209 protein-coding genes, 2 tRNA genes and 2 pseudogenes (2 of these 213 running past the window's edge) are annotated in these 227,466 nt (G+C 71.2%); 86 read left to right on the plus strand and 127 right to left on the minus strand.

Going from position 1 to position 227,466, the window contains the following annotated elements; genetic code table 11:
• The 3 genes in view from FBZ33_RS24610 to FBZ33_RS24620 are tightly spaced (each overlapping or abutting the next) and all read right to left on the minus strand, a layout consistent with a single transcriptional unit that may run on beyond the window.
• Positions 1-180 carry the 5' end (the start) of an NAD(P)/FAD-dependent oxidoreductase gene (locus FBZ33_RS24610; RefSeq protein WP_141910837.1) on the minus strand. It extends 1,158 nt beyond the left edge of the window, so only the first 180 of its 1,338 coding nucleotides appear in the window; its start codon is at positions 178-180; the stop codon falls past the left edge of the window.
• Positions 177-1,502 (minus strand): kynureninase, encoded by a 1,326-nt coding sequence (gene kynU / locus FBZ33_RS24615; protein WP_185755520.1) that lies wholly within the window; start codon positions 1,500-1,502, stop codon positions 177-179. Before kynU ends, FBZ33_RS24610 begins: the two co-directional genes overlap by 4 nt.
• Positions 1,478-2,380, minus strand: a complete 903-nt coding sequence (locus FBZ33_RS24620; protein WP_141912928.1) for a tryptophan 2,3-dioxygenase — start codon at positions 2,378-2,380, stop codon at positions 1,478-1,480. Before FBZ33_RS24620 ends, kynU begins: the two co-directional genes overlap by 25 nt.
• Before the next feature lie 148 nt (positions 2,381-2,528).
• On the opposite strand from FBZ33_RS24620, the gene FBZ33_RS24625 reads away from it, so the two are divergent.
• The 3 genes from FBZ33_RS24625 (at position 2,529) to FBZ33_RS24635 (ending at position 4,475) form a co-directional block, all read left to right on the plus strand.
• Positions 2,529-2,993 (plus strand): Lrp/AsnC family transcriptional regulator, encoded by a 465-nt coding sequence (locus tag FBZ33_RS24625; RefSeq protein ID WP_088949776.1) that lies wholly within the window; start codon positions 2,529-2,531, stop codon positions 2,991-2,993.
• Positions 2,994-3,098: 105 nt separating this feature from the next.
• Positions 3,099-3,623 carry a hypothetical protein gene (locus tag FBZ33_RS24630; protein WP_141910839.1) on the plus strand — a complete coding sequence of 175 codons (525 nt, stop codon included), beginning with the start codon at positions 3,099-3,101 and terminating at the stop codon, positions 3,621-3,623.
• A gap of 75 nt (positions 3,624-3,698) precedes the next feature.
• Positions 3,699-4,475, plus strand: coding sequence for a class F sortase (locus FBZ33_RS24635; RefSeq protein ID WP_247668469.1), 777 nt, complete (start codon positions 3,699-3,701; stop codon positions 4,473-4,475).
• Positions 4,476-4,497: 22 nt separating this feature from the next.
• On the opposite strand, the gene FBZ33_RS24640 is transcribed toward FBZ33_RS24635, so the two are convergent.
• The 3 genes from FBZ33_RS24640 to FBZ33_RS24650 all read right to left on the minus strand — a co-directional run bounded on the left by FBZ33_RS24640 (position 4,498) and on the right by FBZ33_RS24650 (position 6,034).
• Entirely contained in the window at positions 4,498-4,908 is a 411-nt protein-coding gene (locus tag FBZ33_RS24640; protein ID WP_088949779.1) for a type II toxin-antitoxin system VapC family toxin, read from the minus strand.
• The gene (locus FBZ33_RS24645; RefSeq protein WP_099847995.1) at positions 4,905-5,183 is read right to left on the minus strand and encodes a type II toxin-antitoxin system Phd/YefM family antitoxin; all 279 of its coding nucleotides are present in this window, start codon (positions 5,181-5,183) and stop codon (positions 4,905-4,907) included. Before FBZ33_RS24645 ends, FBZ33_RS24640 begins: the two co-directional genes overlap by 4 nt.
• 77 nt (positions 5,184-5,260) lie before the next feature.
• Positions 5,261-6,034, minus strand: a complete 774-nt coding sequence (locus tag FBZ33_RS24650) for a MerR family transcriptional regulator (protein ID WP_141910841.1) — start codon at positions 6,032-6,034, stop codon at positions 5,261-5,263.
• Between the two features lie 54 nt (positions 6,035-6,088).
• On the opposite strand from FBZ33_RS24650, the gene FBZ33_RS24655 reads away from it, so the two are divergent.
• A complete protein-coding gene (locus FBZ33_RS24655) occupies positions 6,089-7,675 on the plus strand; it encodes a DUF6194 family protein (RefSeq protein WP_141910842.1) in 1,587 nt (528 codons plus the stop codon).
• A 17-nt stretch (positions 7,676-7,692) separates the two neighbouring features.
• On the opposite strand, the gene FBZ33_RS24660 is transcribed toward FBZ33_RS24655, so the two are convergent.
• A complete protein-coding gene (locus FBZ33_RS24660) occupies positions 7,693-8,229 on the minus strand; it encodes an HNH endonuclease (protein ID WP_030333470.1) in 537 nt (178 codons plus the stop codon).
• A 331-nt stretch (positions 8,230-8,560) separates the two neighbouring features.
• On the opposite strand from FBZ33_RS24660, the gene FBZ33_RS24665 reads away from it, so the two are divergent.
• The 3 genes from FBZ33_RS24665 (at position 8,561) to FBZ33_RS24675 (ending at position 11,665) form a co-directional block, all read left to right on the plus strand.
• Positions 8,561-9,553, plus strand: coding sequence for a mechanosensitive ion channel family protein (locus FBZ33_RS24665; RefSeq protein WP_370453102.1), 993 nt, complete (start codon positions 8,561-8,563; stop codon positions 9,551-9,553).
• A gap of 232 nt (positions 9,554-9,785) precedes the next feature.
• Complete coding sequence (locus FBZ33_RS24670) at positions 9,786-11,168, plus strand: MFS transporter (RefSeq protein ID WP_141910844.1); 1,383 nt, start codon at positions 9,786-9,788, stop codon at positions 11,166-11,168.
• Between the two features lie 68 nt (positions 11,169-11,236).
• Positions 11,237-11,665, plus strand: coding sequence for a globin (locus FBZ33_RS24675; RefSeq protein ID WP_141910845.1), 429 nt, complete (start codon positions 11,237-11,239; stop codon positions 11,663-11,665).
• A gap of 19 nt (positions 11,666-11,684) precedes the next feature.
• Here FBZ33_RS24675 and FBZ33_RS24680 read toward each other — a convergent pair whose 3' ends face one another.
• From FBZ33_RS24680 to ettA, 4 genes are all read right to left on the minus strand, one after another.
• Positions 11,685-12,269, minus strand: a complete 585-nt coding sequence (locus tag FBZ33_RS24680) for a YbjN domain-containing protein (RefSeq protein ID WP_088949785.1) — start codon at positions 12,267-12,269, stop codon at positions 11,685-11,687.
• A gap of 131 nt (positions 12,270-12,400) precedes the next feature.
• Positions 12,401-13,132, minus strand: a complete 732-nt coding sequence (locus FBZ33_RS24685; RefSeq protein WP_141910846.1) for a hypothetical protein — start codon at positions 13,130-13,132, stop codon at positions 12,401-12,403.
• On the minus strand, positions 13,129-13,575 hold the full coding sequence (locus FBZ33_RS24690) for a thioesterase family protein (protein ID WP_141910847.1): 447 nt from the start codon (positions 13,573-13,575) through the stop codon (positions 13,129-13,131). Before FBZ33_RS24690 ends, FBZ33_RS24685 begins: the two co-directional genes overlap by 4 nt.
• A gap of 14 nt (positions 13,576-13,589) precedes the next feature.
• Positions 13,590-15,266: an energy-dependent translational throttle protein EttA gene (gene ettA / locus FBZ33_RS24695; RefSeq protein ID WP_141912929.1), complete on the minus strand. Its 1,677-nt coding sequence runs from the start codon at positions 15,264-15,266 to the stop codon at positions 13,590-13,592.
• A 210-nt stretch (positions 15,267-15,476) separates the two neighbouring features.
• On the opposite strand from ettA, the gene FBZ33_RS24700 reads away from it, so the two are divergent.
• The 4 genes from FBZ33_RS24700 (at position 15,477) to otsB (ending at position 20,298) form a co-directional block, all read left to right on the plus strand.
• Positions 15,477-15,761, plus strand: coding sequence for a hypothetical protein (locus FBZ33_RS24700; RefSeq protein ID WP_141910848.1), 285 nt, complete (start codon positions 15,477-15,479; stop codon positions 15,759-15,761).
• On the plus strand, positions 15,758-16,150 hold the full coding sequence (locus FBZ33_RS24705) for a hypothetical protein (RefSeq protein WP_088949789.1): 393 nt from the start codon (positions 15,758-15,760) through the stop codon (positions 16,148-16,150). The genes FBZ33_RS24700 and FBZ33_RS24705 overlap by 4 nt, the downstream gene beginning before the upstream one ends.
• Before the next feature lie 141 nt (positions 16,151-16,291).
• Positions 16,292-17,692 (plus strand): trehalose-6-phosphate synthase, encoded by a 1,401-nt coding sequence (locus tag FBZ33_RS24710; RefSeq protein ID WP_141910849.1) that lies wholly within the window; start codon positions 16,292-16,294, stop codon positions 17,690-17,692.
• A gap of 41 nt (positions 17,693-17,733) precedes the next feature.
• Positions 17,734-20,298: a trehalose-phosphatase gene (gene otsB / locus FBZ33_RS24715; RefSeq protein ID WP_141912931.1), complete on the plus strand. Its 2,565-nt coding sequence runs from the start codon at positions 17,734-17,736 to the stop codon at positions 20,296-20,298.
• Between the two features lie 191 nt (positions 20,299-20,489).
• On the opposite strand, the gene cobA is transcribed toward otsB, so the two are convergent.
• From cobA to cobC, 3 genes are read right to left on the minus strand one after another with little or no spacing between them, the layout of a single operon-like run.
• Positions 20,490-21,719 (minus strand): uroporphyrinogen-III C-methyltransferase, encoded by a 1,230-nt coding sequence (cobA, locus tag FBZ33_RS24720; protein WP_141910850.1) that lies wholly within the window; start codon positions 21,717-21,719, stop codon positions 20,490-20,492.
• A 40-nt stretch (positions 21,720-21,759) separates the two neighbouring features.
• The gene (locus FBZ33_RS24725) at positions 21,760-22,905 is read right to left on the minus strand and encodes a nicotinate-nucleotide--dimethylbenzimidazole phosphoribosyltransferase (protein ID WP_141912933.1); all 1,146 of its coding nucleotides are present in this window, start codon (positions 22,903-22,905) and stop codon (positions 21,760-21,762) included.
• Entirely contained in the window at positions 22,905-23,990 is a 1,086-nt protein-coding gene (cobC, locus tag FBZ33_RS24730; RefSeq protein WP_141910851.1) for an Rv2231c family pyridoxal phosphate-dependent protein CobC, read from the minus strand. Before cobC ends, FBZ33_RS24725 begins: the two co-directional genes overlap by 1 nt.
• A 121-nt stretch (positions 23,991-24,111) precedes the next feature.
• Here cobC and FBZ33_RS24735 point away from each other — a divergent pair, with 121 nt between their 5' ends.
• On the plus strand, positions 24,112-26,241 hold the full coding sequence (locus FBZ33_RS24735) for a transglycosylase domain-containing protein (protein WP_088949794.1): 2,130 nt from the start codon (positions 24,112-24,114) through the stop codon (positions 26,239-26,241).
• 12 nt (positions 26,242-26,253) lie between these two features.
• Here the strand turns inward: FBZ33_RS24735 and FBZ33_RS24740 are convergent, their stop codons facing one another.
• Together FBZ33_RS24740 and FBZ33_RS24745 are read right to left on the minus strand one after the other, a co-directional pair.
• The gene (locus FBZ33_RS24740; RefSeq protein ID WP_088949795.1) at positions 26,254-26,823 is read right to left on the minus strand and encodes a GNAT family N-acetyltransferase; all 570 of its coding nucleotides are present in this window, start codon (positions 26,821-26,823) and stop codon (positions 26,254-26,256) included.
• Entirely contained in the window at positions 26,820-28,220 is a 1,401-nt protein-coding gene (locus tag FBZ33_RS24745; protein WP_141910852.1) for a cobyrinate a,c-diamide synthase, read from the minus strand. The genes FBZ33_RS24740 and FBZ33_RS24745 overlap by 4 nt, the downstream gene beginning before the upstream one ends.
• 183 nt (positions 28,221-28,403) lie before the next feature.
• Between FBZ33_RS24745 and FBZ33_RS24750 the strand changes: the two genes are divergently transcribed.
• Complete coding sequence (locus FBZ33_RS24750) at positions 28,404-29,225, plus strand: SURF1 family protein (RefSeq protein WP_141910853.1); 822 nt, start codon at positions 28,404-28,406, stop codon at positions 29,223-29,225.
• Positions 29,226-29,340: 115 nt separating this feature from the next.
• The gene (locus tag FBZ33_RS24755; protein ID WP_141910854.1) at positions 29,341-30,099 is read left to right on the plus strand and encodes a hypothetical protein; all 759 of its coding nucleotides are present in this window, start codon (positions 29,341-29,343) and stop codon (positions 30,097-30,099) included.
• Between the two features lie 10 nt (positions 30,100-30,109).
• On the opposite strand, the gene FBZ33_RS24760 is transcribed toward FBZ33_RS24755, so the two are convergent.
• The 5 genes from FBZ33_RS24760 to FBZ33_RS24780 form a co-directional block, all read right to left on the minus strand.
• Positions 30,110-31,702, minus strand: coding sequence for an ATP-dependent DNA ligase (locus tag FBZ33_RS24760; RefSeq protein ID WP_255509039.1), 1,593 nt, complete (start codon positions 31,700-31,702; stop codon positions 30,110-30,112).
• 84 nt (positions 31,703-31,786) lie between these two features.
• Positions 31,787-31,993, minus strand: a complete 207-nt coding sequence (locus FBZ33_RS24765) for a hypothetical protein (RefSeq protein ID WP_030333429.1) — start codon at positions 31,991-31,993, stop codon at positions 31,787-31,789.
• A gap of 77 nt (positions 31,994-32,070) precedes the next feature.
• Positions 32,071-33,414: a dipeptidase gene (locus tag FBZ33_RS24770; RefSeq protein WP_185755522.1), complete on the minus strand. Its 1,344-nt coding sequence runs from the start codon at positions 33,412-33,414 to the stop codon at positions 32,071-32,073.
• 36 nt (positions 33,415-33,450) lie between these two features.
• Complete coding sequence (locus tag FBZ33_RS24775) at positions 33,451-34,596, minus strand: M48 family metallopeptidase (protein ID WP_141910857.1); 1,146 nt, start codon at positions 34,594-34,596, stop codon at positions 33,451-33,453.
• 130 nt (positions 34,597-34,726) lie between these two features.
• Positions 34,727-35,401 (minus strand): uridine kinase, encoded by a 675-nt coding sequence (locus FBZ33_RS24780; protein ID WP_370453103.1) that lies wholly within the window; start codon positions 35,399-35,401, stop codon positions 34,727-34,729.
• A gap of 391 nt (positions 35,402-35,792) precedes the next feature.
• On the opposite strand from FBZ33_RS24780, the gene FBZ33_RS24785 reads away from it, so the two are divergent.
• Complete coding sequence (locus FBZ33_RS24785; RefSeq protein ID WP_088949799.1) at positions 35,793-36,194, plus strand: rhodanese-like domain-containing protein; 402 nt, start codon at positions 35,793-35,795, stop codon at positions 36,192-36,194.
• Positions 36,195-36,418: 224 nt separating this feature from the next.
• Here the strand turns inward: FBZ33_RS24785 and FBZ33_RS24790 are convergent, their stop codons facing one another.
• From FBZ33_RS24790 to FBZ33_RS24800, 3 genes are all read right to left on the minus strand, one after another.
• Positions 36,419-37,978 (minus strand): cobyric acid synthase, encoded by a 1,560-nt coding sequence (locus tag FBZ33_RS24790; RefSeq protein WP_141910859.1) that lies wholly within the window; start codon positions 37,976-37,978, stop codon positions 36,419-36,421.
• Positions 37,975-38,979 (minus strand): cobalamin biosynthesis protein, encoded by a 1,005-nt coding sequence (locus FBZ33_RS24795; protein ID WP_141910860.1) that lies wholly within the window; start codon positions 38,977-38,979, stop codon positions 37,975-37,977. Before FBZ33_RS24795 ends, FBZ33_RS24790 begins: the two co-directional genes overlap by 4 nt.
• 296 nt (positions 38,980-39,275) lie before the next feature.
• Positions 39,276-40,031: a single-stranded DNA-binding protein gene (locus tag FBZ33_RS24800; protein ID WP_141910861.1), complete on the minus strand. Its 756-nt coding sequence runs from the start codon at positions 40,029-40,031 to the stop codon at positions 39,276-39,278.
• Positions 40,032-40,344: 313 nt separating this feature from the next.
• Between FBZ33_RS24800 and FBZ33_RS24805 the strand changes: the two genes are divergently transcribed.
• On the plus strand, positions 40,345-40,785 hold the full coding sequence (locus FBZ33_RS24805) for an HPF/RaiA family ribosome-associated protein (protein ID WP_141910862.1): 441 nt from the start codon (positions 40,345-40,347) through the stop codon (positions 40,783-40,785).
• A 163-nt stretch (positions 40,786-40,948) separates the two neighbouring features.
• A pseudogene (locus FBZ33_RS24810) lies at positions 40,949-41,980 on the plus strand (alpha/beta hydrolase); the annotation flags it as partial.
• Between the two features lie 231 nt (positions 41,981-42,211).
• Here FBZ33_RS24810 and FBZ33_RS24815 read toward each other — a convergent pair.
• Complete coding sequence (locus FBZ33_RS24815) at positions 42,212-42,916, minus strand: hypothetical protein (RefSeq protein ID WP_141910863.1); 705 nt, start codon at positions 42,914-42,916, stop codon at positions 42,212-42,214.
• A gap of 160 nt (positions 42,917-43,076) precedes the next feature.
• On the opposite strand from FBZ33_RS24815, the gene FBZ33_RS24820 reads away from it, so the two are divergent.
• Positions 43,077-43,152: transfer RNA gene (locus FBZ33_RS24820), tRNA-Arg, on the plus strand.
• A gap of 131 nt (positions 43,153-43,283) precedes the next feature.
• Here the strand turns inward: FBZ33_RS24820 and FBZ33_RS24825 are convergent.
• The gene (locus FBZ33_RS24825; RefSeq protein ID WP_141910864.1) at positions 43,284-44,009 is read right to left on the minus strand and encodes a dienelactone hydrolase family protein; all 726 of its coding nucleotides are present in this window, start codon (positions 44,007-44,009) and stop codon (positions 43,284-43,286) included.
• A 143-nt stretch (positions 44,010-44,152) separates the two neighbouring features.
• Here FBZ33_RS24825 and FBZ33_RS24830 point away from each other — a divergent pair, with 143 nt between their 5' ends.
• Entirely contained in the window at positions 44,153-44,533 is a 381-nt protein-coding gene (locus tag FBZ33_RS24830) for a VOC family protein (protein WP_221629507.1), read from the plus strand.
• Between the two features lie 115 nt (positions 44,534-44,648).
• Here FBZ33_RS24830 and FBZ33_RS24835 read toward each other — a convergent pair whose 3' ends face one another.
• From FBZ33_RS24835 to FBZ33_RS24855, 4 genes are all read right to left on the minus strand, one after another.
• Positions 44,649-44,951 carry a MerR family transcriptional regulator gene (locus tag FBZ33_RS24835; protein WP_088949805.1) on the minus strand — a complete coding sequence of 101 codons (303 nt, stop codon included), beginning with the start codon at positions 44,949-44,951 and terminating at the stop codon, positions 44,649-44,651.
• An 850-nt stretch (positions 44,952-45,801) separates the two neighbouring features.
• Complete coding sequence (locus tag FBZ33_RS24845) at positions 45,802-46,200, minus strand: nuclear transport factor 2 family protein (protein ID WP_185755403.1); 399 nt, start codon at positions 46,198-46,200, stop codon at positions 45,802-45,804.
• Between the two features lie 95 nt (positions 46,201-46,295).
• Positions 46,296-46,763, minus strand: a complete 468-nt coding sequence (locus tag FBZ33_RS24850; RefSeq protein WP_141910867.1) for an STAS domain-containing protein — start codon at positions 46,761-46,763, stop codon at positions 46,296-46,298.
• A 166-nt stretch (positions 46,764-46,929) separates the two neighbouring features.
• Positions 46,930-47,676, minus strand: coding sequence for a GAF and ANTAR domain-containing protein (locus FBZ33_RS24855; RefSeq protein WP_141910868.1), 747 nt, complete (start codon positions 47,674-47,676; stop codon positions 46,930-46,932).
• Between the two features lie 442 nt (positions 47,677-48,118).
• Here FBZ33_RS24855 and FBZ33_RS24860 point away from each other — a divergent pair, with 442 nt between their 5' ends.
• A complete protein-coding gene (locus FBZ33_RS24860; RefSeq protein ID WP_088951974.1) occupies positions 48,119-48,442 on the plus strand; it encodes a plasmid stabilization protein in 324 nt (107 codons plus the stop codon).
• 58 nt (positions 48,443-48,500) lie between these two features.
• On the opposite strand, the gene FBZ33_RS24865 is transcribed toward FBZ33_RS24860, so the two are convergent.
• From FBZ33_RS24865 to FBZ33_RS24875, 3 genes are all read right to left on the minus strand, one after another.
• Positions 48,501-48,908 (minus strand): four-helix bundle copper-binding protein, encoded by a 408-nt coding sequence (locus FBZ33_RS24865; RefSeq protein ID WP_141910869.1) that lies wholly within the window; start codon positions 48,906-48,908, stop codon positions 48,501-48,503.
• A gap of 79 nt (positions 48,909-48,987) precedes the next feature.
• On the minus strand, positions 48,988-49,701 hold the full coding sequence (locus FBZ33_RS24870) for a GAF and ANTAR domain-containing protein (protein WP_141912934.1): 714 nt from the start codon (positions 49,699-49,701) through the stop codon (positions 48,988-48,990).
• 258 nt (positions 49,702-49,959) lie between these two features.
• Entirely contained in the window at positions 49,960-50,961 is a 1,002-nt protein-coding gene (locus FBZ33_RS24875) for a hypothetical protein (protein ID WP_141910870.1), read from the minus strand.
• A gap of 197 nt (positions 50,962-51,158) precedes the next feature.
• On the opposite strand from FBZ33_RS24875, the gene FBZ33_RS24880 reads away from it, so the two are divergent.
• The 5 genes from FBZ33_RS24880 (at position 51,159) to FBZ33_RS24900 (ending at position 55,531) form a co-directional block, all read left to right on the plus strand.
• Positions 51,159-51,554: a VOC family protein gene (locus FBZ33_RS24880; RefSeq protein WP_141910871.1), complete on the plus strand. Its 396-nt coding sequence runs from the start codon at positions 51,159-51,161 to the stop codon at positions 51,552-51,554.
• Between the two features lie 119 nt (positions 51,555-51,673).
• On the plus strand, positions 51,674-52,852 hold the full coding sequence (locus tag FBZ33_RS24885; protein ID WP_141910872.1) for a sensor histidine kinase: 1,179 nt from the start codon (positions 51,674-51,676) through the stop codon (positions 52,850-52,852).
• 22 nt (positions 52,853-52,874) lie between these two features.
• Positions 52,875-54,050, plus strand: a complete 1,176-nt coding sequence (locus FBZ33_RS24890) for a hypothetical protein (protein ID WP_370453104.1) — start codon at positions 52,875-52,877, stop codon at positions 54,048-54,050.
• The gene (locus FBZ33_RS24895; RefSeq protein WP_141910873.1) at positions 54,023-54,736 is read left to right on the plus strand and encodes a response regulator transcription factor; all 714 of its coding nucleotides are present in this window, start codon (positions 54,023-54,025) and stop codon (positions 54,734-54,736) included. Before FBZ33_RS24890 ends, FBZ33_RS24895 begins: the two co-directional genes overlap by 28 nt.
• Before the next feature lie 72 nt (positions 54,737-54,808).
• Positions 54,809-55,531 (plus strand): hypothetical protein, encoded by a 723-nt coding sequence (locus FBZ33_RS24900; RefSeq protein WP_141910874.1) that lies wholly within the window; start codon positions 54,809-54,811, stop codon positions 55,529-55,531.
• Here the strand turns inward: FBZ33_RS24900 and FBZ33_RS24905 are convergent.
• From FBZ33_RS24905 to FBZ33_RS24925, 5 genes are all read right to left on the minus strand, one after another.
• Positions 55,413-56,393, minus strand: a complete 981-nt coding sequence (locus tag FBZ33_RS24905; protein WP_141910875.1) for a GlxA family transcriptional regulator — start codon at positions 56,391-56,393, stop codon at positions 55,413-55,415. The two genes, FBZ33_RS24900 and FBZ33_RS24905, sit on opposite strands and share 119 nt — an antisense overlap.
• Before the next feature lie 4 nt (positions 56,394-56,397).
• A complete protein-coding gene (locus FBZ33_RS24910) occupies positions 56,398-57,006 on the minus strand; it encodes an isochorismatase family protein (RefSeq protein WP_141910876.1) in 609 nt (202 codons plus the stop codon).
• Between the two features lie 79 nt (positions 57,007-57,085).
• A complete protein-coding gene (locus FBZ33_RS24915) occupies positions 57,086-57,838 on the minus strand; it encodes a 1-acyl-sn-glycerol-3-phosphate acyltransferase (protein WP_141910877.1) in 753 nt (250 codons plus the stop codon).
• A 93-nt stretch (positions 57,839-57,931) separates the two neighbouring features.
• Positions 57,932-59,992, minus strand: a complete 2,061-nt coding sequence (locus FBZ33_RS24920) for a glycogen debranching N-terminal domain-containing protein (protein WP_141910878.1) — start codon at positions 59,990-59,992, stop codon at positions 57,932-57,934.
• Entirely contained in the window at positions 59,992-60,363 is a 372-nt protein-coding gene (locus FBZ33_RS24925; RefSeq protein ID WP_099848068.1) for an SCP2 sterol-binding domain-containing protein, read from the minus strand. Before FBZ33_RS24925 ends, FBZ33_RS24920 begins: the two co-directional genes overlap by 1 nt.
• A 195-nt stretch (positions 60,364-60,558) precedes the next feature.
• Here FBZ33_RS24925 and FBZ33_RS24930 point away from each other — a divergent pair, with 195 nt between their 5' ends.
• Positions 60,559-61,668 carry a winged helix DNA-binding domain-containing protein gene (locus tag FBZ33_RS24930; RefSeq protein WP_141910879.1) on the plus strand — a complete coding sequence of 370 codons (1,110 nt, stop codon included), beginning with the start codon at positions 60,559-60,561 and terminating at the stop codon, positions 61,666-61,668.
• Between the two features lie 76 nt (positions 61,669-61,744).
• On the opposite strand, the gene FBZ33_RS24935 is transcribed toward FBZ33_RS24930, so the two are convergent.
• Complete coding sequence (locus tag FBZ33_RS24935) at positions 61,745-62,161, minus strand: CBS domain-containing protein (RefSeq protein WP_088949820.1); 417 nt, start codon at positions 62,159-62,161, stop codon at positions 61,745-61,747.
• A gap of 278 nt (positions 62,162-62,439) precedes the next feature.
• Between FBZ33_RS24935 and FBZ33_RS24940 the strand changes: the two genes are divergently transcribed.
• A complete protein-coding gene (locus FBZ33_RS24940; RefSeq protein WP_141910880.1) occupies positions 62,440-63,021 on the plus strand; it encodes a nucleotidyltransferase family protein in 582 nt (193 codons plus the stop codon).
• A gap of 18 nt (positions 63,022-63,039) precedes the next feature.
• Here the strand turns inward: FBZ33_RS24940 and FBZ33_RS24945 are convergent, their stop codons facing one another.
• The 4 genes from FBZ33_RS24945 to FBZ33_RS24960 form a co-directional block, all read right to left on the minus strand.
• Positions 63,040-63,480 (minus strand): PPOX class F420-dependent oxidoreductase, encoded by a 441-nt coding sequence (locus FBZ33_RS24945; RefSeq protein ID WP_141910881.1) that lies wholly within the window; start codon positions 63,478-63,480, stop codon positions 63,040-63,042.
• A 131-nt stretch (positions 63,481-63,611) separates the two neighbouring features.
• Positions 63,612-64,637 carry an aspartate-semialdehyde dehydrogenase gene (locus FBZ33_RS24950; protein ID WP_088949823.1) on the minus strand — a complete coding sequence of 342 codons (1,026 nt, stop codon included), beginning with the start codon at positions 64,635-64,637 and terminating at the stop codon, positions 63,612-63,614.
• Positions 64,638-64,843: 206 nt separating this feature from the next.
• Positions 64,844-66,193, minus strand: coding sequence for a pitrilysin family protein (locus FBZ33_RS24955; protein ID WP_088949824.1), 1,350 nt, complete (start codon positions 66,191-66,193; stop codon positions 64,844-64,846).
• On the minus strand, positions 66,190-67,479 hold the full coding sequence (locus FBZ33_RS24960) for a pitrilysin family protein (protein WP_141910882.1): 1,290 nt from the start codon (positions 67,477-67,479) through the stop codon (positions 66,190-66,192). The genes FBZ33_RS24955 and FBZ33_RS24960 overlap by 4 nt, the downstream gene beginning before the upstream one ends.
• A 100-nt stretch (positions 67,480-67,579) precedes the next feature.
• On the opposite strand from FBZ33_RS24960, the gene FBZ33_RS24965 reads away from it, so the two are divergent.
• Positions 67,580-68,323 (plus strand): phosphodiesterase, encoded by a 744-nt coding sequence (locus FBZ33_RS24965; RefSeq protein WP_141910883.1) that lies wholly within the window; start codon positions 67,580-67,582, stop codon positions 68,321-68,323.
• On the opposite strand, the gene FBZ33_RS24970 is transcribed toward FBZ33_RS24965, so the two are convergent.
• Entirely contained in the window at positions 68,290-68,508 is a 219-nt protein-coding gene (locus FBZ33_RS24970) for a hypothetical protein (protein WP_088949827.1), read from the minus strand. The genes FBZ33_RS24965 and FBZ33_RS24970 overlap by 34 nt on opposite strands.
• Before the next feature lie 272 nt (positions 68,509-68,780).
• Between FBZ33_RS24970 and FBZ33_RS24975 the strand changes: the two genes are divergently transcribed.
• The 3 genes from FBZ33_RS24975 (at position 68,781) to FBZ33_RS24985 (ending at position 70,605) form a co-directional block, all read left to right on the plus strand.
• A complete protein-coding gene (locus FBZ33_RS24975) occupies positions 68,781-69,875 on the plus strand; it encodes a 3-deoxy-7-phosphoheptulonate synthase (protein WP_141910884.1) in 1,095 nt (364 codons plus the stop codon).
• A gap of 278 nt (positions 69,876-70,153) precedes the next feature.
• On the plus strand, positions 70,154-70,387 hold the full coding sequence (locus tag FBZ33_RS24980) for a hypothetical protein (RefSeq protein WP_218907803.1): 234 nt from the start codon (positions 70,154-70,156) through the stop codon (positions 70,385-70,387).
• Between the two features lie 23 nt (positions 70,388-70,410).
• On the plus strand, positions 70,411-70,605 hold the full coding sequence (locus FBZ33_RS24985) for a hypothetical protein (RefSeq protein ID WP_099848081.1): 195 nt from the start codon (positions 70,411-70,413) through the stop codon (positions 70,603-70,605).
• 65 nt (positions 70,606-70,670) lie between these two features.
• Here the strand turns inward: FBZ33_RS24985 and FBZ33_RS24990 are convergent, their stop codons facing one another.
• From FBZ33_RS24990 to FBZ33_RS25000, 3 genes are read right to left on the minus strand one after another with little or no spacing between them, the layout of a single operon-like run.
• Positions 70,671-71,210, minus strand: a complete 540-nt coding sequence (locus FBZ33_RS24990; RefSeq protein ID WP_141910885.1) for a DUF1360 domain-containing protein — start codon at positions 71,208-71,210, stop codon at positions 70,671-70,673.
• A 55-nt stretch (positions 71,211-71,265) separates the two neighbouring features.
• Complete coding sequence (locus FBZ33_RS24995; protein WP_099848083.1) at positions 71,266-71,604, minus strand: hypothetical protein; 339 nt, start codon at positions 71,602-71,604, stop codon at positions 71,266-71,268.
• Complete coding sequence (locus tag FBZ33_RS25000; protein WP_370453105.1) at positions 71,604-71,945, minus strand: DUF6158 family protein; 342 nt, start codon at positions 71,943-71,945, stop codon at positions 71,604-71,606. Before FBZ33_RS25000 ends, FBZ33_RS24995 begins: the two co-directional genes overlap by 1 nt.
• 121 nt (positions 71,946-72,066) lie before the next feature.
• Between FBZ33_RS25000 and FBZ33_RS25005 the strand changes: the two genes are divergently transcribed.
• Both FBZ33_RS25005 and FBZ33_RS25010 read left to right on the plus strand, forming a co-directional pair.
• Positions 72,067-72,489, plus strand: a complete 423-nt coding sequence (locus FBZ33_RS25005; protein ID WP_185755406.1) for a hypothetical protein — start codon at positions 72,067-72,069, stop codon at positions 72,487-72,489.
• A 25-nt stretch (positions 72,490-72,514) separates the two neighbouring features.
• Entirely contained in the window at positions 72,515-72,844 is a 330-nt protein-coding gene (locus FBZ33_RS25010) for a DUF3817 domain-containing protein (RefSeq protein WP_088949837.1), read from the plus strand.
• 48 nt (positions 72,845-72,892) lie between these two features.
• Here FBZ33_RS25010 and FBZ33_RS25015 read toward each other — a convergent pair whose 3' ends face one another.
• Positions 72,893-73,414 carry a DUF6232 family protein gene (locus FBZ33_RS25015; protein WP_141910887.1) on the minus strand — a complete coding sequence of 174 codons (522 nt, stop codon included), beginning with the start codon at positions 73,412-73,414 and terminating at the stop codon, positions 72,893-72,895.
• A gap of 497 nt (positions 73,415-73,911) precedes the next feature.
• Here FBZ33_RS25015 and FBZ33_RS25020 point away from each other — a divergent pair, with 497 nt between their 5' ends.
• Positions 73,912-74,889, plus strand: coding sequence for a C40 family peptidase (locus FBZ33_RS25020; protein ID WP_141910888.1), 978 nt, complete (start codon positions 73,912-73,914; stop codon positions 74,887-74,889).
• 70 nt (positions 74,890-74,959) lie between these two features.
• On the opposite strand, the gene FBZ33_RS25025 is transcribed toward FBZ33_RS25020, so the two are convergent.
• The 4 genes from FBZ33_RS25025 to FBZ33_RS25040 all read right to left on the minus strand — a co-directional run bounded on the left by FBZ33_RS25025 (position 74,960) and on the right by FBZ33_RS25040 (position 79,286).
• Complete coding sequence (locus FBZ33_RS25025) at positions 74,960-75,949, minus strand: RNA polymerase sigma factor RpoD/SigA (RefSeq protein WP_088949840.1); 990 nt, start codon at positions 75,947-75,949, stop codon at positions 74,960-74,962.
• A 379-nt stretch (positions 75,950-76,328) separates the two neighbouring features.
• Positions 76,329-77,285, minus strand: coding sequence for an N-acetylmuramic acid 6-phosphate etherase (murQ, locus tag FBZ33_RS25030; protein ID WP_088949841.1), 957 nt, complete (start codon positions 77,283-77,285; stop codon positions 76,329-76,331).
• Positions 77,282-78,196, minus strand: coding sequence for a MurR/RpiR family transcriptional regulator (locus FBZ33_RS25035; RefSeq protein ID WP_088949842.1), 915 nt, complete (start codon positions 78,194-78,196; stop codon positions 77,282-77,284). The genes murQ and FBZ33_RS25035 overlap by 4 nt, the downstream gene beginning before the upstream one ends.
• 73 nt (positions 78,197-78,269) lie before the next feature.
• Positions 78,270-79,286 carry an NAD-dependent epimerase/dehydratase family protein gene (locus tag FBZ33_RS25040; protein WP_141910889.1) on the minus strand — a complete coding sequence of 339 codons (1,017 nt, stop codon included), beginning with the start codon at positions 79,284-79,286 and terminating at the stop codon, positions 78,270-78,272.
• A gap of 113 nt (positions 79,287-79,399) precedes the next feature.
• Between FBZ33_RS25040 and FBZ33_RS25045 the strand changes: the two genes are divergently transcribed.
• The gene (locus FBZ33_RS25045; protein WP_141910890.1) at positions 79,400-80,089 is read left to right on the plus strand and encodes an SDR family NAD(P)-dependent oxidoreductase; all 690 of its coding nucleotides are present in this window, start codon (positions 79,400-79,402) and stop codon (positions 80,087-80,089) included.
• On the opposite strand, the gene FBZ33_RS25050 is transcribed toward FBZ33_RS25045, so the two are convergent.
• Positions 80,074-80,745 carry a thymidylate kinase gene (locus FBZ33_RS25050; protein ID WP_141912936.1) on the minus strand — a complete coding sequence of 224 codons (672 nt, stop codon included), beginning with the start codon at positions 80,743-80,745 and terminating at the stop codon, positions 80,074-80,076. The two genes, FBZ33_RS25045 and FBZ33_RS25050, sit on opposite strands and share 16 nt — an antisense overlap.
• 181 nt (positions 80,746-80,926) lie before the next feature.
• Here FBZ33_RS25050 and FBZ33_RS25055 point away from each other — a divergent pair, with 181 nt between their 5' ends.
• From FBZ33_RS25055 to FBZ33_RS25070, 5 genes are all read left to right on the plus strand, one after another.
• A complete protein-coding gene (locus tag FBZ33_RS25055; RefSeq protein ID WP_088949846.1) occupies positions 80,927-81,511 on the plus strand; it encodes a nucleotidyltransferase in 585 nt (194 codons plus the stop codon).
• A complete protein-coding gene (locus FBZ33_RS25060) occupies positions 81,508-81,783 on the plus strand; it encodes a hypothetical protein (protein WP_088949847.1) in 276 nt (91 codons plus the stop codon). Before FBZ33_RS25055 ends, FBZ33_RS25060 begins: the two co-directional genes overlap by 4 nt.
• Positions 81,784-81,793: 10 nt before the next feature.
• Complete coding sequence (locus FBZ33_RS25065) at positions 81,794-82,570, plus strand: metallophosphoesterase (RefSeq protein ID WP_088949848.1); 777 nt, start codon at positions 81,794-81,796, stop codon at positions 82,568-82,570.
• Positions 82,561-82,704, plus strand: coding sequence for a GPGG-motif small membrane protein (locus FBZ33_RS32945; protein WP_007464364.1), 144 nt, complete (start codon positions 82,561-82,563; stop codon positions 82,702-82,704). The genes FBZ33_RS25065 and FBZ33_RS32945 overlap by 10 nt, the downstream gene beginning before the upstream one ends.
• 192 nt (positions 82,705-82,896) lie before the next feature.
• Entirely contained in the window at positions 82,897-83,391 is a 495-nt protein-coding gene (locus FBZ33_RS25070) for a TspO/MBR family protein (RefSeq protein WP_141910891.1), read from the plus strand.
• Positions 83,392-83,443: 52 nt separating this feature from the next.
• On the opposite strand, the gene FBZ33_RS25075 is transcribed toward FBZ33_RS25070, so the two are convergent.
• Positions 83,444-84,217, minus strand: a complete 774-nt coding sequence (locus FBZ33_RS25075; RefSeq protein WP_141910892.1) for a M23 family metallopeptidase — start codon at positions 84,215-84,217, stop codon at positions 83,444-83,446.
• A gap of 250 nt (positions 84,218-84,467) precedes the next feature.
• Here FBZ33_RS25075 and FBZ33_RS25080 point away from each other — a divergent pair, with 250 nt between their 5' ends.
• The 5 genes from FBZ33_RS25080 (at position 84,468) to FBZ33_RS25100 (ending at position 90,784) form a co-directional block, all read left to right on the plus strand.
• Complete coding sequence (locus FBZ33_RS25080; RefSeq protein WP_141910893.1) at positions 84,468-85,814, plus strand: ABC transporter substrate-binding protein; 1,347 nt, start codon at positions 84,468-84,470, stop codon at positions 85,812-85,814.
• A gap of 70 nt (positions 85,815-85,884) precedes the next feature.
• On the plus strand, positions 85,885-86,931 hold the full coding sequence (locus FBZ33_RS25085; protein WP_141910894.1) for a carbohydrate ABC transporter permease: 1,047 nt from the start codon (positions 85,885-85,887) through the stop codon (positions 86,929-86,931).
• A gap of 1 nt (position 86,932) precedes the next feature.
• Complete coding sequence (locus FBZ33_RS25090; protein ID WP_141910895.1) at positions 86,933-87,901, plus strand: carbohydrate ABC transporter permease; 969 nt, start codon at positions 86,933-86,935, stop codon at positions 87,899-87,901.
• A gap of 68 nt (positions 87,902-87,969) precedes the next feature.
• Complete coding sequence (locus tag FBZ33_RS25095; RefSeq protein ID WP_141910896.1) at positions 87,970-89,016, plus strand: LacI family DNA-binding transcriptional regulator; 1,047 nt, start codon at positions 87,970-87,972, stop codon at positions 89,014-89,016.
• 97 nt (positions 89,017-89,113) lie between these two features.
• Positions 89,114-90,784 carry a glycoside hydrolase family 13 protein gene (locus FBZ33_RS25100; protein ID WP_141910897.1) on the plus strand — a complete coding sequence of 557 codons (1,671 nt, stop codon included), beginning with the start codon at positions 89,114-89,116 and terminating at the stop codon, positions 90,782-90,784.
• Between the two features lie 137 nt (positions 90,785-90,921).
• Here FBZ33_RS25100 and FBZ33_RS25105 read toward each other — a convergent pair whose 3' ends face one another.
• The 3 genes from FBZ33_RS25105 to xylA form a co-directional block, all read right to left on the minus strand.
• Positions 90,922-92,376: an MFS transporter gene (locus FBZ33_RS25105; RefSeq protein WP_255509040.1), complete on the minus strand. Its 1,455-nt coding sequence runs from the start codon at positions 92,374-92,376 to the stop codon at positions 90,922-90,924.
• A gap of 93 nt (positions 92,377-92,469) precedes the next feature.
• The gene (gene xylB / locus FBZ33_RS25110; RefSeq protein WP_141910898.1) at positions 92,470-93,897 is read right to left on the minus strand and encodes a xylulokinase; all 1,428 of its coding nucleotides are present in this window, start codon (positions 93,895-93,897) and stop codon (positions 92,470-92,472) included.
• 9 nt (positions 93,898-93,906) lie between these two features.
• On the minus strand, positions 93,907-95,094 hold the full coding sequence (gene xylA / locus FBZ33_RS25115) for a xylose isomerase (RefSeq protein WP_141910899.1): 1,188 nt from the start codon (positions 95,092-95,094) through the stop codon (positions 93,907-93,909).
• Between the two features lie 80 nt (positions 95,095-95,174).
• On the opposite strand from xylA, the gene FBZ33_RS25120 reads away from it, so the two are divergent.
• Both FBZ33_RS25120 and FBZ33_RS25125 read left to right on the plus strand, forming a co-directional pair.
• Positions 95,175-96,413, plus strand: coding sequence for an ROK family transcriptional regulator (locus tag FBZ33_RS25120; protein WP_185755407.1), 1,239 nt, complete (start codon positions 95,175-95,177; stop codon positions 96,411-96,413).
• A 124-nt stretch (positions 96,414-96,537) separates the two neighbouring features.
• Positions 96,538-98,148, plus strand: a complete 1,611-nt coding sequence (locus FBZ33_RS25125; RefSeq protein WP_185755408.1) for a PP2C family protein-serine/threonine phosphatase — start codon at positions 96,538-96,540, stop codon at positions 98,146-98,148.
• Between the two features lie 59 nt (positions 98,149-98,207).
• Here the strand turns inward: FBZ33_RS25125 and FBZ33_RS25130 are convergent, their stop codons facing one another.
• Complete coding sequence (locus tag FBZ33_RS25130) at positions 98,208-98,855, minus strand: MarR family winged helix-turn-helix transcriptional regulator (protein ID WP_231927130.1); 648 nt, start codon at positions 98,853-98,855, stop codon at positions 98,208-98,210.
• Positions 98,856-98,921: 66 nt separating this feature from the next.
• Between FBZ33_RS25130 and FBZ33_RS25135 the strand changes: the two genes are divergently transcribed.
• Positions 98,922-100,052, plus strand: a complete 1,131-nt coding sequence (locus FBZ33_RS25135) for a PP2C family protein-serine/threonine phosphatase (RefSeq protein ID WP_141910900.1) — start codon at positions 98,922-98,924, stop codon at positions 100,050-100,052.
• 9 nt (positions 100,053-100,061) lie between these two features.
• Here FBZ33_RS25135 and FBZ33_RS25140 read toward each other — a convergent pair whose 3' ends face one another.
• From FBZ33_RS25140 to FBZ33_RS25175, 8 genes are all read right to left on the minus strand, one after another.
• Entirely contained in the window at positions 100,062-101,543 is a 1,482-nt protein-coding gene (locus tag FBZ33_RS25140; RefSeq protein ID WP_088951978.1) for a sugar transferase, read from the minus strand.
• 212 nt (positions 101,544-101,755) lie between these two features.
• Positions 101,756-103,516: a substrate-binding domain-containing protein gene (locus tag FBZ33_RS25145; RefSeq protein WP_141910901.1), complete on the minus strand. Its 1,761-nt coding sequence runs from the start codon at positions 103,514-103,516 to the stop codon at positions 101,756-101,758.
• 158 nt (positions 103,517-103,674) lie between these two features.
• Positions 103,675-104,712, minus strand: coding sequence for a lactonase family protein (locus tag FBZ33_RS25150; protein WP_141910902.1), 1,038 nt, complete (start codon positions 104,710-104,712; stop codon positions 103,675-103,677).
• A gap of 87 nt (positions 104,713-104,799) precedes the next feature.
• Positions 104,800-105,402 carry an ATP/GTP-binding protein gene (locus FBZ33_RS25155; RefSeq protein ID WP_099848118.1) on the minus strand — a complete coding sequence of 201 codons (603 nt, stop codon included), beginning with the start codon at positions 105,400-105,402 and terminating at the stop codon, positions 104,800-104,802.
• A complete protein-coding gene (locus FBZ33_RS25160; protein ID WP_088949863.1) occupies positions 105,383-105,772 on the minus strand; it encodes a DUF742 domain-containing protein in 390 nt (129 codons plus the stop codon). The genes FBZ33_RS25155 and FBZ33_RS25160 overlap by 20 nt, the downstream gene beginning before the upstream one ends.
• Positions 105,762-106,184: a roadblock/LC7 domain-containing protein gene (locus FBZ33_RS25165; RefSeq protein ID WP_141910903.1), complete on the minus strand. Its 423-nt coding sequence runs from the start codon at positions 106,182-106,184 to the stop codon at positions 105,762-105,764. Before FBZ33_RS25165 ends, FBZ33_RS25160 begins: the two co-directional genes overlap by 11 nt.
• Positions 106,185-106,196: 12 nt before the next feature.
• Positions 106,197-108,608: a nitrate- and nitrite sensing domain-containing protein gene (locus tag FBZ33_RS25170; protein WP_141910904.1), complete on the minus strand. Its 2,412-nt coding sequence runs from the start codon at positions 108,606-108,608 to the stop codon at positions 106,197-106,199.
• 289 nt (positions 108,609-108,897) lie between these two features.
• Positions 108,898-110,385 carry a catalase gene (locus FBZ33_RS25175; RefSeq protein WP_141910905.1) on the minus strand — a complete coding sequence of 496 codons (1,488 nt, stop codon included), beginning with the start codon at positions 110,383-110,385 and terminating at the stop codon, positions 108,898-108,900.
• 138 nt (positions 110,386-110,523) lie between these two features.
• Between FBZ33_RS25175 and FBZ33_RS25180 the strand changes: the two genes are divergently transcribed.
• The 5 genes from FBZ33_RS25180 to FBZ33_RS25200 all read left to right on the plus strand — a co-directional run bounded on the left by FBZ33_RS25180 (position 110,524) and on the right by FBZ33_RS25200 (position 114,822).
• The gene (locus FBZ33_RS25180) at positions 110,524-111,117 is read left to right on the plus strand and encodes a hypothetical protein (protein ID WP_141910906.1); all 594 of its coding nucleotides are present in this window, start codon (positions 110,524-110,526) and stop codon (positions 111,115-111,117) included.
• An 11-nt stretch (positions 111,118-111,128) separates the two neighbouring features.
• Positions 111,129-112,142, plus strand: a complete 1,014-nt coding sequence (locus FBZ33_RS25185; RefSeq protein WP_141910907.1) for a hypothetical protein — start codon at positions 111,129-111,131, stop codon at positions 112,140-112,142.
• 186 nt (positions 112,143-112,328) lie between these two features.
• The gene (locus FBZ33_RS25190; RefSeq protein ID WP_141910908.1) at positions 112,329-113,987 is read left to right on the plus strand and encodes a sodium:solute symporter family protein; all 1,659 of its coding nucleotides are present in this window, start codon (positions 112,329-112,331) and stop codon (positions 113,985-113,987) included.
• A 15-nt stretch (positions 113,988-114,002) separates the two neighbouring features.
• The gene (locus tag FBZ33_RS25195) at positions 114,003-114,323 is read left to right on the plus strand and encodes a hypothetical protein (protein ID WP_099848129.1); all 321 of its coding nucleotides are present in this window, start codon (positions 114,003-114,005) and stop codon (positions 114,321-114,323) included.
• Between the two features lie 112 nt (positions 114,324-114,435).
• The gene (locus tag FBZ33_RS25200; protein ID WP_088949871.1) at positions 114,436-114,822 is read left to right on the plus strand and encodes a hypothetical protein; all 387 of its coding nucleotides are present in this window, start codon (positions 114,436-114,438) and stop codon (positions 114,820-114,822) included.
• 116 nt (positions 114,823-114,938) lie between these two features.
• Here FBZ33_RS25200 and FBZ33_RS25205 read toward each other — a convergent pair whose 3' ends face one another.
• Positions 114,939-116,714 carry a glycoside hydrolase family 6 protein gene (locus FBZ33_RS25205; protein ID WP_141910909.1) on the minus strand — a complete coding sequence of 592 codons (1,776 nt, stop codon included), beginning with the start codon at positions 116,712-116,714 and terminating at the stop codon, positions 114,939-114,941.
• A 616-nt stretch (positions 116,715-117,330) separates the two neighbouring features.
• Here FBZ33_RS25205 and FBZ33_RS25210 point away from each other — a divergent pair.
• Positions 117,331-118,626, plus strand: coding sequence for a hypothetical protein (locus FBZ33_RS25210; RefSeq protein ID WP_141910910.1), 1,296 nt, complete (start codon positions 117,331-117,333; stop codon positions 118,624-118,626).
• A 1-nt stretch (position 118,627) separates the two neighbouring features.
• Complete coding sequence (locus tag FBZ33_RS25215) at positions 118,628-119,326, plus strand: class F sortase (protein WP_141910911.1); 699 nt, start codon at positions 118,628-118,630, stop codon at positions 119,324-119,326.
• Positions 119,327-119,400: 74 nt separating this feature from the next.
• Here FBZ33_RS25215 and FBZ33_RS25220 read toward each other — a convergent pair whose 3' ends face one another.
• The gene (locus FBZ33_RS25220; protein WP_141910912.1) at positions 119,401-124,482 is read right to left on the minus strand and encodes an NAD-glutamate dehydrogenase; all 5,082 of its coding nucleotides are present in this window, start codon (positions 124,480-124,482) and stop codon (positions 119,401-119,403) included.
• 287 nt (positions 124,483-124,769) lie between these two features.
• Here FBZ33_RS25220 and FBZ33_RS25225 point away from each other — a divergent pair, with 287 nt between their 5' ends.
• Positions 124,770-126,734 carry a penicillin-binding transpeptidase domain-containing protein gene (locus FBZ33_RS25225; RefSeq protein ID WP_141910913.1) on the plus strand — a complete coding sequence of 655 codons (1,965 nt, stop codon included), beginning with the start codon at positions 124,770-124,772 and terminating at the stop codon, positions 126,732-126,734.
• 812 nt (positions 126,735-127,546) lie between these two features.
• Here FBZ33_RS25225 and FBZ33_RS25235 read toward each other — a convergent pair.
• The 5 genes and pseudogenes from FBZ33_RS25235 to FBZ33_RS25255 form a co-directional block, all read right to left on the minus strand.
• Positions 127,547-128,521: pseudogene (locus FBZ33_RS25235) on the minus strand (arginase family protein); the annotation flags it as partial.
• Positions 128,522-128,587: 66 nt separating this feature from the next.
• Positions 128,588-129,511: a tetratricopeptide repeat protein gene (locus FBZ33_RS25240; protein WP_088949877.1), complete on the minus strand. Its 924-nt coding sequence runs from the start codon at positions 129,509-129,511 to the stop codon at positions 128,588-128,590.
• A 154-nt stretch (positions 129,512-129,665) separates the two neighbouring features.
• A complete protein-coding gene (locus FBZ33_RS25245) occupies positions 129,666-131,354 on the minus strand; it encodes a methylmalonyl-CoA mutase (RefSeq protein ID WP_088949878.1) in 1,689 nt (562 codons plus the stop codon).
• 289 nt (positions 131,355-131,643) lie between these two features.
• Positions 131,644-131,901 (minus strand): hypothetical protein, encoded by a 258-nt coding sequence (locus FBZ33_RS25250; protein ID WP_088949879.1) that lies wholly within the window; start codon positions 131,899-131,901, stop codon positions 131,644-131,646.
• 78 nt (positions 131,902-131,979) lie between these two features.
• Positions 131,980-132,393 (minus strand): Asp23/Gls24 family envelope stress response protein, encoded by a 414-nt coding sequence (locus FBZ33_RS25255; protein ID WP_141910914.1) that lies wholly within the window; start codon positions 132,391-132,393, stop codon positions 131,980-131,982.
• Positions 132,394-132,517: 124 nt separating this feature from the next.
• Here FBZ33_RS25255 and FBZ33_RS25260 point away from each other — a divergent pair, with 124 nt between their 5' ends.
• Together FBZ33_RS25260 and FBZ33_RS25265 are read left to right on the plus strand one after the other, a co-directional pair.
• Positions 132,518-133,084: a LemA family protein gene (locus FBZ33_RS25260; protein ID WP_088949881.1), complete on the plus strand. Its 567-nt coding sequence runs from the start codon at positions 132,518-132,520 to the stop codon at positions 133,082-133,084.
• 3 nt (positions 133,085-133,087) lie between these two features.
• The gene (locus FBZ33_RS25265) at positions 133,088-134,818 is read left to right on the plus strand and encodes a DUF2207 domain-containing protein (protein WP_141910915.1); all 1,731 of its coding nucleotides are present in this window, start codon (positions 133,088-133,090) and stop codon (positions 134,816-134,818) included.
• Between the two features lie 96 nt (positions 134,819-134,914).
• On the opposite strand, the gene meaB is transcribed toward FBZ33_RS25265, so the two are convergent.
• Both meaB and FBZ33_RS25275 read right to left on the minus strand, forming a co-directional pair.
• The gene (gene meaB, locus FBZ33_RS25270) at positions 134,915-135,919 is read right to left on the minus strand and encodes a methylmalonyl Co-A mutase-associated GTPase MeaB (protein WP_141910916.1); all 1,005 of its coding nucleotides are present in this window, start codon (positions 135,917-135,919) and stop codon (positions 134,915-134,917) included.
• Positions 135,920-135,974: 55 nt separating this feature from the next.
• Positions 135,975-137,174, minus strand: a complete 1,200-nt coding sequence (locus FBZ33_RS25275) for an acetyl-CoA C-acetyltransferase (protein WP_141910917.1) — start codon at positions 137,172-137,174, stop codon at positions 135,975-135,977.
• 83 nt (positions 137,175-137,257) lie between these two features.
• Here FBZ33_RS25275 and mce point away from each other — a divergent pair, with 83 nt between their 5' ends.
• The 4 genes from mce to FBZ33_RS25295 all read left to right on the plus strand — a co-directional run bounded on the left by mce (position 137,258) and on the right by FBZ33_RS25295 (position 143,415).
• Entirely contained in the window at positions 137,258-137,734 is a 477-nt protein-coding gene (gene mce, locus FBZ33_RS25280; RefSeq protein ID WP_088949885.1) for a methylmalonyl-CoA epimerase, read from the plus strand.
• A 382-nt stretch (positions 137,735-138,116) separates the two neighbouring features.
• Complete coding sequence (ccrA, locus tag FBZ33_RS25285; protein ID WP_088951981.1) at positions 138,117-139,472, plus strand: crotonyl-CoA carboxylase/reductase; 1,356 nt, start codon at positions 138,117-138,119, stop codon at positions 139,470-139,472.
• A 374-nt stretch (positions 139,473-139,846) separates the two neighbouring features.
• Complete coding sequence (locus tag FBZ33_RS25290; RefSeq protein WP_088949886.1) at positions 139,847-141,109, plus strand: DivIVA domain-containing protein; 1,263 nt, start codon at positions 139,847-139,849, stop codon at positions 141,107-141,109.
• A gap of 179 nt (positions 141,110-141,288) precedes the next feature.
• On the plus strand, positions 141,289-143,415 hold the full coding sequence (locus FBZ33_RS25295) for a hypothetical protein (RefSeq protein WP_141910918.1): 2,127 nt from the start codon (positions 141,289-141,291) through the stop codon (positions 143,413-143,415).
• Positions 143,416-143,501: 86 nt separating this feature from the next.
• Here the strand turns inward: FBZ33_RS25295 and FBZ33_RS25300 are convergent, their stop codons facing one another.
• Positions 143,502-144,476 carry a DUF559 domain-containing protein gene (locus FBZ33_RS25300; RefSeq protein WP_141910919.1) on the minus strand — a complete coding sequence of 325 codons (975 nt, stop codon included), beginning with the start codon at positions 144,474-144,476 and terminating at the stop codon, positions 143,502-143,504.
• A 287-nt stretch (positions 144,477-144,763) separates the two neighbouring features.
• Between FBZ33_RS25300 and FBZ33_RS25305 the strand changes: the two genes are divergently transcribed.
• The gene (locus FBZ33_RS25305; RefSeq protein ID WP_370453042.1) at positions 144,764-145,954 is read left to right on the plus strand and encodes an AI-2E family transporter; all 1,191 of its coding nucleotides are present in this window, start codon (positions 144,764-144,766) and stop codon (positions 145,952-145,954) included.
• A 4-nt stretch (positions 145,955-145,958) separates the two neighbouring features.
• Here FBZ33_RS25305 and FBZ33_RS25310 read toward each other — a convergent pair whose 3' ends face one another.
• The 7 genes from FBZ33_RS25310 to FBZ33_RS25340 all read right to left on the minus strand — a co-directional run bounded on the left by FBZ33_RS25310 (position 145,959) and on the right by FBZ33_RS25340 (position 152,412).
• The gene (locus FBZ33_RS25310; protein ID WP_141910920.1) at positions 145,959-146,756 is read right to left on the minus strand and encodes an alpha/beta hydrolase; all 798 of its coding nucleotides are present in this window, start codon (positions 146,754-146,756) and stop codon (positions 145,959-145,961) included.
• Between the two features lie 134 nt (positions 146,757-146,890).
• Positions 146,891-147,220, minus strand: a complete 330-nt coding sequence (locus FBZ33_RS25315) for an ATP/GTP-binding protein (RefSeq protein ID WP_088949890.1) — start codon at positions 147,218-147,220, stop codon at positions 146,891-146,893.
• A gap of 39 nt (positions 147,221-147,259) precedes the next feature.
• Positions 147,260-148,324 (minus strand): hypothetical protein, encoded by a 1,065-nt coding sequence (locus tag FBZ33_RS25320; protein ID WP_141910921.1) that lies wholly within the window; start codon positions 148,322-148,324, stop codon positions 147,260-147,262.
• Positions 148,321-148,815 (minus strand): SigE family RNA polymerase sigma factor, encoded by a 495-nt coding sequence (locus FBZ33_RS25325; protein ID WP_141910922.1) that lies wholly within the window; start codon positions 148,813-148,815, stop codon positions 148,321-148,323. The genes FBZ33_RS25320 and FBZ33_RS25325 overlap by 4 nt, the downstream gene beginning before the upstream one ends.
• 41 nt (positions 148,816-148,856) lie before the next feature.
• Entirely contained in the window at positions 148,857-150,647 is a 1,791-nt protein-coding gene (locus FBZ33_RS25330; protein WP_141910923.1) for a 3-hydroxyacyl-CoA dehydrogenase family protein, read from the minus strand.
• 159 nt (positions 150,648-150,806) lie between these two features.
• Positions 150,807-151,877 (minus strand): alpha/beta fold hydrolase, encoded by a 1,071-nt coding sequence (locus FBZ33_RS25335; RefSeq protein ID WP_370453043.1) that lies wholly within the window; start codon positions 151,875-151,877, stop codon positions 150,807-150,809.
• A 118-nt stretch (positions 151,878-151,995) separates the two neighbouring features.
• Entirely contained in the window at positions 151,996-152,412 is a 417-nt protein-coding gene (locus tag FBZ33_RS25340; RefSeq protein ID WP_088949895.1) for an FHA domain-containing protein, read from the minus strand.
• Positions 152,413-152,668: 256 nt separating this feature from the next.
• Between FBZ33_RS25340 and FBZ33_RS25345 the strand changes: the two genes are divergently transcribed.
• Both FBZ33_RS25345 and FBZ33_RS25350 read left to right on the plus strand, forming a co-directional pair.
• A complete protein-coding gene (locus tag FBZ33_RS25345) occupies positions 152,669-154,165 on the plus strand; it encodes an aldehyde dehydrogenase family protein (RefSeq protein ID WP_141910925.1) in 1,497 nt (498 codons plus the stop codon).
• Between the two features lie 79 nt (positions 154,166-154,244).
• A complete protein-coding gene (locus FBZ33_RS25350; protein ID WP_141910926.1) occupies positions 154,245-154,904 on the plus strand; it encodes a class I SAM-dependent methyltransferase in 660 nt (219 codons plus the stop codon).
• Positions 154,905-154,909: 5 nt separating this feature from the next.
• Here FBZ33_RS25350 and nucS read toward each other — a convergent pair whose 3' ends face one another.
• Positions 154,910-155,569, minus strand: coding sequence for an endonuclease NucS (nucS, locus tag FBZ33_RS25355; RefSeq protein ID WP_088951983.1), 660 nt, complete (start codon positions 155,567-155,569; stop codon positions 154,910-154,912).
• A 71-nt stretch (positions 155,570-155,640) separates the two neighbouring features.
• Here nucS and FBZ33_RS25360 point away from each other — a divergent pair, with 71 nt between their 5' ends.
• Positions 155,641-156,258, plus strand: a complete 618-nt coding sequence (locus FBZ33_RS25360) for a DUF4126 domain-containing protein (RefSeq protein WP_141910927.1) — start codon at positions 155,641-155,643, stop codon at positions 156,256-156,258.
• A gap of 15 nt (positions 156,259-156,273) precedes the next feature.
• Here FBZ33_RS25360 and FBZ33_RS25365 read toward each other — a convergent pair whose 3' ends face one another.
• Entirely contained in the window at positions 156,274-158,280 is a 2,007-nt protein-coding gene (locus FBZ33_RS25365) for a protein meaA (protein ID WP_141910928.1), read from the minus strand.
• Between the two features lie 151 nt (positions 158,281-158,431).
• On the opposite strand from FBZ33_RS25365, the gene FBZ33_RS25370 reads away from it, so the two are divergent.
• The gene (locus tag FBZ33_RS25370) at positions 158,432-159,283 is read left to right on the plus strand and encodes an ABC transporter ATP-binding protein (RefSeq protein ID WP_141910929.1); all 852 of its coding nucleotides are present in this window, start codon (positions 158,432-158,434) and stop codon (positions 159,281-159,283) included.
• Positions 159,280-160,125, plus strand: a complete 846-nt coding sequence (locus FBZ33_RS25375) for an ABC transporter permease (protein ID WP_141910930.1) — start codon at positions 159,280-159,282, stop codon at positions 160,123-160,125. Before FBZ33_RS25370 ends, FBZ33_RS25375 begins: the two co-directional genes overlap by 4 nt.
• A gap of 51 nt (positions 160,126-160,176) precedes the next feature.
• Here the strand turns inward: FBZ33_RS25375 and FBZ33_RS25380 are convergent, their stop codons facing one another.
• Together FBZ33_RS25380 and murA are read right to left on the minus strand one after the other, a co-directional pair.
• The gene (locus FBZ33_RS25380; protein WP_141910931.1) at positions 160,177-161,025 is read right to left on the minus strand and encodes a 3-hydroxyacyl-CoA dehydrogenase family protein; all 849 of its coding nucleotides are present in this window, start codon (positions 161,023-161,025) and stop codon (positions 160,177-160,179) included.
• A gap of 146 nt (positions 161,026-161,171) precedes the next feature.
• Positions 161,172-162,614, minus strand: coding sequence for a UDP-N-acetylglucosamine 1-carboxyvinyltransferase (murA, locus tag FBZ33_RS25385; RefSeq protein ID WP_141910932.1), 1,443 nt, complete (start codon positions 162,612-162,614; stop codon positions 161,172-161,174).
• On the opposite strand from murA, the gene FBZ33_RS25390 reads away from it, so the two are divergent.
• Positions 162,613-163,185 (plus strand): cob(I)yrinic acid a,c-diamide adenosyltransferase, encoded by a 573-nt coding sequence (locus FBZ33_RS25390; RefSeq protein WP_141910933.1) that lies wholly within the window; start codon positions 162,613-162,615, stop codon positions 163,183-163,185. The genes murA and FBZ33_RS25390 overlap by 2 nt on opposite strands.
• 360 nt (positions 163,186-163,545) lie before the next feature.
• Here FBZ33_RS25390 and FBZ33_RS25395 read toward each other — a convergent pair whose 3' ends face one another.
• The 13 genes from FBZ33_RS25395 to glyA all read right to left on the minus strand — a co-directional run bounded on the left by FBZ33_RS25395 (position 163,546) and on the right by glyA (position 174,549).
• The gene (locus FBZ33_RS25395; RefSeq protein WP_088949908.1) at positions 163,546-164,001 is read right to left on the minus strand and encodes a DUF2550 domain-containing protein; all 456 of its coding nucleotides are present in this window, start codon (positions 163,999-164,001) and stop codon (positions 163,546-163,548) included.
• Between the two features lie 12 nt (positions 164,002-164,013).
• Entirely contained in the window at positions 164,014-164,295 is a 282-nt protein-coding gene (locus FBZ33_RS25400) for a F0F1 ATP synthase subunit epsilon (RefSeq protein WP_088949909.1), read from the minus strand.
• Between the two features lie 88 nt (positions 164,296-164,383).
• Positions 164,384-165,520, minus strand: a complete 1,137-nt coding sequence (locus FBZ33_RS25405; protein ID WP_141910934.1) for an LCP family protein — start codon at positions 165,518-165,520, stop codon at positions 164,384-164,386.
• A gap of 228 nt (positions 165,521-165,748) precedes the next feature.
• Positions 165,749-167,185 carry a F0F1 ATP synthase subunit beta gene (atpD, locus tag FBZ33_RS25410; protein WP_099848184.1) on the minus strand — a complete coding sequence of 479 codons (1,437 nt, stop codon included), beginning with the start codon at positions 167,183-167,185 and terminating at the stop codon, positions 165,749-165,751.
• Complete coding sequence (locus FBZ33_RS25415) at positions 167,185-168,114, minus strand: F0F1 ATP synthase subunit gamma (protein ID WP_141910935.1); 930 nt, start codon at positions 168,112-168,114, stop codon at positions 167,185-167,187. The genes atpD and FBZ33_RS25415 overlap by 1 nt, the downstream gene beginning before the upstream one ends.
• A gap of 4 nt (positions 168,115-168,118) precedes the next feature.
• Positions 168,119-169,771: a F0F1 ATP synthase subunit alpha gene (gene atpA / locus FBZ33_RS25420; RefSeq protein ID WP_088949913.1), complete on the minus strand. Its 1,653-nt coding sequence runs from the start codon at positions 169,769-169,771 to the stop codon at positions 168,119-168,121.
• Between the two features lie 140 nt (positions 169,772-169,911).
• A complete protein-coding gene (locus FBZ33_RS25425; protein WP_141910936.1) occupies positions 169,912-170,733 on the minus strand; it encodes a F0F1 ATP synthase subunit delta in 822 nt (273 codons plus the stop codon).
• The gene (locus tag FBZ33_RS25430; RefSeq protein ID WP_088949915.1) at positions 170,733-171,272 is read right to left on the minus strand and encodes a F0F1 ATP synthase subunit B; all 540 of its coding nucleotides are present in this window, start codon (positions 171,270-171,272) and stop codon (positions 170,733-170,735) included. The genes FBZ33_RS25425 and FBZ33_RS25430 overlap by 1 nt, the downstream gene beginning before the upstream one ends.
• A 27-nt stretch (positions 171,273-171,299) precedes the next feature.
• Positions 171,300-171,542 (minus strand): hypothetical protein, encoded by a 243-nt coding sequence (locus FBZ33_RS25435; protein ID WP_088949916.1) that lies wholly within the window; start codon positions 171,540-171,542, stop codon positions 171,300-171,302.
• A 64-nt stretch (positions 171,543-171,606) separates the two neighbouring features.
• The gene (gene atpB, locus FBZ33_RS25440; protein WP_141910937.1) at positions 171,607-172,404 is read right to left on the minus strand and encodes a F0F1 ATP synthase subunit A; all 798 of its coding nucleotides are present in this window, start codon (positions 172,402-172,404) and stop codon (positions 171,607-171,609) included.
• Positions 172,405-172,415: 11 nt separating this feature from the next.
• Complete coding sequence (locus FBZ33_RS25445) at positions 172,416-172,652, minus strand: AtpZ/AtpI family protein (protein WP_088951984.1); 237 nt, start codon at positions 172,650-172,652, stop codon at positions 172,416-172,418.
• 189 nt (positions 172,653-172,841) lie between these two features.
• On the minus strand, positions 172,842-173,267 hold the full coding sequence (locus FBZ33_RS25450) for a hypothetical protein (protein ID WP_088949918.1): 426 nt from the start codon (positions 173,265-173,267) through the stop codon (positions 172,842-172,844).
• Positions 173,260-174,549, minus strand: coding sequence for a serine hydroxymethyltransferase (gene glyA / locus FBZ33_RS25455; RefSeq protein WP_185755409.1), 1,290 nt, complete (start codon positions 174,547-174,549; stop codon positions 173,260-173,262). Before glyA ends, FBZ33_RS25450 begins: the two co-directional genes overlap by 8 nt.
• 35 nt (positions 174,550-174,584) lie before the next feature.
• On the opposite strand from glyA, the gene FBZ33_RS25460 reads away from it, so the two are divergent.
• On the plus strand, positions 174,585-176,048 hold the full coding sequence (locus FBZ33_RS25460) for an SDR family oxidoreductase (protein WP_141910939.1): 1,464 nt from the start codon (positions 174,585-174,587) through the stop codon (positions 176,046-176,048).
• A gap of 12 nt (positions 176,049-176,060) precedes the next feature.
• Here the strand turns inward: FBZ33_RS25460 and FBZ33_RS25465 are convergent, their stop codons facing one another.
• The 4 genes from FBZ33_RS25465 to prmC form a co-directional block, all read right to left on the minus strand.
• Positions 176,061-178,175: a transglycosylase domain-containing protein gene (locus FBZ33_RS25465; RefSeq protein WP_141910940.1), complete on the minus strand. Its 2,115-nt coding sequence runs from the start codon at positions 178,173-178,175 to the stop codon at positions 176,061-176,063.
• A 107-nt stretch (positions 178,176-178,282) separates the two neighbouring features.
• Positions 178,283-178,894 carry a phosphotyrosine protein phosphatase gene (locus tag FBZ33_RS25470; RefSeq protein WP_088949922.1) on the minus strand — a complete coding sequence of 204 codons (612 nt, stop codon included), beginning with the start codon at positions 178,892-178,894 and terminating at the stop codon, positions 178,283-178,285.
• Positions 178,895-179,542 carry an L-threonylcarbamoyladenylate synthase gene (locus tag FBZ33_RS25475; RefSeq protein ID WP_088949923.1) on the minus strand — a complete coding sequence of 216 codons (648 nt, stop codon included), beginning with the start codon at positions 179,540-179,542 and terminating at the stop codon, positions 178,895-178,897.
• Positions 179,542-180,489, minus strand: coding sequence for a peptide chain release factor N(5)-glutamine methyltransferase (gene prmC, locus FBZ33_RS25480; RefSeq protein WP_141910941.1), 948 nt, complete (start codon positions 180,487-180,489; stop codon positions 179,542-179,544). The genes FBZ33_RS25475 and prmC overlap by 1 nt, the downstream gene beginning before the upstream one ends.
• A gap of 71 nt (positions 180,490-180,560) precedes the next feature.
• Here prmC and FBZ33_RS25485 point away from each other — a divergent pair, with 71 nt between their 5' ends.
• Entirely contained in the window at positions 180,561-182,108 is a 1,548-nt protein-coding gene (locus FBZ33_RS25485; protein ID WP_141910942.1) for a diguanylate cyclase, read from the plus strand.
• Positions 182,109-182,223: 115 nt separating this feature from the next.
• Here the strand turns inward: FBZ33_RS25485 and prfA are convergent, their stop codons facing one another.
• Entirely contained in the window at positions 182,224-183,312 is a 1,089-nt protein-coding gene (gene prfA / locus FBZ33_RS25490) for a peptide chain release factor 1 (RefSeq protein ID WP_088949926.1), read from the minus strand.
• Between the two features lie 127 nt (positions 183,313-183,439).
• Complete coding sequence (rpmE, locus tag FBZ33_RS25495; RefSeq protein ID WP_030333150.1) at positions 183,440-183,664, minus strand: 50S ribosomal protein L31; 225 nt, start codon at positions 183,662-183,664, stop codon at positions 183,440-183,442.
• A gap of 277 nt (positions 183,665-183,941) precedes the next feature.
• Here rpmE and FBZ33_RS25500 point away from each other — a divergent pair, with 277 nt between their 5' ends.
• Positions 183,942-184,838 carry an AAA family ATPase gene (locus FBZ33_RS25500; RefSeq protein WP_141910943.1) on the plus strand — a complete coding sequence of 299 codons (897 nt, stop codon included), beginning with the start codon at positions 183,942-183,944 and terminating at the stop codon, positions 184,836-184,838.
• Positions 184,839-184,881: 43 nt separating this feature from the next.
• Here the strand turns inward: FBZ33_RS25500 and FBZ33_RS25505 are convergent, their stop codons facing one another.
• From FBZ33_RS25505 to argS, 9 genes are all read right to left on the minus strand, one after another.
• On the minus strand, positions 184,882-188,376 hold the full coding sequence (locus FBZ33_RS25505) for a phosphodiester glycosidase family protein (protein WP_141910944.1): 3,495 nt from the start codon (positions 188,374-188,376) through the stop codon (positions 184,882-184,884).
• Positions 188,377-188,518: 142 nt separating this feature from the next.
• A complete protein-coding gene (gene rho / locus FBZ33_RS25510; protein ID WP_141910945.1) occupies positions 188,519-190,705 on the minus strand; it encodes a transcription termination factor Rho in 2,187 nt (728 codons plus the stop codon).
• A 296-nt stretch (positions 190,706-191,001) separates the two neighbouring features.
• Positions 191,002-191,946, minus strand: a complete 945-nt coding sequence (thrB, locus tag FBZ33_RS25515; protein WP_141910946.1) for a homoserine kinase — start codon at positions 191,944-191,946, stop codon at positions 191,002-191,004.
• A gap of 229 nt (positions 191,947-192,175) precedes the next feature.
• Entirely contained in the window at positions 192,176-193,408 is a 1,233-nt protein-coding gene (locus FBZ33_RS25520) for an MFS transporter (RefSeq protein ID WP_088949931.1), read from the minus strand.
• 178 nt (positions 193,409-193,586) lie between these two features.
• Positions 193,587-196,862 carry an efflux RND transporter permease subunit gene (locus tag FBZ33_RS25525; protein WP_141910947.1) on the minus strand — a complete coding sequence of 1,092 codons (3,276 nt, stop codon included), beginning with the start codon at positions 196,860-196,862 and terminating at the stop codon, positions 193,587-193,589.
• A gap of 143 nt (positions 196,863-197,005) precedes the next feature.
• On the minus strand, positions 197,006-198,055 hold the full coding sequence (gene thrC / locus FBZ33_RS25530) for a threonine synthase (protein WP_141912944.1): 1,050 nt from the start codon (positions 198,053-198,055) through the stop codon (positions 197,006-197,008).
• A 138-nt stretch (positions 198,056-198,193) separates the two neighbouring features.
• Positions 198,194-199,504: a homoserine dehydrogenase gene (locus FBZ33_RS25535; protein ID WP_185755523.1), complete on the minus strand. Its 1,311-nt coding sequence runs from the start codon at positions 199,502-199,504 to the stop codon at positions 198,194-198,196.
• A gap of 8 nt (positions 199,505-199,512) precedes the next feature.
• Complete coding sequence (gene lysA, locus FBZ33_RS25540; RefSeq protein ID WP_141910949.1) at positions 199,513-200,898, minus strand: diaminopimelate decarboxylase; 1,386 nt, start codon at positions 200,896-200,898, stop codon at positions 199,513-199,515.
• Position 200,899: 1 nt separating this feature from the next.
• Positions 200,900-202,567, minus strand: a complete 1,668-nt coding sequence (gene argS / locus FBZ33_RS25545) for an arginine--tRNA ligase (RefSeq protein ID WP_141910950.1) — start codon at positions 202,565-202,567, stop codon at positions 200,900-200,902.
• Between the two features lie 97 nt (positions 202,568-202,664).
• Between argS and FBZ33_RS25550 the strand changes: the two genes are divergently transcribed.
• The 4 genes from FBZ33_RS25550 to FBZ33_RS25565 all read left to right on the plus strand — a co-directional run bounded on the left by FBZ33_RS25550 (position 202,665) and on the right by FBZ33_RS25565 (position 205,250).
• Positions 202,665-203,474: a DUF3105 domain-containing protein gene (locus FBZ33_RS25550; protein ID WP_141910951.1), complete on the plus strand. Its 810-nt coding sequence runs from the start codon at positions 202,665-202,667 to the stop codon at positions 203,472-203,474.
• An 8-nt stretch (positions 203,475-203,482) separates the two neighbouring features.
• The gene (locus FBZ33_RS25555; protein WP_141910952.1) at positions 203,483-204,151 is read left to right on the plus strand and encodes a DUF305 domain-containing protein; all 669 of its coding nucleotides are present in this window, start codon (positions 203,483-203,485) and stop codon (positions 204,149-204,151) included.
• Between the two features lie 236 nt (positions 204,152-204,387).
• Positions 204,388-205,083, plus strand: coding sequence for a winged helix-turn-helix domain-containing protein (locus FBZ33_RS25560; protein WP_088949940.1), 696 nt, complete (start codon positions 204,388-204,390; stop codon positions 205,081-205,083).
• Positions 205,084-205,175: 92 nt separating this feature from the next.
• Positions 205,176-205,250: transfer RNA gene (locus FBZ33_RS25565), tRNA-Arg, on the plus strand.
• A 98-nt stretch (positions 205,251-205,348) separates the two neighbouring features.
• On the opposite strand, the gene FBZ33_RS25570 is transcribed toward FBZ33_RS25565, so the two are convergent.
• Entirely contained in the window at positions 205,349-206,317 is a 969-nt protein-coding gene (locus tag FBZ33_RS25570; RefSeq protein WP_141910953.1) for a YafY family protein, read from the minus strand.
• A gap of 107 nt (positions 206,318-206,424) precedes the next feature.
• Here FBZ33_RS25570 and FBZ33_RS25575 point away from each other — a divergent pair, with 107 nt between their 5' ends.
• On the plus strand, positions 206,425-206,850 hold the full coding sequence (locus FBZ33_RS25575; protein WP_141910954.1) for a VOC family protein: 426 nt from the start codon (positions 206,425-206,427) through the stop codon (positions 206,848-206,850).
• A 57-nt stretch (positions 206,851-206,907) separates the two neighbouring features.
• Here FBZ33_RS25575 and FBZ33_RS25580 read toward each other — a convergent pair whose 3' ends face one another.
• The gene (locus FBZ33_RS25580; RefSeq protein WP_141910955.1) at positions 206,908-209,043 is read right to left on the minus strand and encodes an ABC transporter permease; all 2,136 of its coding nucleotides are present in this window, start codon (positions 209,041-209,043) and stop codon (positions 206,908-206,910) included.
• 124 nt (positions 209,044-209,167) lie between these two features.
• Between FBZ33_RS25580 and FBZ33_RS25585 the strand changes: the two genes are divergently transcribed.
• On the plus strand, positions 209,168-209,794 hold the full coding sequence (locus tag FBZ33_RS25585; RefSeq protein WP_141910956.1) for a TetR/AcrR family transcriptional regulator: 627 nt from the start codon (positions 209,168-209,170) through the stop codon (positions 209,792-209,794).
• A gap of 8 nt (positions 209,795-209,802) precedes the next feature.
• On the opposite strand, the gene FBZ33_RS25590 is transcribed toward FBZ33_RS25585, so the two are convergent.
• From FBZ33_RS25590 to FBZ33_RS25610, 5 genes are all read right to left on the minus strand, one after another.
• Positions 209,803-212,184 carry an excinuclease ABC subunit UvrA gene (locus FBZ33_RS25590; RefSeq protein ID WP_099848242.1) on the minus strand — a complete coding sequence of 794 codons (2,382 nt, stop codon included), beginning with the start codon at positions 212,182-212,184 and terminating at the stop codon, positions 209,803-209,805.
• A gap of 28 nt (positions 212,185-212,212) precedes the next feature.
• The gene (locus FBZ33_RS25595; RefSeq protein WP_141910957.1) at positions 212,213-212,623 is read right to left on the minus strand and encodes a VOC family protein; all 411 of its coding nucleotides are present in this window, start codon (positions 212,621-212,623) and stop codon (positions 212,213-212,215) included.
• Between the two features lie 5 nt (positions 212,624-212,628).
• Complete coding sequence (locus tag FBZ33_RS25600; RefSeq protein ID WP_141910958.1) at positions 212,629-213,078, minus strand: helix-turn-helix transcriptional regulator; 450 nt, start codon at positions 213,076-213,078, stop codon at positions 212,629-212,631.
• Between the two features lie 71 nt (positions 213,079-213,149).
• Positions 213,150-214,109 carry a DNA polymerase domain-containing protein gene (locus tag FBZ33_RS25605; RefSeq protein ID WP_141910959.1) on the minus strand — a complete coding sequence of 320 codons (960 nt, stop codon included), beginning with the start codon at positions 214,107-214,109 and terminating at the stop codon, positions 213,150-213,152.
• A 31-nt stretch (positions 214,110-214,140) separates the two neighbouring features.
• Entirely contained in the window at positions 214,141-215,625 is a 1,485-nt protein-coding gene (locus tag FBZ33_RS25610) for an MFS transporter (RefSeq protein ID WP_221629509.1), read from the minus strand.
• A gap of 123 nt (positions 215,626-215,748) precedes the next feature.
• Between FBZ33_RS25610 and FBZ33_RS25615 the strand changes: the two genes are divergently transcribed.
• The 3 genes from FBZ33_RS25615 (at position 215,749) to FBZ33_RS25625 (ending at position 219,024) form a co-directional block, all read left to right on the plus strand.
• Positions 215,749-216,135 carry a helix-turn-helix domain-containing protein gene (locus FBZ33_RS25615; protein ID WP_141912945.1) on the plus strand — a complete coding sequence of 129 codons (387 nt, stop codon included), beginning with the start codon at positions 215,749-215,751 and terminating at the stop codon, positions 216,133-216,135.
• Positions 216,136-216,235: 100 nt separating this feature from the next.
• Complete coding sequence (locus tag FBZ33_RS25620) at positions 216,236-216,823, plus strand: TetR/AcrR family transcriptional regulator (RefSeq protein WP_141910961.1); 588 nt, start codon at positions 216,236-216,238, stop codon at positions 216,821-216,823.
• Positions 216,823-219,024, plus strand: a complete 2,202-nt coding sequence (locus FBZ33_RS25625) for an MMPL family transporter (protein ID WP_141910962.1) — start codon at positions 216,823-216,825, stop codon at positions 219,022-219,024. The genes FBZ33_RS25620 and FBZ33_RS25625 overlap by 1 nt, the downstream gene beginning before the upstream one ends.
• 99 nt (positions 219,025-219,123) lie before the next feature.
• On the opposite strand, the gene FBZ33_RS25630 is transcribed toward FBZ33_RS25625, so the two are convergent.
• On the minus strand, positions 219,124-220,380 hold the full coding sequence (locus tag FBZ33_RS25630; protein WP_141910963.1) for an erythromycin esterase family protein: 1,257 nt from the start codon (positions 220,378-220,380) through the stop codon (positions 219,124-219,126).
• A 120-nt stretch (positions 220,381-220,500) separates the two neighbouring features.
• Here FBZ33_RS25630 and FBZ33_RS25635 point away from each other — a divergent pair, with 120 nt between their 5' ends.
• Positions 220,501-220,692: a DUF2795 domain-containing protein gene (locus FBZ33_RS25635; protein WP_141910964.1), complete on the plus strand. Its 192-nt coding sequence runs from the start codon at positions 220,501-220,503 to the stop codon at positions 220,690-220,692.
• A 28-nt stretch (positions 220,693-220,720) separates the two neighbouring features.
• Here the strand turns inward: FBZ33_RS25635 and FBZ33_RS25640 are convergent, their stop codons facing one another.
• On the minus strand, positions 220,721-221,623 hold the full coding sequence (locus FBZ33_RS25640; RefSeq protein WP_185755410.1) for a Gfo/Idh/MocA family protein: 903 nt from the start codon (positions 221,621-221,623) through the stop codon (positions 220,721-220,723).
• 643 nt (positions 221,624-222,266) lie between these two features.
• Between FBZ33_RS25640 and FBZ33_RS25650 the strand changes: the two genes are divergently transcribed.
• Both FBZ33_RS25650 and FBZ33_RS25655 read left to right on the plus strand, forming a co-directional pair.
• The gene (locus FBZ33_RS25650) at positions 222,267-222,659 is read left to right on the plus strand and encodes a hypothetical protein (RefSeq protein ID WP_141910966.1); all 393 of its coding nucleotides are present in this window, start codon (positions 222,267-222,269) and stop codon (positions 222,657-222,659) included.
• Entirely contained in the window at positions 222,652-223,068 is a 417-nt protein-coding gene (locus FBZ33_RS25655; RefSeq protein WP_141910967.1) for a hypothetical protein, read from the plus strand. The genes FBZ33_RS25650 and FBZ33_RS25655 overlap by 8 nt, the downstream gene beginning before the upstream one ends.
• A 54-nt stretch (positions 223,069-223,122) precedes the next feature.
• On the opposite strand, the gene fabG is transcribed toward FBZ33_RS25655, so the two are convergent.
• Together fabG and FBZ33_RS25665 are read right to left on the minus strand one after the other, a co-directional pair.
• Positions 223,123-223,881: a 3-oxoacyl-ACP reductase FabG gene (fabG, locus tag FBZ33_RS25660; RefSeq protein ID WP_088949954.1), complete on the minus strand. Its 759-nt coding sequence runs from the start codon at positions 223,879-223,881 to the stop codon at positions 223,123-223,125.
• A gap of 43 nt (positions 223,882-223,924) precedes the next feature.
• Positions 223,925-225,577: an alpha-amylase family protein gene (locus FBZ33_RS25665; protein WP_141910968.1), complete on the minus strand. Its 1,653-nt coding sequence runs from the start codon at positions 225,575-225,577 to the stop codon at positions 223,925-223,927.
• 80 nt (positions 225,578-225,657) lie between these two features.
• Here FBZ33_RS25665 and FBZ33_RS25670 point away from each other — a divergent pair, with 80 nt between their 5' ends.
• Together FBZ33_RS25670 and FBZ33_RS25675 are read left to right on the plus strand one after the other, a co-directional pair.
• The gene (locus FBZ33_RS25670; protein ID WP_141910969.1) at positions 225,658-226,272 is read left to right on the plus strand and encodes a DUF1349 domain-containing protein; all 615 of its coding nucleotides are present in this window, start codon (positions 225,658-225,660) and stop codon (positions 226,270-226,272) included.
• 69 nt (positions 226,273-226,341) lie between these two features.
• Positions 226,342-227,013, plus strand: coding sequence for a DedA family protein (locus tag FBZ33_RS25675; RefSeq protein WP_088949957.1), 672 nt, complete (start codon positions 226,342-226,344; stop codon positions 227,011-227,013).
• A gap of 51 nt (positions 227,014-227,064) precedes the next feature.
• Here the strand turns inward: FBZ33_RS25675 and FBZ33_RS25680 are convergent, their stop codons facing one another.
• Positions 227,065-227,466, minus strand: partial view of a chitinase gene (locus FBZ33_RS25680; RefSeq protein WP_141910970.1) — the 3' portion only. Its footprint extends 987 nt past the window's final position; the window shows 402 of its 1,389 coding nt (coding positions 988-1,389); its start codon lies off the right edge, out of view — the gene reads right to left on this strand; the stop codon is at positions 227,065-227,067.

Raw genomic sequence — 227,466 nt, forward strand, 5'->3', positions numbered from 1 at the left:
CAGGCCGCGCTCGGAGAGCGCCAGGTTGATCGAACGCCCCCGCTCGGCCGTGCCGGCCCGCGGGTCGGAGCGGCGCTCGTAGAGCGCCACCGGGTAGCCGCGCCGGGCCAGGAAGCAGGCGGCCAGGCAACCAGCCAGGCCGGCACCGATGATCGCGACCTCGTCGCGCCGCGCGGTCACGGGTTCACCTGCCCCACCGTCGCGGCGAGCGCCGCCGCGGCCCGCCAACAGTCGAGGTACGTGGAGTAGAGCGGCACCGGGGCGAACCGGATGACGTCCGGTTCGCGGGCGTCGGCGATGACGCCGTGCTCGTGCCGCAGGCGTTTGGTCAGCTCCGCCGCGCTGCCGTGGCCGATGCGCACCGAAAGCTGGCAGCCCCGCCGGGCCGGGTCGCGCGGGGTGACCACGCGCAACGGCCGGTCGACGACGACCTCTTCGAGCAGCGACTCCAACCAGCCGGTGAGTCGCTGGCTGCGGGCGCGCAACGCCGTCATGCCGACCGCGTCGAACACCTCCAGCGAGGTGCGCACCGGGCCCATCGCGAAGATCGGCGGGTTGGAGATCTGCCAGGCCTCCACTGTTGCGGGTGGCCGCGACACCGGGGTCATCTCGAAGCGGGTGGCCGCCGCGGTGCTCCACCAACCCTCGAAGCGGGGCACTGTCTCGTCGCCGAGGTGCCGCTCGTGCACGAAGACGCCGGCCAGGGCACCCGGACCTGCGTTCAGATACTTGTAGGAGCACCACGCGGCGAAGTCGACATCCCAGTCGTGCAGGGCCAGTGGCACGTTGCCGACCGCGTGGGCCAGGTCCCAACCGACCACCGCGCCAGCCGCCCGGCCGGCGGCCGTGATCGCCGGGATGTCCAGCACCTCACCGGTGAGGTAGTTGACCCCGCCGAGGAGCACCAGCGCCACCCGGTCGCCCTCGGCGGCCAGGTAGGCGGTCACGTCCTCGGTGCGCAGGGCGTCCTCACCGTCGCGCGGGCGCAACCGGACCACGGTTTCATCCGGGTCCAGGCCGTGGAACCGGGCCTGGCTGCGCACCGCGTAGCTGTCCGACGGGAACGCCGCGTCCTCGATGACGATGCGGGTGCGCGCGCCGGCCGGGCGGTAGAAGCTCACCATCAGCAGGTGCAGGTTGACCGTGAGCGAGTTCATCACCACGGTCTCCGCGGGGCGGGCGCCGACCAGTCGCGCGGCCGGCGCGGTCAACAACTCGTGGTACGGCAGCCACGCGCGCGCCGCCTCGACGTGCCCCTCGACGCCGAGCCGCGCCCAGGCGTCCAGGTCGGCGAGGAGTTCGTCGCGGGTGGCCCGGGGTTGCAGGCCCAGCGAGTTGCCGGCGAGGTACGCCGACTCGGGGTGGTCGCCGCCGTCGGCCGGGGGCACGTGGAACAGGTGCCGGTGACCCGGGTCGGCTTCGTCGAGGCGGTGCGCCTCTCGTTCTGGGGTGTGCACAGGGGTGTCTCGCTCTCCGGTCACATCGCGGTGCGGGCCGACCACAGCTCCGGGAAAACCACCCGGGCCATGCTGCGTTGCAGCCACGCCAGGCCGGCGGAGCCTCCGCTGCCGACCTTGGCGCCCATCGTCCGCTGCACCGCCTTGACGTGGTTCCACCGCCAGTCGCCGAACTCCTCCGCGACCGAGCTCAGCGCCTCACCGAGCAGTCGCAGGTGGTTGTCCGGGCCGCCGTCGTCGTAGATCCGTACCCAGGCCGCCTCGACCGACGGGTGCGGATCATGTTCGATGGCAACGTCCCGGTCGAGCAGGTCGGCGGGCAGATCGAAGCCACGCCGGGCGAGCAGCGCGAGCACATCGTCCCAGAGGCTCGGCGTGGCCAGCGCGGCGGTCAGCGCGGCGTACACGTCGGTCTGTCGACGGAACGGGCGGATCAGCGTCGGGTCACGCAGCCCGAGCAGGAACTCCAACTGCCGGTACATGGCCGACTGGAAGCCGCTGGCCTCGCCGAGCAGGTTGCGGAACCGGTTGAAGTCGGCCGGGCTCATCCAGCGCAGCCCCTGCCAGGCGGCGTTGAGCCCCTCCAGGTGCAGTTTGGCTCGACGCAACGGCGCCAACGCCTCCCAGACCTGGTCGGCGCGGATCAGCCGCTGGGTCTCCCGCAACTCGTGGCAGGTCAGCCCGAAGTACAGCTCCATGATCTGGCTGACCATCAGGAAGGACATCTCGCCCGGGTCGCTGCTGAGCGGGTGCTGCATCCGGTGCAGGGCACTGGCCTGCACGTACGCGTCGTACGGCACCATGTCGGCGAACTCCAGCGTGGGCTCGCCACCGGTGCGCTCCGCCTGGGCGGCCCGCTGCCCCGGGGTCACCGGTCGCACCGTGGCGGGGCGGTTCGGCGCCCGCCGCTCCGTCTGATCCACCATCTCGTCTCCCTCCCCCGGACTCGCCGACGTCATGATCCCTCGGTCGGATCGGCCTACGGAATGCCAGATCAACGGCTCTCGCCGCCTTCTCCTGGCGAACCAAAGGCAACTAGGCGAAGTCGGTTCACGAAAGTAAGGTCTGAGCGTGGACGACATGGACTGGGCGCTGCTGCGCGAGTTGCAGGCCGACGCGCGGCTGTCCTTCAGCGAGTTGTCCCGGCGGGTGCACCTGTCGCCACCTGCGGTCGCCGAGCGGGTTCGCCGGCTGGAGGAGTCCGGAGTCATCACCGGCTACCACGCCCATGTCGACCTGAGCCGAGCCGGCCGCACCGTGATCGCGCTGATCCGGATGTCCTGCTACGGCGCGCGATGCATCCTGCACGACCCGGCGGTCGCGGGCTGGCCGGAAATCCTGGAGATCCACCGGATCACCGGGGACGCGTGCAGCGTGCTGAAGGTGGCCGCCGGCTCGATCGGCGCGTTCGAGGGCGTCATCGACCGACTCGCCCCGTACGGCCAGCCGTCGAGCACTATGGTCCTGTCGTCCCCGCTGGGCTGGCAGCCGATCACGCCGCTCCCCTCGACCGGGGTCGCCCCGCGTCAGCGCTGACCCACCCCACCCTCGCCGCCTGCGGGTTTGCTCCCGCGCCAGCGGGAAAGCAGGCCGCGTGCCCAGGGGAGGGTTCCGGCGGTCGTCGCCGGTTGGGGGGAAATCATGCAGGGAATCCGCACGATCAACCGCGCGCTCTCGTCCGCACTGACGCTGGTCGGGCTGGTCGGGGCGTTCGTCCTGATGTCTGTCGCGCCGGCCCGTGCCGGCGAGAACACCTTCATCGAGGTGACGCCGAACAGCGCCCAGGCCGGTAGCCGGGTCTCCATCAAGGCGAGCTGCGACAACGACAACAACAACCGCCAGTCCAGCGTGCACTCCGATGCGTTCGGGCACGTGACGCTCAGACCGGACAACGGCTTCCTGACCGCGCAGGCCAGCATTCCGCGTGACAAGCAGGCCGGCGATTACGCGGTGGACCTGCGCTGCCAGAACGGCCAGACGGCCACGACCACCCTGACCGTGCTGAACATGGCGTCGCCCAGCAAGGGACCGGCGACCGGGGGCGGCGGGACGGCCGGCGGTCGCGGCACCGGCTCACTGCTGGTGCTCGGCGGCGTGGCGCTGGTGGCCACTGCGATCGCGCTCGGCATGGCGGGCGGCCGGCGTCGGACCGGAGCCGGCTCCTGAGCCGGACGACCCATGACCCGCAGATCCGCGCGTGCGCGGCCGGACCGCCGCGCCCGCCTCCGGGCCGGGCCGGCGCTGCGCGCCTCCGGCCGGCTGGTGGCCCGCGCCTCCCGCCGGCTGGGCCGCGTCGCCGGTCAGGCCGGGTCGGCCAGCATCGCCACCACCGATCCGACCGTCCAGCCGCTGCCACCGAGGCGTCCGGCCGGGTCGCCGTTGGCCGGGCACCGCATCGGTACGGGACCAGGGTTGCCGGTCCTGGCCGTCGCCGCGCTGATGGTGCTGATCGTGGCGATGCTCGGCGTCGAGCAGGTGACCGGCATGAGCCTGTTGCCGGACCAGCTCAGCGCCGGCTTCCGACCGCCACCGAAGAAGTTCCCGGTGCTGTCGTCCAGCCGTCCGACCAACCTCGCCATTGACACGATCGACGTCGAGGCGCCGGTGCACGACGTGGGCATCGCGCCGGACGGCACCATCGCCGTGCCGGACGCGGCCCGCGCCCAGGAGGCCGGCTGGTACGACCAGGGGCCCACCCCCGGTCAGTACGGCCCGGCCGTGATCGTCGGGCACGTCGACACCACCAGCGGGCCGGCGGTCTTCCACAAGCTTCGCGACCTGCGCTCCGGCGACCAGATCGAGGTCACCCGCACGGACCGGAGCGTGGCGATCTTCGAGGTGGATTCGGTGGAGCGGTTCGACAAGGGGCGGCTGCCGGTGGACGAGGTGTACGGCGACTTCAGCCGTCCGAGCCTGCGACTGATCACCTGCGGCGGCCAGTGGGTCGGCGGCGAGACGGGCTATTCGGACAACGTGGTGGTCTTCGCGTCGCTGACGAAGGCACGTACAGGTGGTTGACCCGGGTGAAGCGGAACCCGGGTCAGTTCTGACCGGGGCTTGCCACGGGTAACCCCGCAACCTTGGCGCTCTCGAGCAGTCGCCGGTCATAGCTGACGAAGGCGATGAGTGCCGTTCCGGACTCGTTGGTCAGAACCTGAGCGGTGGCAAGGTGAATGGCGTCGAGGCTGCGTAACGTCGGCTCGGCAAACGCGGCAGCGGTCGCACGGATCGTGCCGTCGATCTCCAGCCGAAAGAGCCGTCCGACGGCCGCCGGCACGCCGACCAACGCCTGCGGGGCTGATCGGCGTAACGCTCTGGGCACTTCGACCTCGACCAGCGCGGAGGAGACCAGGGGGACGTCTCCGTGGGTGTTGAGCCAGGAGACAAGCTCAGCGCTGCACGCCTCCTGCCGAACCAACTTGACGACGGCGGCGGAGTCCAGATAGATCACCAGCGCTCCTCGTCCCGCATCTCGGCGAGCGTGGCGGCCACGTCCACATCCTCGTCACCCAGCTTCGGGGGAAGCGGCACAGAGCCGCCGCCGGTCGGAGCGACGGCCCGCCCCGCAGCTACGAGCTTGGCCAGTACCGACCTGTCGTCACTCACCGGAACCAGTCTGGCGATCGGATGCCCACGATCGGTGATCTCGACGGTTTCGCCGCCACTCACCCGAGCCAGCACCTGACTCGTGTTCTGGTTCAGCTCTCGGACCCCGATGCGTTCCACAGACCGAGTGTAGAACTAAATGTTCTACACTGCGAGGCTATTCGCCTCGTATCGAGAAGACGGCGGCCAGTGGGGGGCTATTCGGACAACGTGGTGGTCTTCGCCTCGCTGGTCAAGGCGCGTGCCGGCGGTTGACAAGCCTCGACGTACTCGGCGAGCCGGGCGGCCCCGGTGAGCATGGCCCGGCCGCGCTCAGTGAGCCGTTGCCGCCACTGGCGCAGCGACGCGGCGAGCGGTTCGGCCCCGCCCGCGTCGCGCACTCGACGCAGCACGCCGGCGATGTGGTCGAGCCGGTAACCGCCCCGACGCAGCAGGTGGGCCAGTTCGGCGTCGCGCACGTCGTCCGGTGAGTAGACGCGGTGCTGAGTCGCGGGATCGCGCCCTGGCCGCAGAACCCCGGCCATCTCCCACTTGCGCAGCGTCGCGGGTCGCAGCCCGAGCCGGTGTGCCAGCACGCTGATCGGCACGGCTTCCCGGCGCTGCGGTGACGGCTTGGTTCCGGTGAGCGCCACGACCGCCGTCTCGACCACGTCCAAGGTCTCTCGATCGCGCTGCAACAGGGTGTGACTCTGGTCGATCGTGCGCAGGGCCGTGTCGATCTCACCCCGGTTGACGGCGCGCATGATGTCGCCGCTGGCCGCGTAGCCATGGCCCACGATCAGCGCGAGGTAGGCGCTCAATGCCTTGGCGTGCACCTCGGTGAACCGGCGGTAGCCGTTCGAGGTGCGCTCGGCCGGAGGCAGGACGCCCTCGCGTTCGTAGTTGCGCACGGCCTGCGCGGACAGTCCATGCCCGCGCGCGAGATCGACCGGTCGGCGTACCCCTGGGTTTGAGGGTTTCGTGGCTGCCACCGCGCTCCAACACTCGTAAGTTTCAACCGCTGGTTCAACGATACGGTTGATGCAATGACGACCCTTCTCGACCTGCTGGCCGGATCACCGGCCCTGCTCGCGATCGGCGAGCCGACGCATGGTGAGTCCGCCTTCCTCCAGGTCCGCAACGAGGCCTTCATGACGCTGGCCGAGCACGGCTACCGGTCGATCGCGCTGGAGAGCGACCGGGTCGCGGGGCTGATCGCCGACGAGTTCGTGCAGGGCGGCGTCGTGACGCTCGACCGTGCACTCACCGAAGGGTTCAGCCACGGGTTCGGAGCGGCCCCGGCCAACCGCGACCTGCTGCTGCGGATGCGCGAGTGGAACGCCGGACGGCCGGTCGCCGAGCGCCTGACGTTCCACGGCTTCGACGCCCCGGTGGAGCTGGAGAGCGCCCCGAGCCCGCGGCGCCACCTCAACGACGTTTGTCACTTCCTCGGCCTGGACCGGTCCGCCGAGATCGACGACCTGATCGGGGACGAGGCGCGGTGGAGTGACACAGCCGCGATCTGGGAGCCGGGTCGATCGGTCGGTCGCTCGACCGATGCTCAGCGGCTGCGGGTGATCGGCGACGACCTGCTGACCGAGCTGTACCTGCAGGCACCCCGGCGACCCGAGGGCTGGCCGGCGGCGCTCGTACACGCCACGTCGGCGGTCGCGTTGCTGCGTTACCACGCCGCGGCCGCCGCACCACTGGCCCAGGAGGAACGCTTCGCCCGCCTGGCCGGGGTCCGGGACGCGCTGATGGCCGAGAACCTGCTCGCGATCCGGGCGGCCGAAGCCCACCGCGGACCCACGCTGACCTTCGCGCACAACACGCACCTCCAGCGCCATCTCAGCACGATGACGATGGACGGCACGGAGGTGTCGTGGGCCGGCGCCGGCGCGATCGTCGCGTCACTGCTGGGCGACCGGTACGCGGTGGTCGTCGGCAGCCTCGGCGCGAGCCCCACGCTCGGCATCGAGGCACCCGCCACGTCGACCTACGAAGGCAGACTCCAGCAGGAGGACGACCTTCCCGGGTACGTCCGCGCGTCCGACATCGGACCAGCCGAGCAACGGGCGCACGACTACCGCTACTTTCCGCTGGACCAGGCCACCATCGACCATGCCGATGCGGTGCTGCACATCCCGACCGGCGTCGATGCGGCCACGCTCGCCGACCGGATTCTCTCGCTGCCCGGCGTCGAGCAGGTCGTGGCGAGCGAGGAGAACGGGTCACCCGAGGTGGCCTGGGGCGACCGGTTCTTCTACCTCGGCCCGGACCGCCGCCAGCCGTTCGCCACCATCGTCGAGCACGACGTGCCCGGCTTCGACGAGGCCGCACAGCTTGACCGCCCTGGTGTCTTCCGCCTCAACCTGGACCTGGGCCGGGCCGAGTTCGAGCGACTCTTCGGCTTCCCGCCCAAGGCATTCGAGGACCACCGGGACGCGTTCGACTTCGCCCGGCTGGACACCCTCGTACCGCACCCGGGCTACGCGCTGTACGGCTTCGGCAGCATCGTGATGCCTGGTCCGCAGATGCTGCCCGAGATCGACCGGCTACTGGCGATGGCGTACGGCCGGGCAGCGAACCGCCACGAGCGCGCAGCGCGCCGGGCAGCCGACCAGCAGGACTGAGCCAGCTCCGCGCGGAGTCAGGCTGCTGCTTCGGGCTCGCGCAGGTCCAGCCAGTCGGCCCAGCGGGGGTCTGGGGCCCGGTGCCCGAGCACCCGCCAGGCGGTGCCCTTCGGCGCAGCCGGCAGCGCGTGCAACCGCCACCCCATCTCGGCCGGAGTCTTGTCACCCTTGGTGTGGTTGCACCGGGCACAGGCGGCGACCACGTTCTCCCAGGCGTGCCGGCCACCCCGGCTGCGCGGAAAGACGTGGTCGATGGTCTCGGCCGGGCCCCGGCAGTAGGCGCACCGCCACCCGTCCCGGGCGAAGATCGCCCGCCGGGACAGCCCGACGTGCGTCCGGTAGGGCACCCGGACGAAGCGCGTCAACCGGACCACGGACGGCACCGGGAGCGCGTCCCGGGCACTGTGCAGGATGCCGTCACCGTCGGCGACGCAGACCGCCTTGGCGGAGAGGACGAGGATCGCGGCGCGGCGCACCGACACGACACACAGCGGCTCGTAGGTGGCGTTGAGGACCAACGCGCCGGAGCCCACCGTGGGTCGTATGTCAGGCATCGCGCTCACCCTCCCGGTTCAGCGGCTGCTGCGAACCGCCGCCGACCGGGGTCGGGCACGCCGGCCCACCCGGTCGACGCCGGGCCGATCACCGACGTCCGTTGCGCCAATAGTCCCTGATCGGACCCCGGATTGCACGTACTAATCCGGGGTCGGACGTGAAGCTCTCTCTCGCACCTGTCACGATGGCCGGTTCGCCCCGTTCCGGTCGTGCCCTCTGCGGCAGTTCACCCGCCGGTGGGTCGGCGGCGGACTGTCGGGTCGCTTGCGGTACGAAGACAGGGTGAGTGCCGCCAGCGTGACGCCCCTTGCCCTGTCCACCGCCGATTCGGTGAGCTGCCAGGGCAGCACCTCCTGCGAGTGGATCTACGACATCACCAGATCGGCCTGGTTCGCCGAGGGCAGTTACTGGATCCTGCTCAAGCCGCTGCGGCTGCTGGTGATCCTGGCGCTGGCGATGGTGGCCCGCTGGGCGCTGCACCGCACCATCAACCGGTTGGTCCGGACGACCACCGAGGGCGCGGTGCCGACGATGCTGCGCCCGCTGCGCGAGCGGGTGCCCAGCACGGCGGGTGACCCGGCGGAGTTCGTGCCGGAGCGGCGACGGCAGCGGGCTGAGGCGATCGGCTCCGTGCTGCGCAGCCTGACCACCGCGTTCGTCTTCGGCATCGCGCTGCTGATGATCCTGCGCGAGTTCAGCTTCGACCTGGCTCCACTGCTGGCCAGCGCGGGGATCGCCGGCGTGGCACTGGGTTTCGGCGCGCAGAGCCTGGTCAAGGACCTGATCGCCGGCCTCTTCATGCTGATCGAGGATCAGTACGGCGTGGGCGACAACGTCGACCTGGGCGAGGCGATGGGCGTGGTCGAGTCGGTCGGGCTGCGGGTCACCACGGTGCGCGACGGTCGCGGCGTGCTCTGGTACATCCGCAACGGCGAGATCATCCGGGTGGGCAACAAGAGCCAGGGTTGGGCCCTCGTGGTGGTGGACCTACCGATCGGTTTCAACAGCACCGAGGAGGCCACCGCCGTCCTGCGGACCGCGGCCGCCTCGATCGCGGTGGACCCGGAGCTGTCACCGGAGATCGTCGAGGCGCCGGAGGTGCTGGGCGTCGAGCAGGTGACGGTGGACGGCGCGGTCATCCGGACGGTGGTGAAAACCACCGCGGACGGGCAGTTCGCGGTGGGCCGGGAGCTGCGTCGGCGGCTCGCCGAGGCGCTGGAGAACTCGGGGATCACCGCGCAGATCGCGGCTGCTCGTATCTATCCCGGTCTGCCGACCCGGCCCCTGCCCGACAGCGAGACCGGTCAGGGTGGCGCCACCTGACCCAGGCGAAAATGTCCGCCGATGCAGGGTCGCCAGCCGCCCGGCCCCTCAGGTATCGTCCGTTCGTTCAGTCGGGGAAGCGACGATCGATCCGTTCGCCCTAGCTAGTTGTCAGACGATCGGGCAGAATCCGGAACACGCGTTCCCGACGGAGCGTGATCACATACTCGCTGATCCGCAGATCTGACGAGGGCTTCCGGCCTGGCTGCCACGAGCGGCCGAACCGGAGCCGATGGAGGCGACGGTGCCCGACGAGCGACCTTCCGCGGAAGGCCCCGCCACCTTTCGCGAAGTGTTCGCCCAGCACGAGTTTCGGGCCGTGTTCGTGGCTGGTGCTCTCTCCTGGGTCGGTGACTACGTCGCGAAGGCGGCCGTCACCCTGCTCGTCTACCAGCAGACCCGGTCCGTCGCGCTCTCCGCAGCAGCCTTCGCGGTCAGCTTCCTACCCTGGCTGCTCGGTGGTCCCGTGCTCGCCGCACTGGCGGAGCGGTACCCGTACCGCAAGGTGATGGTGTCGTGTGACGTCATCCGCATGCTGCTGATGCTGCTCATCGCCATCCCGAACCTGCCGTACCAGGCAGTGTTGGTGCTGATCTTCGCTGCCACACTGGCCAACCCGCCCAGCCAGGCGGCGAAGTCCGCGCTGATGCCGCAGATGCTCACCGGGGACCGGCTGGTGCTCGGGCTGTCGCTGAACAGCAGCATCGGGCAGGCCGCCCAGGTCATCGGGTACGTGTTCGGTGCGGCGGTCGCCTCGATCGACCCGGTGGTCGCGTTGCTGTTCAACGCGGCGACGTTCGGCCTGTCCGCGCTGCTGGTCCGCCTCGGCGTACGCCACCGCCCGGCGTCCATGAACCCTGCGCACCGCAGCCACCTGCTGCAGGAGACGCGCGAGGGGTTCGCCATCGTGTTCCGCACACCGGTGTTGCGGGCGATCGCGGTGCTGGTCTTCAGCGCCATGCTCTTCTCGATCGTCCCGGAGGGGCTCGCCGCCGCCTGGGCCAACGAGGGCGCCAAGGGCGACCTGAGCAGGGGGGCGGCGCAGGCGGTGATCATGGTGGCCAACCCCGTGGGCTTCGTCCTGGGCGGGTTGCTGGTGAGCCGGCTGTTCGGGCCGGCCCGCCGGATGAAGCTGATGCGGCCACTCGCGGTGCTCGCCCCACTGGTGCTGGTGCCGGCGCTGCTCGATCCGTCCCCGCTGGTGGTGGCGTTGCTGGCCGCCCTCTGCGGGTTCGCCGTCGCCGGCATGCTGCCGATGGCCAACGGGTTGTTCGTCCAGGCACTGCCCAACGGCTTCCGCGCCCGTGCCTTCGGCGTGATGGCCACCGGTGTCCAGGTCATCCAGGGTGTCGCGGTGCTGGTCACCGGGCTGCTCGCCGAGCGGTTCCCCATCCCGGTGGTGGTCGGGTTGTGGAGCGCGGCCGGAGTGATGCTCATGGGGGTGGCCGCGCTGCGCTGGCCGGACCGGCAGACCATTGACGACGCGATCGCCGCAGCCACAGCGGCCAACGCCGAGCCGCCGCAGGAACCTGCCAGCCCCACCAAGGACCACACGGAGGCGGGCACTCCCGAGCCGCGCTCCGGCGACGGGCACCGCCGTCACGCGGTCACCTGACCTCGGCGTGATCCGACGCACGCCGCACGGGTCGGGCCGGCACGGAGCGCACCTGGCAGGATGGAACGGTGAACCCCGCAGGTGAATCCGACCGTCCTGGTGCGTCGATGACCCTCTTCGAAGCGGTCGGCGGCGAGCCCACCTTCCGCAAGCTGGTCGACGAGTTCTACGCCGGCGTCGCCACCGATCCCCTGCTGCGGCCCATGTACCCGGAGGAAGACCTGGGGCCGGCCGCCGATCGGATGACCCTGTTCCTCATGCAGTACTGGGGCGGCCCCAACACGTACTCCGCCCAGCGCGGCCATCCGCGGCTGCGGATGCGGCACGCGCCCTTCCGGATCGGCGCCGCCGAGCGGGACGCCTGGCTGCGGAACATGCGCCGCGCCGTGGAGCGGCTCGACCTCGAGCCGGAGATCGCCGCCACACTCTGGGACTACCTGGAGCGCGCCGCATACTTCATGGTCAACGCCGAGGAGGACCCGGCCAACGGCGGCTGATCGCCGGGCCGAGGTCGCGTCAGAGCAGCGCGCCCTCGTCGTGCAGCCAGTCCACGAAGCTGGTGGCCACCGCCGCGCCGCAGTCGAGCATCTCGACCAGGAGCGCGTCGTGGGTGCCGGCGCCGAGCGGCACCTGGAGCTCGGCGTAGATCGGTAGCTGCCCACGCTCGGTCGGGTCACCGATGTACGCCTTGCAGAACCGGCGGGTGTGGTTCCACTCGTTGACCACCCGGTATGCCCGGTCGGCCCAGTCCGGCGGGACGGTGGCATGTGGGCGTGCCCGCATGACCAGGATCTCGTCCTCCGGCCCTTCGAGGGTGACCAGCACCGCGTGCCGTTCCCACATGGCCAGCAGGTTGCCGTCGCCGTCGGCCAGGTAGCGCACGTCGAGCAGGTCGAGTGCGTCACAGACCCGGCGCAGACTCACCGGCTCGACGTTGGCGGGCATCTCGGACAGCACCGGCCGCTCATTGGCCGGGCAGTCGTCCCCCGGCTGGCGAGGGCTGGGCGGCCCGACCCGGACCGCGCTCTCCACTGTGATCCCGCTTCGGGTTTCCGGATCGCCGCCGTCGGCGGGACCGGGGCGCCATGACCACCACGGCATCGCTCGCGCACCTCACTCCCCAGCGGATCCAGCCGCCTACGGTGCGTTGGATCCGAGGATGGACGGTACCCGGACAGCCGAGTTGAAGCACCCCCCCAACGACCGCCCCAGCCCAGAAGAATGAGCCGGGGTCAGCCGTTCGGACGAGTACCCAGGGGTGTCACGGCAAGATCCGTGGCCTTCTGCGACCATGCCGCTCCGTATGGTCCCACCAGGCCAACCCAACGACCCGCCACCCGCACCTGAACGTCGGGACCGCCGTGGCCGGCGACCGGGCTGTCAGCGGCGCCGAGGAAGCCCATCCGGATCACCGCCTGCACCAGTCGCTGGGGCACCTCGACCGGCTCGGCGGGCGGCCCGTCCGGAGTGACCAGCACCGCCACGTGGTCGAGCAACGCGTCGCGCAGCGCACGCTGACCCACCGCGCGACCGGCCACCCCCTGCTCGCTCGCCGTCCGCAGGGTGCCCGCCGCCGCCTGCGCGATCCGTCGCAGCTCGGCGACCGGCAGCGCCTCCACCTGCCGGCTGCGCGCCGGCGGCAGCGGCCACCGCCACTGCGCGTCCCGGCGGGTCGGCAGGGCCGCACCGCCACGCTCCAGCTCGGCCAGCAGCTCGGCGGCGGCCACCGTGACGTCCCCGGCCGGCCCACCGGCCACCGTGCGGACCACGAGGACCTGCCACGGCAGCCGGGCCCAGAGGGCGACCCGGCCGGGCCCACCGGCCGGCCGCAGCCGGACCGGTGCGACCGGATCCAGCCGGACCAGCCGGGCCAGGAAGGCGCCCGCGTCCGCCACCCCGGCGACACCGTGCGTCGGGGTCGACGCGGCCGTCCGTCCCGGCTCGGCCGTACCCGGCCGGGTCATGCCACCCCGCCCTGTGGGGCGTACGTGAGAAGGAAGTCCCGCTCCTCAGGCGTGATGCGTCGGGGCACCTGGCGGGTCAGGTCGAACGGCACCAGCACCGAACGGGCGCGGCTGGCCAGCACCTCGCCGTCGTACAGCTCGTACGCGACAGTGAACCGGGAGGCCCGGATCTCCTCCACCCACAGCTCGATCCGAACGGTGGGCGCCGCCTCCGCGGTGGCCCGGCCCAGCGCGTAGTCGACCGGGCGCAGGTAGTCGACCTCGTGCCGACGGATCACCACCCCGTCGGCGAACGAGCCGACCCCCCAGGCCCGGCCGCCGGCGAACATCAACGCCACCCGCGCCTCCTCGTACAGGGTGAGGAAGCGCGAGTTGTTGACGTGGCCGTACGCGTCCAGGTCGGACCAGCGCAGCGTGCAGTGGTAGACGAACCGGTCAGACACCTTCTCGGCCCCGGTCAGTCGCGGGTCAGCTTGCGGTAGGTCACCCGGTGCGGCCGGGCAGCCTCCGCGCCGAGGCGGTCGATCTTGTTCTTCTCGTACGCCTCGAAGTTGCCCTCGAACCAGAACCACCGGGTCGGGTCCTGGTCGTCGCCCTCCCAGGCCAGGATGTGCGTGGCGACGCGGTCCAGGAACATCCGGTCGTGCGAGATGACCACGGCGCAGCCGGGGAACTCCAGCAGCGCGTTCTCCAGGCTGGACAGCGTCTCCACGTCCAGGTCGTTCGTCGGCTCGTCGAGCAGGATGACGTTGCCGCCGATCTTGAGGGTCAGCGCCAGGTTGAGCCGGTTGCGTTCACCGCCGGAGAGCACCTTCGTCGGCTTCTGCTGATCCGGTCCCTTGAAGCCGAACGCGGCGATGTACGCCCGCGACGGCATCTCGACCTTGCCCACCATCAGGTAGTCCAGCCCGTCGGAGACGACCTCCCAGACGGTCTTGTCGCCGTCGAGGCCTTCGCGGTTCTGGTCGACGTACGACAGCGAGACGGTGGGGCCGACCCGGACCTGGCCGCCGGTCGGCTCCTCCAGCCCGACGATGGTCTTGAACAGGGTGGTCTTGCCGACGCCGTTGGGGCCGATGATGCCGACGATGCCGTTGCGCGGCAGCGAGAACGACAGGTTGTCGATCAGCAGCCGGTCGCCGAAGCCCTTGCTGAGGTTGACCGCCTCGATCACCGTGCTGCCCAGACGCGGGCCCGGCGGGATCTGGATCTCCTCGAAGTCGAGCTTGCGGGTCTTCTCCGCCTCGTTGGCCATCTCGTCGTACCGGTCCAGGCGGGCCTTGGACTTGGTCTGGCGGGCCTTGGCGTTGGAGCGGACCCACTCCAGTTCCTCGGTGAGGCGCTTCTTCATCTTGGCGTCGCGGCGACCCTCGACGGCCAGGCGGGCGGCCTTCTTCTCCAGGTAGGTGGAGTAGTTGCCCTCGTAACCGATGGCCCGGCCGCGGTCCAGCTCCAGGATCCAGCCGGCCACGTTGTCGAGGAAGTACCGATCGTGGGTGATCGCCATGACGGTGCCGGCGTACTTGGCGAGGTGCTGCTCCAGCCAGGAGACGCTCTCCGCGTCCAGGTGGTTGGTGGGCTCGTCGAGCAGCAGCAGGTCGGGCGCTTCCAGCAGCAGCTTGCAGAGCGCGACGCGGCGGCGCTCACCACCGGAGAGCTGGGTCACGTCGGCGTCCGGCGGGGGGCAGCGCAGCGCGTCCATGGCCAGTTCGAGCTTGGAGTCGACGTCCCAGGCGTCGAGGTGGTCCAGCTCCTCCTGGAGCTTGCCCATCTCCTCCATCAGCTCGTCGGAGTAGTCGGTCGCCATCTGCTCGGCGATCTTGTTGAAGCGCTCCAGCTTGGCCTTGGTCTCGGCGACCGCCTCTTCGACGTTGCCGAGCACGGTCTTGGCCTCGTTGAGCGGGGGCTCCTGGGCGAGCATGCCGACGGTGTAGCCGGGCATCAGCCGGGCCTCGCCGTTGCTCGGCTTGTCCAGCCCTGCCATGATCTTGAGGAGGCTGGACTTACCGGCGCCGTTCGGACCGAGCACACCGATCTTGGCTCCCGGCAGGAAGCTCAACGTCACGTTGTCGAGCACGACCTTGTCGCCGTGCGCCTTGCGGGCCTTTTCCAGGACGTAGATGTACTGGGCCACGGTGCGGGCTACCTCCGTCGGTTGCTTTCGCTGATCGGCGGCGCGGGCGCGGGCTGCGAAGACCGCCCGCCGCCGCCGGCCGGTGACCGGCCGCGCGCACGCCATCGTCAATCCTGACAGGTACGACGCGGTTCGCCCACATCACCCCGCCTCAGGAGTACGCCGGCGAGCCTCCTTGCCAGAGCCGGTAAGGCAAATTACGGTTTCGGTATGACCAAGAAGATCACGATCAGCCTGCCCGACGATCTTGCGGAGAGACTCGCACTGGAACCCAACGTGTCCGCCTTTGTGGCGGACTCCCTGCGGAGTCGGGTCGCAGGGGAGAAGACCCGGGAGATCCTCCGAAGCGTTGGCTTCAAGCTGACCGATGAAGGCCTGGCGCGGGCGCATGCCGAGATGGAGCAGGCCAAGGCCAGCATCACCCCCGAACTGCGCGCCCAGGCCGCCCAGTTGCAGGCAGAGGTCGAAGCGGCCCGTGCACGGGTCCGCCGGTGACGACCTTCGGCCTTGCGCTCGACACAACCGCACTACTCGCCTATTCAGCGACAACTCAGGAGGTGGGGCACCGGATCGCCGAAGTCGCCGACCACGCTCTTGATGTACTCGTGCCGGCGCTCTGCCTAGCGCGGGCACACCAACAGGCGACTCCCGAACAGTGGGAACTGCTAGAACTGCTCTCGGCACTGCCGAACATCCGGGTCACACCAGTCGAAGCCGACATGTGCGCCATCCTCGGTGGCTGGTCTCGCCGAATGAACGGTCGCATGGATCTCGCCCAGCTCGCCATGGAGGCTGCGTCGCGTCCCCTCGTGCCGATCATGACGGATCGGCGGGAGTTGCTCGGCGAGGTGCTGCCCAAGGAATGGCCGATCATCGACCTCTGACCCCGGCCTGTCGACAAGATCACCTCTAGGATTCGGTCGGACCGAGGCGGGTAGGAGACTCCGGCACGGGGCACCAGACGCCGCAGCTACGCTCAGTACGCTCATCGCGGTGGACCCGTCAGTACCCGGAGGTGGCCGATCGTGACCGTCCGAAGCTCCTTTGTCGTAGTGGCGAACCGTCTGCCGGTCGACGAGGTGAGCACACCCGAGGGGCGGCAGTGGCGACGTAGCCCCGGTGGGCTGGTCACCGCGCTGCATCCCGTGCTCGCCGAACACCAGGGCACCTGGGTCGGCTGGGCTGGTGGCACCGGCCCGGCTCCCGAGCCGTTCGACCTGGAGGGGATCCGGCTGCATCCGGTCCCGCTCAGCGCCGAGGAGCTGGAGCGCTACTACGAGGGCCAGTCCAACGCCACGATCTGGCCGCTCTACCACGACGCGGTCGAGACGCCGGCCTACAAGCGCCGGTGGCGGGAGGCGTACCGCCTGGTCAACGCGCGGTTCGCGGAGGCCGCGGCGGACGTCGCGGCCGAGGGTGCCACGGTCTGGGTGCAGGACTACCAGTTGCAGTTGGTCCCGGCGATGCTCCGTGAGCTACGTCCAGACCTGCGGATCGGGTTCTTCCTGCACATCCCGTTCCCGCCGATCGAGCTGTTCATGCAGATGCCGTTCCGCACCGAGATCCTGCGCGGTCTGCTCGGCGCCGACCTGGTCGGTTTCCAGCAGCGGCTGGCCGCGCAGAACTTCGTCCGGCTGGCCCGGCACCTGCTCGGGCTGCGCTACGAGGGGCAGATGATCCAGGTCGAAGGTCGGCAGGTGAAGGCGGGCGCCTTCCCCATCTCGATCGACACCCAGGAGATGGAGCGGATGGCCGCCGACCCGGCGATCCAGGCCCGGGCGAAGCAGATCCGTGCCGAGTTGGGCGACCCGAAGACGATAATCCTCGGCGTGGACCGGCTGGATTACACCAAGGGCATCGAGTTGCGACTCAAGGCTTTCCGCGAGCTCCTTGCTGACGGAAAGTTGACAGTTCCCGATGCGGTTATGGTGCAGGTGGCCACGCCCAGCCGCGAGCGCGTCGAGCACTACCAGGCACTACGGGTCAAGGTGGAGCGCGAGGTTGGTCGGATTAATGGCGAATTCGGCCGGGTCGGCGTGCCGGCGGTGCATTACCTGCATCAGTCGTACAGTCGCACTGAACTCGCCGCGATGTACGTCGCCGCAGATGTGATGATGGTGACACCGCTGCGAGACGGAATGAATCTGGTAGCCAAGGAGTACGTCGCGTCTCGCGCCGACCAGGGTGGCGCGCTCGTGCTCAGTGAATTCGCCGGCGCCGCAACGGAGCTGCGCCAGGCCTTTTTGTGTAACCCGCACGACCCGGACGCGGTCAAGGACGCCCTGCTCCGGGCAGTGCACGTGGAGAAAACCGAGGCACGCCGCCGGATGCGGACAATGCAACGTCACCTGCGTACCCACGACGTGGGCCACTGGGCCAAGTCTTTCCTCTCCGAGCTTGGAGTTTCCGAGGCGGAGGCCGAGTGAACACGACCGTCAACGACGGAGCGGCGATCGCCACCGGGGTGATGGACCCCGAGCTGCGCTCCGCCATCGGCCGGATCGCCCGAGTTCCCCAGCTCCTGGTCGCCTGCGACTATGACGGCACACTGGCGCCGATCGTGGAGGACCCGAGCACGGCCGTCCCGCTGCCCGAGTCGGTCGCCGCGGTCCGCGCGCTCGCCGCGCTGCCGCAGACCACCGTGGCGGTCGTCTCCGGCCGGGCGCTGCGCGACCTGGCCGCGCTGTCCCGACTGCCCAGCGAGGTGCACCTCGTCGGCAGCCACGGCTCCGAGTTCGACATCGGCTTCGTCGAGCGACTCTCCCCCGAGCTGGTCGCGGTGCGTCAGCAGGTGCGCAACGCGCTGCGTGACATCGCCTCCGCGCACCCGGGCATCCGGCTGGAACGCAAGCCGGCCAGCGTCGCCGTGCACACCCGAGGGGTCGACCCGGAGGTCGCCGCAGCCGCCATCGAGGCGGTCCGCAACGGCCCGGCGACCTTCGACGGCGTCACCGTGACCCAGGGCAAGGAGGTCATCGAGCTCTCCGTCGTGGCCACCCACAAGGGCACCGCACTCGACCAGCTGCGGACCCAGCTCGCCTCCAGCGCGGTGCTGTTCATCGGTGACGACATCACCGACGAGAACGGGTTCGCGCACCTGCACGGTCCCGACCTCGGCATCAAGATCGGCCCCGGGGACACCCAGGCCAGCTACCGGGTCGCCGACCCGCTGGAGGCCGCCCGCGCGCTGGCGCTGCTGCTGGAGACCCGGCGACACTGGCTGTTCGGCGAGCGGGCGGTGCCGATCGAGCGCCACTCCATGCTGGCAAACGGTCGTACCGTCGCTCTGCTCACCCCCGAAGCCAAGGTGAGCTGGCTCTGCCACCCCAAGCCGGACTCGGCGGCGATCTTCGCCGACCTGGTGGGTGGCAGCCCGGCCGGTCACTTCAGCGTCGCCCCGGAACGCGGCGGCATCCCGCTGGGCCAGCGCTACCGCTCCGGCACGATGACAGTGGAGACCCGGTGGTCCGGGCTCACCGTCACCGACTGGCTGGACAAGCCGGCCCGGGAGACCACTCCGGACGACAGCCCCGCGGTCATCACCGGCGACTCGACCCTGATCCGGGTGCTCACCGGCAGCGGCAAGGCCCGGGTGGAGTTCGCGCCGAGGCCCGAGTTCGGTCAGGTCGCCGTGCAGTTGCAGCCGATCGGCGACGGTCTGCTGGTGCTCGGCTCCAACGAGCCGGTAGCGCTCTACGCCCCCGGCGTGGAGTGGGAGGTCGGCAACGACGGCGGGTACGAGACCGCCAAGGCGATCGTCGACCTCTCCGCCGCCGGCGGGCAGGTCGTGCTGGAGTTGCGCTTCGGCACGCACAGCCTTGAGCACCACCGGGTGCCGATCCACGAGCGGCAGGCCGCCGCCGAGCAGCCATGGAAGGACTGGGTGGCCTCACTTCGGCTGCCGTCCACCAGTCGCGACCTGGTCGCCCGCAGCGCGCTCACCCTCCGTGGGCTCTGCCACGAGGCCACCGGCTCGATCCTGGCCGCAGCGACCACCTCGCTCCCCGAGGAGCTGGGCGGCGTCCGCAACTGGGACTACCGCTACTGCTGGCTGCGCGACGCGGCGTTGACCGCCCGCGCGCTGGTCGACCTCGGCTCCATCGAGGAAGCCGAGGCACTGCTGCGCTGGGTGGACGGCTGCATCGAGCGCACCGGCGGCCACCCGGAACGCCTGCACCCGCTCTACACCATCGACGGGTACGAGCTGGGCGCCGAAGCGGTCATCGACACGCTGCCCGGCTACGCCGGCTCCCGTCCGGTTCGCGTCGGCAACCTCGCCAACCACCAGTTGCAGCTGGACGTCTTCGGCCCGATCGCCGACCTGATCGCGGCCGTCGCCGACGCGCGCGGCTCGGTCCGCGACGACGAGTGGCGGGTCCTGGAGAACATGGTCGAGGCGGTTCGTCGCCGCTGGCACGAGCCCGACCACGGCATCTGGGAAGCCCGACTGCCGCCACGGCACCACGTGTTCTCCAAGGTGATGTGCTGGATGACAGTGGACCGTGCCCTGCACGTGATGCGGGAGCACGGCGGCGAGGACCGGCCCGAGTGGAAGGACCTGCGCGACCGGATCGGCTCCAACGTGCTGGAGCACGGCTGGCACGCCGACGTCGAGGCGTACAGCGTCGCGTACGGCGACGAGGACATGGACGCCTCGTCGCTCTGGATCGGGCTCTCCGGCCTGCTTGCCGGTGACGACCCGCGCTTCCTGTCCACCGTCCTGCGCATCGAGGCGGATCTGCGCAGCGGCCCGGTCGTCTACCGCTACCACTGGGACGACGGCCTGCCCGGCCGTGAGGGCGGTTTCCACATCTGCACGGCGTGGCTGATCGAGGCGTACCTGCGCACCGGTCGCCGCACCGACGCCGAGGAGCTGTTCGCGCAGATGGTGCTCACCGCCGGCCCGACCGGGCTGCTCCCCGAGCAGTACGACCCGCTCGCCGAGCGCGGCCTGGGCAACCACCCGCAGGCGTACAGCCACCTCGGGCTGATCCGCTGCGCGCTGCTGCTGGACAACATGCTCAAGCAGTAGTTCGACAGCACGTAGGACGGGCCGGAGTGCTAGCGCTCCGGCCCGTCGCACTATCCGGGAAGCGCAGTCCATGCCTCTGGTCGATCATGCAGTTACGGTGCCCGATTTCGAGCTACAACGGCTGCTTTGTCACCCACCAAAACTCCATGATCGACGGAGCGGAGGGCGAGGGCGGGGCGAGGGCGGGGCGTTCAGGCGTCGAGCGTGCCCACCACGTCGCCCACCACCACGACGGCGGGCGGACGGAGGTCGGCGGCGAGCGCGTCGGCGGCCACCGCGTCGAGCGTCGACCGCAGCACCCGCTGGGCACCTGTGGTGGCCTCCTGGACGACGGCGGCCGGCGTCTCTGGCGACCGGCCGTGCGCGATCAGGGTGGCCGTGATGGCGGCGAGGTTCTTCAGCCCCATCAGGATCACCAGGGTGCCGCGCAGACCCGCGAGGGCGTCCCAGCGCACCAGCGAGGCCGGCGAGTCGGGCGCCAGGTGCCCGGACACCACTGTGAACTCGTGCGCCACCCCACGATGGGTGACCGGGATGCCGGCCGCGGCCGGCGCGGCGATCGAGCTGGTCACCCCCGGCACGACGGTCACCGGCACGCCGGCCTCCGCGCACGCCAGCAGTTCCTCGCCGCCCCGCCCGAAGACGTACGGGTCACCGCCCTTGAGCCGCACCACGAAGGCACCGGCCAGGGCGCGGTCGACCAGGATCTGGTTGATCTCCTCCTGAGCCCGGGACGGGCCGTAGGGGATCTTCGAGGCGTCCACCAGCTCGACGTCGGGGCGCAACTCGTCGAGGAGCAGCCCCGGCACCAGGCGGTCGGCGACCACCACGTCCGCCTCGGTGAGCAACCGCCAGCCTCGGACGGTGATCAGCTCGGGGTCACCCGGCCCCGCCCCGACCAGCGCCACTCGCCCGGCGGTCGTCCCGCTGGAAGCATCGGAACGGCCGACGATCCCGTCCGGTGCCAGGCGGACGGCGAGGAGGTCGCGGATCGCGTCGCGGACCGTCATCGCCCGGCGCGGGTCGCCGCCGCCGAGCACCGCCACGGTGACCGGGCCGTGCCGGGTCACCGCCGGGGTCCAGGCGGTGGCGGCCTTGCGGTCGTCGGCCCGGACGCAGAAGATCCGCCGCTCGGCGGCGACGGCGCTCACCGAGGCCGCCGCCAGCGGGTCGTCGATCGCGACCTGGACCAGCCACGCGCCGTCCAGGTCCTCGGGCACGAACCGGCGCGGCACCCAGTGCAACCGTCCCGCGTCGACCCGGGCGCGCAACGCCGGGGTCAGCTCCGGTGCCACCAGCAGGACGTCCGCACCGGCGTCCAGCAGCGCGGGCACGCGCCGGGTGGCGACCGCGCCACCGCCCACCACGACCACCCGCCGCCCGTCGAGCCGCAGACCCAGGGGGTACGGATTGGAGGTCACGCCGCACCACCGAGGCGGACGACTCGCTCGCTGCGTGTGGTCACTTCTCGGCCACGCCGGCGGAGTCGAAGGTGGCTACCTCGTGCAGCACCCGGACGGCACCGGTGACCACGGGCAACGCCAGCAGCGCGCCGGTGCCCTCGCCGAGGCGCAGTCCCAGGTCGATCAGCGGGTCGAGGCCGAGGTGTCGCAGTGCCACAGTGGCGCCCGGCTCGGCCGAACGATGACCGGCGACCATGGCACCGACCGCCGCCGGGGCAAACGCGGCGGCGGCCAACGCGGCCGAGACCGCGATCACGCCGTCCAGCAGCACCGGCGTACGGCGGGCCGCGGCACCCAGGATCAGCCCGGCCAGCGCGGCGTGCTCCAGGCCACCGACGGCGGCCAGCACACCCAGCGGGTCGGCCGGGTCGGGCGAGTGCCGGGCCAGCGCGGAGCGCACCACGGCGACCTTGTGGGCGTACGTCGGGTCGTCGATCCCGGTGCCCCGGCCGGTGGCGTCGAGCGGATCGGCACCGGTGAAGGCGGCGATCAGCGCGGCGGCCGGGGTGGTGTTGCCGATGCCCATGTCACCGGTGAGCAGGATGCCGGCCCCGGCGTCGATCAGCTCGTCGGCGATCCGGATGCCGGTCTGCACCGCAGCCAGCGCCTCGTCCCGGGTCAGCGCGGCGGTCACCGTGAAGTCGCGGGTGCCGCGGCGGACGGACGCGACAACCAGTCGGGGCACCGCCGGGTCGAGCACCGCCGGCTCGGACCCAGCCGGCTCGGGCCCAGCCGGCTCGGACCCAGCCGGCTCGGGCCCAGCCGGATCGGCGGACGGTCCGGTGGGCAGCGGGGTGGCCACACCGACGTCGACAACGGTGACCGACGCGCCGGCCTGTCGGGCGAACGCGTTGACCACCGCCCCGCCGGCCAGGAAGTTGCCGATCATCTGCCCGGTGACCTCCTGCGGCCACGGGCTGACCCCCTGGGCGTGCACCCCGTGGTCGCCGGCGAAGATCGCCACGGCGGCCGGCTCAGGCAGCGGCGGTGGGCAGGCCCCGGCCAGCCCGGCGAGGCGTACCGAAAGATCCTCCAGAGCGCCCAGCGAGCCCGCCGGCTTGGTCAGCCGGCCGTGCAGCTCGCGGGCGGCGGCCATGGCCGCTTCGTCCGCCGGTCGGATCGCCGCGATCGTGGTCTCCAGCATCATGCCTCCATGGTCTCGCGCAGCACCTCGATGAACGCGTCGGTGGTGTTACGGTCGCGCACCGCCACCCGCAGCCAGTCCGGGCCGAGGCCGGGAAACGTGTCGCCTCGGCGTACCGCCCAGCCCCGCTCCCGCAGGGCGGCTCGGATCGCGCTCGCGCCCGGCAGGTGCAGCAGGACGAACGCGCTGGCGGGGCGGCCGACGACGCGTACACCGGGCAGGTCGGTCAGGCGGGCGACCAGGTGGTCGCGGTCGGCGGCGAGGTCGGCGGCGATCGCGCGTTCGGCCTGGACCGCGACGGCGGTGGCGCAGGCGGACGCGGCGGCCAGCGCAGGTGTGGAGACGGCCCAGAGCGGCTGGACGGCGGTCAGCCGGGTCAGCAGCTCCGGGGCGCCGAGCAGGTAGCCGATCCGGAGACCGGCCAGGCCCCAGGTCTTGGTGAGGCTGCGCAGGACGAGCAGCCCCGGAAGGTCGCGCCGCTCGGCCAGCGACTCCGGTTCGCCTTGATGGCCGGGGGCGATGGTGGTGTCGGCGAACGCCTCGTCGACCACCAGCACCCGGCCGGGGCGGGCCAGCGTGGCCAGCGTCTGCGCAGGGTGCAGCACCGAGGTGGGGTTCGTCGGGTTGCCGATCATCACCAGGTCGGCGTCGGCGGGCACCCGGGACGGGTCGAGCCGGAAGTCGTCGGCGGGGTCCAGCAGCACCCGCTCGACCGGGTGCCCGGCGGCCCGCAGCGCCGCCTCCGGCTCGGTGAACTGGGGGTGCACCACCACCGGTCGGCGCACCCCGCGCAGCGCCTGGGCGATCAGCACGAAGCCCTCGGCCGCGCCTGCGGTGAGCAGCACCTCGTTCGGGTGACGGCGGTGGCGGGCGGCGACCGCCGCCCGGGCCGCCGTCGGGTCCGGATAGCGCGCCAGGTCGGTCAGGGTCGCGGCGATCGGGCCGGCCAGCCAGGCGGGAGGCGCTGCCTGGCGGACGTTGACGGCGAGGTCGATCAGGCCTTCGGTCGCCTCCGCGTCGCCGTGGTGCGCGAGGTCCGGCTCGGCCCCGGCGGTCGGGGCCATCCCACTCGGCTGATCAGACATGTCCGCGATCCTGCCGGGAAGGTGGCCGGTGGGACAGTCGATCTCGGCGTAAGCCACGTCACCACCCGCCGGTTTAAGAGTTCTTCTCAGGTACGAATCGGAAATGTCATAACTTGGCCATGTGAGTAACCGACCCCTTGCTGCCGCTGGTCGACTCGTCCCTCTACTTCGCGCCGGACTGATCGCCGGAATCGTGATCGCCGCCGCCGCGTACCCACTGGTCGCCGTCACCGGGCTCGGCGCGAAGGCCACCGCGCACGCCACGGAGCAGAAAACCAGACTGCTGACCACCGCGCTGCCCGCCGAGACCTCGTACGTCTACGCCCCGGACGGCAAGACCGTGCTGACCATGTTCTACGAGGAGTACCGGCAGTACACCAAGCTGTCGGACATGTCGCCGAACATCCAGCAGGCGATCGTCGCCGCCGAGGACTCACGGTTCTACCAGCACCACGGCGTCGACCCGAAGGGCGTCGCCCGCGCCTTCGTGTCCAACGCCCGCTCCGGCGGCTCCCAGGGTGCGTCGACGCTGACCATGCAGTACGTCCGGATGGCCCTGCGGGACAGCGCGACCACGCCCAAGGAGGTCCAGGAAGCCACCCAGCAGACCAGCCTTCGCAAGGTCAAGGAGATGCGGATGGCGCTGGACCTGGAGAAGGAGATGAGCAAGGAGCTGATCATGGAGCGTTACCTGAACTCGGCGTACTTCGGGCACCGGGCGTACGGCATCTACGCGGCCAGCGAGATCTTCTTCTCCAAGACCCCGAAAAACCTCACCCCGGTCGAGGCCGCCACCCTCGCCGGGCTGGTCAAGTCCCCGTCGGAGTACGACCCGGCCGACTCCGACCAGAAGGAGGCCACCGGGCGACGTAACTACGTGCTGGACCGGATGAGCCAGCTCGGTTACCTCTCCCCCGACTCGGCCGCCGCCGCCAAGTCCGAGCCGATCCGGCTGAAGCTGACGACCCCGCCGCACGACTGTGCCGCGGTGGCGGAGAAGTACAACAGCTGGGGCTTCGCCTGCGACTACCTGAAGAACTGGTGGAGCGCGCAGCCCGCGTTCGGGGCGAACCGGCTGGAACGCATGGACAAGCTGCGCCGGGGCGGCTACCGGATCGTGCTCAGCATCGACCCGAAGATCCAGGAGGCGGCGGAGAAGAACGTCGGTTCCAAGGAGGCCACCGGCAGCCCGTTCGCCAACGGAATCGTGGTCTCCGAGCCGGGCACCGGGCGGGTCAAGGCGATGGCGGTGAACCGGACGTACTCGCTGGATCTCAGCGAGAACCCGCAGAGTTCCAATCCCGAGGCCGGGCCGAAGGTGAAGGCCAACTACCCGAACACTGTGGCGCCGCTGCTCGGCGGCGGTGACCTGGCGGGCTACCAGGCCGGGTCGACGTTCAAGATGTTCCCGATGCTGGCCGCGCTGGACTCGGGGATGACGCTCTCCACCTCGTTCAACGCCCCCTACCGCTACCGGTCGTCCGTCTACGACGGGTGGGCGCCCTCCAACGCCAGCGGCGCGATGACGGGTCAACAGACCATGTGGTCCGGTTTCGGCAAATCGGTCAACACGTACTTCGTCTGGTTGGAGGAGAAGGTCGGCGCGGACCGGGCGGTCCGGTTGGCCGAGCAGCTTGGGCTGCGGTGGCGCACCGACGTGGACCGGGACCACGCGTCCCCGGACAAGGCGAAGCAGTGGGGCGCGTTCACCCTGGGCGTCTCCGACGCCACCCCGCTGGAGATGGCGAACGCCTACGCCGCCATCGCCGCCGACGGTCGCTACTGCGAGGCGATCCCGGTGCAGTCGATCATGAACCGGGACGGCACGCCGACCACGTACGCCACCCCGGGCGGCATCCATCGCGAGGTGGCCAAGCCCCGCTGCCGGCAGGTGGTCAGCGCGGACGCCGCTCGGGCGGCCACCGACGCGGCCCGCTGCCCCACCGGCGACACCCCGGCGCGCGGGAGCTGCGGCGGCTGGTCCACCGCCGACAGCGTGCGGGGCACAGTCGGACGCCCGGTGGCCGGCAAGACCGGTACCACCGACAGCACACGATCCGCCTGGTTCGTCGGCTACACACCGGAGTTGGCCGCGGCGAGCTTCATCTCCGACCCGGACAATCCGTTCAACGCGGTCGGTGACGGGCAGTCCCAGATCCCGATCAAGGCGGTGTCGGAGACGCTGCGCGACGGCCTGAAGGGCACACCGACCCGCCAGTTCACCCCACCGTCGGACGCGATCGTCGGCTGACCAGCCGGCGGGTCAACGCAGGTCGGCGGCGACGAACGACCAGAGTTCGAGATCCACCCGGCCGCCGCCGACCAGCCCGGCATTGCGCAGCAGGCCCTCGTAGCTGAACCCCGCCTTCTCGGCGACCCGGCGCGAGGCCAGGTTGCCGGGTGCCACCCGCAGCTCGACCCGTTGGAAGCCGTGCTCCAGGATCAGCGCGATGGCCACCGCGTCGACGGCCTCGGCGGCGAAGCCGAAGCCCCGCGCGTGTGGCGCCATCGCGTAGGAGACCTCGGTGAGACGGGCACCCCAGTCGGTGCGCCGCGTCCACAGCGAGCCCACCACCTGGTCGTCCTCGCGTCGGACCACCGCATAGTGGTCACCCTCGCCGCTGTCCCGCCGCTGCCGGGCCAGCTCCGTGCACCAGGCGTGCCCGTCGATCGGGCCGGAGTCGTCGGGCAACGGCAGCCAGCGCCGAGTCAACTTGTCGGCAAAGATCTCCCCGGCCGCCTCCGCGTCCGCCGAGGTGAGTCGCCGCACCTCCGTACGCGGGGTGGAGACGGTCAACGCCGGGAATCGGCGCACCGCCACCTGACCGATCACGCCGGCACCCCGCCGGGCTGCGCCGGCACCGCCTCGTTCGTCGGCTCGGCCGCCGCGGCGACCAAGCGAGCCGCCGTCGCCGGATGACCGGCCCAGTGCAGGGTGAGCTGCGAGGCGTGCACGTTGCGCCAGACGAACCCCTCCGGCGTGCCGCCCTCCCAGCTCCACGCCGGGCGCTGACCAGCGCGGGGGGTGAGCACCGCACGGTGCGCCTTGTGGCCGACCAGCACCGTGCCCTGGGCGGCGACCACGCTGTCGGTCTGGGCGGTCGCCTCCCGGTAGCCGGCCACCAGACCGTCCCGGCTGACGCCGATCGCGTCCAGGACACCGCACATCGGCAGCCCGTCCAACTCCCGGGCCAGCCAGAGCAGCCCGGCGCCCTCGGCGACCACCGGACGCCCGGTCCGCGCCAGCTCGGCCACCGCGATGCAGAGCCGCCGGTTGGCCGACAACTGCTCGGCGTACGCCTCGGGCAGCGCGCCACCGATGACCAGCGCGCGGGTGCCCACCGGCAGTGCCTCGTCGCGCAGCGGATCGACGGTGACGATCTCGGCGCCGGCGGCGCGCAGCAACTCGGCGGTCTCCGGGTGGCTGAAGCTGCCGCCCGGCCCGCCGGCCAGCGCCACCAGCGGGCGGTCCGCCGGGGCGGTGAACGCGCCGACGGCCTCCTCGGGAGACCAGGCGGGGGCGGGCAGCTCTGGAGCGGAGCGGGCCAGCCCGAGCAGTCGTTCCAGGTCGACAGTCGCGGCGACGGCCTCGCCCAGCCGACGGACCGCGCGGACGGCGTCGGCGGAGCCGTCGACCACCGGTGCCACACCGTGCCGTCGCGACGGCAGCACCGCCGGCAGGTCCTGGCGACGCAGCGCACCGTAGACCGGCACACCCACGTCGTCCAACGCCTCGCGCAGCATCGCCTCGTGCCGCGACGACGCCACCCGGTTGAGGATCACCCCGCCGAGCCACAACTGCTCGTCGTACGAGCGGAAACCGTGCACCAGGGCCGCCACCGACTGACCCATCGCGGCCACGTCGACGACGAGCACCACCGGGCTGCGCAGCGCCGCGGCCGCGGCGGCCGTCGACTCCTGCTCCGGGCGGCCACCGACCGCGTCGTACAGGCCCATGCTGCCCTGCACCACGGCGAGCCCGGCACCGGCGGCACCGTGCGCCACCAGCGGGGCGAGCCGGTCCATGCCGACCAGCCGGGGATCGATTACCCGACCCGGCCGACCGGAGGCGAGGCCCAGGTAGGCGGCGTCGACGTGGTCCGGACCGAGCTTGAACCCGGCGACGTCCACCCCCCGCTCGGCGAGCGCGGCGAGCAGCCCGATCGCCAGCGCGTTCTTACCGTGCCCGGAGGACGGTGCGCTGAGCACCAGGCGCGGCACGACGGTCATCATCGACTCCTCGCGAGCGGTGGCGGGTACGCGACGGGACGACCGGGGCCGATCCGTCGGCGTGACGATACCCGTCCGGCTGGAGACGTGAGCACCGCCAACCGGGGCCACCGGACCGGTTCCTGGCACGGCTCCGGCCCGGTCCAGGTCAGTGGCGCCGGTCATACGAGTAGCCTCGGTGCCGTGTACCGGTTCCTGCTGAGCCCACGCTGGCTGGGCGCTCTCGCGCTGACCCTGGTTGCCGCCGCCGTCATGGTGTTCCTCGGCAACTGGCAGCTGGACCGCTACCGGGGGCGTACCGAGGTCAACGAGCGGATCGACGCGGGCCAGCGGATGGCCCCGACGCCTCTGGCCGACGCGCTGCGCGCTCCCAGCGGCGGCGCGGGCACGACAGGCCCGGCCCCCGCCGAGGACAAGGTCTGGACGCGGGTGACAGTCACCGGCCGGTACGACCCGACGAACACCGTGCTGGTCCGTGGTCGGACGGTGGACAGCCGGGTCGGCTTCGAGGTGCTCACCCCGCTGGTTCTCGCGGACGGCACGGCGCTGCTGGTGGACCGGGGCTGGATCCCACCAGCGCCGGGTGGGGCGACCGCCCAGCCGCAGGTGCCGGCCGTGCCGACCGGCGACGTGACAGTTGTCGGGCGCGTGCATGAGACCGAGAGCGGCGCCGGCGCGGTGGCGCGGCGCGACGGGCGGCTGGAGATCCGACGGATCGGGGTGTCACGCCTGGCCGGCGAACTGCCCTACCCGGTCTACGGCGCCTATCTGCTGCTGGACGAGCAGACCCCGGCGGCGGACCCGGTGTTCAAGGCGGTGCCCGTCGGGCACGCCAACAACTGGCAGAACTTCGGATACGTCGTGCAGTGGTGGCTCTTCGCGGTGATGGCCCTGTTCGGCTACGGCTGGGTGGCCCGCCGCGAGGCACGCCGCGCCGCCGGCCTCGGCACCACCCCGGCTCCGCTGGACCGGGCGGCCGAGCCAACACCGAGCGCGTCCGCCTGACCGGACCGGCCCGACCCGGTCCGTTCCGGTGACTCAACCGGACACTCGGGGGCACCGGGCACACCACGGCAGCCGGTAGTCTCCGCCGGGTGTTCACCTCACGTTGGGGGTCCCGATGAGCGTGGATCCCACAGCACCGCTGCCCGAGCCCGTTCCGGAGACCCGGGCGCACCCGCCGATCGACCCGTGGGCCGCCGAACCACCGACCGCGCCACTGCCGACGACGGCACCACCTGCCGCCGCGGCTTCCGGCCTACCGCCGACGACACCGTTCCCGGTCACGCCGGCACCAGCGCAGTTCTCCGGGCCTCCGGCACAGTTCTCGGCACCGCCCGCGGAGTTCTCCGCACCACCCGCGCCCTTCTCCGGGCCGCCATCCCAGCCGGCCGGGCCATGGGCACCACCCCAGCCGGCCGGGGCATGGGGATCGGCCCAGCCGGCCGGGGAGTGGCCGGCGGTCGGGCCGTACCCGCCGACCCCGATGGCGGTGCCCCCGGCCCTGGCCGGCTACGCCAGCGGGCCGGAGGTGGTCGCGGTGCAGATCGCCGAGATCGCGGTCAGCCCACCCGTCATCCGTACGCCGGCCGGGGTGCTGCCGCTGGCCGGGGCGACCTGGCACGTGGCCGACTACTGGCAGCGCGAGGAGAAGGTGGCCACCTGGGCGCTGATCTGCGCCATCGTCGGCTTCTTCTGCCTGTTCGTCTTGAGTTTGCTCTTCCTGCTGGTCAAGGAGACCCGGCACCACGGCACCGTGCAGGTGACGGTGACCAACGGCGGGCAGCAGTACGTGGCCCGGATTCCGGTCGCCGATCAGGCTCAGGTGGCGCACATCAACAACCAGGTGAACTACGCGAGGTCGCTGTCCAGCAGGTGACCCGGGCCGGTCAACCGGCGGGACGACCGGCGTGGATCGCGCGGACGGCGTCGATGGTGTCCGCCTCGGCGGCGGACTTGTCGTCGCGATACCGCACCACCCGGGCGAACCGCAGCGCCATCCCCCCGGGATAGCGGGAGCTGGTCTGCACCCCGTCGAAGGCGATCTCCACCACCTGCTCGGGCCGGACCCGGACCACCCAGTCGCCGCGCTCGACCGCGAGGTCGAGGAACCGCTCGGTCTGCCACCGCAGCAGCTCGTCGGTGAGCCCCTTGAACGTCTTGCCGAGCATGACGAAGTCGCCGGTGTGCGGGTCGCGCGCGCCCAGGTGCAGGTTGGACAGCCAACCCTTGCGCCGGCCACTGCCCCACTCGACGGCGAGCACCACCAGGTCGAGGGTGTGCCGGGGCTTGACCTTGACCCAGGCGGCACCGCGCCGGCCGGCGTCGTAGGGGGCGTCCGGTGCCTTGACCACCACGCCCTCCTGCCCGGCGTCCAGTGCGGCAGCGAACGCGGCGGCGGCCTGCTCGGGCCCGTCGACCTCCATCCGACCGACCAGCAGCGACGAGTCGACCGCGCCGGCGAGCGCGGCCCACCGCTCCCTGCCGGGCAGGTCGATCAGGTCCTCGCCGTCGAGGTGCAGCAGATCGAAGAAGTACGGAGTGAGCACTGTCGCGCCGGTGCTGGCGGCTGCCGCGAGCACCGCCGGGGCGACAGGAGTGCGGCCGGTGGTGCTGGGGGTGGTGCGTCGGGCGGCCCGACTGGAGGTCTGCTGGAACGGCAGCGGACGGCCCGTCTCGTCCAGGCCGATCGCCTCGCCGTCGAGCACCAACTCGCGGCCCGGCAGGGCCCGGACCGCGGCGACCACCTCGGGAACCCGGGCGGTGATCTCGTCGAGGCTGCGGGTGAAGACGGCGATGTCGGCGCCCGAGCGGTGCACCTGGATGCGGATGCCGTCGAGCTTCACGTCGACCACCGCCGGCGTGCCGGTCGCGGCGAGTGCCTCGTCGACCGAGGGGGCGCTCTGCGCCAGCATCGGTGCCAGCGGCCGGCCGACCTGAAGGCCGAACCCGGCCAACTCGGCGGCCCCGCCGGACAGCGCGGCCACCGCCACGGCACGCAGGTCACCGGCGAGCAGCAGGGCCCGTCGGACCGTCGCCACCGGCACCTCGGCGGCCCGGGCGACCGCGTCGGCGAGCAACCCCGCCTGGGCGCCCTGGCGCAGCTCGCCGCTGAACAGGCCGGTGAGCAGACGCTGCTCCTCGACGGTCGCCGCCGCGTAGAGCGCACCGAGCAGCGCCCGCCGTCGGGCCTGCGAACCCTTGCCCGCCACGGCGGCGATCTGCTCGATGGCCGCGTCCACGGACGCCACCGTCAACGTCGGCTCGGCGGCCGGTGGCGGCAGGTCACGCAGGCTCGCGTAGCCCACCCCGGTCTGTCGTTGGCGCAGCTCACCGGCCAGATAGCCGGCACCGGGCTCGACCTCGCCCGGGTCGAGCCGGCGCAACGCGTCAGCGAGCAGCTCCACCTTGGCTCGCCGGCCGCTGGTGGCGCTGACGGCAGCGGAGGTGGCTGCCAGGTCGAGGAACCGCACGCAGCTCATCCTGCCAGTCACCTCCGACACCGCCCGGGCATTGCCGTGCCCGGGCGGTGTCGGCAGGTTGCCGCCCACCAACGCGGACGACGATCAGGCGGAGACGGGCTCCTCGATGCGCAACCCCCGGGCACGGACCTCGCCAGCGACACGGGAGAGCACCGAGTCGAGGGCGACCAGTGCGGCGGAGAGCTCACCGAGCTGTTCGTTGAGCGTGTCCTCGGACCACGCGGAGACGTCGACATCCCCCAGCGCGCTGACAGCGGCCCCCAACCGGGCCATCACCTCGTTCGTACTCATGTACGAAAGGCTATAACAGCTGACCATCCGACACGCCGTAAAGTCGCAGATCAGGCCCGAAATCGCCGTTCCGTGACCTAACTACGCGCAGCGGCGACATTGCCGAGCAGCAACGCCTCGGCGAGGCAGACCTTGGCGAACTCACCCAGGTGCAGACTCTCGTTCGGGCCGTGCGCACGGGCGTGCGGGTCCTCCACACCGGTCACCAGGATCGCCGCATCCGGGAACATGTCCTGGAAGGTGGCGATGAACGGGATCGAACCGCCGATGCCGACGTCCACCGGGTCGGTGCCGTCCCAGGCAGCCCGGAAGGCCGACCGGGCGGCGTCGAACATCGGCCCGGACGCGTCGATCACGCACGGGTTGCCGTCGTGCTCCAGGCTGACTGTCACCTGGGCACCCCACGGAGCGTGCTTCTCCAGGTGCGCGCGAATCGCCGCGTACGCCCGCTTGGGGTCGTCGCCCGGAGCGAGACGGACGTTGAGCTTCGCCTTCGCGGCCGGGACCAGGGCGTTCGGCGCCTCGCTGGTGGACGGCGCGTCGATGCCGAGCACCGCCACCGCGGGCTTGGTCCAGAGCCGGTCGGTGATCCGGCCGGTGCCGATGAACTGGACGCCGTCGGCCAGCCCGGCCTCGTTCCGGATCCGGTCCTCGGGGTAGTCGACGGTGGCGCCCTCCCGGCCGACCAGCCCTTCCACCGCCACGTCGCCGGCGTCGTCGTGCAGTGTCGACAGCAGGCGGACCAGCGCGGTGAGCGCGTCCGGCACGGCACCACCGAACATGCCGCTGTGCACCGCGTGGTCCAGCGTGCGCACCTCGACGAAACAGTTGACGACGCCGCGCAGCGAGGTGGTCAACGCCGGTACGCCGATGTCCCAGTTGCCGGAGTCAGCGATCACGATGACGTCCGAGGTGATCTCGTCGCGGTGCTCGATCAGCAGCTGCTCCAGCGAGTCGGAGCCGTACTCCTCCTCGCCCTCGATGAAGAGCACCACACCGACCGGCAGCGCGTCCCCGTACGCCCGCAGCGCCGCGACGTGCGCCATGATGCCGGCCTTGTCGTCAGCCGCGCCCCGGGCGTAGAGCCGGCCGTCGCGCTCCACCGGCTCGAACGGGTCGGACTCCCACAGCGACCGGTCGCCGACCGGCTGCACGTCGTGGTGGGCGTAGAGCAGCACGGTGGGCGCACCGGGCGGGGCCGCCCGACGGCCGATCACCGCGGGCTGACCGCCGGAACGCACGATGTCGACGTCCAGGCCGCAGCCGCGCAGCAGTTCGGCGACCGCCTCGGCGGAACGTTCCACGTGTGAGTGGTCGAAGCCCTCGAAGGCGATGCCGGGGATGCGGACGAGACGTTCCAGGTCGGCGCGTACGCCGGGCATCTCCCGCTCGACGGCGGCCCGCACCTCGGACTCGGACATGATCGGTGAGGTCATGACCGGCATCGTATGCCGGCCTTACCCCGACGTGCTGGCCGAGCCCGCACCGTCACCGCCGCCCGCCGGCCCGGTGCCCGCCCGCGCGCCGGGTGCGGCCCGGCCGGCGCGCTGCGCGCGGCCGGCTGCCTCGGTGGCGGCGTCCATCCAGGAGCGGGCCCGACCGGCGGTGCCGCCGACCCACTCGCCGACGTCGCTGGCGCCGTCGCCGAGCCGGCGCAGCAACCCGACCAGCGGGTCGGTGGACCGGCTGAACTCCTCCCGGTACGACTCGGCAGCGGCCTTGATCTCCTCCGACACGCTGGTCGAGCTGTCGTCCTCGCGGCGCGGGTAGTCACCGGCCAGCACCCGCCCGTACGCCCCGGAGTCGATCCACTGGCGGAGCTGCGCCGCCCGGGCCACCGGGGCCGGATGGGTGCTCCACGCCGTCATCCTGATCTTGTGCAGGCTGTCGCGCAGGTCGCCGCCGCCGGCGTACTCGGCGGCCTGCTCCAGGAACGCGGCGGTGTCGATCTGGGACAGGTCACCGCCGCCCGCGAGCTTCATGAGCAGACGCAGCGCGGCGGCCGGGTCCTGCCCGGCGAGCAGACCGGCCCGGTCGGCGGACAGCTCGGCCTTGCGCCACCACTCCAGCATCGCCGCGATGATCGCCCGCAGCGCGATCGCTCCCACCGGCAACCAGCTCAGGTTGGCCGCCCACCGGGTGAGGATCATGAGCATCGTCTTGTAGACCGCGTGCCCACTGCCCACGTGCCCCAGCTCGTGGCCGAGCAGGCAGCGCAGCTCGTCCTCGTCGAGGTGCTGCACGCAGGCGGAGTTGAGCACGATGAACGGCCGTTCCAGGCCCACGGCCTCGGCGCCCAACCAGGGCGACTGGGTCACGTACAGCTCGGGCAGTTCCGCCACGTCGAGCGCCGCCGCGGCCTCGGCGTAGCGCTGCCACACCGCCGGGTACTGCCGGTGGTCGACCCGGATCCCCGAGGCGAGCACGGACAGCCGGAAACCACGCTCGTTCCACATGCCGAAGAACGACCGCACCACGTCGTCGAACCCGCGCAGCTCCCGCAGGGCGACCAGAGCGCCCCGGTCGGCCGGATGTTCCCAGGCCCGCGAGCTGATGCCGGTGAGTGTGATCCGGCGCCGCGCGGGCGTGTCCGTTGCCGACATGATGAGTCCCCCGATCGCCGCGCCCTGGGTGCTTCGCGTCGTGCCGTTGGCCGCCGTCCCGCCCAGTGCCCTGTCGGTGGCGGCCCTCTCGCATCGTGCCGTAGCCGCTGGCGGACGTCCATGCCCCCGCTCAACCGATGCGAAGGTAGTACCGGTCCGAGTCGTGCGGCAGCGTCGGCGCACCATCCACCAGCAGGTCCGCGTGGTTGGCCGTGTCGTCGGCCGCGAAGTGCGCCTGCTCACCGGCGTGCCAGCGACGCAGCTCGGGCAGGATCTCCGGCCCGTCCCGGGCGACCGCGCGCTCCCACCGCAACGAGGCAGGCGCGGTGACGAACACGGCCAGGGTCAGCTCCGGCCGGACGACCGCACGGGCCGCGGTGACCCCCTCCAACACCAGCACCGGCGCGGCCGGAACCGGAACCGGCCGCGGCAGGAAGCTCTGCCGCACCCAGCTGTAGCGCCGATAGGCGCCGGGCCTCTCCTCCCGCAGCGGACCGAGCACCCCCTCGTCGAGGCGGGGCCAGAAAGTGACCTGGTCGTCCCAACCGTCGAGCAGGTCGTCGGTGTGCACCACGGGCGGCCGGCCGCCGGGCAGCGCCGCCAGGGCATCCGCGAGGCGCGCGGCGAACCGGCTCTTGCCCGCGCCACTCGGCCCGTCGACCGCGACCAACCGGGTCCGCCCCAACCGCGCCGGGCCCGCGAGCGCCCGACAGGCCAGTTCGGCGTACGCCTCGACCACTGCCACCGACGACCTGCCAGTCCGACGACCGGCCGGTCCCCCGACGTCATCGGCCGTTCCGGTGATGTCCACGGCCCTCCGGTGCGGTGCCGGCCGTCCGGCCTCGGGGGTCAGCCCAGCCTCGCGGTGCGGTGCCGGCCGCCCGGCCTCGGGGCTCAGCGCAGCCTCGCGTGGTGCATGACCGAAAGTATGCCGCCGGCGCCGCTCGCCCGGGTGATCGACTCCGATTCATTGAAATCGCGGTATCCCGGTCGACCGGACACCACGATTTCCGCAAACCCGAGTGGATCACGCCGTATCAGCGGCCTGACCGGGCCGGCTGACACGTCCGACTGACCATCCCTGGCCGGCCGTCGTCACGTCCGGGGGAATTGGGGCGGCCACGGGTGACGGGCGGCCCGTTCGCCGCCCCGGGGTGCCACCGAATCGGCATCATCGGGTGGTGCTCCGAGATGTGATGAGCCCCGGTATCGACGCCCTGCTCGAACAGGCCCGTGCCGGGCTGCACCGACTGACTCCGCAGCAGACCGTCGAGGCGGTCCGCGGCGGTGCGCTGCTGGTCGACACCCGCACCGATCTGCAACGCCGCGAACAGGGCGACCTGCCGGGCGCGGTCGTCATCGACCGAACCGTGCTGGAATGGCGGCTCGATCCGGCCAGCGCATGGCGGATCCCGGAGGCCACCGGGTACGACCGGGAGATCGTGCTGGTGTGCCGGCAGGGCTACAGCTCCAGCCTGGCCGCCGCCAGTTTGCAGACCCTCGGGCTGCGTCGGGCCACCGACATGATCGGCGGCGTCGACGCCTGGCTCGCCGCCGGCCTGCCGACAACCGACCGCCCCGCCGACATCCGCCCCTAGTCCTCCCTCACCCCGCCCAGGTGCACCACCGGGCGCCGGCCGCGCACTGCGCACCAGCCGTACGGGCCCCGCCCCGCCCCGCCCCCGCCCCCGTCGATCATGGAGTTGTGGTGGGGGATGAAAGGGTTGTAGTCGGAGCACAACGGGCACCACAAGTGCATGATCGACCACGGCCAGCGAGTCCACGGCGGACGGAGGTGTGCCGGCGGTGGAGGCTGGGGGGGCTAGTTCTGAGGCGGCGTGGTGGCTGGTGGGGGGCCGGGCGGGATGAAGGGGAGGCCCGCCGGTGCCCCGGTTTCGATGAGACGCCAGAGGGCGTCGGTGTCCAGGTGTTCCTCGACGAGGTCACCGAGCAGATCGAGCGAGCGTTCCCGGGCGGCGGCGAAGCTGGTGGCCGGTGCGACCCGGAAGCCGGTACGGCCGGCCAGGCGAGCCGTCTCGGTTAGGAACCACCGGCGGAACCCGTCGGACTCGAACGCCCCGTGCCAGTGCGTGCCGTGCACCGCGCCGAGTACGGCTCCCTCGCCGACACCGTCGTCGCCGATCAGCAGCGGGGCCAGGGTGGGGTCGGTGTGCGAGACGTACCCGTGGTGGATCTCGTAGCCACGCACCGGAAGGCCACCGTGCGCGGTGCCCACCGACTGCCGGACGGTCTTGCGCGGATCGAACGTGATCTCGATGGGTAGCAGGCCCAGCCCCGGCACGCTGCCCTGCCGGCTCTCCACCGGGTCATGGATGGCGCGGCCGAGCATCTGGAAACCGCCGCAGAGGCCGAGCAGTGGCTTGCCGGCCGCCACGTGTGCGGCAACCGCGTCGGCGAGGCCCGTTTCGCGCAGCCAGGCGAGGTCGGCGACGGTGGACTTGGAGCCGGGGAGGACGACCAGGTCGGCGGCGGCCAGCTCGGCTGGTTCGATGGTGAGGCGTACGCGGACACCCGGCTCGGTGGCCAATGCCTCCACGTCGGTGGCATTGCTGATCCGGGGCAGGCGGACGACGGCCACGTCCAGCCATTCGGTGCCGTGCGGGGCGGCGGGGCGGCCGAGTACACGGCCGTAGGCGAGTGAGTCCTCCGCGTCGAGCCACAGGTCCAGTGCCCAGGGCAGCACCCCGTACGTGGGACGGCCGGTGACGTGACGCAGCATGTCCAGCCCCGGCTGGAGCAGCCCGAGGTCACCTCGGAACTTGTTGATCACGAAGCCGGCGATCAGGGCCTGGTCGGCGGGGTCGAGCAGCGCCACGGTGCCGAACATCGAGGCGAAGACGCCACCCCGGTCGATGTCGCCGACCACGATGGTGGGCAGGTTGGCGTGCCGGGCCAGCCCCATGTTGACGTAGTCACCAGCCCGCAGGTTGATCTCGGCAGGGCTCCCGGCACCCTCGCAGATCACCACGTCGTACGTCTCCCGCAGCTCGGCCAGCGCCGCGTACGCGGTCTCGGCGAGCCGGGGACGCAGGTGCCGGAAGGTGCCGGCGGTGATGGTGTCGACGGCCTCGCCGAGCAGCACCACCTGACTCGCCAGGTCACTGCCCGGCTTGAGCAGCACCGGGTTGAACCGCAGATCGGGCGCGAGCCCACAGGCTGCGGCCTGCATGGCCTGGGCTCGTCCGATCTCGCCGCCACGCCCGTCCGGTCCGACGACCACCGCGGAGTTGTTCGACATGTTCTGCGCCTTGTACGGCGCCACCTTCACGCCCTGCCGGTGCAGCCAGCGGCAGATCCCGGCGGTGAGCACGCTCTTGCCGGCGTCGGAGGTCGTGCCGGCGACCAGCAGCCCGCCGCTCACCGCCCACGCCCACCGGTCACGGCGGCCAGCCCGCGCCGGCCCACGGCGCTGACCAGACGGCCGAGGGTCACCGGGTATGCGGCCGCCAACCCCACGGCCGCCAACCCGACAGCGCCGGAGATCCGGGCGGCACGCTTCAGGTGCCGCGCCTCGGGGCGGGGGCCGTCGCCGAGGAACGGCCGCACCTCGGAGCGCCCGAAGTAGACGTTGCGGCCACCGAGGCGGACGCCGAGCGCGCCGGCCATGGCCGCCTCGCACTGGCCGGCGTTGGGGCTCGGGTGGTCGTTGCGGTCACGCCGCCACACCTGCCAGGCCCGCTGCCGATCCCCGTGGGCGACGGGCGCGACAGCGATGGTGAGCAGCCCGGTCAGCCGGGACGGCACCAGGTTGAGCACGTCGTCCAGCCGCGCGGCCGGGGTGCCGAACCGTGCGTAGCGCGCCGACCGGTGCCCGACCATCGCGTCGAGGGTGTTCGCCGCGCGGTAGCCCAGCAGCCCCGGCAGACCGGCGACCGCGCCCCAGACCAGCGGGGCGACGACCGCGTCGGACGTGTTCTCGGCGAGCGATTCGACAGTGGCGCGGGCCAACTCGGACTCGCCCAGCGTCGACGGGTCCCGTCCGCAGAGGTGACCGAGACGTTGACGGGCTGCGGGAAGATCACCGGCGCGCAGCGTCCGACCCATGACTGTGGCCTCGTGCCGCAGCGTGCGACCGCCCAGGACGGTCCACGTGCTGGCGGCCACGAGCACCGCCCGGGTCACCGGCCGGTGCCGGGTGGCCGCCGTGGCGACGGCCCCGAGCAGCACCGGCCCGCCCACGGCCAGCGCGGTGAACGCCACACCCGCCGTACGGTCCGGCCGGTAGAGGCGGCGCTCCAACGCTCCGGCGGCCTGACCGAAGCCGGCCACCGGGTGCCACCGGCGCGGGTCACCGAGCAGCCTGTCGAGCGCGTACCCGGCCAGCAGCCCCACCGCGTTCGCCACCGGCGCTGTCCGTCGCACCCGCACCACCCCCGGCCGGCCAGCCTAGACGAGCAACCCGTGAACCAGCCCGGCCCACGGTGCTTCACCAGTGAAAGACGCTTCGTGGGCCGCCAGGCGGGCCGGTCCTTCAGTTGTTGTCACGCGGGGTGACGACGCTGATCGCATCGCCACCCCGCCCCCGTCGTGCGGTTACGTCCGGTGCGGTGTTGCCGAAGCGCCGACCGACCAGCCGCCACCGAGCGGTGACGATCGGCCTGGCGCCCAACCGGCGCGGGATCGTCAGGCACCCTGCCCGCGAGGGCCGAACCGATGGGTCATGCCGGCTGCGGGACCCGGCCTCGGCCACGCCGTCCCCGACCGGACTGCGCGGGCTCCGGCTGACCCTCGTCCGGCACCGGCTCCAGCTCTTCGTCCAGGTCGGCGGTGTCCTCGTCCTCCTCGGGCGGGAGGGGCAGTTCGTCGTCGAGGTCGGGCAGGACGTCGACCGGCCCGATCCGCCCGCCACTCGGGACGAGACCACCATCCACCGGGCCGTCAGCGAACGGGCTGGTGCGCAGCGCGGCGTAGTCGGGCAGCTCGAAGTCATCGTCCAACGGGCGGTCGTCGGGCAGCACGGGCGCCTGCCCGGCCGGGACCGGCTCGGTGGGCTCGCCGTGCACGCGGCTCTCGGCCTCCGCGTCCTCCACCGTGCTGGTCGTGACACTGGGCCGGTTACGCAGGAACCGGGCCCGCCCTCGGGACAGGTCGTGGCCGACGGCGACCGCCTCCAACTCGTAGAGGGTGCGGTGGTTGCCGGCGTCGTCGGTCCAGTCGCGGGTGTAGAGCCGCCCGCAGACCACCACCGGATCGCCGACCATGACCGATGCCGCCACGCCCTCGGCGAGCTTGCGCCAGCAGTTGACGCGGACGCGCAGTGAGTTGCCGTCGACCCACCGGCCGCTGTCGCGGTCGAGCCGTCGGGCGGTCGAGGCGACCTTGAAGTTGGCCACCAGGGTGTTGCTCTGGGTGGTACGCCGCCACTCGGGCGTTGTCAGCACATTGCCGACGATTGTCACGTAGGTGTCGAACATCGTCCCTCCAGGGGATTGGGGCCTGCCAGCGCGAGTCGACTCGACAACGAGCCTCTGCGCTGAGGGCGGCCATCACCAGCGCCCCACCCCCGACCTGTGGACAACGAAGCCACCTGTGGACAACGCCCTGATCACGCCCTGATGTGGTACGCCCGACCCGCCCGACCCGCCCGACTCGACGTCGGCGGTTTCCGGGGCTGCCCGAACTGGGTATGCACTTGATCAACGCACCACCGACAGCTCCACGTCGACGAGAGGTCAGCGCCATGATGATCACCGAAATCGGCTCCGCAAACGTCTCCGAGGCGCAGCGATGAGCGCCGTGGCGAACCCGGCCACCGTTGCGGAGTGCCTGCGGGTGGGTGCCGGGTTCTCGCAGGGCGACCGCAACTGGATCGCCGAGCAGTTCGCCACCCTCGACGCCCGGTTGGCCAGTTTCCACGCCGACGCCACCGAGCTCGAGGTGTCGGTGAAGGACCGGGAGGCCCGCGGCCAGAAGGTCACCCTGGAGTGCTGGATCGCCGGCCGGCAGAAGATCGTCACCACCTCCGCCGAGGAGGACCTGCACGCCGCGCTCAACGACGTCCGCGACGACCTGCGCCGCCGGCTCAACGACGCCAAGACCCGCCAGGAGCCCCGGCACAACAAGCACCTGCGCGACGTCCCGCAGCCGCAGAGTGAGCTGGACTCCGCCGACGACCAGGAGCAGCTGCCCGCCGCCGACCCGAGCCGGGCCGACGCGGAAACGGTCTGACCCACGCCTCGTCCCCGCGATCCTGCACCTTCGGGGCCGCGCACGCAGCTCGCAGAGGCTGCGCCACGGCAACAGGAGCAGGATCGCGGGGCAGGCAAGGATCGCGGGGGCCAGCCAGAGCGCGGGCTACCGCTGGGTAGGTTCGCGGCGTAGCGTCGTGTCCGTGGAACCGGACGTGTTGGGGCCGCCGTACGAGCGGCAGACGATCAACCTGGGCACCGACGACGAGGGACCGGTCGTCGCGACTCTGGTCCGGCGGCGCGCCGAGCGCCCCACCGGGCGGGCCGTCCTCTACGTGCACGGCTTCGTCGACTACTTCTTCCAGACCCATCTGGCCGACTTCTTCGCCGAACGGGGCTGGGACTTCTACGCGCTCGACCTGCGCAAATACGGTCGCAGTCTGCTCCCGGGCCAGACCCCGAACTTCTGCCGCGACATCAGCGACTACTTTCCCGAGCTGGACGCCGCCGCCGAGATCATCCGCTCCGACGACGGGCACGACACCCTGCTGGCGATGGGCCACTCCACCGGCGGCCTGATCCTCTCGCTCTGGGCGGACGCCCGCCGCGAAACCGGCACCGTCGACGGCCTGGTGCTCAACAGCCCGTTCTTCGACCTGAACGCCCCCTGGGCGGTGCGCCGACCCCTCGCGGCCGCCGTCTCCCGCCTGGGCCGCAGGGCGCCGCACCGCATCCTGCCGTTCGGGCTGGGCACGGTGTACGGCGAGAGCATCCACTCCGACCACCGCGGCGAGTGGACCTATGACCTGGCGTGGAAGCCGCTGGCCGGGTTCCCGGTCCGGGCCGGCTGGCTGAACGCGATCCGCACTGGTCAACGCCGGCTGCGCGCCGGCCTGGACATCCAGGTGCCGGTGCTGCTGGCCTGCTCGACCCGCTCCTTCCGGGGCACCAGGTGGCACGACAACGCGACACTGGCCGACGCCGTGCTGGACGTCGAGCACATGGTCCGGTACGCGCCCCGCCTCGGCCGGCACGTCACCCTGGCCCGTTTCGACGGCGGGCTGCACGACCTCACGCTCTCCGGCCCGGCCGTCCGCAAGAAGGTCTTCGACGAGGTGGGCCGCTGGGCCGAGGCGTTCCTCGCCGCCGGCCCCACCGCCCCGGCCGGTCCGGTCACCGCCGACCCCGGGCCGAACGACGTGGCGCCGGCCGCCTCGGCTACCGCCGATCCCGCACCGGCCGACCCTGCGGCAGGCGGCGGGCCACCGAGCGTCAGGGCCTCCACCGGCACCGACTCGACCACCGGCGAGGCCAGGCTCCCGGAGAGCCGACGGTCCACGGCCGACACGGCAGGTGCCGCGCCGGCCGGCGGCTGACCAGTCGGGAGGGCGACGCGAGGCACGGGTGACGTCAGTGGGCGTGGCTCAGACGTCGCACCGGGCGTGGCTCAGACGGTGCCGCGGGGCTCAGATGTCGCCGGGCGTCGCCGGAAGGACGGCTCGGATCCGGTCGAAGGTCGCCACCGGGTGCTCGCCGACGCCGGGCAGCACCAGGCCAAGGCAGTACGGCGACAGCTGCCCGCTGGAGTCGAGCTGGACGACGAAGACCGGCGCGCCGACGTACCCCTGCGGCAGCTCCGTGGTGATCCGCACGGTGTCCCCGTCGCGGACCACCCGCTCGATCGCGACCTCCAGCGGACGCGACCCGTCTTCGCGTACCCCATGGGCCAGCACGAAAGCGGAACCGGCGTCGGCGCCGAGGCGGGCGACCACCTCGGGCCCGGCGGCGATCCCCGCAGGGACCGGCTGAACGCGCCACCGCCAGCCACCGTCACCGGCCAACCGGTGCAGGCCCGCGGTCGGCAGCACCGCGACCCCGTCGCCCGGAAAACGGGCCCAGCCGGGCACGATCCCGACCTCGGACACGGCGGCCGGGGCGACGCCGGCCGGCTCGGTGACGCTCGTCCGCAGCCCCAGCTCACCACCCGGCGTGCCGACCAGGTCGGCCGCCGTCAACAGCGACTCCCCCACCGGGTCGTCGCTGCCCTGGAAGAAGAACGCGGTGCCGTGGTGCTGGTCGTCGTCCGACGACCGGTACGGAAGGATGGCGCGACCGACGACCTGGCACAGCTCGTAGGCGACGTCGCTCTCGGCGTCGGAATCCAGCAACACCAGCCAAAGGTACGGTCCGAGGCCAGGTCGGTCCGCGGGAACCCGGATGCCCACCAGGCCGCTGACATGAGACCCTGCTCGACAACGTGGACGCGGGCACCCTTTTCGCCGCCGGGCAGCAGGACGGCGGTACCCTCTGGGCGCGACATCCACGTCACGCGCGCCCGTAGCTCAGCGGATAGAGCAGGGGACTTCTAATCCCAAGGCCGCAGGTTCGAATCCTGCCGGGCGCACCACAGTCGTCCCAGGTCAGCGACCTGCCTTTCCCGGTCGAGTCGATCACAACGGCCCCCGTACAGCCATTCATACAGCCGGTGGCGGTGGATCGGCCTTGTTCGTGACCCGGAATCGCGGTTGCCGACCCAGATCACTCCGTTACGGGCAGGCACTCGGCGAGCAGGTCGACGACGTCGCGCCAGGCTCGCTGCGCGTGCCGTGGGTGGTAGCCGACGCCGGGGACCGTGGGGTGGTCGACCGGCGGGTGGTGGAAGGCGTGCAAGGCGCCGCCGTAGACCACGAGGCGCCAGTCAACGCCCGCGGCCTGCATCTCGGCGGTGAACGCGTCCCGTTGCGCGGGCGGCATGATGGGGTCTTCCGACCCGACCCCGGCCCACACGGGGCAGCGAATGCGCGCCGCCTCGCCGGGTCGGCCCGTGATCAGTCCGTTGACTGTCCCGATCGCGCGCAGGTTGACGCCGTCGCGCCCAAGTTCCAGCCCGATGGCGCCGCCGGTGCCGTAGCCGACGGCGGCGATCCGGTCGGGGTCGGTCCGCGGTTCGGCGCGCAACACGTCGAGCGCCGCGTGGCCGATGCCCCGCATCCGGTCGGGGTCGGCGAGCAGCGGCATGCAACGGGCCAGCATCTCCTCGGGGTCGCCCAAATAGCGCCCGCCGTGAAGGTCGAAGGCCAGCGCCACGTACCCCAGCTCAGCCAGGGTGTCGGCTCGGCGGCGCTCGACGTCGCTGAGCCCCGTGCCCTCTGGTCCGAGCAGCACCGCGGGCCGGCGGTCGACACCGGCCGGGAGCGCGAGGTGCCCGACCATCGTCAAACCGTCGGCCGGATACTCGACCGTACGCGTTGTAACCGTCCTCATGAGACTGGACTGTAGCGACCGTCGAGCCCGGTCGGACCGGTCTTAGCCGCTGGCAGAACAATGCTGTGCCTGGCATCTGCCGCGGGCAGGCCAGCATCGCTCCGGCGTCAGCTCCGCTGCGCTGATAGCGTCGGGATGTGTCGATGTTCCGCACTCCTCAGGTGATCCTCTTCTCTGAGGACGTTCTGCGCGCGGCCGAGTTCTACGCCGGTCTCGGCTTCACCGAGACCTTCCGGGTGCCAGTCGAGGGCGAGCCGATCCACATCGATCTCGTGCTCGACGGCTACAAGATCGGCATCGCCTCGGTGGCCTCCACCCGCGACGATCACGGGCTCGACCCGGTGACCCAGGGCCAGCGGGCCGCGGTGATCCTCTGGACCGACGACACCGCCGCCGCGTACGCCGCACTCACGGCGAGCGGCGCCCCCGCACTGGCTGCACCGCACCGGTGGCTCGATCGCCTGCTGATCGCCTGGACGGCCGACCCGGACGGCAACCCGATTCAGATCGTCCAGCAGCTCTGAGCTGGGCGGCACCGGACCGAGACCCTTCCGCAGACGACGAACGGTCCCTGCCCTGGTGGGAGGGACCGTGTGCGGTCGGCGTCACTTGTGCGGGAGGCCGCAGCGTGGGGTGTGTTCAGCCCTGCTGGTAGCGCTCGTTGCGTCGAAGGGCCTCTTCTAGCTGGTCCTCAAGAATGATGATCCGGCAGGCCGAGACGATGTCGGTGCCCTGGTCGCACATCTCCCGGGCTCGTGCGGCAAGGCGGAGCTGGTAGCGGGAGTAGCGGCGGTGTCCGCCGCTGGAGCGCTGCGGGTCGAAAAGTTTGGCGTCACCGAGCCGACGGAGGAAGTCCTGCGAGCAGCCGATGATCTCGGCGGCGCGGCCCATGGTGTACGCGGGGTAGTCCTCGTCGTCAAGCATGTCGTCGGATTGGGTCATGAAACCTCCATCACGAGGGCCCCGGTGCTCGGAAGCACCGGGGCCCAAGGGTTGTGGGTCAGGAACACCATCTGCCGACTGAACGTCGGCTTGTCTTGTCCACACCGGCCGTCAATGACGGCATCGGGTGCGAGGATCGCGTATGCGTGACCGGAGACCACCTTTCGTTCGATGGATACTGCGGTGTCCGCGCCCAGCCCATGTCCACGGGTGGCAGCGGGCGATCCAACGGTGTTACGCCCTCCCTTGCCTCTGATTTCCTCTGTCGTTCGTCGTGCTGTCCGTCGGTGTCCGAGCCCCACGCGACTTCATGGCCCTGACACGTGCGACGAACCCTGCTTGCCTCGGGTGAAGCCCTGAACGAGCCTCGGCCTCACCCGCAACTTCTGAGCAGGCCTGCGAATTTCCTGGCCCGACTCCTTCGCCCTCGGTTGGGGCGGTCACGTCAGCGTCTTTACTTGCTCCGTCTTCGACATCAGGAACGTTAGCTCATGCCCGGAAGAAAATCTAGCTCTTCGCACAGAGATTTTCTCTGCCGACGTGAGCAGTCCCGTCGGCCGTGCAGATCAAGACGCCGCCAGCGGGTCGGGCAGGCGCTGCGCGGCCGGCAGAAACACCCGGCGGCTGTCTACGGGCCAGCCGACCTACCGCGTTAACAGGGCGTGACGTTCGAGGAGTACGCGTTCGCTCGCACATCGGCGCTGATCCGGCTCGCCCGACTGCTGACCGATGACGAGCACCGAGCCGAGGACCTGGTTCAGAAGGACGGCCTGCTGGTCCTCGGCGGGTACCGGCCGGCTCACGACCTGGACCGCCCGGACACCTGGGACACCACTGCGGCCGTGGAGTGTCACCCGAACAGGTTGGCTGGCGGCAGAAGTCGCCCCTCCTTGGCGTGGGAGTAGTCGCGGGCCTCGGTCACCAGGCCCGCGTCGTCGAAGCGCAACAGGGTGCAGCCGGAGATGGTGAACGGCCGGTCGTTCGGGTAAGCGACCGCCCAGTATTCGACGCTCGCCGTGTCGCCGTCGACCTGCGGGTCGCCAAACCAGACCTCGGCCGGGCGGGTCTCCTCGTCGAAGCACTCCCGCAGGTACGCACGAAGCCCCACACGCCCCCGGTACGGGCGGAACATCGACGCCCAGTGATCGCCGTCCTCGGCTTGCAGCCCGGCGATGCCGTCGACGTCCTTGGCGGGCCATCCGTGCGCCCACACGGTCGCCCACCGCTTGGCCGCGTCCCGAATCTCCACGCTCGACCCCCTCACGACAATGCTTGTGCTCCTTCTACCAGCGACCTCCGACATGGCGAGCGTGCAACTCGTCCGGGCGCACGGATCGGCGGTTCTCAGCCGCGTTCGCCGTCGAGGAGCAGAGGCTCCACGCCGGTGATCCGCAACACGCGCAGGGTGACTCCGCTGGCGCCTCGGACCGAGAAGCGAGACCCGACCTGTTCCGCCCGGTCGCGCGCCAGCAGGAGGACGTGCACACCGGCGGCGCTGAAGAACCCGACGCCGCTCAGGTCGCAACAGACCTCGGGATGGCTGTCGACCGCGTTGAACAGTGCCGTCGCCAGGCGCGGGGCGGTATCCATGTCGACGTAACCCATCGGGGCGACGACCATCCGGTCGGCGGAGATGGTCGCGGACAGGTCGGTGGGCTCGGTGAAGCGAGCCACGTGGAACGACAACTCGGAGGACTCCACCTCAGGGGCCGCCTGGCGGATGGCGAGCGTCGCTGGTGTGACCAGCCCTCGGCTGACTGCCAGCGGGGACCGATCGAAGTGGGTCTGGAGGAGCCAGGAAGGCTCAGTCATAGGGGCTCACGCCTCCTGTCGAGATTCGTAACAGGAAGGGCGCGTGTCTTGACCCGAACCCAACGGTAATAGGAACAGCCGCCGACCGCCAGTCAACTCGTGCGTTCTTGCCGAGCCCAGCCGGCAGTACGCTGGCGGGCCGCCCCAGCGCTCCGTAGCCGAACGCTCACGGTTGGTGGGCTGCGTCACCACGATCGCGTTTGAGGCTCGACGGTCGGGCGGCCCTTTCGACCAGCGCGGCGGCGACGTCCCGCAGTTTGCGGTTGGAGTCCTGGGAGACCTTCGCGAGGACGGCGAACGCCTCGTCCGGGGTGCAGCGGCGTTCGCCCATGATGATGCCCTTCGCCTGCTCGATGACCGCTCGACTCTGCATGGCCGACTGCATCTGGGCGGCCAGGGTGGCGGTGGTGTCGTACAGGTGGGCGTTGGCAAGGGCGACGGCGGCGTACCCGGCGAATGTCTGTGCGAGGGTGACCGCGTCGTCGTCGAAGGCGCCCGGTTTGACGCCGTAGATGTTCAGTGCCCCGAGCACGGTCTCCTGGATCGGGAACCCGATCGACAGTGAGCTGAGCGCTCCGCCCTCCACGGCTTGGGCCGCCCACTGCGGCCAACGAACCTCTTCGGACATGTCCGGGACGGACACTACGGCGGCCTCTTTCGCCGCCTCCAGACACGGGCCCTGCTCATACTCGTACTGCAGTTCGTCGAGTCGTAGCGCCATCTCGCCGCTGAACGCGGCGGTGTGCGCCCCCTCCTGCTTCAGCAAGGTCACCGACACCTCTTCCGCGCCGGGAATCGTTCGGCGTGCCAGCTCGGAGACCTGGCTCAACACTCCGGACAGGTCGGTCTCGCCAAATTTGATCTGGCCGAGTTCGGAGATCGCCGCATTGGGATCAATGGGCTGCTGTGCCATGACGTCAAAGGTCCTCGTGCCCGGGGCGCGTACCAGTTGCAGGAAGGCGACGGCAGCGCGCGTGGTGATGGCGCACCGCGAACACGGGGCGCCGCACAGGCTCGCCAACCGAGCCCGGCGCCCGCTGCTGGACGCTGACTGGCCGACGCACAGGCGTCGGCTGCGGCAACAACTATACGACGCCGCTCGGAGGGGTTCAGAACGTGCAGCCGGATCGGGCCCAGCGCGCGGTCCGAGACGGCCGGCCCTGTTCCGTCGCACCTACTGCCTGCGAGGCGACGGTCGGGCAAGCAGGTCCCCAGCACTCGTTTGACCTCTGTGGTGACTGGGCATCGTGGCCCAGAAGCGTGAGTGCGACGCCCGGCCCGGGATGTCTCGATCGCACCTCGGAGTGTGCGAGCCGGGTCTCGACCTCACCCGACAGCGGCTGCGGGAGGCACCGATGCCAGCAGGATCAAGCCCCAAGAGGGAGCGGCAGTACGAGCACATCAAGGAGAGCGCGCAGGAGCGGGGCGCCTCCGCCGGCCGGGCCAAGGAGATCGCGGCCCGTACGGTGAACAAGGAACGGGCCCGCTCGGGTGAGGCGCGCACGTCGAGCCGGTCGTCGCGCAACGACGTGTCGTCCGGGCACCGCGGCGGTAAGCGCTCCCACAGTGGCGCCAAGGGTCGCACCAAGGAGCAGCTCTACAACGAGGCGAAGCAGCGCGGCATCAAGGGGCGCTCGTCGATGTCGAAGGCGGAGCTGGAGCGCGCCCTGTCGAAGTAGCGAGCCTTCCGCGTGAGCGGTGCCGACGCCCCTCGGCGCCCGGCACCGCGCGCCGCGGTCAGCTCATCGTGGCCAGCAGGTCCCGACAGGCCCGCTCGCAGGCCCGGCAGGCGTCCGCACAGATCCGGCAGTGCTCGTGCATGTCGGCGTGCCGGGCACACTCGTCACCGCACGACTTGCACGCCGTGGCGCACGCCTCCAGGAGGCTCCGGCTGAGGTTCGCGTCGTAGCCGGTGTGCCGGGACAGCACTCGGGCCGTGGTGGCGCAGATGTCCGCGCAGTCCAGGTTTGTCCGAATGCATTTGGTCAGGTCGGCAACCATGTCCTCGCTGAGGCAGGCGTCCGCGCAGGCGGTGCACGCCTGGGCGCAGTCGTTGAGGGCGTCGATCGCCGCCGCCAGCTTCGCCCGGTCCAAGTTGATCGACTTCGGGTACGTCTCCAGCATCGGCATCGTGGTGCTCGACATCGGGGAATCCTCTCGTCGGGTTCCCTCGGCCCTACCCGAAGTCTCGCCCGGCACACGTCCGGGCACGGCCGGATGGTCGTCAGGCCCGGGACGGGCCGGCGGCCCGGTCGACCAGAGCCTGGGCCACGTCACGGACCTTGCGGTTGGAATCCTGCGAAACCTTCGCCAGAATCGCGAACGCCTCGGCGGGGCCGCAGCGCCGCTCGGCCATGATGATGCCCTTGGCCTGCTCGATGACCGCCCGGTTGGCCATCGCCTCGCGCATCTGCCGGGCGAGGGTCGCGGTGCTGTCGTAGAGCTGGGCGTTGGACAGGGCAACCGCGCCGTACGCGGCGAACGTCTCCAGCACCGTCACCGTCTCGTCGTCGAAGGCCTCGGGCGTGTGCGCGTAGACGTTGAGCGCTCCGACGACAGCCTCCTGGATCGGCAGGCCGATCGACACCGAACTGCCCAGGCCCTGCTTCCGCCCGCGGTCTGCCCACTCGGGCCACCGGTCCTCGGTGGAGAGATCGGGGACGGACAGGACGTCGCCGCTGGCAGCGGCGTCCAGGCACGGGCCCCGGCCCTGGGCGTACTGCCGCTCGTCCATCTCCCGGGCCACCTCGCTGGTGAAGGCAGCCGTATGCCCGACCCCACCACGAATCAACGTGACCGACACCTCCACCGGCATGGGCAGGACGCGTTTCGCGAGCTCGGCGACCCGTTGAAGGACCTCGTCGAGGTCGACTTCGGAGAGCTTGATGCTCCCGAGTTCGGCGAATGCGCTGGCAGTGTCCGACGGCAGATGGGGCAAGGGCACCAGATCCTCGGGGCCGGCGCGCCTGCCCGGCAGCGGAGCCAAGGGGCGCGCGGATGGCAGCACGCGCTTAGGCGGGCTGCTGCACAGACCCACTGGGGCAGACCTGGGACCCACGCCGATCTCTTGACGCCGGGTCGCCCCGCCTCATTCAGGGGCACGGGCTACAGACTTTTCACTCTACTCCCCTGCCGTAAGACGTGCAGCGACGACGTTTTGCGTGGACGAGGGCGGCCCGTGTGGCGCCGAGCGGGCTCAGATGGGCCCCAGCAGGTCGGCCAGCGCTTCGTCGCCCTGGCCGAGCTGCGCTCCACCGGTCGGTGGCGCGACCAGGAAGCGTCGGCAGCCGTCGAGTTCGACGTACCGGTCGGGTCCGGCGGCGCCGTCCAACGGGCGCAGCACCGCGAAGCGCGACGCCGGGGTCTGACAGTCGGCCACCGCCCGGCGGTTGGCCAGACCACGCAGCACGCCCGTCTGACGCTCGGCCGGCAGCGGCCCGCCGTACACGAAATCGCCCGCCGGCTTGCCGCCACCCTGTTGCGTCGCGGGCACCTGGTAGACGCAGAGGCGCAGCGGCCCGGCGGCCGGCGACGTGGCCGGCGCGGGCGGGCCGGGGCGGCCGTTGCTGGTCTCCACCCACACCATGTCCGCCCACCGTTGCGGGCATCCGGCGGCCTCGGCCGCCGGGGATTCAATCTGCCCGACGGTACGGGTGTCCACAGTGGTCCAGGACAACCCGGCGAGCGCGTTGCTCACCTCGGCGCGCGGCCTGCCGCAGACGTTTGTCGGCAGGTACGGCCGCAGCCAGCGCCCCCGGTCGTCGAGCAGGGCCAACCAGGGTGGGATGACCATGTCGGCGGTGCAGGCGATCTCCCCCTCGGCCTGCTCGTTGGACAGGCGCAGTGCGGCGAGCAGTGGTGCGATCTCCTCGGCGCGTCGCTCCGTGGCGGTCTGGTCCTGGCCTCCATTGACGCCCGGCCGGATCTCCCGCCCGCAGAGCACGGCGGCGACCGGGGTGAACGCGGAGTCGATGCGCCCGATCTTCGGCTCGGGCGCGGTCGGTGTCGGCGTCGCTGTGTCCGGCACCGACAACACCGCACCGGCCTGTGGTGCCGCCGTGGCGCAGGAGGTCCACGAGTCGACGATCTGCGCCGGGCCGGGCTCCTCGGCCATGCCCGGCCCGCTGGTCGTGCCACCGCAGCCACCCAGCGCCATGCCGAGCAGTGCGAACACCAGTACGGTCCGGGACGAGCGCATCCGGCTCACCACCCCTCCACCCGAGGATGGGACGGCCCACGGCCGCACCCGGTTCCCGCCAGGGCGCCTGACGAACGCGAGTGGTTCACGCGCGAGCCGCGACACGCGCCGCTGCGACGGCGCGCTGCGGCGTGATCCGGGCGATCGGCGGGGACGCCGCCAACCGGGTGCGACGTGCCCGGCGGCATGATGACCGGGTGGCACATCTGGGACTCGTCGCGCTGGTGGTCAGGGAGTACGACGAGGCGATCGACTTCTACGTCGGCGACCTCGGTTTCAAGTTGGTGGAGGACACCGCCCGACCCGACGGTTCGCGATGGGTGGTGGTCCGACCGGCGGGCGCCCGGGAGACGGCGTTGTTGCTGGCCAGGGCGAGCACCGCCGAGCAGCGGGCTCGGGTTGGCGACCAGACCGGCGGCCGGGTCGGGTTGTTCCTCTACACGGAGGACTTCGCCCGGGACCACGCCCGGATGGTGGCCGCCGGGGTGCGCTTCCTGGAGGAACCACGCCACGAGGCGTACGGCTCTGTCGCGGTCTTCGCCGATCTCTACGGCAACCGGTGGGACCTGCTCCAACCCCGCAGCGCAGAGTGACGCATTAGCGACACTCTGCGCACAACGGGGTCAACGTTCGACACCAGCCATGCTATTGTCCGATGTCGATCTCTACCGCACGGACCCGGACCGGGTCGTTGTCGGAAGGACACTTCCCGATGCCGGCCGTTGCCAGCCCGCCCGTGCCGCCGCCCACGCTGGACAATCCGGCCGGCGGCGCATTCGGCCTCATCTTCACCACACTGCCGGCGCTGCTGCGGCTGACCTGCGGGTTGGTCGGCGCGTCGGTGGCCCTGTCGGTGCAGACCCCGCCGGTCGAGCCAGCCGTGTTGCTGCCCGGCGTCGCCGCGCTGACCGGCTGGTCGCTCTGGTACGCGCACCGCGCGTTGCGCCACGGGATCACACCGGGCCTGGTCGCCGGTGACGTCGCGGTCACCGCGGTGGCCTGCCTGCTCATCCCCGTCATGGTGGCACCCGGGGTCCTGCCCGGTGAGGGCAGTTGGATCGCCGTGCTGGCCAGCACCACGGTGATCAACACCCAGGCCACCGCGCCGGCGCGCTGGTCTATCCCGGCCGGCCTGCTCGTCGTCGCCACCTATGTGACAGGCGCGCAGGCCGCCGGCAACCCCACCGAGGCTCGGGCGCACGCGGCCACCCTGTTGGTGCAGACCGCCTGCACGGCGATGATGACGGCGGTGATGCGTCGACGGCTCGGCCGTGCGGACCGCGCCTTCGTCGAGCATCAACGGTTGACCCGGGAGGCGTTGGTCGCACGCACCGCCCGCGAGGCGGAACGCCAGCAGAATCGCGACCTGCACGACACGGTGCTCGGCACCCTGACCATGGTCGGGCTGGGCGCGGTGTCCGGGCCCTCGACCGCCTTCCGCGACCGGTGCGCCGCCGACCTGCGTACTCTCGTCGCGCACACCGACGTCGGCCCGGTGGCCGGTGACGGCCCGGTGCCGCTGGACGGGCGGTTGCGGTTGGTGGCGGCCCGCCTGCCCGAGCTTCCGGCGCACCTTGACCTGGAGTCCTGTGCGGTCCCGTCCGGGGTTGCCGACGCCATCGGCGAGAGCGCCTACGCGGCGATGTCCAACGTGGTCCGTCACGCCCCGGGCGCGCGGGCCACGCTGCGGCTGAAACGGGACGCGATCGGCGTCGTGGTCGAGGTCGTCGACGACGGCCCCGGCTTCGACCCGGCCACCGTCCCACCCCACCGGTACGGGTTACGCGAGTCGATCGGCGGCCGGATGGCGGCGGTCGGCGGTCGGGCCGACGTGCACTCGGCACCCGGCACCGGCACCCGGATCCGACTGGAGTGGCCTGGTGTCGGCTGACCTCGGCGCGCCAGCGCACACCATCGGCGCACCGCAGGCACCGGACCGGGCCAGCGTGCCGGCCCCCCGGGAGCCGGTCTCCGCCGAGGGGCTCGCCGCGCCGGCGGCCGTCGCGCAGGCCTCCGACCGGGGTGCCCGGATCGCCGCCGTCGCCATCGCTCTGGCCTGGCACGTCGCGATCGGGCTGCCTGCGGTGTGGGCCGCCCGCGCGGAGTTCGCCGCGCCGGTGGTGGTGCTCGGCGCGTGGGCACTGGTCGCGGTGACCGGCGCGGTGGCCGGGATACGGCTGCTGCGCGGCTCACCGCTGCCGCCGTGGCCGTTGGCCGCGCTGCTGCTCGCCGTCGACGCGGCCGTCTTCGCAGCGGTCGGCGAGCGGCAGTTGTTCGCCGCCGCCAACTGGGTGTGGGGCACGCTCGGCTGGTTCTTCGTGCTGGCCCTGTGGGGTCGGCGGGTCGTGGGGCTGATCGCGCTGCTGACCACGCACGCGTTGATCGCGCTGGTCGCCGTGCTCGGGCACGGTCCCGACCCGGTCGACGTGGCCCGCTACGTGATGTACGTCTACGGCACGTTCTCGCTGCCGGTGGCGGTGTTCGTGGGCAGCACGACGATCGTCTCGCTGGCGCGGGAACGCGCCGCCGTCTCGGCCGCCGGCCATACTATGGCGGCGGAGCGCGACGCCGCGGAGCGTGGCCTCCGCGACCGTCGGGACCGGCTCGCCCTGGTCAGCTCGGCGGCCGGGCGGGTGCTCGGGGAGTTGGCCGCCGGTCAGGCCGACCCCAACGACCCGGAGGTGCAGCGCCGCAGCGTGCTGGCCGCCGGCCGGCTGCGCCGCCTGATCGCCGAGTCGGACGACGTGCCCGACCCACTGCTGCACGAGTTGCGGGCCGCCGCCGACCTGGCGGAACGCAACGGCCTACCGATCGACCTGGTCACCATCGGGACCCCGCCACCGCTGCCGGTGGAGATCCGACGCCGGCTGGCCGACCCGCTCACCGGCACCCTCGCCGACGCCGAGGGCTGGGCCCGGCTGACAGTGGTCTCCGGCCCGGACGAGGTGGTGGTCAGCCTGGTCACGCCGGACCGGGAGGGGCCGGAGGCGACCGGCCCGCCACCCGGGGAGTACGACGACGGGCAGGTGCAGCACCTCTACGAACGGGACGGGAACATCAGATGGGCGCAGACCCGGTGGCAGCGATGACCGGCGAACGGCCGATCGGTGTGGCGATCGTCGACGACCATCCCGTCGTGGTCGAGGGGGTCCGCGCCTGGCTCGCCACCGAGCCGCGGCTGACCGTGCTGGCCACCGGCGACGACCCGGACGAGGTGCTGCGGGTGGCGCCGCACGCCGACGTCGTCCTGCTCGACCTGAGGCTGCACGGGCGGATGGCGTTGGACAAGTTGGCCGAGCTGAGCACCGCCGGGCGTCGGGTGGTGGTCTATTCGGAGCACACCGACCCGCAGACCATGCTCGCCGCGCTGGACGCCGGGGCGGTGGCGTTCCTGGCCAAGCACGAGGGGCGGGAGCACTGCGTGGCGACCGTGCTGGCCGCCGCGAGCGACCGCCCGTACGTGCCGCCGGCGCTGGCCGGAGCCATGGTCGGCGACCCGCGACCGGACCGGCCGATGCTGTCCGACAAGGAACGTGAGGCGCTGCTGCTCTGGTTCCAGTCGATGTCCAAGGCGTCGGTGGCGCGCCGGATGCGGATCAGCGAGCACACGGTGAAGCAGTACGTCGACCGTGCTCGGATCAAGTACACCCGGGCGGGGCGGCCGGCCGCCACAAAGGCGGCATTACTCGCCCGCGCGATCGAGGACGGCCTCGTCCGCCCGGAGGAGATCGGCATCTACCGGTCACACGCGGCGCACGACCGGCCGACCCCCTAACAGGCGTCATGACAGCGGCCGGCCGATCCGACAGGCTTCACCACACAGCCAGCTGATCGGGAGGTCGTGACGATGCACGCCGACGCGTCCCCCTTTTTCATCGGTCCGCACCGGTTCGACGCCCCGGACGACGAAGTGGGGCCGACCCTGGATCGCCGTTACAACCTGCGTCCGGTGCATGGTGAACGGGTCCTCGCCCGCCACCGTCTGCTGGTCGCGGGCTACCTGCTCGGGCCGAGCGAGACACGGCGCCGTTGGCAGCTACCCGAGCCCGTCGCGGTGACCGTCACCGACCAGCGGATCTGCTGGGTGGGCAGCGGCTCGCACCTGTCGCTGGTCGCCGACGACCTGCCCCGAACGCGGCCATCCGCACGGCTGAACGGCCTGATGAGTGGGCAGATCCGGTGGCAGTGGCCGTCCCGGTTGGAGCTGCCGGTCGCCGAGGAGGACGAGCCGTCGCAGCTGTTGATCGTCTGCGACGCGTTGCGCACCATTCAACAGCCGGCGTTGGCCCTCGGCGGCCCGGCGGGAGAGGTCGTGTCGTTGGCCCGACAGGTCCGCCGGGCGGTCGCCACGTTCCGGCTCACCCGACCTGAACTGGTCGACCTGTCGGCTCAGGAGCGCGACGTGCTGCTGTTGCGGGCCGGGCCCGCCCTGCTCGCCGGGGCCACCCGGGTCACGCTGCCCGGCTCGTTGCCGGTGGAGTTCCACTCTCGGGACGACTACTACCGCTCGGGGCCGGAGCCGAGCTCGTGGCGCGGGCTCGCAGGCGGCGCAGCATCCGGGCATCGCTGAAGCCGACGGTCCGCGCGGCGGCGTCCACTGTCGTGCCGTGGCCGATCAGGTGCTCGGCACGTTCCACCCGCAGCACCTGCTGGTAGCCGAGCGGGGTGAGCCCGGTGGCCGCGCGGAACAGCCGGGTCAGCGTCCGTTCCGCAAGGCCGCCGGCAGCCGCCAGCTCGGCCAGTGGCAGCGTCTCGGCGTACCGGCTGTCGATCAGATCCTGCACCCGGTGCACCGAGTCGGACAGATGTGAACGGTGCCGCATCATCGCGCTGGCCTGCTGCTCGTGCCCGTTGCGGCGCACGTAGACGACCAGCGTGCGGGCGATCTTCGCGGCGGTCGACGGGCCATGCCGGGTGGCCACCAGGTGCAGCGCCACGTCGATGCCACTGGCGATGCCGGCCGAGGTGACCACCCGGTCGTCGACCACGTACAGGACGTCGCGGATGACCTGGGCCGCCGGGTGCCGGCGGGCCAGGTCGTCCTGCACCTCGTGGTGGGTGGTGCAACGTCGACCGTCGAGCAGCCCGGCCCGCCCGAGGGCGTACGCCCCGGCGCAGATGCTGGCCACCGTGCCACCGGCGCGATGGTGCTCGGCCAGCCGCCGCAGGTCGCCGGGCGACACCGGCCCTTGCGGCCCGTGCGCCGTCGGCCGCCAACCGGGCACGATGACCAGGTCGTCCGGGGCCAGCTCGGGCCACCGGGTGTCGGCGACCAGGGGTACGCCCTGCACGGTGGTCACCTGCTCCCGCTCGGCGACGTAGTGCAGCCGGTAGTCGAGACCGAGGTCGGCGGCGCTGGAGAAGACCTGGGCCGGCCCGGCGAGGTCCAGCAGGTGCAGCTGCGGGACCAGCAGGAAGACGACCCGGGTCATCGCGTCAGCTCCGGGTGCCGGCGAGGGCCGCGCCGGTCACCTCGTCCACGGTGCGGATGGTCGCGAAGCGGCCAGCCAGCGCGTACTCGGTGCGGGTGACGATCTCCTCGTTGGTGAGGGTGCGCGGGTCGGCCAGGATCTCCGCCACCGTGGCGGTCTCCGGCAGGTCCCGGTGTGGGATGGGGAAGGTCAGCGTGGCGTCGGTGACGAACGTCATCCGGTAGCCGAGGTCGGAGCCGACCCGGGCGGTGGTCTCCACGCACTGCTCGGTGCGGATGCCGCAGACGGTGATGTCCTGGATGCCCGCCTGGGTGAGCACCTGCTGGAGGTTCGTGGTGGTGAACGCGTTGTGCGCGGTCTTGACCAGCGTCGGCTCACCCTCGGCCGGGACCAGCCCGTCGATCAGCCGCACGTGCCCGAGGGCGGGGTCGAACAACCCACCGGTGCCCGGCTCGGAGTGCAGGACCCAGACCACCTGGTCGCCGCGCTCGCGGGCCGCGGCGACCAGTCGTTCGACCTGGCGCACCAGGTCGGGGTTGGAGCCGTACGCCCAGATCGGGCGCTGACGGAAGGACTCCTGGACGTCGATCACGACGAGTGCTGCTCTGCTCATGCTCCGATCCTGACCGGATGAGGACCGCGCCGGCAGACACCATCACGCCCGGGTGCGGAACGATCCGGCCACGTCGGCGTCAGGCGCTGGGGGTGCGCTGCTCGGCGGCGGCGTCCAGAACGGCGGCCTCCTCCGGCGTGGGCGCGCTGCCGCCCAGGTGCGCGGGCAGCCACCAGGTGTCGTCCGGGCCGGCCGGGGCGTCCGGGTAGTCCCTCTGGGCCCGGTCGACGAGCGCGCTGAGCCGGGTGGTCAGCTCCTCCGCCAGCACGTTCGGGTCCGGGAAGTCCGCCGGGTTGATCGGCTCGCCGACCAGGATGGTGATCGGGGTGTGCCGGCGGGTCAGCGTGCGCGGGCGGCCCTTGGTCCAGAGCCGTTGGGTGCCCCACACCGCGACCGGCAGCACCGGCACCTTCGCCGAACGGGCCATCCGGACCGTGCCGCTCTTGAGCTCCTTCACGGTGAACGACCGGCTGATCGTCCCCTCGGGGAAGACGCCGACGACCTCGCCACGCTTGAGCGCGTCCACAGCGGCCCGGAACGAGGCAGCGCCGGCCTGCCGGTCCACCGGAATGTGCTTCATCCCGCGCATCAACGGGCCGCCGATCCGGTCCGCGAAGACCGACTGCTTGGCCATGAACCGGACCAGCCGCCCCGAGGGGTTCGCGCCCAGGCCGGCGAAGATGAAGTCGAGGTAGCTCACGTGGTTGCTGGCAAGCACCGCCCCGCCGGTGCGGGGTACGTGGTGGGCGCCCTCGATGGTGATCTTCAGGTCGAGAAGACGGAACGCCGTCTTGGCGGCGGCGATAACGGGCGGGTACACGAGCTCCGGCATCCGCAGAATCTACCCTGCCAGCCTGTGGTTCGGCTGGGTGGCGACCGGCGGCGACGCGGGTTGCCCGCCGCCGCCGGTTCGTCGGCCGATCGCTCAGTCGGCGAGCTTGTCCAGGTCCAGCCGGCCCCGGGCGAACGCGTCCACCCGGCCCCAGCGACCCGGGATGTCCAGCACCTCGATCCGCCCCATGCCCACCGGCAGCCGTGGCTCGACGGTCAGGTGACCCTCGTGTGGCTCCAGACCGAGCATGGTCCGCAGCAGCAGCAGCGGGGTGCCGGTCGACCAGGCCTGCGGGCTGCACGCCGTCGGATACTCCACCGGGAACTTGGTCAGCTCCCGGGGATAGCCGCCGAACGCCTCCGGCAACCGGCCGTCGAAGTACGTGGCCGCGTCCAGGATGCCGTTGGCGATGGTGGCGGCCTCCTCGGCAAAACCGTACCGGCGCAGACCCCAGGCGATGAAGGAGTTGTCGAACGGCCAGATCGTGCCGTTGTGGTAGCCGATCGGGTTGTACCGGGCCTCGCCCTCGGCAAGGGTGCGCACTCCCCAGCCGGAGAAGAGCCGCGGCCCCACCAGGTGGGCGGCCAGCTTCTCCGCCCGCTCGGGTTCGACGATCCCGCTCCACAGCAGGTGGCCGATGTTCGAGCTGAGGATGTCGCACTGGCGACCGTCCGGGTCCAGGGCCAGGGCGTAGAACTCGCCGTCGTCCACCCACCAGTCCCGGTTGAACCGCTCCTTCAGGGCTGCCGCCTCCCGCTCCAACTGGTCGGCGAACTCCGGGTCATCCCAGAACTCACGGGCCATCCGCGCCCCGCGGACCTTCGCGTCGTACGCGTACCCCTGCACCTCGCAGGTGGCCCGCGGGAACGGCGGCAGGGTGCCGTCGCGGTAGGAGATCGAGTCCCAGGAGTCCTTCCAGCACTGGTTCTCCAGGCCGGTGTCGGTGTTGCGCCGCTCGTACCAGATGTAGCCGCTGCCGACCAGGTCGGCGTAGTTGTCGATCCACTTCAGCGCCGCCCGGGACTCCCGCTCCAACTCCTTGACCAGCGCGACGTCCCCGGTCCACCGCTCGTACTCGTCGAGCAGCACGACGAACAGCGGTGTCGCGTCCACCGAGCCGTAGTACGGCGAGTGGGGTTGCTCCTCGAAGGCCGCGGTCTCGCCGTAACGCATCTCGTGCAGGATGCGCCCGGGGTCCTCGTCCCGGAAGTCGTCGAACCGGCTGCCCTGCAGGGAGGCCAGGATGCGCAGGGTCGTCTTCGACAACTGCGGGGTGAACGGCAGCGTCTGGAGGCAGGTGAGGATGCTGTCCCGGCCGAACATGGTCATGAACCAGGGCAGGCCGGCCGCCGGCAGAGTGGCGCCGCCCAGCGACAGCGGCGAGAAGCGCAGCGCCGCCAGGTCGATCAGGCTGCGCCGGTACGTGGCGGCCACTCGGCCGTGCTCACTGTTGACCTTCGGAGCGTCGGCGATCCACTGCTCCAGGTCGTGCTGGAGGGCGAGCCGCTCGTTGCCGTGCACCCGCAGCCCGAACCGCAGGTCCCGGCCGCCCGGACCGACGGCGTGCGTCTTGACGTCGATCGAGGCTTCCCACTGCTCGTTGGGCTCCAGGTGCACCGTGTACGCGAAGCCCTTGCTGTCGTAGCGGGGAGACATCGACGAGGAGATGACCGTCTCGCGTTGGAAGTTGCCCCTTCGGTATCCCAACCGCAGCCTGTCCGACTCGACCTCGGTGAAGATCTCGCCCTTCTTGTTCACGATCTCGTCCTTGACCTGGAACAGGTCGGCGAAGTCCGACGCCGCGTCCATCCGGACTTCCAGGTCGACCGGCTTCTCGTCGTGGTTGAGGATGGTGAGCTGCTCGCAGAAGCTGCCACCCACCGCGCGCTCGCGGATGATCGACAGCTTCGCGTCCACGTAGTGCGTGGCCATCCCCGGGACGAGGAAGAAGCGCGACTCGAAGTACTGGAGGTCGTCGAAGGAGAGCGAGTTCAGCCGCTCACCGTTGACGGTCAGCACCCAGATCGACAGGAACCGGGTGTCGATGGAGAACAGCCCGGTCGGCTCGCTCGGTGTCGCCTCGATGTCACCGGTGTCCTCGCAGACGACGAACGTGTTGCCGTCCAGGATCCGGATCGTGTTGCTCTGCCCCATCAGTCCGCCTCCCCCACGAAACGCCGACGAGGTCCACGGGCGTCCGGGGAACCCGGGAAGATCCGCTCCACCTGTACGACGAGACGAGCGTCCCCGGACACCGTCATGTCCCCGCGCAACAGCGCGGCCAGGCCGTGTTCGCGGCCCGAGGCGATGTCGTCGAAGAGCACCGGGCTCGTCCCGATGACCGTGTCGGCCTCCTGGTCCTCCTGACTCACGTCCAGCCGGCCGTGGTCGATCCTCAGCAGCCAGTGCCGGGTCTGCGCCCCCTCGTGCAGGTCGATACGCACTGTCCCGGAGGTCTTGGCCAGCAGGGGTTCGTACCCCCGCCGGTCCAGGTCCTCGAAGAACCTCGTGGTCGCGTCCACCATCGGGTCCACTCCTCCCAGTTGCCGGGCCCGGGGTCCCATTCACCGCGCTCGCGTCGCGCGGCCGGCCGGCGTTGCACGTCCCCGCACGGGTCCCCGCCGGTTCCCCGGTCAACCTCGCCCGGATCGGGTGAGCCGCCGGGCGGTGTCGGACCAGCGCGGTAGCGTCCCGGACGGGACGTGCGGGACGGGAGGCACATGAGCGGGCAGACACCACCACAGGTCGACCGGCGGCAGGTGCTCGCCTACCGGGCGGCGGCCCAGCAGCTCGACCGCTCCGGCGGCCCTCGTCCGGGCGACCTGGCCGTTCTGGCTCTCGGCGTGCAGGACACGCCCTACGGCAGCGCCCGGCAGGCACTGGCGGCGCGCGGCGCGACCGGGCCGGACGACCGCCTGGAGCTGGTCTGGTCGATGCGCGGCGCCCCGCACCTGCACCGCCGGGCCGAGTTGCCGGCGCTGGCCGCGGCGATCTGGCCGCTCAGCGACGCCGACGCCACCCGCCGCATCCCGGGCCAGATCGGCGCGGGTGCACGGCTCGGGCTGGCCGCCTTCCGGGCCACCGCCGAGGCGTTCCAGTCGGTGGTCACCACCGAGTTGGAGCGCGGCGTGGTGAGCCGTGCCGTCTCCGACCGGGTGCCCAGCGAGCTGACCTACGACTGCCGGGTGTGCCAGGCCCGGCACATTTCCGGTGCGGTCTTTCAACAGGCCGGGCTCGCCGGTGGGGTGCGCCTCGTGGTGTCCGGCCGCGCCGCCCGGCTCGCCCCACTGCCCGAGCGCACCGACCCGCCCACCGCCGCCGCGCACACCGCCGAGCTGGTCACGACATACCTGCGGCTGCTCGGCCCGGCCACCCCGGCCGACGCCGCCGGCTTCCTCGGCTCCTCGACGACGGAGCTGCGTCGGGTCTGGCCGACGGGCCTGGTCGAGGTGCGGGTCGACGGGCGACCCGCCTGGCTGCCGGCAGACGCGGTCGAGGCGCTGACCGACGCGCCGCCGCCCCGGCTGGTGCGACTGCTGCCGCCGGGCGATCCGTTCCTCGCCGGTCGCGATCGTGACCTGCTGGTGCCCGAACGCGAGCACCAGAAGCAACTGTGGCGAGCCATCGGCAATCCGGGTGCGCTGCTGGTGGACGGGGAGGTGACCGGCACCTGGCGGGCACGGCAGGCCGGAAAGAAGCGACTGGAGCTGACCGTCACCCCGTGGTCGTCGCTGTCCGCCAGGGTCCGACGCGACGTCGACGCCGAGGCCGCGACAGTGGCCGCCGCTCGTGGGGTCACCGACGTGCGGCTCCAGTTCGACCAGTCCTGATCCCTCGATCTGGTCCGCGACACCGCAGCGCCGGCCCTCCCCCGAGGGAGAGAGCCGGCGCGCCCGCGGCGGACGGTCAGTTGTTTGGATCGTCGGCGCTGATGTCCGCGAGCACCGACTGCGGTTCACGCTCGACCGCGAGGTCACCCATCGAGATCAGGCCGACAAGACGCCCGTCGTCGATCACCGGGAGCCGGCGTACGGCGTACGTACGCATCAGGTCAGCGGCGGCCACCACGTCGTCGTACTGGCTCACCGTGATCACGTCGCGGGTGGTGATCTGGTTGAGCTGCGTGGAGCCCGGGTCCATGTTCTCCGCGACACCTCGGACCGTGATGTCCCGGTCCGTGACGATGCCGACCACGCTGTCGCCGTCGGTCACCACCACATCGCCAATCGCGCTGTCACGCATCTCCTGCGCGGCGGCGATGAGCGTGTCGTTGCCGTCCATCGTCACCAACCGGGTCGTCATGAACTCTCCGACCGTTGTCATGGTGCTCCCCTCTCGGTGTCGGCACGGCCCGTCTACCCGCCGCCCCGGACGGGGTAACGCCGACGGCTCGCCGGGCTATCCGTGGGGGTGCCGCAAACGCCGCAGTTCGTAGAATCCACTGCTGGTCACTGTGTAGAACATCGGCAACAGAAGGAAGATCACCAGCGCGAGCAGCGGGCTGGCCAGGTATCCGACGACAATCGCCAGCGCGTACCCCAGCAGGCCGACTGCGGCCCGCGCCCGTTCCGAAGGGAAGAACTGCTGCCTATCGTGGGCGGATGACGACGGGCGAGCAGGAGTTGCGGGAGTTGGTCGCCGGCTGCGCCTGGCTCACCCGGGCACTGACAGTGGTGCGTGACTCCGGGCTGCCGGACGCCTGGATCGGCGCGGGCGCCCTGCGCGACCTGGTCTGGGGCGAGCGGTACGGCGACGGGTTCGACCCGACGACGGTCCGGGACGTGGACGTGGTCTTCTTCGACCCGACGAGGCTGACCCGCGACGACGACCACCGCGCCACCGCCCGCCTGACGGCGGCGTGGCCCGACCCGCCGTGGCAGGCACGCAACCAGGCGGCGGTGCACACCTGGTACGCGGCGAGGTTCGGCGGCGACCCGATCGAGCCGTACCGCAGCGTGGCCGAGGCGGTGGCCACCTGGCCGGAGTACGCGACGGCGGTGGTCGTCCGGCTGGACCCGGCCGACCGTCTGGAGGTCTGCGCCCCGTACGGTCTGGCGGATCTGCTGGGCGGGGTCTGGCGGCACAACCCGGCCCGGGTGGACGTGGCCCGGTCCCGGCAGCGGTTGGCCCGGCACCGACCCGCGCAGCGCTGGCCCGGGGTGACCGTGATCGAACCGGGCTGACCGGCAGTGACGGGCGCGTCAGCCCCGGGGCGGCATCCCGTAGATGCGTTCCACGTGCAGGCGCAGCACCAGCCGCGCCTCGTCGACCATGGCCTGGCGGTATTCGTCCCAGTCGGGGTGGTCGCCGCGCAGCCCCCGGTAGAGCGCCACCAACTCCTCGACGGTCTCGTCGCCGGGCTCGGCGGCCGGCGCGGTCAGCTCGGCGCGGCACTCGACCACCGCGTACGCCCAGCCGTCCTCGCTGCCGACGTGGAAGCTGGCCCGGGGGTCCCGGCGCAGGTTGGCGGTCTTGGCCCGGCCGCCGGTGACCGAGACCCGGATCAGGCCGGCGCCGCGGTCGAAGGAGTAGACCACTGTGGACAGCTGTGGTCGCCCGTCCCGCTTGATCGTGGCGAGGACGCCCATCGAACGCCCGGCGACGAGATCGGTCAACGCCTGCTGGACGCGGTCATCCGGCACGGTTTCCTCCAGGTGGGACGATCGATCGGCTTCGTCCCATCCAAGCACGACCGGCGGATCGTCGCAGGAGGCTGCCAGGAACGAAACCGGGCCCCCGCCGACGTGCGGCGAGGGCCCGGTGACGACGACGGTCAGCGGCGTTCGGCGGCGACCAGCTCGGCGATCTGCACCGCGTTCAGCGCGGCGCCCTTACGCAGGTTGTCGTTGGAGCAGAACAGGGCCAGCCCGTAATCAGCGGTCTCGTCGGCGCGGATCCGACCCACGTACGTCGGGTCCTGCCCGGCGGCCTGCAACGGCGTCGGAACGTCGGTCAGCGCCACACCGGGGGCGTCGGCCAGCAGCTCGTGTGCGCGCTGCGGGGTGAGCGGCCGGGCGAACCGGGCGTTGATCTGCAACGAGTGACCGGTGAAGACCGGCACCCGGACGCAGGTGCCGGACACCTTCAGGTCGGGGATTTCGAGGATCTTGCGGCTCTCGTTGCGGAGCTTCTGCTCCTCGTCGGTCTCGAACGAGCCGTCGTCGACGATCGAGCCGGCCAGCGGGAGCACGTTGAACGCGATCGGCTGGGTGAACGAGCGCGGCGCGGGAAACTCCACGGCCGAGCCGTCGAAGGCCAGCCCCGCGGCGTGCTCGGCGACCTTGCGGACCTGCTCGTCCAACTCGGCGACGCCGGCCAGCCCGGCACCGGAGACCGCCTGGTACGTGGAGACGACCAGGCCGATCAGACCAGCCTCGGCGTGCAGCGGGCGCAGCACCGGCATCGCGGCCATCGTGGTGCAGTTGGGGTTGGCGATGATGCCCTTCGGGCGATCGAGGGCCGCGTGCGGGTTGACCTCGGCGACCACCAGCGGCACCTGCGGGTCCATCCGGAACGCCGAGGAGTTGTCGATCACCACGGCGCCGGCCTCGGCGACCCGGGGTGCCAGCTCCCGGGCCGTGCCCTTACCGGCCGAGAAGAGCACGATGTCCAGGCCGGAGTAGTCCGCGGTCGCGGCGTCCTCGACTGTCACCTCACCGTCGCGCCACGGCAGTGTCCGCCCGGCCGACCGCGCCGAGGCGAACAACCGCACCTGCTCCGCCGGGAACTTCCGTTCCGCCAGCACCTGCCGCATCACGCCACCGACCTGGCCGGTGGACCCCACAATGCCGATCCTCATGCCCGCGAGGCTACCCAGCCCACCACCGCAACCGGGAGCCCTTTCCCACGCCCCAGGCCCGCATCACACCCACCCCACCCCAAAACCCCATCCCCGACCGCCCAGTGCCCTCCCCCCGTGATCAAGAGGTTTGCGTCAGAAATCGCGCTTGGGTTGACGCAAATCTCTTGATCAACGAGGGAGGCGTGGGGTCAGGGCGGGTGGGGTCAGGGGTTGGTGATGGTGATGAGGTCGCCCAGGGCTGCTGCATTCAGGTCGTCGCGGATGACCGCGGCGTCGCCTTCGATGACCAGGGTCAGCGCGTCCGGGTGCAGGTGGGTGGCCGCCGCTGCGGAGACCTGGTCCACGTCGGCGGCGAGCAGCGACTCCCGCAGACGGGCGTGGTAGTCGTCCGGCAGGTCGTGCACCACCAGCGTGGTCAACGCGGAGGCGATCGCCCGGGGGCTCTGCAACTCGACGGAGAGCTGCCCCGCCCGCCAGGACCGCGCCACCTCCAGCTCGTCCTCGGTGACCCCGCTGGCCTGGGTACGGGTGATCTCGCCGACCGCCTCGACCAGGGCCGGCGCGGTGACCGCCGTCTGCACGCCGGAGCTGACCGCGAACCGCCCGAACCGCCGGGACGACGCGAAGTCGCCCCGGATGCCGTACGTGTAGCCGTGCACCTCGCGCAGCAGGTGGTTGAGCCGGGAGGTGAACGCCCCGCCGAGCACCGTGCCGGCGAGCGTCATCGGCACGTGGTCGGGGTGTGCCCGGTGCGGCGACGGGTGACCCAGTCGCAGCGTCGACTGCACCGAGCCGGGACGGTCCACCAGGATGATCCGCCGGCCGGTGTGCAGCGGCACGTCGAGCGGGCCGCCCCGCTCGGCCGGGCCGCCGCCGGTGCCGGCGAACGCCGCGGCGGCGAGCGCGTCCAGGTCGATCCGGTCCAGGTCACCGGCGACGATCAGGGTGCCGGGGCGCAGGAACCACTCGGAGTGGAAGACCGTGACGTCCTCCACGTCCAACCCGGCGACCGAGTCCGGATCGCCGTGCATCGGCCGTCCCCAGCGGTTCTCCGCGCCGAACAGGTCCGCGCGCAGCGCGGCGTCGGCGCGCGGGCCCGGGTTGGCCCAGTCCATCCGGAGTGCGGTCGCCTCGTCGTCGCGCACCCGGCGTACATCGGCGGGGTCCAGCTTGGGCGTCCGCACCGCCTCGGCGAGCAGCTCCACGGCCGCGCTGAGCCGGTCCACCGGGATCACCACGCTGGCCTGGAACGAGTCCCAGTCCAGCCCGGTCATCAACGCGGTGCCGAGCCCCTCGACGGCGAGGGCGTACGCGGCGGCGTCCCGTTGCGCGGTCCCCTCCTCCAACGCCTTGGCCAGCACACCGGACAGGCCCTCCTTGCCGACCGGCTCCTGGCCCGCGCCCACGTCGAGCAGCAGCAGCGCCACGGCGAGGTTCTGCCCGGGCAGGTGCGCGGCGACGACCTGGCCGCCGGCCACCGTGCGGCGGACCACCGGCGGAAACCGGTACGGGCGGGCGGCGCCCGGGCCGGGACGGTCGGCGATCAGCGTCATGAGGTCTCCTCGGGCAGGTAGGTCAGGACCACCCGGTCGGTGGCGAGCACCTCGGCGGCGGCCTCGGCGATCTGGTCGGCGGTCACCGCGAGCAGGCCCGGCAACTGGTCGGCGATGCGGGCCGGGTCGCCGAACTGCGTGGCGTACCGGCCGAGCAGGTCCGCGCGACCGTCCACGGTGGACAGCTGACGCCACCACCCGGTGCTGAGCAGCGCCTTGGCCCGGTCCAGCTCCGCGGCGGTGACCGGCACGGTGGCCAGCTCGTCGACGACCTCGGCCAGCCCTCCGGCGAGCCGCTCGGCGCTCACTCCGGGGCGGGCGGTGGCGGTGGCGATCAGCGGAGCCGGGGCGTGCGCGAGGTCCACCCCGTACGCCCCGACCAGGTCCGGCTGGGCGATCCGCTCACCGTCGGCGAGCCGCTGGTAGAGCCGGCTGCCCCGACCGCTGCCGAGGATGGTGGCGAGCACGGTGATCACGTTGTAGCCGGGGGTGCCGAACGGGTAGCTGCGGTGGGCGATGTACACCCGGGGCGCCGGCACGTCGGCGCTCACCGACTCGACGGCCGTCTGCCCGGTGGCCGGGACACTGTGGCCATCCGGGGCCGACGGGATGTCGTCGCGCGCGGGAAGGGCACCGAAATACTTGTCGGCCAGTGCGAACACATCCGAGGCGGTTGCGTCGCCGACCACGGTGAGCACCGCGTTGTTGGGCGCGTAGTAGGTCTGGTGGAACGCCTGGAAGGTGGCGAGGTCGGCAGCGTTCAGGTCGGCCATCGAGCCGATCGTCGCGTGATGGTACGGGTGCCCCGGCGGGTAGAGCAGGGGCAGCAACCGCAGCCAGGCGTCCCCGTACGGGACGTTCTCGTAGCGCTGCCGGCGCTCGTTCTTGACCACGTCGCGCTGGTTGTCCAGCGTCTCCTGGGTGAGCGCCGGGACCAGGCCGCCCATCCGGTCGGCCTCCAGCCAGAGAGCAAGCTCCAGATGCTCGGCCGGCACCGTCTCGAAGTAGTTGGTCCGGTCCGGATTGGTGGTGGCGTTGAGCGAGCCGCCGGAGCCCTGGATCAGCTTCATGTGCTCGGTCTTCGCCACGTTCACCGAACCCTCGAACATCAGGTGCTCGAAGAGGTGGGCGAAGCCGGTCTGCCCGGCCGGCTCGTGCCGGGAGCCGACGTCGTACCAGAGGTTGACGGCCACGGCCGGCGCCGTGCGGTCCTCACTCACCACCACGCGCAGGCCGTTGTCCAGTCGGGACGTCTCGATGGGCCAGGGGTAACCGCTGTCGGGCATGCCCCGACGCTATCCGATCTCACGGGCGGAAAGGTGACGTGCGGTCGGTCGGCGAGCCGACCCGCCGCATCGGGGCCGCCGCGCGGGGTAACGGAGGGGCATGACCGTCACCCCGCCCCCGTCCGCCGGCTGGGCCGCCACCGCCGTCGAACGCGCCAGCGCCGCGCTCGGCCGGCGGCGCCACGGCCGGCTGCTACATCCGGCCGGTCACTCTTTCGCCGGCGAGACGATGATCTGGGGTACGCCCGGACCACCCATCGGTGTCGGTCTGCTGGACGAGCCCGGCCGGTACCGGGCCACCGTCCGGATCTCCAAGGGCACGCCGACGCCCGGCAGTTGGCCGGACGTGCTGGGTCTCGCGCTGCGCCTGCACCGCGACGGCGAGCGTCCCTTCGACCTGCTGGTCAGTTCCAGCGGCGCGGCCCCGCTGCTGCGCAACCTGCCGCTGCCCCGACGCCGCTTCACCGGGACGTACACCACGATCATGTGTTACCGCGTGGGCCGTCGCCGGATCTGGCTGGCCGCGCTGGCCGACCCCGACTCGGTCAGCCTGGGGCGCAGCCTGAGTACGGTGGCCGCCGCGACCCGGGCGGACACGCCGCGTCTGGTGCTCGCGGTCGGGTCCGCCGTGGGGTCGTGGCGGCCGGTGGGGCAGGTCAGCTTCGGTGCGCAGCTCAGCGCCGAGGAGGACGCCGCGCTCGCGTTCGACCCGGTGCGCAACCTGCCACCCGAGCTGCGGGTGGCAGGTCCGCTGGCCTGGCTGCGCGAGCAGACCTACCGGGGGTCACGCCGGGCACGTGGTGCGACAGCTCAGTCCGGCGGCTCGACCGCGACCACCGTCTGATCCGAGGTACGACGTTCCAGCACGGTGTCCGGGGCCGCGTTCTGGTCCGCCTCGCGGATGTCCGACTCGGCGAGGATCGCCTCCGCCTGCGCCTCCGGGTCGTCGCTGCCCACTGCCTCCTCCTCGGGCAGGAGGTGGTGGGCGCGGGACTCCACCCGGTCCTGATCGCTCTGCTCGTTGGTCATGGCACCCCTGTTACCCCGACCTCGTCCCCGGCACGCTGCCTCCGCCCCGCATCTTGGGACGACGGCCGGAGGTTCCCGCCCGGTCGGGTACGCTGGCCCGGTGACGCGTTCCTATCGATGGTTTAGGCAGCCGGCTCGCACGCCGGTGACTTCACCATGAACTGACGTCACCACGGACCGAGCCGGCTGGGCAGGAGCTGTCGTTCCTGCCCTTTTGCGTACGAGCAGCCGGCTCGTCCCGGGCACCGGCCCCGGGCACGGTCGGCGGAAGGATGCCCACCGTGACGACCCCGGAGACCAATCGGGTCAGCGATCAGCGGATCGACCGTGTCGTGCCGCTGACCACGCCCGCCCTCCTGCACCACGAGTTACCCCTGGACGCCCCGCTCGCCTCGGCCGTGCTGACCGGCCGCCGCGCGGTGGGTCGGGTGCTCGACCGCGAGGACGACCGCCTGCTGGTGGTGGTCGGCCCCTGCTCGGTGCACGATCCGGCCGCCGCCCTCGACTACGCCGAGCGTCTGCGCGGTGCCGCCGACCGGGTGGCTGACGACCTGCTGATCGTCATGCGGGTCTACTTCGAGAAGCCGCGCTCCACCGTCGGCTGGAAGGGCCTGATCAACGACCCGGGCCTGGACGGCAGTGGGGACGTCAACACCGGCCTACGGCTGGCCCGGGCGCTGCTGCTCGACGTGCTGCGTCTCGGCCTGCCGGTGGGCTGCGAGTTCCTCGACCCGATCACCCCGCAGTACATCGCGGACACGGTGGCCTGGGGCGCGATCGGTGCCCGCACCGTGGAGAGCCAGGTGCACCGGCAGCTCGCCTCCGGCCTGTCCATGCCGATCGGCATGAAGAACCGCCCCGACGGCAGCATCGGCACGGCCGTGGACGCGATCCGCGCCGCCGGGGTGCCGCACGTCTTCCCCGGCATCGATTTCTCCGGCACCCCGGCGATCATGCACACCCGGGGGAACACGGATGGGCACCTGGTGCTGCGCGGCGGCGGCGGCCGGCCCAACTACGACGCCGAGTCGGTCGCCGGTGCGCTCGACCTGCTGCGCGCGGCCGACCTGCCGGAGCGGCTGGTGATCGACGCCAGTCACGCCAACAGCGGCAAGGACCACCGCAACCAGCCGAAGGTCGCCGCGGACGTGGCCGCCCAACTGGCCGCCGGCCAGCGTGGGATCACCGGTGTGATGCTGGAGTCGTTCCTGCTGCCGGGCCGGCAGGAGCTCGACCCGACCCGGGAGCTGGAGTACGGCCGCTCGGTCACCGACGCCTGCCTCGGTTGGGACGACACCGCCGAGGTGCTCGACCACCTGGCCTCCGCCGTGCGGGCCCGCAGGGCCACCCTGCCGACGACGGTGTGACGGCTGCCACCCGAGAGCACGGAACACCGGCGGGGGTCGGCTCGTTGACAGGGGTGTCGGTGTGTCCAGTGTCCCCGGGCCTCACCTAAATAGCCTTCGCGGAATACCGTCCGGCTGGAGCCGCGTAGTGCCACTCGCCGAGAGGCGACCTGCACACCGACACCAGCGCCGCCTCCGACCCACAAGGTCGGGGGCGGCGCTGTCTGTAGGCGGGCCACCAGAGCCACGGGTGCGACAGGCCCCCCGGCGTGACGTTTGACCGATTCCGCCCCGGGTAGCTGATCGAGGTGACCGACGACGCATCCGTGTCCGGCGAGCCGGACACCCGGGCCCTCGACGACCTGCTCGACGACATCTACCGGGCGCAGGAGCGGGTCACCCAGGCCGAGATCTACCGCCGGGCGGTGGCTGCCGAGCTCCCGCCGGACCTGCTCGCCCGCATCGACGCGCTGCCCGAGGGCGAGTACGCGGTGGACGAGGCCAGTGACCTGCTGGGCGGTTCGATCGGGTGAGCGACCGCAGAAGGGACACCGACATGACCGACCGCGAGGACCACGACGAGGAAATGCCGGCGCTGGGTCAGCCGCCGAAGGGCAGGGACACCACGCCTGAGCCCGACTTCGCCAACGAACACGACCGCACCGCCGTGGACCGGGACATCATCACCGGGGCGGACGAGGACGAACGGGAGCCGGAGTCGCCGCACGGCTGGTCCGGCATGCAGCGCTGAGACGTACGACATTCGACAGCGGGGGCCGGCATGCGCCGGCCCCCGCTGTCGTTGTCCTCGACTGCTCAGTCGTCGTCGTGCCCACCCTCGGCGGCCTGCTGCGCCGTCGCGTACGCCATCTGGAGGAAGTCGGACGCGGCGACCGCCGTCAGGGCGGTGGCAACCAGCCGGGTCAGCCGGGGCGCGAGCACCAGGCCGCCGGTCAGCCCGGTGGCCACCCAGACCGCCAGGCAGAACGGGCAGCTCAGCAACTCGCCGATGGCGTGCCGGGTCGGGCTGCCCGAGTCGCGGACCTGCTCCATCACCTCGCCGCTGCCGATCGGGCGGTCGTAACGGGTGAACGGCGCCCGCAGGGGGCTGGTCACCGCGTCCTTGGACAGCAGCCGGCTCAGCTTGTGCGTGGCGATGGAGAGCAGCACCACGTCGGACGTGGCGGGACGCTCCGGCACCGGGCGACCGGTCACCTTGACCAGACCGGCGAGAGCGCCCGTCACCCCGGCGTAGGCGCCCATCGCCACCAGATAGCCGCCGAGCGGTCGGTGTTCGTGCGGCGCGTACGCCCGGCGCAACCGTGCCGCCTTTTGTCGCAGGCCAGTGTCGCTCACCCGGTCTCCTCAGATGTGTCGTGGTGGTACGGGAGTGGTGTCCCGCGTGGCCGGCTCAGCCGGCCTGGAGGTTGTCGGCGACCTCGCGTGCCAGGTTGGTGAGCGCTTCGTCGGCCAACTGGTCCGGGCCCGCCCCTCCCGAGCCGTCGGCCAGGTCGAGCTGGATCCGGGCGCCGCCGGAATCCGCGGGCTCCACCCGGATCTCGGCGGACCAGTCGTCGCCGTCGCCGTCACCCCAGCGGGCCCGCAACTCCTCGCCATTGATCTCGGCGGCGGGGCTGCCGTCGCCGCGAAGCGGCTCCGGCAGCCAGGCGGAGGCGCGGTCCGGATCGGTGGCCGTGTTGAAGACCACCTCGGGTGGCGCGGACATGCCGCGCACGGCGCGCGCCGGCATCAGGCGTCCCGCAGGCGGCTGGGGTCGACCTCCCGGCCCGGGTGGCGGGCCAGGTACTCGGTCTCGAGCTCCGCCGTACGTCGCAGGTGGTTGGCGAGCGCGGAATCCGACGCGTGCCGCAGGGTGTCGAGGCGGGTGCGGTGCAGGCTGTGCATCTCGCGGATCAGATCCTCGTCGGTCAACTCCGTCGGGTCGATGCCCGGCAGATCGCCGTCGAGGCCCGTGGAGCCGGCCGGGTCGGCGAGGTCGTCGCCGCCCCACTCGGGCACCCGCTGCTCCGGGCTCATGTCGCTGCTGCCGCTGGACGCAAAGCCGTCCTCACGTACCGATCCGGTCATGATCGCCCCCCTTGATCTCGTTTGGGCTGGCGTCTAGACGATTGCCCAGGCGCGGGAACGCCAAACCCGCGTCAGCTACGACACGGTGTCGGAGACCGGCGCCGTCCCCGGTACCCTCGATGCCATGAGGCGGCTCTGGACCCCGGCGTGGATCGCGCGCCACGTGGCCATGGTCGTGCTGACCGTGGGTTTCCTCGGGCTGGGTTGGTGGCAGGTCAGCCGAGCCGCGGCCGGCAACAGCCTGAGCTGGGGGTACGCGGTCGAGTGGCCGATCTTCGCCGGCTTCGTGGTCTACGTGTGGTGGCGCGAGGTGAAGTTGGCCCGCAACCGGGCGGCGGAGGCCGACGCGCCACCGGCGGACCCGGCTGTCGCGCCGGAGCCGGCTGTCACCACGGGTTCCCGCCCGGCGGTGCGCCGACCGGTGCGGGTCTCCCGGGTGCCGGTCAGCGACGATGCCGTCCAGGACAACGACCTGGCCGCCTACAACCACTACCTGTCATGGTTGAACGCCAATCCGGGCGCCCGGCCCGGTGACTATCCCGGCTGAGCCGGGTTCGGAAGGACGGACGACGGTGGGCGCTGCCCTTACCCGGTACCGCGTGATCGCCTGGATCGTGGGCGTGGTGCTGATCATGTTGGTCGTGATCGGCATGCCCCTGAAGTACGTGTTCGACAACGCGGTCGTGGTCGAGACGATCGGGCCGGCGCACGGCTTCCTCTACATGATCTATCTGGTGGCCGCGTTCGACCTGAGCCGCCGCGCGGACTGGCCGCTGAAGCGGATGCTGCTGGTGATGCTGGCCGGCACTGTGCCGTTCGTCTCGTTCTACGCCGAGCGCCGGGTCAGCTCCTGGCTGGCCGCGCCGCAGGAGCAGCGGGCTCCGGAGCCGGTCGCCCGCTAAGTGGCCGCTGGGCCGACGCCAGCTCGGCGCCGGCCCACCGCCGTCAGGTCAACGACTGGGTCGCCACGGGTCGGCCGACGCGAGCGGATCGACCCAGCCGCCGTAGCGGTTGACTTCCCGGGCCCGTAACAGTGCCCGCGTGACCTGGCCGAACTGCCGTTCGTCGTCGGCGGTGAACAGCAGCATCTCCGTTCCCCGGTACCACCCCCACAGCTCGTAGGGCGGTGGGCGCCAGCGATCGCCCACCAGGGCGAGCGCGGCCGGAAGCAGGAACACCGCACCCAGGATGAGGTACGCCCCGGCGGTCAGGCGGTGCAGACCTCCGGTGAAGCCGAGCAACAGCCCGACACCGCCGAGCATGCTGGCGGTGATGACCACGGCCCGCACGGCGATCCGGTCGTGCGGGCCCCGGGTGGTCCGCAGATGGGTCAGGTCGGCGACCTGGTAGCTGGTTCGACCGGCGGTGAACCGGTCGACGGTCACGATGATGCCGGGCCGTGCGTACAGCAGGGTTGACCGGGCGCCCGGCACCGTTCGCGGCGGCCTCGTTCCTGCGCCTTCACGATTCACGGTTCCTCCCGCGGGGGACGGTTGGCCGAGATGACCCGCTGAATGACATCGCTACCGGTCGACGGGATTCCCGGCTCCGTTCACATTGTGTTGGGAGAACGCCAGCCGGCCTGGGCATTTGCGGACTCTCGACAGCTCCCCCAACCGCAGGACATCGTCGAGAAACAGCATCCATTTCAGGTTTTATCGGTTATGGGGGGCGGGTCTCCGGCGGCATACGCCCGGAACGACGAAAGTCGCATTTCCGTCAGTTGGGCACCAAAAGGGCGATACTCCCTCCCTGTCAGGCGTCAACAGCCACGATGACGCCACCCAGCGCAGCGGTACGACTGGCCACTTCGCCAACATTCGCCCCAGCTTCAACCGCGAGCAACATCCGTCCCGGGTTAGGTTGGGCGAGCCGGTCCGGCCCAGTGCCGTCCGCCCCGGGTGGCCCCGGCCGGTGTCGCCGAGGGCATCAGCAGCCCCGACGGCCGTGGGAGAGGGGCCTTCTGCTCTTGTCATCCCTGAGAAACCTGCTGCGCACCGTGGCGCTGGCCGGCATGTCGGCCGCGCTGATCGCCCCGACGGCGGTGGCTCGCGCCGAGCCGTCCCCCGCCGACCTGACCCGCCGGATCGAGACGTCCTCGACCGAGTTGGAGCGGGTCGTCGAGTCGTACAACAAGCTGCGTGAGGAGATCAAGACCAACGAGGCCGCAGCGGCCCGATTACAGGCCCGCATCGGCCCACTCGAAGAGCAGGCCAAGCAGAGCCAGGCCGACGTGGCCAAGCTGGCCAGCACCGCGTACAAGACCGGCGGCCTGCGGACCGCGGACGCCCTGCTGCGCGCCGAGGGTGCCACCGCGCTCCTGGACCGCCTCGGCACGCTCGACCAACTGACCCGCCAGCGGCAGGAGAGCATCTCCAGCTACACCGCTGACCAGCGGCGGCTGCTCGACGAGAAGTCCCGCCTGGACGCGACACTGACCCGGCAGGCCGCACAGGCCCGTGAGCTCGCGGCAGGCAAGAAGCGGATCGAGCAGGACCTGGCCAGACTGTACGAGCTGCGCCAGCAGGCGTACGGGGCGGCCACCGAGCGACCCGAACCCAAGGCCGCGGTGACCGAGGCCAGGAACGTGCCCGCGGTGGCAGGTGACGCCGGGGCCGCGGTGCGCTACGCGTTCGGCGCGCTGGGCAAGCCGTACGTCTGGGCAGCCGACGGGCCCAACGGCTACGACTGTTCCGGGCTCACCTCGGCGGCCTGGCGGGCGGCCGGAAAGTCGCTGCCACACAACACCCGGATGCAGTGGAGTGCCGTCGCGCACATCGGCCGGGGCGACCTACGCCCAGGCGACCTGGTGTTCTACAGCGGGCTCGGGCATGTCGCCCTCTACGTGGGCGACGGCCAGGTGATCGACGCGCCGAGCGCCGGTCGCAACGTGCTCAAGCGGGGCATGAACATGATGCCCATCCAGGGCTACGGTCGGGTCCGCTAGGCAGACGAATACGGCGAACGGCCGGCGTCCCCCTATCGGACGCCGGCCGTTCGCCGTCATTACTACCAGGTCAGGCTGCCTGCAGCCCCTCGGCCCGGGCCAGCTCACGCAGCCGACCGAGAGCCTGGATCTCCAACTGTCGGATCCGCTCGCGGGAAAGCGAGAACCGGGAAGCGACCTCGGTGAGCGAGTGCTCCCGGCCGTCCTCCAGGCCGTAGCGGGCCCGCATGATGCCCGCCGACCGGTCGTCGAGGTGGTTGAGCAGGCCCTCGATGCGCTGCCGCTCCAGACCGCTGAGGACGATGTCCTCCGGCGACGGCGCGTCACTGTCGGCGACCAGGTCGCCGAGCTTGGTGTCACCGTCGTCGCCCACCGGGGTGTCCAGCGAGACGGTGTCCTGCGACCAGCGGCGCAGCTCGTTGACCCGCTCGACGGTGACGCCGAGGGCGGCGGCGATCTGCTCCGGCTCCGGGTCGGCGCCCAGCTCACGGGTCAACTGCCGGGCCACGTTGCGCATCCGGTTGACGTCCTCCACCAGGTGCACCGGCAGACGGACGGTGCGCTCCTGCTGGGCGATCGCCCGGCTGATCGCCTGGCGAATCCACCAGGTCGCGTAGGTGGAGAACTTGTAACCACGCTCGTAGTCGAACTTCTCGACCGCCCGGACCAGGCCGGTGTTGCCCTCCTGGATCAGGTCCAGCATGGGCATGCCCGAGCGCACGTAGCGGCGGGCGATCGATACGACCAGTCGGAGGTTGGCGCGGATGAAGAGGTCCTTCGCCCGCTCTCCCTCGACGACCAGCCACTCCAGGTCGGCCCGGTCGACACCGGCGGGGAGGGCGTCCTCACCGAGCAGGTGCTCGGCGTAGAGGCCCGCCTCGATCGCCTTGGAGAGATCGACCTCCTTGGCGGCGTCCAGCAGTGGCGTCCGGGAGATCTCGTGCAGGTAGACGCCGACCAGGTCGCGCTCCTCGGCAACCTCGTCGGTTCGCATGCCGATGTTCTTGTCCACGTTGCCCACGGTCCCCTCGCTCGCGCCGGTTGCCCGGTTCCTTGCCATTCCCCACGTCCGTCAGCCCCTGGTAACTTCTGCTGTGCCCATCGGTGCTGACACCTACACAACAGATGAGACGTGTCGGGGATTCCGTCTCGTGAGTCGAAAGTGTCACGAATGCCTGAGTAGTAGCTGAGAGCACGGTCCATGTTTGCTGTCAGGACCCCGTCTGGCGGCTCTACGCTGGGCGCCACGCACGGGTCACCGACCATGGCAACACCGCCGGCCCGGGGGCACAGCGACCCGGGTCACCACCCTGCTGCGATCCTGGTCACTGGCTGATACGCACCGGCGGACCGGTCGGTTCATCCATCGGGAGTGTTATTACCCCCCGGCCTGATGAACAATCCGAAGCCCGGTTCGCTTCCCGGTGGACCGGGCGGGGTCAGGAGGCGAGCAGGGCGAGGGCGCCGCGGACCTGGTCGGCGGAGCGTGCCAGTGCGGCCCGGGCGGCGTCCACCTCGGCGCCGGACACCAGGGAGACGAGCGCCGTCTTCAGGTCACCGTCGGCGGCGGAGAGGGCCTGCTGGGAGACCTGCTCGGAGCAGCCGGTGGCCTCGACCAGAATCGAGATCATTCGTCCCCGGAGCTTCGCGTTGGTGGCGACCATATCGATCATGAGGTTCGAGTAGACCCGGCCCAGACGCACCATGACGGCGGTCGAGAAGGTGTTGAGCACCAACTTCTGTGCGGTGCCCGCCTTCATCCGGGTCGACCCGGTAACCACCTCGGGTCCGGTGTCCACCCCGATGAACACGTCGACCGAGCGAGCGGCCTCCGCCTCCGGATTGGCGCAGAGCAGCACCGTCGAAGCACCCTTGGCCCGGGCCGAGGCGAGCGCCCCGAGGACGTACGGGGTGCGTCCGCTGGCCGCCAGACCGACCACCAGGTCACCGGCGCGCACACAACCGGCCGCCTCGACCGCGCCGCCCCGCTCGTCGTCCTCGGCGTCCTCCACGGCCCGCCACATGGCGTCCGGGCCACCTGCGAGGTGGGAGCAGAACCAGTGCCGGGGCGAGTTGAAGGTGGGCGCGAGCTCGGCCGCGTCGAGCACTCCCAGGCGGCCGGACGTGCCGGCGCCGAAGTAGTGCACCCGGTGACCGCCGCGCAGGGCCGCAACCGCCAGGTCGACGGTGGTGGCGATCTCGTCGAGCACCGCTGCGACCGCGGCCGGCACCCGCCGGTCCGCCTCGTTGATCACGGTGAGGACGTCCCGGGTCGACATCAGGTCGAGGTCGACGCTGAGCGGGTTGCGCCGCTCGGTGGGCGCACCCACCCGGACCGTCGGCCGGGCGGGCGGTGCTGGCACGTCCTCGTCCGGCTCCACCGCACCTGCCGTCATGCCCGCCTCCGGTTGGCACCCACCCGGTGCGACTGGACCGCCTCGGCAGTCGCCTCCAGTGCCTTGCGTGCCCGGGCCCGGTTGCGGGCGGCCACCCCCACGAAGAGGCAGTCGACGACGGTGAGCTGGGCCAGCCGGCTGGCCGTCGCGCCGGAGCGGTAGGTGGTTTCGCGGGCCGCCGTGGTCAACACGAAGTCCGCGACGTCGGTGATCGGCGAACGCGGGAAGTTGGTCAGTGCCACGGTGACGGCACCCCGGGTGCGGGCCTGCTCCAGCACCTCGATCACATCGGAGGTGGTGCCGGTGTGCGAGATGCCGATCGCCACGTCGCCCCGACCGAGGAGGGCGGCCGAGGTCAACGCGGTGTGCACGTCCGGGAAGTAGAAGGCGATCCGGCCGATGCGGTGCAGCTTCTGCTGGAAGTCGGAGGCGACGAAGCCGCTGGCGCCGGCGCCGTAGATGTCGATCCGACCGGCGCCACTGATCGCCTCGACCACCTGCTCACAGACGGCGGGGTCGAGCTGCTCGGCGGTCTCCTCGACCGCTCGGGCGTCGTTGAACGCGATGGTGGCGATGATCTGGGCGAGGTCGGCGCCGGGCGGGATGTCACCACCGACCACCCGGGCGTCCGGCGGCTCGATCCGGCGAGCGGCCTCGGCGGCGAGGCGGATGCGCAGTTGCGGGTAACCGTCCATGCCCACCGAACGGCAGAACCGGATGACGGTCGCCTCGGATGTCTCCGCTGCGGTGGCGAGGTCGGTGATGGTCCGCCGGGCCGCAGCGGCCGGATCGGACACGACCAGTCGGGCAACCCGCTGCTCGGCGGGCGACAGCGACGGCAACAGCCCGCTGATGTGGACGATCAGCCCACCGGGCTCCTGACTCGCAGAAATCTTCGGACTCTTCGCCACGGGTGAAACTTACTTTCACCAAGCGTGAGCGTCAACTATGACTGTCCGGTAGGGAAAGTGTCGGCAGCCGGGATCACCGGTCCAGCACAGCCTGCCACTCCCGCAGGACCGCCGCCTCATCCGCCGGGTCGAGACCACCCTGCCGTACGGCGGCCGGCTGCGCTGCCATCCAGGACGCGGTCGCCCGAACGGTGTCAGGCAACGGACGGACCGCCAGCCCGGCGTCCAGAGCCGGTCGGGCGTCGCGGTCCATCAGGCCGCCGGACTCCGGCAGCCGCACCCACAGCGGCAGCGCCCGCTCCCCCGACCACTCGCGAACGTCGTGGGACGCCAGGAACTCCTGATCCACCCAGGTCAGGACGGGCTCCGGTGCGTCCAGCCCGGCGGCCACCCCGGCCAGCAGGTCCGCCCGTGTCATCGCCGGCCCGGTGCCGTCGTACGTGCCGCTGAGGCGGGTGCCGGCGGCGTGCAGCAACCAACCCGCCAGATCGGCGACGTCCACGAACTGCACCCGGTCGGTCGGCCGTCCGGGCGCGAGAACCTCTCCGCCGGCCGACAGGCGCCGCACCCAGTACGGAAAGCGGTCGCTCGGGTCCTCGGCACCGACGATCAGGCCCGCTCGGCAGATGAACGAGCGGTCCACGCCCACCCGCTCCCGGACCGCCTGCTCGATGCTCACCTTGCACTCGCCGTACCAGCGGTGGTCCGGGCCGACCGGACCGTCCACGTCCGCCGGGGCGGCCGGCAGCACCGGTGCGTCCGCGGCGGTCTGGCCGGGGGTGGTGTTGTCCGCGTACACCGAGATCGTCGACACGAAGGACCAGTGGCCCACCTGGTCGGCGAGTGCGGAGAGCGCGTGCCGCGCGTGACTGACCTGGCGGGTCACGTCGACCACAGCGTCGAAGCCGTCGTCGGCGAGCGGCACCAGGGCGTCCGGGTCGTCGCGGTCGACCGGCACGAACCGGGCCCCGGCCGGCACGACGCCGGAGACGCCCCGGGCCGCGCAGGTCACGTCGTGGCCCTGGTCGAGGGCGAGCTGCGCCACCGCCCGACCGAGGAACCGGGTGCCACCGAGAATGAGGATCCGCATCCGCCGATCCTGCGCTGCCGGTAGGCGGTTCGGCCAGCCACTCTGCTCTGGGCAGAGCGTCGGCTGTGGAGCACCGGCAGGCGCCGGCCGGACGGGACGCTAGCGTGAGGCGCATGGCGGAGCGCAGCGTGTTGGTGACCGGAGGGGCTGGCGGGCTCGGCGGGGCGGCCGTCGCCGCGTTCGTCGAGGCGGGCTGGCGGGTGGTCGTACCCGAGCGGGAAGCCCGTCCCGGTTCGGAGCCGGCGGCGGGGGTGCTCCGGCTGGTCGCGGACCTCAGCGATCCGGCTGGCGCGACGCGGGCGGTCGAGGCCGCCGCCGGCGACCCGGCGGCGCCCCTGCGGGCCGTGGTCAACCTCGTCGGCGGGTACGCCAGCGAAGGTCTGGTGCACGAGACCCCGATCGAGGTCTTCGAGCGGATGCTCACCGTCAACCTGCGGCCCACCTACCTGGTCACCCAGGCCGCGTTGCCGCATCTGGTGGCGGCCGGTGGTGGCGCGGTGGTGTGCGTCTCGGCCCGCGCGGCGGTCGCCCCGTTCGCCGGCGCGGCCGGTTACGTGACGGCCAAGGCCGGGGTGCTGGCCTTCGCCAACGCGGTCGCGGTGGAATACCGGCCCCGCAACGTCCGCTGCAACACCGTGCTGCCCAGCGTCATCGACACCCCGGCCAACCGGGCCGCCCAGCCCGACGCCGACCACTCCCGTTGGGTCGCGCCGGCCGAGATCGCATCGGTGATCCGTTTCCTCGCGTCGGAGGAGTCGGCCCCGACCAGCGGTGCCACCGTTCCGGTCTACGGACGGGCCTGAGTCACCAGCGGGGGCACCTCACCGGGTGCCGCCCTGGAGGACGCTGGCAGCCAGGTCTCCAGGTGCGCCTGGATCTGCTCGGTGACCTCCTCGGCCGTACGGCCCGCGTCCACCAGCACGAAGCTCGGGTATTCGGGCAGGGCCCGGTAGGCGGTGTCCGCCGCGGTCAGCCAGCCCATCGTCTCATGATCGGTGCCGCGTTCCTCGATGCGCCGGTACGCCTCCGCCGGGTCCACGGCCAGCAGGAAGGTCACCTGCGGCGTCGGAAAGAGCCGGTACCCGGCCCGTGCGAGCCGTTCCCAGCGTTGCCCACCGTGGGCCCGAATGCTCGCGTACTGGCAGGCCGAGTAACGGTCCATCACCGCCGTCCGGCCGGTGAGCAGACAGCTGATCAGGGCTACGGCGATGGCGAGCCAGCGCAGCACGGACTCCACCGCCAGCACACCGTCGCGCCCGACCAGTCGCTGGGCGTCGGGCCGTCCGAGCCGGTTGGCGAGCCGGCCGAGCCAACGACGGCCGCTGGCGTTGCGGCGGTATTTCGCGGGGCGGCCGGCCGCGGTCAGCGCGTCGGCCAGTCGGTGAGCCTGAGTGGTCTTGCCCGAGCCGTCGATGCCGATGAGGGCGACAGTGCGCAACCGGGCCCTGCGTCGTCGCATCCCCGATGATCTGGCCACCCTCGACAGGTTATCCGACCCACGCACCCGACCCGTGAGGTATGTGATGGTTTATCCCTGTTGACACCCGACCGGGACACCCGCAGGTGTGGCCGACCGGAATGCCGGGTACCGGAGTTCGTATCCAACCGCCGGTCCACCAACACGACGACGGGAGAACCAGATGGCTGAGCGCGGAGACGAGAGTCTGGTGCACACCCTCAAGAAGGTCGCCGCCGTGCTCAAGCAGTCCGAGATCCCGTTCGCCCTGGGCGGCAGCTTCGCCGTCTACGCCCACGGGGGCCACTCCAGCGAGCACGACGTCGACTTCCTGATCCGGGAGGTCGACGTGGAGAAGGCACTGGAGGCCCTGGTCGCCGCCGGGTTCGTCGCCGAGCGCCCCCCGGAGGACTGGCTGGTCAAGGTCTTCGACGACGGCCGGATGGTGGATCTGATCCACCGGCCGATCGAGACACCGGTGACGGAGGAGACGTTCGCCGACACGGTCATCCGGCCGGTGGACGCGATCCAGATGCCGGTCCTGTCCGCCTCCCAGCTGATGGTGCACAAACTGCTCAGCTTCTCCCAGCACTACTGCGACTTCGCCCGCGGCCTGCCGCTGGCCCGCTCCCTGCGGGAGCAGATCGACTGGGAACGGGTACGCAAGGAGACGGAGCACTCGCCGTACGCCGAGGCGTTCCTGGTGCTGCTGGACCGGCTGGAGGTGGTGCCGGCCGCCGGCACCCCGACCGGAGAGGGGACATCGTGACCCACCAACGCGACATTGGCGCCGGGCCACCGGACGAGTACGTCGAGGCGGAGATCCAACGGCTCCTCGCCGAGGACCCCGCCGTCGCCGAACAGGGGATCACCGTGGTGCGGCGGGAACGCGCCATCGTGCTCTACGGCGAGGTGGAGAGCCCACACCGGCGCGAGGAGATCCTGCGTCGGGTGTCCGAGCGCTTCCCGGACGTCCCGATCACGAGCGACATCGGGGTGATCCGCGTCGAGGCGCCCACGGAGATCGAGCAACTGCCCTGAGGGAGGTTCCATGGTGATCCGGATCGCCGCCGTGGGCGACGTACATCTGGACGAGGACGTGGTCGGCCGGTTCCGCCCCGCGTTGGAGGAGTTGCCGGAGTGCGCCGACGTGCTGCTGCTGGCCGGGGACCTGACCCGGCACGGCACCGAGGCCGAGGCGCGCTGCGTGGCGGAGGAGTTCGGTGGTTTGGCCGTGCCGGTGGTGACCGTGCTGGGCAACCACGACCACCAGTGTGACCAGGTGCCGCAGGTGGTGAAGGTCCTCGAGGACGCGGGCATCACCGTGCTGGAAGGCAACGGCGTCGTGCTGGACTGCGCGGGCGGTCGACTCGGCATCGCCGGCGTCAAGGGCTTCGGAGGCGGGTTCGCCGGGCGGTGCGCCAGCGACTTCGGCGAGCCGGAGATGAAGGCGTTCGTCCGGACCACCAACGAGAGCGCCGAGGCTCTCGGCACGGCGCTCCGTTCGCTGGACTGCGACATGCTGGTCGCGCTCACCCACTACTCCCCGGTGCCGGACACGCTGGCCGGTGAACCGTTGGAGATCTACCCGTTCCTCGGCTCGTACCAGTTGGGGCAGGCGATCGACTCGGCGCCCACGGCGCTGGCCCTGCACGGGCACGCGCACGCCGGCACCGAGCGCGGCACGACCCCCGGCGGCGTACGCGTCCGCAACGTCGCGCACCCGGTGATCAAGCAGGCGTACAGCGTCTTCCACGTCGGCGATCAACTCGACACCGACCAGGTTTCCCCGATCGGCCAGTCGGGTAGTCAGAGGTCATGGAGCTGATTCTCTGGATTCTCGCAGTCGTACTCGTGGTCGCCGGCATCCTCGCGCTGTTCCGCCGGCAGATCCTGTGGGGCATCGTCCTCATCGTTGTCGGGCTGTTGGTCGGCCCGGGTGGTGTCAGCATCTTCAATTAGCGTGCGTACCTCCTAAAAAACCGGGACCCGCCGGGGTCGCCGCGACCGGAGCTCCGTCCTCCCGACAGGAGCACCGGCCGGGGCGATCCCGGCGCTTTCTTGTGGGCGCTCCCACCCCCTGATGACGGTGCCGGATGTCTTGTGCGCCCTACCACCGGTTTGACCTGACGCTGGATGGAAATTATCTCGACCATGGAGACATCCCAGGACGCGTCGAGGACCTCCGGCCAGCGGCGGTGGTGGGCTCTCGTGGGCTTCGCGGCGGCCGTCTTCGTCGCGGCCGCGATCGGCGGTCTGGGGGTGCAGGGCACGACCGGCGAGTACGCGAGCCTCCAGCAGCCCAGCTGGGCACCGCCCTCATGGCTGTTCGGCCCGGTCTGGTCGCTGCTCTACGCACTGATCGCGGTGGCCGCCTGGCTGGTGTGGCAGCGGGTCGGCTTCGGCCCCGCCCTCTGGGCGTGGACCGCCCAACTGGTGCTCAACGCCATCTGGACCCCGCTGTTCTTCGGCGCGGGGCAGTATGGGCTGGCGTTCGCCGAGATCGTGGTGATGTGGTTGGCGATCGGGCTCACCGTGGTGCTGTTCGCCCGGGTGTCGCGGGTGGCGGCGGCGCTGCTGCTGCCCTACTGGGCCTGGGTCACCTTCGCCGCCGCCCTGAACCTGTCGATCTGGCAGCTGAACTCCTGACCTGACCGGTCCCCGACGGCGGCGCCCGTCGGGGACCGTTGCCGTCCCCAGGTCAGCAGCGGGGCACGCCGGGGATGTATCCGTCGGATCCGGTGTACACGTACGCGTCGGCGATGAACCGACCGCTGCCGATCCGGTCCCAGATCGAGCTGGTGCCGTACGTGCCGGTGACCGTGGTGCCGCTGGTCTGGCAGGCGATGGTCACCCGCGTGCCGTCGGCGACAGTGCCCACCGAGGCGTACCCGGTGCCGGGGCCGGAGCGGACGGTCAGCGCGGTGCCGCTGGTGTCGACAGTGCCGTTGCCGCCGCCCGAGGAGCACCCGTTGTTACTGGTGTAGGTCTTGGTGCCCCAGTACAGGGCGAGGGTGCCGTTGAAGCGCACCTTGATGTCGGCGCCGTCGAGGCGCTGCTCGTAGTGCAGGTGCGGGCCGGTCGACCCGCCGGTGGTGCCGACCCAGCCGAGCACCTTGCCGTAGCCGACCGTCTGCCCGACGGAGACGTTGAAGCCGTTGAGGTGGGCGTAGTAGGTGCTGTAACCGCCCCCGTGGTTGATCCGGACGTATTTGCCGTAGCTGGTGCCACCGAGGTCGGTCACGCGGTCGACGGTGCCGGGCGCGCTCGCCACCACCGGGTCGCCCTGATCGTCGGTGCGGTTGAAGTCGACGGCGTTCGCCGGGCTGTGACCCGATCGGGTCTGCCCGGACCAGGACTGGCCGCACGGGAACGGCACCTTGAAGGTCGGCGCGGCCAGCGCCGGGCTGGCCGGTGCCAGGACTCCTCCGACGAGCACACCCGCCACCAGCAGGCTGATCCACCGCTTTCGCATACAGCTCCTCCTATGTCGAAAACCTTCGATGGGGTGGCCCTAGCCTGACAGATATCGTCAATCTTCGAAAGAGTCGGAGATCCGCCCCGGGAGCGCGCCCACGAGGCAGCCCGCAGGTTTCCGGATTGTTACTCGCTCGTGTCTGACAGGGGGTGGACCGGACCGGATGCAAGCGCTTACATGTGTGCACGCCCAATCGGACCGGCGACGGGTCACCAGCACGACCGCGCCGGCTAGGAAGGAGGACGGCATGGCGGTCTTTACCAGACCACGCCAGGCCTTCGTGATCGCCGGCGTACTCGGGCTGGCGCTCAGCGCCACCGCCTGCGGTACCGGCGACGACAAGAAGAGCAACAACGCGGGCTCCTCGGAGTGCGCCGCATACGACAAGTACGAGGGCCACGACGGCAAGAAGGTCTCGATCTACGCGTCCATCCGTGACGCCGAGGCGGACCTGCTCGAGCGCTCCTGGTCGGACTTCACCAAGTGCACCGGCATCGAGATCGACTACGAGGGCAGCGGCGAGTTCGAGGCGCAGCTCCCGGTCCGGGTCGACGGCGGCAACGCCCCCGACATCGCCTTCGTGCCGCAGCCCGGCCTCGTGAAGCGTTTCGCGGACGCCGGCAAGCTGAAGTCCCTGAGCGCCGACACCAAGGCCCTCGCCGAGCAGAACATGCCGGCCGACTGGCTGAAGTACGGCACCGTCAACGGGACGCTCTACGGCGTGCCGCTCGGCGCCAACGTCAAGTCCTTCGTGTGGTACTCGCCGAAGACGTTCAAGGAGAAGGGCTGGGAGGTTCCGACCACCTGGGACCAGCTCATCGCCCTGAGCGACAAGATCGCCGCCAGTGGCATGAAGCCGTGGTGCGCGGGCGTCGAGTCCGGTGACGCCACCGGCTGGCCGGCCACCGACTGGATCGAAGACGTGATCCTGCGGACCCAGGGTCCCGAGGTCTACGACCAGTGGACCACCCACGGGATCCCGTTCAACGACCCGAAGATCGTCGACGCGGTCGACCGCGCCGGCACCATCCTCAAGAACGACAAGTACATGAACGGCGGCTTCGGCGGCGTCAAGAGCATCACCACCACCTCCTTCCAGGAGGCGGGCGTGCCGGTCACCAACGGCAAGTGCGCGATGCACCGGCAGGCGTCGTTCTACGCCAACCAGTTCCCCGAGGGCACCAAGGTGGCTGCGGACGGCGACGCGTTCGCCTTCTACTTCCCGGCCATCGACCCCGCCAAGGGCAAGCCGGTGCTGGGCGCGGGCGAGTTCGTCGTCGGCTACGCCGACCGTCCCGAGGTCCAGGCGGTGCAGACCTACCTGGCTTCGGCCGAGTACGTCAACAGCCGCGCGAAGCTCGGCAACTGGGTCACGGCGAACAACAAGCTGGACATCGCCAACGTGGCCAGCCCGATCGACAAGCTCTCCGTCCAGATCCTCCAGGACAAGAGCGGCACCTTCCGCTTCGACGGTTCCGACCTGATGCCGGCAGCCGTCGGCGCGGGAACGTTCTGGAAGGGCATGGTCGAGTGGCTGAACGGCAAGGCGACCGCCCCGGTGCTCCAGGGCATCGAGAGCAGCTGGCCTAAGTGATCCCGGCGGTGGCCCGGCCCGTGACCGCGGGCCGGGCCACCGACTGCGGTGGACCCGAGAGGGAGGGTTGATGGAGTTCGACTTCGCCGATCAGCAGCCGAAGCTCCTCATGCTGATGTACGGGCTGGTCGCCTTCGTCGTGGTGGTGGGCGGTCTGCTCCTGCTGCTCGACGTGGTGCCGGCCTGGTTCGCCCGGCGACGGGAGGCACAACTCGTCGCCGCCTCGGCGAGTGGAGCTCCACTCCCCCGCCGAACCAAGCCGCGGGAGGGGATCTTCGCGCTCTTCTTCCTGCTGCCGACGCTGCTGCTGCTCACCATCGGCCTGGTCGTGCCGGCCATCCGCACCACGGTGCTCTCCCTGATGAACAGGGACAGCACCGAGTGGGTGGGGTTGGACAACTTCGGCTGGATGTTCTCCGACGACGCGATCGTCCGGGTCCTGATCAACACCCTGATCTGGGTGCTCCTGGTCCCCCTGGTGGCAACCGGGTTCGGCCTGATCTACGCCGTACTCGTGGACAAGGCCCGGTTCGAGTCCGTGGCCAAGTCACTGATCTTCCTGCCGATGGCCATCTCCTTCGTGGGCGCCAGCATCATCTGGAAGTTCGTCTACGCCTACCGTGGTGAGGGCGACCAGATCGGCCTGCTCAACCAGATCGTGGTCAGCCTCGGCGGCGAGCCCAAGCAGTGGCTGCTCGAATCGCCCCTGAACACGCTGCTGCTGATCGTCATCATGATCTGGATCCAGGCCGGTTTCGCCATGGTGGTGCTCTCCGCCGCGATCAAGGCGATCCCCGGCGACATCGTCGAAGCCGCCCGGCTCGACGGGGTCAGCCCGTGGCAGATGTTCTGGCAGATCACCATGCCGAGCATCCGACCGGCGCTGATCGTCGTGATGGTGACCCTCACGATCGCCACGCTCAAGGTCTTCGACATCGTCCGGACCTCGACGAACGGCAACTACGACACCAGCGTGATCGCCAACGAGATGTACAACCAGGCGTTCCGGTACAGCGAGAACGGGCGGGGTTCCGCGCTCGCGGTCTTCCTCTTCATCCTGGTCATCCCGGTCGTGATCTACCAGATCCGTAACCTCCGTCAACAGCGGGAGGGCTGAGATGACCACCGCAACGCCAACTGTCGCCGCTGGCACCCAGAACACCGACGGCACCCCGACCACCACTGCCGGACGGGTCCGCAAGCGGCTGAACAGCCGCACCGCCACCCTCGTCTCAGTCATCATCGCGGTGGCCTGGACCATTCCGACCTTCGGCCTGCTCGTCTCCTCGCTCCGACCGGAAGACGAGATCAAGACCACCGGCTGGTGGACGGCCTTCACCAACCCGCAGTTCACGTTCGAGAACTACCAGCAGGTCCTGTTCGGGCGGTCGTCGTCCTCCGGGCAGCTCGCCGGGTCCTTCATCAACTCCCTGGCGATCACCATCCCGTCGGTGCTCTTCCCGCTCGCCTTCGCCTGCCTGGCCGCGTACGCGCTGGCCTGGATCAACTTCCGCGGCCGGGACTGGGTCTACATCGCGATCTTCGCGTTGCAGATCGTGCCGCTGCAGATGGCCCTGGTGCCGCTGCTGAGGTTCTTCTCCACCGGGGTCAGCCTCGGCGGCGTCACCCTGATGCCGGCCTGGGACCTGGTCGACGAGCAGAAGTTCGCCCAGGTGTGGTTCGCGCACACCTGCTTCGCGCTTCCGTTCGCCGTCTTCCTGCTGCACAACTTCATCTCGCAACTGCCGGGTGACCTGATGGAGGCGGCCCGCGTCGACGGGGCCACCCACCCGAAGATCTTCCGCACCATCGTGCTGCCGCTGATCACCCCGGCACTCGCGGCGTTCGGTATCTTCCAGTTCCTCTGGGTCTGGAACGACCTGCTGGTCGCGCTGATCTTCGCCGGCGGCGGCAACGAGACCGCCCCGCTCACCGTCCGGCTCGCCGAGATGGCCGGCACCCGGGGCAACGAGTGGCAGCGCCTCACCGCCGGCGCGTTCGTCAGCATCGTCGTACCGCTCATTGTTTTCCTGTCCCTGCAGCGCTTCTTCGTGCGAGGTCTGCTCGCCGGCAGCGTCAAGGGCTGACCCGCTTGCCCGCCGCCGCCTGGCCCCTCGGGCGGCGGCGGGCGCTCCGGGCACCGAGCGGGGGAACCGTGACGAGGATTGATGATGTGGCCCGGCTGGCCGGAGTGTCCACGGCCACCGTCTCGCGGGCCCTGCGCGGGTTGCCGACGGTCTCGGCCGCCACCCGACGCCGGGTGCTCGCCGCCGCCGAGCAGCTCGACTACGAGGTCTCACCGAGCGCGTCCCGGCTGGCCGGGGGCCGGACCGGCACGGTCGCGGTGGTGGTCCCCCGAATCACCCGCTGGTTCTTCAGCACCATCGTCGAGGCGGTCGAGGAATACCTCCACGAGTCCGGCTACGACCTGCTGCTCTACAACCTGGGCGGCCGGGAGCAGGTCCGCCAGCGGGTCCTGCGTACGGCCAACCTGCACAAGCGGGTCGACGCCATCATGCTGGTCGCCACGCCACTGCGGCCGGCCGATATGACCGCGCTGGCCGCCCTGGAACTCCCCGGGGTGACCATCAGCTCGGGAAGCAGGGTGCCCAACTGGCCCTGCGTCCGCATCGACGACGTGGCCGCCGCCCGGGCCGCCACCCGGCACCTGCTCGACCTCGGGCACCACCGCATCGCGCACATCTCCGGTGACCCGGACGACGAGCTGGCCTTCACCACCCACCTCGACCGCCGCCGGGGCTACCAGGCGGCACTGCGCGCCGCCGGTCTGCGGCTCGACCCGACCCTGGACGTCGAATCCACGTTCACCATCGACGGCGGCACCCGGGCCACCGAGGAGCTGCTGGCCCGCGGCGAGCCGCCGACCGCGATCGTCGCCGCCTGCGACGAGATGGCGATGGGCGCGATGACCGCGCTGCGCGACGCCGGACTGCGGGTGCCGCAGGACGTCAGCGTCATCGGCATCGACGACCACGACCTGGCCGGCGTGCTCGGGCTCAGCACCATCGCTCAACCCGCCGCCGAGCAGGGCAGACTGGCCGCACGGATGTTGCTCGACCCGCTCGAAGCCCGACCTCCGGGCCCCCTCGTGGGTCACCAGGGCACCGACGGCGCCACGCCGGTGATCCTGCCCACTCGGCTGGTGGTCCGGGACTCGACCGCACCACCCCGGGCACACTGAAGAACTTCAACCATCGCCGCCGGCCGGCGGCTGGCGGCGACGCGGCCGGCAGGAGCACCGCCGGCAGTCCACCCACAGCTCGACACGGGAGAAGACCCTGAACACCGATCCGACGCAGCAGACCCCCTCCGGTCACCCGGTCACCGGCTGGTGGACCGAGGCGACCATCTACCAGATCTATCCCCGCTCGTTCGCCGACTCGGACGGGGACGGCATCGGTGACCTACCCGGCATCACCGCCCGCCTCGACCACCTCGTCGAGCTGGGCGTGGACGCGGTGTGGCTCTCCCCGTTCTACCCGTCGCCGCAGGCCGACGCCGGCTACGACGTGGCCGACTACCGCGACATCGACCCGCTGTTCGGCACCCTCGCCGACGCGGACAAGCTGATCGCCGAGGCCCGGTCCCGCAGCCTGCGGGTGATCGTGGACCTGGTGCCGAACCACACCTCGTCCGCGCACCGCTGGTTCCAGGCCGCCCTGCCCGCCGCGCCCGGCAGCCCGGAGCGGGCCCGGTACATCTTCCGGGACGGCCTCGGCCCGACCGGTGACCAGCCGCCGAACGACTGGCAGAGCGTCTTCGGCGGCCCGGCCTGGACCCGGACGGTCGACCCGGACGGCAAACCCGGCCAGTGGTACCTGCACCTGTTCGACACCGGCCAGCCGGACCTCAACTGGGACAACCCGGAGGTCCACGCGGAGTTCCTGGACGTCCTGCGGTTCTGGCTGGACCGCGGGGTGGACGGCTTCCGGGTCGACGTGGCACACGGCCTGATCAAGCAGGCCGACCTGGCCGACTGGCAGGAGCCGCAGGAGATTCTCTCCGGCAACGAGATCGACAAGCCGCGCCCGCCGATGTGGGACCAGGACGGCGTGCACGAGATCTACCGGCAGTGGCGGCAGGTCCTGGACAGCTACCCGGGCGAGCCGGTGCTCGTCGCCGAGGCGTGGGTGGAGCCGGCCGAGCGGCTGGCCCGCTACGTCCGCCCGGACGAGATGCACCAGGCGTTCAACTTCGAGTACCTGCTGGCCGCGTGGACCGCACCGGCCCAGTACGCGGTGATCACCCGCTCGTTGGAGGCAACCGACTCGGTCGGCGCGCCGACCACCTGGGTGCTGTCCAACCACGACGTGGTGCGGCATGCCTCCCGGCTCGGCCTGCCGGTGGGCGGCGGCCGGCCCAACGGCATCGGCATCGGCGACCCGCAGCCGGACGCGGCCCTCGGCCTGCGCCGGGCCCGGGCAGCCACCCTGCTGATGCTCGCCCTGCCCGGCTCGGCGTACCTCTACCAGGGCGAGGAGCTGGGGCTCCCCGAGCACACCACGCTGCCCGACGAGGCCCGGCAGGACCCGACCTGGGAGCGCAGCGGGCACACCCAGCGTGGCCGGGACGGCTGCCGGGTGCCGATTCCGTGGGAGGCCGACGCCCCGTCGTACGGTTTCGGGCCCACCGACGCGAGCTGGCTGCCGCAGCCCGCGCTCTGGGCGGAGTACGCCCTGGACCGCCAGCGCGAGGTGCCCGGCTCCACGTACGAGCTGTACCGCGCGGCGCTGCGGCTGCGCCGCGAGCACGGGCTGGGTCGCGGCACCCTGAAGTGGGTGTCCTCGGGCGACGAGACGCTGACCTTCCGCAACGGTGAGCTGACCGTGCTGACCAACTTCGGTGCGGCCCCGGTGCCGCTGCCGACCGGTGCCGAGGTGCTAGCCACCAGCGCACCCCTGAACGACGACAACGCGGTCCCGACCGACGTGACGGTCTGGCTGCGCTGACCCTGACCCCAGTCCGTGAGGGGCCAACATCAGGGATGTTGGCCCCTCACGCTCGACTGAGGCAGCACTTTCGGAGATGTTGCGCGGATCAGGGCGGGCGTGCGGGCGGGGCGGGCGGTGGGGGCGGCGCACGCGGCTCAGAGGCGGTCGGCGCGGGTGTGCAGCAGGTCGTGCACGTTGTCGATGTCCTCGGGTGAGGTCCGCGAGGCGAGCCAGTACATGACACCGGTGGGGATGAAGAAGAGCTGGAACGCGGCCAGCCCGACGGCAAAGTTCAACGGCGGCGGGAAAGCCGCTCGCAGCCCCTGGAACGCCACCCCGACCAGCCCGTTGCCGGCCGCGCGACCAACCCCGTTGACCAGGTTGCCCAGGCTGTAGACCGTCCCCCGGTGCTCGGGTGGGTTGACGTCGGCGATCAGCGCGAACCAGTTCGGCGAGTTGGCCGAGGTCAGCGCGAGCGCGACGATCGCGGTGAGCAGGCTCAGCCCCACCGACGGCTCGGTGAAGACGCTGGCCAGTACCGCGCCGATGACCGCGCCGCCACTCGCGCCGTCCGGCACGTCGATGGTCACCGGGACGAAGAACAACACCAGGTAGAACGGCAGCGCCGCGAGGATGCCGACCGCGGCGACCAGGGCCCGCCCTCTCGGCGTACGCCGCTGCGCCGCGTCACCGATCAGGCCGCCCACGATGGAGAGCACTCCGCCGAGCTGGAACAGTGTGGCGAAGACGCTGCCCACCACCACAGCTGTCGACGTCGAATATCCCTGGGCCTCGGCCCGTTCGGCGAAGAGCACCGGCAGCCAGACCAGCGAGCCGAAGGCGGCCTGCGCGGTCAGGCCCTGCAGGATCAGCCACCGGTTGGTCCGTCGGGCCAGGATGCGCGGTAGGTCGGCGCGGCTGATCCGATAGTCGTACTCGGCGCCGGCGTCCAGTCTCCCGGCCAGTTCCGGCTCGCTCTGGCCACGGCGGACGTCGTACGTGAACAGGTACGCGAGGGTGGCGGCCAGGCCGACGCCGGTCAGGAGCAGGAACGGTCGCCGCCAGTCAGCCGCCCCGAGCAGCCCGCCGACGAGCGTGCCGGCCAGGGTCCCGATCCCCTGGGACAGCCCCCAGAAGCTCATCACCAACCCGCGCCGGGTCGGTGAGATCAGGTCGGTGACCACCGAGAAGCCGACCGAGCCGACCGCACCGAGGCCGACCGCCGCGACCAGTTGTGCGGCGAGGAACGTGAAATAGCCGCCGGCGAGCGCGCTGCCGCCGGTGCCCGCCGCCCAGAGCAGCGTGCCCACCATGAGCAGCGGCTTGCGGTTGGTCCGGTCGCCGACGTACGCCCAGCCGACCGCCGCCACGGCGCTGACCAGGAAGCTGACCGCGGTGACCAGACCGAGCAGCCGCCCCGACACGGCGAACGCGTCGGAGATCGGGCCGTACAGCGGCGGCACCAGCCCGATCGCCACGTTGTCCAGGGAGGCGAGCAGCACGAACACCACGACGCTGTACAGCCGGTGTGCCGGGCCACCGCCCCGGCCAGGCGGGCGGGGGCCGGACTGCGCCCGCCCCTGGCCGGGCCCGCCACTGGTCACCGTCATGACCGGCAGCCAACCAGACTCCGTCGAGCAGGTCGTCACGCGGGTGGGTGCCGGTCACCGTCGACCGGCACCCACCCACGTCGATCCCGACGGTCAGCGCCGGTCGAGAACCAGTCCGCGAGCCGCGGCGTACTGCTCACGCACCGCGGGGACGGGCTCGGCGGCGTACTCCTCAGTGCCCTCGACCGCCCAGACCGGCGGCGTGGGACCGCCCAGGGCGACCCAGGCGGCCTGCCGGGCGGCGCCGTCGGCGACGTACTCCCCGGCGGGCGGGACGACGACCGGGCAGCCGAAGACCTGCGGCGCGATCCGACGGACCGCGGCCGACCTGGCTCCACCGCCGACCAGGATGACCCGGCGGGCGGTGGCACCCTGCGCGGTCAGCGCGTCCAGGCCGTCGGCGAGGGCGCAGAGCATGCCCTCCACGGCGGCCCGGGCCAGGTGCGCGGGGGTCGACGTGCGCAGGGTCAGGCCGTGCACAGCGCCGGTGGCGAGCGGACGGTTCGGCGTTCGCTCACCCTCCAGGTAGGGCACCATGACCAGCCCGTCCGCGCCGGCTGGCGCGGAAAGCGCCAGCTCGGCCAGCTCGGCCAGGCTGACCCCGAGCATCGCGGCGGCGGCGTCCAGCACCCGGGCCGCGTTGAGCGTGGCGACCAGCGGCAGAAAGCGACCGGACGCGTCGGCGAAGCCCGCCACCGCACCGCTCTCGTCGGCGGCCGGCACGTCGGCGACGCTGAACACGGTGCCGGAGGTGCCGATCGAAACGATCACGTCACCGGGCCCCGCGCCGACGCCGAGCGCGGCGGCTGCGTTGTCCCCGGTGCCCGCGCCGAGCAGCGCGCCGCCCGGCCCACCCAGCACGTCGGACAGCTTTCCCGCCGACTCCGCCGGACCGAGCACCTCGGGCAGCACCAACCGCCGGCCGAAGCCCCGCTCCAGCAGGTCCAGTCGGTATTGCCCGGTGGCCGGCGACCAGTAGCTGGTGCCGCTGGCGTCACCCCGGTCTGTACGCAGCGCGTCCAGCCCCGGTGCGCCGGCCAGCCGCCAGGTCAGCCAGTCGTGCGGCAGGCAGACGGCCGCCACCTGGGCTGCCCGCTCCGGCTCGTGTGTGGCCAGCCAGCGCAGCTTGGTGAGGGTGAAGCTGGCCACCGGCACGCTTCCGGTGGCCTCGGCCCAGAACCGACGCCCGACCGCGCCGCCGCCGGCCTCCTCGACGAGGTCGGCGGCGGCGTCGGCGGATCGGGTGTCGTTCCACAGCAGCGCCGGGCGGACCACCCGGCCGTCCTCGTCGAGGCACACCATGCCGTGCTGCTGGCCGGCGACCGAGATCGCGGCCACGTCGGCCAGCCCACCGGCCTGGTCGGCGGCACTACGCAGTGCCTGCCACCAGGCTTCCGGGTCGACCTCGGTGCCATCCGGGTGCGGCGCCCGGCCCTGCCGGAGCAGGGCACCGGTCTCCGCGTCCCGGATGACCACCTTGCAGGACTGGGTGGACGAGTCGACGCCTGCGACCAACGGCATGGCGGGGCCTCAGCGGGCGCCGAGCAGGTGCTCGACGGCGAGCTGGTTGAGCCGGACGAAGGCGAAGCCCCGGGCGGCCACCGCGTCGACGTCGACATCCTCGAACGCGGACCGGTCGGCCAGGAACTCGTCATAGCTCTCGCCCGCGCCGAGCGTCGGCGTATTCAGCTCGCCGACCTTGCTGGCGGCCAGTGCCTCGACGACCTCGGGGTCGGCGCGGAACGCCGCTGCCCGCTCCTTGAGCAGCAGGTAGGTGCTCATGTTGGCCGCCGCCGAGGCCCAGACACCGTCCATGTCCTCGGTGCGGGAGGGCTTGTAGTCGAAGTGCCGGGGGCCGTCGTAGGTCGGCCCGCCGTTCGGGCCGCCGTTTTCCAGGAGGTCCACCAGGGCGAACGCGTTCATCAGGTCACCGTGACCGAAGACCAGGTCCTGGTCGTACTTGATGCCACGCTGGCCGTTGAGGTCCAGGTGGAACAGCTTGCCCTGCCAGAGCGCCTGGGCGATGCCGTGGGCGTAGTTGAGCCCGGCCATCTGCTCGTGACCGACCTCCGGGTTGAGGCCGACCATCTCCGGGTGCGCCAGCTGGGAGATGAAACCGAGCGCATGCCCGATGGTCGGCAGCAGGATGTCGCCGCGCGGCTCGTTGGGCTTGGGCTCCAGGGCGAACCGCAGGTTGTAGCCCTTGTCGATGACGTACTGGGTGAGCAGGTCCACCGCCTCGCGGTAGCGGTCCAGCGCGGCGCGGACGTCCTTGGCGACGTCGTATTCGGAGCCCTCGCGGCCACCCCACATGACGAAGGTGCTCGCGCCCAGCTCGGCGGCCAGGTCGACGTTGCGCAGCACCTTGCGCAGCGCGTACCGGCGGACGTCGCGGTCGTTGCTGGTGAAACCGCCGTCCTTGAAGATCGGGTGGGTGAAGAGGTTGGTGGTGACCATGGGCACCACGAGGCCGGTCTCGTCGAGAGCCTTGCGGAACCGGGCGATGTGCTGATCACGGGTGGCGGCGTCGGCGCCGAACGGGATCAGGTCGTCGTCGTGGAAGGTGATGCCGTACGCGCCCAGCTCGGCGAGCCGGTGCACCGCCTCGACCGCGTCGAGCTCGGGGCGCGTCGCGTCACCGAACGGGTCGCGGGCCTGCCATCCGACGGTCCAGAGCCCGAAGGAGAACTTGTCGGCGGGAGTGGGACGGGGTGCCATGAGCGACCTCCGGGTGGTGGTGTTGTCCGCTATTTGTTCAGCCATTGAATTATTTGCTCGCCCTATGGCACTGTCAAGGGGTGAGCCTCACCCACGCCCCGGCCGGCGCAGTCCGTCAGGGCAGTCTGCGCGAGCTCAACCTCGCCCTGGTGCTCGGCCGCATCGCCGCAGCCCACCGTCCTCCGTCCCGGGCCGATCTGGCAACCGCGACCGGCCTGACCAGGGCCACCGTCTCCGCGGTGGTCGAGGACCTGCTCGCCGGCCACCTGGTCAGCGAATCCGACCCGGCGCCCCGCTCCGGCGCCGGCCGTCCGGCACGCGGGCTGGTCCTGGCCGACCAGGGGCCGGCCGGGCTCGGCCTGGAAGTCAACGTCGACTACCTGGCGGTGTGCGTGGTGGACCTCGCCGGCCAGGTCCGCCACCGCACCGTGCACCGGGCCGACCTGCGCCCGGTGGCCCCCGCCGATGCGCTGGCCCAGCTGGTCGAGATGGCCGTGGCGGCCCGCGACGACGCCACCGAGCGGGGCCTCACCCTGGTCGGGGCCGCGCTCGCGGTGCCCGGCCTGGTGGACGACGCCGGGATGGTCCGGCTCGCGCCCAACCTCGGCTGGCGCGACGTGCCCGTCCCCGCACTGCTCGCCGAGCATCCGCCGCTGGTCGAGCAGGTGCCCGGCGTGCCCGTCCTGGTCGTGGACAACGAGGCCAACCTCGCCGCGCTCGGTGAGCTGCACTCCCGGCCACCCGGCCCGTCCAGCTTCCTGCACATCTCCGGAGAGGTGGGCATCGGCGCCGGCATCGTGCTGGACGGGGCGCTGTTCCGCGGCGTGCGCGGTTGGAGCGGTGAGATCGGGCACCTTCCGGTCCACCCCGAGGGCCGTCCGTGCCGCTGCGGCGGGCAGGGCTGCCTGGAGCAGTACGCCGGCCAGGAGGCGATCGTGACCGCTGCCGGGCTGGCCCGGGCGGAGCTTCCGGCGGACACCGCGACGGCGCGGCTGGCCGAGCTGGCCGAGGCCGGCGACGCCGACGCGCTCAGGGCGCTGCACGACGCCGGAACGGCGCTCGGCGTCGCGGTGGCCGGCGTCGTGAACCTGCTCGACCTGGACACCGTGGTGCTCGGCGGCGGGTACGCGGCGCTCGCGCCCTGGCTGTGCCCTCCCGTGCTCGCCGAGATCGCCAGCCGGGTGCTGACCGCCGCCTGGTCGCCGGTCACGGTCCGGCCGTCGACGCTCGGCGCGGAGGCCGCCGCGGTGGGCGCAGCCGGCTCGGTGGTCCGCCGGATCGTCGCCCAGCCCGCCGGGTGGCTGGCCCGCTCCGGCTGATCGACACTGCGCGCTGGGCGTCTGTCGGTGCGGATCGGTATCCTTGCCCCTCAGCAACGATGCCGTGTGAGGAGTCGAGAAGCAGCATGCGCACGAGTCGTCAGACGCGAGCCGGCGTCCGGCGGTGACCACGGCCCGGCAACCCAGCGGCACTCCGCTGCCAGCCGACCCGCCGTTGGCCCGCGAGCTGCTCGACGGTCTCGCCGAGGCAGTCCTCACGACGGACGAGACCGGCCGGGTCACCCTGCTCAACGCCATGGCGGCGGAGCTGCTCCCAGAGATCACCGTCGGCACCCAGCTGTCCCGCTGCCCGGTGGCGGCCCTGGCCCGGGCGGTCGCCAGCGACGCCGACCGCTTCGACGCCGACCACCGCGGCCGACGACTGCGCGGTGCCCGGCGACAGCTCGCCGGCTCCCGCTTCGCGTGGTACGTGCGCGACGCCACCGAGGAGCACGCCCGCGCCGACGCCCTGCTCGCCGAACGCTCTCGCACCGCCTTCCTCGCCCAGGCCGGCAGCCGGCTCGGGCTGTCCCTGCACCGGGACCAGGTGCTCCTGGCAACCACCACCCTCGCGGTTCCCTACCTGGCCGACGTCGCCGTGGCCCTGCCCCGACCGGCCGCGCCGGCCGAGCCGCACGCCCGCTGGATCCGGTACGCCGACGGCGAGCCCGCCCCGGTCAGCGGGCTGGCCCCGGCGACGCTGACCGACACCGCGCCCGGGCTCGCCGAGGCGCTGACCGGCGACCTCACCGAGCCGAGCCGTTGGCGCGACACCGAGCTCGCCGACCTGGCCGCCATGCTGCCGCCCGGGTTCGGCCACCCCGGCATGGTGCTGGTCAGCCCGATGCTCGGCGCCGAAGGGTCGGTCGGCGCTCTGCTGCTCGTCCGACGGGCCGGGCGGGCCGACTTCGACCCGCGCGACATCGAGCTTGCCCGGGAGTTCGCCGCCCGGGCGGGTGCGGCGCTGGCCACGGCCGACCTCCATGGCGAGCAGGCCCATCTGGCCCGGGTCCTGCAGGCCAGCCTGCTTCCGCCCGAGCTGCCCTCAGTGCCCGGCGTGACCCTGGCCGGCGGCTACCGGGCCGCCGGAGACAGCCTGCGCATCGGAGGCGACTTCTACGAGGTGTTCCCGCACCCGCGCGGCGCCCTGTTCGCGCTCGGCGACGTGTGCGGCAGGGGCGTGGGCGCAGCCGTGCTGACCGGCCGGGTCCGCCAGTCGTTGCAGACGCTGCGGCTCGTCGAGCAGCGCCCGCTGGAGCTGATCGACCTGCTCAACCGGGCGTTGTTCGACGCGCCGGACGCGGCGCGGCGCGGCCAGCTCACAACTCTGCTGCTCGGTTCCCTCCAGCGCGGGCCCGACGGGGTGGACATCCGGATCGCCGGCGGGGGCCACCCAGCACCGCTGCTGGTCACCACGGACGGCACTGTCACCCCGGTCCCGGTCGGTGGCATGCCGGTCGGGGCGCTGACGGCCCCACGGTTCGCCGAGACCCGGGTGCACCTCTACCCGGGCGACCTGCTGCTGGCGTACACCGATGGGGTGACCGAGGCGCGCGGGCCCCGCGACGGGGTGATGTTCGGTGAGGCCCGGCTGCGTGCGGCGGTCGCGGCGGCGGCCGGGCAGCCGCCGGCGGCGCTGATCGACCGGGTGCTCGGGGCGGTCGACGACTGGTTGGACGGGCAGGCCCACGACGACGTCGCGATGCTGGCCGTCTGTGCGTCGGTGCCGGCGTGAGTGGGACCGGCCGGAATGTGCGCGACCCGCTCACGGCCACACCAGCCGGAGCGGCGCGATCAGGCGGTTCGCGCCACCGGTGGGCCGCCGGCCGGCCAGTCCCGGGTGGGGCCGACCGAGCGTTCCTGGTCACCCGACGAGCCGGCCCAGGCCCCACGGGTCTGCAGGCCCGGATCAGTGGGCAGAGACCGGCCACCGGGCCGGTCCGGGCCCGGCCAGCCCTCCTGCTCCGCCGGCTCGCCCAGTGCCGACGTGGCGTGCGCCTGCTGGCGGCGACCGACCTCGTCGAATTCCCGCATCCCGCGCAGCAGCGCGTCGCGACCCTCCGGGCTCATCCCCGCCAGCACGGCCCCGAGCTGTTCCTGACGATCCGCCCGCAGCTCGGCGAGGAGCCGGCGGGCCTCCGGGGTGAGGTGCAGCGAGATCTCCCGCCGGTCGAAGCGGCCCGGCTCGCGCTCCAGCATGCCGGCGGCGACCAGCCGGTCGCAGAGGCGACTGGCGGAGCTGAGCAGCATGTCGAGCTGGGTGGCGAGCCGACGCAGGTTGATCCCGTCGGACTGTTCAACCACCATCACGGCCCGTAGCTGGGCGCCGGAGACACGACTGGCGGTCCCCTCCCGGGCAGATTCCCAGATGCCCAGCAGGCTTGCGGCCACCGCGTCCAGCGCGGCAGCCATACTCGTCTCGGGGTCCGTCGGACCGCTCACATCGGCCATGGTGGGCCGAGAATACTCCGAACCCGCTGGTGGTCGAGCTTTAGCAAGGGAGCGACGATGAGCGAACCGGTCAGTCAGGCACGGCGCGCCCTGAACCAGACACCGGCCGACCGGCTCGTCATTGGCGTCGGCGAGGTGCTCGGCCGGTCGTACGGGATCACCGACGTCGAGCTGTACCAGGTCGACTACCGGCTCGCGGAGCTCCTGCCGCTCGGCGACGGTGAGCCGATCGACAGCCCCGGGCACCCCGCCTGGCGGGCCTTCGACCACCAGTCACCGATACTCACCGAGGGCAACGGGTGGTTCCCGGTCAGCATGCGTGGCGAGCGCCGGGGGGTGCTGTGCCTGTCGCCCGTCCCGGACGACCCGGACGTCCTCGCCGCGCTCGCCGAGATCGCCACGGCGCTCGCCCACGAGGTGGCGGCGGTATCCTCCGGCACCGACGTCTACCGGGCGGCGCGGCGCAGCCAGCGCCTCACCCTGGCCGCCGAGATGCAGTGGGACCTGCTTCCCGGCCGCAGCCGGATCCGACCCTCGTTCAGCCTGGCCGGGCAGTTGGAGCCGGCGTACACGGTGCGCGGCGACAGCTTCGACTGGTCCGACGACGGAGAGCGGCTCTGGCTGGCCACCATCAACGGCACCGGTGAGGGGGTCGCCGCCTCCCTGCTCACCTCGTTGGCCACCCACGCGCTGCGCAACGCGCGCCGGGCCGGGCTGAGCCTGGCCGACCAGGCCGCCCTCGCCGACCAGGCCATCTACGACCTGCACCGGGGCGAGCAGCACCTCTCGGCGTTGCTGATGGAGCTGGACCTTCGCTCCGGGACGATGGCCGTCGTCGACGCGGGCTCACCCCGACTGGTCCTGCTGCGCGGCGGGGAGGTCACCGAGCAGCCCCTGGAGGCGCAGTTCCCGCTCGGCATGTTCGAGGCGACCGACTACCACGAGCAGAAGTTCCCGCTGGAGCGCGACGACCGGCTCTTCGTCGTCAGCGACGGAGTGCTGGAGGCCACCGGGCAGCAGATGCGCTACGGCGAGACGGCACTGGACCGGTTCCTGCGCCGGACGGGGCCGATGGCGCCACTGGACGCCGTCCGGTCGCTGATCGGTGACCTGCGCGCGTTCGTGGCCGGTGACCTGGTCGACGACGCGGTGGTCGTCTGCCTGGACTGGTACGGCCCGCAACCGTGACCGGCGCGGTCAGTACGCCCCGCGGCCGTTCAGCACCGCTCCGAAGGTCTTCCAGAGGATGGTGAGGTCGGCGGCGAGGGACCAGTTCTCCACGTAGTAGAGATCGAGCCGGATGCCGTCCTCCCAGCTCAGATCCGAGCGACCGCTGACCTGCCAGAGGCCGGTCATGCCCGGCTTGACCAGCAGCCGCCGGGCCACGTCGCCGTCGTAGCGGGCCACCTCCGAGGGCAGCGGCGGGCGGGGCCCGACCATGCTCATCTGACCCAAGAGCACGTTGACGAGCTGCGGCAGCTCGTCCAGGGACCACTTGCGCAGCAACCGACCCACCCGGGTGACCCGGGGATCGTGGCGCATCTTGAACATCAGGCCGTCGGTCTCGTTGCGAGCGGTCAGCTCGGCGAGCATGGCGTCGGCGTTGACCACCATGGTGCGGAACTTGAACACGCCGAACTCCTGCCCGCCCCGGCCGACGCGGACCTGCCGGAACAGCACCGGACCCCGACTGTCCACCTTGATGGCTAGGGCGATGAACGCGATCAGCGGCAGCAGCAGCGCCAACGCCAGCGACGAGACGGACCGGTCGACGAGACCCTTCACCAGCTTGCGTGCCCCGCGGAACTCGGGGGCCTCGACGTGGATCAGCGGCAGGCCGGCGACCGGGCGGGTGTGGATCCGCGGGCCGGCGACATCGGTCAGCGCGGGCGCCACGACCAGATCGACGCCGGTCCCCTCCAGCTGCCAGCCGAGGCGACGCAGTCGGGTCGCGGTCAGCTCGCCCGACGCGGTCACCGCGACGGTGTCCGCGCCGATCGCGGTGGCCGCCTCCGGGATGCCCCGGAAGGACCCCACCACGGGCACGTCGCCCAACCTCTGCGCCACCGGTGCGAGCAGCGCGTCCGGGATGCACGCGCCGACCACCTGGTAACCGGCGTACGGCTCGCGGCGCAACGTGTGCACCAACTCCAACACGTGGGCGGTGTCGCCGACCACCAGCACCTTGCGGGACCACCCGGCGCCCAGCGAGCGGGCCCGATGCAGGCGCTTACGGGCGGCGAACCGCGCCACCTCCAGCCCGACGGTGCCCACGGCGAAGGAGATTCCGAGGAAACCCCGGGAAACGCCGAAGTCGGCGATGTAGCCGACGATGGCGATCGCACCGGCCAGGCGCAGGCTGGCGGAGCTGACCCGCCGGTACTCGTCCGCCCCGTAGCCGATCACCCGGTCGTCGTAGCAGCCGAGAAACTTGAGCGAGATCAGCCAGGCCAGCACCAGCCCGGGGGCGACCAACACGTACGGGACGTCCGAGCCGGTCGGCTCGTCGTCGCCGAAACGGGTGACGTAGCCGACGAGCAGCGCGATGATGAGGATGGTGGTGTCCAGCACCACCAGAACCCGGACGTAGGACCGTTCGTCGGCGCGCGCCACCAGACCAGCAGGACGGCCTTTCGGCCCCGCCGACGTGGCGGGGGTCAACAGTGTCGCCGCGGTCACCGGCCCTCCCACTCTGTTCAGGATGGCCCCGGCCGACGGGTCGGTCCGGAGGCGGACCGACTATGCCGGAACAGTCGACATCCTGCCTTGACAACTATGACGGCCGATTGCTTCGGACGTATTGCCGTCACTTTTCTTCAACACGGTGGCCAAAAAGGGCCTGCCACACCGGATCGACGGTACGGCAGGCCCTCTGGCGTCTGAGCGCCGGATCAGCGCGGTGCCGGCGGACGCCGGGCGATGGCGCTGAGGAAGATGCTGCCGATCTCGCTCGGGTCCTTGGTGACGAAGACGTCGCCGCCGGTCACCTTCGTGATCGACTCCAGCTCGGCCTTGCTGACGCCCTCGCCGATGCCGATCATGATGACCTGGACCGGCCGCTCCGGGTCGGCGATTTCCTTGAGCTTGGCGAGCAGCTGCTGCTGGTTGAGGCCGTTGTCGTCCTCGTTCTTGCCATCGGTGAACAGCACGATCGAGTTGACCCGGCCGGGCTGCCAGTCCTCCTGCACGGCCTGGTACGCGGCCAGCATCGTGTCGTAGAGGCCGGTGTCGCCGCTGGAGGGCTTGATGGTGGCGAGCGCCCCCTCCAGCTGGGCCCGCTGACCGGAGAGCGGTCCGATCGGGATCAGCTGTCGGTAGTCCCGGTTGCCGACCAGCTTCGTGGAGAAGGTCCACAGGCCGATCGACCAGGAGTCGTCGAAGAGGCCGAGGCCGCGGCGTGCCGCGTCCACGGTGACCTCCTCCCGGCTCCGGTTGCCGGCGGAGGGCACCGGCGCCTTCATCGAGCCGGAGACGTCGATGACGGCCAGCATCCGACCGGACTGGGTGGCGATCGACCAGCTGGAGACGACCCGCTGGATCGCGGCCGGGTCGAGGCCACCCGCGGCGGTGCCACCGTTGGCCGGCGCGGTCGGCGCGCCGCCGGACGGGCTGGGGGCACCCTGCGGCGCCTTGAAGCCCTCACCCCAGTTGCCGTCCGGCGCGCGCAGCGACTGCGCGGCGAGCCGGTTGCGGAAGGTGGGGCTGGTGAGCAGCTCGAACAGCACCCGGGCCGCCGACGCCTTGCTCGGCTCGATGCCAGGCAGCACCGCGTACGGGTAGTCCAGGGGCATCGGCGCCGGCTCCATGTAGAGCGCGGCGAGCGGCACCGGTGGCTTCTTGCTGTTGTAGGCGATCACGTCTTCTTCGGACAGGGCCGCCGCGCCGAGACCGCTGGCGATGGAGGTCGCGTCGTTGGCGGTCGGGAAGCGGGCCAGCAGGTCGTTGCGGAGCGAGGAGCGCCCGGTGGCCAGTGCGCGGAGCGCGCCGACGGTGTTGCGCTGGGCGTCGGCTCCGCCAGCGCCGTTGGCTGCCGCCGTGAGCGACATCAGGCCGGACAGGCCTGCCGCGTCCCGGGTCGGCTCGACGATCCCGGTCCGCAGCGGCGCGCTCGTGTTGTTGACCTGCTTGAGCAGGTCGGTCCAGTTGAACTTCTTGTCCGGCCAGCCCAGCCGGGTCGCGATCGGCTCGGGCATCGCCACGACGATGGGGCTGCGCGCGATGGACGCGCCGTTGGTCGGAGCGAACGCCGTCGCGTCCTTCTTCAAGCGCAGCAACCAGGTCGAGGAGTCGGGCACCCAGACGTCAGGGCTGACGGCGGTGCCGCTGGCCTGCCCCACACCGGCCAGGACCGCACCGTGCTTCGCCGCCACCACCGCGGCCACGTCCACCGGGTCGGAGGCGGAGACGTCCACCCGGATGCAGGTGGGGCCTACCGCGGCGCCGTCCTTGACCCACTGCGACGCGGCGGCGTCCACAGCGGGGGCCAGCTCGGAGGCGACCGCCACGGCGAGCCGGATCTCGCCCGAGCAGTCGGGCTGGATCAACTCCCGATAGCCGAACCACACACCGGTCGTGACGACGAGCACCGTCGCCGTCGCGGCGGCGGCTGCTAGGTGGAGTTTCGAACGCATGCGATGGCGGCCTGCTGACACGGTGACCATCTTGCGTACAAGGTGCCCTCTCTGCCACATCCGTTCGGACTAAAGTTACGCAGGAGAAACAGTTGACCTCCATTTAGCGACACAGAGTTACGTGCCGGCCCCAGGGCGTTGCCTAATCAGCGCCGCCTTCGCGTTTCGGCGGCGCAGATTCAGGGGAGCACGCACGTCGGGCTCGGCACCAGCACCGGTTCCCCGACCGCCTCCGGGACACCGGTTTCGATGTCTCTCCGGAAAACGCGCACCATGTCTGCCCGCTCGTCGGCGACGTAGACGTGCTCGCCGATCAGCGCGAAGTGCCGGGGCCACTCGCCACCGGTGTCCACTTCAGCCACCAGCTCGGGCAGATCCCCGGCCAGGGTGAAGACCGCAAGGGTCCCCACCCCCCGGTTGGCGACATAGAGGAAGCGACCGTCCGGGGCCACCGCGACCTCCGACGGCTGGACATGACCGGACCGCTCGCTGGCCTCGACCCGACCGCGCTGGTGCATCGCGCCGTCGTCGGTGAACTCGTATGCGGTGACCGAGGCGTCCAGCTCACCGACGAGGTAGCAACGCCGTCCGTTCGGGTGTCGGGCCAGGTGCCGGGGCCCGGTGCCGGGTGCCGTACGGATGCGCGGTCCACGGGGCACCAGGCGCCCGCTCGCGTCGTCCAGGTCGTAGCGGTACACCGAGTCGGTGCCGAGGTCCACAGCGAGGAGAGGCGCCCGGCCGGCACCCGGCGAGACCATGTGGGCGTGCGCGCCGTCCTGGCGCTCCGGGTCGGGGCCGTGCCCCTCGTGCACCACCAGGTCGGTGCGCTCGCCGGGCACGCCCTGCGCGTCGAGCGGGAAGACCGCGACGCTGCCGCTGCCGTAGTTGGCCGCCACCAGGTGACCGCCGTCGGGCAGCACCGCCAGGTGACAGGGCTCCGCACCGCCGGTCGACCGGCTGCCGAGCGGGTCCAGCCTGCCCTCCGACCCGACCCGCCAGGCGCTGACCTCGCCGTCCGTCAGCTCGTTGACCGCGTAGAGCACCGGGTGGGTGGAATGCCGCACCAGGAAGGAGGGGGACGCGGTCACCGCAACCGTGCCGAGCGGGGTCAGCGCCCCCGTCGTCGGGTCGCGGTGTGCCGCGACGATGCCGCTGCCCCGCCCACCGCTCTGCGCGGTGTAACCCCCGATGTGGACGACCTCACCCTGACCACTCACGTCCGACTCCTCCGCTGGCGTCCCCCGCTGATCCAATCAGAGGCTGCCCGCGTTGCCCGGCCCTTAACCGGCTTTCCGGCCCGGATCTCAGGCCGTGGGCACCGGCTCCCCACGCTGCCGGGCCACATGCTCGACCAGAGAGATCAACACCATCTTTCCGGACTGCCGGTCCCGGGCGTCGCAGAGCACCATCGGCACATCCGGGTCCAGGTCGAGCGCCCGGCGTACGGTCTCCAGGTTGAACCTGCGCGAGTCGTCGAAGCAGTTCACGCCCACGACGAACGGGATGCCCCGCTGCTCGAAGTAGTCGATGGAGGGGAAGCAGTCCGCCAGTCGACGGGTGTCGGCGAGCACCACCGCCCCGAGCGCACCGAAGGCCAGCTCGTCCCAGAGGAACCAGAACCGGTCCTGACCGGGGGTGCCGAACAGGTAGACCTGGAGGTCCTCGTTGATGGTGATCCGGCCGAAGTCCATCGCCACAGTGGTCGTCGACTTGCCCTCCACCCCGGAGATGTCGTCGGTGCCGATCCCGGCGCCGGTCAACACCTCCTCGGTCTGCAACGGGCGGACCTCGCTCAGGGCGCTCACCAATGTCGTCTTGCCAGCGCCGAAGCCTCCCGCGATGAGGATCTTCAGTGCCAGCGGGATCGTGGTGCTGGTGCCCACATGGTCATAGCGCACGGAGTCCACTGACCACCGCCTTGAGGATGTCGTCGTCGGGAAGGATGCCGGCGGCCGGCGGCTCGTGCACCGCGACCAGGCCTTCAGTCAGGAGATCACCGAGCAGGACCCGGACCACACCGACCGCGAGGTCCAGCTCGGCTGCCAACTCGGCCACCGACACCGGTTGGCGGGACAACGCGATCAGCCGTCGGTGCTCCGGGAGCAGGTGCGGATGGCTCGCCGCGTCGACGTCCGAGCCGGCCAGCACGAACGCGACCAGGTTGAAACCGTCGACGGCGGAGCGTACCCGCCCTCGGGTGAGGGTGTACGGCCGCACCACCGGGCCGGCGTCGCTGTCCAGCCACTCGTGCTGCGGCCCGGGCGGCTCAGTCCGCATCACCGGTTCCCACCGACGATCGGGGCGGCGCGGCGAGGCTCTCCCCCACCCGGATGACCAGCATCGCCATCTCGTACGCGACCAGCCCGATATCCGCGTCGGCGTCACTCACCACCGCCAGGCAGGCGCCCTGTCCGGCGGCGGTGACGAAGAGGTACGCCGCCTCCATCTCCACCACGGTCTGGCGGACCGGGCCGCCGTCCACGTGTCGGCTGGCGCCTCGGGCCAGGCTGGAGAAGCCGGCGGCAAGGGCACAGAGGTGCTCTGCGTCGGAGCGCTCCAACTCAGCCGAGCAGCCGAGCAGCAGACCGTCGGCGGACAGCACCACCGCCTCCCGGGCGGCCGGGACCCGTTGCACCAGCTCGTCGAGCAACCAGTCGAGGCCGGCGCTCTGCTTCGTCGAATGCCGCACTAGGCGTCCCTCTCAGTCGCGGTTGGGGAGTTCGGCGGTCGTCGCCGGGTCGGTGGGGTCAGCCGTGGTCGCCGGGCCGTTCGGCGCCGCCGGGGTGATCACGGTGGCGCGTCCGCGTGCCGTGCCGGCCTGGAGGGCGGCCATCACTCGGCGGACCTCCTCCGGGGATCGGGGCGAGGGGGTGTCGCTGACGGTCGACCGGGGCTGGGCGACGGGAGTCTGGCGTCGCACCCGGCGGGGCAGGCCGTCCAGCCCGTCGTCGGTCGTCGCGGGGGTGGATTCCGGCCCCGCGTCGCCGGTCCCCTTCGGCGCGGACGGGTCCGGGGCCGACGCGCCGATGGCAGGCGCCAGGCCGCCTGCGGCAGCACCCCCGCCGGAGGCGGCCGGCGTCGCGACGGCGGCCGGAGCGGGCGGGGACTTGGCGGGCGTGGACGGGCGGGTGCGTGCGCGGGGCACGCTGCCCCGGCGTACCGGGCGCGCCAGCCGTCGGCCCGCGTCGGCCGAGGCGGCACCCAGGGTGGCCGGGTCGGGGCCGGCCGGAGGCTCGGCGGTGACGAGGTCGGTGGGGATCAGCACCACAGCGGTCATTCCACCCTTGCCGGAGGGCCGCAACCGCACCCGTACGTGGTGGCGGGCCGCCAGCCGGGCCACCACGAACAGGCCGAGTCGTGCGCTCTGCGCCGGATCGAACTCGGGTGAGCTGGCCAGTCGGGTGTTGGCGGTTTCCAACGCCGCTTCGGACATGCCCAGTCCCTGGTCGGTGATCTCCAGGGCGTACCCGTTGGCCACCTGCTCCCCGACGACGGTGACCCGGGTGTCCGGCGGAGAGAAGGCGGTGGCGTTCTCGACCAGCTCGGCGAGCAGGTGGATGACGTCGCCGACGGCCCGGCCCAGCACTCCGGCCGGCTGCACTGCGGTGATGTCCACCCGGTCGTACGCCTCGACCTCGGAGATCGCGCCGCGGATCAGGTCGACCATCGCGACGGGGTTTCGCCACCCGCGGCCGGGCGCGGAGCCCGCGAGGATGACCAGGTCCTCGGCGTGCCGGCGGAGTCGGGTCGCCAGGTGGTCGACCTGGAACAGCTCGGCCAACTCGTCCGGGTCCTCCGCGCGCCGCTCCATCCGGTCGAGCAGGTGCAGCTGACGGTGCACCAGGCTCTGGCTCCGTCGGGCGATGTTGAGGAAGACCTCGTTGAGCCCGCGACGCAGGGTGACCTCGTCCACCGCTGCCTGGACGGCGGTGCGCTGCACCTCGGTGAAGGCGCGCCCGACCTCGCCGATCTCGTCGTTGCCGTATTCCAGGGGCGGCGCCTCCCGGGCGACGTCGACCTGCTCACCTCGGCGCAGTCGGGCCACCACGTCCGGCAGCCGGTGCTCGGCCAGCTCCAGCGCGGCGGTGCGGACGCCGCTGAGCCGTCGGACCAGGGTGCGGCCGACCCGCACCGCCACGAGCACCGAGATCACCACGGCGGCGAGTCCGAGCACCCCGGCGGCGGCCAGCCGGACCAGGATCCGGACCGCCATCGGCACCGAACGGTCGGTGAGACCGTCGGCCTCGGCCAGTTCGAAGTCACGCAGCTGCTGCTGCACGGCGTCGTGGCTGGCCTGCCAGGACGCCGCGTCCACCGGCGGCCGGCCGGGCCGGTTGGCCCCGACCAACGCGTCCTGCATGGCGCGCAGACTGGTGAACGCAGGGCTCTCGGTCAGTCGCTGGTACGCGACGCGCCCGGCCTCGGGCAGGTCGGCCACGGCGCTCTCGGTGAGCCACCGCTGGTTGCCGATGGACTGCACGAGCTGGGCGTGTTCCCCGTCGGCGAAGCGGCCGACGGTCAGTACGCCGGCCAGCATGGCGTCGGTCTGGCCGAGCAGCTCCCGGGATCGGCCCAGCGCGGTGAGCGCCAGCGCCTGCCGGTTGATGTCGGGATCGGTCAGGGTGGCCATCGCGGAGAACGCCTGGAAGGCCGCGGTGACCATGCCGCTGTAGAGGCCGATCGCGCCGGGACGGTCCATCATCCGGTCGTCGATGAAGTCCCGGCCGGTCGGCAGCGCCGCCAGAGCGGTGACCAGCCGGTCGACGCGGTCCTCCAGCAGGTCGTCGGCGGCGTCGCGCAGCGCCTCTCCGTCGACCCGGCGGCGCAGCTCGGCGACCGCGCGATCGGTGCGCTGACGCTGCTCGGCCAGGGCCGGCAGATCGGCGCTGCCGGCGAGCTGCACCACCGAGAGGCGGCGTTCCCGCTGCAACTCGGTGACCACCGCCTCGCCGGGGCGTCCCAGGTCGTACAGCAGGGTGCGGGCGGAGAGCAAATTGAGGGCCGGCCCGAAGGTCAACGTGGTCGCGAAGATCCACAACGCCAGGAGCGCGCTCACCGGCGCGACGACCAGGGCGGTCAGCTTCGAGCGGATCGGCCAGTCGCGGGTTCTCATCAGACCTCGCCCGTACAGGGGTGGCAGGAGGGGTGCCGGCACCGCCGGGCAACGCGTCGGCCGGTTGCGTGCCCGGCGTCGACGTCGGGCACCAGCGCGGGCGCCTTGGGCAGGATACGTAATCAGGGGCGGTTGCACTACCGCCCGTCGCCTCGGGATCGACGCTCCGAGACGCGCGGCGTCGAGATCGACGCTCCGAGACGCGCCGCGCCGGAGGCTGTGCCCTGCGGGCAGACGGCGAACGCCCCGCTGGCGGACCGGCGGGGCGTTCGTCGTGCTGGGGGGTGGGTCAGGCGTTGTCGGCGATGCCGAGGCCCTCGGCGACCCGCCGGCCGTAGGCGTCGTCGCACTGGCTGAAGTGCCAGACCATCTTCTCCTGGATCTGCTTGTCGCACTGACCCAGCAGGTTGATCATGTTTTTCACCAGGTCGTCGCGCTCCCACTGCGGCATGGTGCGGAAGCGCTCACCGGCCTGGGCGTAGTTGTTCTGCCGCTCGATCGGCGCCCGCATGACCCGGCCCGAGACGAACGGCTGGTATTCCCGGTACGACTCGTCAGCCTGCTGCAGACCGGCCACCGAGGACGGCTCGAAGTTGATGTGGGGGTTGCCGCCCCGGCTGTCCACCCCGTACGCCATCTGACCACCGTCCTGATTGGTGTTCACCTGGACGTCCTCGCGGGGGGCGTTGATCGGCAACTGGAGGTAGTTCGGGCCGACCCGGTAACGCTGGGTGTCCGAGTAGGAGAAGGTGCGCCCGACCAGCATCTTGTCGTCGGAGAAGTCGAGGCCGTCGACCAGCACGCCGGTGCCGAACGCGATCTGCTCGCTCTCGTTGTGGAAGTTGCCGACGTTGCGGTTGAGGGTCATCAGGCCGACCGGAAGCAGCGGGAACACGTCCTCGGGCCAGGTCTTGGTGTCGTCCAACGGGTCGAAGTCCAGCTCCGGGTGCTCGTCGTCGCTCATGAGCTGGACGTTCAGCTCCCACTGCGGGTATTCGCCGCGCTCGATCGCCTCGTAGAGGTCCTTGGAGGCGTGGCCCAACTCGCGCGCCTGGATGGCGGCGGCCTGCTCCTCGGTCAGCGACTCGATGCCCTGCCGCGACTTCCAGTGGTACTTGACCAGCACGCCCTCGCCCGCGGCATTGACCATGCGGTACGTGTTCACGCCGAAGCCGTCCTGCGTCCGGTAGTTGGCCGGGATGCCGCGCGGGCTGAACAGCCAGGTCAGCATGTGCATTGACTCGGGAGTGTTGGACATGAAGTCGAAGATCCGGTTCGGCTCCTGCCGGAAGGTCACCGGGTCCGGCTTCAGCGAATGGATGACGTCGGGGAACTTGATCGCGTCCCGGATGAAGAAGACCGGCAGGTTGTTGCCGACGAGGTCCCAGTTGCCGTCCTCGGTGCGGAACTTGACGGCGAAGCCACGCGGGTCGCGGGTGGCCTCGGAGGAGTCCCGTCCGCCGATGACGGTGGAGAAGCGGAGGCTGACCGGGGTCTTCGTGCCACGGGTCTGGAACAGCTTGGCCCGGGTGTAGGTCGCGGCCGGCTCGTCGCCGATCGTCCCGTACGCCTCGAACTCGCCGTGCGCGACGAAACCGCGCGCGTGCACCACCCGCTCGGGGATCCGCTCCCGGTCGAAGTGGCTGATCTTCTCCAGGAAGTGGTAGTTCTCCAGCGTCGCGGGCCCCCGGGAGCCAACCGTCCGCTGCTGCTGGTTGTTGTGCACGGGGTGACCCTGCCGGGTGGTGAGGATCGGCTTACTGGTCTGTGGGTGCATCACACCACCCAACCGCCTTTTCTGGAATGAGTCAAGTTTCAGCGGGACGGTGAGCTGCGTCTCTCGTCAGGAAAGTGTCCCGAATCGGGATTGGCGATCAGTGTGCGGAGGGAATACCAGGAGACGAAGGAGGAGCCCATGTCGCCCACTCAGGTAATCGTCATCGTGCTCGTCGTGCTGGTGCTCGTCGCGGCGGCCGCCGTGGCCGTGCGGCAGCTCGGCCGCCGTCGCGCGCTGCGCAGCAAGTTCGGGCCGGAGTACGACCGGGTGGTGGAGGAGCAGGACAGCCGGTCCGCCGCGGAGCGCGAACTGCGCGATCGGGAACGCCGGCACGCCGAGCTCTCGCTCACCCCGCTCAGCCCGGAGTCCCGGGCCCGCTACAGCGCCGCCTGGGAGGAACTCCAGGTCCGCTTCATCGACTCACCCGGCGAGACCGTCGGCGACGCGGACGAACTGGTCACCCGGCTCATCGAGGAGCAGGGCTACCCGACCGGCGACTTCTCCGACCAGATCGCCCACCTCTCCGTCGAGCACGCCCGCACGCTGAGCAACTACCGGGACGCGCACGACATCCACCTGCGCAACACCCGAGGCGAGGCCAGCACCGAGGAGCTCCGGCAGGCGGTCGTCCACTACCGGGCACTCTTCGCCGACCTGCTCGGCGAGGAACCGCTCGGGCAGCACACGCCCGACCAGCGCCACCACCCGGACCACGACGCCACGAGCCGCTGAGGAGGCCACCGATGCGCCAGGATGAGCAACAGGTGAGCAACGACCATCCGGAGGCCGTCCGGTCCGCACCCGTGCCGGTACCCCCGGCCGGCGACCGGACCAACCGCTCCGACGCCCCGGAGGACGCCCTCGACGAGCGGGACACCTTCGACGAGCAGACCACCGACCCGGACCGGACGAACGGCACCGAACGGGATGCCGCGTACGACCCGGTCGACGACGAGCGGGCCGACGACGTCGACCTGCGCCAGCGGCGGGACGACCGGTCCACCGACGAGGGCGGTTTCCACGAGCCGGGGCCGCTGCCGACGACGTTCGGCGCCACCACGGTGGCCGACGCGGTGGCCGCCTCCGCGCTGGCCAGCCCGCGCCCGCAGGACCAGCCGGACCCCCGGGCCGAGCGGACTGCCCAGCCGGGTGACGGCGCCGAGGACGGTGAGCGTGAGGGCCTGCGCGCCGACCCGACCGCCGAGCTGCACCGCCGCGACACTGATGTCGACGACGACGCGGACCTCGACGACCGCGCCGACGCGGACACCTCGTCGCGGACCTTCGTAGCGCCGGGGAGCACGGACGGCGCCCCCGAGCGGCGCGACGACCTGACCGGCGACCCGGACGTCACCGCCGGCTACGGCAGCGCCACGCCGGAGATGGTCGACCCCGACGCGGACGGCGAACCGGTCACCACCGACGGCACCAGCACCTCGCTGGCGTCAGCCGGGACGTCGCAGCCCGCCGGGTCGACCGTCGCGGCCGGGGCGGCCACGCTCTTGGACGCGGACACCGCGCAGGGCTTCCGGGACCGCTGGCGGGACGTGCAGCTGCGCTTCGTCGACGATCCGCAGGCCGCGGCCGGCGAGGCGCAGTCGCTGGTGGAGGAGGCCATCCAGGCCCTCTCCTCTGCACTGGCCGCGCAGAAGACCACGCTGGGCGGGTGGCAGGACGCCGGCTCGGCCGACACCGAGCAACTGCGGATGGCGGTACGCAACTACCGGGACTTCCTGGACCGCGTACTGGGTCGCTGATTCTCACGACCGACGAAGGGGCGCTCCGGCCGGATGGCCGGGGCGCCCCTTGCCGTCGGCAGCCTGTCGGATCGGCCGAACGGAGCCGAACACACCGGATCCCTCCAGGGGGATTGAAACCGCCCGTCCGGGGTAATACGGCGCGCGCGTACAGCCAGCGCGGACGTCGGCACGAGGGGTGACGGGATGGACGGCGACGGTCTCCGGCTCAACATGAACGGCCTGGACTACCTGATTCTGGCGCTGTACTTCGTCACCGTCCTCGGGGTCGGCTTCGCCGCTCGCCGGGCGATCCGGACCAGCGTCGACTTCTTCCTCTCCGGCCGTTCCCTGCCGGCCTGGGTGACCGGTCTCGCCTTCGTCTCGGCGAACCTGGGCGCGTTGGAGATCATCGGAATGGCCGCGAACGGGGCCCAGTACGGTGTGATGACGGTCCACTACTACTGGATCGGTGCCGTCCCGGCCATGGTCTTCCTGGGCATCGTGATGATGCCCTTCTACTACGGTTCCAAGGTCCGCAGCGTGCCGGAATACCTGCGGTTGCGGTTCAACCGCCCCACACACCTGCTCAACGCGCTCAGCTTCGCCGTCGCCCAGGTGCTGATCGCCGGTGTCAACCTCTACGCGCTGGCCCTCGTCATGCAGGCGCTGCTCGGCTGGCCGCTCTGGACGGCGATCGTGGTCGGCGCGGCGATCGTGCTGGCGTACATCACCATCGGTGGCCTGTCCGGGGCGATCTACAACGAGGTGCTCCAGTTCTTCGTCATCCTGGCCGGTCTCATCCCGGTCACCGTGATCGGCCTGGTCAAGGTCGGCGGGTGGAACGGTCTGATGGACGCGGTCGGCGACACCAAACTCGGCGAGGCGGGCCTGCACGCGTGGCAGGACACCGGCAGCACCGCCAACCCGCTGGGCGCGCACTGGATCGGCATCGTCTTCGGCCTGGGCTTCGTCCTGTCGTTCGGCTACTGGACGACGAACTTCGCCGAGGTGCAGCGGGCCCTCTCGGCCAAGAACATGAGCGCCGCCCGGCGTACGCCGATCATCGCCGCGTACCCGAAGCTGTTCATCCCCCTGGTCACGATCATCCCCGGTCTGGTGGCCCTGGTGACGGTGAAGGGGCTCGGCGCGGAGAGCGGCGACCTCCAGTACAACAACGCCATCCCGCTGTTGATGCGCGACCTGCTCCCCAACGGCGTGCTCGGGGTCGCGGTCACCGGCCTGCTCGCCTCGTTCATGGCTGGCATGGCGGCCAACGTGAGCGGCTTCAACACCGTCTTCACCTATGACATCTGGCAGGCGTACATCCGCCGTGACCGGTCGGACGAGTACTACCTGCGGATCGGCCGGTGGGCGACGGTCGGCGCCGTGGTGATCGGGATCGGCACCGCGTTCATTGCGGCCGGGTTCAGCAACATCATGAACTACATCCAGGCGCTCTTCTCCGTCTTCAACGCGCCGCTGTTCGCCACCTTCATCATCGGCATGTTCTGGAAGCGGATGACAGCGCTGGCCGGCTTCTGGTCGCTGTTGCTGGGCACCCTGGTGTCGCTGAGCCTCTACCTGCTCTACAAGGGCGGAGTGATCGATTTCAACTCCGACCTGGAGGAGAGCTTCTGGGGTGCCGGCCTCGCCTTCGTCACGGCGGTGGTGGTCGCCGCGATCATCACCCCGCTCACCGCGCCCAAGCGGGACGAGGAACTGCGCGGGCTGGTCTACGGGATGGGCGGCATCGACCTGAAGGGCGACGTGCTCGCCGGCGACGCCGTCTGGTACCGCTCCCCCGTGCTCCTCGGCGTGATCGCGGTCGTGCTGGCCGCCCTCTTCTACATCCCGGTCTTCTAGGAAAGGGGTCGGCAGATGGACAACCACAGCCAGCCGGCACAGGACCCGCTGATCGACGAGTCGGAGGCGGAGCAACGGCGGTCCGCCGCGGCCCGGCTGTTCGACATCCGCCGGGTGATCGGTGGCCTCTTCGTGGCGTACGGGATCATCGTGACGCTGATCGGCATCTTCGACAGCCGGGCCGAGATCGACAAGGCCGAGGGTGTGCGGATCAACCTGTGGGCCGGGCTGTCGATGCTCGTCTTCGGCCTGCTCATGCTGCTCTGGCAGTGGCTGCGTCCCGCGGACCCGCCGGCCCCGAACGAGCAGCCCCCGGGAGCTGATCGCACGGCCTGACCGCACGGCATGAGCACGGCCCGGCCTGACCGCCGGGCCGTGCGGCATGAGCGCGGCACGAAGGGGTACGCGAGGGAATCCAGGCACCGTGTCGGACCCAGGAGGCAGCACCATGACCGATCGCGATCGCCAACCGCCGCTGGAGGACAGCCCGGAGGTGGCCTCGGCGGTGGATGATGACATCACCGTCTCGCAGTTTCGGACCGGAGGTGGGCCCGACCGGGACACTCCGGGCTTCGCCGAGCCCCGCAGCCGACCGGACGACCTCGCTCCGGACACCGACGAGCTGATCGGCGACCCGTACGCCGCCGGCACCGGGGCGACCGGGACGGGCACCGGCGCTGGCGGGGACAACATCCGCACCGGGAGCGAACAGCCCTGGGAGCCGGAGGACCTGGTGATGGCCCGCGGGCAGGACCTCACGCCGGAAAACCTGGAGAAGGCCCGCCGTGACCTGGCCGAGCAGGGCCGGGCGGCGATCGAGCGCACCGTGCCCTGATCGGGCAAGGGGGGTCCCCGGCCCGACCAGAACGGTCGGACCGGGGACCCGGGGGGAACCTGCCGCCGGCAGTGCCTCACCAACTGCCGGCGGCCGGTGGGTGTGCAGCGTTCCGGTCAGAGAGCCGGGTACGCGTTGCGCATGAGCTCCTGGAACTGGGCGGAGAACCACGCACCGGAGATCGGCGCGTCCGGCAGAGCCCCGGACGGGTTGTTGCCGTTGCGGGCGTTACCGCCGTACGTCGGGTCGCACATCCGGTCGAAGCCCTTGCCCTCGTTGTTCGGGATCTCCTTGCTGGAGCCGTCCGACTCACCCGGCGGCTTCACCCAGACGTAGGCGTCGATGCCCGTCGCCGGGTTGGCCCGCGGCCGCTCGCCGAGGCCGGCGCCGGCCTGGTTGCACCAGTTGCCGAGGTGGGCCCGACGGTCGATGCGACCTCCGTTGACGTACGTGTCGACGCTGGTCGTGGCGCCCGGCCCGGTCGGCCGCGCGGAGCCGCCCCACCCGTTGCGGGAGGTGTCGATCAGCATGCCGATGTTGGAGTTGAAGCCGACCGAGACCAGCTTCGTGCGGAACGCCTGGGCGAAGGACAGCTCGTCGACGTAGAAGTTCCAGTCGACCCACTTGGACTGCCGCACCGTCTGACCGTTCACGTTGTCCGTGACCTTGAAGTACGGCTCAGTCAGCGCCGAGTAGTTGGCGGTGTTGGTGATGAACCCGTGCACGTTGTTGACAGTGCTGCCGGAGGCCACCGCGGCGGTCTTCAGGATGTCGGCGGTCGGGCCGAAGTTGGAGTCCCAACCGAGCCAGCCGTGGTGACCGGCGTCGATGTAGTTGTAGACGTTGCCGATCGCGCCCAGCTTGGCGAGGGCGTAGCCGACACCGTTGACGTACGCGCCGTTGGCCTTGACCGTGTCGCACATGACAGTGCCGCCAGGCTGACCGGACGTGTTGGTGACCAGGTTCGGCAGCGAGTCGATCTCGATAACGTTGATGATCCGCAGGCTGCTGTACTTCGACTCACCCTGGATCGCGGCGATCGGGTCGATGTACTGGGCCTTGTACTTGGGCAGCTCGTCCGGGCCCAGCTCACCGTTGGAGGCGAGCGCGGAGCAGTCCCGGCCGGGCAGGTTGTAGATCACGAACTGGATGTAGCCGGCGCCCTGACGCAGCGCCTCGTCCAGGTGCTCACGCACACCGAAGGCGCCGTTGGAGCTGCTGTCCGGCGTGCCGTTGATCGCGGCGATCCGGTCCAGCCAGACGGCGGTGGGGTTGTTGGAAACCCGGCTTCCGCCGGCCTCGGCGTCCGCCTTGGCCTTCCACTCCGGATTCACGTAGCCGCGCGCCCCGGCATAGGGGTTGTCGACCTTGGTGCCGGGCGGCGGCGTGGTGGGCGGCGGGTCGGTGGGCGGAGGCGTGGTCGGCGGCGGCGTGGTCGGCGGGGGCGTGGTCGGCGGGGTGGTGCCACCGTTGCAGACCACGCCGTTCAGGGTGAACGAGGTCGGCTTCGGGTTGCTGCCGCTCCACGCGCCGTTGAAGCCGATGCTCGTTGACGCGCCGGTGGCGAGAGTGCCGTTGTAGGACAGGCTCTTGGCGGTGACCTGGCTGCCGGACTGGGTGAACTCCGCCGACCAGCCCTGCTGCACGCGCTGGCTGGAGTTGGGGAAGGTCCAGCCCAGCGTCCAGCCGTTGAGCGGGTCACCGACGTTCTTGATGGTGACGCTGGCGGTGAAGCCGCCGGGCCACTCGTTGCTCGTGTAGGCGATGTCGCACTGAGTCGCGGCCTGCGCCGCGGTGACCGGAATCGTCACCAACCCGCCGGCGACCAGGACACCCGCGCCGGCGAGCGCCATGGTCCGGCGTGGGCCGGACAGCCTTCTCCACACATTCATGCCACTGATCTCCTTGGGCGAGACCGGGCCCGCGTACGGCCCGGCGAGACGGCCCGGCGGGCGTCCTGCACGGACGGCCTCCGGCGCCAACGGGAATCTTTGGGGGGCGCCCGACCCGGACGGGCGATGGTGGTGGTGGTGCGCGGCCGATGCGTCGGCCGGTCGATCGGCGGCGGGGACGTCGCCCGGTGAACCGGTGCCCTCGACTCCCAGCCTGCGCGGTGTGGCTCACCTCACCGCGTTGGACGATTCTCGCATGGGAGCGCTTCCATGGCAATGGCTCGATGCGTTGCGCGCGCGGCCGTCCCTCGACCCGTTTCGGACGATACCCCCGAGTGCACTCGGGCAGCACGTTGCGGACCGGACCCGCCGCGACCGGGATGACCGGCGCGGGTTGGGCACGGGCAGGCCGGAACGCCGTGCGCCGCATGCAAGGGCGTCCCGCACCTGAGACGACACTGAGCGTGGCGAAAGCCGCGTAGCACCCCTTTACCTCTTACCTGGGTCAAAGGTCAAAACGCGAATCTTTCACTTCATAAGTCATGAAACCGTCTAACGTCGGTCTTAGCTCGGTTGTCGCCGGGCACAGGACAACAGGGATGGAGTGACGCAGGTCATGGCTAAGAAGATGCTCGGGAAGGTCGTTGCGGGCGCCGCGCTCGGCGGTGCATCGCTCCTGGTGTTCGCGCCGGGGATCGCGTTCGCGGACGGCCACGACGACGCCAAGGACCGCGACGGCAAGGTCTACGCCAAGCCGCACGTCGTCAAGGCTGGCGAAGAGGTCAAGCTCCTCGAGATCTGCCCGGATCGGCAGGAGCACGCGTACGTGTGGTCCAAGGTCACCGGCAAGGTCAAGCTCAAGCCGGCCCACGAAGACCGGGGTGAGGACCGCGAGTGGCGCGAGGAGGAGAACTCCTCGGACCACGACAAGGGCAAGGACGAGCACGGCAAGGACGACAAGGGCAAGGACCACGAGGGCAAGGACGAAAACGGCAAGGACGAGCACGGCAAGGACGACAAGGGCAAGGACGACAAGGGCAAGGACCACGAGGGCAAGGACGAAAACGGCAAGGGCGAAGAGGGCAAGGGCGAAGACGGCAAGGACAAGCCGCAGCCGCCCGCCGACGGCGCCCAGCCCGGCGGCCAGGGTGGCGGCGCTGCCGCCGACGCCTACGGCGACGAGGGCAGCAAGGACTGGAAGGGCGAGGAGCACGGCCAGGACGCGGACGACAGCCGCGACAAGAAGGACTGGGACTCCAAGGACGAAGGCAAGAAGGACTGGGAGTCCAAGGACGAGCACGGCTCCGGCGAATACGGCTCGGACAAGGGCTGGGAGTCCAAGGACGAGCACGGCTCCGACGAGTACGGCTCGGACAAGGGCTGGGAGTCCAAGGACGAGCACGGCTCCGACGAGTACGGCTCGGACAAGGGCTGGGAGTCCAAGGACGAGCACGGCTCCGACGAATACGGCTCGGACAAGGGCTGGGAGTCCAAGGACGAGCACGGCTCCGACGAGTACGGCTCGGACAAGGGCTGGGAGTCCAAGGACGAGCACGGCTCCGACGAGTACGGCTCGGACAAGGGCTGGGAGTCCAAGGACGAGCACGGCGGTTACGGCTCGGAAGAGGGCCGTTCCGACGAGCGCGACTGGGACAAGGAGCGCGAGTTCGTCTACTACGGCGAGGCCAAGGTCGACAAGGACGCGAAGCCGGGTCGCTACGAGCTCAAGGGCTCGTGCGGCGAGGGTGAGCTCGTCGTGCTGCCGCACGGCGGTGTCGACGGTGGTGACGGTGGCGCCAGCACCGGCACCGACCGTGGCCTGGCCACCGGCGGGGCGGGCCTGCTCGGCGCTGCCGCGCTGGGCGGGATCGTGCTGATGCGTCGCCGGCGGACCGATGGTTCGCTCGTCTGACGTGACGACGACACGGGCCGGCGGCCGTCACGGGAGACCGTGGCGTGCCGCCGGCGCGGCCGTCGTCGTCACCATGGCCATGATCGGCGCCGGGATGATCGGCGCCAGTCTGAAGGACACACCGGCTCCCCGACCGCCGCAGCCGTTGGCTCAGGCCGGTCCCGAGGTCACCGGGTCGGCGAGCACCGCCGACGACGCCCCGGCGGTCGACGGGCAGCCGGTCGGAGACGCGCCGGCGGGACTGGCCCGTTCGGCCCCGACCAGCATCGAGATCCCCCGGATCGGTGTCGACGCGACGATCATGTCGTTGGGCACCAACCCGGACGGCACCGTCCAGGTCCCTCCGCTCGACCAGGCCGACAAGGCCGGTTGGTACGAGCCGGGTGCGAGTCCCGGCGAGACGGGCAACGCGGTCATCGTCGGGCATGTGGACTCGGCGGTGCTCGGTCCGGCCGTCTTCTTCGACCTCGGCGCGCTCATCCCCGGTGACACCGTCACCGTGCGCCGGGCCGACGGGGTGCCGGCCACCTTCACCGTCGACTCGGTGAAGTCGTACCCGAAGACAGCCTTCCCCACCGAGTTGGTGTACGGGCCCAGCGACCGGCCTGGCCTGCGGGTGGTCACCTGCGGCGGTCAGTTCGACGCGGTCGCCAAGAGCTACCCGGACAACATCGTCGTCTTCGCCAGCCTGGTGGCCTGAGCGGGGACGAAACGAAACGCGGTCCGGCCGGTCGGGGTCACCCGATCGGCCGGACCGCGTCCGGTGTGCCTGACTCAGGCGGCCGCGGAGGTCCGCACCAGGGTGCGGATCTGGCGCAGCAGCACCGAGAGGGCGGCGAGGTCCGCCCGCGACTCGTCGAACTCCCCCATCGCCCGTCGAGCGCGGTGGATCGAGGTGGCGTTCGACTGCTCCCACTGCTGCACCCGCTCGTGCGGCGGCAGGTCGCCCGGGGTGGACTCCAGCACCTCAGCGGTGAGCGCGGCCAGCGCGGCGTACAGGTCGTAACGCAGCGCCATCCGGGCCAGCGTCTGCCAGCGGTCCTCCCGCGGCAGCAGGGAGATCTTCGACAGCAGCGAGTCCACCCGGAACAGGTCGGACAGCACGAAGTAGACCGAGGCCACCTCGCCGACGTCCCGTCCGCTGACGTTCGCGGTCTCCACCACGTCCATCAGACCGAAGCTGTACATCAGTCGGGTAGCCCGCTCGGCCAGCTCCCGGGGCAGCCCACGCTCGGTCATCGAGTCCATGTGCGAGACGATGCCCTGCCGCTCGTCGCCGTAGAACAGGTCCTCCAGACCCGGGAGCAGTCGGGTCACCCCGTCCCGCAGCCGGGCGATCTCGGCCGGCACGTCGATCGGCGAGCGGCGGTTGGAGACCAGCCACCGCACCGCCCGGTCGAGCAGACGGCGGGTGTCCAGGTAGACGCTGGTCTGCAACTCGGGTGCGACCTTGTTGTCCAGCGCCTCCACCGCGTCCCACAGGTCCCGCAGGCCGAACACCTCGCTGACCACCACGTACGCACGGATCACGTCCGCCGCGCTGGCCGCGGTCTCCTCGACCACCCGGAAGATGAACGAGATGCCACCCCGGTTGATCGCCTCGTTGACGAGCACTGTGGTGACGATGTCCCGGCGCAGCCGGTGCCTGCCCATCCGGTCGGCGAACCGTTCGCGCATCGGCGTCGGGAAGTAGTTGACCAGGACCTCGGTCGTCCACTCCTCGTCGGCCAGCCCTTCGGTGAGGATCTCCCGCTCCAGGACGATCTTCACGTACGCGAGCAGCACGGCGAACTCCGGCGCGGTCAGGCCCGATTCGCTGCGGACCGCCAGCTCCTCGTCCGGAGGAAGGGCCTCCAGCGCCCGGTCCAACCCGCCCGACCGCTCCAACTCGTTGATCATCCGGCGGTGCACCGGCAGCAGCGAGGCGGCCTGGGCCTGGGCGTTGTTGATCGCCCGCGCCTGGTCGTAGTTGTCCCTCAGCACCAGCTCGGCGACCTCGTCGGTCATCCCGGCCAGCAGCTCGTCCCGCTCGGCCGTGGTCAACTCGCCGTCGGCCACCGCGGTGTTCAGCAGGATCTTGATGTTCACCTCGTGGTCGGAGGTGTCCACCCCGGCCGCGTTGTCGATGAAGTCCGTGTAGATCCGGCCACCGGTCAACGCGTACTCGATCCGGCCGAGCTGGGTCCAGCCCAGGTTGCCGCCCTCGCCCGCCACCCGGCAGCGCAGGCTGCGCCCGTCCACCCGGATCGCGTCGTTGGACTTGTCGCCCACCTCGGCGTTGGTCTGGGTGGACGCCTTGACGTAGGTGCCGATGCCGCCGTTCCAGAAGAGATCCACCGGGGCGGTCACGATCGCCTTCATCAACTCCTGCGGCGACAGCTGCGTGACGTCGTCGTCCAGGCCGATCGCCGCCCGGACCTGCGGCGTGATCGGGATGGACTTGGCGGTACGCGGGAAGATGCCGCCGCCTGCCGAGATCAGCTCCGGGTTGTAGTCCTCCCACGACGAGCGGGGCAGATCGAACAACCGCCGCCGCTCCGCGTACGAGGTGGCCGCGTCCGGGTCCGGGTCGAGGAAGATGTGCCGGTGGTCGAAGGCGGCCACCAGGCGGATGTGATCGGAGAGCAGCATCCCGTTGCCGAACACGTCGCCGGACATGTCGCCGACGCCGACCACCGTGAAGTCCTGGGTCTGGGTGTCCAGGCCCAGCTCCCGGAAGTGCCGCTTGACCGACTCCCAGGCGCCCCGGGCGGTGATGCCCATCTTCTTGTGGTCGTAGCCCGCCGAACCACCGGAGGCGAACGCGTCGCCCATCCAGAACTTGTGGGTCCTGGAGATCTCGTTGGCGACGTCGGAGAACGTCGCCGTGCCCTTGTCGGCGGCCACCACCAGGTACGGGTCGTCGCCGTCGTGCCGGACCACGTCCACGGGAGGCACGATCTGCCCGCTGACGATGTTGTCGGTGACGTCCAGCATCGCGCCGACGAACTCCTGGTAGCAGGCGACCGCCTCGTCCCGGTCACCCGGCTTCTGCTTCAGCACGAAGCCGCCCTTGGCACCCACCGGCACGATCACGGTGTTCTTCACCATCTGCGCCTTGACCAGGCCGAGCACCTCGGTCCGGAAGTCCTCCCGACGGTCGGACCAGCGCAACCCGCCCCGGGCCACGGGCCCGAACCGCAGGTGCACACCCTCGAAGCGGGGCGAGTAGACGAAGATCTCGAACTTCGGTCGCGGCGCCGGCAGGTCCGGAATGGCCTGCGGGTCGAGCTTGAACGCCACGTACGCCTTCGGCCGCCCGTCGGCGCGCTTCTGGTAGAAGCTGGTCCGCAGGGTCGCCTCGATCAACGTCAGGTACGAGCGCAGGATCCGATCCTGGTCGAGGCTGGCCACGTCGTCCAGCGCCTCCCGGATCATCTCCACCAGCTCACCGCTGCGCTGCTGCCGCTGCTCGGTCGTCTGCTCGCCCGGCGCGAACCGGGTCTCGAACAGATCCACCAGCAACGCGGCGATCTTCGGGTACGCGATGAAGGTCTGCTCCATGTAGTCCTGCGAGAAGACCGTGCCGGCCTGCCGCAGGTACTTCGCGTACGCCCGCAGCACCACCACCTGCCGCCAGGTCAGCCCGCCGCGCAGCACCAGCTCGTTGAACCGGTCCACCTCAGCCTCGCCGCGCCACGCGGCCGCGAAGGCGTTCTCCACGTGTGGGCGCACCTCGGACAGCTCGTGGTGCCCCTCGGGCAGCAGGAGGCCGAAGTCGTACAGGTAGACCCGACCGTCGATCCGGTCCACCTCGTACGGGTGCTCGTCGACCACCCGTACGCCGAGTGAGTGCAGCACCGGCAGCACGGCGGAGAGCATCATCGGTTCGCCGTACCGGTAGACCTTGAACCGGACGTCCATGGCCTCGGCGAGGTCCGCACCGGGCACCCGGGTGCCCGGCCGGGGCGCGAGCTGCTTGCGGAACAGGTGCATCTCCAGCTGGCCGGGCTCCTCCAGCAGCTCCAGCTTCGCCAGGTCCTTCATTGCCTCGTACGGCGTGTGCCCGTCCTTGTAGCCCTCCGGGAACGCGTCGGCGTACCGGGTGAACAGGTGCTTGGCCTGCTCGTCGCCGAGCTTGCGCTCCAGCACCAGCCGGTAGTCGTCGTCCCAGAGCCGGGTCGCGTCGGCCAGCTCCTCGGCCAACAGGTCGGCGTCGATGTCGCCGGGCGGCCGGGTCGGGTCGGTGCGGACGATGAAGTGCACCCGGGCCAGCATCGACTCGGTGACCCGGGTGGTGTAGTCCACCCCGACACCGTTCAGCTCGCGAAGCAGGATGTCCTGCATGCGAAGGCGGTTCTGCGTGGTGAACCGGTCCCGGGGCAGGTAGATCAGGCAGGAGATGAACCGCCCGTACGCGTCCCGGCGCAGGAAGACCCGCAGCTGCCGGCGGCCCGCCATCCGCAGCACACCGACCACCGCGTGGTACAGGTCGTCGGTCTTGATCTGGAACAGCTCGTCGCGCGGGTACGTCTCCAGGATCTGGATCAGATCCTTGCCGGAGTGGCTGCGCTGACTCAGGCCGGAGCGGTCCAGCACCTCGGCGACCTTGCGGCGTACGACCGGCAGCTCGCGGACGCTGGTCCGGTACGCGGCCGTGGAGAACAGGCCCAGGAAACGCCGCTCGCCGATCACCTCGCCGTCGGTGTTGAAGATCTTGAAGCCGATGTAGTCGAGGTAGGCCGAGCGGTGCACGGTGGCACGCGAGTTGGCCTTGGTGATGATGAGCAGGCGCTTCTCCAGCACCTTCTCGTGCGCCTCGGGCGTCATCGACGACAACGACCGTGCGTCCGGCGAGTCCGAGCGCAGGATGCCCAGCCCGGTGCCGAGCACCGCCTCCAACGCCTTGCCGTCGACCGGGTCGGTGGTGTCACTCCCGGCGGCGTCCACCAGTCGGTACTCGCGGTAGCCGAGGAAGGTGAAGTGGTCGTGGGCGAGCCACCGCAGCAGCTCCACCGAGTCCGTGATGTCCTTTTCCGGCACCGGGGGGCGATTGTCCGAGGTGCGGGCCGAGGCCAGCTCGTCGGCGAGCGCGAGGGCCCGCTGACGCATCTTCGGCCAGTCCTCGACAGCCTCCCGCACATCGGTGAGCACCCGCTGCAACTCGCGACGCAGCCGGTCCCGCTCGGCCGCGTCCCGGACCGGGTCGATCTCGATCCGCATCCAGCTCTCGATGATGTCGCCGGAGATCGCGTCATCCGGCTCCACGTCCGCGGAGACCTCGGTGAGCCGCCCCAGCGGCTCACGCCGGACCACCACGAGCGGATGCACCAGCAGATGCACGTCGAGGTGGTACGAGTTGAGCAGCGCGGTGACCGAGTCGACCAGGAACGGCATGTCGTCAGTGACGATCTCGACGACGGTGTGGTGCTGGTCCGCGTGCGGTTCGTGGATCCGCAGCTTCAACTCGCCGGGAACCCGCTGCTGGGCGAGGTCCCGGTGTGCCCGGGCCGCGTCGAGCATCTCCTCTGCCGTGAAACCGACCAGTTCCTCGTCCGGGGCGAACCGCCAGAAACGGCCGACAAGTGTCGCCGCGTCGTGGTCGTCCCCGGCGAGCGCGACAGCCTGGGCCACCAGGCGCTCCGCGTTGGGAACTGGTTCGTCGAGCTCGGCGTCCTCCACGTCGTCGGCCAACGCCTCGGTCGGCAGGCCCAGATCGTAGAGGGTGTCGATGCTCGACCCGGTCAGCCCGGTGACTCCCGTGTCGAGCCGGCCGTAGCCGTCCCCGTCGGTCGCCGAATCGAAGCTGTCGTCGTCCCGGCCGGAGTCATCCTGCCGGAGGTCGGGTTCCGGTTTGATCGCCGGACGCCGGTCCATCGGTGCCACTCCCCTCGACCCACCGCGTTGTGGGTCACTCTGCCGCCCAGCCTAGGCCCTGCCGTTCTTCGCCTTCGTCGGCGGACCACTGGCCAGACGTCCGGATCGGGACTTTGTCCTTTCACCCGTTGCGGGTCCGAGGTTGGCCGGCTGCGGGATACCCGCCACGCGATGTTCATCACACGGGCGCGGCCCTCTTTACCCGCGCTCGCGCGCCCACGGGACGTTGGGGACGGCGTCGGCGTACTACCGTGCGAGGGCAGTCTGAGATCGGAAGGACCAGCTCCATGCCCTTGTCGTACCCCCGGCCCCACCGGCCGAACCACGCCCGCCGCCTGACCGCCGCCCTCACCACAGCGCTGCTCACGGCCGGTGTTCTCGCCGGCTGCTCGGGTGACGACGGGCCGCAGAGCAGCGTCGACGCCTTCCTCAGCGGTTGGCGCAGCGGCGATCTCCAGGCGGTCGGTCTGATCGACCCGACCGGCAACAAGCTGCCGTCGGCCGAGGTGACTCGCGAGATCAAGGAGCTCTCCGGTGAGCTGGCGGCCACCCCGCCCACGCTGAAGCGGCGCGGCGAGCCGAAGGTCACGAAGGACATCGCGACCGCGACGGTCCAGGTGGAGTGGAACCTGCCCGGTCAGACCCGCTGGGCGTACGACCGGGAGTTACGCCTCGCCCACGGCGATGACGACCAGTGGCAGGTGATCTGGGAGCCCAGGGTCGTGCACGAGCAGCTCACCAAGGGTGACCGGTTGGCGCTGCGCCGCGACGCCGGTGCCCGGGCCGCGGTGTTGGACGCCGCCGGGCAACCGCTCGTGACTCCGCGCCCGGTGGTCCGGGTGGGCGTGCAGCCCGACGGGGTCACCGACATCAAGAAGCTGGTCAAGGACCTCGACGGGGCGTTCAAGGCGATCCGCCCGGCGCTGGTGCCCGCCGTCGACCTGGCCGACCTGCCCGAGCGGGTCGCCAAGGCCGAGCCGGGTGCCTTCGTCGAGGTGGTGTCGCTGCGCGAGGAGGCGTACCTCCAGATCAAGCCCCGGATCTACGACCTGGACGGCACCAAGTTCATCTCCGCCAAGGTCGACCTGGCGCCGACCCGGGAGTTCGCCCGGGCGGTGCTCGGCACTGTCGACCCAGCGCAGGCGGACGACCTCACCGCACACCCGGACCGGTACGTCGCCGGTGACCTGGTCGGGCACGGCGGGTTGCAGGGCCGCTACGACGAACGGCTGCGCGGCGCGCCCGGGCTGACGGTGGTGGTCGAGCGGCCGGCCGAGGGCGGCAAACTGGAGTCCACCGGCACTGAGCTGTTCCGTCGGGAGCCGCAGCCCGGCCAGACGCTGAAGACCACGCTGGACGTCGCCGCCCAGAACGCGGCCGACGGGGCGCTGCGCGCCGAGTCCCGCCGCTCCGCCGTGGTGGCTCTCCGGATCAGCGATGGCGCGGTGCTCGCCGCGGCGAACGGTCCCGGGCCGGCCGGGGAAAACCTGGCCTTCACCGCCCAGGTGCCGCCGGGCTCCACGTTCAAGGTGGTCAGCACGCTGGGCCTGCTGGACCGGGGCGCTGTCACTCTGGACGGGCCGGTTGCCTGCCCGAAGACCTTCACCGTCGACGGTCGGTCCTTCAAGAACTCCGACAACTTCGAGCTGGGCTCGGTGCCGTTCCGCACCGACTTCGCCAAGTCCTGCAACACGGCGTTCGCCTCGCTGGCCCCGAAGCTCGGCGGTGACGGGCTGGCCGCTGCCGGCCGCGCGTTGGGCCTGGAGGGTCAATGGGACCTCGGCACCGACGCCTTCACCGGCAAGGTATCCACGGGCGGCAGCCCGGCCGAGCAGGCCGCGGCATCGTTCGGGCAGGGCACCACGCTGGTCAGCCCGCTGGCCATGGCCGGCGCCACCGCCGCCGTCGCCCGAGGCCGGTTCGAGCAGCCGAAGCTCCTGCTCGACCCGGCGCCGGCCAAGCCGGCCGCGGCGGGTGAACAGCTCAAGCCGGAATCGGTCGCGGCGCTGCGTTCGATGATGCGCGAGGTGGTCACCAGCGGCACCGGCAGCGCGCTCAAGGATGTGCCGGGCGAGGTGTACGGCAAGACCGGCACCGCCGAGTACGACGACAACCCGGCCCACACCCACGCCTGGTTCGTCGGTTGGCGGGGCGACGTGGCGTTCGCCGTGTTCGTGGAGAAGGGCGGGGCCAGCACTACCTCGGCCGTCCCGATCGCCGAGCGCTTCCTCCGCGCCCTCCCACAGTCCTGACACCCGCGCGACAAGCGCACCCGCAGCGAGCGGCCCCCGCACCACGAAGGCGTTGATCGACTCGGTTTCACGGAAACTGCGGTGTCCGAGCCACCTGGATACCGCGACTTCCGTGAAACCGAGTCGATCACGGCCCGGAGGGGCCGCCAGACGGGTCAGGCCGTGTCGGCTTTGTGGTGGTCCGAGGGGTCCTGGGCCGGTGCGGAAGGTCGCCGCAGCAGGCCGGGGCCGGCCGATGCGGGCGGGCCGACCGGCTCCGGTTCGACCAGCTCCCGCTCGACCGGCTCCCGCTCGACCGGCTCCCGCTCGACCGGCTCCCGCTCGACCAACTCCCGCTCGACCAACTCCCGCTCGACCAGCTCCCGCTCGAACGTGCCGGCGATGTCCGCTGCGACGCTCGACTGCTCGGAGCGGGCCTGACCGTTGGTGACTGCTGGTTCCGCCTCGGCCACGATGTCGTGCGGTGTTGCGCCCCCGAAGAAGCGGCCGTCGGAAGAACCAGAGCCGGCAGACCCGAAGCCCGAGGGTGCGTCGCCGGCAGACCCGACATCGGAGGATCCGGCTTCCGCGAGCGACCTGGCGCCGACGGACGGGTCCCACGGGGGGACGTCGGCGTACGACTCCTCGCCATGAATGGCGCCCCTCGGCAGCGCATCGAGCCGCTCGGCAGCAACGAGCTCATCGAACCGCTCGCCCCGCTCCAGCCCATCAGGGCGCGCACCACGAACGAGCCCATCGAGCTGGACGGCACGGTCCGGCCCGTCGAGCCGCTGGGAGCGGTCGGGTCGTTCGGTGGCGGCCGGGGTCCGGCCGTTGCCGCGACGGGGGCCGGGGGTCGGCCGGGCCGAGAGCAGTCGGGGCGGCACCGCTTCCGGCGCGCTGACCGGAGCCAGGCCGGCGACCACGGTGTTGACGATCTCGGCAGCGTACGAGCCGTCCGGGTCGTAGTCGGGGTCGAAGACGGTCAGCTCCACGCCGAGGCAGTGCGGGGTGTCGACCAGGCCGGCGAGCAGGATCTCCAGCTCGGCGAAGGCGATGCCACCCGGGTCGGGAGCGTCCACGGCGGGCATCACCGCGGGGTCGAGCACGTCCACGTCGATGTGCACCCAGTAGCCCGCGCAGTCGGCGAGCTGCTCGTGCGCCCACTGGGCCGTGCGGGCGGCACCTTCGGCGCGCAGCGCGGGGACCGGCCGGGTGGTGATGCCGGCGGCCTGGAGGTCGAGCCGGTATTCGTCCTGCGCGCGGATGCCGAGCACCACCACGTCGATGTCGCGGAAGTAGGGCCGGCGGCCCTCCAGGGCGGCCAGGTCGGCCTGCCCACGCCCGGTGACGAGGGCAAGGTCCTCACCGGCGGCCGCGCCGACGTAGGAGGCGTTGCCGGGGTGCCGGAAGTCGGAGTGCCCGTCGACGAAGACCAACCCGATCCGCCCGCCGACGGCCTCACCGAGGCGGTGCATGGCCAGCGCCGAGCCGAGCAGCACCGAGCAGTCGCCGCCCAGCACCACCGGGAACTCCCCCCGGTCGATGATCGAGCCGATCCGTTCGGCGAGCGCCAGCGAGTAGTCGGCGATCTCCCGGGCGTGGCACACGCCGTCGCCGGGCCGCCAGTCGCCCGGGTCGTACCGGGGTGGGGTGATGCAGCCGGCGTCGCGGGCGCGCAGCCGGGCCAGCAGGTCGTGGTCGCGCAGCGCGCCGGGCGCCTTGCCGCAACCGGGGACCGACGTGGACGTCGGTGGCCGCAGGCCAAGGTTTGTCGGCGCGTCGAGGACGGCGATCCGGCGCATCATGAGCTCCCGTCCTCGGTGGTCGGGCGGGCCGGCCGGAACGCCGGCCCGCGCTGGCGTGCTACGAACTCAGAACAGGGCGCTGGCCAGAGCCCGGCGTGCCGAGGCGACCGCCGGGTCGTCCGGGCCTGCGATGGAGAAGAGTGAGACCAGGTGCTGACGGACGGTCTCGCGGTCCTCGCCGGCGGTGCGCCGGACCAGACCGACGAGCCGGGCGTACGCCTGCTCGGCCAGGCCGCTGAGCACCTCGATGTCGGCGGCCAGCAGCTGGGCGGCCACGTCGTCGGGGGCGCTCTCGGCGGCGGCCATGGCGGTGGTGGGGTCTGCGCCGGCCACCCGGCGGGCCACCCCGACCTGGGCCAGCCCCGCGGTGGCCGCGGCGTCCGCGGGCGCGTCGGCCAGGATCTTCCTGTACGCCTGCTCGGCGGCGTCCAGGTCCCCGCTCATCAGCGCGTCGTCCGCCTCGTCGAGGCGGGGGTCCTCCGGCTCGGCCACGGCCACGCCGCCGGCCTTGAGGACGGCCTGAAGCCACTGCCGAAGCTGCGCCTCGGGCACGACCCCGGAGAAGGCGTCGACGGGCTGCCCGCCGACGACCGCGTAGACCATGGGGATGCCCTGGACCCGGAACATCTGGGCGATTCGCGGGTTTTCCTGCACGTCGACCCGTGCCAGCACCCAGGTGCCGTCGCCCTCGGCGTTCAGCCGTTCCAGCACCGGGGCGAACTCGTCGCTCTCCGGGAAGCCGGCGGCGCCGAAGAACACGACGACGGGCATGGCCATCGACCGTTCGAGCACGTCGGACTGGATTGTCGCCTCGGTGACGTCCACGATGGCGGTGTTACCGCCTGCGGTGGGCGCGCCCGGGGCGCCGTTGGACGGGCCGCCCTGCGGGGGCGTGCCGGGGCGGGGACTTGCTGGTGCGGGGCCACGCAGCGTGCTGAGGTCGACCGCGCCGCGGGTGAAGATCGACGAGGTGATCCGTGGGTCGCTCATGGTTACCTAGTCTCGCACGTGAGCCCCCGATCTCAGCTCACCCGCAACCCCGACGTTGCAACTCTCACGCCCCACCCCCACCCCCGGCGATCGGCCATTTCTGCCGCCCGGAAGCGGGCAGCGGATGCGTGATCGACGGGGGTGGTGGTATGGGTCAGAAGCGGGCGGGTTCGCGGTAGGTGCCCCATTCGGCGCGGAGCGCGTCGCAGATCTCCCCCAGGGTCGCTTCGGCACGGACCGCGTCGAGCATGGCGGGGATCATGTTCTCGTCGGTGCGGCTGGCGTCGACCATCCGGGCCACCGCCGCGCGGACCGCCGACTCGTCCCGGGCGCCCTTGCGCTCGGCGAGCACCCGGCGCTGCTCCAGCTCCACCTCGTGCGAGATGCGCAGGATCTCCAGCTCCTTGGCGACCGTGCCGGTGTGGCAGTTGACCCCGACGATCTTCTTGTCGCCCTTTTCGAGGGCCTGCTGGTAGACGAAGGCCGACTCGGCGATGTGCCCGGTGAACCAGCCGTCCTCGATGCCGCGCAGGATGCCCGAGGTCATCGGGCCGATCTGGTGCGGCCCGTCCCCGCCGAGCTGCCGGATCCGGGCGAAGATCTCCTCCGCCTCGGCCTCGATCTTGTCGGTCAGTGCCTCGACGTACCAGGAGCCGCCGAGCGGGTCGGCCACGTTGACCACACCGGTCTCCTCCATCAGCACCTGCTGCGTACGCAGGGCGATCTCGGCGGACTCGTCGGTGGGCAGCGCCAGGGTCTCGTCCAGCGCGTTGGTGTGCAACGAGTTGGTGCCGCCGAGCACCGCCGCGAGGGCCTCGACGGCGGTGCGTACGACGTTGTTGACCGGCTGCTGCGCGGTCAGCGACACACCGGCGGTCTGCGTGTGGAACCGCAGCCAGAGCGCCTTCTCGCTGGTCGCGCCGTAGACGTCGCGCAGCCAGCGGGCCCAGATCCGGCGGGCGGCCCTGAACTTGGCGATCTCCTCGAAGAAATCGAGGTGCGAGTCGAAGAAGAAGCTCAGCCCGGGCGCGAAGACGTTCACGTCCAGCCCGCGCGAGAGACCCAGCTCCACGTAGCCGAAACCGTCGGCCAGGGTGTACGCCAGCTCCTGCGCGGCAGTCGAGCCGGCCTCCCGGATGTGGTAGCCGGAGACCGACAGCGGCTTGTAGCGCGGGATCTCGGCGGCGCAGTATTCCATCAGGTCGCCGATCAGGCGCAGGTGCGGCTCCGGGTCGAAGAGCCACTCCTTCTGCGCGATGTACTCCTTGAAGATGTCGGTCTGCAGTGTGCCGTCCAGCTTGGACAGGTCGGCGCCCTGCCGCTCGGCGGCGACCAGGTACATGCAGAACACCGGCACGGCCGGGCCGGAGATGGTCATCGAGGTGGTGACGTCGGCCAGGTCGATGCCGTCGAAGAGCGCCTGCATGTCGGTGGCGGTGTCGATGGCGACACCGCAGTGACCGACCTCGCCGAGCGCCTGCGGGTCGTCCGAGTCGCGGCCCATCAGCGTCGGCATGTCGAACGCGACCGAGAGGCCTCCGCCGCCGGCGCCGAGGATCATCTTGTAACGCTCGTTGGTCTGCTGGGCGTTGCCGAAGCCGGCGAACTGCCGGATCGTCCAGGTCCGTCCGCGGTATCCGGTCGGATACAGACCCCGGGTGTACGGATATTCGCCCGGCCAGCCGATCCGTTCGAAGCCGGGATAGGTGGCGCCCTCCGGCGGCCCGTAGACCGGTTCCACCGGCATGCCGGAAAGCGTGGTGAAGTCGGCGTCCCGCTTGCGCGCGGCGTCGTAGCGGGCCTGCCAGCGCGCGCGTCCGGCGTCGATCTCGTCGGCGTCCATGAGCAGGGCTCCTCCTCGGTTCCTCGACAGCACGTCGAGTGTAAGGCCCTCACCTGAACGATCGCTAAGTCACGTCGTACCGACGGGTAACGTGCGCTGGGCCGACTCCGGAGCGGCGGCAGGCCGAGTGCGTGGATCGCCGGCGTCCAACTCGCCCGGTTTCGGTGCGGCGGTGGCCGTTGCCACCGCCGCACCAGCACGAGGGGACCCCGGTGGCACGACGGACGTCAGTCATTCCCCGACGACGGGCACCTGCTGCCCACCGCCACCCGAGGTCACGAGACTGATCTCAGTAACGGGTCTTCACGAGGAACTGGTAACCAACCACCACGGTGCCGCTGTTGTTGTACATCGGCCAGCACTGCTGGGGCGACGTCCACGACGAGACGTACGTCGGGCGGGCCGCCTTGCACGCCGACATCGTCGGGTACATCGGGCTGTTGTAGTCCGCGAGAGCGGGCGACGCGGTGCCCAACACGATGCCGCCGGCCAGGGCGGCAGCAGCAATGAGGGTGCGGCGGCGCGGACGACGCAGAATCTTCGGCATCTCTACTCCATTCCGGTGGACCCTCTACTGAGGATCTTGACGTCAGGAGCTTAGGGCACCCACCGGAGCGCGCTCAGGTCAGACCGTCGAAGCCGAGGGTGCACCCATCGCCACGTCGTCGACCCGGATGTTGATCTCGTCGACCCGCAGCCCGTACGCCTCGACCGCCTCGGTCACCCTCGCCCGGACCGCGTCGGTCACCTCCGGCACCGGACGGCCAGCGTCGATCACGATGACCAGGTTGATCACCGCCGCACCGTTGGTGACGTGCGCCGAGCAGCCGCGCCGGGCGTCGCCCACCTGGTCGAGCCCGATCTTGTCGAGCACCGTGTTGAAGAACCGGGCCACGTCGCCGCCCAGCTCGGCCACCCCGGGCACCGCTCGGGCGGCGGCCGCCGCGATCTTCTCCACCACCTCGTCGGAGACGTGCGTGCTCCCGCCCGCCACCGCGTCCGGGGTCACCGACAGCTCCTGGGTCGCGTCGTCAGCCATGCTCTCCCACCCACCCGTCGCACCGGCCCCGCGCCGGCGGCGTGGGGCCGTGCGAGCGTACTAGGGCGAGGTCCGCTGTGGACGCCCGGTCGGTGCGGCACGCCCCGTTCGCTATCTTGCCCAGATGACATCGATCCTTGCCGCCGGCCTCGTGGGCTCGGCGGTGGTCCTGCTGGTCGCGGTGTGGCTGATCCGGGTCTACAACAAGCTGGTCCGCATGCGCAACCAGGTTGATGCGTCCTGGTCCCAGATCGACGTGCAGCTCAAGCGACGGCACGATCTGGTCCCGAACCTTGTCGAAACCGTCAAGGGATACGCGTCGCACGAGCGCGGCACCCTGGACGCCGTGGTGGCGGCACGCGGTGTGGCGATCGCGCACAGTGGCGGCGACGCGGGGCGGGCCGACGCCGAGAACGCGCTGAGCCGGGCTCTGGGTCGTCTCGTCGCACTTGCCGAGGCATACCCGCAGCTGCGGGCGAGCGAGAATTTCGCGGCGATGCAGAGCGAGGTGGCCACCACCGAGGACAAGATCGCCTACTCACGGCAGTTCCTGACGTACGCCGTCCAGCAGTACAACACGGCGATCGAGAGCTTCCCCACGAACCTGGTCGCCGGCATGCTCGGCTTCCATCGGCGTGAGTTGTTCGCCGTGGCCGACTCCGACCGTGCAGTGATCGCGATCGGTTTCTAGGCCGTGCCCGACCTCCTCCTCGCCGGTGCCAGTCTCGGGCTCTGGCTCCTCGCGTACGCGGCTTGCCGGGTCGCCACCCGCCCAGTGCCCCCTGCCGCCCTACCGGCCACCATGGATCTCGGCCCGGAGCCGCCCGCCGTGGCGGGCCTGCTGGTCAACGGCGGGTCGACTCACGCGGGCACAGCGGGTTCGACGCTGCTCGACCTGGCCGCGGCCGGCTACTACGAGCTGCGACAGCCGGACGCCGACCCCTATGGGACCACCATCCATCTCGCCGGGGAGCGTCCCGACGAGGGCGGCCTACGGCCGTACGAACGGCAGGTGCTGGCGCGGGTTCGCGAGCTCGCCGTCGACGGTGTGGTGCCGCTGACGGCGTTGACCTTCCGGGACGACAACGAGTCCAGGACCTGGAACAGCCGGCTGCGCGCCGCCGTGGTCGCCGATGCCCGCGCGGCCGGGCTGTCGCAACGCCGATTCGGGCCGACGATGATGACCGCGCTGTACCTCGGGGCACTCGCGGTCGGCGTGGTCTGCGGCCTCGTGGCTGTGCACCGCACCCACCTCCGCTGGACGTTGCTCGTCTCCCTCACCGTCGCCGCTGTGCTCGCGGGCCTGGTGCAGGGCATCGGCGAGCGCGCCACGCCGGCCGGGTCGGAAGCCACCGCCCGCTGGCTCGGGGTGCGGGCCTGGCTGCGAAACCACCAGCAGTTCGCCGAGCTGCCGCCGTCGGCGGTGGCGATCTGGGACCGCTACCTCGCGTACGGCGCCGCGCTGGGCGTGACCCGGCAGGCCAGCGACGTCCTCGACCTCGGCGCCGGTGTCCGGCGCAACCTCTGGTCGACCTACCACGGCGGTTGTCGCAGGATCCGGGTGCGATATCCGCGAGGACGGCCCTGGTACGGCAGCGGCACCCCAGCCCTGTTCCTCCAGGCGCTGCTGGTCGTGCTGGCGGGAACGCTCGTGCTGATCGTGGCCGGCCCTGCGGGCTGGTACGCGCTGCCGGGGTACGTGCTGCTCACCGGCGGCGCTTACCTGCTGATCCGCACGCTGGTGGACCGGACGCGGTCCCTGACCATCACCGGCCAGGTGCTGGTGCTCCACCTTCGGCGGGCGCAGGACAGCCCACGAGTCAGCCACCTCGTGATCGACGACGGGACCGCCGACGAGACCACCGCCTGGGCGCTGCCCCACGAGTGGGGCGACCGCTGCCGGCAGGCCGACGTCGTGACGATCACCGTTCGGCCGTGGAGCCGACGCGTCATCGCGGTCAGCGCGCACGCACCGGCAGACCCGGGCCCCCGGCCGTCGGCCGGACCCGACAGCGAACTGACCGGCCCGTTGGTCACCGACGTCTTCGGGGAGGTACGTCATGTGCGGGCCGGGCCGCTTCCGGTGTCCGTCGAGGACGTCGCGCGGTTCGTCGGTCAACCCGTACGCGTGGAACGCCGCCCGCAGCGCGTCGACTTCCGCTCCGAGCTCGACGACTCCACTGTGCTGCGGGCCGCGTGGGCGGACGGTACGGCGGGACGGATCGCGTGGCGGGCGAACGCGCGCGGCGTCGCCACCCCGCTGCCGGGCATCGGCGACGAGGCGTACGCCAGCGGCAACCGGGTGGTGATGCGCGTCGGCGACACCACGCTGGTCCTCACCGCGCTCGGCGGTGGGCGGATGGGCGTCCCGCACCTTCCGTGGCTGCTCAGCAGGTGTGAACGGGACGCCCTCACACGCACCTGACTGCCAGCACCTCGCCGGAACGCCGCCGGGACGCGACCCGCCGGGTCGTTTTCGGCTCAGCAGACCGCGCGAGACGGCGACCAACGAGCGGGCGGGTCAGCGGACGAGCTGGGCGAGCAGGGTGTCCGCCGCCGCGTACGGATCGAGGCCGCCCTCGGCCACCTTCGCGGCGAGCGTGGCCAGCTCCGTACCGTCGCGTAGTGAGCCGATCCGGGCCCGGAGTATGCCGAGCGCGATGGCCTCGACCTCGGCGGCGGCCCGTGCCTCCTGGCGGCGGCGCAGCTCGCCGTGCTCGACCAGCCAGCCCCGGTGCTTGTCGATGGCGGCGGCGATGTCGTCGATGCCCTCGCCCCGCGAGGCGACCGCGCGGACGACCTGCGGTCGCCACTGCCCGGGGCCGCGCTCACCAAGCGCGATCATGCCCTGGATGTCGCGGACGGTGGCGTCGACGCCGTCGCGGTCGGCCTTGTTGACCACGAAGACGTCGGCGATCTCCAGGATGCCGGCCTTGACCGCCTGGATCGCGTCGCCCATCCCGGGTGCGAGCAGCACCAGCGTGGTGTCGGCCAGCGACGCCACCTCGACCTCGGCCTGCCCGACGCCGACGGTCTCCACCAGCACCACATCGCAGCCGGCGCCCTCCAGCACCCGGACCGCCTGCGGCGTCGCCGCGGACAACCCGCCGAGATGCCCCCGGCTGGACATGGACCGGATGTAGACGCCCGGGTCGGTGGCGTGGTCCTGCATCCGCACCCGGTCGCCGAGGATCGCGCCGCCGGTGAACGGGCTGGACGGGTCCACCGCCAGCACGCCGACCCGGTGCCCGCGTGCGCGCAGTGAGCGGACCAGCTCGTTCGTGGTGGTCGACTTGCCCACCCCGGGTGAGCCGGTCAACCCGACCACCTGGGCCTGCCCGGCGTACGGTGCCAGCGCCGCGGCGACCGCCGGCAGCAGCGGGTCGCCGTTCTCCACCAATGTGATCAACCGGGCCACCGCGCGGGGGTCGCCCGCGCGGGCCCGCTCGACCAGCTGCGGTACGTCCCGACTGCGGCGCACCGACGTGCTGCCCGCTGCCGGGACCTGCTCGGCCGCCTCGCTCACAGTGCCGTCTTCGTTCGCGACTGCGGTGCTCGCAGAACCGGCTCGCTCCTCGCGCTCACCGGTCCGCCGCTGCGCTTCCCGGCACGTGGATGATCAGCGCGTCGCCCTGGCCACCGCCGCCACAGAGGGCCGCCGCGCCGGTGCCGCCACCGCGTCGCTTCAGCTCCAGGGCGAGGGTGAGGACGAGACGCGCGCCGGACATGCCGATCGGGTGCCCCAACGCGATCGCGCCGCCGTTGACGTTGACCTTGTCCGGGCTGATCCCGAGGTCCCGAGTGGACTGCACGCCGACCTGGGCGAACGCCTCGTTGATCTCGATGAGGTCCAGGTCCGCGACGCTCAGGCCGCCCTTCTTCAGGGCGTGGTTGATCGCGTTGGACGGCTGCGAGTGCAGGGAGTTGTCCGGGCCCGCCACGTTGCCGTGCGCACCGATCTCGGCCAGCCAGGTCAGCCCCAGCTCGATGGCCTTGGCCTTGCTCATCACGAGCACGGCGGCGGCGCCGTCGGAGATCGGCGACGAGCTGCCGGCGGTGATGGTGCCGTCCTTGGCGAAGGCGGGGCGCAGCTTGGCCAACGACTCGACGGTGGTGTTCGGGCGGATGCCCTCGTCCTCGCTGATGACCAGCGGGTCACCCTTGCGCTGCGGGATCACCACCGGGGCGATCTCGTCGGCGAAGTGGCCGTTCTTCTGCGCGGCAGCGGCCCGCTGGTGGCTGGCGGCGGCGAAGGCGTCCTGCTCTTCGCGGGTAATGCCGTGCCTGGTGCCGAGGCGCTCGGTCGACTCACCCATCGAGCAGCAGTCCCAGGCGTCGCTGAGCCCGTCGTGTGCCATGTGGTCCTTGACCACCACGTCGCCGTACTTGTAGCCGGTGCGCTGGCCCATCAGCAGGTGCGGGGCGTTGGTCATCGACTCCATGCCGCCGGCCACCACGATGTCGAACTCGCCGGCACGGATCAGCTGGTCGGCCAGGGCGATCGCGTCCAGGCCGGAGAGGCAGACCTTGTTGATGGTCAGCGCCGGCACCGACATCGGCACGCCAGCCTCGACCGCCGCCTGCCGCGCCGGGATCTGACCGGCGCCGGCCTGGAGCACCTGCCCCATGATCACGTACTGGACCTGGTCCGGGCTGACGCCGGCCCGCTCCAGCGCCGCCTTGATCGCGATCCCGCCGAGCTTCGTGGCCGGAAGGTCCTTGAGGTTGCCCAGCAGCCGCCCCATCGGGGTCCGCGCGCCGCTGATGATCACCGAAGCCATGCCTGCCTCCGAAGGGGGTGCCGAGCTGTTCGAGGGGGGTGCCGAGCTGTACGCCTTAACGCTTGTTCGGCCAGACTAACGCCATGACTGAGAACTCCCCCGCCGAGCCCGGTGAGGACTACGTCACGGACATCGGGCTTCGCAAGATTGACCACGTTGGGATCGCGGTCGCCGACCTGGACGCCGCGATCGACTTCTACCAGCGGACGTTCGGGATGCGCTGCGTGCACGTCGAGACCAACGCCGAGCAGGGCGTGCGGGAAGCGATGCTGTCCGTCGGCCCGACCACCGAGGGCGGCTGCGTGCAGTTGCTCGCCCCGCTGACGCCGGAGTCGACGATCGCCAAGTTCCTGGACCGCAACGGGCCGGGCGTGCAGCAGGTCGCGTACACCGTGGCTGACATCGACAAGGCCTGCGCGGCACTGCGCGAGCGGGGAATGCGGCTGCTCTTCGAGACCCCGAGACGCGGCACCGCGAACAGCCGCATCAACTTCGTACACCCGAAGGACGCCGGCGGCGTCCTGGTGGAACTGGTAGAACCCGCCCCCACCCCCCACTGACCCCCTACCCCCACCTCCCCCTGCCCCGCACGCCCCGTTGATCAAGAGGTTTGCGTCATCCTGCGGCTCGCAGGTGACCGAAAGCTCTTGATCAACGGGGCGTGCGCTTGTGGGCGGGTGGGCCGGGGCGGTTGGGGGGCCGGGTTGCGGTCGGGGCGCACGTCAGTGCTCGGTTGGCGGGGTGGCCGGGCAGCTTCACGCATCGGCGGATGCAGTTTTTCACAGAGGACTTCCGGCTTTAGCTACCGTTCAGTAACGTCCGGCCCCACAGGAGCGCGACCGGGGTCGGATGTGTCGAATGCCGACATGGTGGTCGTGCCCCACCGGCGCCGACGATGGCAGCACCCCGGCCCATTCGGGTGCGGACGAACCGGAGGTCACCGTGCAGGACATCCTCGAAGCGATCATGGCGGCGGAGGAATCGAACGACCCGGACCGCGAGCTCGCCGGCGTCGCCGGGCTGCCCGTACCGGAGAGCTACCGGGGTGTGGTGGTCCGCGCCGAGGAGTCCCGGATGTTCGACGGCATGGCCACCCGGGACAAGGACCCGCGCAAGGCGCTGCACGTGCAGGAGGTGCCGACGCCGGAGCTGGCGCCGGGCGAGGCCTTGATCGCGGTGATGGCCAGCGCGATCAACTACAACACCGTGTGGACCAGCATCTTCGAGCCGGTGTCCACCTTCAAGTTCCTCCAGCGCTACGGCCGGCTCTCCGAGCTGACCCGCCGGCACGACCTGCCGTACCACGTGGTCGGCTCGGACGCGGCCGGCGTGGTGCTGCGCACCGGCCCCGGGGTGACCCGGTGGGCACCCGGCGACGAGGTGGTCGCGCACTGCCTCTCCGTCGAGTTGGAGGACGCGGCCGGGCACGACGACACCATGCTCGACCCGCAGCAGCGGATCTGGGGCTTCGAGACCAACTTCGGCGGGCTGGCCGAGATGGCGGTGGTCAAGGCCAACCAGCTGATGCCGAAGCCGCGACACCTGAGCTGGGAGGAGGCGGCCAGCCCGGGGCTGGTCAACTCCACCGCGTACCGGCAGCTCGTCTCGCACCACGGTGCCAACATGAAACAGGGCGACGTGGTGCTGATCTGGGGCGCCTCCGGTGGCCTCGGCGGGTACGCCACCCAGATGGCGCTCAACGGCGGTGCGATCCCGGTCTGCGTCGTCTCCTCGCCGGAGAAGGCCGAGCTGTGCCGCCGGATGGGCGCGGACCTGGTCATCGACCGGGCCGCGGAGGGCTTCCGCTTCTGGAAGGACGAGGAGACCCAGGACCCGGACGAGTGGAAGCGCCTGGGCGAGCGGATCCGCGAGCTGACCGGCGGCGAGGACCCGGACATCGTCTTCGAACACCCGGGTCGGGAGACCTTCGGCGCCAGCGTCTACGTGGCCCGGCGCGGTGGCACCATCGTCACCTGCGCGTCCACCAGCGGTTTCCAGCACCAGTACGACAACCGCTACCTGTGGATGCACCTCAAGCGGATCGTCGGCAGCCACTTCGCCAACTACCACGAGGCGTGGCAGGCCAACCGCCTGGTCGCGCTGGGCAGGGTGCACCCGACGGTGTCCCGCACCTACCCGCTGGAGCAGACCGGTCAGGCCGCGTACGAGGTGCACCGCAACGCCCACCAGGGCAAGGTCGGGGTGCGCTGCCTGGCACCGACCGACGGCCTCGGCGTACGCGACGGGGAGTTGCGGGCCCAGCACGAGGACGCGATCAACCGGTTCCGGGGGCACTGACCGGCGCACGGCCGGTTGCGGGGGCACTGACCGGCGCAGGGGCCGGTTCTGGCGGGCACTGACCGGCGCACGCCGGTTCGGGGCACTGACCTGGACACCAGCCGGACGGATGAGCGGTGGATGGCCAATGCGGTGATCGGCCATTGTTCTTCCAACCCGATTAGCGTGCGGTTGCTCGGATCGAAGAAAGGGCCTCGGGGTAACCCCGGGGCCCTTTTCCGGATCACGTGGCATGGTGCCCGTCCCGCCCGGGACCTGCCAAGATCGCCGATTGGTCCGGCTCCGCCGATCGCGGAAGTTGACCATGTAAAGAGGGCACGAAAGCTCCGCACCGCTCTTGCGAAGCACCCTGGGGCGTCTGCCAGTATGTCCCAATGCCCCAGCAGCAGTCCTCCCCTCTCGCGTTCTTCGATAACGCGAACTCGCAGCCAGATTTCACCGTAGGCCTACGCGGATACAACACTCACCAGGTCGACGACTTCCTCGGCCGGATGACCGCCGCGCTGACCCAGTCCGAGCAGGCCCGTGCCGAGGCCGAGCAGCGGATGAACGACGCCCAGCGTCGGCTCCGCCAGGCCGAGCAGCGCATGAGCGCGCTGGAGCAGAAGCTCACCGACACGAACAAGCAGCTCGAAGAGAACAGCCGGCCCACCCTCTCCGGGCTCGGCACCCGGGTCGAGCAGATCCTCCGGCTCGCCGAGGAGCAGGCCAACGACCACCGCAACGAGGCCAAGCGCGAGTCGGAGGGCATCCTCTCCGCCGCCCGCCTCGAGGCTCGCGAGATCACCGACAAGGCACGTGCCGAGGCCGCGGCCATGAAGGCCAGCGCCGAGCGCGAGGCCGGCAACCTGCGTACGGCCGCCGAGCGCGAGGCCGCCGAGGTCCGGGTGCAGGCCCGCCGCGAGGCCGACACGCTGCGCGCGGACGCCGACCGCGAGACCAAGCAGCTTCGCACCGTCACCGCGCACGAGGTGGCCGAGCTGAAGTCGACAGTCGAGCGGGAGGTGGCCACCCTCCGCGCCACCGCCGAGCGCGAGATCACCCAGCAGCGGGCCAAGGCCGCCCGCGAGGCTGAGGAGAAGCGCGCCGAGGCGACCAAGCTGCTGACCGACGCGCGGGACAAGCGCGACAAGGACCTTCAGGCCCTGGAGCTCCAGCTCGCCGAGCGGCGGGAGAAGGCCGAGCGCGAGGAGTCCGAGCGCCACGCCGCCCAGGTCGCGCAGACCCAGAAGCTGGTCAGCGAGGCCGAGCAGCGTGCCCGGGCCGCACAGGAGCGTGCCAAGGAGATCGAGCAGCGCGCCGAGGCCCGGCGGGTCGAGTCGGAGCGCAACGCCGCCGAGACGGTCGACAAGGCCAAGGCGCACTCCGAGAAGACGCTCAACGAGGCCAAGGCCGAGTCGCAGCGCCTGCTCACCGAGGCCCGCACCGAGGCGGAGCTGACCACGCAGGCCGCTCGCCGCGAGGTCGATGACCTCACCCGGCAGAAGGACGCGGTCACGTCGCAGCTGGGCCAGATGCTTTCCGGGCTCGCCGGCATCGTTCCGGGCATGCCGGCCGCTGCCGCTCCCGCAGCCAAGCCGGAGGCCAAGAAGACCGAGGGCGGTCAGGACCGGGTCCCCGCGGAGTCCGCTGGCTGACGCGAGGCCGTCAGGTCGGGGCATCGAACGGCGCGAGGTGACACCGGGTGACCGGTTCCACCTCGCGCCGTATGCGTTTCCCAGTTCGTGGAATCTCCCGCTCGCAACGGAGTGAAGTAGCTCGCACAAGGCCCGTCCGTATCGCCCCAGCAGGGCCCGTTGCGTGTGAGGATGGGGGCATGTCGCACGGCGAGGAACTGTTCGCTCTCGGCGGGGACGTGACGACGGAGCCCAGCTTCGAGTCCGCTCTGCGGGGGTACGAGAAGAAACAGGTCGACCGGTATGTCGCGCGTGCCGAGCACGAGATCGCGACCCTCGCCTCCGAACGGGAACAGGCGTACACACAGATCCACAAGCTCGCCGGCCAGGTCGAGGTGCTGCAACGCGACCTGACTCAGGTGCGCAAGCAGATGAACGTGGTGGACCGCGCCTCGTTCCGGCACCTCGGTCCGCGGGTCGAGTCGATCCTCACTCTCGCGGAGGAGCAGGCCGAGCAGATCCTGGCCGACGCGAACGGGGAGATCGAGGCCCGCCGCAACGCCGCTGAGCACATCATCGAAGAGGCCCGCGAGCAGGCATCGCGGGCTCTGAAGGACTTCGAGATCGCCCTCGCCGCGCGCCGCGCGGAGGAGGAGCGGCACAGCACCGCCAAGCGGGCCGAGGCGGACGCGACCCTGCGGGCTGCCAAGGACGAGTCGGCACAGCTACGTAAGGCGGCGCAGGACGCGCTGGCGAAGGCCCAGCAGGAGGCCACCCAGCTACGCGACTCCGCCAAGGAGATCCACACCCGGGCCCAGCAGGAGTCGACCAAGCTGCGCGAGTCGGCTCGTGAGGCACTGGTCAATGCCCGGCAGGAGGCCAGCGACCTGCGCGAGGCGGCCAAGGAGGTGCACGCCAAGGCCCTCCAGGAGGCCAAGCGGCTCGCCGACGCCGCGACCGAGGCCGGCCGTGCCACCCACGCCAAGGCCCAGCAGGAGGCCAAGCAGATCATCGACGACGCCTCGATGGCTGGCCGTGCCACCCGCGCCAAGGCCCAGCAGGAGGCGGAGCGGCTGACCACGCAGGCCTCCGAGTCGGCGAAGCGCAACCGCGCCGAGACCGAGGCGTACGTGCAGCGGATGCGCGCCGAGACCGAGGGGTACGTCAAGCACGCCCGGGCGCAGACCCAGCAGGAGCTGGGCGCGTGGCGGGCCGGGGTGGAGCAGGAGGTCAACTCCCGGCGGGAGGCGGCCGACCGGGAGCTGGCGCAGCGGCGGGCCACGGCCGAGCAGGAGTACGCCAAGCGCCGCGACGAGTTGGAAAAGCAGCACAAGTCCCGCCAGCAGGAGCTGGAGACCGGGTTCACCAGCCGTCAGCAGGAGATGGAGACGGCTTTCACCGCTCGCCGCGACGAGCTGGAAGCCGAATACTCCGGCCGCAAAGACGAGCTGGAGACCGCATACACGGCCCGTAAGAACGAGATCGAGCAGGGCGCGGCCGGGATCCGGCAGGCTGCCGAGCAGGACGCGGCGGCGCTGCGCCAGCGGTCCGAGGCGGAGGCCGCCGAGCTGCTGCGCCGGGCCGAGACCGAGGCCGGCGACAAGCGCCGCAAGGCCGACGAGCATGTCGCGGCCTCCCGCCGGCAGTTCGAGGAGTACGCGGCCACCACCCAGCAGCACCTGGCCACCACTCAGCAGCACCTGGCGGCCACCCAGCAGGAGTCGGCGGCGGGCCGGCAGCAGCTCGCCCAGGTGATGCTGGAGATCGCCCAGGCCCAGCAGCAGCTCGCTGACCTACGGCAGGAGACGTGGAAGTCCCGGCAGGAGTCCGACGAGCTCCAGCGGCAGATGGCCGAGCTGCGGTTGCAGAGCGTCGCGGGGCCGATCGACGGCCCGACCGCGCCGGCCGCCGGTGACGGTGCGAGCCGGAGCGCGGCCGACGACGGGGACGACGGCGCGACCGTGTCCCGCGCGGCGACCGTCTCAGATGCGGCGACCGTCGATGCGGGCACGCCGGCCGGGTCGGGTGCGGCTACCGGCCTCAAGACCGAGCCCGCCGACACCCGGCAGCCGGTGAACGCCGGGGCCGAGGGTGCCGGGCAGTCCACGACCCGACCGGTGGCCGAGCCGGTGACCACCGTCGACGGAGGCGCGGCCAGCGCCGGGGTGGACGGGGAGCCCACCGTGGCCGCCGTTCCGGGCGAAGGTGGCCGAGGCGCCAAGCCGACCAAGATCACCAGCACCGGTGAGAACGGCAAGCGGCCCAGCAAGCCGACCACCGACGAGCGCAGCGCCAAGCCCAGCAAGGTCACCATCGAAAAGGACTGACGGCCGGCGTCGCCAGCCGCATGACCCACGCGAGCATCGAGATCTTGGACAGTGTCCGTTACCCGTTGACGGAAACTGTCCAAGGCCTATTTGTGCGTCGGACGGCGCTGGGATTGGGTGGGACTCCAGCCGGCTGCGACGAGGGCCCGCCGGACGGTGTCGGCGACCTCGTCGGGGCGGGCGCGGACCAGCCCGGCCGGAAAGCGCAGGATCCGGTCGCCGCTGGTCCAGACGTCGTTCTGCCGACGCATGTCGTCCGCCCACTGCCGGGCGTCCATGTGGTGCGCGCCGTCGATCTCGACCTGCACCCGCCACTGTCGCCAGTACGCGTCCAGCCAGCGGTTGCGGCCCGCCGCGTCGACCCGATGTTCCTGAAGATCAGGGACGGGCAGCCGATGCCGGCGACAGAGGCGCAGGAAGTCGATCTCGGAGAGCGCCTGCGCGCCGCCAGCGATGTCATCGACGGTCTGTTGGATCAGGTGCCGGCGCGGTGCTCGGGGAAGGACGTCGAGCACCGCCTGCAACTCCTCGGGCAGCACCCGCCGCTGCTGACAACCGGCCGCCAGCACTCCCTGCGCCTCGTCCACACGGACCGCCCATCCCGCCGCGTCGACGAGTGCTCTGGCCGTCGTGGTGCGTGGTGGACGGGCGAGTTGCCGATGCGAGTCCGGCAGCACCGACGTGCGATGCACCAGCACTGCGGGCATGTCGATCGGGAGGCGACGCAGCGAGGTCCGCGCAGCACGGCGGACGGCCGGCACCAGCACGTGCAGTGGCTCGCGGCGCAGCCCTCGTACCCCGGCTTCGGTGGCGGCGGTCACCCCCGCCAGCATCGCACCCGGTCCAGCTGCCAGCACCGCGACCCAGAGCTGTTGGTCGCGGTTCAGGCGACCGTTACCGGTCAGCAGGACGCCGCGGCAGATCGACCGCCACCGGCCGGAACGGATTCGCCCGCGCACCGTCCCCTCGCTGAGCAGGCCGGACACCTGCGCGGTGGTCAGCACGCCCGCCTGCTCGAAGGCGAGCCAGTCGAGTGCGTCAGCGTCGTCGGCGGGCAGCATCCGAACAGCTTTCACCGCCGGGAAGCCACCACACCACCAGATCTCGGACAGGCTCCGTTACGCGCTAACGGAAACTGTCCATGATCTACGCGTCGGCGGGAGCTAGACGATGTCGGGTGGTGGGTCGAGGCACGGACGGCGGCTGGTCGGGCACCTGGAGCACCAGGTTGACGGCCTTGTGGTCGATAGCGACCATGAAGTCGCTACGCTGCTGACGCGCTGAGAGATGATCAGAAACAGCCGTCGCTGCCGCCGGTCGTCCGACGGCCTGAGCCGGGAGGTCCCTGGTGCCACAGCACGACCCGTCGGCTGGCGATCCGGACACGACGCCCGATCCCCCGTCGACCGAAACCGCACCGGTCGACACACCACCGCCGGTGCCGGTCCCCGCTCCGGGAATCGACCCGGACGAACCGCCGGCCGTCCCGTCCGGAAAGTTCGGCACTCCGGGGCGCCCGCTGCGCCGCAGCAGCTTCCTGATCGGCTTCACCGGCGCGTTGGGCGTGCTGCTGGCGTACACCCTTTATCTGGGGATTCGAAATGCCGGCGGCATCCTGGTGCTGGTGGTGATCGCGCTCTTCCTGGCGGTCGGTCTCAACCCGGCGGTGGTCCGGCTACGCCGCTGGGGCGTGCCGCACGGCCTGGCGGTGGCGGGGGTCGCGTTGACCGTGGTGCTGCTGCTCTGCGGCGGCGTGGTCGCGCTGGTCCCGCCGATCGTCACCCAGTCGGGGCAGTTCATCGACCAGATCCCGAGCCTGCTCGACGAGTTGCGCCGCAATCCGACGGTCAACGACCTGGTGGAGCGGTACGACGTGGTGGAGCGGGTGCAGGGCGCCGCCAACGCGCAGACCATCGGGCGGGCCCTCGGCGGGGTGCTCGGCGGTGCTCAACTGATCTTCGGCACGGTGTTCCGGACGCTGACAGTGCTGGTGTTGACGATCTACTTCCTGGCCTACTTCAACAAGTTGCGCTCGCTGGGCTACTCGCTGGTGCCCCACTCTCGGCGGGAGCGGGTGCAGCTGATCGGCGACGAGATCCTGGCCAAGGTCGGCGCCTACATGGTCGGGGCGCTGAGCATCGCGGTGCTGGCCGGCGCGACCACCTTCGTGTTCGCGTTGATCGTCGGCCTGCCGTACCCGTTCGCGCTGGCCGTGGTGGTCGCGGTGACCGACCTCATCCCGCAGATCGGCGCCACCCTGGGCGCGGTGATCGTGAGCCTGGTCGGCTTCGCGTCCGACCTGCCCACCGGCATCGCCTGTGCGGTCTTCTTCCTCATCTACCAGCAGGTGGAGAACTACCTGATCTACCCGAAGGTGATGCGGCGCTCGGTGGAGGTCAACGAGGTGGCCGCCCTGCTCGCCGCACTGCTCGGGGTGGCGCTGCTGGGCGTGGTGGGCGCGTTGATCGCCATCCCCACGGTGGCCGCGCTGCAACTGATCCTGCGCGAGGTGGTGCTGCCCCGCCAGGAGCGGCGCTGAGCCGTCAGTCGCCCGGCTGCGGCACGGGCGTGTCCGCGAACGAGGCCACCGTCCGGTCCGCGTAGGCGCTGACGTCGCCGGCCTCAATCGGGCCGTCCCAGGTCGTCGGGAGTGGCACCTCGACGGCCGGGTTGACCCGCCGGACGATCTCGTCGAGCACCGTCTCCGCGTCGCCCACCCAGAGGTGCTTGGCACCCGGGACGCCGACCACCTCGGCCTGCGGCACCGCAGCGAACCGCTCCCGCGCCTCGGCCGGGCGCAGGTAGTCGTCGAACTCCGGCACCAGCGCCGTCAAGGGTCGCCCCGAGGCGGCCCAGGTGGCCAGGTCCTCCGGGGCCGAGAAGCGCAGCGGCGGGGAGAGCAGGATCGCACCGGCGATCGCCGGGTCGCAGCCGTACTTCAACGCCAGGTCGGTGCCGAACGACCAGCCGACGAGCCAGATGTTGGGCAGCTCGGCGAACTCCGCGTACTCGATGGCGGCGGCAACGTCGTACCGCTCCCCCACCGCGCCGTCGAACGCACCCTCGCTGGTGCCGCGCATGCTGCTGGTGCCCCGGGTGTTGAACCGCAGCACGGCCAGGTCGGCCAGCGCGGGCAGCCGCCAGGCCGCCTTGCGGAACACATGGCTGTCCATCATCCCGCCGTGCGTGGGCAGCGGGTGCAGGCAGACCAGGGTGGCCACCGGCGGCCGGTCGGCCGGCAGTGCCAACTCGCCGACCAGCCGCAGACCATCGGCGGTGTGCAGCTCGATGTCCTCCCGGCGGCCGGGCAGGATCGACGACGCGCGGATCGCTATGCTCACCGCCCAAGTCTGTCGCGAAGTCGCCGCCACCGCCCGCCCAGGCGGCAACAGGGTGATCCAGGTCGCTCAGCCGTGGCGCGAGGCGCCCCGGCCGGGTCGCTCAGCCGTGGCGCGAGGCGGCCCCGGGCAGTCGCTCAGTAGCGCGGGGCGCCCCGGCCGCGCTGCACCGCCGGGCCACGTCGCTCCCGGGCCCGCCAGCAGCCACTGTGCCAGTGCCGCCGGTCGGTGAGGTCACCCAGACCGTCTGCCGGCCAGGCCACCAGGTGCGCCACCCCGGGTGGGATCTCCTGGTTACAGCCGGGGCAACGGTACGTCTTGACCGACGCGCCCGCCCCGATGCCGCGCACCTGCCAGGCGCCGTCGGTCCACTGCTGCACCGAGGCGACGCCCTGCCGGACGCGGTCGGCGTCCAGGTTGGCGTTCTCGTCCCGGCGAGGGCGATTGCGACGGGGGCTCACAGTCACCAAGCGTACGGTCCGTCGGAGCGGACGGCCCGGGGGCGGTCACCAGGTGTCGGGCTGGTCCAGGTGCTCGGCCACCTGCGCCCCGCCCAGCACGGTGGCCGCGTCCTCCTCGGTGTACCCCTGCGCCGGCCAACCGAAGTCGACGCTCAGATGAGAAGCCTCGGAGAGGCTCAGCAATTCGAGGTAGTCGCCCTGGGGAGAGCGGTAGATCGGTTTGCCGCCGATCGTCCGGTTGCCCTTTTTGCGGCTCGCGGCGACGCCGATCGTGTGACCCAAATCGACCCGGATCCCGGGCTCGCTGCCGCGGGCGACCATCAACGCAACACTGAGCCGGGCCGGAATCTCTCCCACCCACGCCTCACAGGCGGTGATCTGGGTGCCCGGTGGCAGCGCGGTGAGCCGCATCGGCCCTCCGCAGCGATACGCCTGGTCGAGCCGCAGCGCGGCGGCGACGTCGAACAGGTCACTCTGGTCCTTGGCGACCACGCCCGCCCGGGCGTACACCCCGGGGGCTGGCTGCCAGTGCCGCAGCCAGATCGGCACTCCGTTGAGTCCATCGTCGCGCGACACCGCCCCGTCGAAAACGGCGTTCCTGGACAGCTCTGGCACCATCGCCGACACGCCCTGGCCGCGGCTTCGCAGTACGTCGGCCGACGCGGACAGCTCCAGGGTGACCGTTCGCCCGCCTACGTCGAGTTCCGCCGTCTCCACACCGTCCCGCACCGACCAGGTGAGGTACCGGGGCCCATTCGGGGCGAACCCGAAGTGCAGCACGCCCGCGTCGGCCCCAACCAGGTCCGGACGGTCAGCCGCTCCCGCTACGCCGTCGGCACGGGGCGGCATCGCGGCAACCACGGCGTCGGCCGGTCGGCCGAGCCCCGGCGGGACGTCGTCCGAATCCGAGCCGTGGAGCCCCATCGGACCGATGGCCACGCCCGCACCGAGCACGGCCACCATGCCCAGCGCGGTGCCGACGGCGGTACGCCGACGGCGGACCCGTACACGGCCCCGGGAGACCGCGCCGGCCAACAGCAGGCCTGCATCGACGCTGCCCTCGGCGCGCTCGCGAAGCGTCTCGTTGATCCGCTCGTCGAGGTCTGTCACGGTCGGCTCCCGTTCGTGGCCGGGGCACCGCAGCGCTCCCGGAGGTTGGCGAGCGCCCGCATCGCGTGGGTGCGGACGGTGACCGGCGAGCAGTCCAGGATCTGGGCGATCGTCGCGTCGTCGAGGTCCTCGTAGAAGCGCAGCACCAGCACCGCCCGCTGACGTTCGGGCAGGCCGAGGATGAGCCGCCACATCTCGTCCCGGTCGGCCGCCTCACGGCCGAGGTCGCCACGCTGCGCCCGGTCGGCGAAGGTGTCGACGACCAGCTCACGGTTGGATCGGCGACGCCACCAGGAGTTGTTGGCGTTGACCAGCATCCGACGTACGTACACGTCGGGCCGGTCCGCCCGCGAGATCTTGCGCCAGTGCACGTACGCCCGGGACAGCACCTCCTGGGTGAGGTCCTCGGCCCGGTGCTCGTCACCGGTCAGCAGCCGCGCCAGCCGGATCAGGGCCGGGCCGCGGCTGCCGACGTACTCCTCGAAGGTCACATCCCTCAGACGCGGCCGGGCCCCTCCGGCGTTGACCCCCGTCAGCGGTGCGAGTGGTCGCGGAAGCCGCGGCGGGTCTTGCGGCCCAGGTAGCCGGCGGTGACCAGGTGCTCCAGCAGCGGCGCGGGCGCGAAGCCCGGCTCGCGCAGCTCCAGGTACAGCTCGCGCTGGATCGCCAGCGAGACGTCCAGCCCGACCACGTCGAGCAGTTCGAACGGGCCCATCGGGTAGCCGCAGCCCAGCTTCATCGCGTGGTCGATGTCGTCGGCCGTCGAGTAGCTGGCCTCCAGCATCTTCACCGCGTCGTTCAGGTACGGGAAGAGCAGCGCGTTGACGATGAACCCGGACCGGTCGCCGCAGACCACGCCGGTCTTGCCGAGGGTGGCGCAGACCGCGCGGGCGGTGGCGGTGGCCTCCGGGGAGGTGCGGATGGTGCGGACCACCTCGACCAGCGGCATGACCGGCGCCGGGTTGAAGAAGTGCAGCCCCACCACGTCGGCCGGCCGATGGGTGGCCATCGCCACGTCGATCACCGGCAGCGAGGAGGTGGTGGTGGCCAGCACGACGCCCGGCTTGCAGATCTCGTCGAGGCTCGCGAAGAGGGCCTTCTTGACGCTCAGCTCCTCGATCACCGCCTCGACCACCAGGTCGACGTCGGCGAGGTGGTCGAGCGTGGCCGACCAGCTGATCCGGCCGAGCGCGGCGTCCCGGTCGGCCTCGGCGAGCTTGCCCCGCACCACGCCCTTGTTCAGCGAGGTCTTCACGGCCTCGCAGACCTTCGCGGACTTCTCCATGCCGCGGGTCACCGAGACGACCTCGTAGCCGGCCTTGGCGAAGACCTCGATGATCCCGGTGGCCATCGTGCCGGAGCCCACCACGCCGACCTTCGTGATGGCCCGCGCGCCGTCGGCGACCGCGGCCTCCGTGGCCAGCGGCGTCGCCTCGTCCGGTACGACCACCGGCGAACCGGGCCGCTCGTAGGTGTAGAAGCCCCGACCCGACTTCCGGCCGAGCAGCCCCGCCGTGACCATCTGCTTGAGCAGCGGCACCGGGGCGTGCCGGCGGTCCCGCCCGCCGCGCCGGTACATGGTGTCCAGGATCTCGTACGCGGTGTCCAGGCCGATCAGGTCCATCAGCGCCAGCGGGCCCATCGGCAGGCCGCAGCCGAGCTTCATCGCGGCGTCGATGTCCTCCCGGGTCGCGTAGTGCGCCTCGAACATGCCGACCGCGTGGTTGAGGTAGCCGAACAGCAGCGCGTTGGCGATGAAACCGGCACGGTCGTTGATGGTGACGTCGACCTTGCCGAGCCGGGCGCACAGCGCCTCGACGTCGGCGACCACCTCGGGCGAGGTGACGACAGTGCGGACCACCTCGACCAGCTTCATCACCGGCGCGGGGTTGAAGAAGTGGATGCCGATCACCTGGTTGGGCCGGCTGGTGGCCACCGAGATCTCGGTGACGCTCAACGAGGAGGTGTTGGTGGCGAGGATCGTCTCCGGCCGGCAGACCCGGTCCAACTCCGCGAAGATCCGCTGCTTGAGGTCCAGGTGCTCGGGCACCGCCTCGATGACCAGGTCGACGGAGTGCAGCGCGTCCAGCCCGACCGCGAAGTGCACCCGCTCGTGCAGGGCGTCGCGGTCGGCGGCGGCGAGCTTGCCCTTGGCGACGGCACGGTCGGTGGAGCCGGCGAGGGTGACCCGGCCGCGCTCCAGCGCCGGCTCGGAGATCTCGACGGCCACCACGTCGATGCCGTTACGGGCGAAGACCTCGACGATGCCGGCACCCATGGTGCCCAGCCCCACCACGCCAACGGTGCTGAAATCGCGCGCCACGACCGGCCTCCCCAGAGACTCCGCACGGCCACTGAACGGCCGCTAAGGTTATGCGCGCGAGTCTGCCACGTGACGCTGGGTTGTCGAGACGCCGTGGGATATTTCACCCACACCGCCGCAGGCTGCAGGGACGCGGCGGGCCTGGTGGTCAGACCGCCGTCAGGCGGTGGGCACGGTGGTCAGGGCCAGCAGCTCCGCGACGAACTCCGCCGGGCGCTCCAGGTGCGGGCTGTGACCACAGCCGGGCAGCACCACCTCGTGGTACGCGCCGCCGGCCGCCGCGTACCGCTCCAGCACCGCCCGGGTCTGGCCGACCATCGGCTGCGGTGGGCAGTCGTCCTCGCCCGGCCAGCCGGGCACGAGACCCAACGAGCCCAGGTACGCCAGGTCGAACAGCGAGGTGTCCGAGACGATGACGTCGGCGTCGCCGCGTACCCAGGTGACCGGGGGCTTCTCGGCGACGGCCACCAGCTCGTCGGCGAGCCGGAAGAAGGTCGGCGCGAGCGCGTTGAGCACGCCGCGCTCCCCCGGTGCGGTGCCCGGCCAGTTCTCCGAGGGCACCGCCGTGCCCGGGTAGTTGTCGTCCCCGGTGGCGGTGGAGAGCACGGTGTCCAGCAGCAGATCCTCGTCCTCGACCAGCGAGGCGGGATCGGCCACGTAGGTGGCTCGCAGCACGGCACGCGGGCTGGCCGGGGCGTCCGCGCTGCGGTCACCGGCCGCGAGCCGGGCGACGAAGTCCGGGTTGGCCGTGCCGGCGCCGGTGCCGGCGAAGTCGGGGGTGGTCGGCGTGCCGGTCAGGTCACGGGTGCCGCCGAAGCCGTACGGGGAGACCGGCGCCGCGAGCAGCAACGCGCCCACCCGGTGCGGATGGTCGACCAGCAGTCGCATCGCCACCCCGCCACCGAGGGAGTGCCCGACCACCACCGGGCGAGCGTCGACACCGAAGAGCGTCGGGTCGTCCAGCAGGGCCGCCACGTCGTCGGCGAAGTCGCGCAGGCCCCGGGTGGCGTCCACCGGTGCCGTCTCGGAGTCGCCGTACCCCCGCAGGTCGGGGGCGACCACCCGCAGCGTCGGCGGCAGCCGCCGCACCAGCGGCTCCCAGAACAGCGCTGACGAGCAGTTGCCGTGGATCAGCAGCACCGGCGTGCCGTCCGGCGGGCCGGCCACCCGTACCGCCTGGGTGATGCCGTTAGCCGTCACGGTCCGCTGCTCGGTCTCCATCCGCGGCATGCTGCCACGCGGGCCCCCGCCGGTCCAGGTGTCCGGCAGACACCCGGGGCGCGCACCGGGTGTGGGCCGCACTCAGCACTCGACGTGTGCCGAGTGGGAGGGAAGGGGCCCTCCCGTCTCAGCGACGGCCGCTCGGCGGCGCGGCCAACGGCAGCGGCAGCGTCGGTCGGACGTCCCGCCGCGACGGCCCGAAGCTGAGACCCACCGGGTCGGTGAGCGCCACACCGGGATCGAACAGGCGCAGCTCGGTCCGGCCGAGCCGGATCACGTCGCCGTCGGAGAGCAGCTCGACCTCGCTGATCCGTCGGTCGTTGAGCCAGGTGCCGTTGGTGGAGCCCAGGTCCCGCAGGGACGGCCCCTCCGGGGTCAGCCACACCTCGGCGTGCCGACGACTCAGATGCGGGTCGGCGATGACCACGTGACCGGTCGGCGCCCGACCGATCACCTGCGGCTCGCCCCGCAGTCGAAAGCTCGCACCGCGCATCGGCCCACCCGCGACCGTCAACAGCGGCATCAGTTCCGGATGTTCCTCCATGGACAGTCAGCCCTCCACCCCACACCGTCACTCCGCGCGTCAGCTTGCCATCAGACGGTAATCGTCAATACCGACCGGCCGGTCAGCCTCTCGTCACCTCCCGGCCACCTGCCGTTCGACGATTCGGGCGGACCGCACCGGCCATCCCTGCCCTGACCTGCACTGATCAACGATCGGTCGGGGTGGAGCGACTCCCGTCCCGCCGCCTCGGATCGGAGACCTACCAGCGAGTAGTTCTCGGGTCTAGACTTCCGTCATGACGGCTGTGCATGTCCCGGGGACCCCGGTCATCGAGGAGGGCCAGCTGGTTTCGACCAGCCCGGCCACCGGCATCGAGGCCGGTCGCCTCCCGATCGCCACCGACGACGAGGTGCGACAGGCCGTCGACCGCGCCCGGGCCGCCGGCGAGTGGTGGGCCGGGCTCGGCTTCACCGGCCGCCGCGACCGGCTGCTGCGGTGGCGCGCGCTGCTCGCCAAGCGGATCGAGCAGTTGGCCGAGCTGGTGCACGTCGAGGGCGGCAAGCCGGTCGCCGACGCGATCGTCGAGATCGTCACCGCGATCGAGCACATCGACTGGGCCGCCCGCAACGCCGGTCGCGTGCTCGGCCCACGCCGGGTGCGGTCCCGGCTCATCCTCGCCGAGTTCTCCGGTCACCTCGAATACCAGCCGCACGGTGTGGTCGGCGTGATTGGGCCGTGGAACTATCCCGTCTTCACTCCGATCGGCTCCGCCGCGTACGCGCTGGCCGCCGGCAACGCCGTGGTGCTCAAGCCCAGCGAATACACGCCCGCCGTCGGCCAGTGGCTGGTGGACAGCTTCGCCGAGGTGGTGCCCGAGCACCCGGTGTTCACCGCCGTGCACGGGCTGGGCGACGTGGGGGCCGCTCTGTGCCGCTCCGGGGTCAACAAGGTGGCCTTCACCGGCTCCACCGCGACCGCCCGCAAGGTGATGGCCGCGTGCGCCGAGACGCTGACCCCGGTGCTGATCGAGGGCGGCGGCAAGGACGCCATGATCGTCGACAGCGACGCCGACCTGGACGCCGCCGCGGAGGCCTGTGTCTGGGGCGGCATGACCAACGCGGGCCAGACCTGCATCGGCATCGAGCGGGTCTACGCCGTCGACTCCGTCTTCGACGCCTTCGTCGACAAGGTGGTGGCCCGCGCCGGTCAACTGACCGTCGGGCCGGAGGGCACCGACATCGGCCCGATCACCATGCCCCGGCAGATCGACGTGATCCGCCGGCACATCGACGCCGCGATCGACTCCGGCGGGCGCGCCGTGCTCGGTGGCCCGAGCGCCGTGCAACCGCCGTACGTCCACCCGACCGTGCTCGTGGACGTGCCGGAGGAGTCGGCCGCCGTCCAGGAGGAGACCTTCGGCCCCACGTTGACCATCAGCCGGGTCCGCGACGCCGACGAGGCCGTCACCCGCGCCAACGCCCTGTCGTACGGCCTGGGCGGCTCGGTCTTCGGCCGACGGCGCGCGGTGGCCATCGCCCGGCGGCTGCGCTCCGGAATGGCCTCGGTCAACTCGACCCTGACGTTCGCCGGCATGTCCACCCTGCCGTTCGGCGGGGTGGGCGACTCCGGCTTCGGGCGGATCCACGGGGAGGACGGGCTGCGCGAGTTCGGCCGGGCCAAGGCGATCACCCGGCGTCGTGCCCGGTCACTGCTGCCGTCGATGACCTTCGAACGGACGCCGACCGACGTGGCCCGACTCGTCAAGGCGATCAAGGTGATGTACGGAAGGTGAGTGTCAGATAGCCGATCTTCAAAGAAGATCGGCGAATCGACATGTGTGTACGGGTGGTTACGGCGGTACATTGCGTTAAATGGGCCCCAATCGATTGCGCTACCGCCTTGTCGACAGTGACCAGTCGTGGAGCGCCCGGCGACGTCAGCACCGTTCGGACTGGCTGGCGCGCACCTTCCCCGACATCGGCGACATGCACGTGGTCGATCTCGGCGGGCGGCTCGGCACCTGGCACCGCGCCACCGTCCGGCCGGCCCGGGTGACAGTCGTCAACCTGGAAAAACCCCCGGCCGTCGTGCCGGAGTGGGCCCACGTCGAGCAGGCTGACGCCTGCGACCTCCCTGCGCGCCTCGCCGGGGGCAGCTTCGACATGGTCTTCTCGAACTCGGTGCTGGAGCACGTGGGCGGGCACGAACGCCGGTTGCGCTTCGCCGCCGCCGTCCGCTCGCTGGCCGACCGGCACTGGGTGCAGACGCCCTACCGCTACTTCCCCATCGAGCCACACTGGATCGCGCCGGGCATGCAGTTCCTACCGGTGCGGTTGCGCACCGCCTTCGCCCAGCGGTGGCCGTTGGGGCACAAGCCGACCCGCAGCCACGACGCCGCCATCCACCAGGTGCTCTGGACCGAGCTGCTGGACCGCTCGCAGATGCGCCACTACTTCCCGCACTCGACCATGCTGGTCGAGCGGGTGTTCGGCCTGCCCAAGTCGCTGATCGCGGTGCGTACCGGGAGCTGAGCCGCTCAGAACAGCGTCAGCTCGTCCTTCTCGATGCCCCGCAGCTTGTCGTAGTTCACGACCACACACCGGATGCCCCGGTCGGTGGCGAGCACCCGGGCCTGCGGCTTGATCTCCTGCGCCGCGAAGACCCCGACAACCGGGCTGAGCAGCGGGTCACGGTTCATCAACTCGAGGTACCGGGTCAACTGCTCCACCCCGTCGATGTCGCCACGCCGCTTGACCTCGACGGCGACCGAACCGGAGTTGGCGTCCCGGCACAGCAGGTCCACGGGGCCGATCGCTGTCATGTACTCGCGGCGGACCAGCGTGAACCCCTCACCCAACGCGCTGGGGTTGGCGGCCAGCAACTCCTGGAGGTGCGCCTCCACCCCGTCCTTACGCAGGCCGGGGTCGACACCCAGCTCGTACGAGGTGTCCTGGAAGATCTCCTCCAGGGTGATCCGCAACTCCTCGCCAGCCTTGTTGACCACCCGCCACACACCGGGGGCCTCCTCCAGCCGACATGGCGGGCTCATCCAGTTCAACGGCTTGTACGCCCGGTCGTCGGCATGAATAGACACCGACCCGTCCGCCTTCACCATCAGCAACCGGGTGGCCAGCGGCAGGTGAGCCGAGAGCCGTCCGACGTAGTCCACCGAGCACTTCGCAATGACCAACCGCACCCGACGAGGGTAGCTGAGCACCCCCCGGTCGCCAGCGAGCGGCACTGGCGCGTCGATGCCATGCTGAGACCGTGTTCGAAGTCCTCACCGGCACTGGCCTCGCCGCATCGGCGGGCCTGAACGCCTACATACCCCTGCTCATCCTCGGTCTCCTCGGCCGTTACACCGATCTGATCGACCTGCCCAGTGGCTGGACCTGGCTCGGCAACGGCTGGGTCATCCTCATCATGGCGGTGCTGCTCGCCGTCGAGATGGTGGCGGACAAGGTGCCCGTCGTCGACCACATCAACGACATGGTGCAGACCGTGGTCCGGCCCACCGCCGGCGGCCTGGCCTTCGGCGCGGGATCCTCGTCGGAGACCGTGACGGTCAGCGACCCGGGGAGCTTCTTCTCGTCCCACCAGTGGGTGCCGGTCGTCACCGGCGTGCTGCTGGCACTGGGTGTGCACCTGCTCAAGTCCGCGGCACGACCCGTCATCAACGCGACCACCGCCGGGTTCGGCGCCCCGGTCGCGAGCACCGCCGAGGACGCCACCAGCGTGGTGGTCTCGCTGGTGGCGATCGTCCTGCCGGTGTTGGTGCTGGCTTTCCTGCTGGGCCTGGTGGTCTTCATCTTCTGGTTCTTCCGGCGGCGCTCCGAACGCCGCCGGGAACGCGACGCGGCCCGCGCCGCCGGCTTCCGCGTCTGACGCCTGATCGACGGGTCAGGGCAGGTCGTTGGCGCGGCGGATGACGGTGACCAGGTCGTCGATGATGCCGGTGAGGGCGAAGTCCTTCGGGGTGAAGACCCGGGCCACCCCGGCGGCCCGGAGCGTGTCCGCGTCGCCGGCGGGGATGATGCCGCCCACCACCACCGGCAGGTCCGCCCGGCCGGCGGCGCGCAGCCCGTCGAGCACCGCCGGCACGGCGGCCAGGTGCGACCCGGAGAGCACGGACAGCCCGACCAGGTCGACGTCCTCCTCGACGGCGGCGGCGACGATCTGCCCCGCCGTCAGCCGGATGCCCTGGTAGACGACCTCGAACCCGGCGTCGCGGGCGCGTACGGCGATCTGCTCGGCGCCGTTGGAGTGCCCGTCCAGGCCGGGTTTGCCCACCAGCAGCCGCAGCCGGCCGCTGCCCAGCTCGCGGGCGGTGGCGGCGACCCGCTCGCGGACGGCGGCCAGGCCGGGGTCGCCGCCGCTGCCGGTGGCGCCGCCCAGGCCGGTCGGTGCGCGGTACTCGCCGAAGACCTGGCGCAGCGCGCCGGACCACTCGCCGGTGGTCACCCCGGCCCGCACGCACTCCAGGGTGGCCGGCATCAGGTTGGTGGTGGTCGCGGCGTCCGCGCGGAGCCGGGCGAGGGCCGCGTCGACGGCGGCCGTGTCCCGATCGGCCCGCCACCGGCGTACGCCCTCGGTGGCGGCCTCCTCGACCGCGGGGTCGACCTGCTCGACGGCTTCCGCCCCGGCGGCGGTCAGCGGGGAGGATTCGGTTTCGGTGTACCGGTTGACCCCGACCACCACGTCGGCACCGGACTCCATCCGCCTGCGGCGTTCGGCCAGCGACCCGACCAGCGCGCTCTTGAGGTAGCCGGTCTCCACGGCGGCGACCACGCCGCCCAGCTCCAGCACCTTGTCCAGCTCGACCCGCGCCCCGGTGACGATCTCGTCGACCAGCGCGGTCATCACGTGCGAGCCGGCGAAGAGGTCGGGATATTCGAGCAGATCCGACTCGTACGCCAGGACCTGCTGCATCCGCAACGACCACTGCTGGTCCCAGGGGCGGGGCAGGCCGAGCGCCTCGTTCCAGGCGGGCAGCTGCACCGCGCGGGCCCGGGCGTCGCGGGACATCGTCACGCCGAGCATCTCCAGCACGATGCGCTGGATGTTGTTCTCCGGCTGCGCCTCGGTGAGGCCCAGCGAGTTGACCTGCACCCCGTAGCGGAACCGGCGTTGTCTGGCCTCGGTGACCCCGTACCGGTCCCGGGTGATCTCGTCCCAGAGCACGCCGAAGGCGCGCATCTTGGCGATCTCCTCGACGAAACGCACCCCGGCGTTGACGAAGAACGAGATCCGCTGGACCACGTCGCCCATCCGCTCGGCCGGCACCTGGCCGGAGTCACGGACCGCGTCGAGGACGGCGACCGCGGTGGCCAGCGCGAAGCCGACCTCCTGCACGGGCGTGGCTCCGGCCTCCTGGAGGTGGTACGAGCAGATGTTGACCGGGTTCCACCGGGGCATCTCCCGCAGCGTGTACGCCACCACGTCGGCGGTGAGCCGCAGGGACGCCACTGGCGGGAAGATGTACGTGCCCCGGGACAGGTACTCCTTGATGATGTCGTTCTGGGTGGTGCCCGAGCAGCGGGCCAGCTCGGCGCCCTGCTCCGTCGCCACGGTGCCATAGAGAGCGAGCAGCCACATCGCCGGGGCGTTGATGGTCATCGAGGTGTTCGTGTCGGCGAGCGGGATGCCGTCGAAGAGCGCCCGCATGTCGCCGAGGTGCGCCACCGGCACGCCCACCCGGCCGACCTCGCCGGAGGCCAGCTCGTGGTCCGGGTCGTACCCGGTCTGGGTGGGCAGGTCGAAGGCGACCGAGAGGCCGGTCTGCCCCTTCGCCAGGTTGCGTCGGAAGAGGGCGTTGCTCGCGGTCGCCGACGAGTGGCCGGCGTAGGTACGCATCACCCACGGGCGGTCCCGCTCGGACAGCCGTCCCGGAAATGCCGTCTCGTCCATGGCCGGAGTTTAAGTTACCGCCCAGTAAAAGGGGCTGTGGAAAACCACACAGGTCCATGTCGGGGACATCCGGGTGCGAATTGCCCGCAGTGGCGCGCACCGCCACACCCCGGGCACCGGACCAGCAGGGTCAGGACGCACACTGGACGGTATGGATGACGAGCTGGCCATCTCCGTCCGAGGGCTGCGCAAGGCGTACGGCGACAACGTGGCGGTGGCGGGCGTGGACCTCGACGTGCGTCGCGGTGAGGTGTTCGCGTTGCTCGGCCCGAACGGCGCCGGCAAGACCACCACGGTGGAGATCCTGGAGGGCTACCGGCACCGGGATGCCGGCGAGGTCTTCGTGCTCGGCGCGGACCCGGCCCACCCGGACGCTGACTGGCGCTCCCGTGTCGGCATCGTGCTCCAGGGCACCGGCGAGTTCGACGAGCTGACCGTGGCCGAGGTGATCCGGCACTTCTCCGGCTTCTACCCCGACGCCGACGACCCGGACAAGGTGATCGAGCGGGTCGGGTTGGGCGCCAAGGCGAAGGCCCGTACGCACACCCTCTCCGGCGGGCAGAAGCGCCGCCTGGACGTGGCGCTGGGCATCATCGGTCGCCCCGAGCTGCTCTTCCTCGACGAGCCGACCACCGGCTTCGACCCGGAGGCCCGCCGCGAGTTCTGGGAGCTGATCCGCGACCTCGCCGCGGCCGGCACCACCATCGTGCTGACCACGCACTACCTGGACGAGGCGGAGGCACTCGCCGACCGGGTCGGTGTGATCGCCGGCGGCCGGCTGGTCGAGGTGGCCGCCCCGAACCGGCTGGGCAACCGGCAGGAGGCCCTCGCGACGGTCTCCTGGCGTACCCCGGAAGGGACGCTGGAGAGCGCGCAGAGCGCGACGCCGACGGCCCTCGTGGCGGGCTTGGCCGCGCGCTACGGCGGCGAGGTTCCCGGCCTCACGGTGACCCGGCCGACCCTGGAGGACGTCTACCTCACGATGATCGGACACGCCCGATGACGACCACGACAAAACCCGCCTCCGCGGTCGCCGCGCCTCGGGGCCAGCGGCCGAACGCTGGCGCGCTCGCGCTGCGCCAGGGCCGGCTGGAGATCACCCAGTTCCTGCGCAGCCGGGAGTCAGTGGTCTTCACCATGGGCTTCCCGATCATCATGATCCTGATCTTCGCGTCGATCTTCAGCGGGGAGATCGGTGGCGGGGTCAAGTACACCCAGTACTTCATCACCGGCATGATCGCGACCGGCCTGATGACGGTCAGCTTCCAGAACCTGGGCATCTGGATCCCGATCGAGCGGGACCGGGGGGTGCTCAAGCGCTACCGGGGCACGCCGATGCCGAAGTGGGTCTGGTTCGCCGGCAAGGTGATCATGGTGGTGGCGATCGGCATCGCCGAGACCGTGCTGCTGCTGGCCGTCGCGGTGGCGCTGTTCGATCTCGACCTGCCGGGCACCGCCGGGAAGTGGTTGACCTTCGGCTGGGTCGCCGGGCTCGGGGTGACCGCCTGCACCCTGTGCGGCATCGCCATCTCGTCGCTGGCCCGCACGGCACGCAGCGGCTCGGCGGTGGTCACCCCGGTCGCCCTGGTGCTCCAGTTCATCTCCGGGGTGTTCTTCGTCTTCACCGACCTGCCCACCTGGATGCAGCAGGTGGCGGCGCTGTTCCCGCTCAAGTGGATGTGCCAGGGGCTGCGGTCGGTCTTCCTGCCCGACGGCTTCGGCGCCCAGGAACCGGGTGGCTCGTTCGAGCTGGGCCGGGTCGCGCTGGTGCTGGCCCTGTGGTGCGTCATCGGCGTGGTGCTCTGCATGACCACCTTCCGCTGGACCACCAAGCGCGACGGCTGACGCGGAGAAAGGGGGCGGACGCTGTGCGTCCGCCCCCTTTCCATGTCCCGCTCAGTACGTGTAGAAGCCCTTGCCGGTCTTGCGGCCCAGGTCGCCTGCGGTGACCATGCGCTGGAGCAGCTCCGGCGGGAAGAACTTCTCGTCGGCCGTGTCGGTGTAGATGTTCTTCGAGGCGTGCAGCAGCACGTCCACACCGGTCAGGTCGGTGGTGGCCAGCGGACCCATCGCGTGCCCGAAGCCGAGGCGGCAGGCCGTGTCCAGGTCCTCGGCGGACACCACGCCGGACTCCACCAGCTTGACCGCCTCCATCACCAGGGCGGAGATCAGCCGGGTCGTGACGAAGCCGGCGATGTCCCGGTTGACCACCACCACCGTCTTGCCGATCTCCTCGGCGAAGGCCCGTGCGGTGTCCAGCGCGGCGTCGCTGGTCTTGTAACCGCGTACCAGCTCGCAGAGCTGCATCATCGGCACCGGGGAGAAGAAGTGGGTGCCGACGACCGACTCGGGTCGCTCGGTCACCGCGGCGATCTGGGTGACCGGGATGGCCGAGGTGTTGGTGGCGAGCACCGCGTCGGCCCTGCAGATCTTGTCCAGGGCACGGAACACCTCGTGCTTGATCTCCAGCCGCTCGAAGACCGCCTCGACCACGATGTCCGCGTCCGCCGCCGCCTCCAGGTCGGTGGTCGGGGTGATCCGGGCCAGCGTCGCCTCGACCTCGGACGCCTCGATCTTGCCCTTCTCGGCGAACTTCTCCAGCGACTTCCGGATCCCGCCCAGCCCCCGCGTGGTGGCCGCGTCGTCCAGGTCGCGCAACGTCACCTGCCAGCCGGCCTGCGCCGCCACCTGAGCGATGCCGGAGCCCATCAGCCCGGCCCCGACGACCGCGAGTCGACCCGCCATCTACTTCTCCCTCGCTGCGATTGAGTGCCTGCAAACACCCTAGTCGGCGAGCCTGAACGATGGCTAAGGGGCGTCCGGGAGGTGCCTCCCGGCATGGCGGCGGTCCGGCGGCATTGCCCGGGCCTGACGTACGGCCTCCCGGCGGGTCAGATCTCCAGCGACGGTTCCTCAGGTGCGGTGCCCCGCTCGATCGCCACCCCGAGTGCTCGCAGGTCGGCCACGAAGTCCGGGTACCCCCGGTCGACGTGGTGCACGTGGGAGACCTCGGTGACACCCTGCGCGCAGAGCCCGGCGATGATCAGCCCCGCGCCGGCGCGGATGTCGGTGGCCCGCACCGGCGCACCGGACAGCCGACCCCGCCCACGGACGACCGCGTGATGCCCATCGGTCTTGATGTCCGCACCGAGCCGCATCATCTCGTTGGCGAACATGAACCGGCCGTCGAAGATGTTTTCGGTGATCAGAGAGGCGCCGTCGCTGACCGCGGCCAGCCCGATCGCCATCGGCAGCAGGTCGGTGGCGAAGCCGGGGTACGGCAGCGTCACCACGTCCACCGCCCGGGGCCGCTCGTCCATCCGTACGCGGAAGCCGTCCCCCCTGGTCTCCACGAGGCCACCGGCCGCCACCACCTTGTCCAGCGCGACCTCCAGGTACGAGGGGTCCAGCCCCGTCACCGTCACGTCTCCCCGGGTCATCGCCGCGCCGAACGCCCAGGTGCCGGCGACGATCCGGTCCCCCACCGTGGCGTGGCGCACCGGGCGCAGACCGGGGACCCCGGTGATCCGCAACGTGGACGTGCCCGCGCCGACGATCCGCGCGCCCATCTCGTTGAGCATCGTGCAGATGTCGACGATCTCCGGCTCGCGGGCCGCGTTGTCGATCATCGTGGTGCCCTGGGCGAGCACCGCCGCCATCACCAGGTTCTCGGTCGCGCCGACGCTGGGGAAGTCCAACACGATGTCCGCGCCGCGCAGCCCGTGCGGGGCGGAGGCGATGACGAACCCGTGCTCACCGGAGATCTCCGCGCCCATCCGGGTCAGCCCGGAGATGTGCATGTCCAGCCCCCGCGACCCGATGGCGTCGCCGCCAGGATGGGCCACCCGCACGTACCCCCGGCGGGCCAGCAGCGGGCCGAGCACACAGATCGACGCGCGCAACCGCCGGACCAGGTCGTAGTCGGCCTCGGCACCAGGCTGCTCGGGCACGTCGATGGTCACCGAGCGGGACCGGGCCACCCCACCGCGGGCGACCATGGGGTCGACCGGGTCGTCCGCCTCGAACCGGACGTCGCAACCCAGCCGGCGCAGCACCTCCCCCATGATCGCGATGTCGGTGATCCGCGGGACGTTCGTGATCACGCTGCGGCCCGGCGCGAGCAGCGCGGCGGCCATCAGCTTCAGCGCCGAGTTCTTGGCACCGACCACGTGCACGGTGCCGGCCAGGCGGGCGTCACCGTGGACCCGGATGACGTCGACGTCGTTGACCGCCGTGTCGCCCGCGTCGCCGGGGCCCACCACCACAGGCCAACTGGCGGAGCTGTCCGGCCGCGCCGGGATCGTCAGGTCGGGAATCCGTAGGCTGTGCGTCATGGCCGTCCACCTCACGCGCATCTACACCAAGGCCGGCGATGCCGGCATGACCAGGCTGAGCAACAACGAGCAGGTGCCGAAGACCGATCCACGCATCGCCGCGTACGCGGATGTCGACGAGTGCAACGCGGCGATCGGCGTCGCGATCGCCATGGGCGAGCTCGACGAGATGCTGCGGGGAGTGCTGGGGTCGGTGCAGAACGACCTGTTCGACGTCGGCGCCGACCTGTCCACCCCGGTCGAGCCGGAGCCGAAGTACCCGCCGCTGCGGGTGACCGAGGAGTACGTCGAGCGCCTGGAAGGCTGGTGCGACGAGTACAACGCACGCCTGAGCAAGCTCGACTCCTTCATCCTCCCCGGCGGCACCGCAGGCGCGGCGCTGCTGCATGTGGCGCGAACCATCGCCCGGCGTGCCGAACGGGCGGCGTGGGCGCTGGTGGCCCACGATCCGGACCGAACCAGCACGCTCCCGGCAAAGTATCTCAACCGGCTCTCCGATCTGCTCTTTATCCTGTCAAGAACGGCAAATCCGGCGGGAGACGTGCTATGGGTGCCAGGCGGCAAGCGCTGACCAGAGGGCTCTGCACCACGTCGAGCAGTGACTTCCCGATCTGACCGCCCTCACGCCTACTTGAACCGAGTGGGCGACGTGCTCGACTCGGGTTCAAGAAAAAGGGGCATCCAGACCAGCAGGACACCCCGAAATCACGAAAACCGAGTCGATCACCCGAAGAAGCGACGCAAAAGGCGAAACCCAGCCTCACCGGTAACGGCAGGTGACAAAAACCGCGCCAGAACGGCGCAGGATGCCCACGAAGGGTTTCCGGGGAGCCCGCCCGGCGCAGGGATCAAGCCTGACCGCCCGGAGCCGGGCGGGCTCCCCGGAAACCCCAACGGCGACCAGAGACGGCTCAGGCAGCCACAGCAGCCCTCAGGCAGCCGGCCAGTCCTGGGAGGCCAGACGCGGCGAGACCGCCCCCGGAGGGGCGGCCTCGAGCCAGGACAGGAAACCGGTCACTGTCGATCGCGCCATGGCGATCTCCACCGGTGCGTGGTGACTGGTACAGCGGAGGATCACCCAGTCGGCCGGCATGGAGAGCCGTTCCTGACCTTCGGGCAATCGGCGGCGCTCCACCGCCAACCCTTTGCGCGACAGCACCCGCTTGGGGCGGATCGCGAAGCTGAACATCCGGTACCAACGAAGCTCGTCATCGGCGAACCGACCGAAGCCGGGCGACCAGCCGCGGCCGTCGAGCATGGTGGAGACTCGGACGCTGAGCCGGATGATGCCACCGCTGCGGGTGACCAGAGCTCGCCGGACGAAGAGAATGAAAAGCGCGCCGAGGATGACGACTACGCCGATCCCGAACCCTTCGACGATCTCCATCCCCGGTGTGACTCAGCGGCTCGGTGCGGAAACCGGGGTTGCGCTCTCGGCCAGCACGGTCACACCGTTGGCGCTCACCGAGAGGAAGCCGCCGGCCACCTCGTAGGTGACCTGCTCACCACCGGCGAGCTTGATGCGCACCTGGCCGGGCTCGGCGAGCTGGCCGAGCAGCGGCGCGTGCCCCGGCAGAACACCCAGCTCGCCCTCGGTCGTGCGAGCGACGACCATCTCGGCGTCACCCGACCAGACCTTCTCCTCGACGGCGACGAGCTCGACGTGAAGCTGCTGTGCCACGCTGTCTCCTTGCTGCGGCTACGGATTGCCGAAAGTCTAGCCTGACGCCGGCGCGCGCCCCACGCGGGTGGGGAGAACCGCGCCCCGGCTACTTGGTCTTGTTGACGAAATCGGGGTGCTCCAGCAGGAACGGGTCGAGTTGCTCGTTCTTCAGCGCGGCGAAGAAGTCCGGAACCCCCGGCTGGAACTGCTCACCCAGGTATCTCTTGCCGTCGTACACGCCACCACCGGGCAGTTTGATCATCTGGATCGTGTTGGGGCGGATGTCCTTCAGGGCGAGCCCGAAGTCGACGACGCTGTTGCCCCGCCCGTTGAAGATCAGCGACTGCCCGGCGGCGCGGAGCACCTTGTCCAGCTTGATCGGATTGGACACCACGTCGGCGCTGAACGCCTGGCCGACCATGGCCTTGACGAACTGCTGCTGGTGGCGCTGCCGGCCGTAGTCGGAGTCCGGAACGCCGTTCTTCGGGTAACGCTGCCGAACGTAGTCCAGCGCCTGCCACCCACTCAGGTGCTGGTTGCCCTTCTTGTAGACCGCCTGCGGCCCGACGTAGCCCTCGCCGCGAGTGTTGCCCGGCCGGGCCTTGCCATCCGGCTGCTTGTGCTCGGACTTCACTTCCCGCTCGACGTACATGTTGACGCCACCCATGGCATCGACGATCTTCTGGAAGCCGGTGAAGTTGATGATCGCGCCAGCGTCGAACCGCTTGATGCCCGTCACGTTCTGCACGGTGGTGGCCAGCAGCTCGAAGCCCCGGGCGGCGTCGGGGTTCGCCCCCGGCACCTGGCTGCCGAACGACATGGCGGCGTTGATCTTCGTGGACTCGCCCGCGAAGTTGGCCTTCTTGAACGCCGGGATGTGCACGTAGAGGTCGCGCGGCAGTGAGAAGAGGTAGGCCCGGTCCATCGTCGCCGGCACGTGCAGCACCATGATCGAGTCGGCCAGCGGCGCCGCCGTCGCCGTACGCGGGTCGATGCCGACCAGCAGGATGTTGAGCGGGCCCTTGATCTCGCTCTTCTTCGCCTGGGCACCGGCCGCCTGGTCGCCGAACAGGTCCGCCTTGCCCACGGCCCCCTCGTAGCGGGCCATGAGCACCTCGGTGCCGACCAGCACGGCACCGCTGAGCACTGTCAACACGGTGCCGAACACCGTGCAGATCCTGGCCCAGCGCGGCACACCCCGCCAGACCGACGACTTGCGGCCACTCTTGCCGGCCTTACCCACGAGTTCTCCGTTCGTTACGCCCCACGGGAGGAAGACGGGCGCACGTCGCCGAAAGGTTGCAAAGATCAAAGCTCTTTCACATAAGAGCGCGGAACGACCGTATCTCGGGTGGCTCGTCTGTGCCGACCACGAGTAACGGACCGCGACGATGATAGGACGCAAACATGAACAAAAGACTGCCCCGGCATTGCCGGGGCAGTCTCTTTGTTGCAGATCCGATCGAGCTGGTCAGTCCTTCATCAGCTCCGCAGCCTTGGCCTCGAGGTCCTCGAGACCGCCGCACATGAAGAACGCCTGCTCGGGGAAGTGATCGTACTCACCCTCGCTGATCTTGCGGAACGCCTCGATGGTCTCCTTGATCGGGACCGTCGAGCCCGCCACGCCGGTGAACTGCTCCGCGGCGTACGTGTTCTGCGAGAGGAAGCGCTCGATCCGCCGGGCCCGAGCCACGGTGATCTTGTCTTCCTCGGAGAGCTCCTCGATACCGAGGATGGCGATGATGTCCTGCAGGTCGCGGTAGCGCTGCAGGATCCGCTTCACCTCGGTGGCGACCTGGAAGTGCTCCTGACCGACGAACTCCGGGGCGAGGATCCGGGACGAGGACGCCAGCGGGTCCACGGCCGGGTAGATGCCCTTGTCGGAGATCGACCGCTCCAGGTTGGTGGTCGCGTCCAGGTGAGCGAACGTGGTCGCCGGAGCGGGGTCGGTGTAGTCGTCCGCCGGCACGTAGATCGCCTGCATCGACGTGATGGCCTGGCCCCGGACGGAGGTGATCCGCTCCTGGAGCTCGCCCATCTCGTCGGCCAGGGTCGGCTGGTAACCCACGGCGCTCGGCATACGGCCGAGCAGGGTGGACACCTCCGAACCGGCCTGGGTGAAGCGGAAGATGTTGTCGATGAAGAGCAGCACCTCCTGCTTCTTCACGTCCCGGAAGTACTCCGCCATGGTCAGCGCGGAGAGGGCCACCCGCAGCCGGGTGCCCGGCGGCTCGTCCATCTGGCCGTAGACCAGCGCGGTCTTGTCGATGACGCCGGACTCGGTCATCTCGGCGATGAGGTCGTTGCCCTCACGGGTGCGCTCACCCACGCCGGCGAACACCGAGGTACCACCGAAGTTGCGGGCAACACGGGTGATCATCTCCTGGATGAGCACCGTCTTGCCCACGCCCGCGCCGCCGAACAGACCGATCTTGCCGCCCTTGACGTACGGGGCGAGCAGGTCGATCACCTTGATGCCGGTCTCCAGCATCTCGGTCTTCGGCTCCAGGTCCGCGAAGGCCGGGGCCTTGCGGTGGATGCCCCACCGGTCGTCGGCCTCGAACGTCTCGCCCTCTTTGAGGTTGAGCACCTCGCCGATCGCGTTGAACACCTTGCCCTTGACCGCGTCGCCCACCGGCACGGTGATCGGCTCGCCGCGGTCACGCACCTCAGCGCCGCGAACCAGGCCGTCCGTCGGCTGCATCGAGATGGCACGGATCAGGTTGTCACCCAGGTGCTGGGCGACCTCCAGGGTCAGCGTCTTCTCACCGCCGGACAGCTTCACGTCAACGTTGAGCGCGTTGAACAGGGCCGGCATGGCGTCGCGCGGGAACTCGGCGTCGACGACCGGGCCGATGACCCGGACCACGCGACCCGTGGCCGTCTTGGTCTCTACTGGTGCAGTCATCACACTTCACTTCCCGACGCGGCCAGCGCGTTGGCGCCGCCGACGATCTCGCTGATCTCCTGGGTGATCCCGGCCTGGCGAGCCGAGTTCATCTCGCGCGTGTACTTCTCGATCATCTCTTCGGCGTTGTCGGTGGCGCTCTTCATCGCCCGCCGCCGTGCCGCCGACTCACTCGCCGCCGACTCGATCAACGCCGCGTAGATCCGCGTGTTGATGTACCTCGGCAGGAGCGCGTCGAGCAGCGCCTCCGCCTCCGGCTCGAACTCGTACGCCGGCAGCAGCCCCTCGGAGCGCGGCCGGTCCTCCACCTGCATCGGACCGATCACCTTGGTGACCGGGTTCTGCGTCATCAGCGAGTGGAACTCGGTGTAGACGATGTGCAACTCGTCGACGCCGAGCACGCCGTCCGCTCCGGCACCGCCGTCGACGTCGTCCGCACCAGCCGTGAACGCCTTGATCAGCGTCTCACCGACGGTGCGGGCGTCCTCGAACGACGGCTGCTCGCTGAACCCGGTCCAGTTGGCCTCCATCGGCCGTTCGCGGAACCGGTAGAACCCGACGCCCTTACGCCCGATGACGTAGAGCACCGGCTCCTTGCCGTCCGCCTTGAGGCGCGCGATCAGCGACTCCGCCATCCTGATCGCGTTGGAGCTGTAACCGCCGGCCAGGCCACGGTCGCTGGTGACCAACAGGACGCCGGCCCGCCGCACCCGCTCGCGCGGGGTGAGCAGCGGGTGGTCGATCCGCGCGTTGGACGCCAGCGCCGTGAGCACACCGGTGATGGCCTGGGCGTACGGCAGGGACGCCTGCACCCGGGCCTGAGCCTTGGCGATTCGGCTCGTCGCCACGAGCTCCATCGCCTTGGTGATCTTCTTCATCGACTTCGCCGAGCGGATCCGTTGACGAAGAACGCGTACCTGGGCCGCCACGGGATCAGCTCTCGGCCGGGCGGTCGGTCGCGCTGTCGCGGAAGCGGGTCACCGTCTCGCGGTTCTCGTCGCCCTCAAGCGGTGCGGCCGGCGCGTCGTTGACCCGACGCTCGTCCTCCTTGTTGAGGAAGACCTGCTTGAACTCGGCGATCGCGCTGTCCAGGGAGCCGATGATGTCATCGTTCCACTGGTTGTCGGCGATGCCGGCCAGCACACCCTCGTGCTTGTGCCGCAGGTACTGGAGGAACTCCGACTCGAAGCGCCGGACCTCACCCACCGGGATGTCGTCCAGCTTGCCCTCGGTGCCGGCCCAGACCGAGACGACCTGCTCCTGCACCGGGAACGGCGAGTAGTTCGGCTGCTTGAGCAGCTCGACCAGGCGCGAACCGCGGTCCAGCTGGGCGCGGGAGGCCCGGTCCAGGTCGGAGGCGAAGGCGGCGAACGCCTCCAGCTCGCGGTACTGCGCGAGGTTGAGCCGCAGCGAACCGGCGACCTTCTTCATCGGCTTCACCTGCGCGGCGCCACCGACCCGGGAGACCGACGTGCCGACGTTGATCGCCGGACGAACGCCCTGGTTGAACAGGTCGGTCTCCAGGAAGATCTGGCCGTCGGTGATCGAGATGACGTTGGTCGGGATGAAGGCCGAGATGTCGTTGGCCTTCGTCTCGATGATCGGCAGACCGGTCATCGAGCCGCCGCCCAGCTCGTCGGAGAGCTTCGCGCAGCGCTCCAGCAGGCGGGAGTGCAGGTAGAAGACGTCACCCGGGTACGCCTCACGGCCCGGCGGGCGACGCAGCAGCAACGACACGGCCCGGTACGCCTCGGCCTGCTTGCTCAGGTCGTCGAAGACGATCAGAACGTGCTTGCCGCCGTACATCCAGTGCTGCCCGATGGACGAGCCGGTGTACGGGGCGAGGTACTTGAAGCCGGCCGGGTCGGACGCCGGGGAGGCCACGATCGTCGTGTACTCCATCGCGCCGGCCTCTTCCAGCTGCCCCTTGATCGAGGCGATGGTGGAGGCCTTCTGGCCGATGGCGACGTAGATGCAGCGGACCTGCTTCTTCGGGTCGCCGGTGCGCCAGTTGTCCCGCTGGTTGAGGATGGCGTCCAGGGCGACAGTGGTCTTGCCGGTCTTCCGGTCACCGATGATCAGCTGCCGCTGACCCCGACCGATCGGGGTCATCGCGTCGATGGCCTTGATGCCGGTCTGCAGCGGCTCGTCGACGGACTGCCGGGACATCACGTTCGGAGCCTGAAGCTCCAGCTCGCGGAAGCCCTCGTTGGCGATGTCGCCGAGCGCGTCGATCGGATCGCCGAGCGCGTTGACCACGCGGCCGAGGAAGGCATCGCCGACCGGAACGGAGAGAACCCGCTCGGTGCGCTTGACGCGCTGCCCCTCCTCCAGCTTGGCGGAGTCACCGAGAACAACGACACCGATCTCCCGGACGTCGAGGTTCAACGCCACGCCGAGCGTGCCGTCCTCGAACTCGAGGAGCTCGTTGGTCATGGTCGAGGGCAGGCCCTCGACGTGGGCGATACCGTCACCGGTGTCGGCGACGGTGCCGACCTCCTCGCGGGAGACGTCGGACGAGTAGGAAGAGACGTAGCGCTCCAGGGCGCCGCGGATCTCCTCCGTCGAGATGGTCAGCTCGGCCATCCTCTGCTTCCTTAAAATTCAGGGGCCCGGGATACCTAGTACCGACCGGTCCGAATGGCGTCTGTCAATCCGGGCGCTGAGCGGCGCAGCCGCCCCGATGCTGGGCGGCGAGGCCGCTCAGCCGCTGGGCGGCGAGCCGTTCAGCGCTTCGCGAGCGCGTTGCGGGTCTCGTTGAGGCGGCGAAGGACGGTGCCGTCGTACAGGTCGGAGCCGACCCGCACGCTCACGCCGCCCAGGACGTGGGGGTCGACCGTCTGCTTGACGGAGACCTCTCGACCGTATATCGCAGCGAGGCTCGCACCCAGCCGGCGCTCCTCCTCGTCACTCAACGGGGCCGCCACGGTGACGTACGCCACCTGACGGTCCCGCCGTTCGGCGGCGAGTTCCACGAGCCGGGTGAGCGATCCACTGAAGGAGCGCCCCCCGAAGCCGGACAGCGCCACCTCGATGAGGCGAACGGTGGCCAGGCGGGTCTTGCCGGCCAGCAGCTGGCCGACCAGGACCCCGCGCTGCTCCACCGGAGCCGCCGAGTTGGACAGCACCGCCGAGAGCGCCGGCTCGCCGGCGACGACCTGCCCGAAACGGAACAGCTCGTCCTCGACCTCGCCGAGGTCACCGGAGGCCTCGGTGCTGGCGAGCACCGCTTCCACGCCGAGTCGCTCGACGGCATCGAGCAACTCCGACGGTGCCGACCAACGGCCGGACACCAGCGCGGCGAGCAGTTCGAGCGCACCCTCGCCGACCTTGCCCCGCAGCATCCCGCCGAGCAGTTCGGCGCGATCCGCGCCGGACCGGGCCGGGTCCGAGAGCGCCCGGCGCAGCCGGGGCTCCCGTCGCAGCAGCCCGCCGACAGCGAGCAGGTCGTTCGCGGTGTGTGCCACCGCGACCGCGTCATTGCCGCGGACGTACGCGTCGAGGTGCTCGGCCCCGACCTTGTACGACTCCCGGCTGGCGGCCTGCATCAGCGGGCCCCCGTGCTCTCGAGGCCGCTCAGGAACCGGTCGACGGTGCCCTTGCGTCGCGCCTCGTCGGCCAGCGACTCGCCAACGATCTTGCTGGCGAGGTCCACCGCGATCGTGCCGACCTCCGTGCGCAGCTCGCGCACGATGGTGGCCCGCTCGGCGGCGAGCGCGTCCTTGCCGGCCTGGATGACCCGGTCGGACTCCTCCCGCGCCTTGGCGAGGATGTCCTGACGGATGCCCTCGGCGTCGGCCCGCGCGTCGTCACGGATCTTGGCGGCGTCGGTCCGAGCCTCAGCGAGCTGGGCACGGTACTGCTCGAGCAGCTGGTTCGCCTCGGCCTGAGCGGCCTCGGCGCGCTTGATGCCGCCCTCGATCGCGTCGACCCGAGCCTGGAACGTCTGCTCCATGCGGGGGAAGACGAACTTCATCAGCACGAAGCAGAGAACGATGAAGGCGATCCCACCGACCACGATCTCCTGCCAGATGGGGATGATCGGGTTGTGGGTCGACTCACCACCCTCAGCGGCGAGGAAGTACATAGGTGACCTCCCGGTCGACGAGCGGGATTAGAGCTGGCCCTGCCAGATGAAGCCGAAGGCGATACCCAGCAGCGCGAGCGCCTCGATGACGGCGAAGCCGATCCAGACGTACGGCAGGGTCATCCGCGACGACTCCGGCTGACGGGCGGTCGACTGGATGTAGGCGGCGAAGACCAGGCCGACGCCGATACCCGGACCGATGGCCGCGAGGCCGTAGCCGATGGCGGCGGTGCTGCCAACGACACCTTCTGCGGCGGCGACGTAATCCATTAGTGGTTCCTCCTGGTTATCACGCGTGTCTCTCACGCGGGACGACAACGGTTGGTGCGGTGGATCAGTGCTCTTCGGCGAGCGCGCCCTGCACGTAACTGGCGGTGAGGACGGTGAAGACGTATGCCTGCAGGCAGATCACCAGGAACTCGAGGAAGGTGAGCGCGATGGTCATCACCCAGGAGAGCACCGAGACCGGAGCCAGCCAGGCGTTGGCGCTCAGCATGGCGAAGCCACCGAGCGTGAAGACCAGCAGGAGCATGTGGCCGGCGAACATGTTCGCGAAGAGACGAACCGCAAGGGAGAACGGCCGGACGATGAACGTCGAGAAGAGCTCGATCGGGATCAGCAGCGGCAGGATGAACCACGGCGCCGGCGGAACCAGAGAGTTCTTGAAGTATTTGACGAAGCCATGCTTCTTGATGCCGACGTAGTTGAACAGCACGTAGCTGATGATCGCGAGGAACGCCGGGAAGGCGATGTGCGAGTTCGGCGAGATCTGGAAGAACGGCACGATCGCGAAGAAGTTCGTCAGCAGCACGAAGCAGAAGAGCGTCGTGAAGTAGGGAGCGAACCGCACCCCCGCGTGACCGATCATGTCGACCGCGATGTTGTTGCGCACGAAGCCGTAGATCGACTCGGCGAGCCACTGCTTCTTGGTCGGCACCAGCTGCGGCTTCCGGTAGGTCGCCAGGAAGAAGATGATCAGGAGGCCGACCGCGACCCAGACCATTGCCGTGATCTTGGTGAACCAGTACGAGTCGTGCGCACCCCAGGGCAGGATGCTGGGCAGGTAAAAGTCCTCCACACTGGGTGGGAATGCCGCCTGGCCCGCTGCCAGAACGTTCGCCTGTCCGAACACCGCGTCCCTTCCTAAGTAGGCGTGCCGAGTCGGCGGACGACCAGGATGATGCCCCCGGCCATACCGAGCACGACGCCGATCCCGGTGGCAACGCCGCCGGTGTCGAGCCACTGGTCAATCAGCCAGCCGATGAAACCCCACACGAGCATGCCTCCGATGAGGTAGCTGAGCGCGGTCCAACCCTGACCGGCGCCGGACGGAATATCGTCCGGTTCACCGGCGGGACGGGGGGTTTGGTCACCAGCCATGACGGGGCGAACGATATCAGCCGGGAAGACGAGGCTGTGCCTCACCCCCCGCACAACCATCGTTGTGTGGGCCTCTCGTGGGCGCCGTCGTCTGTGGGCACGCTACTCCCCTTCCGCCCGTCGGAAAATGACCGGAGGCCGACACATTGCGGCGCGTCCGCTGGTTGGGACGACCGGCCAACGGCCAGGTCAGCCCTGCGGCCGGCGGGCGTGCACCGTGGTCAGCCACCAGATGTGCACCGCCGTCCACACTGCCACCCCGGAGACGATGCCGAGGCAGAGCGGGACCAACCCGGCCCAGCCGGTCGACGCCACCGCCACCATCACCACGCCCAGCAGGGTGAACTTCAGCACGTACAGGCCCAGCCCGAGCGGCAGCAACAACTGCGGGTTGACCTGGTCGGCCCGGGCCAGCACCACCGTGGTCAGGGTGTAGCTGAGCACCGTGACGCCCACGCCGGCCGCCGCGCCGAGCGCCGCCGTCGCGCCGCCGGTCACCGCACCCACCACCGCGGCGACCACCGCCAACGCCGCCGACGCGGCCAGCAGCACCGGCAGGTGCCGCAGCCGCCACCGCCGGTCGGCGTCGGGCTCGACCACCCCGGGCTCAGCCACGGGGATACGCCGGAAACGTCGCGACCAGCTCGGCCACCTCGGCGCCGAGCCGGGTCAGCTCGTCGGCGCCTCCCGGTGCCCCGGGATCGGTGCGCACCGCACGGGCGATCAGGGAGGCCACCTGCCGCATCTCCCCCTCGCGCATGCCCTGGGTGGTGACGCTCGGCGTGCCCACCCGGATGCCGGAGGCCACCATCGGCGGCTGCGGGTCGTACGGGATGGCGTTCTTGTTCAGGGTGATCGACGCGGCGTCGCAGCGTCGCTCGGCCTCGGCGCCGGTCACCCCCAGCTCCCGCAGGTCGATCAGGGCCAGGTGGGTGTCGGTGCCACCGGACACCGGGCGCATGCCCTCATCGGTCAGCCCGGCGGCGAGCGCCTGGGCGTTGGTGACGACCTGCCTGGCGTACGTCTGGAACTCCGGCTGGGCGGCCTCGCGCAGCGCGACCGCCTTGGCCGCGACGGCGTGCATCAGCGGGCCACCCTGGGTGAACGGGAAGACCGCCTTGTCGATCCGCTGGGCCAGCGACTCGCGGCACAGGATCATGCCGCCGCGCGGACCGCGCAGCACCTTGTGGGTGGTGGCGCAGACGACGTCGGCGTACGGCACCGGGGACGGGATGGCCCGGCCGGCGACCAGGCCGATGAAATGCGCGGCGTCCACCATCAGGTACGCGCCCACCTCGTCGGCGATCTCCCGGAACCGGGCGAAGTCGATCAGCCGGGGGTATGCGGTGGCACCACAGATGATCAGCTTGGGTCGGTGCGCCCGCGCCAGGTCGCGTACCTCGTCGTAGTCGATCTGCTCGGTGTCCGGCCGCACCGGGTAGCCGACCGGGCGGAACCACTTGCCGGAGAAGTTCACCCGGCTGCCGTGGGTGAGGTGCCCGCCGTGCGGCAGGTCCATCGCCAGCACCGTGTCACGCGGCTGCACCAGCGCGGCGTACGCGGCCAGGTTGGCGCTCGCACCGGAGTGCGGCTGGAGGTTGGCGTGCTCGGCCCCGAAGAGCTCCTTGGCCCGTGCGATGCCGATCTCCTCGGCCCGGTCCACCTCGGCACAGCCGCCGTAGTAGCGCCGGCCCGGGTAACCCTCGGCGTACTTGTTGGTCAGGGTCGAGCCGAGCGCGGCCAGCACCGCCGGCGAGGTCAGGTTTTCGCTGGCGATGAGCTGCAGGCCACCCCGCAACCGGTCCAGCTCGCCGAGGACCACCCCGGCGATCTCCGGGTCGGTGGCCCTGAGCTGCGCGAAATCCGGCCCCCAGAAGGTGCTCGTCTCGGTCTCCACAGCGAACGAGTCTAGGGGGCCGCACACTGGGACCTGTGAGATGCCTCGTCACGGGAGCCACCGGATACATCGGCGGGCGGCTGACGCCGCTGCTGCTGGCCGACGGGCACACCGTCCGCTGCCTCGCCCGCAAGGCGGTCCGGCTGCGGGACGTGCCCTGGGCCTCGGCGGCCGAGATCGTCGAGGGGGACCTGAGCCGGCCGGACACGCTGCCCGCCGCGTTCGCCGACGTGGACGTCGCGTACTTCCTGGTGCACTCGTTGGGCCGGCCCGACTTCGAGGAGGCCGACCGCACGGCGGCGACCAACTTCGCGGCGGCGGCCCGCGCTGCCGGCGTACGCCGGATCGTCTACCTGGGTGGGCCGGAGCCGGCGTCCGACGCGGAGGTCCCGTCCCCGCACCTGCGGTCCCGGGCCGAGGTGGGCCGGATCCTGCTGGCCAGTGGGGTGCCGACGGCCGTGTTGCGGGCCGCGGTGATCATCGGATCCGGCTCGGCGTCGTTCGAGATGCTGCGGTACCTGACCGAGCGGCTACCCGCCATGATCACCCCGCGCTGGGTCCACAACCGGATCCAACCGATCGCGGTCCGCGACGTGCTGCGCTACCTGGCCGGCTCCATCGCGCTTCCGCCGGACGTCAACCGGGGCTTCGACATCGGCGGGCCGGACGTGCTGACCTTCCTCGACATGATGCAGCGCTACGCCCGGGTGGCCGGGCTGCGCCGACGGATCATCGTGCCGGTCCGCGCGCTCACCCCGTCGCTCTCGTCGCACTGGGTCGGCCTGGTCACCCCCGTGCCGAATGCCATCGCCCGTCCCCTGGTGGAGAGCCTGATCCACGAGGCCGTCGCGCACGAGCACGACATCGCCCGCTACGTGCCGGACCCACCCGGTGGGCTGACCGGCTTCGACGACGCGGTGGCGCTGGCGCTCGCCAAGGTGCGCGACGCCCAGGTGGAGACCCGCTGGTCGAACGCGAGCGGCCCGGACGCGCCCGCCGAGCCGTTGCCCACCGACCCGAAGTGGTCCGGCGGCACCGCCTACACCGACGTCCGCGAGAGGGTGGTGGACGCCCCACCGGCGGCGCTCTGGCGGGTCGTCGAGGGCGTCGGCGGCGAACACGGCTGGTACTCGTTCCCGCTCGCCTGGTCGATCCGGGGCTGGCTGGACCGGCTGGTCGGCGGGGTCGGGCTGCGTCGGGGCCGACGCGACCCGCACCGCCTCCAGGTCGGTGAGGCGCTGGACTTCTGGCGGGTCGAGGAGATCGTCCCGGGCGAGTTGCTCCGGCTGCGCGCCGAGATGCGGCTGCCCGGCCGGGCCTGGCTGGAGATGCGGGTGCTGTCAACTGACGACGGCCGCAGCCGCTACCAGCAACGCGCGGTCTTCCTGCCACGCGGGCTGAGCGGCCACGCCTACTGGGGGTCGGTGGCGCCCTTCCACGCGGTGGTCTTCGGCGGGATGGCCCGCAACATTGCGCGCAACGCCGAACAGGCCCCCTGATCCCCGCAGGTCTCAGTTGCCGGTGCGGGCTCCGGTGACCTGGAGGGCGGTTCGTTCGCTCGGCGGGACGAAGTCGCGTACCGGTTGGTCGCGCAGGGCGACGGCGAGCACCTCGCCGACCGCGTCCACCATCCGAGCCTGCACCGCCTGGCCGACCGCGTCCCGGGGATCGTCCGGGTTCGCCGCCATCGAGGCGACCGCCAACTGCGGCGTGAACGCCACCACGGTCTCCGTCTCGTACCGCTCCGAGCTGCCCGTCTTGCCGGCCACGGGACGGCCGAGCCGCGCGCGCAGCCCCGGTGCGGTGGCGCCGTCGCAGCGCCCGTACATCGACTGGTCGCCGACCGGGCAGCGCGCCGCGTCGGTGGCCGCCCGGGCCACGTCGGGGTCGAGCACCTGCCGGCAGTCCGGCTTGGCGGCGTCGACCGGCCGGCCGCCCGAGTCGGTGATCGAGACCACCGGCAGCGGTGCGCACCAGGTCCCCTCGGCCGCCACGGTGGCGTACGCGGTGGCCAGGTCCAGCGGCGTCGTCGCGGCCACGCCCAGGGTGAACGGGCCCCAGTTCTTCGCGCCGTAGCGGGCCAGCTTGGCGTCGGCGTCGGCCCGCAGCACGATGCCGAGCCGCTCGGCCATCTCCACCACCCGGTCGGCGCCCACCTTCTCGGTGAGCCAGGCGAAGTACGTGTTCACCGAGCGGCCGAACGCGCTCCACATGGTGCGGGGGCCGTCCATCGACGAGGGGCTGGCGTTCGTCGGGCACCAGTGACCGTCACAGCTCGCCGCCCCGGTGACCGGGAAGCGGGTGAGCAACTGGGTCGGTGCCACGAAGTCGGTCGACAGCGGCAGGCCGGACTCCAGCGCGGCCAGCATGGTGAAGAGCTTGAACGTCGAGCCACCCTGGTACCCCTCGATCGCCCCACCGCCAGCGACCAGCTGGTTGACGGTGTTGGGGCGGTTCTTCTGCCCGACCGGGTTGTCCTGCACGCTGTAGGCACGGTTCACCGACATCGCCAGCACCCGCCCGGTGCCCGGCTGCACCACGGCGGTCGGCACCGCCTCGGCGTCCGTCGGCCGGTAGATCTTCAGCACCTGCTCGGTGGTGGCCCGCTGCACCCCCGGGTCCAGCGACGACACGATGGAGAACCCGCCCCGGCGCAGCGTGCGCTGCCGCTCGTCGGCCGTCGCGCCGAACGCGGACTGGCTGCTCCACCAGCGGGTGAACCAGTCGCAGAAGAAGCCCCAGTCGTTGTGCGCCTCGGGCACCCCGGTGCAGTCGTTCGGGGTCTCACTGGGCTGAAGCTGCAACGGTTCGGCCCGGGCCGCCGCCGCCGCGTCCGCCGGCACCTGCCCCGACTCCACAAGCCGCTCCAACACGTACGACCGTCGGGCCAGCGCGGCGTCGGCGTCGCCGTTGATCGGGTCGTCGCTGTCCGGTGACCGGACCAGACCGGCCAGCAGCGCCGCCTGGGACAGGGTCAGGTCGGCCGGAGACCGGGAGAAGTAGCGCTTGCTGGCCGCCGCGATGCCGTACGCCCCGGCGCCGAAGTAGGCGATGTTGAGGTAGCGGGTGAGGATCTGCTCCTTGTCGAGTTCCCGTTCCAGCGCGAGCGCGTAGCGCATCTCCTGGAGCTTGCGCACTGTGGTGACCTCGGTGGCGGCCACCCGCTGCGCCTCGGTCAGCCGGGGGTCGCTGCTGAGCACGTTGCGGACGTACTGCATGGTCAGCGTGGAGGCGCCCTGCCGCGTCCGCCCGTCCCGCTTGTTGACTGTGAACGCGCGCACCACGCCGCGCAGGTCCACGCCGCTGTGCTGGTAGAACCGGACGTCCTCGGCGGCCACTATCGCCTGGCGCATCACCGGGGCCACCTCGTGCAGCGGCACGTCCACCCGGTCCTCCTGGTAGAAGGAGGTGATCAGGGTGGTGCCGTCGTTGGCGTAGAGGTTGGAGCGCTGCGCGGTCGGCGGCGTACGGAGTGTGTTCGGCAGCTCCGAGTACGGCGTGGACAGGTTGCTGAACCCGATCCCGAAGGCCAGGGCCGCCGGCAGGGCGGCTGCGGCCAGCACCAACCCGGCCAGCACTCCGGCGATCACCACAGTCAGCAGTTTGTCGAGATGGGCCCGGATCATCAGCTCTCCCCGCAGGAGCCGGTCACGCTAGGACCCGTTCAGGATGACCCGAAACGCCCCTTTCGCCCCTGGTTTTCCCCAAACCCGGAGGAAACTCGCACCAAGGCTCAGGGCAGCAGTGCGCCGGCCAGCGGGTGCACCGTCTCCTCGATCTCGTCGGCGACCCGGCTGAAGCACTGGTCACCGCGACCCCACGGGTCGTCCAGATCATCGGTCGGCAACGCCGAGGCGCCCAACCGGACGTCATGGGCCGCCGCCACCAGAGCCACACCCCGGGCGTACACGGCCTCCGGGGTCGCGTCACCCGGCGGCAACGCGGTGGCGTCCACCGCGGCCAGCAGCCGGCCGAACTCCCCCAGCACGAACGTGCGGGCCGCAGCGTCCGGCCGCAGCGCCACCACGTACTCCTGCTGGTCCGCCGTGGCGGTCAGGACCAGGTCGGCGGCGTCGATGTGGTCCGAGCGCAACTTGCGGGCGGCGAACCCCTCGACGTCCCCACCCCGGCCGGTCACCTGCCGCGCCGCCGGCGGGTTCATCTCCTCGCCCGCGTGCCAACCACCCGTCCCGGCGCTGTGGCTGTGCACCAGCTCCTCGGCGCGGGCCGGGTCCTCCGCACGCCGCGTCAACCGCTCCCGCACCGCCAGGGCGAGCAGCCGCTCCGCCATCGGCGAGCGGCAGATGTTGCCCATGCACACGTGCAGCACCGTGAACGGGGGCACTCAGACCGCCCGACCGTCGATGAGGTCCGGGACGACGTCGCGCAGCTTCTCCAACGGGATCGCCCCCGCCCGCAGCAGTTGCGGCACCTCACCGGTCAGATCCACGATCGTGCTGGGCACCGGGTCCGGGCAGGGCCCGGCCTCCAGGTAGGCCCGCACCGAGTAACTGAGCTGGTCACGCGCCTCCTCGGCGGTCACCGCGGCGGGCTGGCCGGTCTTGTTGGCCGACGAGACCGCCATCGGGCCGGTCTCGCGCAGCACCTCCAGCGCCACCGGGTGCAGCGGCATCCGCACAGCCACCGTGCCCGTCTTGTCGCCCAGATCCCACTGGAGGCTCGGCGAGTGCTCGACGACGATCGTCAGGGCACCCGGCCAGAACGCCTCCACGAGATCCCGTGCGGCGGTGGGCAGCGAGAAGACCAACCCGTCCAGGGTGTGCCGCGAGCCGATCAGCACCGGCGGCGGCATCTGCCGACCCCGGCCCTTGGCATCGAGCAGCGCCTTGACCGCGTACGGGGTGAACGCGTCCGCGCCGATCCCGTACACGGTGTCCGTCGGAAGGACGACCAGCTCGCCGTTCTTGACCGCCTCGATCGCCGCAGCGATGCCGCGGTCCCGATCGGCGGGCGACCGGCAGTCGTAGAGCATCACGGGGAGTCAGTCTGCCACGCCGCCCCGATCGGGGCGTGCTGGCCGTCCGCCCGTCGGGACGCGGTGGCGAAGCGGGGCCGTCCGGTGAGGTCCCGATGCTCCGTGACAGCGGTGAACCCGCCGTGCCCGGCGAGCAGCCCGGGCACCGCCGCGCCGTGCGTGTCGTCGTGCTCGACCCCGAACGCGCCGCCGGGGCGCAGCAGCGCCGCCGCCCGGGTGACGACCGGCCGGATCACCGCCAGACCGTCCGCGCCGCCGAAGACCGCCTCCGCCGGGTCGTGCCCGGCCACCTCCGGCGGGACCACCACGTCGTCCGGCACGTACGGCGGGTTGCAGAGCAGCACGTCCACCCTGCCCACCAGGTCCGCCAGCAGATCCGGCGCTGTCACGTCGGCCTCGACCACCTCGATCGGCCGGTCCCCCGCCGCGGCCCGCTCCGCCGCGTTGCGCCGCAGCCAGGCCAACGCCGCCGGGGACCGCTCCACCGCGATCACCCGCGCCCCCGGCAGCTCCTGGGCGACCGCCAGCGCGATGGCGCCCGAGCCGCTGCACAGGTCGACCACCACCGGGTCGGGCCGGCCCTGGGCCTGCTCGACGCCCCACCCGGCCAGCAACTCGGTCTCCGGTCGGGGCACGAAGACACCCGGGCCGACCAGCAACTCAAGGTGCCGGAACCCGGCGCGACCGGTCAGATACTGCAACGGCTCCCGCCCGGCGCGACGACGCGTCAGGTCGTCGAGCCGCGCCAGCTGGTCGTCGCTGAGGTCGTCGGCGAGCGCCAGCCGACCCCGGGGCACCCCGAGCACGTACGCGGCCAGCAACTCGGCCTCCACCCGGGCCGAGCCGACCCCGGCGGCGGCGAGCACCCGGGCCGATCGGGCCACTGCGGCGGACGGACGGATGGGGCCTGTCCCTCCGGGGGGGTGTTGCGGCAGAGTACTCACGACATAATCATGAAGCGTCGCGGGCGACGCGACGAACAGGTGCGCCCAGGCGCACGGCAGGAGGTTGGCGGGTGGGCTGGCTCGACCGGGTCGATGACCAGGTTGATGTCCTCACGCATGCCCGTGCACTGCAGGAGGCCAGCCGTTCCGCGGAGTCGTACGTCCTGCTGGAGCGTGTGATCCGCACCACGGCCGACCCGGCCGCGCGAGCGGACGCGCTGGTGCAGCGCCTCTCCGCACTGATCAATCTCGGTCGGACCGCGGAGTTCACCCGGGCCATCGAGGAGGCGTCGGCGGCGGTTCGCGACCTCGCCGAGCCGTACCTGCACGGGCACCTCAACGCGCTGGCCGCGCTCGCCGCCCACCACCAGGGCGCACTGGACCGCTGCGTCATGCACCTCGTCCGAGCCGCCCGCGCCCTGGGCGCGGTGGAGGACCCGGACCGGGACACCGCGTGGGGCTGGCACGACCTGGCGATGGCCTACAGCTACCTCAGCTTCCACGGTTACGCCCTCGGCGCCATCGAGCGGGCCCGGCAGCTCGGGCTGACCGCCGGCATCCCCGAGGAGACGTTCGCCGCGCCGGGCATCCGGCTGCGCAACGCGGTGGCACTGGACCACAACGGCGACAGCGACGGGTGTCTGCGGGTGCTTCGGGACGTGGCCGCCGACCTGGCCCGCTTCGTCCGCACCGGGCGGGCCGGCCAGCTCCGCCCGAGCAGCCTCGCCGCCTACGGCTACGCGGCGGCTCGGCAGGCGGCGCTCGGCGACCAGGTGGCGACCAGCGGGGAGGCCGAGCCGGCCCGGTTGATCAGCCACGGCGGGGACAGCGCCCGCGCCCGCGACATGCGGCAGCTCGGGCAGGTGTGCCTCGCCGTGGCCGCTGGGCGGCCGATCGAGGCGGTCACCCGGTTGGACACCGTCCACGTGTCCACCGAGACGCTCGGAGCGGCCGAGCCGGCCCGGCTGCGCAGCATCGCGCTGACACGCGCCGGAGACCACCCGGCGGCGCACCGGGCCGACCGCCTGGCGTTCCGGCTCGCCGCCCAACGCAACGACCGGCTGCGGGACGTCTACATCGACGGCATCGCCGCCCGCATCGACCACGAGGAGATGCGCCGCGAGGCGGCGCGGTTCGAGGGCGAGGCGTTGACCGACCCGCTCACCGGGCTGCCCAACCGACGCCGGCTGGAGCGGTACATCACGGCAGTGGTCACCCGGGGCGAGCGGGTGGTGATCGGCGTCTGCGATCTGGACGGCTTCAAGGCGGTCAACACCCGGCACGGCCACCACTCCGGCGACCTGGTGCTGCAACGCATCGCCGGGGTGATCAACCGGGTGATGCGCCGGGGCGACTTCGTGGCCCGCTACGGCGGTGACGAGTTCGTCGTGGTGCTGCCGGACACCGGCATGACCGAGGCCGCCGAGGTGGCCCGCCGGATCGAGGCCGCCGTCCGACTTGAGGACTGGGAGTCGCTGGTGCCGGGCACGCCGGTCGGGGTGAGCATCGGCTTCGCGGAGGTCTCCGGCGGCAGTGGGCTGCGCGACGCGCTCAGCGTCGCCTTCGAGCTGGCCGACCGGGAGATGCTGCGCGCCAAGTCCCGTCCCCGCGCGAGCTGACCGCCAGGGCTCGCGTCGATCAAGGACTTGTGGTGCCTCACCAAAGGCCCACGACGCGACAAACCACCCACCACAATCCCATGATCGACGGCGACGGGACGCGCGGCCGGGTTGCTCAGCGGCGGGTCAGCTCGGTGTCGCCGGCCAGCCGGGCGGCGCGGTCCGCCTCCGTCAGGGCGTCCAGCACCCCGTCCAGCTCACCGGCGAGCGCCAGGTCGAGGTTGTACGCCGTGTAGCCGATCCGGTGGTCGGTGATCCGGTTCTGCGGGTAGTTGTAGGTGCGGATCCGCTCCGAGCGGTCCACCGTGCGCACCTGGGCCTTCCGGGCGTCCGAGGCGGCGGCGTCGGCCTGCTCCTGGGCGGCGGCCAGCAGCCGGGCCCGCATGATCCGCATCGCCTGCTCCCGGTTCTGCAACTGGGACTTCTCGTTCTGGCAGGAGACGACGATGCCGGTCGGCAGGTGGGTGATCCGCACCGCCGAGTCGGTGGTGTTGACCGACTGGCCGCCCGGGCCGGACGAGCGGAACACGTCGATGCGCAGGTCGTTCGCGTCGATGGTGACGTCGACGTCCTCGGCCTCCGGCAGCACCAGCACCCCGGCGGCGGAGGTGTGGATCCGGCCCTGCGACTCGGTGACCGGGACACGCTGCACGCGGTGGACGCCGCCCTCCCACTTGAGTCGGGACCAGACGCCGCTGCCGCCCTCCGGCACACCCTTGGTCTTGATGGCGAGCGAGACGTCCTTGACCCCGCCGAGGTCGGAATCCTGCGCGTCGATCACCTCGGTGACCCAGCCGTGGCGCTCGGCATAGCGGGTGTACATCCGCAGCAGGTCGCCGGCGAACAGCGCCGACTCCTCACCACCCTCGCCCGCCTTGATCTCGACGATCACGTCCTTGGCGTCGTGCGGGTCGCGCGGGATGAGCAGCTCGGCGAGGCGTTCCTCCAGCACGGGCAGGGTCGCGGCGAGCGACTCCGCCTCGCTCGCGAAGGACGGGTCCTCCGCGGCAAGCTCGCGGGCCGCCACCAGGTCGGCGCGGGCCTGTTCCAGCTCGTCGGCGGCCTTGTGCAGCGGCACCAGCTCGGCGTAGCGGCGGCCGACCCTGCGCGCGGTGGCCTGGTCGGCGTGGATGGCCGGATCGGCCAGCCGCTTCTCCAGCTCCGCGTACTCGTCGAGGAGGCCGGCCAGACGCTCGCTGCTCATGCTGCGGATGCTCCTTCGACGGTGCGAGCCGGGAGAGCCGGAAGGCCGGCGGCCGGGCGGAAACTGGGGGAAATGCGGACGGCGCCCGCGTCCGGCGAAAAACCGGACGCGGGCGCCGAACGTGGAACTACTTGGCCTTCTTGGCCTGAACCTTGGCGTACTTCTGCTGGAACTTCGCGACCCGGCCGGCGGTGTCGAGAACGCGCTGCTTACCGGTGTAGAACGGGTGGCAGGCGCTGCAGGTCTCGGCGTGGATCGCCCCGCCCTTGGCGGTGCTGCGGGTCGTGAACGTGTTGCCACAGGAGCAGCTGACCTCGGTGGTCACGTACTCCGGGTGGATGTTTGCCTTCATCGCCTCGGTCCTCTCGTTGGTGGTCGCCGGGTCGCCGTCATCGCTCGTCGCGCCGTACGCGACGGGCTCGGGCGTGAACCGGAACCGGTGGCCGATTGACCAGTGTGCCATGGGCCTGAGCCGACCCGGTAATCGGGCCGCACACCTCGTCCGGCATCGTCAACACGTGCCTCCCCGTCCGCATTCCCACCGCCCGACGGGGCATTCGTCCACCCGGCGGACCGCCGCCAGGTACCCCGCAGGGGGTACGGCACGCCGAGCCGGAGGTGCGACGTCGATGACCCGCCTGATCGCCACCCGGGGACTGCCCGCCTCGGGCAAGACGACGTTCGCCCGCACGCTCCAACCCTCCGTGGTCCGGGTCAACCGGGACGACCTGCGCCGGATGCTGCACGGCGAGCGGTTGTTCACCCAGTGGGCCGAGGCCCAGGTGACAGTCGTCCAGCGGGCCCAGGTCGAGGCGTTGCTGAGGGCCCGCGCGGACGTCTGCGTGGACGACACCAACCTGCGCTCACGAACGTTGCGGGACTGGGCTGAGCTGGCCGCCCGCCACGGCGCGGACTTCGAGGTGCACGACTTCACCGACGTGCCGCTGGCCGAGTGTCTGCGCCGCGACGCCGCGCGCCCGGTCGCCGAACAGGTCGGCGCCGAGGCGATCCGTCGGCTGCACGAGCGGTACCTGGAGGGGCGGACCCTGCCGCTGCCGGTGCCGCAGGCCCGCACCGGACGCCCCGCCGTCGTGCACCCGCCGTCGACCGAGCCACCCGAGATCGTGCTCGTGGACATCGACGGCACCGTCGCGCTGGCCGTGTCCCGCAGCCCGTACGACATGACCCGGGTGGGCGAGGACGAGCCGAACACGGCGGTGATCGCGGCGGTCCGGGCGATGCACGCGGCCGGGTACGGGGTGGTCTTCTGCTCCGGGAGGGACGCCTCCGCCCGCGCGGCCACCGAGGCGTGGCTGGCCCGGCACGTCCGGGTCCCCTACCTCGGCCTGCACCTGCGTGCCGTCGGCGACTCCCGGAAGGACTCGATCGTGAAGCGGGAGATCTACGACCGGGAGATCAGGGACCGTTACCGGGTGGCCGGCGTCTTCGACGACCGTGTCCAGGTGGTCCAGATGTGGCGGGCCCTCGGCCTGACCGTCTTCCAGGTGGCCGACGGCGACTTCTGAGGTGTCCGGACGGGCCCCGCGTGTGGGGGCCCGTCCGGACAGCTCACCTGGTGACGGTGATGGTGGCCTCGGCACGGGTGCCGTTGACCTCGACCGTCAGGCGTACCGGCGCGGCGGGCCGCAGTGCCGTCAGGGTGCCGGTGGCCGGGTCGAATCGGGCGGTGTGCCATGGGCGTACCCCGGCCGCCGAGCCGATGTGCACTCCCGGCGAGGCCGACCAGTCGGCGCTGACCGGTGCGGCCACCGGGACCGTACGCCCGCTGGGCTGGGCCAGTGTGGCGGTGACCGTCGCGGGGGTGCCGACCGCGACGCTGGCCGGGGCGGCCACCGTGAGCCGGTCGACGTGCGCGTGGAACTCCGCGTCCACCCAGCGTGCGCCCTCGGCGAGCGGGTCACGGCGGGCCCGGTCCGCCTCGGTCGGGGTCACCGGGTCCACGCCGAACTCCGTCCAGCCGGTGAAGCCTCCCTGGTCGGCAGGGGTGGACGGCGTCTTGCCCGCATTGCCGTTGATCACGTACGGCACACCGTCGACCCGGTCGGCGTGGAAGGTGCCGACGTGCCCGCCCACGAACAGCGCCCCCTTGCCGGTGCGGTGCTGGAAGTCGGCCAGCCACTGCTCCAGCAGCGCCGCCTCCTTGCGGTCGCCGAGCTGGCTGGCCTGCGCCGGGCTGGGGTCGCGGGGCGGGTGGTGGTGCAGGACGACGACCGAACCCACACGTCGGTCGGTGGCCGCCGCGTCCAGCGTCTCGCGGAGCATCCGTACCTGGTCGAAGCCGCCGCCGCGCAGCGTCCCGGTGGACGAGTTCAGCGTGACGAACCGGGTGCCGTTGTGGTCGAACACCCGGGAGGTGGCACCGAACGCGGCAGCGAAGTTGCTGATCGGGGCGCCCATGATCTCGTGGTTGCCGGGCACGTAGTACCAGGGCAGCGCGTCGCCCAACTCCTCGTCGAGGATCCGCCGGGCCAGCGCGAAGTCGGCCGGGTAGGCGGTGTCCACGAAGTCGCCGTTGATCAGGAGGAAGTCCGGCCGGGCCGCCCGCACCTCGCGCAACGTCCGCCGGGCCTGGGCGACCAGGTCGCTGTCCGGGTCGGCGGCGACGAACTGGGCGTCGGAGAGCACCGCGAACCGCCACGGCGCGCCGTCCACAGTGCCGTCGCGGACCACCACCCGATCGGTACGCGGGGCCACCTCCGGCACGTCGACAGTCGGGGGCACCTTCGCCACCAGGTCGTCGATGATCACCTCGCTGGTGTACTGCGCGGCGGCGTTCGTCTCGGCCACGTAGAAGCGGCGTACCCGCACCGGGTACTGCACCCCGGCCGGCACCGCGAACTCCACGTACCGCCAGCCGGTCCAGGTGATCAGTGGGCCACGCAGCACGTGCTGGGTGTCCTGGGCGTCGTGCAGGTGCAGGCTGGGCCACTCCCCGGTGCCGTTGCCGTGGATCCACATCCCGAAGGCCTGCGGCTGACCGGGCACCTCGATCCAGGCGGGCGGGTCGGCGTACGCGGCCCGCGTGCCGGTGGACTGGCCGAAGTCGTACGACATGCGCAGGCCGGTGCCGGTGTGCCCCGGCGCGGGCGCGACCGACCCGCTGGCGCGGGCCTGGCTGAACCGCCAGGAAGCGGCGTCGTCGAACCCGGCGACCGGCACGTCGGTCAGGCCGACGGTGACCGGCAGGACCACGCTCGTGCGGCCGACGCGAACGGTCACCAGGCCGGAGCCAGTGTCCCTCAACGCGGCGACGGACAGGTTGCCGTCCCCGGTGGGGGTGATCCGCAGCAGGTCCCGGTCGTAGTCGAGGGTGAGGTCGGCCGGCTCGATCGGCGCGGTGTTGCCTTCGGCGTCGTACCCGACCACGCCGACCAGGGCGTTGCCGTCCCGCCCGGTCAGCCCGACCCGTGGCGTGGTGGTGCCGATCCGGGCCAGCGGGCCGAGCACTGTGAGGTTCAGGGAGCCGGTGACCCGTCCCCGTGCGGCGGTGACCGTGCTGGCCCCCGGCGCGCCGGCGTGGAACACGCCGTCACGGTCGATCCGGCCGCGTACCGCCGGGGTCGCCCGCCAGGTGGGAACGCCGGCCGCCGGGCCGTACGTCTCGTCGTAGCCGGATGCGGTGAGGGTGCGGGTCAGCCCCGGGAAGACCCGGTCGGGCCGTCCACCTCGCACCGGTGAGACACCCGGGGCGGCGGTGGGGTCGCTGGCCGTCTCGACCCAGTAGCCGGTGAGTCGCCCGCTGCCCTTCGGCGCGTAGATGGCCAGGCCGTTGGGCACTGCCCGCTCGCTGCCGTCGGAGGGGCCGTTCTCCACCTGCACGGCGGGCGCGCCCGGCTCCCGGGCCAGCAGCGTGGACGATCCGCCGCCATCCAGGTTGAGCGCGTGGTGGGCGCCCAGCTCGGCCATCATCCGGCCCATCTCGGTCTGGGTCACGCCGCGGCTGTCGACCTGACGACCGTCCACCGTCAGCATGATCATCTTTCGACCGTCGGCGCTGAACCCGACAGCGGTGCGGGGGGCGAGGGTCGGATCGGCGATGCTCTGCACGACGCCGTCGCGGACCAGGACGTTGCCGCCCCCGACCGCCGCGTGCAGGGTGCTGCCGTCGGAGGGCTTCGGCCGCCAGGCCACCGTCACCGGGTCACCGTCGCGCAGGCCGGCCAGCGCGTCCGCGCCGAGGTCGCGGCCGAGCAGCACGGTGCTGCCTGCGGCGATCGGGCCGCTGCCGGCCACGCTTCCCACCGCTGCCACCCGACCGTTGGTCACTGTGACCTCGACCACCCGGGCCGCGCCCTCCACGGCACGCTGCCGGGTGTACGTCCCCCACAGCTCGGTGAACGCCCCGATGCCGTCGGCCTGGACCATGTTGTTGAACTGGGTCAGCGGGACCGGCCCGGTGGGCAGGGTGGCGCTGCCGTCGAAGTTCACCTCGATCACCCGGCCGAGGCCGTTCGTGGTGACCGCCACCGCGTTGCGGTGACCGCTGACCCCGGACTGGATCAGCTCCCCGTCCCGGACGCCCACGCCCTGGGCGGCACCCGAGTTGTTGATGTCGAAGAAGTCGCCGTTGACCGCGGCGACCGCGCGCGACTGGTCGACCGCCTGTCGCAGCGGCTCGGCCCGGCTGACCGCGCCGGAGTTGACGTAGTCGACGGTGGAGCCGCCGGCCAGATCGGTGGTGAGCGCGTCGGCGCGCAGCCAGCCCTCGGCGTCGTACCTGTCGAAGGACGTCAGCTGCACGCCCGGGGCGACCGGCCGGGTGGCCTTCGTGGTCTCCAGCCCGCCGGCCGGCTCCAGACCACCAGCGACGGCGGTCGGGGCGGTCGCGGCTGTCGGGGCGGCGGCCAGGCTGACCGAGCCGGCCGCTCGGGAGGACGCGGGCGGCGCGTCCTCAGCGATCGTGGGTGAGGCCAGGGACGGTGGGGCGACGGTGGACGGGGCGATGGTGGGTGCGGCAGTCGCCGGTGGCGACAGGGCCAGGGCGAGCAGCGGCGTCAGCAGCAGGACGCCGGTGCGGCGGGCGGTTCGTCTGCGGGTACGCATGGACGACAGTCAACCCGGCAATGAATAGAAGTTTCAATACCTATCGGCTGAACCGAAGGAAAATTCCATCACGTGCCGCCCGGAGACATGACGAAGGGGCACGACCGGTGTGGCCGTGCCCCTTCGTCTCACCCGGGGATGGTTACTCCCCCGGTGTCGACTTCGCGATCTGCATCAGGAACTCGATGTTGGTACGTGTCTTCTTGAGCTTGTCGAGCAGCAGGTCCATCGCCGCCTGCGAGTCCAGCGAGTGCAGGACCTTGCGCAGCTTGTGGAGGATGGCCAGCTCCTCCGGCGCGAGCAGAACCTCTTCCTTACGGGTACCGGACGGGTTGACGTCGATGGCCGGGAAGGTGCGCTTGTCGGCGATCTTCCGGTCCAGCTTCAGCTCCGCGTTGCCGGTGCCCTTGAACTCCTCGAAGATGACCGTGTCCGCCATGGATCCGGTCTCCACCAGCGCCGTGGCGATGATGGTCAGCGAGCCACCGTTCTCGATGTTGCGAGCCGCGCCGAGGAAGCGCTTCGGCGGGTAGAGAGCGGTGGAGTCGATACCACCCGACATGATCCGGCCGCTGGCCGGCGCCGCCAGGTTGTACGACCGACCGAGCCGGGTCACCGAGTCGAGCAGCACGACCACGTCGTGCCCCAGCTCAACCAGGCGCTTGGCCCGCTCGATGGCCAGCTCGGCCACCGTCGTGTGGTCCTGCGGCGGACGGTCGAACGTGGCCGCGACGACCTCGCCCTTGATCGACCGCTGCATGTCGGTGACCTCTTCGGGCCGCTCGTCCACCAGCACCACCATCAGGTGGCACTCCGGGTTGTTGTGCGTGATCGCGTTCGCGATCGCCTGCAGCACCATCGTCTTACCCGCCTTCGGCGGTGACTGGATGAGTGCCCGCTGGCCCTTGCCGATCGGCATGACCAGGTCGATGACCCGGGTGGTGAGGATGTGCGGCTCGGTCTCCAGGCGCAGGCGCTCCTGCGGGTAGAGCGGAGTGAGCTTGTAGAACTCCGGTCGACGCCGGGCCTCCTCCGGCTCCATCCCGTTGATCGTGTCCAGCCGCATCAGCGGGTTGTACTTGTCGCGCCGCTGGTCACCGCTGTTGCCGCCCTCGCGGGCCGCCCGCACCGCACCGGTGATCGCGTCACCGCGGCGCAGGCCGTACTTCTTGATCTGGGACATCGAGACGTAGACGTCGTTCGGGCCGGCCAGGTAGCCGGTGGTCCGCACGAACGCGTAGTTGTCGAGCACGTCGATGATGCCGGCCACGGGGACGAGGACGTCGTCCTCGCTGACCTGCGGCTCACGCCCACCGGTGTCGGCACCGGTCTCGGTGCGCTCGCCCCGACCGCGACGACGGTCCCGGAAACGGCTGCGCCGGCCGCGCCGGCCGCCACCCTCGCCGTCGTCGTCGTCGCTGTCCCGCTCGACACGCTGACCACGGTCGTTGCGGTCACCGCGGTCATTGCGGTCGGCCCGCTCCGGACGGTCGTTGCGCTCGGAACGCTCGCCCCGGTCGGAACGCTCGCCCCGGTCGTTGCGCTCGCCCCGCTCGGCACGCTCGCCCCGCTCGGCACGCTCGCCCCGGTCAGCACGGTCGCCCCGGTCGTTGCGCTCGCCCCGCTCGGCACGCTCGCCCCGCTCGCCCCGGTCAGCACGCTCGCCCCGGTCGGCACGGTCGCCCCGGTCGGCACGGTCGCCCCGGTCGGAACGCTCCGCGCGGTCGCCCCGCTCGGCACGCTCGCCCCGGTCGGAGCGCTCGGCACGCTCGGCGCGCTCCGGACGCTCAGCCCGGTCCCGGCGATTCTCGCCGCGGTCGGTCCGCTCGCCGGCGCCAGCCTCTTCGGTACGCGCCTCCTCGGCGCGGACCTCGGTCGGACGCGCCTCAGCGGGACGCGCCTCGGTCGGACGGGTCTCCGCTGCTGCGGTCCGGCTCCGCCGGGTGCGAGTGCGACCTTCGGTCTCGGCGGCCGGCTCGGCGGGCGCCTGATCGGCGCTGCGCCCCTCGGCTGCCGGCCGGTCGGCGGTTTCCCGCACCTCGGCGCGCACCCCCTCACGGGTCGGAGCGGCCGCGGCCGCGACCTCGGCCCGTGGTCGAGGGGTCCCGGCGGCGTTGCCGCCCTGCCGCTCGGAAATCGCGGCGATCAGCTCGCCCTTGCGCATGCGAGCCGTGCCGGAGATGCCGAGCGACGCGGCCAGGCTCTGCAGCTCTGGCAGCAGCATCGCCGACAGACCGGTGCCGCTACGCCGACGACGGGCGGGAGCGGCTGCGGTGGCATCGCCAGCGACGTTGGAAACATCCGACGTCACGTCGGTGGTGTCGCTCAATGGATTCCTTCCCTCGATAAGGCCGTGGCTGCCCGGAGTCGGAACTCAGGTGGCCGGGCGGCCTCGGTGCACCCGCCTCGCAAGGACGCGTCGCGGGAGTCTGTGACACAGCAGCCGGTCGGTATCCCGACTCACCAACGTCGGTGAGCAGGTCTCGCCGTCTGCGGCGACCTGTGGAAACTGCGGTGCGGCGTGGGCCTTGGCAGGGGTAGACGGGCTGACCGCCGAGAGCTTCGGGGGTGCGCCGCCCCGCAGGAGATCGCGTGCTTCGCGGCTGTGCTAGGTCTAGAGCGTAATCAACTCTTCCGACCTGCGGCAACAGGGTCCCGCTCGGCGTGTCCAAGTCTACCCCGGGCGACCCGTGCGCCGCTGACGTCTATCGGTAACTGCCAGATCTGCCAGTCTGTTCCCGCTGGGAAGCTCGCCGGAGGCTCGCTGAGCGCCAGCACAGTGGGCCCGGCCCCACTGACCACAGCCGCCACACCGGCCGCTCGCAACGCGTTGACCAGGGCAGATGTCGCTGGCATCCCGGCTGAACGGTAATCCTGATGGAGCCGGTCGACCGTGGCCGGCAGCAGCAGGCTCGGGTCGGCGGTGAGCGCGTGCACCAGCAGAGCCGCCCGCCCGGCGGTCAACGCAGCGTCGCCGTGCGGCACGGTGGCCGGCAACGCGGCCCGGGCGGCGGCGGTCAATCCGCGTTCGGCCGGCACAAAAACGATGGGCCGCACCCCGTCGGCGACCGGCAGGGACACCGCCCGCGCACCGGTCGGCTCGGACCAGGCCACCGTGAAACCGCCGAGCAGACAGGGCGCGACGTTGTCGGGATGGCCCTCGATCTCGGCGGCCAACCGGAGCACGCCCGCCTCGTCCAGCCGGTGCTCCCCGTCGGTGACCAGGGCGCGGGCCAGCAACACCCCGGCGACGATCGCGGCGGACGAGGACCCGAGCCCCCGCGCCTGGGGGATCCGGTTGACACACTCCACGCTCAACCCCCCGGGGTGGGCGCCGAGCACGTCGAAGGCGGCGCGCATGGCCCGCACCACGAGGTGCCGGTCATCGTCGGGCAGCTCGCCGGCACCCTGCCCGGTCACCGTCACGCGGACCCCTGCCGACGTGACCTCGGCGGCCAGGTCGTCGTGGAGCCCCAGCGCGAGACCCAACGCGTCGAAGCCAGGGCCCAGGTTGGCGCTGGTGGCGGGGACCCGGACGCGAACCGGCCCGGCGGTGAAGTTCGTCGGCACGCGCTCATGGTAGGGCCTGTTTCATAAGGGCGGTCGAGCCGAGGCGGAGTCCGGGCGGCGAGCCGGCAAGGCGCGGTTTCGTCCGGATACCGGTGTTGTATCTGGACGAGACCGCAACGCCGCCGGTCGTCGTCCGGGCCCGCCGCAGGCCGGCCAGTCCTTGTGAAACAGGCCCTAGGGCCAGGGACCGACGATCCGGTCCCCCGTCCGCAGCCTGGGACCGCCCGGTTCAGCCGACCGGCTCGGGGGTCGCGTCGGTGAGCGAGAGCCGACGGGTGGCGATCCGCCAGCCCACCGCGTACACGAGGGTGATCAGCCCGCAGCCGGCGAGCACGACCCGTTCGTCCACCACGTCCACCACCATGGCCACCGCCAGTTGGCTCACCGAGATGGCCAGCGTGGCGAGCATCATGTCGGTGGCGAAGACGCGCCCCCGCAGGTGGTCCGGGACCTCACCCTGGAGGGCGAAGTTCGATATCACCCAGTTGCTGCCGCCCGCGAAGTGCGCCAGGAAGACCAGCAGCAGCACCAGCGGAAACCAACGGACCACCGATGCGCCCAGGTAGGACAGGCCGTAGAGCGACATGGACAGCGCGAGCGCGGGCAGCAGCCAGGCTCGGTTGGTCAGCACCCGACGCATCAGGATCGGCCCCACCAACGCCCCGGCGCCCCGCACCGCGAAGAGCAGGCCGGCACCGAGCGGGCCGACGCCGTACACGCCGGCCAGCAAGGGGAACACGGTCAGCACGCCGTTGCCCAGGCCGACCGCCGACTTGACAGTGACCAGCGCGAGCACCCGGGGCCGGTGCCCGATGTAGCCGAGCGCCTCACGGACCGCCGCCCAGGTCCGCTGGGCCGGTCGGGTGGTGTCCCGGGGCGCCTGCAGGGGCCGGCGGATCCGGGTCGCCAGGCCCGCGGCCAGCGCCAGGCCCACCGCTGCCACCCAGAAGCAGACGTACGGGCCGGCGACGGTGCTGAGGACGCCGCCGAGCGAGGCGCCGACCACGGTCATGGTGCCCCAGGCGGAGCCGGCCACGGCGTTGCCGGCGGCCAGCTCGTGGGGCTCCAGCACATTGGGCAGCGCAGCCTGGGCGGCCGGTGAGTAGAACGCCTTGGCGACCGCCACCACGCCGATCGCGACCAGCGCCAACCACGCAGTACCCGCGCCCCGAACCCCGAGCAGCAGCAACACGCCCGCGAGCGCGGCCACGTTCGCGGCGATCATGATCTTGCGCCGGTCGAAACGGTCGGCGATCGTGCCCGTGTACGGCAGCAGCAGCGCCACGATGCCGGTGTCCACGGCCAACACCAGTGCGCCCCAGACTCCGCTGCCGGTCAGGTGGGGCAGCAGCACCAGCAGCGGCACCATGACAAACCAGTCAGCGCCGAAGACCACCAACTCGGCGAGGAAGAGGTTACGGAAGCTCCGATTGCCGGTCAGAACCGAGAGGGTGGACGCCACGGAGCGCGACCCTACCTGTTCGGTACGGGGGCTACACCTGCTGCCAGCAGCGCGGAGACCGTGACGAATGTGTAGCCGCGCAACCCTCGGCGCGGTTCGGATCAGAGTGTCTCGACCGATCAACGTGGAAACGCCCCCGGCAGAACCCTGCCGGGGGCGTTTTGCGATGCGGTCCGACCTACTCGGTCGGCTCGGACGGAGGCAGCGGCGAGGTGCGGCTACGGGGCAGCCGCAGCACCTCGAACTGATCCGTGCCCTCCACCAACGCACCCGACGGGGCGGGACGCCCGGCCGGCTGCGCACCCCCGGCCGCCGCCGGGACAGGCGCGGCGCTCGGCACCGCTACCTGATTCGGGGCAGCCGCCTCGTCGGTGTCCGCCGTGGGCACCGCCGGGTCACCTGAGCGCCGCCGACTACGCCGAGCCCGCAGCGATTCCTTGGTGTTCTCCACCATCGTGTAGAGCGTCGGCACCAGGATCAGCGTGAGCAGCGTCGAGCTGAGCAGGCCACCGATCACCACGACCGCCAGCGGCTGAGAGATGAAGCCGCCCTCACCGGTCAACCCGAGCGCCATCGGCAGCAGCGCGAAGATGGTCGCCACCGCGGTCATCAGGATCGGACGCAACCGGCGCCGGCCACCCTCGACCACCGCCTCCTGGACCCCCATGCCCTGCGCACGGTACTGGTTGATGAGATCGAGCAGCACGATGGCGTTGGTCACCACGATGCCGACCAGCATCAGCACGCCGATCAGCGCCGGCACGCCGAGCGGCGTCCCGGTGACCAGCAGCAGGCCGATCGCGCCGGTCGCCGCGAACGGGATGGAGATCAGCAGAATCAGCGCCTGGGTGAGGCTGCGGAACGTGGCCACCATGATCAGGAACACGATCGCGATCGCGGCCAGCACCGCCAGACCCAGATCACCGAACGCGTCCGCCTGGTCCGCGCTGACCCCACCGATGGTGAAGGTCGCTCCGGGTACGTTGATGCCGTCCAGCCGCTTCTGCAGCTCCTGGCTCGTCGCACCCAGGTTCGAGCCGGTCGCGGCGCCGGTCACCGACACACTGCGCTCACCGTCGATTCGACTGACCTGTTGCGGCCCCTCGCCCTGCGTGACCTGCGCGATGTCACCCAGCTTGACCGGCCCGACCGGCAGTGCCCGCAACTGCTCCACCGACATCGGCGGCTGCGTACCCAACCGCAGCACCACGTTCTGCTGCTGGCCGTCGAGCGTGACCTGACCCAGCGGCGCTCCCCGGAACGCCTGCGACACGAGCTGGCCCACGGCGGCCTCGGTGAGCCCGGCCCGACCGGCCGCGACCCGGTCGACTGTCACGTCGACACGCGGCACCTGCGCGGCAAGGCTGGTGGTGACATCCTCGACGTCCGGCACGCCGGCCATCGCCGTACGGGCCTCCTCGGCGGCCCGGGTCAGCACCTCCGGGTCACTGGCCTGGACGATGACCTCCAGCTGGCTGGTCGACGCCTCCTGCCCGCCGCCAAAGCTGATCTCGCCCAGTCCGCTGCCGAGCTTGTCGAACTCCTCGCGCAGCACCTCACGCATCTGCTTCGCGTCGGTGTCGCCGTCGAGCGCCAGCGACCAGGTCGCGATGTTGTTGCCGCCGCCCCCGAACGGGTTGTCCCCGCCGCCGGCGGTCACCTGGTACGTCTGGACGCCCTCGGTACGGGACAGCACCGACTCGACCTGCTTGGCCGCCGCGTCGGTGGCCGCCAGGCCACTGCCGGCCGGCAGTTCCTGGCTCATGTTGAGGGTGTCCTGGCCGGAGTCGTCCAGGAAGTTGGTCTCCAGCTTCTGGGCGAGGCCGAAGGTGCCGAAGAGCACCAGCAGACCGAGCCCGACGGTGATCCAGCGGGTCGACCGCTTGCGGGTGGCGAACCCGATCACCGGCAGGTAGGCCCGCTGCAACGGGCTGCGCAGCTCCTTCTCCTCCGCGCCGCGCCGCACCGCTTCGTCGTCCGCGGTGCCGCCGCGCGGCTTGAGGAACCAGTACGCGAGGACCGGGATCACGGTCAGCGACACCAGCAGCGAGGCGAGCAGGGCCACCGTCACGGTGATCGCGAACGGCGCGAAGAGCTGGCCCACGAACCCGCCGACCAACGCGATCGGCGCGAACACCGCCACGGTGGTGAGGGTTGACGCGGTCACCGCGCCGGCCACCTCGCGGACGCCGGTGATGATGGCGTGCCGCTTCTCCTCGCCGTACTCCAGATGTCGTTTGATGTTCTCCAACACGACAATCGAGTCGTCCACCACCCGGCCGACCGCGATTGTCAGCGCGCCGAGGGTGAGCAGGTTGAGCGAGTAGTCGCCGATCCACAGGGCGATCAACGCCACGAGCACGGAGAGCGGGATGGAGACGGCGGTGACCACCGTCGAGCGCACCGACAGCAGGAAGACCAGAATGACGATGACCGCCATCACCAGGCCCAGCAGGCCCTCGGTGGTCAGCGACTCGATCGACTTCTCGACGAACGGCGCCTGGTCGAAGACCACTGTCAACTCCGCGCCGGAGGCGTCCTTCAGGTCGTCGAGCCGGTCGCGGATATCGTGCGAGATCTGTACCGCGTTGCCGTCCGGCGCCGCGGTGACCGCGATGCCGAGGCTGTCCTTGCCGTTGGTCCGGGTGATCGCGGTGGCCGGAGCCAGTTGCTGCTCGACGCTCGCCACATCAGCGAGACGCACGGGCGTCGCGCCCGGGGAGACCACGATGCCGCGCAGATCGTCCAGGGTGGCGATCGGCGTGCCGACCTGCACCGGGAGGGACAGCGCCCCGTCGGTCACCGCGCCGGCGGGAACCGCCACGCCGTTGGTCTTCAGCGCCGCGCCGATCGCCGTCGGCTGGACCCGCGCCGCAGCCAGCTTCGCCGGGTCCGGGGTGACCAGCACGATGTCATCGCGGGTGCCGGTCACCTCGACCGTGCGAACCCCCTCGACGCCCTCCAGCTCCGGCACCACAGCCGTACGCAGCTTCTCGGCCAGCGCCCGCTCGTCCCCCGTGCCGGTCGCGGCCAGCACGACCGCCGGAAGATCGTCGGTGCTACCGGCGATGACCTGCGGGTCGACGTCCTCCGGCAGCTGGGAGTCGATCCGGCTCAGCGCGGTCTGCATCTTGTTGACCACGTCGTCCAGGTCGGTGCCGAACTCGTACATCACCTGGACGGTGGCCGAGCCCTCGCGGGACGTGGAGGTGACCTGGTCCAGCCCCGGGATGCCCTGGAGGGCGTTCTCGATCGGCTCGGTGACCTGCGACTCGACGATCTCGGGGCCGGCACCGGGGTAGGGGGCCACGATGAACGCGGCCGGGAACTCGAGCGACGGCAGCAGTTGCTGCTTCAGCGACGGCACGGCGAACGCTCCGAACGCCGTAATCACCACCGCGATGAGGGCGACAAGCCCTCGGTTGGCGAGGCTGAATCTGGCGAGCAGCGACATCGGCCTGGTTCACTCCTGAACGAGAATGCGGGCGGGGATACGTGAAAGTGTGCCCGACACGATCACCAGAACCCACGCCGCCCCCACGCCCGTCCCGCAGAACCGGCCGGCTTCCGCCGGTCACCGACCGGGCGTTGGAGCGTTCAGGCCAGGTCGAGGGCGCGGGCCGCGGCCATCGGGTCGTTCGCGATGGTCAGCGGCGCCGGCGCGGTGGAGATCGCCCACTCCGGGTCCTTCAGACCGTGGCCGGTCACCGTGCAGACCACTGTCGACCCGGGCGGCACCGCGCCCGCCGCGGCCTGCTGGAGCAGGCCGGCCACGCTGGCCGCGCTGCCCAACTCGACGAAGACCCCCACCTCGCGGGCGAGCAGCCGGTACGCGGAAAGGATCTCCCGGTCGGTCACCGCAGCGATCAGGCCACCGGAGGTGTCCCGGGCGTCCAACGCCTTGGTCCAGCTCGCCGGGTTGCCGATCCGGATCGCCGTGGCGATGGTCGACGGCTCCGGCACGACCTGGCCGGTCACGATCGGGGCCGCCCCGGCGGCCTGGAAGCCGTACATCTTCGGCGTCCGGGTGGTGGTGCCGGCGTCCCGCTCCTCCGCGTAACCCATCCAGTAGGCGGAGATGTTGCCGGCGTTGCCCACTGGCAGGCAGTGGATGTCGGGGGCGTCACCGAGCGCCTCGACGATCTCGAAGGCGGCAGTCTTCTGACCGTGCAGCCGATCGATGTTGACCGAGTTGACCAACGCGACCGGGTGGTCCTGGGCCAGCTTCGCGGCGAGCGACAGGCAGTCGTCGAAGTTGCCACTCACCTGGAGGAGCTTCGCGCCGTGCACCAACGCCTGGGCCAGCTTGCCCAGCGCGATCTTGCCCTGCGGCACCAGCACCGCGCAGGTCAACCCGGCCCGGGCCGCGTACGCCGCGGCGGAGGCGCTGGTGTTGCCGGTGGAGGCGCAGATGATGGCCTTGTTGCCGGCCTCGACCGCCTTGGACACCGCGAGGGTCATCCCGCGGTCCTTGAACGAGCCGGTCGGGTTGGCGCCCTCCACCTTGAGGTGCACGTCACAACCGGTCCGGGCGGACAGCACCGGCGCCGGCAACAGCGGGGTGTTCCCCTCGTGCAGCGTGACGACCGGCGTGGCCGCGGTGACCGGCAGCCGATCCCGGTACGCCTCGATCAGACCCCGCCACATGTCGTTCTCCTCGCCTCTACCGCCGCGCCGACCCGGCATCAGGGTCACCTTGGACCAGCCTGCCCGAGCCGTCTGTCGCACACCCCGGCTTACCCACCTGGCGGGACGCGCGAGCCGTCCCGTCGATGGTCCAACGACTCAGGCGTCGCCCTCGACCCGCAGCACGCTGGTCACCGACCGGACGATGTCCAGACCACGCAGCTCACCGACGGTCGCGGCGAGCGCGGCGTCCGGCGCGACGTGCGTGACGATGACCAGCTCGGCGTCGCCGTCCCGACCCGGGGACCCGCCCGCCGAGCCCTGCCGTACGGTCGCGATCGACACGTCGTGCCGGGCGAACACGCTCGCCACCGAGGCCAGCACACCCGGGCGGTCGGCCACGTCGAGGCTGACGTGGTAACGGGTCAACGCCTCGCCCATCGGCCGGACCGACAGGTCCGCGTATGCGCTCTCGCTGGCCGCGCGCACCCCGGCGAGCCGGTTGCGGGACACCGCGACCACGTCACCGAGCACGGCGCTCGCGGTCGGCGCACCCCCGGCGCCCCGGCCGTAGAACATCAGCTGCCCGGCCGCGTCGGCCTCCACGAAGACCGCGTTGAACGCGTCGCCCACGCTGGCCAACGGGTGGCTGCGCGGGATCATCGCCGGGTGCACCCGGACGCTGACGGTCTCCCGACCGCTGGCGTCGACGCCTCGGGCCGCGATGCAGAGCAACTTGATCGTGCAGCCCATCGCCTGGGCGCTGGCCATGTCCGCGGCGGTCACCTCGGTGATGCCCTCGCGGTGCACGTCGGCCGCACCGACCCGGGTGTGGAACGCCAGCGAGGCGAGGATCGCCGCCTTCGCCGCCGCGTCGAAGCCCTCGACGTCGGCGGTTGGGTCGGCCTCCGCGTACCCCAGTGCGGTGGCCTCTTCGAGCGCCTCGGCGAAGCCGGCGCCGGTCGCGTCCATGGCGGAGAGGATGAAGTTGGTGGTGCCGTTGACGATGCCGGTGACCCGGTTGATCCGGTCACCGTGCAGCGACTCCCGCAACGGGCGCAGCAGCGGGATGGCCCCCGCCACGGACGCCTCGTAGTAGAGGTCGCCGCCACCCTCGGCCGCCGCCTCGTGCAGAGCGACGCCGTCCTCGGCGAGCAGCGCCTTGTTGGCGGTGACCACGCTCTTGCCGGCGCGCAGCGCCTCGACCAGCCAGCCTCGGGCCGGCTCGATGCCGCCGACCACCTCGATCACCACGTCCACGTCGTCACGCTTGATCAGGCCGAGCGCGTCGGTGGTGAACAGGTCCTCGTCGACCGGCAGGTCACCCCGGTCACGGCCGAGCCGACGGACGGCGATGCCGGCGATCTCCAGCGGAGCGCCGATCCGCGCGGCCAGGTCGGCCGACTGCTCGTGCAGCAGACGGACCACCTCCTGGCCGACAGTGCCGCAGCCGAGCAGCGCCAAGCGCACAGGTGACGTCATCCAACATCCAATGCGAGCAGGTCCTCTTCGGTTTCCCGCCGGACGATCAGGCGCGCCTGGCCGTCGCGTACCGCGACCACCGGTGGCCGGGGTACGTGGTTGTAGTTGCTGGCCATGCTCCGGCAGTAGGCACCGGTGCCGGGCACCGCGACAAGATCTCCGGCCTGCACGTCGGCGGGCAGGAATTCATCCTTCACCACGATGTCCCCGGACTCACAGTGCTTTCCCACCACGCGGGCGAGCAACGGCTGCGCGGTCGAGGCCCGCGAGGCCAGCGTCGCCGAGTAGGACGCGTCGTACAGGGCGGTGCGGATGTTGTCGCTCATCCCGCCGTCGACGCTGACGAACGTCCGGATGCCGTCGAGCTCCTTGACCGTGCCGACCTCGTAGAGGGTGAACACGGCCGGCCCGACGATGGCCCGCCCCGGCTCGATCGACAAATGCGGCACGGCCAGGTTCTCCGCCGCGCACTCCGAGTCGACGATCTTGCGCAGGCGCTTGGCCAGGTCCTGTGGTGTCGCCGGGTCGTCCTGGGAGGTGTACGCGATGCCGAAGCCGCCGCCGAGGTCCAGCTCGGGCAGCTCCACCCCGCGCGCGTCGCGGATCTGCGCCTGGAGGGCGAGCACCCGGCGGGCCGAGACCTCGAAGCCGCTGGCATCAAAGATCTGCGAGCCGATGTGCGAGTGCAGACCACGCAGCTCCAGCACACCCTCGTCGAGGATCTTGAACGCGGCGTTCGCGGCGGCACCGCCGGCCAGCGAGAAGCCGAACTTCTGGTCCTCGTGGGCGGTGGCGATGAACTCGTGGGTGTGCGCCTCCACGCCGACAGTGACCCGCACCAGCACCCGCGGCCGGACCCCCCGCTCGCGGGCCAGCGCGGTCAGGCGGTCGATCTCGGTGAACGAGTCGACGATGATCCGTCCCACCCCGGCGTCCAGCGCCCGGGACAGCTCGGCGACCGACTTGTTGTTGCCGTGGAAGCCGATCCGCTCCGGCGGCATCCCGGCCGACAACGCGGTGGCCAGCTCACCTCCGGTGCAGACGTCCAGGTGCAGGCCCTCCTCGGCGATCATCCGGACCACCGCCCGGCAGAGGAACGCCTTGCCCGCGTAGAAGATGTCCTCGGTCGGGAAGGCCGCCCGGAAGTCGCGGCAGCGCGAGCGCAGGTCGGCCTCGTCCAGGACGTACACCGGGGTGCCGAACTCGGCCGCGATGTCGAGGACGCTCAGGCCCGCGACGGCGACCGCGCCGTCGGCCCCCCGCGTCACGCTGCGCGGCCACAGCGCCGGCATCAGGGCGTTGACGTCCTCGGGGGTACGCAGCCAGGCCGGCCCCTGCTTGCTGATGTCCGCGTGCAGCGCACCAGCCTCATGAGCCCGCATGTCACATCCTCTCGGGAGCGGAGACGCCGAGCAGGTGCAGGCCGTTGGCGATCACCGTGCGGGTGGCGTTGTTGAGCCACAGCCGGGCGCGGTGCAGGTCGGTGACCTCCTCGTCGCCCAGCGGCAGCACCCGGCAGTTGTCGTAGAACCGGTGGTAGGAAGCGGCGACGCTCTCCTCCAGGTAACGGGCCACCCGGTGCGGTTCCCGCAGCTCGGCGGCCGTGGCCACCACGGCGGGGAACTCGGCGAGCGCCTTGAGCAGCTCGTTTTCCTTCTCGTGGTCGAGCAGCTCGGGACGGAACGCGTCCCCGTCGCCCGGGACCAGCCCCACCTCGGCGGCGTTGCGGGCCACGCCCGCGGTCCGGGCCGCCACGTACTGCACGTAGTAGACCGGGTTGTCGCGGGTCGCCCGGGTCCACAGCTCGATGTCGATGTCGATCGGGGAGTCGCTGGAGTAGCGGGCCAACGCGTACCGGGAGGCGTCCACGCCGATCGCCTCGACCAGGTCCTCCAGGGTGATCACGGTGCCGGCCCGCTTGCTCATCCGCATCGGGGCGCCGTCGCGCAGCAGGTTGACCAGCTGCCCGATGAGGATCTCCAGGTTGCGCTCCGGGTCGTCGCCGAAGCAGGCGGCCATCGCCTTCATCCGACCGATGTAGCCGTGGTGGTCGGCGCCCAGCATGATCACGACCCGCTCGAAGCCGCGCTCACGCTTGTCCAGGTAGTAGGCGCAGTCCGCGGCGAAGTACGTCCACTCACCGTTGGACTTGCGCAGCACCCGGTCCTTGTCGTCACCGAAGTCGGTGGTGCGCAGCCAGGTCGCGCCCTCGGACTCGTAGAGGTGCCCCTGCTGACGTAGCCGGTTCAGCGCGAGGTCCAGCTCACCCCGGTCGTGCAGGTCCTTCTCGTTGAAGTAGGTGTCGAACTCCACCCCGAAGTCACGCAGCGAGGAGCGGATCTCGTCGAACATCAGCGCGACGCCCTCGACCCGGAAGACCTCCTGGGCGGCGTCGTCGTCGAGGGTCCGCACCTCCGGCCGGCGGGCCTGCACCTCGGTGGCGATCTCGGCGATGTACGCCCCGCCGTAGCCGTCCTCCGGCGCCGGCTCACCCTTGGCGGCGGCGAGCAGCGACCTGGCGAACCGGTCGATCTGCGAACCCGCGTCGTTGAAGTAGTACTCAGTGCCGACGTCGGCGCCGGTGGCCCGCAGCAGCCGGCTCAGCGCGTCACCGACGGCCGCCCAGCGGACCCCGCCGATGTGCACCGGCCCGGTCGGGTTGGCCGAGACGAACTCCAGGTTGATCTTCTCCCCGGCCAGCCGGTCGCTGCGCCCGTACTCCGCGCCGGCCTCGACGATCACCCGGGCGAGCTGACCGGCCGCAGCCGCGTCGAGCCGGATGTTCAGGAAGCCCGGCCCGGCAATTTCGACCGATTTGACGCCCGATGCCCGGCCCAGCTCGTCGGCCAGGGCCGCTGCCAGCTCCCGAGGCGGAACGCCCACCTTCTTGCTCAACTGCAGCGCGAGCGTCGAGGCGTAGTCGCCGTGCTCGGGGTTGCGCGGTCGCTCCACCACCGTGCTCGCCGGCAGCGCGGCGCGGTCGAGCCCACGCTGCTCGAAGACGGCGTGGGCGGCGGCGAGGACGACCGAGGCTAGTTCTGCAGGAGTCACCCAACCATGTTATCGGGGGTAGACTCGGGCACTCGGCGGCTCCCCTGCGCGTCTACCGGCCCGCCACTCCCCTGACCGACCGACTTGACGAGGCACGATGAGCATCAGCACCCCGGGTGGCCCTGAGCGCCGCCCGACCGTGGTCAGCACCGGCAAGAAGCCGGCCGCCGGCCGGCCCGCCGCCGGGGCAAAGGCCGGTTCCGGCAAGCCGACGGGCAAGCCGGCGGGCTCCCCCCGGGCAGGTGGCAAGGGCCCTCGTAAGCCGGTCACCCCGGTCAAGGTGAGCCAGGGCCGCGCCTGGGGCCCCATCGCGCTCTTCGTCGCGGTGGGCGTGCTCGCGGCCGGCATCATCGGCTACGGCGCCTGGGCGTCGTTCCAGGGCTCCAAGCCGTGGGACAAGCGGGCCAACGCCATCGACGGCATCGCCAACATCCGCAAGTCCGACCCGGACAGCCTGAAGTACGAGTCGCACAAGTCGGGCCCGCTGACCTGGAACTACTCGCCGCCGGTGGGTGGGGTGCACAACGCCGCCTGGCAGAACTGCATGGGCGACGTCTACGACGCCCCGATCGCCAACGAGCACGCGGTGCACAGCCTGGAGCACGGCGCCGTGTGGATCACCTACCGGCCCGACCTCCCCAAGGACCAGGTCGACAAGCTCGCCGGCAAGGTGCGCGGCGTCGAGAAGACGCTGATGAGCCCGTACGAGGGCCTGGACAAGCCGATCTCGCTGCAGGCCTGGGGCTACCAGCTCAAGGTCGACAACGCCGACGACTCGCGGATCGACGAGTTCATCAAGGACCTGCGGGTCAACGCCTCCGTCGAGGGCCCGACGGCGCTCTGCAACACGGGCATCACCGCCACCGGCACCACGCCGCGTGAGCTCCAGCAGCAGCCCACTCAGTAAGGACGGCGATGACTGCCCCCGCCACCACCGACAACGAGTACGACGACACCCCGGCCGTCCCGAACGAGGACGGCCGGGCCCCGGCGTCGCGCTACGGCGTGCTGGCGCTCGCCGTCATGGTGGTGGTGGGGTTGCTCCTCGGGTACGCGGGCGGTCTGCTCACCCCACGCCTCACTAGACCCGGTGACGCGTCGGTCGAGGCGGGCTTCGCCCGGGACATGACGTCCCACCACGCGCAGGCGGTGGAGATGAGCCTGATCGCGTACCGGTCGGCCACCCTCCCCGAGGTGCGACAGATCGCCGTCGACATCGCCACCGGGCAGCAGGGCGAGATCGGCGCCATGCAGACCTGGCTGCGCGAATGGGACCTGAGCCCCACGGGGTCACAGCCACCCATGTCGTGGATGTCCGACGGAGCCACGGTCAAGAACGGGCTGATGCCGGGGATGGCCACCCCGCAGCAGATGGCCGCCCTGCGCGACGCCAAGGGCATCGAGGTCGACCGACAGTTCCTGGCCCTGATGTACGCCCACCACCTCGGCGGCATCCACATGATCGACGCGGCCCTCGGCGAAACCGACAACGACGAGGTGCTGCGGGTGGCTCGGACGATGAAGGCCACCCAACAGACCGAGTTGAACAACCTCCGGCAGCTCCAGGCGCAGGCCAAGGGCTGACCGACCCACGGGCACACCGGGCCCGCGTCACCGCCACACGATGGTGGGACGCGGGCCCGCTCCACTACGGCCCCCGCCCACGCCCGGAGATCAAGGCGCGTGCGCACTGGCTTGTGTCCTGAAAGATGGGATTTGTCCGTTGTGGGGCAATGGCGAGGCACGGGCGATTACGTTGCTTAGAGAGTTTTCTCCGCACATATCGTGACCAGTTGCGATTCGGGCTCGTTGCCCAAGACGTGGGGGTTGCACTCAGAGACGCACGGCGTTCGGTCACCAGTTGGTGCCGACGCCACACCATTGGCGGTGACGGGGCGGTGGCAGCCGTCCGTCGCGGACAGCGGCAGGGCGAGCCGGGAATGCTCAGCCGCGAACAGGAACTCGAACTGATCGACACACTGCGGGGCGTCCACCCCGACGAGTTCGGCTTGGACGAGGAGCTGTGGACGCGGCAGAGCCTCACCACGCTCATCCAACGGCGCTTCGACCTGCCGTTGGACCCTGGCGCGGTCGGGGCGTACCTGCGGGCCTGGGGGTTGGGTCCGCGCGAGCCGCGCGAGCGCGCCTGCGGGCTCTGCGTCAGCGCGGTCGAGCGCTGGGTCCGCAGTGAGTACCCGGCGATCACCCGGGCCGCCCAGGAGCACCTCGCGGAGGTCTACTGGATCGGCCGGGTCCGACTGCGCGGCACCATGCCGGCGGCGGACGTGATCTCCGCGGTCTCGTCCCGTGGGCGGGTGCGCTTCATGATCACCACGCCGACGGTGGACCCGCCGCTCCCCCGCGACTTCGTGCTGCGGCTCAGCGGCGAGGAGCAGCGCACCGTGCACCTGATCGTGGACGGCTCCTGGCCGCGCAACGAGTGGCCACGTCGGCTCCCCCGGCGAATCGTCCTGCACCCGCTGCCCAGTTGCGGGCGGGCGATCGCGGCGGCCTGAGCACCGGGTGGGCCGGTTACCGACACGATCGGCTCACCCGATACCGATTCGGCGTACGCGGGGAGGGTTTGCTAGTCTTCTCCAGTCGCTGAGCCCCCGTAGCTCAGGGGATAGAGCACCGCCCTCCGGAGGCGGGGGCGCAGGTTCGAATCCTGCCGGGGGCACCAAGAAAGATTTCACCCGACAGTGCCGGGCGCAGGAGCGAGTTTGGCTCCCGCGCCCGTTTTGCGTTTCCGGCGGCCCTTCCGCCGCCGCGACCCTGTTGTCATCCTGCTGCTTCGGCGTAGCGGCGGGCGAGCCCCGCAAAGGCGTCCTTGAGTTCGGCGGGCCCGATCACCTCGATGCCGGCATCGAACCTGCCGAGCGCGGCTGCGAGGCCGACCCAGGACCAGGAGCCCTGCACGAGCTTGCAGCGGTCGGGGCCGAGTTCTTCGACAAGCCCGTCGCGGGTGTACGTGGCGACGACGGCGGCGGGAAGGCCGAGGATGACCTCCCCCACGCAGGGCCACGCCGAGGTGTCGGTGGAACCTCGGAAGCGGCCCGTGACGTACGTGGGCACGTCTCCCATGGGCAGTAGGCGTGGGGTGAAGCGTGGTCCGGTCGGGGTACGCAGGCCGACCCGGTCGCAGCGGAAGGTCCGCCAGTCGTCCCGGTCGAGGTCCCAGGCGACGAGATACCAGCGACCCTTCCAGGTGACGAGGTGGTGGGGCTCCACGCGGCGGGGCGGTGCGTCGGTGGCGGCGCTCGTCGAGGCGTAGTCGAAGCGCAGAACCTCGTGGGCGTGGACGGCCGCGCCGATGGCTGTCAGCACTGTGGTGTCGACCGGGGTGTCCGGCCCGGTGGCGGGTTGTCCGACGGCGGTGACCCGCAGGGCGTCGATGCGGTGCCGCAGTCGGCTGGGCATGACCTGCCGCATGGTGTTCAGCGCTCGCGCCGCGCCCTCCTGGATGTCCGCCCCGGAGAGGGCTGCCACCTGGAGTGCGACGGCGATGGCGACGGCCTGCTCGTCGTCGAACAGCAGGGGTGGCAGTTGGGCGCCGGCGTCGAGCCGGTACCCGCCGTCCGGCCCCTTGAAGGCTCTGATCGGGTAGCCGAGCTCGCGCAGCCGGTCGACGTCGCGTCGCACCGTACGCGGGCTCACGTCCAGCCTCTCGGCCAGGAGGCCGCCCGGCCAGTCACGCCGGGCCTGGAGGAGCGAGAGCAGCGACAGCAGTCTCGCGGAGGTCGTGGCCATGCATCCGAGTCTGCCCCCAATAGCGGCCACAACCTGACCGCTACCCCTGCCATCGTCGGCGTTGCACCCGGGCACCAGCCACGGGTCATGTCACACGAGGAGCAGCAATGAGCATCAACACCGTCGCGCACATCAACCTTCGGGGCAACGCGCGGGCCGCCCTCGATTTCTACCGGGCCGTCTTCGGCGGGGACCTCGTCGCGGTGACCTACGCCGACGCCCGGAACGTGCAGAACCCGGACGAGGCCGACCATGTCATGTGGGGTCAGGTCACGTCCGCCGAGGGCTTCCAGATCATGGCGTACGACGTGCCGTCGGCGCGGCCCTGGAGCCAGGGCGAGAGCCCGTTCTTCGTCTCGGTCCGGGGCAGCGACGCCGACGAGATCATCGGCTACTGGAAGAAGCTGGGCGAGGGCTCGACCGTCCTGGTCGACCTCGCGCCCGCCGGCTGGGCTCCCCTCTACGGCATGCTCACCGACCCGTTCGGGGTCACCTGGGTGCTCGACGTCGCCGTCGAGTACAAGCCCGCCTGACCAGAAGGAGCAGCCCACCGCCGATCCCGAGGGATCGGCGGTGGGCCTCGGTGCCGCTCAGTGCGCCTCGGCCGGCACCAACCTCAGGTGCGCCTCGGGTGCCGTACCCGCGTCCGGGCCGCCGGAGTCCGAGCGGCGCTCACGGCGTTTGAGCCACTGGTCGATCACGAGGTTCAGCACGAGCCCGACAGCGCCCCAGATGGCGATGACCAGCAGGTTCTGCCCGACGCCGACGCCGTCGAAATACCGCAGCGATCGGGCGATGTCGACCGCCGCGGGCAGCGGCAGCAGGTCCTGGAGGGGGCGGAACACCTCGGGGACCAGGTACACCGACATGCCACCGCCGGAGGCGGGTACACCGGCCATCATCAGCACCACCATCATCGGGATGATGCCCGCCAGGCCGACGGTGCGGGTGAGCACTCCGGTGGCCAGGGAGACCGAGAAGATGGTCAGGGCACCGTAGCCGATCGTCTCCAGGGCGTTGCCGCTGATCGCGCCGATGAGGACGTCGAAGAGGAACCACAGCCAGACGGACATGCCGATCGCCCAGCCGCCCAGCAGCGGCAGGAACTGGCGCAGGCGACGTACGTGCGGTGCGCCGCCGCGCAGGACGGCCAGGAACAGGAAGCCGGCCATGATCCAGGACATGCCGACGTACATGCTGTTGCTGCCGCCGGTGTCGGTCTCGCTCAGGGGTTGCACGTCGGTGAGCGTGAGCGGGAGGCCCTGGGCCGCAGTGATCGGCTGGAAGATCGCGCGGATCGCGGACTGCTGGCTGGCGTTGGCGGCGGACGCCGAGTACAGCGTCGCCGGAGTGTCCGGTGCCGACGGCAGGACGAAGGCGGCGACCACCTCGCGGGAGCGGATCTGCTCGGTGGCCTCATCCACGTTGTCGGCGACGGTGACGTCGAGGATGCCGTCGAGCTGTGCGTTGAGGCCGGCAGCAGTCTGCTGAGCCTGTCCCGGGGCGGCGGCGACCACGACGACCGGGATGTCGTGCGGTTGCGGTTTGTGCATGGAGAAGCCCATGGCGCCCACGACGACCACCAGGATGGCCAGCGGGAAGCCGGCCGCGGCCACGTACCGGAATCGCTTGGAGCGCGGCGGCCCGCCGGCCAGAGCGGGGGCCTTCGAGTTGGCGTCGGCGATCGGCGGGACGCCGGGGATCATGTTCCCGCTCGCGCTGCGCTCCTTGAGCAGGCAGAGCGCGAGGGCGGCCACGATCCACACGGCCAGGACGATCAGGTGGGTGCCCAGGCCGTTGCCGTCGAAGTACAGGACCGAGCGCAGCGCCTCACCGGCCGCCGGGAGCGGCAGCACACCGTGCAGGAACTGGAAGAACCCGGGCATGTTGTGCACGGAGAGGGCCAGGTTTGACGCGGGCATGCCGAACACGACCCAGAGCAGCATGCCGGGCAGCACCGCGAGGGGCCCGATCACTTTGGAGAACAGCAGCTGGGCGAGGCCGACGGCCGCGGTGGCGAGCATGCCGACGCCGAGGAAGGTGAGGTAGTGGCCCTCGACGGCACCCACGACGGGCCCGAGGATGAGCCAGATGATCGAGCTGGTGAGCGCGGACCAGCCGGCCAGCACGGGCAGGAACCGTCGCAGCCGCAGCAGGTGGGGGACGCCCATCACCATGATGCTCAGTGGCACGTAACCGGCCAGCATCATGCCCATCGCGGCGAACAGGACCGCGATGCCGGCCGAGTCACCGGCGGGCAGCGGCGCGACGTCCTCGGTGGTGGTCTGCCAGCTGTTCTGGAAGGCCACCGGCGCGAGCAACTGCTGGACGGTGGCGTTCTGTGAGGCTCCGGCCGCCGAGGCGGTGAGGATGGTGGCGTTGGCGCCGCCCGCGGTGGGCAGGATGAGCGCGCCGGTGGCTTCCTGGTCGTGCAGCAGGTCGACCGCGTCGTCGCGGGTGGCCACCAGGGTGGCCTCGGTGCTGTCAGCGGCGTTGAGCCCGTCGACGACGGCCTGCGCCGTGGCGCCGCTGCCGACGACCGCGACCGGCATGTCCCGGGGGTGCGGTGAGTGCATGGTCGACATGTAGGTCGCGAACATCATGGTGACCATGAGGAACGGCATCACGAACAGTGCGACCATTCGAATGATCTGTTCCTTGCGGTCCGCGCCGGGCGGGCGGCCGTCCACCACGTCGGCAGCCTCGATCACGGCTTCGGTATCCATGCACGCTCCAGCTCAGGTTTGTACGCCAGTTGACTTACAAACTGTAGGCGGCGGATGCCGGGACCGGGAATCCGGCTAGGTTGACCTGAGTCACATCCAGGCGAGAAACACGAGGAGGCCGGTCATGAGGCGCTCCGAGGCGGCCCGCACCGCGCTGCTGAACGCGGCGGAGCGGCTGTTCGCCGAGTCGGGAGTCGCCGAGGTCTCCGACCGCAGGGTGGCCGAGGCGGCCGGCAACACCAACCACTCGGCGGTGCGCTACTACTTCGGCGGGCGCGAGGGCCTGCTGAAGGCGCTCATGGCCCGCCACGCGCACGAGGTGGCGCAGGCACGCATCGGCATGCCCCCACCCGAGGACTCCGTCCTCGGTGACATCCGCGGTCTCGTGGAGCCGAGCATGCGCGCCCTCGACCAGCTACCGCGCCCGAGCTGGCGGGCCCGGTTCCTGGAACACATGCTGCACAACCCCACCACCTTGCCGATCGTGCGGGAAGCGCAGGACACCACGCCGCAGGCACTGGAGCTGCGCGAGTCACTGGCCGCGCGGCTACGGCACCTCGACCCGGAGGTGGTCGCCGGCCGGGCGCTCCTGATCACCCGCATCGTCAGCACCACGACGGCCGAGGTCGAGGCACGCGCCGAACGCTACGGCGAAGACCCGCGATGGCCCGAGGTCGGCGACTTCCTCGTCGACGCCATCACCGGAATGCTCAGCGCCCCCATCAGCCGGCCACGCCGAGCCGACAGCTGATCGCCGGCTCACCTGCTGACGTACGCCGCCAGGTGCTCGCCGGTGAGGGTGGAGCGACCAGCGACGAGGTCGGCCGGGGTGCCCTCGAAGACGATCCGGCCTCCGTCGTGACCGGCGCCGGGACCGAGGTCGATGATCCAGTCGGCGTGCGCCATGACCGCCTGATGGTGCTCGATGACGATCACCGACTTGCCGGAGTCGACGAGGCGGTCGAGCAGGCCGAGCAACTGCTCGACGTCGGCCAGGTGCAGGCCGGTGGTCGGCTCGTCCAGGACGTAGACGCCGCCCTTCTCGGCCATGTGGGTGGCCAGCTTGAGCCGCTGCCGCTCGCCGCCGGACAGGGTCGTGAGCGGCTGCCCCAGGCTGAGGTAGCCGAGCCCGACCTCGGCGAGCCGGTCGAGGATGGCGTGCGCGGCGGGCGTACGCGCCTCGCCGGCACCGAAGAATTTCTCGGCCTCGGTCACCGACATCGCCAGCACCTCGCTGATGTCACGACCGCCGAAACGGTATTCCAGCACCGACGCCTGGAACCGCTTGCCCTCGCAGTCCTCGCAGGGAGCGGCGACGCCGGCCATCATCCCCAGGTCGGTGTAGATGACACCGGCACCGTTGCAACTCGGGCAGGCACCCTCGGAATTGGCGCTGAACAGCGCCGGCTTCACACCGTTGGCCTTCGCGAACGCCTTACGGATCGGGTCCAACAGCCCGGTGTACGTGGCCGGGTTGCTCCGCCGTGAGCCCCGGATCGCGCCCTGGTCGATCGACACCACGCCCGCTCCGGCGGGAATCGACGCGTGCACCAGGGAGCTCTTGCCGGAGCCGGCGACGCCGGTCACGACGACGAGCACACCGAGCGGCACGTCGACGTCGACGTCACGCAGGTTGTTGGCCGACGCGCCACGGATCTCCAGCTTGCCGGTGGGCGTGCGGACCGTCTCCTTGAGCGTCGCCCGGTCGTCCAGGTGGCGACCGGTGATGGTGCCGCTGGCGCGCAGACCCTCCAGGGTGCCCTCGTAGCAGACGGTCCCCCCGTCCGTGCCTGCGCCGGGACCGAGATCGACGACGTGGTCGGCGATGGCGATGGCCTCCGGCTTGTGCTCCACGACCAGCACGGTGTTGCCCTTGTCGCGCAGTTGGAGCAGCAGCTCGTTCATCCGCTGGATGTCGTGCGGGTGCAGCCCGATCGTCGGCTCGTCGAAGACGTAGGTGACGTCGGTGAGCGAGGAGCCCAGGTGGCGGATCATCTTGGTGCGCTGCGCCTCGCCACCGGAGAGGGTGCCCGACGGCCGGTCGAGGGACAGGTAACCCAGGCCGATCTCCTCGAACGAGTCGAGGAGGTGTTGCAGCCCCGCCAGCAACGGCGTCACCGACGGCTCCTTGATCCCGCGCACCCAGGCGGCCAGGTCACTGATCTGCATCGCGCAGGCGTCGGCGATGTTCTTTCCCTTGATCTTCGACGACAGGGCCTCCTTGCTGAGCCGGGTGCCGGCACAGTCGGGGCAGGTCGTGAAGGTCACCGCCCGCTCCACGAAGGCGCGGATGTGCGGCTGCAACGCGTCGATGTCCTTGGAGAGGAAGGACTTCTGGATCGACGGGATCAGACCCGCGTACGTCAGGTTGATGCCGTCGATCTTGATCTTGGTCGGCTCCCGGTGGAGCAGGTCGTGCTGCTCCCGCTTGGTGAATTTGCCGATCGGCTTGTCCGGGTCGAAGTAGCCGCAGCCACGGAAGATCCGGCCGTACCAGCCCTCCATGCTGTAACCCGGGATCGTGATCGCGCCCTCGTTGAGCGAGAGGCTGTCGTCGTACAGCGCCGACAGGTCGATGTCGGTGACCGCGCCCATGCCCTCGCACCGCGGACACATGCCGCCGAGACGGGTGAAGGTCGCCTTCTCGGTCTTCGTCCTGCCGGCGCCACGGTCGACGGTGATCGCACCGGTCGCCTTCACCGAGGGGACATTGAAGGAGTATGCGTTGGGCGAGCCGATCTGCGGTTGCCCGAGCCGACTGAACAGGATGCGCAGCATCGCGTTGGCGTCGGTGGCGGTGCCGACGGTGGACCGGGAGTTGGCGCCCATCCGCTCCTGGTCCACGATGATCGCCGTGGTCAGGCCGTCCAGCAGGTCGACCTCGGGCCGCGCCAACGTCGGCATGAAACCCTGCACGAACGCGCTGTACGTCTCGTTGATCATCCGCTGCGACTCGGCGGCGATGGTGCCGAACACCAGCGAGCTCTTGCCGGAGCCGGAGACGCCCGTGAACACCGTCAGCCGCCGCTTCGGGATCTCGACGCTGACGTCCCTGAGGTTGTTGACGCGCGCGCCCTGCACCCGGATCAGGTCGTGGCTGTCGGCAACGTGCGGCGCGGACGGCTGGGTGGCCGTGCTCATCGTGTCTCCATCTGTCGGGCGGGACGACTCAGCGCACTTCCTGGATCCGGATCATATTGCCGGCGGGGTCCCGGAAGGCGCAGTCGCGTACGCCGTACGGCTGCTCGGTCGGCTCCTGGACGACCTCGGCGTCGCTGGCCTCCAGCTTCGCGAACGTGGCGTCCAGATCGGTGGTGGCGAGGTTGACACCGAAGTAGCTGCCCTTGGCCATCAGCTCAAGGATGGTCTGCCGCTCGGCGTCGGTGATGCCCGGGTTGGCGGTCGCAGGGTGCAGGACGATGGCTGTGCTGGGCTGGCCGACCGGCCCGACCGTGATCCAGCGCATCCCCTCGTAACCGACGTCGAGGCGGACCTCGAAGCCGAGGATGTCGCGGTAGAAGGCCAGGGAGGCGTCCGGATCGGTGTGCGGGAGGAAGCTGGAGTGAATGGTGATGTCCATGGCCGTCACGCTAGTTGCGGCTCCGTGACCCGCGCTTCTCGATTCCTGATCGGTCTGGTCACCTGCTTCGCCACGCACGACGGCATCCCCGCCGTCGCCTGCGCCGCCTGACGGCGGTAGACGCTGGGCGGCACGCCGACCAACTCGGTGAAACGGGTGCTGAAGGTGCCCAGCGACGAACAGCCCACCCCGAAACAGACATCGGTGACGCTCAGGTCGCCACGACGCAGCAGCGCCATGGCCCGCTCGATCCGTCGTGTCATGAGGTAGCTGTATGGGGACTCGCCATAGGCGAGCCGGAACTCGCGGCTGAGGTGCCCCGCCGACATGTGCGCGCCACGCGCGAGCGCCTCGACGTCCAGCGGTTGCGCGTACTCCCGGTCGATCCGGTCGCGGACCCGGCGCAGCCGCGCCAGGTCGCCCAGTCGCTGGGTCGCGTCGAGTTTGCTGCTCACCTGGAAAATCGTGCCACAACCCACCGACATTCAGCCGGTCGCCGGGCGCGAGCGAGGGCCGGCGAGCCTGGTCAGCCGGCCTCGCGGCGGGCACGGGCCCGGCGCTTCCCCTCGTGCATGGCCTGCACCCGGGCCACCGGGATGGTCCGCCCCTCGGCGACCAGGTCGGCGGGGAGCGGCTGCGGGGCCGGCATCAGCGCGGCCCAGGGATCGCCGTCGGCGACCAGCGACGGCACCGTCCGGATGGTGAAGTCGGCGGGGGTCACCTCGGTCAGGTCGGCCCAGTCGACAGGGAAGGAGACCGGCATCCCGGGGCGCAGTCGAGGGCTGTACGCGGCGACCACGGTCGCCCCGCCCGCGCGGGTGGCGTCCACGAAGACCCGGCCACCCCGGTCCTCCTTGATGTACGCCGTGGTGGCCAACGCCGGGTCGAGCCGCTCGGCGCGGACGGCGAGCGCCCGGGTGGCGGCGGCCAACTCCTCCGCCGTGGGTTCGTCGGCCACCGGGACGAACACGTGCACGCCCTTGGCCCCGCTGGTCTTGACGGCGCCGGCAAGGCCGGAGTCGGCGAGCGCCTGGCGGACCAGCAGGGCGGCGGCGACCGCCGCGCGGAACCCGTCGCCCTCCGGCGGGTCCAGGTCGAGCACCAGGTGGGTCGGGCGGTGCGGGTCCGCCGCGGTGGCCAGCGTCGGGTGGTACTCCACCGCCCGCTGGTTGGCGAACCAGAGCAGGGTACGGCGGTCGTCGCAGAGGGCGTACGAGATTTCCCGGTGCGACGCCTCCGCCCAGACCGGCACCCGGCGGACCCAGTCCGGCGTGTAGCGGGGAAGGTTCTTCTGCATGAACGGTGGCTGGCCGGGGCGGACCCTGATCACCGACAGCGGGCGGCCCCGCAGTTGCGCGAGGATGGGGTCGTGGACCGCGTCGAGGTAGTCGACCAGGTCGCGCTTTGTCGCGTCGTCGCGGTCGGACAACGGCTGGTCCAGGTTGGTCAGGGCCACGCCGTCCCGGGTCTCGTCAGCCTCGCTCACCCGACCACCCTCCCGGCCTGAGTGCCGTCGGTCAACCGGACGCGGCGCTTCGGTGCGGATCGTTTCCGGCCCCTGCGCCGACCGGGTCCGCAGGACCGGCGTCGGACGCGGCGCCGGCCGGGTGTCGGGGCACCGTCGTCACCGCGACCAGCAGCGCGGCGACCACCAGGCCGGCGGCCACGGCGAACGCGGTCCGGTAGCCGCCGGCGAGCGCTGCCGTCTCGGCCCAGCCGGAAGCCCGCAGAGCGTCGCTGCGAGCGGCGGCCAGGGTGGCCAGCACGGCCAGGCCGACCGCGCCGCCGACCTGCTGGGTGGTGTTGGCGAGGCCGGAGGCGAGCCCGGCGTCCGTGTCGGTCGCGCCGGCCATCGCGAGGGTGGTGACCGCCGGCAGCGTCAGGCCGCCGGCCACCCCGAAGACGAGCATGGCGGGGAGTACGTCCACGGCGTAGCCACCGTCGGCGGGCAGCCGGGCGAGCAGCAGGAACCCGACGGTCGCCAAGCCGAGCCCGGCTAGGAGCACGCTCCGGGCACCCCAGCGGGCGATCAGCCGACCGGCGAAGCCGAGCGACACCACCGCGATCACCACCGGGGTGGGCAGGAAAGCCCAGCCGGTGGCCGACGCGTCCAGCCCGAGCACCAGTTGCAGCTCCACGGCGAGCAGGAACTGGAAGCCGAAGTACGCGGCGACCATGAGGAGCTGCACGGTGTTCGCCGCGACCAGGCCCGGTACGCGCAGCACCCGGGCTGGCAGCAGCGGGACGGCCGCCACTCGCTGACGTACGGCGAACCCGCCGAGCAGCAGCACCGCGAGCACCGCCGTACCGAGGGTGCGTGGGCTGGTCCAGCGGTGCTCGGCAGTGCCCACGATGCCCAGCACAGCGACCATGAGGCCGGCGGTGGCGAGCAGCGCGCCGGGCACGTCCAGGCCGGACCGCAGGCCGATGCCCCGTTCGGCGGGGAGTCGGCGGACGGCGGCGAGGAGGATGACCGCCCCGATCGGCAGGTTGACCAGGAAGATCGACCGCCAGCCGGCAGCCTCGGTGAGCACCCCACCGGCGACCGTGCCGATCGACGCGCCGGCCGCTCCGGTGAAGCTGAACACGGCGATCGCACGGGCCCGCTCGGCCGCCTCGGGGTAGAGCCGGACGATCATGCCGAGACTGACCGCCATGGCGAGCGCGCCGCCGACGCCCTGCCCGAAGCGCGCGGCGACCAGCAGCGCCGGCCCGGTGGCGACCGCGCAGGCCAGCGAGGCCATTGTGAACAGAGTGATGCCGGCCAGGAAGACCCGCCGTCGGCCGAGCAGGTCGCCGAGGCGGCCGGCGAGCAGCAGCAGCCCGCCGAACGCGACCAGGTAGGCGTTGACCACCCACGCCAGGCCGGCGGCGGTGAAGCCCAGGTCGCGTTGTACCGCGGGCAGTGCCACGGCGACCACGCTGCCGTCCAGGATGATCATCAGGCTGCCGGCGCAGAGCACCAGCAGCGCTGGCCAGCGGGACGCGACGACACAGTCCATGGAACCCCTCCTTGGTGCACGGTTTGTTACCGAGGTCATCGTCTGTGACCATGAGCCGGAGCGGAAGGAGGCACTGTTGTGTCCCAGAGGAACAGCGATGTGTCCGCGCAGGTGAAGGCCGAGTTGACCTGCGCGGCCGAGAACGTGCCGTTCACCCCGGGTCAGGCCCGGGCCTGCACCGTCCGCGAGGTCCTCGACCGGGTCGGCGGCAAGTGGAGCATCAGCATCCTGGTGTCCGCCTCACACGGCCCGGTGCGCTTCACCGAGCTGGAGCGGAACGTCGAGGGGATCAGTCGTCGGATGCTCACGCTGACGCTGCGCAACCTGGAACGGGACGGCCTGCTGCACCGGACGGTCTATCCGACCGTCCCGCCCAAGGTCGAGTACACGGCGACCCCGATGGCGTTGGAGCTCTACGAGTCGCTGGTGGCACTCACGAGCTGGGCCGAGCGGCACCGCCGGGCCATCGCCGAGGCGCGGACCAGGTACGACGCCGAGCACGCCGATTAAACCGCGCACCGGTGTGGGGAACGCCACCACACCAATCTGACCGATCGGTCAGGGTCTGACCGATCGGTCAGGCATGCTGGTCTGCGGAGGTGGACCAGTGATGGCCAGAGCAGTGTCCGAGACGCACGGCGAGATCCTCGCCGCGGCGGCGCGGCAGTTCGCGGTGACCGGTTACCGGGGCACCTCGCTCCAGGACATCGCCCGCGAGGTCGGCTGTTCCAAGGCGACCGTGCTCTACCACTTCGCCAGCAAGGAAGCCCTGCTCGCCGAGCTGATGGCCCCGGCGATCGCGGTGCTGCGAGACCTCGACGACCAGCTCACCGGGCTGACCGGAGCGGTCGCCCAGCAGGCCGCCGCCGGCGGCTTCGTCGACCTCGCGGTCCGGTTCCGAGGTGAGATCGCGCTGCTCCGCGGCGAGTTCGCAGAACTGCTCTGCCAGCCGGCCTTCGCACACATCCAGCAGATCTCGGAACGCCTTCGGGACGCGTTGGCCGGCCACTCGGACCGGCCGGTAGCCCGGGTCACTGCACTGGTGCTGCTGGCCGGCATCCCCGAGGCGTGCGCCGAGTTCGTCGACATTCCTGACGACGACCTGCGCTCCGCCCTGCTCACCCTCGTCCGGCGGGCCGTCGAACCCGTCGACGCAGCCCTGCCCCAACAACCCACGACCGAGGACAAGGACTCCTGATGGCCACCCTGCTCTACCGGCTCGGCCGGGGCGCGTTGCGCCGGCGACGGCTAGTCGTCGCGCTCTGGCTCGTCGTACTCGTCGTCGCCGGCCTGGCCGCAGCGACCCTGCGCGGCCCGACGGCGAGCAACTTCACCATGCCCGGCACCGAGAGCCAGCGCGCGCTCGACCTGCTCAGCGAGCAGTTCCCCGCGGCCAGCGGCGCCACCGGCAACATCGCGGTCAAGGCGCCGGCCGACGGTCAACTGGCCACCCCCGAGGGTCAGGCCGTGGTGCAGGAGCTGGTCCAGGAGGCCTCGACACTGCCCGGCGTGGTCGGCGCGGTCAACCCGTTCCAGGTCGGCGCGGTCTCGCCCAACGGCCGGTACGCGCTGGTCCAGGTCCAGTTCGCCACGAGTGGCGACGAGGTGACCGACGAGCAGCGCACCGCGTACGAGGAGGTCGGCGCTGCTGTCGAGGCGAAGGGTTGGCAGGTCGCCCCGGGCGGCGAGGTGCTGGGTGGTGAGCCGGAGATCGGCTCCACCGAGGCGCTCGGCGTACTGGTCGCCGCGATCGTCCTGATCATCACGTTCGGTTCACTGGTCGCCGCTGGAATGACCATGCTCAACGCGCTGATCGGCGTCGGCGTCGGCATGGCCGGTCTGTTCGCGCTGAGCGGCGTCATCGAGTTGACCAGCACCGCGCCGATCCTGGCGCTGATGCTCGGCCTCGCCGTCGGCATCGACTACTCGTTGTTCATCACCTCCCGGCACCGACAGAACCTGCTCGAAGGCCTGTCACCGGAGGAGGCGGTCGGCCGCGCGGTGGGCACCGCCGGTTCCGCCGTGGTCTTCGCGGGTGCCACGGTGGTCATCGCCCTCGCAGGCCTGGCCGTGGTGAACATTCCGTTCCTTACCGTGATGGGTCTCGCCGCCGCCGGCACTGTCACCATCGCCGTGCTCGTGGCGATCACCCTCCAGCCCGCACTGCTCGGCTTCGCCGGCAACCGGGTGCTGCCGCGCCGCCTGCGTTCCACTGTCGACGCCGCCGCGCCTGGTGAGCCGGTGGGCGAAGAGACGGTGCCGGCCGAGGACCGCTCCGGGTTCGGCTTCCGCTGGGCGCGGTTCGTCATCCGCTTCCGGGTGCCGGTCATCCTGGTCTCGCTGCTCGGCCTGGGCCTGCTCGCGCTGCCCGCGCCGGACATGCGGCTGGCCCTGCCCGACGCCAGCACGGCGACGGTGGGCTCACCGGCCCGGGTGGCGAGCGACCTGACCACCGAGGGCTTCGGTCCGGGCTTCACCGGCCGACTCGCGGTGGTCGTGGCGGGCGACGACGCGAAGGCGACCGCGGCCGCAGTGCCGCAGGTGACCGCGATGATCCAGCGCACCGAGAACGTCCTCGCGGTGGCACCGCCGCAGCTGAGCCCGGACGGTCGGACCGCGCTACTCGGCGTGGTGCCGAAGACCGGCCCGACCGACGAGGCCACCGAGACCCTGGTGCACGAAGTCCGCGACGCGGTCGGCGGGGTCCAGGGCGTCGAGGTGCTGCTCACCGGCGCCACCGCGGTCGGGATCGACGTCTCGGAGAAGCTCTCCGACGCGCTGCCGATCTACCTGCTGCTGGTCGTCGGGCTCTCGGTGCTGCTGCTGATGCTGGTGTTCCGCTCACTGCTGGTGCCTCTCAAGGCGGCGCTGGGCTTCCTGCTCACCGTGGCCGCCACGTTCGGCATCACGGTGGCGATCTTCCAGCAGGGCCACCTCGCCAACCTGGTCGGCCTGGACACCCCGGCCCCGCTGGTCAGCTTCCTGCCCATCCTGCTGATCGGCATCCTGTTCGGGCTGGCCATGGACTACGAGGTGTTCCTGGTCTCCCGGATGCGGGAGGACTTCGTGCACGGCGACACCGCGCGTGAGGCCACGATCAGCGGCATGGGCCACGGTGCCCGGGTGGTCACCGCCGCCGCGCTGATCATGATGTCCGTCTTCGGCGGCTTCGTGTTCCTCGAAGACCCGATCATCAAGTCGATGGGCTTCGCGCTCGCCATCGGCGTGGCCATCGACGCGTTCGTGGTCCGGATGACCATCGTGCCGGCCGTGATGTCCCTGCTCGGCGACCGTGCCTGGTGGCTCCCCCGCTGGCTCAACCGCGCCCTGCCCAACGTGGACATCGAGGGCGAGGGCCTACGCGAGCACCTGAAGGACCGGACCCCCACGAGGGTCTGACCCCCACCCGGTCGATCATGGAGTTGTGGTGTCCGCCGCGCCCCGGTCCGGGGCGTTGGTCCGGCGCCACAATTCCATGATCGGCGCGGCCGGGCCGAGTCAGACCCCGGCCGGGTACGTTTCCATTTCGCCAGGGGCGGCCGGCACCGGCAGCGGGTGCAGGGCTGTCGTCTCGTCACACCAGATGAAGGCGTCGTACCGGTCGCCGAGTCGCGTCGGCACGTAGTTGCCCCAGGACTCGAACGACGGGTCGTAGACGACCCCGATCGCCCGGTGGTCCACAGTCTCGGTGACCCAGCCCGGCTGGTCGTCACCGCCGAAGATCAGGACCGCCCGCTCCGGCATCAGCTCGTGCAACCGCCGCTCGACCGACCCTTCCCGCGCCGGAGGCACCACCATCGCCTCGGCGGGCGAGCCCCAACGGGGAGCGGCGATCACCGTGCCCCGGTAGCTACCGAAGCCGATCAGGGCCACCGCGTCATCGCCGTGCCGTTCCCGGGCCAACTGACCGATGTTGACCATCCCGTCGGCGGCCATGTCGGTGGCCCGGGCATCCCCGACGTGCGTGTTGTGGGCCCAGACGATCCCCCGGGCGTCCGGCCCGTACCGGTCCAGCAGCCGGTCCAGAGTGTCCTGCATGTGGATGTCGCGGATGTTCCACGAGTCCGGCCCGCCGGCCACCATCGCGCGGTAGTACCGCTCCGCGCCGGCCACCACCTCCGCGTTCTGCCAGGCCGAGAAGCGATCCGGACCGTCGGAGAGGGCGTGTTCGCGGGTGCGGGCGAGCAGCCGGACCACCTCCTCCTCGCAACGGGCGGAGACGAACCTGCTGGCCGCGCCGTACTCCTCGACCCTCTTACCGTACGGCTCGAAGCAGCGGTAGGCGTCCTGCGCCGCCTCCAGCGACGTCGGGTCCTCCTCCCCCAGGTAGTCGAAGATCGCCTGCATCGACTCCCAGAGGCTGTACACGTCGAGCCCGTGGAACCCGGCCCGTTGATCCTCCGGCCGCTCCACATTCCAGGCCCGCAGCCAACTGGCGAACCGGGCCACCTCGGCGTTGGCCCACATCCAGGTCGGCCACCGCTCGAACTGCTCCAGGGCGAACTGCGGTTCGAGTGCGCCACCCGGCGCGGCCGTCACCGACCGGTGCACCCGATCACAGTCCGGCCAGTCACCCTCCACGGCCACGAAGGAGAACCCGCACTCCGCGATCAACCGGCGGGTGAGCTGCTCACGCAACCGGTAGTAGTCGTAACTGCCGTGGGTGGACTCTCCGATCATCACCACCCGGGCGTCGCGAACGCGCTCCAGCAACGGGTCGAAGTCGCTCGGCGCGCCGAGCCGCTGAACCAGCATGCCAGCGGCTACCCGGCCGCCGCGGCGGCAAACCGTGGGCGCGCCGCGGGCCGACACGCCGGCCGCCGGGCATGCCGAGCAAGCCGGTGTACGGCCACCGCGAGCGGGTAGCCGGCCGACATGACCGTCACCGGCGTTCAGTTCCAGGAGTATCTGGCCGGGCTCGACTACCCGGTCTCCCGGGAGGATCTGGTCCGCTGGGGCCAGGAGAACGGGGCCAGCACGGCGATGTTGCAGATGTTGCAGGCGTTACCGGCGGATCAGTTCGACTCACCGGACGAGCTGAGCGCCGCGCTGACCACCCTCTCCTGAGTTGTCCTCCAGCGCCGCGACCCTCGGGTTACGCGAGGGCGACGGTGCGGGATTCGGCGCGGGCGGTTTCGGCGGCGGCGAGGATGCCGACGACCTCACGGCCGAAGCGGACGTCGCAGCGGTGGTCGCGGGTGCCGGCCCGCACCTGCTCGACCAGTTGGTCGATCGCGACGCCGAACGCGGTGGCGGCGTCGTTCTCGCCGAACGGGACGTTCTCGATGCCGTTCTCGCCGTAGAACACGAACTCCCGGGCCATCGACTCGGTCGGGGCATCCAGGGAGAGCGAGGCGCTGCTGGTGGCACCGCCCTCGTGGGTGAGCAGCAGGTGCACCATGCCGCTCGGCCCGTCCATCGCCGCCACCTGGGTCACCCGCCCCAGCACGGGCAGGAGGATGGAGAGCGCGTGCGGGGCGATGTCCCAGAGCGCGCCGTGCTCCCGGCGCCACAACGAGCCGCCGTACGGGCTGCCGTCCTGGAAGATCGAGGCGAAGGCGGTGGTCCGGCCGTGCTGCCACCCCCCGGCGGCAGCGGTGGCGGCGAGGAACGCCGTCACGTTCGGCTGGAACCGCTGGGTGAAGAAGACGACCGAGGCGACCCCGGACTCCTCGGCGGCGGCGACCACCCGGTCGGCGTCGGCCACGCTGAGCGCCAGCGGCTTGTCCAGAAGCAGGTGCCGTCCGGCGGAGGCGGCCCGGACCGCGATGTCGGCCTGGACGTCCGGCGGCAGCGCGACGGCGACCGCCTCGCACTGCTCGATCAGGGCGTCGACGTCGGCGTAGGCCGGCACCCCGTACCGCTCGGCAAGCGCGGATGCCCGCTCCGGGTTACGCCCCCACACTCCGACCAACTCCGCGTCCGGGTGTGCGTGCAACGCCTTCCCGTGCGTCTCGATCGCCCAGTGACCGGTGCCGAACAAACCGAACCGCAGCACGTGTACCTCCGCTGTTTCCCCACCCCGCGGCAACGCCACGGACGCGATCCACGCTAGTCGCCCCACCAGGGGCATCGGCGGCGGGTCGACCAACCGGAGCAGCTCACATGCTGTGCCACCGGGCGTGGCCGTGGTCCGGGCGTGGCCGGGATCCGGTCGGCGCGGGGATCCGGTCGGCATCGGGACCCGGTCGGCATCGGGACCCGGTCGACGCCTGTCGAGCTGCCCCACCTGTGGGGCGGGGCCTGGGCCTGGGCTTGGGCTTGGGCTTGGGCTTGGGCTTGGGCTTGGGCTTGGGCCTGGGCCTGGGCGGGACGTCGGGACGGGCCGCCGGACGCGTAATCGACTCGCTTTCCTTGATTCCGGGGCATCCGGAGGCTCGCGACACCCCGCTTTCCAGAAAAGCGAGTCGATCATGGAATCGCGTCGCGCCCCACGCGCGGGGGGTGACGAGCCGACAACCATGGCCGACCCGCCGCGCCCCACTCACGGGCAGCTCTACAGCGAGCGGGCGGACACCCTGCCGTCCGCCCGCGGTCGGCGGCGGCGGCGAGGGTGAGGGCGAGGGCGAGGCAGGGTCATCCCGTTACTACGACGGTTAGTAGGCTGTGCCGGTGACCGAGGCAACGACCGGGCGGGTCCGGTGACCAGCGTGAGCGCCGACTCACCGGTGGACGGGATCGTCGCGACCGTGTCGATCGTGCTGTCGCTGCTCGTCGCGGCGTGGGCGCTGGTGGGGGCGGTTCGCCAACGGCCGCCGGACCGGGCGCAGTTCGTCGGTCTGGCCGTACTCGAAGTGGCGTTGCTCGTCTTGGGCGTGCTGGCGCTCGTCGCGGTCGGCGGCGGGGATCGGCCCGGCGAGCCCGGCGCCTTCTTCGGTTACCTGGTCACGCTGGTCTGCCTGCCACCGCTGGCGTGGGTGCTGGCCCGGATGGAACCGACCCGATGGGGTTCGGCGATCGTGTGCGCGGTCTGCCTGGTGACCCCGGTGGTGGTGGTCCGGTTGCAGCAGACCTGGGAGGTGCTCGGTGGTTGAGACACAACCGGTCCGGCGTCGCACGAACACCGGGCCTGGTCGGCTGCTGATCGCGGTCTACCTGCTCTTCGCCATCGCGGCGACCAGTCGGGCCGGCCTCCAGATCGCCACCAGGTTCGACGAGGCGCCGGTGGCGTACCTGCTGTCCGCGCTGGCCGCGCTCATCTACATCGTGGCCGCGGTCGGGCTCGCCCGTGCCGGGCACACCGGGCGACGGGTCGCGCTGGCGTGCTGCTCCGTGGAACTGGTCGGGGTGGTCGCGGTCGGCATCCTCAGCCTGGTCGACAAGGATCTCTTCCCGGACGAGACGGTCTGGTCGCAGTTCGGCAGCGGGTACGGCTACATCCCGCTGGTGCTGCCGGTGCTCGGCCTGATCTGGCTCTGGCGCACCCGCCGCGACCCCGCCTGACCCGGCGACGAGGGCGTCCCCTGCGCGAAGGAACGCCCTCGTCGGGAGAACCTGTCAGTCCCGTGGGCCGCCGGCGACGTAGATGACCTGGCCGGAGACGAAACCGGCACCCTCGCTCGCCAGGAACGAGATGGTGTGCGCGACGTCCTCCGGCCGCCCCGGCCGACGGACCGGGATCTCGGCCGCGGCGTGCTTCTGGAAGTCGTCGAAGTCGACCTTCATGCGGGCGGCGGTGGCAGCGGTCATGTCGGTGACGATGAAGCCGGGTGCGACCGCGTTGACGGTCACCCCGAACGGCCCCAGCTCGATGGCGAGCGTCTTGGTGAAGCCCTGGAGGCCGGCCTTGGCGGCGGCGTAGTTCGCCTGACCCCGGTTGCCCAGCGCGGAGGTGCTGGAGAGGTTGACGATCCGCCCCCACTTGCGGTCCACCATGTGCTTCTGCGCGGCCTGGCTGAACAGGAACGCACCGCGCAGGTGCACGCCCATCACCGTGTCCCAGTCGGCGTTGGTCATCTTGAACAGCAGGTTGTCGCGCAGCACGCCGGCGTTGTTGACCAGGACAGTGGGCGCGCCCAGCTCGGCGGCGACACGGGCCACCGCCGCCTCGACCTGATCGCGGTCGGAGACGTCGGCGCCCACACCGAGCGCCCGGCCACCGTCGGCGGCGATGGCGTCCACCGTCTCCTTCGTGGCCGACTCCTCGATGTCGACCACGGCGACGGCCATCCCGTCGGCGGCCAGCCGCCGGGCGGTGGCCGCACCGATACCGCGTGCGGCTCCGGTGACGATGGCGACGCGGGGCTCCTCCGACATGATTACCTCCCAGTAACGTGCGGTCGATCGGAGGAGCTTAACGTCAACAGGCCGACCCTCGGCATAGGCGAATCCACCGGTATCCGTACCCGGAGACCTTCACCGCGCCGAGCTTGCCCAGCTCGCCGTAACCCCGGTCGGTGAGCACGTCGACCGGGAGGTCGGCCTCCGGCTCCAGACTGCTCAGGTCCACCTCGACGTCGTCGGTGCCGAGGTTGTGCACGAAGACCATGGTCCCGGTCGGCCCGTCCGCCCGGTGCGCGAGCACTCCGGCGGGCATCGCCACGTCGATGTGGGTGGTCGAGCCGGAGCCGATCTCCGGGGCCTCCCGCAGCGTACGGATCATGCGCTCGAACCAGGCGAGCAGCGACTTGGCGTCGCTCCGCTGGGCGGTGACGTTGATGTTCTGGTAGCCGAACTCACCCTTGTCGATCACCGGGCGGACCAGCTTCTCCGGGTCCGCCGTGGAGAAGCCGGCGTTCGGCTGGAACGACCACTGCATCGGGGTACGGATCGCCTCCCGGCCGGGCAGCGACAGGTCCTCGCCCATCCCGATCTCCTCGCCGTAGCGCAGCACCGGCGTGCCGCGCATGGAGAACTGGAGGGCGTACGCCAGTTCGAGGCGACGACGGTCGTTGCCGAGCATCGGGGCGAGCCGGCGACGGATGCCCCGGTCGTAGATGCGCATGTTCTCGTCCGGGCCGAACTGCTCGTACACCTGGTTGCGTTGTTCGGTGGTCAGCCGGGACAGGTCGATCTCGTCGTGGTTGCGCAGGAAGGTGGCCCACTGCCCGCCGACCGGCAGCTTCGGGGTGTCGTGCAACGCGTCGATCAGCGGCTCCGGGTCCTGCCGGGCCAGGGCGAGCATGAGCCGACCGTTGAGCATGAAGTCGAAGAGCATGTGGATCCGGTTGCCGGAGCCGCTGCCGTCGCCGAAGAACGTCGGCAGCTCGTCGGGCTCGACGTTCGCCTCGGCCAGCAGGACGGCGTCGCCGCGGCGCCACTGCACGTGCTGGCGCATCTCGGTGAGGAACTCGAAGTCCTTCGGCGAGTTCGGGTTGCCCGGCTCGGTCAGCTCGATGATGAACGGCACCGCGTCCATCCGGAAGCCGGAGACGCCGAGCTGGAGCCAGAACGACATGATCTTCTTGACCTCGGCCCGGACCTCCGGGTTGGCGAAGTTGAGGTCCGGCTGGAACTTGTAGAACCGGTGGTAGAACCAGGCCTTGGCGGTGCGGTCGTAGCTCCAGGTCTCCTTCTGCTCGCCGGGGAAGACCATGCCCTGGTGCCGGTCGTCCGGCTCGGTGTCGGACCAGACGAACCAGTCCCGGTACGGCGAGTCCGGCGAGGAGCGGGCGGACTGGAACCACGGGTGCTCGTCGGAGGTGTGGTTGACCACCAGGTCGATGATCACGCGGATGCCGCGGTTCTGTGCCTGGTGCAGCAGCTCGGCGAAGTCGCCCAGCGTGCCGAAGCGCGGGTCGACGTTGTAGAAGTCGGTGACGTCGTAACCGTCGTCACGGTTGGGCGACGGGTGGATCGGGTGCAGCCACAGGCAGGTCACCCCGAGACGGGCCAGGTAGTCCAGCCTCCCGATCAGCCCACGAATGTCACCGACGCCGTCGCCGTCGGAGTCGGCGTACGTGTCGATGTCGAGGCAGTAGACGACGGCTTCGGAATACCAACGGTCACCCATGCCGGAGGAACATCTCCGTTCGATCACCGCGGCAAACCAGCCCGGCGGACCGCACCGCGTGGTGGGCTACCGTGCCGGTCATGGAGATCGACCTCGTACCGCCGAGCGAACCGATGGACTGGTCCCGGGGCAGCTGGCTGCACCCGCCGGTACGCGTCGAGGAGGGCCCGGCCGGTGAGCTGGTCGTCGAACCGGCTGCGGAGAGCGACTTCTGGCGGCGGACCAGCTACGGCTTCGTCCACGACGACGGCCCGGCCCTGCTGGCACCGCTGCCCGTCGGCGCGGCCATGGAGGTGAGCTTCCGGCTCGACTTCTCGGCGCAGTTCGACCAGGCCGGTGTGCTCGTCCGCGTCGACGAACGGACGTGGACCAAGGCCGGTGTCGAGATGAGCGACGGCGAGTCGCAGCTCGGCGCGGTGGTGACCCGGGAGTTCTCCGACTGGTCGGTGGCGCCGGTGCCGCAGTGGGCGGGCCGGGAGGTGACAGTGCGGGCCAGCCGGGCCGGCGACGCGCTGACCGTCCGCGCCCGGGTCGACGAGGAGCCGTGGCGACTGGTCCGGCTCACCCCGCTGGACCCGGCGGCCGAGACGCTGGCCGGGCCGTTCTGCTGCGCGCCGTCCCGCGCCGGCCTGACCGTGGTGTTCACCGGGTGGCGGCAGGGGCCGGCGGACACCGCGCTGCACCCGGAGCACTGAGCGCAGGTGTAGCGAGGGCCCTGCTGGGTATGACCCTCCGATCCCCCGAAGCCGACCGGAAGGACGACCATGGCGTACGCCCAGAGTGGCGACCCGTCCGAGTTCACCGGGCTGACCGGTTGGGTGGCCTCGGTGATCGAGGCGATGGGCCCGGTGGGCGTGGCGCTGCTGGTGGCGTTGGAGAGCATCGTCCCGCCGATTCCCAGCGAGATCGTGTTGGCGCTCGCCGGCTTCCTGGCCCACGAGGGCCAGTTCAACGTCTTCCTCGTGGTGCTGGCCGCGACGGTCGGCTCCCTGGTCGGCGCGTTGGTGCTCTACTGGCTCGGCGCGGCTCTCGGCGAGGAACGGCTGAAGCGTTGGCTGGACCGCATCCCGTTGGTGGACCGCGACGACCTGGAGAAGGCCGACCGCTGGTTCGAGCGGCACGGCCGGTGGGCGGTGCTGATCGGCCGGGTGGTGCCGGTGGTCCGCAGCCTGGTCTCCGTGCCGGCCGGGGCCAACCGGATGCCGCTGGGCGAGTTCATCCTGCTCACCACCATCGGCAGCGGGGTGTGGAACGGTCTCATCGTCGGGGCCGGCTACGCGCTGGGGAGCCGTTGGCAGAACGTCGAGCGCTACAGCGACTGGTTCAACTACGCGATCGTCGCGGTCTTCGTCGTCATGGTGGTGATGTGGGTGATCCGTAAGGTCCGCCGCCGCCGGGAGCGCGACGACCGGCGGTCGGTGACCGCCGGTCGTTGATCCGCGTTATCGCTTACCGCCGGCGTCCTGGCCGGACGCCGGCGAGCATGGTCAGGGCAGAGTGTCCAGGTGCGGCCCCACCGCGTTGGCGAAGCCGTTGCCGTTGCTGACGTCCCAGTTCACCGACCAGGTCATCGCGCCCCGGATGCCGGGGTAGGTGCGCGGCGGCCGGAAGCTGCCGCAGTTGGTGCCCCGGGCCAGGCAGTCCAGGGCGGCGTTGACCACGCTGGGCGCGACGATGCCGCCGCCGGCCGCCCCCGGCCCCGCCGGCAGGCCGAGACCGACCTGGTCGGGGCGCAGCCCGGCTTCCAACTGGATGCAGGCCAGCGCGACGATGAAGTTCACTGTGCCCTGCCCGTAGGCGGCGTTCTGGTCGCAGCCGAGCATCGCCCCCGAGTTGTAGAACTGGGTGTTGACGACGGTGAGGATGTCCTTGATGTCGAGCGCCAGCTT

The organism is Micromonospora sp. A202 (assembly GCF_006715105.1).
In the GTDB taxonomy this organism is placed as follows: domain Bacteria; phylum Actinomycetota; class Actinomycetes; order Mycobacteriales; family Micromonosporaceae; genus Micromonospora; species Micromonospora zamorensis.

Bases quoted from the DNA above. Each gene is read 5' to 3' on its own strand.
- FBZ33_RS25255 (WP_141910914.1), bottom strand. From the start codon at position 132,393: ATGGCTGACGACGCGACCCAGGAGCTGTCGGTGACCCCGGACGCGGTG.
- FBZ33_RS24910 (WP_141910876.1), bottom strand. From the start codon at position 57,006: ATGAGCAGAGCAGCACTCGTCGTGATCGACGTCCAGGAGTCCTTCCGT.
- FBZ33_RS25670 (WP_141910969.1), top strand. From the start codon at position 225,658: ATGGAGATCGACCTCGTACCGCCGAGCGAACCGATGGACTGGTCCCGG.
- FBZ33_RS25105 (WP_255509040.1), bottom strand. From the start codon at position 92,376: ATGACGGTGACCAGTGGCGGGCCCGGCCAGGGGCGGGCGCAGTCCGGC.
- FBZ33_RS24805 (WP_141910862.1), top strand. From the start codon at position 40,345: ATGAGCGCCGTGGCGAACCCGGCCACCGTTGCGGAGTGCCTGCGGGTG.
- FBZ33_RS24925 (WP_099848068.1), bottom strand. From the start codon at position 60,363: ATGGTGGACGCGACCACGAGGTTCTTCGAGGACCTGGACCGGCGGGGG.
- fabG (WP_088949954.1), bottom strand. From the start codon at position 223,881: ATGTCGGAGGAGCCCCGCGTCGCCATCGTCACCGGAGCCGCACGCGGT.
- FBZ33_RS25180 (WP_141910906.1), top strand. From the start codon at position 110,524: ATGTCGCCCACTCAGGTAATCGTCATCGTGCTCGTCGTGCTGGTGCTC.
- FBZ33_RS25525 (WP_141910947.1), bottom strand. From the start codon at position 196,862: ATGTCGCTGCTCGCCAGATTCAGCCTCGCCAACCGAGGGCTTGTCGCC.
- prfA (WP_088949926.1), bottom strand. From the start codon at position 183,312: ATGAGCAGCGAGCGTCTGGCCGGCCTCCTCGACGAGTACGCGGAGCTG.
- FBZ33_RS24930 (WP_141910879.1), top strand. From the start codon at position 60,559: ATGAGCGGGCAGACACCACCACAGGTCGACCGGCGGCAGGTGCTCGCC.
- FBZ33_RS25225 (WP_141910913.1), top strand. From the start codon at position 124,770: ATGCCCTTGTCGTACCCCCGGCCCCACCGGCCGAACCACGCCCGCCGC.
- FBZ33_RS25065 (WP_088949848.1), top strand. From the start codon at position 81,794: ATGGTGATCCGGATCGCCGCCGTGGGCGACGTACATCTGGACGAGGAC.
- FBZ33_RS24760 (WP_255509039.1), bottom strand. From the start codon at position 31,702: ATGAGCTGCGTGCGGTTCCTCGACCTGGCAGCCACCTCCGCTGCCGTC.
- otsB (WP_141912931.1), top strand. From the start codon at position 17,734: ATGGACCCCGAGCTGCGCTCCGCCATCGGCCGGATCGCCCGAGTTCCC.
- FBZ33_RS24915 (WP_141910877.1), bottom strand. From the start codon at position 57,838: ATGCCGGAGCTCGTGTACCCGCCCGTTATCGCCGCCGCCAAGACGGCG.
- FBZ33_RS24830 (WP_221629507.1), top strand. From the start codon at position 44,153: ATGTTCCGCACTCCTCAGGTGATCCTCTTCTCTGAGGACGTTCTGCGC.
- FBZ33_RS25080 (WP_141910893.1), top strand. From the start codon at position 84,468: ATGGCGGTCTTTACCAGACCACGCCAGGCCTTCGTGATCGCCGGCGTA.
- FBZ33_RS24770 (WP_185755522.1), bottom strand. From the start codon at position 33,414: ATGTCCGAGTCCGAGGTGCGGGCCGCCGTCGAGCGGGAGATGCCCGGC.
- FBZ33_RS25445 (WP_088951984.1), bottom strand. From the start codon at position 172,652: ATGGCTGGTGACCAAACCCCCCGTCCCGCCGGTGAACCGGACGATATT.
- FBZ33_RS25025 (WP_088949840.1), bottom strand. From the start codon at position 75,949: ATGGCAAGGAACCGGGCAACCGGCGCGAGCGAGGGGACCGTGGGCAAC.
- FBZ33_RS24900 (WP_141910874.1), top strand. From the start codon at position 54,809: ATGCACGCCGACGCGTCCCCCTTTTTCATCGGTCCGCACCGGTTCGAC.
- FBZ33_RS24680 (WP_088949785.1), bottom strand. From the start codon at position 12,269: ATGCCGTGGTGGTCATGGCGCCCCGGTCCCGCCGACGGCGGCGATCCG.
- FBZ33_RS25570 (WP_141910953.1), bottom strand. From the start codon at position 206,317: ATGGCCACGACCTCCGCGAGACTGCTGTCGCTGCTCTCGCTCCTCCAG.
- FBZ33_RS25075 (WP_141910892.1), bottom strand. From the start codon at position 84,217: ATGCGAAAGCGGTGGATCAGCCTGCTGGTGGCGGGTGTGCTCGTCGGA.
- FBZ33_RS25430 (WP_088949915.1), bottom strand. From the start codon at position 171,272: ATGTACTTCCTCGCCGCTGAGGGTGGTGAGTCGACCCACAACCCGATC.
- FBZ33_RS32945 (WP_007464364.1), top strand. From the start codon at position 82,561: ATGGAGCTGATTCTCTGGATTCTCGCAGTCGTACTCGTGGTCGCCGGC.
- FBZ33_RS25170 (WP_141910904.1), bottom strand. From the start codon at position 108,608: ATGAGAACCCGCGACTGGCCGATCCGCTCGAAGCTGACCGCCCTGGTC.
- FBZ33_RS24775 (WP_141910857.1), bottom strand. From the start codon at position 34,596: ATGTCGGCAACGGACACGCCCGCGCGGCGCCGGATCACACTCACCGGC.
- FBZ33_RS24800 (WP_141910861.1), bottom strand. From the start codon at position 40,031: ATGTTCGACACCTACGTGACAATCGTCGGCAATGTGCTGACAACGCCC.
- FBZ33_RS24630 (WP_141910839.1), top strand. From the start codon at position 3,099: ATGCAGGGAATCCGCACGATCAACCGCGCGCTCTCGTCCGCACTGACG.
- FBZ33_RS24905 (WP_141910875.1), bottom strand. From the start codon at position 56,393: ATGACCCGGGTCGTCTTCCTGCTGGTCCCGCAGCTGCACCTGCTGGAC.
- FBZ33_RS25175 (WP_141910905.1), bottom strand. From the start codon at position 110,385: ATGCACCCACAGACCAGTAAGCCGATCCTCACCACCCGGCAGGGTCAC.
- FBZ33_RS24835 (WP_088949805.1), bottom strand. From the start codon at position 44,951: ATGACCCAATCCGACGACATGCTTGACGACGAGGACTACCCCGCGTAC.
- FBZ33_RS24950 (WP_088949823.1), bottom strand. From the start codon at position 64,637: ATGAGGATCGGCATTGTGGGGTCCACCGGCCAGGTCGGTGGCGTGATG.
- FBZ33_RS25580 (WP_141910955.1), bottom strand. From the start codon at position 209,043: ATGGATACCGAAGCCGTGATCGAGGCTGCCGACGTGGTGGACGGCCGC.
- FBZ33_RS24660 (WP_030333470.1), bottom strand. From the start codon at position 8,229: ATGCCTGACATACGACCCACGGTGGGCTCCGGCGCGTTGGTCCTCAAC.
- FBZ33_RS24855 (WP_141910868.1), bottom strand. From the start codon at position 47,676: ATGGCACAGCAGCCCATTGATCCCAATGCGGCGATCTCCGAACTCGGC.
- FBZ33_RS25585 (WP_141910956.1), top strand. From the start codon at position 209,168: ATGAGGCGCTCCGAGGCGGCCCGCACCGCGCTGCTGAACGCGGCGGAG.
- FBZ33_RS25590 (WP_099848242.1), bottom strand. From the start codon at position 212,184: ATGAGCACGGCCACCCAGCCGTCCGCGCCGCACGTTGCCGACAGCCAC.
- murA (WP_141910932.1), bottom strand. From the start codon at position 162,614: ATGACGCACAGCCTACGGATTCCCGACCTGACGATCCCGGCGCGGCCG.
- FBZ33_RS25550 (WP_141910951.1), top strand. From the start codon at position 202,665: ATGAGCATCAGCACCCCGGGTGGCCCTGAGCGCCGCCCGACCGTGGTC.
- FBZ33_RS24875 (WP_141910870.1), bottom strand. From the start codon at position 50,961: ATGCGCTCGTCCCGGACCGTACTGGTGTTCGCACTGCTCGGCATGGCG.
- FBZ33_RS25425 (WP_141910936.1), bottom strand. From the start codon at position 170,733: ATGCAGGCCGCCAGCCGGGAGTCGTACAAGGTCGGGGCCGAGCACCTC.
- FBZ33_RS24970 (WP_088949827.1), bottom strand. From the start codon at position 68,508: ATGACCAACGAGCAGAGCGATCAGGACCGGGTGGAGTCCCGCGCCCAC.
- FBZ33_RS25390 (WP_141910933.1), top strand. From the start codon at position 162,613: ATGGCCGTCCACCTCACGCGCATCTACACCAAGGCCGGCGATGCCGGC.
- FBZ33_RS25505 (WP_141910944.1), bottom strand. From the start codon at position 188,376: ATGCGTACCCGCAGACGAACCGCCCGCCGCACCGGCGTCCTGCTGCTG.
- FBZ33_RS24975 (WP_141910884.1), top strand. From the start codon at position 68,781: ATGCCCACCGTGACGACCCCGGAGACCAATCGGGTCAGCGATCAGCGG.
- FBZ33_RS25240 (WP_088949877.1), bottom strand. From the start codon at position 129,511: ATGAGCGACCCACGGATCACCTCGTCGATCTTCACCCGCGGCGCGGTC.
- FBZ33_RS25090 (WP_141910895.1), top strand. From the start codon at position 86,933: ATGACCACCGCAACGCCAACTGTCGCCGCTGGCACCCAGAACACCGAC.
- FBZ33_RS25300 (WP_141910919.1), bottom strand. From the start codon at position 144,476: ATGCTGCCCGCCGACGACGCTGACGCACTCGACTGGCTCGCCTTCGAG.
- FBZ33_RS24895 (WP_141910873.1), top strand. From the start codon at position 54,023: ATGGGCGCAGACCCGGTGGCAGCGATGACCGGCGAACGGCCGATCGGT.
- FBZ33_RS24940 (WP_141910880.1), top strand. From the start codon at position 62,440: ATGACGACGGGCGAGCAGGAGTTGCGGGAGTTGGTCGCCGGCTGCGCC.
- FBZ33_RS25595 (WP_141910957.1), bottom strand. From the start codon at position 212,623: ATGGACATCACCATTCACTCCAGCTTCCTCCCGCACACCGATCCGGAC.
- FBZ33_RS25195 (WP_099848129.1), top strand. From the start codon at position 114,003: ATGGACAACCACAGCCAGCCGGCACAGGACCCGCTGATCGACGAGTCG.
- FBZ33_RS25630 (WP_141910963.1), bottom strand. From the start codon at position 220,380: ATGCTGGTTCAGCGGCTCGGCGCGCCGAGCGACTTCGACCCGTTGCTG.
- FBZ33_RS24670 (WP_141910844.1), top strand. From the start codon at position 9,786: ATGGAGGCGACGGTGCCCGACGAGCGACCTTCCGCGGAAGGCCCCGCC.
- FBZ33_RS25160 (WP_088949863.1), bottom strand. From the start codon at position 105,772: ATGCGGACTGAGCCGCCCGGGCCGCAGCACGAGTGGCTGGACAGCGAC.
- cobC (WP_141910851.1), bottom strand. From the start codon at position 23,990: ATGTCTGATCAGCCGAGTGGGATGGCCCCGACCGCCGGGGCCGAGCCG.
- FBZ33_RS24935 (WP_088949820.1), bottom strand. From the start codon at position 62,161: ATGACAACGGTCGGAGAGTTCATGACGACCCGGTTGGTGACGATGGAC.
- atpD (WP_099848184.1), bottom strand. From the start codon at position 167,185: ATGACTGCACCAGTAGAGACCAAGACGGCCACGGGTCGCGTGGTCCGG.
- FBZ33_RS25185 (WP_141910907.1), top strand. From the start codon at position 111,129: ATGCGCCAGGATGAGCAACAGGTGAGCAACGACCATCCGGAGGCCGTC.
- FBZ33_RS25675 (WP_088949957.1), top strand. From the start codon at position 226,342: ATGGCGTACGCCCAGAGTGGCGACCCGTCCGAGTTCACCGGGCTGACC.
- FBZ33_RS24765 (WP_030333429.1), bottom strand. From the start codon at position 31,993: ATGAGTACGAACGAGGTGATGGCCCGGTTGGGGGCCGCTGTCAGCGCG.
- FBZ33_RS24995 (WP_099848083.1), bottom strand. From the start codon at position 71,604: ATGCCGGCGCGCGCCGTGCGCGGCATGTCCGCGCCACCCGAGGTGGTC.
- FBZ33_RS24920 (WP_141910878.1), bottom strand. From the start codon at position 59,992: ATGGGGCAGAGCAACACGATCCGGATCCTGGACGGCAACACGTTCGTC.
- xylB (WP_141910898.1), bottom strand. From the start codon at position 93,897: ATGCCGTTGGTCGCAGGCGTCGACTCGTCCACCCAGTCCTGCAAGGTG.
- FBZ33_RS25070 (WP_141910891.1), top strand. From the start codon at position 82,897: ATGGAGACATCCCAGGACGCGTCGAGGACCTCCGGCCAGCGGCGGTGG.
- atpA (WP_088949913.1), bottom strand. From the start codon at position 169,771: ATGGCCGAGCTGACCATCTCGACGGAGGAGATCCGCGGCGCCCTGGAG.
- FBZ33_RS25555 (WP_141910952.1), top strand. From the start codon at position 203,483: ATGACTGCCCCCGCCACCACCGACAACGAGTACGACGACACCCCGGCC.
- FBZ33_RS25290 (WP_088949886.1), top strand. From the start codon at position 139,847: ATGCCCCAGCAGCAGTCCTCCCCTCTCGCGTTCTTCGATAACGCGAAC.
- thrC (WP_141912944.1), bottom strand. From the start codon at position 198,055: ATGTGGCGGGGTCTGATCGAGGCGTACCGGGATCGGCTGCCGGTCACC.
- mce (WP_088949885.1), top strand. From the start codon at position 137,258: ATGACTGAGAACTCCCCCGCCGAGCCCGGTGAGGACTACGTCACGGAC.
- FBZ33_RS25665 (WP_141910968.1), bottom strand. From the start codon at position 225,577: ATGGGTGACCGTTGGTATTCCGAAGCCGTCGTCTACTGCCTCGACATC.
- FBZ33_RS25635 (WP_141910964.1), top strand. From the start codon at position 220,501: ATGACCGTCACCGGCGTTCAGTTCCAGGAGTATCTGGCCGGGCTCGAC.
- FBZ33_RS25375 (WP_141910930.1), top strand. From the start codon at position 159,280: ATGACGACCACGACAAAACCCGCCTCCGCGGTCGCCGCGCCTCGGGGC.
- FBZ33_RS25205 (WP_141910909.1), bottom strand. From the start codon at position 116,714: ATGAATGTGTGGAGAAGGCTGTCCGGCCCACGCCGGACCATGGCGCTC.
- FBZ33_RS24960 (WP_141910882.1), bottom strand. From the start codon at position 67,479: ATGCCCGACAGCGGTTACCCCTGGCCCATCGAGACGTCCCGACTGGAC.
- FBZ33_RS24865 (WP_141910869.1), bottom strand. From the start codon at position 48,908: ATGTCGAGCACCACGATGCCGATGCTGGAGACGTACCCGAAGTCGATC.
- FBZ33_RS25040 (WP_141910889.1), bottom strand. From the start codon at position 79,286: ATGCGGATCCTCATTCTCGGTGGCACCCGGTTCCTCGGTCGGGCGGTG.
- FBZ33_RS24825 (WP_141910864.1), bottom strand. From the start codon at position 44,009: ATGAGGACGGTTACAACGCGTACGGTCGAGTATCCGGCCGACGGTTTG.
- FBZ33_RS24755 (WP_141910854.1), top strand. From the start codon at position 29,341: ATGAGCGTGGATCCCACAGCACCGCTGCCCGAGCCCGTTCCGGAGACC.
- FBZ33_RS25575 (WP_141910954.1), top strand. From the start codon at position 206,425: ATGAGCATCAACACCGTCGCGCACATCAACCTTCGGGGCAACGCGCGG.
- FBZ33_RS25365 (WP_141910928.1), bottom strand. From the start codon at position 158,280: ATGGACGAGACGGCATTTCCGGGACGGCTGTCCGAGCGGGACCGCCCG.
- FBZ33_RS24985 (WP_099848081.1), top strand. From the start codon at position 70,411: ATGACCGACCGCGAGGACCACGACGAGGAAATGCCGGCGCTGGGTCAG.
- xylA (WP_141910899.1), bottom strand. From the start codon at position 95,094: ATGGCACCCCGTCCCACTCCCGCCGACAAGTTCTCCTTCGGGCTCTGG.
- FBZ33_RS25050 (WP_141912936.1), bottom strand. From the start codon at position 80,745: ATGCGACGACGCAGGGCCCGGTTGCGCACTGTCGCCCTCATCGGCATC.
- FBZ33_RS25045 (WP_141910890.1), top strand. From the start codon at position 79,400: ATGGCGGAGCGCAGCGTGTTGGTGACCGGAGGGGCTGGCGGGCTCGGC.
- FBZ33_RS25395 (WP_088949908.1), bottom strand. From the start codon at position 164,001: ATGGAGATCGTCGAAGGGTTCGGGATCGGCGTAGTCGTCATCCTCGGC.
- FBZ33_RS24955 (WP_088949824.1), bottom strand. From the start codon at position 66,193: ATGACGCTGATCGCCGACCGTCCCGGCCCGGGCGCCGCCCGCCCGTAC.
- FBZ33_RS24860 (WP_088951974.1), top strand. From the start codon at position 48,119: ATGCCAGCAGGATCAAGCCCCAAGAGGGAGCGGCAGTACGAGCACATC.
- FBZ33_RS25210 (WP_141910910.1), top strand. From the start codon at position 117,331: ATGGCTAAGAAGATGCTCGGGAAGGTCGTTGCGGGCGCCGCGCTCGGC.
- FBZ33_RS25260 (WP_088949881.1), top strand. From the start codon at position 132,518: ATGACATCGATCCTTGCCGCCGGCCTCGTGGGCTCGGCGGTGGTCCTG.
- FBZ33_RS24655 (WP_141910842.1), top strand. From the start codon at position 6,089: ATGACGACCCTTCTCGACCTGCTGGCCGGATCACCGGCCCTGCTCGCG.
- FBZ33_RS24745 (WP_141910852.1), bottom strand. From the start codon at position 28,220: ATGACCGTCGTGCCGCGCCTGGTGCTCAGCGCACCGTCCTCCGGGCAC.
- FBZ33_RS25055 (WP_088949846.1), top strand. From the start codon at position 80,927: ATGGCTGAGCGCGGAGACGAGAGTCTGGTGCACACCCTCAAGAAGGTC.
- FBZ33_RS25295 (WP_141910918.1), top strand. From the start codon at position 141,289: ATGTCGCACGGCGAGGAACTGTTCGCTCTCGGCGGGGACGTGACGACG.
- FBZ33_RS25085 (WP_141910894.1), top strand. From the start codon at position 85,885: ATGGAGTTCGACTTCGCCGATCAGCAGCCGAAGCTCCTCATGCTGATG.
- FBZ33_RS24725 (WP_141912933.1), bottom strand. From the start codon at position 22,905: ATGCTGGAGACCACGATCGCGGCGATCCGACCGGCGGACGAAGCGGCC.
- FBZ33_RS25625 (WP_141910962.1), top strand. From the start codon at position 216,823: ATGGCCACCCTGCTCTACCGGCTCGGCCGGGGCGCGTTGCGCCGGCGA.
- FBZ33_RS25220 (WP_141910912.1), bottom strand. From the start codon at position 124,482: ATGGACCGGCGTCCGGCGATCAAACCGGAACCCGACCTCCGGCAGGAT.
- FBZ33_RS25345 (WP_141910925.1), top strand. From the start codon at position 152,669: ATGACGGCTGTGCATGTCCCGGGGACCCCGGTCATCGAGGAGGGCCAG.
- FBZ33_RS25250 (WP_088949879.1), bottom strand. From the start codon at position 131,901: ATGCCGAAGATTCTGCGTCGTCCGCGCCGCCGCACCCTCATTGCTGCT.
- FBZ33_RS25335 (WP_370453043.1), bottom strand. From the start codon at position 151,877: ATGCCGCGGATGGAGACCGAGCAGCGGACCGTGACGGCTAACGGCATC.
- FBZ33_RS25435 (WP_088949916.1), bottom strand. From the start codon at position 171,542: ATGGATTACGTCGCCGCCGCAGAAGGTGTCGTTGGCAGCACCGCCGCC.
- FBZ33_RS24850 (WP_141910867.1), bottom strand. From the start codon at position 46,763: ATGACTGAGCCTTCCTGGCTCCTCCAGACCCACTTCGATCGGTCCCCG.
- FBZ33_RS24785 (WP_088949799.1), top strand. From the start codon at position 35,793: ATGAGCCCCGGTATCGACGCCCTGCTCGAACAGGCCCGTGCCGGGCTG.
- murQ (WP_088949841.1), bottom strand. From the start codon at position 77,285: ATGACGGCAGGTGCGGTGGAGCCGGACGAGGACGTGCCAGCACCGCCC.
- FBZ33_RS25135 (WP_141910900.1), top strand. From the start codon at position 98,922: ATGAGCGAACCGGTCAGTCAGGCACGGCGCGCCCTGAACCAGACACCG.
- FBZ33_RS24885 (WP_141910872.1), top strand. From the start codon at position 51,674: ATGCCGGCCGTTGCCAGCCCGCCCGTGCCGCCGCCCACGCTGGACAAT.
- FBZ33_RS25340 (WP_088949895.1), bottom strand. From the start codon at position 152,412: ATGGAGGAACATCCGGAACTGATGCCGCTGTTGACGGTCGCGGGTGGG.
- FBZ33_RS25380 (WP_141910931.1), bottom strand. From the start codon at position 161,025: ATGGCGGGTCGACTCGCGGTCGTCGGGGCCGGGCTGATGGGCTCCGGC.
- lysA (WP_141910949.1), bottom strand. From the start codon at position 200,898: ATGCGGGCTCATGAGGCTGGTGCGCTGCACGCGGACATCAGCAAGCAG.
- FBZ33_RS25005 (WP_185755406.1), top strand. From the start codon at position 72,067: ATGAGGCGGCTCTGGACCCCGGCGTGGATCGCGCGCCACGTGGCCATG.
- FBZ33_RS25475 (WP_088949923.1), bottom strand. From the start codon at position 179,542: ATGCTCTACGACTGCCGGTCGCCCGCCGATCGGGACCGCGGCATCGCT.
- FBZ33_RS24700 (WP_141910848.1), top strand. From the start codon at position 15,477: ATGACCAAGAAGATCACGATCAGCCTGCCCGACGATCTTGCGGAGAGA.
- FBZ33_RS25245 (WP_088949878.1), bottom strand. From the start codon at position 131,354: ATGGACGCCGACGAGATCGACGCCGGACGCGCGCGCTGGCAGGCCCGC.
- FBZ33_RS25465 (WP_141910940.1), bottom strand. From the start codon at position 178,175: ATGATCCGGGCCCATCTCGACAAACTGCTGACTGTGGTGATCGCCGGA.
- FBZ33_RS25350 (WP_141910926.1), top strand. From the start codon at position 154,245: ATGGGCCCCAATCGATTGCGCTACCGCCTTGTCGACAGTGACCAGTCG.
- FBZ33_RS25200 (WP_088949871.1), top strand. From the start codon at position 114,436: ATGACCGATCGCGATCGCCAACCGCCGCTGGAGGACAGCCCGGAGGTG.
- FBZ33_RS25610 (WP_221629509.1), bottom strand. From the start codon at position 215,625: ATGGACTGTGTCGTCGCGTCCCGCTGGCCAGCGCTGCTGGTGCTCTGC.
- FBZ33_RS25275 (WP_141910917.1), bottom strand. From the start codon at position 137,174: ATGGCTTCGGTGATCATCAGCGGCGCGCGGACCCCGATGGGGCGGCTG.
- FBZ33_RS25370 (WP_141910929.1), top strand. From the start codon at position 158,432: ATGGATGACGAGCTGGCCATCTCCGTCCGAGGGCTGCGCAAGGCGTAC.
- FBZ33_RS24965 (WP_141910883.1), top strand. From the start codon at position 67,580: ATGACCGTCACCCCGCCCCCGTCCGCCGGCTGGGCCGCCACCGCCGTC.
- rpmE (WP_030333150.1), bottom strand. From the start codon at position 183,664: ATGAAGGCAAACATCCACCCGGAGTACGTGACCACCGAGGTCAGCTGC.
- FBZ33_RS24685 (WP_141910846.1), bottom strand. From the start codon at position 13,132: ATGACCCGGCCGGGTACGGCCGAGCCGGGACGGACGGCCGCGTCGACC.
- FBZ33_RS25620 (WP_141910961.1), top strand. From the start codon at position 216,236: ATGGCCAGAGCAGTGTCCGAGACGCACGGCGAGATCCTCGCCGCGGCG.
- FBZ33_RS25500 (WP_141910943.1), top strand. From the start codon at position 183,942: ATGACCCGCCTGATCGCCACCCGGGGACTGCCCGCCTCGGGCAAGACG.
- FBZ33_RS25190 (WP_141910908.1), top strand. From the start codon at position 112,329: ATGGACGGCGACGGTCTCCGGCTCAACATGAACGGCCTGGACTACCTG.